Origin of the sequence: Duganella fentianensis (assembly GCF_964031615.1) — a bacterium.
Classification (GTDB): domain Bacteria; phylum Pseudomonadota; class Gammaproteobacteria; order Burkholderiales; family Burkholderiaceae_D; genus Rugamonas; species Rugamonas fentianensis_A.
Window position 1 is genome coordinate 230,283 of record NZ_CAXIQN010000022.1, and the last position, 230,686, is coordinate 460,968.

Sequence of the window (230,686 nt, forward strand, 5' to 3'; positions counted from 1 at the left end):
GTTCGAATACTCGGCGCTGGCATGGGGCGTGGCGATCGACTGGCTGCTGTGGCAGGTGCTGCCGGACGGCTATACGCTATTGGGTGCGGCCATCATCATCGCCAGCGGCATTTATCTGGTACGGCGCGAGAGCGTGCACGCGGAAGCCGAACATCCCTGAGCGCATGGCGGGTGCACTCGCGCCTGTGCCGCGCGGTGGGTGCGGCAGTGCAGCCGTTAGCTCAGGTGGTGATCTGCAGCCGCATGAACTGGCAGCCGGCGGCACCCTCGCGTGGCTCGGCTACGAAGCCGAGTGCGCGGTAGAGCTGGATGGCGGCTGGGTTGTCCAGATAGACCCATAAAGTCATTGCACGGAAGCCGTGCCGCGCCACGCCTGCCCTGATCAATTCGTTGCAGAGTATCTGTCCGATGCCCTGCTTGCGGCGCTGCGGATCGATGATGATGCGGCCTAGATGTCCCGTATCGGGCTCGCGGCGAAAAATCTGTCCGAACCCTGCCAGATTACCGTGCAGGTCAAGCAGGGCATAGCTATCCATCGGCTCGGTTTCGAGCAAACTCTGCAGCGCAGCGCCATCGAAGGGAAACGCCAGCTTCGGTCCGGCCCAGCGCTGGCACTGTTCGGCATCGCTGATCCAGTTGCCCAGCGTGGCGAAATGGCGCGGTGCGGGCGGCTGCAGGCTATAGGTCATCGGGCAAGTTCCAGAGAAAAAGGTCGCTGGCGTATTCTGCCATTTCTGCGCATGGGACGTGGGGCGGCATGGCTTTACCATTGGAAACACCGTTGACAGCGGGAATCAGCTAACTTCGCTATAATCGGCAGATGCTCAAACAACGTACCATCAAAGAAATGGTCCGCACCACCGGTGTGGGACTGCACTCCGGCACCAAGGTCGAACTGACCCTGCGTCCGGCCGCGCCGGATACCGGCATCGTGTTCCGCCGCGTCGATCTGACGCCGGTGGTGGAATTCCCTGCCAGTGCCATGGCAGTGGGCGATACCCGCATGGCTTCCGTGCTGATCAAGGATGGTGCGCGCGTCTCGACCGTGGAACACCTGATGTCGGCCTGCGCCGGCATGGGCCTCGATAACCTGTATATCGACGTGAGCGCGGAAGAAATTCCCATCATGGATGGTTCGGCGTCGTCCTTCGTGTATTTATTGCAACAAGCGGGCGTGCAGGAGCAGGAAGCCGCCAAGAAGTTCATCCGTGTGCTGAAGCCCGTGGAAATCCGCGAAGGTACGGGCGACAAGGAAAAATGGGCGCGTTTGACGCCCTACAACGGTTTCAAGCTGGACTTCTTTATCGAATTCAACCATCCGGCCGTGGATGGTACCCAGCAGCGCGCCGAAGTGGATTTCGGCGATGTCTCCTATGTGCATGATGTGGCGCGCGCGCGTACTTTCGGCTTCATGCAGGACGTGGAAATGCTGCGCGGCATAGGTCTGGCGCGTGGCGGTTCGCTGGAAAACGCCATCGTGATGGATGAATACCGCATCCTGAATGCCGATGGCTTGCGCTACGACGATGAATTTGTGCGCCACAAAATTCTCGATGCCATCGGCGACCTGTATCTGGTGGGCCACCCCCTGCTGGCCAGCTACGAAGCCCATAAATCAGGCCACGCGCTGAACAACCAGTTGCTGCTGGAACTGCTCAAGCATCCCGATGCGTACGAAATCGTTTCGTTCGGTTCCGAGCAGGCGGCGCCACCATCCTATCTGCGTCAGATGGCGCGCGAGTGGGCACTGAACTGACGTCGGCGTGCCACCACCAGCAAGCCTAGGCCGGCCATCAGCATGGCGTAGCTGGCTGGTTCCGGTACTGGCAGCAGATTAAAGGTAGTCACTAGCCCATAGTTGTCCTGCATGGTGCCCTGCGACATGGTGTAGGCGCGGCTGGTGAGCGGGTCGCGGAAAGTGCCCTCCATGTATGCGGACCTGGGTGCCAGTGCCGTTAGACCGTAAAAGCGTATATCCAGCAAGAGATTGCCTTGCGCTGGATCGTAATTGAATGCCTTACCACTAAAGGTCAGCACAGGCTGGGCATTGCCGCTCAGTGCATAGTTGCCGAAGAATTGATGATTGCTGCCTAGATTGTTATCGAGATTGTTTTCATCGAGATGGTTGACGGTCTTGTTCGTGGTAGACAGGCTGACCGTGTAGCTGGCACTTTCAAATTTGCCCCCGCCGTTGCGATTACTGGTGTACCAACTGATGTTGTTGATGGTGATGGGGCCGGAAAACGCTGCAGCGGAAAAGACTTGTTGATAGCGAGTGCCCTCCGAGTCGCCAAAGCAGCCGAACGGGTAGCAGTTGGGCGTGCTAGCCGTGCCAACGGTGATGGCGTTCTGAGCATGACAGACACTGCTGGCAGCCAGCAGCAGGGCAGTGAGTAATGTTTTCATATCGAGTCTCTCAAGTGAGTGTCGCGCGCGGCGCGACATGTATCTTAAACAACATTACAATTCTTGTTTAAAGATCACTAAATTGTCAATATGATATTTTGACTGGGTGGATGTGTAGCCTAGGTCGCGCCATGACGCCGCCGTTCGACTAGGCGGCGGAGGGCTGCGATCAGATCGCGGTTTTGTTGCGAGTCGGGCAGTTCATGGCTCAGCTGGTCAAACGCTTGCACGGCACTTTCGTTCAGTGACAGGCTGCGCATCGGCTCTTTGATGTCGGCCGGTTTCACCATCTGCACACGCAATTTCACTTGATCGACTTGCCAGCCGCGCCGCGCCAGCGTCTCTTGCAGCTTGGGAATCTGCTGCTTGAGTTTGGCTGCTAGTGCGGCGTTGGGCAGGGCCAGTGTCAGCACATTCTGTTCGTAGGACAGAATCTCACAGTATTTGAACATGGCCGGCAGGGCGGCCGCGCAGTCTTTCTGTAGCGACGCCATGCGCTCGATGGCGGGCAGCAGAGTGGCCATGCGATCGTCGCGGCGCAGGAAATCCGTTGCTTCCACGGCGGTGCGGCGTTTGATGGTCAAGTTGGAAGAGTTGAAGCGCATGGGCCGCAACATATCACAGCGGCAAAAAAACGTCACGGCAAAGGGAAATCGGCCCGAAATCCGCCGGTTTTATGACTTTGTTCATGCTTGAGCTATTGTTAATCCGGCCAATAACCCAATGTAGGCGCGGTCGCATGATAAAATCATGGTCTTTTGCCATAGTCGAATAGCGAGCGCTAGGGCACGCAATCCCTTCCGGGCTTTTTTAACGGCGTTTTTTCAAGAATTCAAGCATGTCATTACTGACCCAGATTTTCGGTAGCCGCAACCAGCGGCTGCTCAAGCAATACCAAAAAACGGTACGCGAGATCAATGCGCTCGAGCCGGCCATGGAAAAACTGTCCGACGCCGAGCTGCAAGCGAAAACCCCGGCTTTCAAGGAACGTATCGCGCAGGGCGCCAGCCTTGACTCGCTGCTGCCTGAAGCTTTTGCCGTCTGCCGCGAAGCCAGCAAGCGCGTCTTCAAGATGCGCCACTTCGATGTGCAGCTGATCGGTGGTATGGTCTTGCATTATGGCAAGATCGCCGAAATGGGCACGGGCGAAGGTAAGACCCTGACGGCAACCCTGCCAGCCTATCTGAATGCGCTGTCCGGCAAGGGCGTGCACATCGTCACCGTCAACGACTATCTGGCCCAGCGTGACGCCGATACCATGGCCAAGCTGTATGGCTGGCTGGGTCTGAGCACCGGTATCAACCTGTCGCAGATGGAGCATAGCGCCAAACAGGCCGCTTACGCTTCCGACATTACCTACGGTACCAATAACGAATTCGGCTTCGATTACCTGCGCGACAACATGGTGTTTGAAGCCCGTGACCGCGTCCAGCGCGCGCTCAACTTCGGCATCGTCGATGAAGTGGACTCGATCCTGATCGATGAAGCCCGAACGCCGTTGATCATTTCCGGTCAGGCCGAGAACCATACCGACCTGTACTACAAGATCAATGAAGTGCCACGCCTGCTGACCCTGCAGATCGGCGAAGAAACGCCGGACGGCAAGGGCAAGGTCGAAGTACCGGGCGATTACACCAAGGATGAAAAAGCTCATCAGGTGCTGCTGACCGAAGCGGGTCACGAAAAAGCCGAAGCCATTCTGACCCGTATGGGCCTGCTGCCGGAAGGCGCGTCGCTGTACGATTCGGCCAATATCTCGCTGGTGCATCACCTGTATGCCGCGCTGCGCGCCCATGCGCTGTACTTCAAGGATCAGCACTATGTGGTGCAGAACAATGAAGTGGTCATCGTCGATGAATTCACGGGACGTCTGATGACGGGCCGCCGCTGGTCCGATGGTCTGCATCAGGCCGTGGAAGCCAAGGAAGGCGTGAAGATCCAGAACGAAAACCAGACGCTGGCCTCGATCACCTTCCAGAACTACTTCCGTATGTACGCCAAACTGGCCGGTATGACCGGTACCGCTGATACCGAAGCCTACGAATTCCAGGAAATCTACGGTCTGGAAACCGTGGTCATTCCGCCTAACCGTCCTTCGCAGCGTAAAGACCGTCACGATCAGGTCTACAAGACCTCGGCCGAGAAGTACAACGCCATGATGCTGGAAATCCGCGAGTGCTACGACCGCGGCCAGCCAGTGCTGGTGGGTACTACCTCGATCGAAAACTCGGAACTGCTGTCCGGCATCCTGACCAAGGGCGGCCTGCCGCACAATGTGCTGAATGCGAAACAGCACGCGCGCGAAGCAGAGATCATCGCTCAGGCCGGTAGCCCGAAAGCCATTACCATCGCCACCAATATGGCCGGCCGTGGTACTGACATCGTGCTGGGCGGTAACGTCGAGAAGCAGATCCAGTTCATCGAAGCCAATCCTGCACTGAGCGATGCGGAAAAAGCTGCCCAGTCGAAAGCCCTGCGCGATGGCTGGCAGGCGCTGCACGAGCAAGTGGTGGCCGCGGGCGGTCTGCACATCGTCGGCACCGAGCGCCATGAATCGCGCCGCGTCGACAACCAGCTGCGTGGCCGAGCTGCCCGTCAGGGTGACCCCGGTATGTCGCGCTTCTTCCTGTCGCTAGATGACCAGTTGCTGCGTATCTTCGCCGGTGACCGCGTGCGCGCCATCATGGACCGTCTGAAGATGCCGGAAGGCGAACCGATCGAAGCAGGCATTGTGTCGCGTTCGATCGAATCGGCCCAGCGCAAAGTGGAAGCACGTAACTTCGATATCCGTAAGCAGCTGCTGGAATACGATGACGTCGCCAATGACCAGCGTAAAGTCATCTATCAGCAGCGTAACGAGCTGCTGGAAGCGACCGATATTTCCGAGCTGATCGATTCGCTGCGCCACGGCGCCTTCACCGATCTGGTACGCGAATACGTGCCGCAAGAATCGGTGGAAGAACAGTGGAATCTGGCCGGTCTGGAAAAAGCGCTGGCAGCCGAATGGCAGATCGAACTGCCGCTGCGCGGCCTGCTGGAGTCGGAAGCCAATCTGAACGACGAAGACATTCTGGAGCGCGTGCTGGCAGCAGCCGATGCGCTGTACCAGTCGAAAGTGGCGATCGTGGGCAAGGAAGCCTTCGCCGGCTTCGAGCGCAATGTCATGCTGCAGAGCGTAGACAGCCACTGGCGCGAACATCTGGCGGCACTCGACCATCTGCGTCAGGGTATCCACCTGCGCGGCTATGCGCAGAAGAATCCTAAGCAGGAATACAAGCGTGAAGCCTTCGAACTGTTCGGCCAGATGCTGGACATGATCAAGCAGGAAGTGGTCAAGCTGATCATGACGGTACGCATCCAGTCGCGTGAAGAAATCGATGCGGCCGAAGCGGCCATGCAGCAGTCGCACGTGGAAAACGTCAGCTACCAGCACGCTGATTTCAACCCGAACGCAGCGCCGGAAGAACTGCTGGCACCTGCACCGGCCATCGCCGGTCTGCCGGCAGAACTGGCTGGCCTGTCGGGCGAACAGCTGATGGAACTGGGCCTGAAAGTAGGCCGTAACGATCCATGCCCTTGCGGCAGCGGCAAGAAATACAAGGCTTGCCACGGCAAGCTGGCCTAAGCGTCCGACGCGCACGGCTGAACCGACCCGGTACTGCGCAGGCAGTACCGGGTTTTTTTTCGTTCTGGGGGCAGCTAGGCGGCGCAGGGCAGTGATTTGCCTGAGAGAATGAATTAAACTGCTTGCACCATTCCTTTGTTCAGTCCTTGTTCAGCCCTTGTTCAACCTATGACCAGCCCGTCATCCCTCGCCCAGCGCGTGAGCACCAATTCCGTCCTGACCATAACCTGTGTGCTGGCGCTGCTGTATTTTGGCCGCGATGTGCTGCAGCCGGTGGCGCTGGCCGTGATTCTCAGCCTGCTGCTGGCGCCCATGCTGCAGGTGCTGGGCCGTTTCGGCCTGCGCCGTCTGCCTGCCATGCTGATCACGCTGGTGCTGGCCGGCGTCTGCGTGGTGGGCACGGCCATGGTGCTGGCCACCCAGTTGCTGCGCGTATCGGAAGATCTGCCCCAGTACCGCGCCGCCATCCAGATCAAGATCGATCAGGTGCGCACGGCAGTGGAACGGCCATTCGCCCACATGCAGGCCAGCTTCGGCCAGATCAGCAGCCCGCTGGCAGCGGAGCCGCAGAACGTGGCGGCACCAGCGGCCCAGCAGCTGGTGACAGCACCGCAGACCGATCTGCTGAGCGATGTGACCAGCAAAGTCTGGGGCCCACTGGGCGAAACTGGGTTGGTGCTGGTGCTGCTGATTTTCGTCGTGCTGGAACATGAATCGCTGCAGGACCGTCTGATCCGGCTGGCTGGCCAGCGTGAAATCGGCCGCACTGCGCGTGCGCTGGCCGATGCCGCCCAAGGGGTGGCGCGCTTCTTCTTTTCCCAGTTCGTGGTGAATGCCGCCTTCGGCATCGCCATTGGTCTGGTGCTGTGGGTAATGGGTCTGCCCCATGCCGTGCTGTGGGGCACGCTGAGTGCCGTGCTGCGTTTCGTGCCATATCTGGGCGCGCTGGTGGCCGGTGCCCTGATCGCGGGGTTTGCCGCAGCCGTTGATCCGGGCTGGCAGCTGGCGCTGTCCTGTCTGGCGGTATTCGGCGTGCTGGAGCTGCTGGTGGCGAATGTGGTGGAGCCGAATGTGTATGGGCACAGCACGGGCCTGTCGCCACTGGCCGTGATGGTGTCGGCACTGTTCTGGGGCACGCTGTGGGGGCCGGTCGGCTTGCTGATGTCGACCCCGCTGACGGTCTGTCTGGTGGTGGCAGGGCGGCATGTGGCGGCGCTGGAATGGCTGGCGATCTTGCTGGGGCAGGCACCCGATGTGACGGGGGCGCAGCGCTTCTACCAGCGCGCCCTGAATGGCGATACGGGGGCGATCCTGCGCGATGCGCGGCCTTTCCTGCGCCGTAACAGTCTGGCGCGCTATTGCGATCAGGTGCTGTTGCCGGGGCTGGCACTGGCCGGCGCCGAGATCCGCGCCGAACTGATAGATGCCAGCCAGCGCGAACATTTACGCCATACTGTGGCCGAAGTGGCGGAAGCACTGGCGCCCAGTGGCGTGACGCGCGCCAAGCGCTGTCAGGTGTCGCTACTCGATGCCAATGTGGGCGCCCATTTGCGCCATTTGCGTGAAGCCCGTCTGGGGCGCTGGCAGGGTTCGCTCGATGTGCCGCAGCGCTCCATCATCCTGTGCGTCAGCCGCGCAGCCGAGCGCGATGAACTGGTCAGCGAATTGCTGGCCCGGGCGCTGCGTGAAGCCAGCCACGATGCCCGCTCGGTGGTGGTGCCGATCGCACCGGAAGAACAGGATCCGGACAAGGCCGATCTGGTGTCGACGCTGTTCATTCCGTATCCGGCGCGCGATACGCTGGAAGCGTGGATAGAGGTCGTGACGCAGTTGCGCAGCAATCTGCCGCAGGCGCTGCTGGCCACTATCCGGCCTGCGCTGGAAGAAGACTTGCCAGCGCTGGGCAGTGTGCAGCCCCATGTGGATATGGTGCTGCGTTCGTTCGAAGAAGCGCTGGCCTTCGTGGCGCCGCGCGCGGCCAGCCGTAACTAGCCGAGCAAGCCTTAGTGGCTGTTGCCGCTGCTGTTGCGCTGGGGGGCGCAGCGCGGCAGGATCAGGCGTACGCTAGTGCCGCTACCGGGCGTGGATTCGACGCTGATGCGGCCACCCAGCACGCCGGTCACCACGTTGTAGACGATGTTCATGCCCAGCCCTGTGCCGCCCTGACCCATCTTGGTGGTGAAGAAGGGATCGAACACGCGGCGCAGAACGTCCTCTGCCATACCGGCGCCGTCATCGGCAAACAGCAGGCCTAGCGTGGCGTTATCGATGACTTCGGCGCGGATGGTAATGTGGCCGCCTTTGCGGTGCTCGAAGGCGTGATTGAGGGCATTGTTGATCAGGTTGTTGAGCACCTGATATAGCGCGCCCGGATAGGAATCCAGTATCAGCCCCTCGTTGATCTGCAGTTTGACTTCGCACTCGGCGCGGCGCAGGCGCGGCATATAGGTGGCCACCGTGTCGTGCACGGCCGAGAGTAGATCGAATTCGCGCCGCTGGTCATTGGTCTGGTCGACGGCGATCTGTTTGAACGAGGAAATCAGTTCGGCTGCCTTGTGCAGCGAGCCGGAAATCAGCTGGCTGGCCATGCGCACTTCTTCCAGATGGGCCACCAGTTCGGAACGGCGCAGGGCACCGGCCGCCACTTTGCCATCGAATTCCACCACGCGGTCGCGCAGCGAAGTGGACGCCAGCAGGCTGTTGCCGATCGGGGTGTTGAGTTCATGGGCAATGCCTGCCACCAGCGATCCGAGCGAGGCCATTTTCTCCGACGACAGCAGTTCGCTCTGGGTCATGCGCAGGGTTTCCAGCGTGGCCTGCAGTTCCGTATTGGCCCGTTCCAGCGCGGCCGAACGTTCCTTGACGCGCATCTCCAGCGTGAAGTTGAGGTCTTTCAGTTCGCGCTTGGCATTGAGTTCTTCTGTCAGGTCGAGCAGGGCCCAGATAATGCTTTCCTGCCCGTCCAGCGTCAGGGAGGAAGACCAGATGGCCACGCTGCCCACGCTGCCATCGGCCAGCATCACGCCCGCTACATCGCCATGCACGGCGCCATCGGTCTGGTACATATTCCAGATGCGCTTGCGCTCCACGGTGCTGGCCCAGAAGCGCACTTCATCCGTACGTTTGCCGATCAGCTCCGTCATGGCATGGCCGAAAGTCTCCGTCACGGCACGGTTGGCCGCCACTATGCGGCCACCCCTATCCGTCACGGTCAGCGGCAGGGGCGCCATATCGAACAGGGTCTTGAAGCGCTCTTCCGATTCCAGCAGGCGCTGCTGCGACTGTTCCAGCTGATCGATGCGTTCACGCAGCGCCGCACTCAGGGTGTTCAGCGTGCGGGTGAATACCGTGATTTCATCATTGCCATGTTCCGGTAGGGTATTGCTGTAATCGCCCAGTACCATGCGGGTAGACTGGCGGCTTAGCACATTCAGACGGCGCGCAATGCCCTGCGTGACAATGTAGAACAGCAGCATGCCCAGCATCAGGCCGGCCATGGAAATCACGCCACCCTGCCACATGACTTCATCGCGCGCCTGTTTCAAGTCGCTGGTGGTAATACCAAAATTGATCGAACCGATGTGATTATTCAGCAGCAGCAGCGGCGCGCGCGCATGCAGCAGGCTGTCGCCCAGTTCGGTGCGCACGCCTTTGAAGGCGGTGCCGCCGCCGTTGCGCAGGGATGCGGGCAGCTGGGCCGGTGGCTGGCCTACGGACAGAATGGGTTGCTGGCGCTCGTCGAGGATGACCAGATAGCGCAGATAGCTGTCGGCCGGATCGGCCAGCATTTCGGCCAGATGGCCGCGCAGTTGCGGCAAACGGCCGCCGGTGGCGTAGGGACTGAGAGTGAGATTGAGGGCTACGGCATATTCCTGCGCCACCCGTTCGGCATTGGCGCTGACGGCGTTGTTCATCAGGCGCAAGCTATTCCAGATCAGCAAGCCGACCACCAGCGCGGGGATCAGGGCACTCAGCAGCAGGAATTTCGCACGTAGTGTGAGGCTCAAAACAGGCACTCCTCGGGCTAGCCGGAAGTGCCGGCCTGCGCAGGCGTGCGACTGCGCAGGCGGTGCTACCGGAGGTTAAGGCAAAGTCAGAATGACTTTCACACTGTCATCTACTGCCGATTTATCAATATAACCGATTGCTTTCGGATCAGCAGCAACTGCTTTCTTCACCTCGGCACTATTGGCATATTCTTTCGGCGGCGTGGCTTTACCCGTAAACACCAGTTTCGACCACAGGGCCTTCACCTGAGCGGGATCCTTGTCGGCGATTTTCTGGTAGAACTCGGCACGAATGTGCGAGCTTTCCGGCTGGTCGACGGGGGTGAACAGATTGGATTTACCGAGGAAGAACTGGGATGCCTGTTCCGAGAACATCCGGGTGGCAGGGTTCTTCTGGCTTACGATCACAACAATTTCTGCCGACGCCGGCAGCGCAGCCATGGCCAGTGCCGACAGCAGCAGGGAGGTCATCAGTTTATGCATGGTGGGCTCCGGATTAGAAGACGAAGTCGAGCGCTGCGCCGACCACGGTAACGGTGTTGGTGTAACCAGCTGCCGGTGCAAAGATCAGGGTGCCGGCTTTGGTCTTAGGCTTGACGCGGTCGATCTGCACTTTCAGTGCCATCGATTTGGCGAAGTCCCAGCGCACGCCGATCAGATCGTTCTTCTGTTCGGCGGCCGCCATCAGACCACCCACGGTGGCAGCCAGCACGCCGGTTTTCGGGAAGGTGGCTGGCGGAGTGACGGAGTGACCGGCATCGCGCACGGCGGCGTGAGCGAAGTAAGGCAGCACTTTCCCGATACGGTAACCGGCCATCAGATACCACGAGGTGGTGTCCGGAATGTAGACCGGTTCTTTGGCCACGCGCATGGCGTATTCGGCCTGAGCTACCACGTTGTTCCAGTCCATGGTGCCGCCCAGCGAAGTGAAGGCGATTTTCTTGCCCTGAATCAGGCTCAGGTCGCTACCGAGCTGGGCGAAGCCGACCTTGGCCAGCGTGCTGGTCAGGGTGTTGACGGGGCCCAGATCGTTACTGGTCATTTTTACGCGGGCATGGGCCAGACGTACGCTGAACGGGCCATATTCGCCGCCCACGCTCAGACCGGCCGACGGGGCACGGTAGGTGGCCACGGTGCCGGCGGCCGGCACGAACAGCTTGCCGCGGCTAACGCCAGCGTAAGCGGAGGTGGTGAAGTTGAAATCACCGAAAGCGTGCTGGTAGGTCACGTCGGCGCCATCGACTGCTTCGATCGGTGCCTGGGCGTACATTTCGACCGGTGGACGCATCATGGTGTTGGCGTAGCCGACGTTCTGGTATTCCGAGATCAGGAAGGCCGGCAGCACGACGCGGCCCACGCGCACATTGGTTTCATCATTGACGCGGGCTTTCAGGAAGGCCCAGGTCAGGTCGGTGGTGAAGGTGGGGCTGGTGTTCTTGCGGGTCAGAATCTGGGCCGTACCGGACAGCCAGTCATTGATCTTGTAGGTGGCTTGCAGGCCCAGATTGGTGTCCAGACCGATTTTGGCCTGATCGGCCACACCTTCGGCCTGATTGTAGCGGGTGAATTGCGCCTGATCGGTATTCGATTTGGCGACGCCCAGCGTACCGAAGCCACTCAGGCTCAGGTTGCCGTCATCGAGAGTGCCCGCCTGGGCTTGCATGGCGGCGAACAGGGCTGCGGCTAACAGAGTTTTGTTCATGAGAAAGGTTCCTTGAGTTGTTGTCGTTTGTGTACTGCTTGGACGATTTTGTCGTCGCAATCGTCTCTTGAGATGCGGGGGTGCGGCATTCCATCCCTCATTTAAGCGCTTTTAAGTGCAATATGGAAATTTCTTTCTGTAAATATGCACGATCGTGCTAAAAATTTGTCGTTTTTATGCGAAAGATGTTTATTTTTCAAATCAATTCAATAACTTGTCTGATGTCTTGGACAGATTTTATGAACTCTCCAGCAAGAATGCCGAGTCTGCGCCAATTACATCATCAGGGATTACAATAGCGGCTTCCTTTTTACTCACACGAGAACACTGAAATGGCCGTTAATTCCCCTCTGCCCGTCGCTGCCGAACTGAAGCCCGTCAACGGTATCGAAATCGGCTATGCCGAAGCCGGGATTAAAAAACCTAACCGCAAAGACGTACTGGTGATGAAGCTGGCACCGACGGCCACGGTGGCCGGTGTGTTCACGCTCAACCGCTTCTGCGCCGCGCCGGTGCAGATTTCCAAGGCCCATCTGGCGGCCGCACAAACCAGCGGCCAGCCTATCGTGGCGCTGCTGGTCAATACGGGCAATGCAAATGCCGGTACGGGCGAACTGGGTCTGTCGCTGGCCAACCAGACTTGCGCCGCGCTGGCGCAGCAACTGGGTTGCGCCCCTGCGCAGATTCTGCCGTTCTCGACCGGCGTGATTCTGGAACCGCTGCCGGCCGATAAAGTGATTGCCGGTCTGCCACAGGCCGTGGCCGGTCTGAAAGCCGACAACTGGTACAACGCGGCCGAAGCCATCATGACCACCGATACCCAGCCCAAGGCCGGTTCGCGCAGCGTCACCATCGGCGGCCACAGCGTCACCCTGAGCGGCATCAGCAAGGGCGCCGGCATGATCAAACCGAATATGGCGACCATGCTCGGCTATCTGGCGTTCGACGCCAAAGTGGCCCAGCCGGTGCTTGATGTGCTGGTAAAACAGGTGGCCGACCAGTCGTTCAACTGCATCACCATCGATGGCGATACGTCGACCAACGATTCCTTCATGCTGATCGCCACCGGTGCCGGTACGCTGGAAGTCAATTCGGTGGACAGCCCAGAATACGCTGAGCTGGCCGCCGCCGTGACGGAGCTGGCCGTGTTCCTCGCGCAAGCCATCGTGCGGGATGGCGAAGGCGCCACCAAGTTCATCACCGTGACGGTGGAAGAGGGCAGCAGCATGGAAGAGTGCCGCAAGATCGCCTACTCGATCGCCCACTCGCCGCTGGTGAAAACCGCTTTCTTCGCCTCCGATCCGAATCTGGGCCGGATTCTGGCCGCTATCGGTTACGCGGGTGTGGACGATCTCGACGTCAGCAAGCTCAACCTCTACCTCGATGATGTGTGGGTGGCCAAGAATGGCGGCCGCAATCCCGACTACAAGGAAGAAGACGGCCAGCGTGTGATGCAGCAGAGCGAGATCACCGTCCGCGTGAAACTGGCGCGCGGTGCGGCGCAGGCCACCGTGTACACCTGCGACCTGTCGCACGACTACGTCAGCATCAACGCTGACTACCGTTCCTGATATGACGACGCCACTTGAGCAGTTCCTGACCCGCGCCGAAGCCTTGCTGGCGCGGGTGGAAGCCGTGCTGCCGGCCGTGCCGCGCGAACCGGACTGGCGCCTGGCCCATGCTTTCCGCTGGCGCAAGCGCAGCGGTGGCGGGGCCGGCTATCTGCAGGCGGTCAGCCATCTGGCGCCGATCGCGCTCGATGATCTGCAGCATATCGGGCCGCAGAAAGAACAGATCGAGCAGAACACCCGCCAGTTCGTGCAGGGCAAACCGGCCAACAATGTGCTGCTGACGGGCGCACGGGGTACTGGCAAATCCTCGCTGATCAAAGCCTGCCTGAACCAGTTCGGCGCGCAGGGCCTGCGCCTGATCGAAGTGGACAAGGCCGATCTGGCCGATCTGCCCGATATCGTCGATCTGGTGGCGGGCCGGCCGGAACGCTTCGTGATCTTCTGTGATGACCTGTCGTTCGAAGAAGGCGAAAGCGGCTACAAGGCGCTGAAAGTGGCGCTCGATGGCAGCATTTCCGCCCAGTCGGACAATGTGCTGATCTATGCCACCTCCAACCGGCGCCACCTGATGCCGGAGCGCATGTCCGATAACAGCAGCTACCGCCATGACGAAGACGGCGATCTGCATCCCGGTGAAACGGTGGAAGAAAAGATTTCCCTGTCCGAACGATTCGGCCTGTGGCTCAGCTTCTACCCGTTCAAGCAGGATGACTATCTGGCCATCGTGGCGCACTGGCTGGCCACGCTGGGCTGCACGCCGCAGCAGATCGAGGCGGCACGGGCCGATGCGTTGCGCTGGGCGCTGCAGCGGGGTTCCCGTTCCGGCCGCGTAGCGTGGCAGTTCGCCAAGGATTACGCAGGGAAGCACGCATGAGCGGTATCGTCGATGTTGCCGTCGGCGTGCTGATCAAGCCGAATGGCGATGTGCTACTGGGCCAGCGTCCCGAGGGCAAGCCCTATGCGGGCTACTGGGAATTCCCCGGTGGCAAGGTTGATGCCGGTGAAACCATCTTCGCTGCCCTGCAGCGCGAATTCATGGAAGAGCTGGGGCTCAGCATCCACAGCGCCGAGGAATGGTGCGGGGTGGAGTATGTGTATCCGCACGCCCATGTGCGGCTGCATTTCTATATCAGCCGTGACTGGTCGGGCGAGCCGCAGAGTCTGGAAGGTCAGGCGTTTGCGTGGCAGGGCGAAGTGGGGGTAGAGCCGCTATTGCCGGCCACCATACCGTTGTTAGGCTGGCTGGACGCATTGCGCTACGCGCCAGCCTGAGCCAGTCCGGCTTATTCCTCGTCCAGCGGGTCTTTGGGCGGGGCAGCCGGAATGGCGTACTTTTCTTCGGCCCAGGCACCCAGATCGATCTGTTTGCAGCGTTCCGAACAGAACGGGCGATAACGGTTGGCAGGCGTCCATTCGACTTTGGCGCCGCAGGTAGGGCAATCAACTACGGTGGTCATGACTTGCTTCAGAAGTTACACAGGGTGAGTTCGAACGGCACATCGTCTTCCAGTGGCTTGGGTTTCAAGTCGCCATCCTGCGAAGTAAAGCGTACCCACAGCATGTATTTATTGGCCGACACTTCGGGGATGGCGCCCATGGCTTCGTCCAGCGTGAGGCGCAGCATCTGGTAGACCTTACCCTGCAGCATTTGCTGGTAGCTGCCCGAGACGGCGATCATTTTTACGGCGCTGCCCGAATCGCGCAGCAGGCGCAGTACCAGTGCCAGTGCGTCGAACAGGGGCGAGAGCGGGGCAAACCAGGTCATGATGTCGTTGTAGCGCTGGTCGGCCGGACGCTTTTGCCACGCATAGTAGGAGGGCAGATCGAATTCGCAGGCGCCGCCCGGGATGATGGTGCGGCCACGTATGCTCATCAGCCATTCATTGTCACGCACGTTCTGGCCCGTCTTGCCTTGGGCATTGACGAGGGCGCTGCTGACGCCATCGAGTTCTTCGAGAATCGCGTCCAGCATGTCGGCCTGCACATTGGGATTCATGCGGTAGCCCAGCAGGGTCTGACGCTGACGTTCAAGTTCCTGCAGCAGATCGGATTTCAGATCGGCGCGGCCAGCCACTTCCAGCATGTCGAAGATCGTCGCCAGCGCCACGTGATGCTGCATGGGATGGTCTTGTTGCACAAAAAATTTAAATTTCTCGTACAGGTCCTCTAATCGCAACAACGTGCGGATGCGCTCGTTGAATGGATATTCGTAGACGATCAAAATAACATCCCTTTAGGTGGACTTGCGTGAATCCTGTGATTTTGAAGCAAGCGAAGCAAAATTACAAACATTGTGCAGGGTTTGTGGCGCTTCTTTTCGAAATTGCCAGATATAAATCGTGCAAGCGGGCAATTTGCGGGGCTAAAGCCGTCACATCGCCACCGTTATCGATGACATCGTCGGCGGCATCCAGCCTCTGCTGGCGGCTGGCCTGATTGGCCATGATGGCGCGAACTTGCTGTTCTGTTAAGCCGTTGCGGGCCATCACGCGGGCGATCTGCACGCTTTCAGGGCAGTCCACCGTAACGATGCGGCTGACCCGCTGGCGCCACGTGCCGGATTCCACCAGCAAAGGCACGGCGAAGATCACATAGTTACCGCTCGCTGTTGCGGCAGCTGCCAGCGCCGCATCGCGGATGCGCGGATGCAGGATGGCTTCCAGCCGCTGCTTGGCGCCGGCATCGCTGAACACCAGCTGGCGCATGCGCGCTCTATCCATGGCGCCGCTGGCATCGGCAAATTCGGCGCCGAATGCGGCAATGATGGCGGGCATGGCGCTACCGCCTGCCGTGGTCAGGCTATGGGCAATCTGGTCGGTATCGACCACGCTGGCGCCCAGTGCGGCGAACTGGTCGGCTACGGTAGTCTTGCCGCTACCGATGCCGCCCGTCAGGCCGATGGCAAAATTCAGTGGTGACATGGGCAAGACCTATTTAACCGAACAGCTGGCGCATCAGGGCCGACAGTTCGTGGCCATGCATCATGGCGAGCAGACCGGCAGCGGCCAGATACGGGCCGAACGGGATGGGCTGGTTGCGGCCATGGCGGCGGAACACGATCAGGCAAATACCCACCACGGCACCTACCAGCGAAGACAGCAGAATAATCACGGGCAGCATGGTCCAGCCCATCCATGCGCCCAGTGCCGCCAGCAGCTTGAAGTCACCATAACCCATGCCTTCCTTGCCTGTCGCTAGCTTGAACAGCCAGTAGATGGACCACAGGGCCAGATAGCCGGCGGCAGCGCCGATCACGGCTTCCTGTAACGGTACAAAGGTCTGGTTCAGATTCAGCAGCAAGCCTAGCCACAGCAGCGGCAGGGTGATGTCGTCCGGCAGCAACTGGGTATCCAGATCGATGAAGGTGAGGGCGATCAGGGCATACAGGAACACCAGACAGGATAAGCCCATCCAGCCGCTGCCGAAGCGCCAGATCACGCCAGCCGAAAGCAGGCCCGTCAGCAATTCGATCAGCGGATAGCGAGCCGAAATGGGGGTCTTGCACTGGCTGCAGCGGCCGCGCAGGAATAAGTAGCTGAGCACGGGAATGTTCTCCAGCGCCGTAATCTGGTGGCCGCATTCGGGGCAGGCCGAACGGGGCAGCATCAGGTTGTAGCGTTCTGTGTGGGGTAGCGGCTGGCCGCTTTCCGCGGCCACATAGTTATCCGACTCGCGCTGCATCATTTTGGGCAGGCGGTGAATCACCACATTCAGGAAGCTGCCAAACAGCAGGCCGAACAGGCCGGCCACCAGGCTGATGGTCAGCATACCGGCAGGAGCAAACAAGAGGGACGTTTCAGTCATGGCAGGGCCGGAAAGGATAGTTTGAGGTTGCGATGGGCTATATTAAATCATCGGAGAAATATTGCTAGGAGGATAGAGTCTGCCCGGGATGAAAAACATCAAATTCGGCGGGAAATTGTGTGCTAACCTCGAAAATCAGGGAGGCGAGTTATGAAAACATCGACCAAACAGCATACGGTGAGTGATCTTCAGATAGACATGCAGACCTTGCTCAGCCAGCTCGAAGCCGTGCAAACGCCGATACAGATCAGTGTTGGAGGCAAAGTGCAGGCTGTGCTGCAGGATGTGGCTAGTTATGAAAAAACACAGGAGCAACTGGCGCTTCTGCGCGTACTAGTTTGCGGACAGCAGCAGGTGTCCGCAGGGCTGGTGATGGATCACGATACTTTCTTCGCCGCGCTGCAGGCACAGGATGGTGGATGAACTGGCAGCGCTGGGGCTGCCGCAATTTCGCCAGATCCTCGCCGGCCAGAATCGCATCATTTACGAACAGCGCGCCCAAGTGCTTTATGTTCATCTGGTATGCCACACCAGCATGGATCTGGCAGCGTTGCTGGCGCGTCGTCCGCCAGGCTGAAGAGGGCTTTACACCACCGAACCCAGTTTGAAGATGGGCAGGTACATGGCGACTACCAGACCGCCGATCAGTACGCCAAGGATCACCATGATGGCTGGCTCCATCAGGCTGGATAAGGCGGCGACGGCTTCATCCACTTCGTCTTCATAGAAGTCGGCCACCTTGCCCAGCATGGCGTCGAGCGAACCGGATTCTTCGCCGATGGCCACCATCTGCGTCACCATATTCGGGAACACTTCGGCATTCTGCATGGCCACGGTGAGGCTGGTGCCGGTGCTGACTTCGCTCTGGATCTTGCGGGTGGCATCGAAATACACGGCATTGCCGGATGCGCCGCCCACCGAATCGAGCGATTCCACCAGCGGCACACCGGCGGCAAACATGGTGGCCAGCGTGCGGGTCCAGCGCGCAATGGTGGCTTTGCGGATCACGGCGCCGAATACGGGCAGGCGCAGCAACAGACGGTCCATGAAGCGCTGCATTTGCAGCGAGCGCTGCCACGCGCGGAAGAAGAAGTAGATGGCGGCAAAGGTGCCGCCGAAAATCACATACCACCATGCCACGACGAATTCCGACATGGCCATCACGAACAGGGTGGGGGCGGGCAGGTTGGCGCCGAAGCTCTTGAAGACTTCCTTGAAAGCCGGTACTACCCAGATCATGATCACGGCGGTGACGACGAAGGCCACGGCCAGAATCGAAATCGGATACATCAGGGCCGATTTGATCTTGGCCTTCATGGCCACGGTCTTTTCCTTGTAGATGGCCAGCCGGGTCAGCAAGTCTTCCAGTATGCCGGCCTGCTCGCCCGCGCCCACCAGATTGCAGAACAGGGGATCGAAGTACAGGGGGAATTTGCGGAAAGCCTGATTCAGGCTGGTGCCGGTTTCGATATCCGCGCGCAGGTCCAGCACCAGTTTCGACACGGACGGATTGGCATGGCCTTTGCCGACGATGTCGAACGATTGCAGCAGCGGCACGCCGGCCTTCATCATGGTGGCCAGCTGGCGCGTGAACAGGGTGATGTCCTTGTCGGTGATCTTGCGGCCGCTGCGGTAGGCCTTTTTCTTGACCTTGGTGACCATGATGCCCTGGCGGCGCAGCGTCACGTTGACCACGGCTTCGCCCCCGGCGCGCATTTCGCCGCGCACCGCCTTGCCGCTCTTGTCGCGGCCTTCCCACGCGAAGATTACTTCCTTGACCTGATGGCCAGTGTTGCTTGATGTCGCCATGAGGGGGATCCTATTCGTTGGTGCAGCCGAGCACTTCTTCAAGACTGGTCAGTCCGCTCTTTACTTTCAGCAGGCCGGACTGGCGCAGCGATTTCACCCCTTCCTTTTCCGACTGGGCGGCGATCTGCATGGCATTGCCATGGGCCAGAATCAGTTCTTCGATGGCGGGGGTGATGGGCATGATCTGATAAATGCCCACCCGTCCTTTGTAGCCACCGCCGTTGCAGCGCTCGCAGCCGACCGGGCCGTAGGGTTTCCAGGTGCCATCCAGATCCTCGTCGCGGAAGCCGGCTTTGCGCAGCAGATCGGGCGATATATCCACCGGCTGCTTGCAGCTGCACAGGCGGCGCGCCAGTCGCTGGGCGGTAATCAGAATTACCGAGGAAGCGATGTTGAACGGCGCCACGCCCATATTCATCAAGCGGGTCAGGGTCGATGGCGCATCGTTGGTATGCAGGGTGGAGAACACCATGTGGCCCGTCTGCGCTGCCTTGACGGCGATATCAGCTGTTTCCAGATCACGAATCTCGCCCACCATGATGATGTCGGGATCTTGCCGCAGGAAAGACTTCAGCGCGACAGGGAAAGTCAGGCCCGCTTTTTCGTTGACGTTGACCTGATTTACGCCGGGCAGATTGATCTCGGCCGGATCTTCCGCCGTCGAGATATTGATGCCCGGCTTGTTGATCACGTTCAGGCAGGTGTACAGCGATACGGTCTTGCCGGAGCCGGTAGGGCCCGTCACCAGCACCATGCCGTAGGGGCGCTGGATGGCGTCCAGCAGCAGCGCTTTCTGGTCCGGATCATAGCCGAGCGCGTCGATGCCCATCTGCGCCTGCGTGGCATCGAGAATACGCATCACAGTCTTTTCGCCAAACAGGGTAGGCAGGGTGGACACCCGCAGATCTATGGTCTTGGTGGGCGAGACGATCAGGCGCATACGGCCATCCTGCGGCACGCGCTTTTCCGAAATATCCAGCTTGGCCAGCACCTTGATGCGCGATACCAGCTTTTCCTTGATGGAGGTGGGCGGCTGGGCATGTTCGATCAGCACGCCGTCGACGCGGAAACGCACGCGGTAGAACTTTTCGAACGGTTCGAAGTGCAAGTCCGAGGCGCCCATGTGCACGGCGTCCATCAGCATCTTGTTGAGGAAGCGCACCACCGGCGCATCTTCCACATCGTTGGCGTTCGGATCGGTGGCGGCATGGGCCGAAATCGCTTCCTCTTCCTCGGCGAACTCGATATCGGCCTCTTCGCCCGCCAGTTCGCTGAGCGCCTGTTCACTATCCTTGTTCAGTCGCGCCAGCAATTGCAGCAGCGCGTCGTGGGCCACAATCACGGGTTCCACCGTGGTTTCGGTCTGGAACTTGATCTGGTCCAGCGCCTGGGTATTGGTGGGGTCGGAAATCGCCACCGACATGCGGTTGCCCCGCTTGGCCAGCGCGATCACGCGCTGCGCCTGCATGAGCCGGCTATCGATGATCTTGGCGGGCAGGGCTTCCACATTCAGCGCCTGCACATCCATCAGGGGATAGGCAAAGGTTTCGGAACAGAACTGGGCCAGACTACTGGCGTCGATGGCATGGCTGTCCAGCAGCACATCGATAAACGCCTGCTTTTCCGTGACCGCCTTCTTTTGCAGCAGTTCGGCCTGCACGGCAGAGAGCCGCCCTGCCTGCATCAGGGCCCGCGCCAGCCCGGGCATGGATGCGCCGGTAGCGGTACTGGGGAGAACTGCTGCCATATCAGATCGATCGGAAAGGTTAGCCCAGAGGGCGGCCACTACAGGGGGCTGGAAGCTAAAATGATGCTCTCAGGAACTATATTTGTAAAGCCGTGGCTAGGCGTTTTTCGCCGTTATGGACTGATTTTACTCCGCAACGTTGCGTTTGGCGCAAGTCTGAGGGCTAGCGTGTGCCGGTTATTGTGGCAGTCGTATCAGCTTGACCACTTTAATGGCCTGATCGTGCGCCTGCACCACTTCGACGATGCAGGGATCGAGTTTCAGACTGATGGGAGCGTCAGGGATTTCCTGTAGCACTTCCAGCAACAGCCCGTTCAGGGTTTTCGGTCCGTCGAGCGGGAAGTTCAGACCAAGGCGCTTATTAATGTCGCGCAGGGCGGTGGCGCCTTCCAGCAGGCATTCGCCCTGTTCCGACCACTCGAAGCTATCGGCACGGGCGGCACCGGGCATGGAGGTGGTGAACTCGCCTATCATTTCTTCGATGATATCGTCTAGCGTCACCAGACCCTGCACTTCGCCATATTCGTCGACGATGATGCCCAGACGCTCGCGGTTTTCCTGGAAATACTGCAACTGGGTGAACACGCCCGTATCTTGCGGAATAAAATAGGGAGCGCTGAGCAGATTGCGGAAATCTTCCACCGTCAGTTCATCGTCCTGATTCAGCAGGGCCACGGCCTTGCGCACATGCAGGATGCCGACGATGCGGTTGATTTCGCCTTCATAGACGGGCAGCTTGTTGTGATAGCAGGTGGTCAGCTCGCGCTTGATTTCTTCCACGCTCAGTTCCAGATTCAGCGCCTCGATCTGGGCGCGTGGCGTCATCACATCCTCGACCGAAATGGTTTCCAGATCGAATAGATTGAGCAAGATGCTCTTGTGCTTCTGCGGCATGAAGTGGCCGCCTTCCAGCACGATGGAACGCAGTTCTTCCGGCGACAAGCGGGCTTCATGGGCGTGCGCTCCAGCCTTGATGCGCAACAACTTGAGCACCAGATTGACGAACAGATTAACGAACCAGATCACCGGCTTGGCCAGGCCCATCAGCGGCTTGAGGGCCATACTGGTAGGCAAGGCAATGCGTTCCGGATAGGTGGCGCCGATGACTTTCGGGCTGATTTCCGCGAACACGATGAGCAGGAAGGCCACCACCCCGGTGGAGATAGTGATGACGTTATCGTCGTGGCCGAAGGTTTCGATGGCGATAGCGGTGACCAGCGCGGTGGCCATGGCATTAATCAGCGTATTAGCGATCAGCACCAGCGACAGCAGCTTATCGGTGCGTTCGAGCAGCCAGAGCGTCGTGATAGCACGGCGGCTGCCCCGTTTGGCCATGTGGCGCAAGCGGTAGCGGTTGGCCGCCATCAGAGCGGTTTCGGCCATGGCAAAGAAGGCCGAACAAAGTATCAGGAGTGCGAGGGCAAGGCATTCTGCCCAAAACGGCACGGTATCCAAGGGTCACCGTCAAGAAAACTGCAAAGGAAACTGGCCAGCCGGAGTAGCGCTGGCACAGGCGGCATGGCCGAGAAACCCCAGCCACAGAACTTTTGATTCTAAGGCAAGCCGCCCATCCACGCAACTTTACCCTTCGGGGTCAGATCTGTCATTCGGACATTGATGGGACACTTTTGATATTTCTCAGCACGGTGTGTGGATAGATGAAGGTATTCCCCGTAGCACTCGCTCAAGGCCTTAGCTTTTCTCGTGGCCCAAATTCTGGGCCAGTTTTGAGAACGGTCAAGTGTGCCCTACGCATGTCCCAATGACAGATCTGACCCCGAAGTTGATTTTTGTAGGAGCAGGGCGAAGGCTTGGATTGGGGCGCCGTTTTCTTCGCGTGCCGTGAGCTGTTCGCTGGCTAGTACTTGCAGGCCGCTGGCGCTGGCTAGCCGTAGCAGGTAGTCGAGGCTGTGGGCGTAGCGGTTCGAGGCTTGAAGGGTGTAGTCGCCACGGTTGGCCGCTTCGACCGAGAAACAGAACTGGCCGCCAGCGCGCAAGGCCCGGGCGATGGCGCGGAATACGGCGCTCAGGTCGCCGAGGTAGACGAATACGTCGGCGGCGATGGCGAGGTCCCATGCTTGGGACTGATCAGCGAGATAGGCTAGCAGATCGGCACAGTGCAGTTCGTCGTATTGCTGGCGCTGGGCGGCCTTTTCCAGCATCTGCGGTGATAGGTCGACGCCGCATAGCTTGCGTGCTAGCGGGCGTAAGGCTGGCCCACACAGGCCTGTGCCGCAGCCCAAGTCGAGGATGTCACGCAGTGTAGCCGATGCGGGCGGGTACTGCATCAGCAGGCGCGTCAGATGGGCCGGGGTCTGGTAGTCAAGTACGTTCAGCAGGTGCTCGTCGAAATGGTTGGCGTACTGGTCGAACAGATTGCGTACGTATTCGGCCGGCAGGCTGGCCGGTGCTTCGCCTGCGCCTACCGATGCCAGCGCAAATGCTACGGTTTCCGCCTGTTCGCCGCAGTCCAGTGCGGTGCGGTAGGCCTGTGCCGCTTCTTCATGGCGCTGCATGGCGCGCAGGGTGTTGCCGCGCGCTGTATGCCATTGCGGCTGGCGCGGGTGCAGCGCCAGGGCGCGTTCGTAGCTGTCCAGTGCTGGTGCGAGTTCACCCAGCCGGTGCAGGGCGGCGCCTTGTGCTGCATAGGCTTGATCCCAGTCAGGGCGCAGGTGCAGGGCGCGGTCAAAGCTCTCTACCGCTTCCGGCAGCCAGCGCAGGCAGTGCAGCGCATGACCCCGTGCCAGCCATGCATCGGCGTGGCGGTCATTCAGATCGAGCGCCGCTTCGGCAGCGCCCAGCGCGTCCAGATAGCGCCCCAGCTGTTGCAGTACCACGGCGCGGTTGCTGTGTGCTTCGACATAGCGCGGCTGGTGCTGCAGGGCTTGCTGATAGCTGTCTAGCGCCGCTTCCAGCTGGCCTAGACGGCGCAGGGCGTTGCCGCGGTTGCTCCAGGCCATGGCGTAGTCGGGCTGCAGGGCTAGCGCACTGTTGTAGCAGGCCAGCGCTTCAGCTGCGCGATCCTGATCCATCAAGGCCACGCCCAGATTGCAGTGGGCTTTGGCCTGCTGGCTGTCTAATTTGAGCGCCGAGGTAATCAGTGCGATGGCTTGCGCTGCATCGCCCTGCTGGCGGGCGATCACGCCCAGCAGGTGCAGGGCGTCGAACTGCTGCGGCTGCAGTTCCAGCACCTGCCGGTAGAAAGCTTGTGCTGCGCCCAGCTGGCCCTGCTGGTGGTGGGCCAGCGCTTGCTGGAGCAAAGAGGCGATCAGCGCCGAGTCGGTAGAGGTCATGGGCGCCTATGTTAGCGCCTGCGCCGCGTTTCAGCTACCGCGATAGGTGGAATAAGCCCATGGCGATACCACCAGCGGCACATGGTAGTTCTGCTCCGGACTGGCGATGCCGAACGCCAGCGTGACTTCGTCGATAAAGCGGGGCTCAGGCAGCTCCACGCCCCGTGCAGCAAAATACGCGCCGGCACCAAATACCAGTTCGTATTTACCGGCCAGCATGTGCTCGCCCTCTAGCAGCGGCGCGTCGCAGCGGCCATCGGCATTGGTCACGGCCTGTACGCGTAGCTCGCGCCCCTGCGGCGTGATGGCGTACAGGCTGACCTGTACGCCGGCAGCCGGCTTGCCGATGCTGATATCGAGAACGTGGGTACTGAGTTTGCCCATGGTGTGTCCTATATTGGTAGGTGATGAGTGTCTATTATGCAAATCATATACTGGACGCCCGCTAGCCATATATGATTGCAGATATATTACTCATAGACTGGCCGCCCCTGCGACATGAATACTTACGACCGCTATCCGCGTGACCTGATCGGCTACGGCCCGAAGCCGCCCCATGCTCAATGGCCCAATGGTGCCCGTGTGGCACTGCAGTTCGTACTCAATTATGAAGAGGGCGGCGAGAACAATGTGCTACACGGCGATGCCGGTTCCGAGACCTTCCTGTCCGAGATTATCGGCGCGGCCTCGTTCAGCAACCGTCACATGAGTATGGAGTCGATCTACGAGTATGGCTCGCGCGCCGGTTTGTGGCGGCTGTTGCGCATGTTCGAGGAGCGCAAGCTGCCGCTCACCATCTTCGGTGTGGCGATGGCACTCAAGCGCCATCCCGAAGCGGTGGCGGCGTTCCGCGAGCTGGGGCACGAGATTGCCTGCCACGGCCTGCGCTGGATCAGCTACCAGAATATGGACGAAGCCACCGAGCGCGCCCATATGAAGGAAGCGGTAGACATCATGCGCGAGCTGACGGGTAGTGCGCCGCTGGGCTGGTACACGGGACGCGATTCGCCGCAGACGCGTAAGCTGGTGGTCGAGCATGGCGGCTTCCGCTACGACGCTGACAACTACGGTGACGATCTGCCGTTCTGGCAGCAGGTGGCCTACACCGACGCTAACGGTCTGGCTGCGCTAGCGCCGCAGCTGATCGTGCCCTACACGCTTGATACCAACGATATGCGCTTCGCCGCTGCGCAAGGCTTCAACTCGGGCACCCAGTTCTTCGATTATCTGAAAGACGCTTTCGATGTGTTGTACAAGGAAGGCGATCCGGCTGGCCTGAACCAGCCCAAGATGCTGTCCATCGGTCTGCACTGCCGGCTGGTGGGGCGGCCAGCCCGTGCCGCAGCGCTGGCGCGCTTCCTCGATTACGTGCAGGGGCATGAGCATGTCTGGATTACGCGCCGCATCGATATTGCCGAACACTGGCATACCACGCATCCTTTTACCGTGTGAGGCCCTGATGTCCGACACTATCCGTTATTTCTACCGCGGCGAAGTCCGCGAAATTTCCGGCCTCAAGCCCACCCGCACGGTGCTGCAGCACCTGCGTGAAGACCTGCACTGCACGGGCACCAAGGAAGGCTGTGCCGAGGGCGATTGCGGCGCGTGCACGGTGGTGCTAGGCAGCCTGAATGCGGCCGGCGAACTGGAAATGAAGGCAGTGAACTCCTGCATACAGTTTGCGCCTACGCTCGATGGCAAGGCTCTGTTCACGGTGGAAGATATGCAGCAGCCCGATGGCGGGCTGCATCCCGTGCAGCAGGCACTGGTGGAATGCCATGGCTCGCAATGCGGCTTCTGTACACCGGGTTTTGTCATGTCTCTGTGGGGCATGTATCTGGACAAAGATGGAAAGCCAGCCCAGCGCCACGAGATCGACGATTGCCTGTCCGGTAATCTGTGCCGTTGCACGGGCTACCGCCCCATCATCGATGCGGCCCAGCGCATGACGGAGCTGCCGAAAGTGGACTTCGACCGTGCCGCCCTGACGGCGCAGCTGCAGGCCTTGCAGCGCGCCGGTGGCACCCATTACAGCGCACAGGGACAGACCTTCCATGCCCCGCGCACACTGGATGAATTAGTGGCGCTGCGTGCGGCCCATCCGGCTGCCACGCTGCTGGCCGGCTGCACCGATATCGGCCTGTGGGTGACCAAGCAGATGCGCGAGCTGGGTGACATCATCTATCTAGGCCACGTCACGGCGCTGCAAAGCGTGCACGAAGCCGACGGCATGCTGCACATCGGCGCCGGTGTAAAACTCAACGATGCTTATGCCGCGCTGTGCCGCCACTATCCGTCCCAGCTGGGCGAACTGTGGCAGCGCTTTGCCTCGCTGCCGATCCGTAATGCCGGTACGCTGGGCGGCAATGTGGCGAATGGTTCGCCCATCGGCGATTCCATGCCATGGATGATAGCGCTCGGTAGCGAGGTGGTGCTGCGCGGGCCGCAAGGCGAACGCGTGCTGGCGCTGGAAGCCTTCTACCTCGACTATCAGAAGAAGGATATGCGCAGCGACGAGTTTGTGGCGGCCGTGCGCGTGCCGCTGCCACGGCCAGATGTGCAGTTCCGTACCTACAAGCTGGCCAAGCGCTTCGATCAGGATATTTCCGCCGTCTGCGCCGCCTTTGCTTTCCGCTTTGATGGCGATGTGATCAAGGACGCGCGTATCGCCTTCGGCGGCATGGCGGCGACGCCGCGCCGCGCTGCGCGTGCCGAAGCAGCGCTGCTGGGCCTGCGCTGGAATGAAGCCAATCTGCAGGTGGCGATGGATATGCTGGCGCAGGACTTCCAGCCACTGTCCGATATGCGCGCTTCGAGCAGCTACCGCATGCAGACGGCGCAGAATCTGCTGCGCCGCTTCTGGTTTGAGACGCGCGCCGAGGCACCGCTGGCTGCGCAGGAGGTTAACCCGTTTGCCTGTGGCGGTTGCAAGGAGAAGCCATGAATCAGAACGTCGCACCCAAGCTGCTGGCGGCGCAGGACTGGAAAGCCGTCGGCATCGGCAGCAAGCATGAATCGGCCGCTTTGCATGTGCTGGGTCAGGCCACCTACACGGACGACATTCCTGAACTGCATGGCACGCTGCATGCGGCGCTGGGCCTGTCGTCCAAGGCACACGCCCGCATCACGGCGATGGATCTGGCCCCCGTGCTGGCGTCGGATGGCGTGGTGGCGGTCTACACGGCCAGCGACATTGCCGGCACCAATGACTGCGGCCCTATCATCCATGACGATCCGATATTGAGCGCAGGCGAAGTGCTGTATGTGGGCCAGCCCATCTTCATTGTGGTGGCAGACAGCCATGACAATGCACGCCGTGCTGCACGCCGCGCCCAGATCAGCTATGAAGAACTGCCTGCCATCTTCACGCCGCAGGAAGCCAAGGCGGCGCAGCAGTACGTGCTACCCCCTATGCAGTTACAGCGCGGCGATTTCAAGGCGGCTTTCGAGCAGGCGCCTCACGTCGTGCGCGGCCAGCTGTTCGTTGGTGGGCAGGAGCAGTTCTATCTGGAAGGCCAGATTGCTTACGCGACGCCGAAAGAAGATCAGGGTATGCTGGTGCAGTGTTCGACCCAGCACCCGAGCGAGATGCAGCATGTGGTAGCGCATGCACTGGGCACCCATGCGCACAAGGTGCAGGTAGAATGCCGCCGCATGGGCGGTGGCTTCGGCGGTAAGGAATCGCAGTCGGCCCTGTGGGCAGCGGCTGCGGCGATTGCGGCTTCCAAGCTGCGCCGGCCCGTCAAGCTGCGTGCTGACCGTGATGACGATATGCTGGTGACGGGTAAGCGTCACTGCTTCTATTACGAGTACGAAGTGGGCTTTGATGCCGAAGGCCGCATACTGGCGGCACGCGTCGATATGACCTTGCGCGCCGGTTTCTCGGCCGACCTGTCCGGCCCTGTCGCTACGCGCGCCGTGTGCCACTTCGATAATGCCTACTATCTGTCGGATGTGGATATCCGCGCTGCCTGCGGCAAGACCAATACCCAGTCGAATACCGCCTTCCGAGGCTTCGGTGGCCCGCAGGGCGCCATCGCGATTGAATACGTGATCGACGAGATCGCCCGCCAGCTGGGACGCGATGCGCTGGATATCCGCCGCCTGAATTTCTACGGTAAGACCGAGCGCAATGTCACGCCTTACGGGCAGGAGATCGTTGACAATGTGATCGATGCGCTAACGGCAGAACTGGAACAGACCAGCGAGTACCGTGCGCGCCGCAGCGCCATCGAGGCATATAACCGTAGCAGCCCTGTGCTGAAAAAAGGGCTGGCGCTGACGCCACTGAAATTCGGTATCGCCTTTAACGTTACCCACCTTAATCAGGCCGGTGCGCTGGTGCATGTGTATGTGGATGGCTCGGTGCTGGTCAATCACGGCGGTACGGAAATGGGGCAGGGCATCAACACCAAGGTGATGCAGGTAGTGGCGCATGAACTGGGGCTGGACCTCGAGCATGTGCGCATTACTGCCACCGATACCAGCAAGGTGGCGAATACCTCGGCCACGGCTGCTTCGACTGGCGCAGACCTGAACGGCAAGGCGGCGCAGGATGCGGCACGCCAGATCCGTGAACGGCTGGCCGCCTTTGCGATCAAGCTGTATGGCGATGAAGATGGTCAGCCCGTGCAGTTCTTCGACAATGCCGTGCATGTGAACGGCCACCGCGTAGTGTTTGCGGAGCTGGTACAGAAAGCCTATCTGGCGCGCGTGCAGCTATGGTCGGACGGCTTCTACGCCACGCCGGGGCTGCACTGGGATGCCAAGACCATGAGCGGCCATCCGTTCTCCTACTATGCCTACGGTGCGGCCGTGTCGGAAGTGGTGGTCGATACTCTGACGGGCGAATGGAAGCTGCTGCGCGCCGATGCGCTGTACGATGCTGGCAATTCGCTCAATCCTGCCATCGATAAGGGGCAGGTCGAGGGGGCGTTCATACAGGGCATGGGCTGGCTGACCACGGAACAGCTGTGGTGGAATGCAGCGGGCAAGCTGATGACCCATGCACCGTCCACTTACAAGATACCGGGCATCTCCGATTGTCCGCAGGATTTTCGCGTGGAGCTGTTCCAGAATCGTAACGTCGAGGACAGTATCCATCGCTCTAAAGCCGTGGGCGAGCCGCCGCTGCTGCTGCCGTTCTCCGTGTTCTTCGCCATCCGCGACGCGATTTCCAGTGTGGGCGGACATCGCGTGCAGCCACCGCTGAACGCGCCCGCCACCAGCGAAGAAATCTTGCGCGCTATCTCTGCGGTGCAGATGGCTGCCTGAGGACTGCAATGAATGCATGGTTGAATGCTGCACTGGCCGGACCGGCAGTACTGGTCACGGTCGCCATCGCCGAGGGCTCCGTCCCGCGCGAGGCCGGTGCACACATGCTGGTGACGGCCGATGCGCAGGCCGACACCATAGGCGGCGGCCATCTGGAACTGTGCGCACTGGAAGTGGCGCGCGCCATGTTGCGCGATGTTGCCACGGGTGCGCCGCAACTGCTGCGCTATGCGCTAGGCCCCACGCTAGGCCAGTGCTGCGGTGGCGTGGTGTATCTGGCATTTGAATTTGTCGATGCCGCGCTGGCCCAGACGCTAACTTTACTGCAGCGCGATCAGCGCGGCGACTACTGGCGCCTGAGCGCACTCGATGGCGCGCCTGCCAGCCTGCTGTTAAATGCGGAAGGCCAGTTGCTGCAGGGTAGCGGCGAGGTAGCCGCGCTGCTACCAAGTTTTGATTACGCGCGCACTACCCAAGTGCTGCGCGACGACGCGGGACGGCGCTGGCTGGCCGATGCCGTGCTGGCGCCGCGCGCCCACCTGTTACTGTTCGGTGCCGGTCATGTCGGTGCCGCCATCGTGCGCCTGCTGGGCGAACTGCCGTGCACCGTCAGCTGGATAGACGAGCGCGAAGACATGTTCCCCGCCGACGTGCCCGCCAATGTGCGCATCGAAGCGACTGATGTGCCGGAAGCGCTGGTTGCCAGCGCGCCCGCTGGCGCCAGCTATCTGGTACTGACCCACAGCCATGCGCTGGACCAGCGTCTGAGCGAAGCCATAGTGGCGCGTGCCGATGTGGGCTGGTTCGGCCTGATCGGCTCGCAGACCAAACGGGTGCAGTTCGAGCGCCGCATGGCGGCGCGCGGCCTGCCTGCCGAGCGCATCGCCGCCATGGTCTGCCCCATCGGCTTGCCCGGCATCCGCAGCAAGCTGCCCGCCGTGATCGCCGCCTCCGTTTGCGCCCAGTTGCTGATGGTATGGGAAGCCCAGCAAACGCCACTGGCCGACTCGCGCTAGAATTCACTACTACTCAGGACTCTGTTATGCCCTCTAACCTGCAAGCCTACCGAGGCAGCTTGCTGCACTTTCTCGCCGATCCGGCCTTTAGCGCGGAGGCGCACGCCTACCATGCCGACGGCCTGCTGATCGTGGCTGACGGCAAAGTGCAGGCAGCCGGTGACTACGCCAGCCTGCATGTCACGCTGCCCGCCGGTACGCCCGTGCACGACTATCGGGGCAAGCTGCTGATGCCCGGTTTTATCGACACCCATGTGCACTATCCGCAGACGGACATGATTGCATCGCCCGCCGATGGCCTGCTGCCATGGCTGGAAACCTATACTTTCCCCACCGAGCGCCAGTTCGAAGATCCGGCCCATGCAGGGCCGGTGGCCGAGTTCTTCCTCGACGAGCTGCTACGCTGCGGCACCACCACCGCCATGGTCTACTGCACCGTGCACCCGCAGTCGGTAGACGCCTTATTCACGGCCAGCGAAAAGCGTGGCTTGCGCATGGTGGCGGGCAAAGTGCTGATGGACCGTAACTGCCCCGAATTCCTGCGCGATACGGCCGAAGGCGGTGCGCGCGATACGGAAGCGCTGGTCCAGCGCTGGCACAAGCGTGGCCGCGCCCTGTATGCGATCACGCCCCGCTTTGCTCCCACTTCGACCGACGCCCAGCTGCATCTGGCGGGCGAACTGGCACGCGCCTATCCGGACACCTTTATCCAGACCCATGTTTCGGAAAATCAGGCCGAATGTGCATGGGTGCAGCAACTGTTCCCGCAGGCGCGCAGCTACATCGATGTGTATGACAGCGTAGGCCTGCTGCGCCCCCGCTCGATGTATGGCCACTGCATCTGGCTGGATGAAACCGACCGCGCCCGCATGGCCGCCAGCGGTGCCGCTGCAGCTATCTGCCCCACCTCCAATCTGTTCTTGGGCAGCGGCCTGTTTGATTTTGCCGCAGCCGACAAGGCCGGCATGGCGCTGTCGCTGGCGAGCGATGTGGGTGGGGGCAGCTCGTTCTCGATGTTGCAAACGATGAATGAAGCCTATAAAGTAGCGCGACTGAAGGGCAGTTATCTGCCAGCCTTGCGCATGTTCTATCTGGCCACGCTGGGCGCTGCGCGCAGTATGCAGCTGGAAGGCGTGATCGGTAATTTTGCCGCCGGTGCCGAAGCCGATTTCATTGTGCTCGATCCGGCCGCCACGCCGTTGCTGGCACGCCGTAACCGCGCATGGCAGGAGGCGGGCGCCAGCCTGGAAGAGTTGCTGTTTGCGCTGGCCCTGCTGGGAGATGATCGTGCCGTCGCGGCCACCTATGCAGCGGGCGCGCCGGTGTATGTGCGGCCAGCTGCCAGCTAATGAGCGTAGCTGGTAGTTTCAGTCAGAATTCGCTAGTGAACCACCAGATACGGGAAAACTCATGCAAAAAAATATCGTCAGCCTGAAGACCGCTGCACTGGCCGTGCAGACGGCTGTTGCTCTGCTGTGTGCTGTGCCGCAGGCGCAGGCAGCAGCCCCCAGCAACGAGGAAGTGACCAAGCGCCACTTCGCCGCGCTGCTGTCCGGCGGCGAGCCGAAACTGGCCGAGCTGACGATGTTCATGACCATGCTGCCCAAGGGCGGCGATCTGCACCACCATTATTCGGGCGCCATCTATGCCGAGCAGTATCTGGAATGGGTGGACAAAGAGGGCTATTGCGTCAATAAGAACAGCTACATGATCAACACCGTGGCAGCAGAAGTAGCGGCCGAACGGGCCAGACCGCTGGCCGAGCGTAACTGCCTGTCCGGTGTCGACGTCATGCAGAACAATACGGTACTGGCGCAGTTGCTGCAGCGCTGGTCCGACAAGGATTTCTACAATCACAGCACGATCCAGTCGCCGCCGGACCGCCAGTTCTTCGACACCTTTGCGTATTTCGGCCCCGTCTCGTCGACCAATACGGCCGATGGCCTGCAGCGCCTGAAGCAGCGCGCCATGCAGGAAAACCTGCGCTACATCGAAACCATCTTCGAGATCGCGCCGATGGCGCAGGATGCTGCGTTCGACCAGCTGGCGCAGAACGGCACTGTGACGGAAGCGGATATGGCGGCACTGGCGGCGCGGCTGGAAGACAACCAGCCGTTCCAGCAGTGGATCAATGGCTATAAGGCGAATCTGGATGCCAGCAGCGCCGGCATCGATGATGCCAACTTCACCATGCGCTACCAGCCATTTGCGCTGCGCTTCCTGTCGCCGTCGCAAGTGTTTTCGCAAATCGTATCCAGCTTCAAGCTAGCCCGCTCGCATCCGAAAATCGTCGGCGCGAACATCGTCGGGCAGGAGAGTACCTATGTCTCCATGCGCGACTACAAACTGCATATGCGCATGTACCAGTTCCTCAAGGCGCGCTATCCGGAAGTGAAGCTGGCCTTGCACGCCGGTGAACTGGCGCTGGGCATGGTGCAGCCGGAAGACCTGAGCTTCCACATCCGCGATGCGCTCGATATCGCCGGTGCCAGCCGTATCGGCCACGGCATGGACATTGCCCACGAAACGGCGGCGCTGGCCCTGATGAAAAAAATGCATGACAAGGACATTCCAGTCGAAGTCAACCTGAGCAGCAACCAGTTCATTCTGGGTGTGCAGGGCGAGGCCCATCCTGTCACGCTGTACCGCAAATACGGCGTGCCGTTTGTGCTGGCGACGGACGATGCCGGGGTGTCGCGCAATAATCTGTCGGGCGAGTATGTGTTATACGCGGCGCGCTACAAGCCGGACTATGCCGAAATCAAGAAGCTCTCGCTGGACAGCATCCGCTACAGCTTCCTGAAAGAGGGCGAGAAACAGCAGTTGCTGAAGGATATGCGCAACCGCTTTAACCAGTTCGAAGCCGCCATCGCGGCTGCAGCGCAGGTCAAATCGCGCTAAGTCAATTGACCGTCGCGGCAGGAAATGTTGCGCTGCCGCGACGCGTACTCTAAAATCGCGCACTTATTTTCCGTTCGACCAGCCTCGGACGGAACCGCAGCTGCTCGGCAATTGCCGTCAGGAATGTGGTGGTGGTGCGACAGAATTCCGCACTTTGCACCAAGTTGGTGCAATTTGTGTGTGAATTCCTTTCAAGGATGGGCTGGTCAACTATAATTTGCCTCTTAATGAGGCTGTGCCGCCCAGCGATCAAATGGCGGAATTTTTTCCGCCTTATTTATATCGCTTTCATATAAATCCCTAAAGTAAATCGTATTTGTCACACATTTTTGGCTCATGCATAGTTGCCAGAGATGCCTCATTCGGGCGCGGTTCTGTCTGGTTCGAGGATGGTAGCAGCAAGCGTAAGGCGTGACAGTTTATCAACGGTAGCACTGTCATGTTGATGAAATATTTACTGGTTACAATTTTGTGATGTCATGGGCACTTTGTGCCATGCGGGAGTCGCGGCCACAAGCTGTAGGACTCGATAGCATCGCAGGACACAATAATTTTTTTCACATAACTGGGAGTTCCCTCAATGCAATCCTCTGTTAAACACAATCCTAAGCTGCGCCTGAGCCTCGTTGCTCTGGCCTGCCAAGTCATGTGCCTGAGCGCCTCGGCTGCCTACGCACAGACCGACGCAGCTCCAGCAAAACCTGCTGAAGTGATCATTACCGGCAAGAAGCTCGGCATGGGCCTGATGGTGACCGAGGATGCACCGAAAGCACGCAGCACGATTACTGCTGAAGAACTGGAAAAACAGCGTCCAACCGGCAATGCGTATGAAGCGCTGGAAATGCTGCCTGCAGTGAACAGCTACAACCAGGATGCAACGGGCCTGTTCGGCGGCGGTCTGACCCTGCGCGGCTTCAACTCCGACCAGATCGGCGCCACCATCAACGGCGTGCCAGTGAATGACTCGGGTAACTTCGCAATCTACCCACAGGAATACGTTGACCAGGAAAACACCTGCTCGCAATTCGTTACCCAGGGTTCGACCGATGCCGACTCGCCACAAGTGGGCGCTACCGGCGGTAACTTCGGTATCAACACCTGCAACCCAGAAGACAAACAGCGCGTACGCCTGATGCAGACCATCGGTCAGCTGAGCATGAAGAAATCCTTCGCTCGCTACGACACCGGCCTGCTGTCGGACAAGCGCACCAAAGCCTTCATCTCGTTCTCGCACGCTGAAGCCGACAAATGGAAAGGCAAAGGCGGCGCCAAGCGCGACCACATCGACGCTGGCCTGAACTACGACTGGGACCGCTTCAACTACGTACACGCAACCGTGCTGTACAACGAAGCGATGAACAACAACATCAACAACTTGACCCTGGCCGAAATCAACAAGAACGGCTACTACTACGACTACGCCGACACCTTCAAAGGTCACCTGACCCCGGTGAAAGGTACGGCCCAGACCGAAACCACCCAGTCGCCGGCTTACTACAAACTGGGCGTGAACCCGTTCAAGAACGCGATCGCTTCGGCTACTGCCAAGTTCCGTCTGACCGACAATCTGGACCTGAAAGTACTGCCATACCTGTGGTACGGCTTCGGTAACGGTGGCGTGCAGCAACGTGCCCAGTCGGAAAAAGCTTTCTACAACACGGCTACCGGCGCACGTGATGGCCTGGTCGATCTGAACGGCGACGGCGATACGCTCGATACCGTACTGGTGGCTAACGCCAGCGTGACCAAAACCTACCGTCCGGGCGTGACCTCGTCGCTGCTGTGGACCGTAGACAACCACGAAATTCTGGGTGGCTTCTGGTACGAGCGTGCCCGTCACGAGCAAACCGGCCCGATGCTGGCTCTGAGCAACGACGGTGAGCGTGCTGACGAATACCTGCAAATCGGCAAGATCCTGCGCCCTGACGGCAAATTCGCCCAGAGCCGCGATCAGCTGACCATTTCGACCGCTTACCAGTTCTTCCTGCAAGACACCGTGAGCTTCATGGAAGACAAGCTGAAGATCAACGTCGGTGTACGTAACCCGCAAGTCAAGCGCGAGTTCACCAACTTCGGCGACGAGAACAACAGCTACAAGCCATACGCTCTGACCAAGAAGTACAACGAGATCCTGCCACAGCTGGGTGCCCGTTACCGTCTGACCAACGACGACCAGTTCTTCGCGTCGATGGCGAAAAACGTCAAAGCACCACCTAACTTTGCTTTCGCTAACAGCGGCAATATCAAAGTGGCTAACGGCGTTGCTACCTTCGTGGGCGATGTGAAGCAGGAATCGTCGTGGAACACCGACATCGGCTACCGTCACCAGGACAGCAAGTTCATCGCGACTGTGACCGCTTTCTGGGTGGACTTCAAAGACCGTCAGGCTACCGCCTTCGATCCAGTGACCCAGGTTAGCAGCTACAACAACGTGGGCCGCGTGAAGAACAGTGGTCTGGAATTCGAACTGGGCAACATGCCGGTGAACGGCTGGGCATTCTACGGTTCGCTGGGCTTCAACAACAGCAAGATCCAGGACAATATGCAGCTGGGCGGTAATGTCTTCCTGCCTACCGCTGGCAAGGAAATGATCAACACCCCACGTCGTAAAGCCGGCCTGTCGGTTGAGTATCAGGATGGCGCCTTCTGGGCCCGTCTGAAAGCTCGCGCAACTGGCAAGCAGCAGACTTCGATGGTGAATGACGAGCAGGCGCCTGGTTACACCACCTTCGGTATCGATGGTGGCTACACCTTCGCCAACTACGGCATCCTGAAGCGTCCTAAGCTGACCTTCAACCTGAGCAACATCACCGACAAGCAGTACCGCAATGCGTCGTCGACCACGGTTAAGAACACCCTGGCCATCCCAGGCGTGACCACCGCAGTAGACACCCAGCGTTACTACCTCGGCGCACCACGCTTCGCATCGGTCACCCTGTCGATCGATCTGTAAGCAACAACTGCTTAAAGCCGTACTACAAAAAAACGGACCTTCGGGTCCGTTTTTTTATTGTGCTGCCGTTAAAGGCTAAGGCCCTGCATGTGCGGGCTGGTTTGTATCACATATGTTTCTCCGTCCCACGTAGTACCTTGCTTACGGTAAGCTAGCAGTCTTATGAAAAAAATGTCTTCTGCCCTGATCGGGTCCGCGCTGATCGCCACGCTGGCAGGTTGTGCCCTGCCTTGGCGCCAGCCCGCCACTGCCGCCAAGGAAGTGGATCTGCAACTGGTCACCATCAACGATTTCCACGGCAATATCGAGGCCAGCAAATACGTCATCGACAGCGCCTACGGGCTAGGCCCGCGTACCGTCACGGCGGGCGGCATCGATACGCTAGGCGCAGCGCTGCAGGCATGGCGCAAGGAAGATCCGGAACTGCTGCTGGTGGGCGCCGGTGATCTGATCGGCGGCAGTCCGGCGATTTCCTCGATGTGGGCTGATGAACCGACCATTGGTGCCATGAATCTGCTGGGCTTGAAAGTGAGCTCGGTGGGCAACCACGAATTCGATGCGGGCCGCATCGAGCTGCTACGCCAGCAGAAGGGCGGCTGTGCTTCACCGCGACCGGAAAAAGCCTGTCAGTTCAGCGCCACTTATGAAGGTGCCAAGTTCCAGTATCTGGCCGCCAATGTGATCGATATGGTGACACGCAAGCCGCTGCTGCCGGCGTATAAAATCGAACAGGCGCGCGGCGTCAAAGTGGCGTTTATTGGCACGGTGCTGCGCGATGCGCCGGAAAAGCTGCTGGCCTCCGGCATCGCCGGACTGGAATTCATCGACGAAGCGGAAGCCATCAACCGCCAGCTGCCGGAACTGCGCAAGCAGGGCGTGGGTGTGTTCGTGGTGCTGATCCATCAGGGTGGCCGCACCACTGATAAATTCGATCAGCAGGATTGCAGCCATCTGACCGGCCCCGTGGTGGATGTGGTGAAGAAGCTCGATCCGGCCATCCGGCTGGTGGTCACGGGCCACTCGCACCGCGGCTATCTGTGCAAGGTGGATAACCGGCTGGTGACCCAGTCGGACATGGGCGGTCATGTGCTGTCGCGCATCACCATGAAGGTCGATGTCGCCAGCCAGACCGTGCGCGAGGTACGCGCCAGTCAGGAAGTGATGACGGCAGGGCGCTGGCCGACCGATCCGAAGGTGGATGCCTATCTGAAGCAGGTGCGCGAACGTAGCGCCAGTGCGTTGGCCCGTCCGGTGGCCAAGCTGGCCGTGCCGAGCGTGCTGCGCGAAAAACATGATGACGGCGAATCGGCGCTCGGTGATCTGGTGGCCGACGCCATACTGGCGGCAGGGCGTCCCTACGGCGGGCAGATCGCCTTCATGAACAATGGCGCCATGCGGCAGGATCTGGAAACCACCAGCGGTAATCGCGTGACGGCAGGGCAGGCGCTGTATGTGCTGCCGTTCGGGAATACGGTGGTGGCGATGAATCTGCGTGGCCTGCAGATCCGCGAACTGTTAGAGCAGCAGTGGCTGGGCGGGCGCGACATCACGCGCGGCCTGATGCAGGTATCGGAAGGATTTAGTTATAGCTGGGACCCGCGTGCCGCCATCGGCAGCAAGGTGGTGCCCGATAGTGTGATGCTGCACGGCGTGCCGATCGAAAACGATACCACTTACCGCGTCATTGTGACGAATTTTCTGGCCGAAGGTGGCGAAGGATTCTCCGTATTCCCGCTGGGGCGCAACCGTGCCGAAACCGGCATCCGTGATATCGATGCGCTGACCGACTATCTGGTCAAGCGCGAACAGGCGGGCAAGCCGGCCGGCCGTAGCGAACCGCAAGGCCGCATCAAGCGCCTGCAATAATTTTTAGGAGTGACCAATGCGTCGTGTTTTACCTGCCGTCGTGCTGCCGGCTTTGCTGGCATTGAGCAGCCCTGCTCATGCCGAATTCACCATCCCCGGTTTTGAACTGGTGCAGACCGCCCCTGTCGAAACCACGCTCGCCAACAGCGATTTGCGCGATCCTGCCACGGTCTGGAGCGAATTGTTCGACAACGCCAAGCAGGAAATCCTGATCGGCCAGTTCTATGCCGTCAACAAGCCGGGTAGCGTATTTAGCAAGGTCGTGGAACGGCTGGCTGCGGCCGGTCAGCGGGGCGTGAAAATCCGCTTCCTGCTGGACCAGAAGGGCATAGGCCTGTCCGAGCAGAGCACCATCGATCAATTGAAAGCCATTCCGAATCTGGAACTGCGCGTGATCGATTTTAACAAGCTGACCGGCAACGGCATCATCCACGCCAAGTATCTGGTGGTCGATGGCGCGGCGGCCTATGTGGGCAGCCAGAACTTTGACTGGCGCTCGTTCGAGCATATTCATGAAACCGGCTTGCGCATCACCGATGCGAAACTGGTAGCGCAGGTACAGGCTATTTTCAATCAGGACTGGCGCGCACAGGCGCTGACGGCGCAAGGCATGGTGGTGCCCGCGCTGAACGTGGCACGCCAGCCGCTCAATCTGCAGCGCGATGCCATGCTGGTGGCGAGCCCGCAAGCCTACAATCCGGCCGGTGTGGACGATAGCGAAGCGGCGCTGCCAGCCTTGTTGGCCGCGGCGAAAACCGAAGTGCGGGTGCAGTTGCTGGACTATGCGCCGCTCAGCTACGGTCCGAAAGGCACGCGGCCTTACTACGCCGTGATCGATAACGCCGTGCGTGCTGCGGCCAACCGTGGCGTGAAGATCAAGCTGCTGGTGTCGAACTGGAATCTGGAAGCACTGCCGCAGGCCTACCTGAAAAGTCTGGCGATCCTGCCCAATGTGGAAATCCGCGTCGCCACGCTGCCGGTGGCCAGCAGCGGCTTCATCCCGTTTGCCCGCGTCATCCACAGCAAAACCATGGTGATCGATAACCAGATCGCCTGGGTAGGTACCAGTAACTGGAGCGGCGGCTACTTCGATCTGTCGCGCAATCTGGAAGTGGTGCTGCGTAACGAGAAAATGGCCCAGCGTGTGGCCGCGCTGCAGGAGCAGATCTGGAGTTCCAGCTACGCCCAGCCACTCGACATCAACCGTAAATATCCGAAACCGGCCAAAGGTAGTCCGAATGAATAAATTAGTTGTCAGCGCTGCCCTGTGCGGCGTGTTTGCCAGTTTTAACGCCCACGCCTGGGGCAATGATGGCCACCGTGCCGTGGGCGCGATTGCCGACCAGCTGCTGCAGGGTAGTAGTGCCGAGCAGCGTTTCAAAGCCCTGCTGCTGCCCGGTGAATCGCTGGAGAAGATCGCCACCTGGGCCGATTGCGTGAAAGGTACGTACTGCGGCCCCCAGACGGAAGAAATGCAGAGCTACGTGGCGGCCCATCCCAAGCATAGCGAATACCACTATACCGATCTGCCGTTCCAGTATGCGCATTATCACGATCACGATGTGGGCAGCGCCGACAACGATATCGTGCAGACGCTCAAGCAGTGCATACAGGTCTTGCAGGGCAAGGCGGATGGGACCAGCAATCCGCAGCGCTTCACGCCCCGTCAGGCCCTGCTGATACTGACCCATCTGGCAGGTGATATCACCCAGCCGCTGCATGTGGGCGCAGCCTATGTCGATCAGCGCGGTGCTTTCGTGGTGCCGCAGACGGCGGCGCAAGTGGATGCCGTCAATCTGTTTGATGCCCGTGGTGGCAACAACCTGCTGCTGGACGATGTGAAACTGAGTACGCTCAGTGCACAGCTGATCGAAGCCGGCCCCGCCGACGACAAGCCGGCCGCCGCCAGCAGCCAGCCAGCGCGTGCGCCACAGACTACGCGGCCGTTCCACTCTTACTGGGATAGCACGGTAGTCAATTATGTATTCCGCCGTGCGGGTGTGCGCACGCCGCAGCAGTTTGCCCAGAAAGTGATCGCGGCCCAGCCGCAGGTGGTCAGCCAGAGCGGCGATCCGGTGCAATGGCCGTATGCCTGGGCCGATCAGGCGCTGGCCGTGTCCAAGCAGGCGCACGAAGGTGTCACGGCAGGTGCGCTGACGCGTCAGACCAGTCGCAGCGGCGAGAGCTATGCCGTGTGGGCGCTGACGGTGCCGGATAACTATCCTGTGCCTAGCTCCACGCTGGCCAAGCAGCAGTTGATACAGGGCGGCTACCAGCTGGCTGCCGTACTCAAAGCCATCTGGCCCTGAACGGGGCGGGCAGTGCTACTGGCCGGTGAGCGGGTTGATCCACCATTCGCTACGGGCCAGCGGCGTCTGCGGCGATAGATCGGGATTGGGCAGTTTGATCAGACGGCGCTTGAATAGCGCCGTTTTCTTTATTAACTTGCCTTTATGCTGCTGGAACAGGGTATTCAAGCTGCCATCTTTCAGCATGATCTCCATGCCGGCGGCAATCCGGCGCGCCAGCTGCTGGCCTTCCGCATCGCGCCGCACAAAGAAGTAGCGTGGCAGCGGGTAGTGCAGCAGCAGCGTTGATTCGATAGCGATCTGCGGATGGCTGCTGTGGCGCTCGTCGAATTCGCGCAGCGCTTCGTCGGCTGAGCGCGAATAGAAATCGAAGCGGCCTACCTCCAGCATGCCGAACAGACCTTCGTAGTAACTACCCTCGACCACGGGGACACCAGCTGCTTTGAAGATGCTGACATCGGCCCAGTCCCGGCCCAGGCCGGCGCGTAGCTGACGCAAATCGTTCAGCGTACGCACACGGGCAAAGCGTGCCTGATCGGCTGAGCGGATCAGCAGCAGGCGGTAGCCTAGCAGACCACGGTCTACCGGCAGGCGGATGGGCAGAAAGCGTTGTTCCAGTTGCGGCGAAGTGGCGCGTACAAATACATTGATGCGGCCCTGCGCTGCATCCATTTCCTGCAGCACCCGCTGTGGCGACATGGCGACTTCAGACTGATGCTGGCGGTAGGGGCCATAGGTAGCGATGGTCTTTTCCATCGCCGTCTGCAGCACGGCCCAGTCATAGTCGTAACGGCTGTCGACGCCGTCGCTACTGAGCGGGTAGGTCAGCCGGGTACTGGCACTGGCCGATACCGCGCCGGCCAGTGTACACAGCAGCAGCGCAATCCAGCCTAGCCGTCGGTAATGCCGCGTGTGTGCCATAGTGCGTATCGCCAGTTCCTATAACTTTAAATTTGCAAGCTTCAAAGTGTAGCCTACTTTAACGCTAGCTCTAGACTTTTTCGGCGCCGTCTATCGGCTGGCCTCCGCAGGCCTCTGGCACAATAGCGCAATTCATCCACTACACGGGAATCTATGCTGAAGCTAAACAATTGGAGGCATGGCTGGCCGCTGCTGCTGGCGTTGTCGCCCTGTGCTGGCGGTGCGGCGCCTCTGGTGGGCAATCCACAGGCCGGACAGGCTGTGTTCAAATTGTGTGCCTCCTGCCATCAGGTAGGGCCGCGTGCGCGCGCGGGATTCGGCCCGCAACTAACGGGCGTGATCGGCCGCAAAGCCGGTAGCACCAGTGATTACCATTACTCGGATGCGATGCAGAAGTCCGGCATCGTCTGGAGCGAAGCCACGCTGGCAGCGTTTATCCGCGCCCCGGATGATGTGGTACCGGGAACGCGGATGCGTTTCTGGGGAATTAGTGATGAGCGGAAGATTGCAGATTTGCTGGCTTACCTGAAAGCGAGCGCGCACTGAGGCAATTTTCATTGATAGCGCCAGGGCTGCGCATCAGTTGCCGTCTCGCGTTCTCATTTAGTGTCGCCATCTGATTGTCTGCGTGTCGTCATCGAATCGCATCGACGACCGTCATGATCGGAGGTCGGCGAAGAAGCCCATCCTGCTTGACCGGCGGTTTCCGCCTCATCTCGGACGTTCGTCTTAAATTGAAAAAGCCGGTATGTTAAACCTGCGCCAAAAGGCATAAAAAACTAGGCTTCCCAAGAATCCGTGAATGCCAAAACCCAGCGCTACCTCAGCATAACTCAGCCAAGCCAACACCATTGGCTGACCGTTCTCATAAAACTTCAGTGCCTGTCCATGCCATTGGCCCATTGCCGTGTAGCCATCTAGATATTGAGGACGGCCAATTACAAGATAAGGGAGCATGGCTAAGAAAATGCCGGACGCACTCAGGCTCAGAAATCCTAATTTCTGCGTCTTGTGAAGGATAGAGAAGCAAGGTATTCCGAGCAAAAAGACTACTAAACCCGATACAGTTATGACAATCAGAGAATAAAAGGCTAAAACGTCAAGCGAAGGGAAACCGTCAATCCATAAAGGAAAAAAGGTCACCAACCCAATCAATGGCTGTAATAGGACAGCAAGAATTGCTGCCAAATATAGATGCCTAGATTTCATAACGGACATTAATGCTGTGTCTGCTAGTGGCCGTTTCGAGCCACCGACTCCATAGCTTTTTACGTGCCTAACAAATCCTTTAGGTAAGCTAAACGTTGACGACCACCGTATCGGCGACCTGGTCGTGCAGACACTGGCGCGAAGAGCGGAAGATGAATACTGCGTCGAGCAGCAACAGCGCTGCGGACACATAAGGCAGCGGTATCGCGGCTATTACAAACAGGGGCATTTCGCGCAGCATGATAATGCGCTGCAAACTCACCTTGCTGAGATCCGTGCGGACTACGCGGATACCGCATACCCACTTGCCTATAGTCTGCCCTCGCTGGGCGAGCAGGTAGCCATGCAATAGCAGGAATAATGCGAAACCGATCAGCGTGTCCACCAGGTTCTGTAGTGGCGAGAAGGTTTTTTGCATGGCGAGCACTGCCGTTAAGCCACCGGCAAAGCAGTAGTAAATAGCGGTGACGATGGCGGCGCTGAGGAAGGAATCAATCAGCGAGGCAAATAGCCGTTTTGCGGGCGAAGATAATCGACCAGATGTCACTGCGTCGATAGTGGCAGGTCGCGCATAGTCGTAATCAATGGTAGTCAAAATGGGCCTTAGGCGTGTTCTACAGTTTGTAGCATCATGCCAGACGCACGCTGTCAAAATTACGCGCTTTGTAACGTTCGCAGTGAAATAAGTTACTTATGAGAGCTAGGGGAGGCAGGACTGCCTCCCCTAGCAGGAGTCTGATGCGGCTTAGCGCGATTTGACGAATGGCGTGCCGAGGGCTTTCGGCGCCACCGATTTGGCCATCAGGCCGGCCAGCACGATCACCGTGACGACGTAAGGAATCATCTGGATCAGCGAGCCGGGTATGCGGCCGATGACGGGCAGCTCCACGCCTTCGATCTGGATCTGCACGGCGCCGAAGAAGCCGAACATCAGGCAGCCGAGGAAGGTGTGCAGCGGACGCCAGTTACCGAACACCATGGCCGTCAGGGCCAGATAGCCGGCACCGGCCGACATATCGCGCAGGAAGAAGCCGCTCTGCACCACCGACAGGTAGGCACCCGAGAACGAGCACAGGATACCGGCGATCAGCATGGCCATGTAGCGCTGGCGCTCGACGTTGATACCGGCCGCATCGGCTGCATGCGGATTCTCGCCGCAGGCGCGCAAACGTAGGCCAAAGCGGCTGTGGTAGACCACCCAGTGCACCAGCGGCACCAGTGCAAACGCCAGATACACCAGCACCGAATGGCCGCCGATCAGGTGGGCGTACAGCCAGCCGATGAAGGGGATATGTTCGACCGCCGCAGTACCGGGCAGTACCACATCGAACAGCCGCGCCTGACCCAGATCGGGGGTGCGGCCGCCTTGCTGGAACAGGTACTGGGCTACTACGAAAGTCAGGCCGCTCATGGCGATGTTGATGGCGATGCCGGCTACCAGCTGGTTGCCTTTCTGGGTAATCGCCACATAGCCTTGCAGGGTGGCCAGCAGCAGCGATACCAGTGTGCCCGCAGCGACACCGTACCAAGGGTTCTGGGTCAGGAAGGCCACTGCCGCGCTAACGAAAGCGCTGGCCAGTATCTTGCCTTCGAGGCCGATGTCGATCACGCCCGAGCGTTCGGCAAACAGGCCGGCCATGCCGGCGAAAATCAGCACGGGCGCATTGCGCACGGTGGAGACGAGGATACTGCCGATATGGAGATCATCAAAAGTCATATCGTTCTCACTTCTTCAGTTTCAGCATTTTGGCGATGGCCGGACCATACAGGTTTTCCATGGCACCGCAGAACAGAATGATCAGGCCCTGCACCAGTATCACCATCTCGGGCGGGATGTTCTGCTTTTCCAGCGACAGGTCGAAGCCGCCCTGCGTGAGCGCGCCGAACAGCACGGCCGAGAGGAAAATGCCGACCGGATGCTGGCGCCCCATCAGCGCAATCGCGATGCCGATAAAGCCGGCGCCGCCAACGAAATTGAGCGACAGGTAGTGGGTAGAACCCATGATGGAGTTGACCGAGCCGAGGCCGGCCAGTGCGCCCGAAATCAGCATGACGACGATGATCATCTTGCTGATGCGGATGCCGGCGTAGTGGGCCGCATGCGGATTGAGGCCGGTGGCGCGCAGCTTGAAGCCCCACGCCGAACGGCTGACCACCACGCCATACACCAGCAACGCCAGAATAGCGAGGAAGAAGCTGATATTCAGCGGGGTTTCGCCCAGCACGGGGAACCACTGGTTCAGACGCGGCATCTCGGCCGCCGCAGCGAAGGCGCGGCTGGCAGGATTCTGTTCGCCGACCGGAATCATGTACTTCACGATCAGGAAGTTCATCAGCTGGGACGCGATGAAGTTGAACATGATGGTGGTCACCACCACGTGGCTGCCCCGTTTGGCCTGCAGATAGCCGGGCAGGAAGGACCACAGGGCGCCGAATACGGCAGCACTGAGTACGCCCAGCGGTATCAGCATCCAGCCCGGCAGCGAGCTGTCGAAGGCGAGCATGGCCCAGGCCAGACCCAGACCGCCGATATACATCTGGCCTTCGGCACCGATGTTGAACAGGCCGGCCTGCATGGCGATCGACACGGCCAGACCGGTGAAGATAAAGGTGGAAGCGTAGAACAGCGTATAGCTCAGGCCTTCCGGATTGATGACGGCGCTATTGATCAGGATCTGCAGCGATTCAGTCGGGCTTTCGCCCAGCATGTGGATCACCAGTGCCGTCACCAGCAGTGCCGACAGCAGATTCAGTAAGGGCATGACGAAGGCAGTGGCCCAGCGTGGCAAGTCTTTATTCATGATTTGTGCTCGCCCCCCATCAGCAGACCGATGCGGGTGGTATCGAATTCTTCAATTTTCAGTTCGCCCGTGATGCGGCCGCCGCACATGACGAGGATGCGGTCCGCCAGTGCACGCACTTCTTCCAGCTCCACCGACACCAGCAGGATGGCCACGCCTTGATCGCGCAGTTTCAGCAGTTGGGTGTGGATGCTTTCGATGGTGCCGATGTCGACCCCGCGGGTAGGCTGGCCGACCAGCATCAGCTTGGGCTGGGCCAGCACTTCGCGCGCAATCACTACCTTCTGCTGGTTACCGCCCGACAGCAGGCCGATACGCAGGTCGTGGTTATTCGGACGCACGTCGAAGTTTTTCATCAGCTCGGCGCAGCGCGCTGCGATGGCTTTGAAGTTGAGCAGGCCCCAGCGGTTCTTCAGCTGGTCCTGATAGCCGAAAATGGTGTTGTGCATGACCGAGAAGGCTTTGATCACGCCATCGCGCAGACGGTCTTCCGGTACGTGGGCAATGCCCAGATCGCGGAAGGTGCGCGGCAGGCCGTCGGCATTGCTGCGGCCTGCAAACGGCAGCGGCTGGCCCAGCAAGTCCAGCTGGCCGGAAGAGGGCAGACGCATGCCGGACAGGATTTCCATCAGTTCGCTCTGGCCATTGCCCGAAACACCGGCGATGGCGACGATTTCGCCGGCACGCAGCGTAAAGCCGATATCGGCCAGCAGCTTCACGCCCTGATCGTCCAGTAGTTGCAGGTTCTGCACCTGCAGCACGGGCGCACCGGGATTGTAGGGCTGGCGCGGCAGATTGTTTTCGATCGGACGGCCCACCATCATGTTGGCCAGATCCTCTTTGGTGGTGCCGGCAGTCGGCACGGCGCCGATTACGCGGCCGCCCCGCATCACTGTCACGGTATCGGTGATGTCGAGAATTTCCTGCAGCTTGTGGGTGATCAGAATGATGGTCTTACCCTGCTCCTTGAACAGGCGCAGAATTTCGAACAGCGAGGCAGTTTCCTGCGCCGTCAGCACGGCCGTCGGCTCATCCAGAATCAGGATGTTGGCGCTGCGGTAGATTTGCTTGAGAATTTCCACGCGCTGCTGCGCACCCACGGACAGATCGTGGATGGTGGCCAGCGGATCGACATCGAGCCGGTAGCGCTGGCAGATCTCGCGCAGTTCCTGCTCCACACGGGCGCGGTGCTTATTCAGCTGGAAGCCGCCTTCTGTACCCAGCATGACGTTGTCGAGCACCGTCATGTTCTCGACCAGCATGAAGTGCTGGTGCACCATGCCGATCCCGAGGCTGATGGCCTCCTGGCTGTTGTGGATGCGGCGCACCTGACCGTCGAGCAGGATGTCGCCACTGTCGGCACGGTAGTAGCCGTACAGGATGCTCATCAGAGTCGATTTGCCGGCGCCGTTCTCGCCTACCAGACCATGGATGGAACCCTTGGCGATGGTGAAGCTAACGTCCGTGTTCGCTTTGACCGCTCCGAAGTGCTTGGAGATGCCGCGAAATTCTACTGCTGGCTGCATAGGATGGTTTTCGGGGGTTATGTAAAAAGCTAAAACGCTAAAAAGCTAAAACGCTAAAAAGCTAAAACGCTAAACGGTAAAACGCGCCGAGCGGAGAACTTCTCCGGCGGCGCGCTTCATGTCAGACGAGGGTTATACCGGGCAGGATGCGCCCGAACGGATATCGATCACTTTGACTTTGCCGTCGATGATGTCCTTGCGTGCACCCAGCACGCGCTTTTCGATTTCCGGCGTAATCAGCTTGCGGTTGTGTTCATCCAGCGCCCAGTCCACGCCGCCTTCTTTCAGGCCCTTGGCGCTGACACCGGCTTTCCACGTACCGTTCTTCATCTGCATGAAAGCGTCATATACGGCGACGTCCACGTGCTTGACCATGGAGGTCAGCATGGTGCCCGGATACAGGCTGTTCTGGTTGGAGTCCACACCGATGGCCAGCTTGCCTTTTTCCTTGGCGGTCTGCAGGGTGCCCAGACCGGAACCGCCGGCTACGGCGAACACCACGTCCACGCCGCGGTCAAACTGCGAGCGTGCCAGTTCGCCGCCTTTGCCCGGATCGTTCCAGGCCTGGGCGCTGGTGCCCACCATATTCGAGGTCACGTCCACTTTGGCGTTGACGGCTTTGGCGCCCTGCGCATAGCCGCAGGCGAAGGTGCGGATCAGCGGAATATCCACGCCGCCGACGAAGCCGATTTTCTTGGATTTGGACGCCATGGCCGCCGCCACGCCTACCAGATACGAGCCTTCTTCTTCCTTGAAGGTGATGGATTCCACGTTGGCGCCTTGCGCCACGCCGTCGATCAGCACGAAGCGGACTTTCGGGAATTCCTTGGCGACCTTCTGCACGGCGGCCTGCTGGGCAAAGCCGATGGAAGCGATCATGTCGAGGTTTTTGCGCGCCAGACCACGCAGCACCTGTTCGGCTTGCGTATCGCTGGAGGCCTGCACCTCGATGAATTTGATATTGGTTTCCTTGGTGAAGCGCGTAGCGCCTTCAAAGGCGGACTGGTTGAACGATTTATCGAACTTGCCGCCGGCGTCATACACGATGCCCAGCTTAGGATCTGCTGCGGACGCGCTGGCAGCAACGAACAGTGTGGCCACGGTCAAACCGAGTTGTGAAAGTTTCATATATGGGCTCCTGGAAGATCGATATTGTATATTTTTATTTGACGAAACATGTGATTTGGTGCCGGTTTATCGCAGCAAATGACCGATTTTTCGCCGTTTGCCCCGCAACAGTGCCCTTCGTGCGCTGATCGTCGATCCGCTTCATTGCATGCTCGACAATTTTTCACCCCACGTTTTCCGTCAATTTCAAATATTTCTTGCTTGCAATTCCCGCTGATCGGTCGCTTTTGTCGCATTGCAGCAACAATCGGCGCCAAATTAAAATTTTTTAAGTTGTTGCTTTTTTGTCCGTGCGGACAAATTTCATGCCATTCGGCTAATTTTGCTGCGCTGTCCATGCTGCTTTTCTTCACTATGGAAACGCTACCCCAGCCCCGCTAACTGCCTGATTTTACGACCATCCGTAACTATGCATGAGGGGCGATATGTACGACAAATTCATTTTTTCTTGCTTATTTATATTTTTTTGATATGAATCTGGGCGGCCGAAAAGTAGATTTATGACATTTTTTTCCGTGCTAGAGTGGCTGGCAACTTGCATATAAATGCCAGTACACACACTTGAAGGAGTCACACCGATGAACAAAAAAAATAGTGTTTTCGCCGCCCGTACGCTGATCGCGCTGGCTGTGGCGAGTGCTTTCCCGCTGCACGGCGCATATGCTGCCGAAGGCACGGAAGCGGCCGATCAGGCTGCGGCCAGTAGCGCAGACTCGGCCACCAAGGGCCAACTGGAAACTGTGATCGTGACGGCTCAGCGCCGCGCTGAAAACATCAAAGACGTACCGATGTCGATCGCTACCCTGAAAGGCGACAAGCTGGACGTGCTGACTTCGGGCGCCGCCGACATCCGCTTCCTGGCCGGCCGTTCGCCATCGGTCAACGTGGAATCGGACTATGGCCGTACCTTCCCGCGTTTCTACATCCGCGGTCTGGGTAATACCGACTTCGACCTGAACGCTTCGCAGCCGGTCGGTCTGGTCATGGACGACATCGTGCAGGAAAACGCCATGTTGAAGGGCTTCCCGGTATTCGACGTCGATCAGGTGGAAGTTCTGCGCGGCCCGCAAGGCACGCTGTTCGGCCGTAACTCGCCAGCCGGTGTGATCAAGTTCGATTCGGCCAAGCCAGTGTTCAAGCAGGAAGGCTATCTGACGCTGGGCATCGGTAACTACTCGTCCAAGACGGGCGAAGGCATGTTCAACATCCCGGTCAGCGATACCGTGGCACTGCGCTTCTCGGGCACCACCCAGCACCGCGACAACCGTGTACACAACACCAACCCGACGCCTAACACCGGCACCAAGGACTTCGAAGGCTATGGCGACAACGCCTTCCGCCTGCAGGCACTGGTACAGCCGAACAAGGACATGAGCGCCCTGTTCAACTACCACGAACGCGCCTACCACGGTAGCGCCACCCTGTTCCGTGCCAATATCATCAAAAAGGGCACCAACGATCTGGTACCGGGCTTTGACTACGCTTCCTACCCGACCGATGGCCAGAACACCCAGCGTCTGAGCACCAAGGGCGGCAGCATCCGTCTGAAGTACAACATGGATGACATCACCCTGCACTCGATCACCGGCTACGAGAAGCTGTACTTCTACAGCCGCGGTGACGTGGACGGCGGCTATGGCTGCACGCTGTTCTGCGGCCCTGCTACCGCTGCCAAGGGCAGTGGCCCGGGCGTGATTCCATTCCCCGTCGAGACGGCCGACCTGCTGCCTAACCACAAGCAGTTCTCGCAGGAGCTGCGTGCCGAGTCCAATTACAAAGGCCCGCTGCAGTGGATCGGTGGTCTGTTCTTCTTCAACGAGAACATCCAGATCGACAGTATCAGCTTTGACTCCTTCACTGCCGGCAATCCGCAAAATGCTGCGTATGCACGCCAGTTCCAGAAGTCCGATTCGTGGGCCGCTTTCGGCTCGCTGAACTACACCGTCAGCGATCAGTTCAAAGTGCGCGGCGGTCTGCGCTACACCAGCGACAAGAAGGATTTCTCGGCGCTGCGCGTGGAACCACCGAAGAGCTCGGGCCCGTTCAATCTGAACAGCACCTCGCACAACGTGAGCTGGGATCTGAGCGGCACCTATGAACTCGACAAGACCACCAATCTGTTTGCTCGCGTCGCGACCGGCTACCGCGCGCCATCGATGCAGGGTCGTCTGAACGGTCTGGGTGACAAGCCTTCGTTCGCCAACGCCGAGAAAGCGCTGTCCTATGAAGCGGGTATCAAGCAGGATCTGTTTGGCAAGCGCGCACGTCTGAGCGCTTCGGTCTTCCAGTACACCGTCAAAGACAAGCAACTGACGGCAGGCAGCGGTGCCATCAACATGAATCAGCTGATCAACGCTGACAAGGTGACTGCACAGGGTCTGGAAGTGGACTTCCAGGCCAATCTGGGCGACGGCTTCAGCGCCACGCTGGGCGGTAGCTACAACGATACCGAGATCAAGGACAAGAACCTGTTCGTGCAGTACTGCGGTAACGTGAACAACAATGCCTCTAGCGGTTGCACCCCGACCAATGCTGCAGGTCCGTTCGCTGGCACCTCCAAGATCGATGGTAACCCGCTGCCACGCGCTCCGAAGACCCAGCTGAACTTCACCCTGAAGTACAGCACCGACGTTGGCAATGGCGAGCTGTATGCCTACACCGACTGGACCTATCGCAGCAGCTACAACTTCTTCCTGTACGAAGCGCCTGAATACAAGGCCAAGTCGCTGGTGGAAGGTGGCGCACGCGTAGGCTACAAGTGGAGCAACTACGAAGTGGCAGCGTTTGCCCGTAACATCACCGACAAACGTGTGCTGATCGGCGCGATCGACTTCGACAACCTGACCGGTATGCTGAACGAACCACGTACTATCGGTGCGAGCTTCAAGGTCAATTTCTAAGCACTGAAGCTATATTGCATTGCGGCTTTAAACCGGCCGCAATCTGGCTTATGCTAGCGATCCCCGCTCACCGCAAGGTGGCGGGGATTTTTTCCATTCAGGGAGCCGCTCGTGCAACAAACTGTCGTCAATCTGTGGCCACTGTTAGGCGTGGCCGTCATCATTCTGGGCTTTGCCTTGCGCGCCCATCCGGTACTGGTGGTGATTGCCGCCTGCGCCGTGACAGGGCTGGCGGCTGCCATGCCGGTACACCAGTTGCTGGAGACCTTAGGCAAAGCTTTCGTCAAGACGCGCAACCTGCCACTGATACTGCTGCTGCCGCTGGCCGCCATCGGCCTGCTCGAGCGCTACGGCCTGAAGGAGCATGCACAGGCTTCCATCGCCCGTATCCGTTCCGCCACCACGGGGCGCTTGCTGATCGTGTATCTGGCCATCCGCGAACTGAGCGCGGCCTTCGGCCTGACCAGCCTCGGTGGTCATCCGAATATGGTGCGCCCGCTGGTCGCGCCGATGGCGCAGGGCGCGGCCGAAGTGCGCTATCCGGCGCTGACGGACGAACTGCGCCACCGCATCCGCGCCATGGCGGCGGCCACCGATAACGTCGGCCTGTTCTTCGGCGAAGACGTGTTCGTCGCGTTCGGTGCCATCGTGCTGATGCAGACCATCCTGCGCGGCGAAGGGCTGGAAGTCGATCCGCTGCATATCGCCATGTGGGGCATCCCGACCGCCATCACCGCCTTCCTGATTCACTCGTGGCGGCTGCACCGGCTCGACGCCGAAATTGCCCGTGCCATGCAGCGCGGGGAGGGCCAGCCATGATCGTCAAACTGGACTGGTTCATCATCATCGTCGGCCTGCTGCTGTTGTCGGCCGCCGTAATGGCGCTGCTTGATCGCGCTAACCCGAAGCGCTATAGCAGCGCGCTGTTTTGGGCGCTGTATGCGGCCATCTATCTGGCCGGCGAGCAGATTCCGCCTGCTGTAACGGGGCTGATGATGGTGCTGATGGCACTGCTGGCCGGCTTCGGCGGCGTGGCGCTGGGTCGTCACACGGAGCGTACGGCCGAGCAGCGCAAGGACAGCGCGCAGCGACTAGGGCACCGCTTGCTGATACCGGCGCTGCTGATTCCCGTCACCACCATGATTGGTTCGACGCTATTGAAGGATGTGCAAATAGGCGACGCGCTGCTGCTCGATCCGAAGAATCTCACACTGGTCAGCCTCGGTTGCGGTTCGCTGCTGGCCGTGGCCACAGCCTGCTGGCTGACCCGCGCTACGCCGCTGCAGGCGCTGCGCGAATCGCGCCGCCTGATGGACCATCTGGGCTGGGCGCTGGTGCTGCCGCACATGCTGGCGGTACTGGGCCTGCTGTTCACGGAAGCGGGCATGGGCAAGGCAGTGGCACATGTGGTGACGTCGTATATCAACCTCGATTTCCGGCTGGTGGCAGTCGCCGTGTACTGTATCGGCATGGCGCTGTTCACCATCATCATGGGCAATGGCTTTGCTGCCTTCCCCGTGATAGCGGGCGGGGTCGGCATCCCTGTGCTGGTGGGCGTGTATCACGCCAATCCGGCCGTGATGGCAGCCATCGGCATGTTCAGTGCCTACTGTGGCACGCTGATGACACCGATGGCGGCCAACTTCAACATCGTGCCGGCGGCGCTGCTGGAACTGCCCGACAAGAATGCCGTCATCCGTGCGCAGATCGGCACGGCATTGCCTCTGCTGCTTGCAAATATTGCACTTCTTTATTTTCTGATGAACCTCTGAACGGCGCCGGATTGGAGTAGAGTAGCGCAGCATCGGGCGAGTGCTGCGCAGGTCAGTGCCGCCCCGCATATCGCGGAGTAGAGCAAGATGGAAAAAATAATATTATTGACGGGCTTCGAACCGTTCAATCAGGAGAAGATCAATCCCTCGTGGGAAGCCGTGCGGGCTTTGCAGGGCTGGCGGGAAGGCGATTTCGTGGTCCATGCGCGCCAGTTGCCGTGCGTGTTCGGCAGTTCGGCACGTATGCTGCACCACGCTATCGAGGAACTGCAGCCGAGTATCGTGATCGGTGTCGGACAGGCGGGTGGTCGGGTCGATATGTCGGTCGAGCGCATCGCCATCAACATCGACGATGCGCCGATTGCCGATAACAAGAAGCGCCAGATCGTCGATCAACCCATCGTCAAGGATGGTCCGGCGGCCTACTTCTCCACGCTGCCCATCAAGGCCATCGTGCATGCGATCCGCGAAGCGGGGCTGCCTTCATCCGTGTCGCATACGGCGGGCACCTATGTATGTAACCACGTGTTCTATAGTCTGATGCATCAGGCCCATGAGTGGGGTACTACCATGCGCGCCGGCTTTATCCACATTCCCTATCTGCCGCAGCAGGCGGCGGCCCATCCGGGCGCGGCCAGCATGAAGCTGGACGACATGATAGAAGGCTTGCGCATCGCCGTGCGCACCACGCTGGCCTACGACGTCGACATGCGCGAGGCCGGCGGCGTGACCCACTAGGCCGGTGGATTGAGGATGTTCAGGAAGGCCCGCACCACGGGGGCGTCGTCTAACGTGGTGTAGGTGATGTACAGATTGGCCGAAGGTGGGTTGCTGCGGATCGGTACGAACACCACGCCCGGCCAGCCTATGCGGCTGGTGGTTTCCGGCATCAGCGCCACGCCCAGTCCTGCCCCCACCATGGCCAGCAGGGTCTGCGGTTCGGTAGCTTCCTGAAAAATCGTCGGCTGGAAGCCCGCCTTGACGCAGCACTGGATCAGATAGCGCGGGAACGATGACTTGTCGAGCGCCAGTGTCAGCATCGGTTCTTCGGCGATGTCGCTGAGTTCGATGGCTTCTTCCTTGGCCAGCGGATGGTGCTCGTTGAGGGCCACGCACACATCTTCGCGGAAGCACAGTTCCTGCCGCAGATTGTCGCGCTTCAGATCTTCTTCATCGAGGCGCGGTTCGCGCCAGAAGCCCACATCCACCTGTTTGGCGCGTAGCGCTTCATACTGCAGGGTAGGCCCCAGTTCGTGGATGGTCCACGTCACACGTGGATACTTGGTCTGGAATTCTTCCAGCAGGCTGGGTATCGGCCCCCACATGGCGGAGCCGACGATGCCCACGCGCAGCCGGCCCACTTCGCCGCGGTCGATCTGGCGGATAGTGTCGACCGTCATGCGCATCTTGGCCAGCAGGTCGGTAGCTTCCTGCATGAGTGCTTTGCCGGCCACCGTCAGCTCGAAGGTACGGGTGGTACGGGCAAACAGTTTTACGCCCAGTTCACTCTCCAGCTTCATGATCTGCTGGCTCAGTGGCGGCTGCGAAATGTGCAGCCGTTCGGCCGCGCGGCTGAAGCTTTTTTCTTCTGCCACGGCGAGGAAGTACTTGAGTTGCTTGAGATCGATCGACATAGAGAGCGAGCCTGCTTCAGTTCTGGTGCGCGTGCATGGCCAGTGCCAGTGCGGCGCCGCAGCGCGCATTGTTCTTGACCAGTGCGATGTTGGTGGCGAGACTGCGGCCATCGGTCAGCTGCTTGATGCGGCTGAGCAGGAACGGCGTCACCTGCTTGCCCGTAATTCCCTGTGCATCGGCTTCCTGCAACGCCTGTTCGGTGATGGCGTCGATCTCCGCTTTCGGCATGGCTTCGGTCGCCGGTACGGGATTGCTGACCACGACGCCGCCCTTCAGACCCAGTTGCCACTTGGTGTGGATGAAGGCAGCCTGCTCGGCCGGCGTATCGAGCTGGAAGTCGGCATTGAAGCCGCTCTCGCGGGTGAAGAAGGCGGGGAAGCCGCGCTGGCCCACGCTCACCACGGGCACACCATAGGTTTCCAGATATTCCAGCGTGAGGCCGATATCGAGGATGGATTTGACGCCCGCGCAGACCACCGCCACGGAGGTATGTGCCAGTTCCTGCAGGTCGGCCGAGATGTCGAAGCTGGTCTCGGCGCCGCGGTGTACGCCGCCTATGCCGCCCGTGACGAACACGCTGATGCCAGCCAGTTCGGCGCAGATCATGGTGGCGGCGACGGTGGTGGCGCCTAGCTTGCGCTGTGCCAGCACGAAGGGCAGGTCGCGCCGGCTGACTTTCATGGCGTCCGGCGAAGTGCCCAGCAGTTCCAGCTGCTGCTCGTTCAGGCCGACGCAGATCTTGCCGTCCATGATGGCGATGGTGGCGGGCACGGCGCCCGCATCGCGGATGATCTGTTCCACTTCGCGTGCCATCTGCACGTTCTGCGGATACGGCATGCCGTGCGAGATGATGGTCGATTCCAGTGCCACGATGGCTTTACCGGCGGCGCGGGCGGCGGCGACTTCTGGCGAATAGAGGAGAAATTGCTGCATGGGGTATTCCTTAGGATTTCGGGCTAGAGGGGAACAGCGGCGGATGGTAATCGGCCGACAGATCGAAGTCGTGAATTTCATCGAGGATGTCGGCCGCCAGCATGGGCGACACGGTATCCTGGGTTTCCAGCGTCATGGCGGCCACTTTCAGGCCACGGCGGCAGGCCAGCGTCAGATCCTGACTGCCCTGATATAGCGACCAGCACACGGCAGCCGAGAACGCATCGCCGGCGCCGGTAACGTCCACCACCTCCACCTGATGGGCCGGCAGCCAGACCAGCTCCGTGCCGCGCGTGTGGTACACGCCATGGCTGCCGCAAGTAACGATCAGGTCTTGCGCGCCTTCGGCCTGCACGGCATGGCAGGCGACGCGTACATCGGCTTCCGTCGGCAGGGTGCGGCCGACGCGGGTCTCCAGTTCGCCGCGATTGAGAATCAGCAGGCGCAGGCCGCGCAGATCGGCCGGCAGGCGCGCCATTTTGGGCTGCGAGACGGCGATGATCACCAGCGGCACATTGTCGGCGCGCGCGCTTTCCAGCAGCAGCGCCACGCTGGCTTGCGGCAGGTTCAGATCGACCACCGTCATGGCGGCCGAGGCGCGCAGCGGCTGTCGGCTGGCGAGAAATTCCGGGGTGAGGCGGTCGTACAGCGCCATATCGGCCAGTGCCAGTACCAGTTCGCCCCGTTCGTCGAGAATCGCCGTGTAGGTGCCGCTGGCGGTGTCTGGCAGCTTCAGGCTGCCGCGGGTATCGATGCCGGCGCGCTCGGCCTGATCCTGCAGCATGCGGCCGGCAGCGTCGTCGCCGAAGGCGGTGAGCAGGGCCGAGGGCAGGTTGAGCCGGGCCAGATTTTCCGCAATATTGCGCGCCACGCCGCCGTGTACTTCTTCTGCTGTGGCGGGATTCGAGGTGCCCTGTTGCAGTTGCGCGATGCTGCGCAACTTGCGATCCAGATTGGCAGCGCCTATACATAGTACAGGGCGCTTGTCGGGCAGCACGTAAGCACGTCCCAGCAGGCGGCGCTCGCGGATCAGGCTGGCGATATGGCCGGCCACAGCGGAACGCGACAGGCGCAGCTCTACTGCCAGGTCCTGCTGCGAAATGAAGGGATTGGCGCGGATCAGCTGGTATAACTGGTCTTTTTTAGAAGCGTCGGACATGGCAGGGCAGAGTGGAGGCGTAGGGAAGGTGGCTGATTAAGTGTGAATGTGACAAACAATTGTTTGTTAGTTTAAACATTTGTCTTTCATGCGTCAATCCCGCTTGCTGGCGTCAATACTGATCCACATAATACCCCTGATTTATACGTAATTCATATAAATGTGCAAGAAAAATGGTATTTGCCATACATATGTTCGATGATGCATAGTGTCAGCTTCAGTCCCATGCTGTGCCCCGCGCGCGGGCTTTCCTAAAACTAGAGGATCTTCATGTCGAACAATTCCCCATTCCAGGCTGCTGACATTATTCGTGCCCGTATTAGTGCCGGTCTCCCTGCCGGTTTCAAACCACGCGTTGCCCTGATTCTGGGCTCCGGTCTGGGTGTCTTGGCCGAACAGATGAGCAATCCTGTCACCATCAGCTACGACGAACTGCCAGGCTTCCCGATCAGCACCGTACACGGCCACGCCGGTGAACTGGTGATCGGTACGCTGGCTGGCGTCGATGTGGTGTGCATGAAAGGCCGCGGCCACGTCTACGAAGGCTACGGTCTGGGCGTGATGACCAGCGCTGTGCGCACCATCAAGCTGCTGGGCTGCGAAATGTTGTTCGTGACCAATGCGGCCGGTTCGCTGCGCACCGAAGTGGACGCCGGTTCGCTGGTAGCGCTGACCGACCATATCAACTTCCTGCCGGGCACCCCGATGATGGGCCCGAACGACGAACGTTTCGGTCCGCGCTTCTTCAGTATGGCCAACGCCTACGATGCCGACCTGCGCGCACTGCTGCACGCTTCGGCCAAAGAGAAGAGCGTGACCCTGCACGATGGCGTGTACATCGCCTACGCTGGTCCTAACTTCGAAACGCCGGCCGAAATTCGTGCCTTCAAGACGCTGGGCGCCGACGTGGTCGGTATGTCGGTGGTGCCGGAAGTGGTGTCGGCCCGTCACTGCGGCCTGAAAGTGGTGGGCGTTTCGGCGATTACCAATCTGGCCGAAGGCCTGTCGCCGTTCCCGCTGTCGCACGAACAGACCCTGAAATATGCTGCCGTGGCAGCGACCTCGCTGATCGACGTGATTCTGGCCTTCCTGGCCAACGTCGCCAAAACGCAGCAGGCGTAACAACCCCGAGGGGCGGCTAGTCCGCCCCTTTGCTTTTGAGGAGCTGGAAAACATGAAACGCGCATTTATTCTGCTGCTGGATTCTTTCGGTCTGGGTGCTACGCCGGACGCAGCGAAATACAACGACGCGGGTGCCAACACCTTCGGCCACATCGCCGAGCGCATCGCCGCTGGTGGTCAGCCACTGGCCCTGCCTACTCTGGAAAAACTGGGTCTGGCTGCGGCCGCGCAACTGGCCAGCGGCCAGTGGGCAGCAGGCTTTGCCCAGCGTGAAGGTTTCACGGCCGCCTATGGCGCGTCGCGCGAACGTTCGACCGGCAAGGATACCCAGTCCGGTCACTGGGAAATCGCCGGTGTGCCGGTGGAATTCGACTGGGGCTACTTCCCGAAAACCGTGCCATCGTTCCCCGCTGAACTGACGGCCAAGCTGCAGGAGCTGGGCAAGGTGCCGGGCTTCCTCGGTGACTGCCACGCTTCGGGTACGGAAATCATCAACAAGCATGGCGATGAACACGTCGCTTCCGGCAAACCGATTATCTACACCTCGGCCGACTCGGTGCTGCAGATCGCGGCGCATGAAGAATCGTTCGGTCTGGAACGTCTGTACGAACTGTGCGAGATCGCTTTCAAACTGGTCGAGCCGTACAACATCGGCCGGGTGATTGCCCGCCCATTCCTGGGCGCCAACGGCAACTACACCCGCACCACCAACCGTCACGACTACGCAGTCGCGCCACCGGCGCCGACGCTGCTCGATCACGTCAAGAACGATGGCGGCGAAGTTATTGCGCTGGGCAAGATCAGCGACATCTTCGCAGCGCAGGGCGTTTCGCGCGTGGTCAAAGGCAAGGACAATATGGCGCTGTTCGACGCGCTGCTGAAAGTGCAGCAGGAAGCCGGTGACAAGTCGCTGACCTTCGTGAATTTCGTCGACTTCGATCAGGCTTACGGTCACCGCCGCGATGTGAAGGGCTATGCGCAGGCGCTGCGCGAAATGGATGCGCGTCTGCCGGAGTTCATGGCCGGTCTGCAAGAGGGCGATCTGGTGGTGCTGACCGCCGACCATGGCTGCGATCCGACCTGGCCCGGTTCCGATCACACGCGTGAACATATTCCGATGATCTTCTTCGGTCCGCAAGTCAAGCCGCAGGCACTGCCGATTTCCGAAACCTTCTCCGACATCGGCCAGACTCTGGCCCACCATCTCGGCGTCAAACCACTTTCCAACGGAAGCAATCTGTTATGACCATCATCTCCGACTTCAAGCGCAACGAAGCGGTCCCCCTCGATCTGGGCTGGATCAATCACATCCACATCAACAAGAGTGCGGCCGACCGTCGCGCGGCCAGTCTGGCCAACCGCCGTACGGTGAAGAAGGAATATCAGGCAGCGTGGCTGATCAAAGCCATCGGCCTGATCGACCTGACCACGCTGTCCGGTGACGATACGCCGGGCCGCGTCGAGCGCCTGTGCATGAAAGCTATGCGTCCGCTGCGCAGCGATCTGGTAGAAGCCATGGGCCTGCAGGATTACCCGCTGGCCACCGGCGCCGTGTGCGTGTACCACGAGATGATCAAACCGGCAGTGCAGGTGCTGCAAGGCCGTCTGCCGATTGCTGCCGTATCGACCGGCTTCCCCGCTGGCCTGACCAGCATGGAAACCAAGGTGCGCGAGATCGAACTGTCGGTGGCCGCTGGCGCGACCGAGATCGATATCGTCATCACCCGCCAGCACGTGCTGACGGGGAACTGGCAGGCGCTGTACGACGAAATGCTGGCCTACCGCAAAGCCTGCGGCGAAGCCCACGTGAAAGCGATTCTGGCGACCGGCGAACTGGTGACGCTGGAAAACGTGGCGAAAGCCTCGTGGGTGTGCATGATGGCCGGTGCCGATTTCATCAAGACTTCGACCGGTAAAGAACCTGTCAACGCCACCATTCCCGTGTCGCTGACCATGGTGCGCGCGATCCGCGAATACTACGAGCAGACCGGCTTCAAGATCGGCTACAAGCCAGCCGGTGGCGTGAGCACGGCCAAGGCTGCGCTGCAGTACCTGACGCTGATGAAAGAGGAACTGGGTAATGAGTGGCTGCAGCCGCACCTGTTCCGCATTGGTGCTTCCAGCCTGCTGACCGACATCGAACGTCAGCTTGAGCACTATGTGACCGGCAACTACTCGGCCGCCCATCGTCACGCGCTGCCTTAACTCAGATTGTTGAGTTAGCGCGCACCTTAGCCTACAGAATATCGGACACGTCATGCCATCAATTAAAGAGATCCTCAACACCATGGAATACGGCCCTGCACCCGAAAGCACGAAAGAAGCGCAAGCATGGCTGGACCAGCATGGCCGACAATTCGGCCTGTTCATCAATAACGAGTGGAGCGCAGCAGGTGAGCTGTTCGCCTCCATTAATCCGGCCGATGCCAGCAAGCTGGCCGATCTGACCCAGGCCACTGCCAGCGACGTTGATCGCGCCGTGGCCGCAGCCCGTGCTGCACAGCCGGGCTGGCAGGCACTGGGCGGCCATGGCCGCGCCAAGATCATGTACGCGCTGGCACGCCTGATGCAGAAGCATGCGCGCCTGTTCGCCGTGCTGGAAACGCTGGACAACGGCAAGACCATCCGCGAAACCCGCGATGTCGATCTGCCGCTGGTCGCGCGTCACTTCTACCACCACGCTGGCTGGGCCCAGCTGCAGGCAGAAGAATTCGCCGACTACCGCGCCGTGGGCGTGGTAGGCCAGATCGTGCCGTGGAACTTCCCGCTGCTGATGCTGGCATGGAAAATCGCGCCTGCCATGGCAGCCGGTAACACCATCGTTTTCAAACCAGCCGAATTTACTTCGCTGACCGCCATGCTGTTCGCCGAGATCTGCGTGCAGGCTGGCGTTCCGGCCGGTGTGGTCAACATCGTTACGGGCGACGGCCGCGTAGGCGAAGCCATCGTTACCCATCCGGGTATCGACAAGCTGGCCTTCACCGGTTCGACCGAAGTCGGTCGTCTGATCCGTCAGGCCAGCGCCGGTAGCGGCAAGAAGCTGTCGCTGGAACTGGGCGGCAAGTCGCCATTCATCGTGTTCGACGATGCCGATCTGGATGCTGCCGTTGAAGGTCTGGTCGATTCGATCTGGTTCAATCAGGGGCAGGTATGCTGCGCTGGTTCGCGCCTGCTGGTGCAGGAATCCGTGCAGGAGAAATTCCTCGCCAAGCTGCGCGCCCGCATGGACAAGCTGACGCTCGGTTCGCCGCTGGACAAGTCGATGGACATCGGCGCACTGGTCGATCCTGTCCAGCAGCAGCGTATCGCCGGTCTGGTCGATTCGGCGCGCGCCGAAGGCTGCACCGTGTATCAGCCAGCGTGCGAAATCCCTGCCAATGGCGCGTGGTATCCACCGACCCTGATTACCGGTGCTTCCACTTCCGCCGCCGTAGCACAGGCAGAAATCTTCGGCCCTGTGCTGGTCGCGATGAGCTTCCGCACGCCGCCGGAAGCCGTGCAACTGGCCAACAACACCGTGTACGGTCTGGCCGCCTGCGTGTGGACCGAGAACATCTCGCTGGCGCTGGACATGGCACCACAGATCAAGGCTGGCGTGGTGTGGATTAACACCGCCAACCAGTTCGACGCCGCTTGCGGTTTCGGTGGCTACCGCGAATCGGGCTATGGCCGCGAAGGTGGCCGCGAAGGCATGTATGAATACATGACGGCACTGGCAGAAGATGCCCGTCCTGCCGCACCGGTTCAGCCGGAACAGGGCAAGGCTAAAGCCAAGGCCACGCTGGCTACCGGCGCTGGTTTCGCTATTGACCGTACGGCCAAGCTGTACATCGGCGGCAAGCAGGCCCGCCCTGACGGCGCCTACAGCCGCGCCATCAATGGTGTGGATGGTAGCTTCATCGCCGAAGTGGGCGAAGGCAACCGCAAGGACATCCGTAACGCGGTCGAAGCTGCGCACAAAGCTGGCGGCTGGAGCAAGGCCACGGCGCACAACCGCGCGCAGGTGCTGTACTACATCGCGGAAAATCTGGCAGCACGTGCCGACGAATTCGCTGCCCGCATCGCCGCCATGACGGGTGACCGCAATGCCGAAAAAGAAGTGCAGGCATCCATCGAGCGTCTGTTCTACTACGCTGCATGGGCCGACAAATATGACGGTCTGGCACACCAGCCGCCTATGCACGGCATCACCGTGGCGCTCAACGAACCGATCGGCGTGATCGGCATCGTCTGCCCGAACGAAGCGCCGCTGCTGGGCTTTATCTCGCTGGTCGCACCAGCCATCGCCGTGGGTAACCGCGTGGTGGTGGTGCCGTCGGAAGCGCATCCGCTGTCGGCCACCGATCTGTATCAGGTGTTCGATACGTCCGATCTGCCGGGTGGTGTGGTCAACATCATCACCGGTAGCGCCGATGAACTGGCCCGTACGCTGGCGACTCATAGCGACATCGACGCCGTATGGCGTCATGATGGTTCCGCTGCCGGTTGCGCCGAAGTGGAACGCCTGTCGGCTGGTTCGCTCAAGCGTACCTGGGTGGGTGGTGCCAAAGGCCGCGACTGGTACAGCACGGCGCAAGCCGGTGGCCGTGCCGTGCTGGCGCACGCCACGCAAGTCAAGAATATCTGGATTCCTTACGGCGTCTAAGCCGCCACGGATACCCAGCGCCGCCTAAAAGCGGCAAAGTAGGGCGGGTCTGCGGACCCGCCTTTGTGCTTTCAATACCTTATTCAAGTGGAGTGTTCCATGTTTTTACCTCAAGAGATCATTCGCAAGAAGCGTGACGGCGGTGTACTGAGCGCCGAAGAGATCCAGTTCTTTGTAGGCGGGATTACCTCCAACCGCGTGACCGAAGGCCAGATCGCCGCACTGGCGATGGCAGTATTCTTTAACGACATGACCATGGACGAACGCGTCGCGTTCACGCTGGCCATGCGCGATTCCGGCGAAGTGCTGGACTGGCGCTCGCTCGATCTGAACGGCCCTGTCGTCGACAAGCACTCGACGGGTGGCGTGGGCGACGTGGTGTCGCTGCTGCTGGGCCCTATGGTGGCGGCTTGCGGCGGCTATGTGCCGATGATTTCCGGCCGTGGTCTGGGCCATACCGGCGGCACGCTGGACAAATTCGATTCCATCCCCGGCTATACCACGGTGCCGGACAATGCCCTGTTCCGCAAAGTAGTGAAAGAAGTGGGCGTGGCCATCATCGGCCAGACCTCGTCGCTGGCCCCGTCGGACAAGATCTTCTACGGCGTGCGCGACGTAACGGCCACGGTGGAATCGGTGGCTATGATTACCGGTTCCATCCTGTCGAAAAAACTCTCGGCCGGTCTGGATGCACTGGCGATGGACGTTAAAGTGGGTAGCGGCGCCTTCATGCCGACCTATGATAAATCGGTGGAACTGGCCGACAGCATCGTTAAAGTGGGCAATGGCGCGGGCATGATGACCTCGGCCATCCTGACCGACATGAACGAATCGCTGGCACCGTATGCCGGTAACGCCATCGAAGTACGTGGCGCGCTCGATTATCTGAGTGGCCGTTCGCGTCCGGCCCGTCTGCACGAAGTGACCATGGCGCTGTGCGCCGAAATGCTGGTGCTGGGTAAGTTGGCCGCCAACGAAACGGAAGCCCGCGCCAAGCTGCAGGCCTGCCTCGACGACGGCAGCGCGGCAGAACGCTTTGCCCGCATGGTGGTGGCACTGGGTGGTCCGGCCGATCTGATGGAAAATCCCGATCGCCATCTGGAACGTGCGCCTATCGTGGTGCCGGTGCCAGCACTGGCAGCCGGCTATGCCGCCAGCACGGATTGCCGCGGTCTGGGTCTGGCCGTGGTCAGCCTCGGTGGTGGCCGTCGCCGTGCCGCCGATGCTATCGACTTCGCGGTAGGTCTGACCGATCTGGTTGGTCTGGGCGACAAGGTGGAACTGGGTCAGCCGCTGGCCATGGTGCATGCGCGCACGCAGGAAGCGGCCGAGCAGGCTGTGCGTGAAGTGCAGGCGGCCTACCAGATCAGCGCCATCGCACCGGCTGCCAATCCGGTGATCTACCGTACCATCCGCCCTTAATCGAAAGCCCGCTGATGAATAAACAGGAACTGATCGCTCAAGCCGCCGCCGCGCGGCTCAAGGCGTACACGCCATACTCGAACTTCAAGGTGGGCGCAGCGCTGCTGACCCGTGACGGCAAGGTGTTCCACGGCTGTAACGTGGAAAATGCTTCCTACGGTCTGTGCAACTGTGCCGAACGTACCGCCTTCTTCAGCGCCATCGCCGATGGTTATCAGCCCGGCGATTTCGCCCAGCTGGTGGTGATCGGTGAGACGGACGGCCCGATTGCACCGTGCGGCGCCTGCCGTCAGGTGACGCTGGAACTCGGCGGGAACGAACTGCCGGTGCTGCTGACCAATCTGAAAGGCGACGTGTTCGAAACCACGGCAGCGGCGCAGTTGCCGAACGCTTTCGGTGGTGCCGATCTGAAGAAGTAAATAGCAGTCACGACGATAGAGTACGTTCAGCATGGCCTACAAGAAAACCATCGATGTGCAGGCTGCCGTAGCAATTGCTGCGGCAGAAGCGATCAGTGCCAAGACGCAGGGTACCTTTGGCGTCGGCGGCCTGATGCTGGATCAGCACGGCAACGTGCTGCAGTCCGTGCACAGCAATGTCATCAAGCAGGGGCTGGTGTACGATCCCACCGCCCATGCCGAGCGCCAGCTGATCGACTGGTATTTCGCCGAGCAGGCCCGTGGTGCGGCGCTGCCTGCGCCGCAGGACGTCACCATCGTTACCTCGCTCGATCCCTGCTGCATGTGTACTGGCGCGATACTGGCGGCCGGCTTCAATGTGCTGGTGGCAGCACCCGACCATAATGCCGGCATCAATTATGATGATACGGCCAGTTTTACTGCGCTGCCTGCTGCACTGCGCACGCAGGCGCGCAGCAGTTTCAGCTATCCCGCCGTGCTAGGCGCCTCGTCTTACCGGCGCGCGGCTTCCGGTGCGGTGCCCAAGTCTTTCTTCATCGGTAAGACTATCGCCGAACCGACGCAGGCACTCTGCTCGCTGGTGTTTGAAGCGACTTCGGAGGCCGTGCTGGCACTCTTCCAGAACGATCTGCCGCGCGAACAGTTGCGCGACCCTGCCACGCTGCCATCCGGTCATGCCATCGTACAGGGGCTGAAGCAGCTGTATCCCGATGCGCTGACACACCGCTGCATGCCGCAGCAGCCGGATGCTGGGCTGGCACCTTTCCTCAAGCAGGCCATGCTGCGCGATCGCGAACATGGCGGCGCTGGCGATGCGGTAGCGCTGCTCGATGGTTTCGGTAATCTGCTGCTATGCATGAGCGGCCGTCTGAGCCAGTCCGGTATCCGCAGCGCATTCATGGAGATCACCCGCGCCTACGCCCAGTTGCGCTACAAGCTGATGGCCGGTGCTACGCCGGAACGCCAGCAGGAAGTGCAGCAGTATCTGGGCCATCCGAAAGAGGGCACCTTCGTGTTTGCGCTGGGGCCGGATGCGAGTGCGCTGAGTTTCATGAATCTGGGCGCCTACGGCTCCACTATGGAAGGCCCGCTGCCCGTCTACAATCCTGCGCAATTCCAGTATGTGCTGCCACGGCAGACGGACGCTGCACTGGAGCAGATGTGCGCAGCGATGCCGCCGCTGTATCGCGACGTGATCCGCATACGTCCGGTCGCAGTGGCCGATCAGTCGCTGGTGGCCGAACTGAGCGAACTGAGCGCCTGCGCCGGATCGTAAGTGCCTATACTCCAGACGTGACCTTCAGGGTCACGGCAGGTAAAGCCGCGGCCACCGTAATCTTCATCCTGAATGTCCAGCACGATTTCTCCGCCCATTTCGCGCACGCGGTCGTACACTTTGTCGGCATCGTTGACCACCAGATATGCGCTCTGGGTGACGAACTGGCCGATGTCCTGCGGCTGCTTAAGCAGGCGGCCGTATTCGCTATCGACCACCGAGGCGAGCATTACCATGCTGCTGCCGAAGCCTAGCTGGGCGTGGGCGATACTGCCATCTTCATTCGGCACTACCAGCGTGGCGGTGAAACCGAAGGTGGTGCACAGCCAGTCGATGGCGGCGGGTGCGTCGCGGTAGCGCATGCAGGGTACGACATTGCATAGCGTCTTCTTGGGTATGCTGTCCATGTGAATCTCCCGTAGGTGTATGGAAGGGCCTAGCCCAAGCAGTATAGCCCCATGCTGCGGGAAGCCTGATTACATTTGCTGGAACAAATGAGTGTTGCCGCGGCTTACTTCCAGCGTTTCATCAGCACCTTTCACTTTCACCATCTGGCGTCCGCGCAGATCGCGTCCGACCGAATCGATGGCGTCCACCCGCACCAGTGTGGAACGGTGGATGCGCCAGAATTCATCGGGATCGAGTTCGTCGGCCAGCTCTTTCAAAGTTTTGCGAATCAGCACTTCGCCCTGTGCCGTGCACACCCGCGTGTATTTTTCATCAGCCTGAAAATACAGGATTTCGCGCGTGCTGATCATGCGCAGGTTCTGTCCCACCTGCGCCTGTATCCAGCGCAGGTATTCGCGTTTTGGTGGCGCTGTATGCTGGGCTAGCAGAGCACCCAGCTGACGCGTGATGTCCTGCGGCTGGGTGCCTCCCCGTGCCTGCAGGCGGCTGCAGGTGGTCTTCAGGCGTTCGCCGCCGACTGGCTTGAGCAGATAGTCGAGCGCGCCCTGTTCGAACGCTTCGATCGCATACTGGTCGTAGGCGGTCACGAAGACCAGATGGCAGCGGTTGAACAGCAGGCGCGCCGCTTCGATGCCGGACATGCCGGGCATGCGGATATCGAGGAAGACGATGTCCGGCTCAAGCTGCGTGGCCAGTTCTACCGCTTGCACACCATTTTCGGCTTCCGCCACGATTTCCAGTGCGGGCCAGCTTTCCTGCAGGCGTGCGCGCAACTGGGCGCGCATGGGCGCTTCGTCGTCGGCGATCAGCGCGGTGACGCGGTCAGGCATCGTGGTGCTCATTTAGCGGCTCCGGCAAAGATGTCGGGTGCATACGGCAGGCGCACGCTGGCGCGGGTACCGCCCGTGAGGGGCGCTTCCAGCACCAGCTGGGCGCGGTTGCCATACAGGATGCGCAGACGTTCGCGCACATTGGCCAGCCCGATGCCATCGGGCGCGTGCAGATTGAAGCCTACGCCGTCATCGAGCACATCGACCTGCAGCACGTCTTGCTCGACACTGGCGCGGATATCGATGCGGCCACCGGCGATCTTCGGTTCCAGGCCATGCTTGATGGCGTTCTCGATCAGGATCTGCAGCGTCATGACAGGGAAGGTAGCACTCAGCATTTCTTGCGGCACGTCGATCGAGACAGCCAGACGGGCGCCCATGCGGGCCTGCATGATGGCCAGATAGGCACGCGACATGTCGATCTGGCGGCCCAGGGTACCAGCCCCGGCGGCGCGCATCTGCGGCAGCGTGGCGCGCAGATAGTCGATCAGATTCTGGTGGATGCGCGCAGCCTGCGGCGGATCGGTTTCGATCAGCTGGCCGATCAGGGCGAGCGTGTTGAACAGGAAGTGCGGCTCCACCTGTGCCTGTAGGGCGGCCATGCGGGCTTCCACTACGCGCCGTTCCATGCTTTCTTCGTCAGCCTGATGGTGGGCATGCAGGGCATCCAGTTCGGCCTTGCGTTTGCCACCTGCCAGCACTTTCAGGCCCAGCGACAGCATGATGAAGGCCACGGCCTGTTTCGACAGGCCAAACGGCGTCAGACCCAGTAGCAGTAACAGTACCCAGACGATGATCAGCTTGCGCCACTCGACCTGAGCCAGCCAGTCGAAGAAGCGCCACCAGATCGTGACGGCGGTGTCGCCGATTTCACGGATCAGGTCGAGCAGACCTTTGGCGTTGGCGTAGCTGCTCTGAGCCAGACGCGACTTAGCCATTAGTTGATGTCCTTGAAGTGCGGATCACGGCGACCCTGGATGAAGCTGGCACCTACCATCACTTTCAGCACCATGAACACCACGAACAGCACCAGTGCCAGCGGTAGGATGGCGACGATGAAGGCCAGCAGCAGGGCAGCTGCCAGCAGCGCCTGTGGCGACATGCGGCGCAGCAGGCGGGCACCGAAGCGGGCCACGCGCAGGAAGGCTTGCAGCACTTCTTCGAGGAAGTTGTAGACGGATTGCGCGGTGATTTTTTTCATGGTGTTGCTCCCTTTCTGGTTGGCGATGTAGGCACTTTAGCAAAGCCCGTGCAGGCAGAGGAGTGCGATCCGATCAACGGTAATTTCTGAGGGATAAGTGCGGTAAAACGGCCGACGAATGGTAAACTGTCAGTGCCTAGTTAGCGCTGCGCCAGTCACGCGCCAGCAGACCGAGGATCAGGCTGTCGGAGATTTCGCCATCGACAAACCAGCGTTCGCGCAAATGGCCTTCGAGCCGGAAGTGCAGCCCTTGCAGCAGCCGTACCGATGCCGCGTTATCGGGATGAATATCGGCTTCGATGCGGTGCAGGCGCAGCGTGCCGAAGCCGTAATCGAGCACTGCCTTCAACGCTTCCTGCATATAGCGCTGACCCCAGTAGGGGCGTGCCAGCATGTAGCCCACATCGCAGCGGGCGTTCTGCCGGTCGAAATGGTACAGCGTGACTACGCCGACCACGGCTTGCTCGCCGTTGACCAGCGCCCAGCGTAGTGCGCTGCCGTCGGCATAGTGCTGTAGCGTCTGGGCGATGTAGTCATGTGCCTGCGCCATTTCCTGCCATGCAGGACAACTCCAGTAGCGCACCGCTGCTGGATCGGAAAATAGAGCGTAGATAGCTGCCGTATCGTTGTCGTCGAGGAAGCGCAAGGTCAGACGAGTGGTGTCGAGCTGGACGGGCAGGAAAGCGGACATGGTGCAGTTGGCGGGGTGAACAGATTGCCAGCTTAGCCCAGATTGCAGCTTGCTGGCTAGTTATTGAAAATTTATAACAAACAGTATGCAAATGCTAATTTTAATTATAAAATTAGCATTTAGGCTGACGCATGGGCGATTGGCCGCTGACGAATGGAGAATTGCATGTTGAAGCCTACCCGACTTGCCTTTGCTGTTGCCGCGCTGATTTCCGGCAGTGCCTATGCAGCCCCGCTGACTGCGCAGCAGATGCTGCAGCAATTTAATGTGGTGGTCACGGGCAACCTGATTTCCACCTCGCACGTTGATGGCCGAACTTATGTTGGCGAAAATGTTAACGGCGGTGATTACGTGCAGCATATCAACGATACGCCCGCTTCGGCCTATGCCGGGCTCACCGTAGGTGGCAATGTGAGCGGCAACGTTCATGTCAATGGTCTGGGCATGGTGACGGGCGGTAGTGTGCATGGCATTACGGTGAATTCGGGCGAAAGCTATATTGGCGGTAGTGCCATTTCGTCTAGCCTCAGCGGTAATGCCTGGGTGGCTGGCGCGGCCATCGGTGTCAACTTCGGTAACCTGATCCATGCGGCCAGCTATACCAATATGAATCTGAACAACAAGGTACTGGCCGCGCCGACTAGCACGATGAACAGTACGCTGGCTGCCTCGACCTCGACTAACTTCGGCAGTGTGATGTCGGGCCTGTCGAACCAGTTGTCGGCACTGCATGGCACTAGTGGCGCGACGGTAGACTTCAGCAACAATGATCACAAGGTGACCTTCAGTGGCACGGCCGTGAATGGCGTGCTGGTGTTCGATCTGACCACGCTCGATAGCCGTATCTTCTCCTCGACGACTTCGGAGTTCGATTTCAATCTGCATGGCGCTGCGACGGTCATTTTCAATACCAATGACAAGAACCTGAGCATATCGGCCAACTTCCTCGGCGGCTCGGCACAGGCACTTGGTAGCAAACTGATCTGGAACTTTGCCGGTGCCAGCAGCGTCACGGTGGGCGCCACGTTTGGCGGTCAAGTGCTGGTGGCGGACGGTAGCTTCAGCAATATCAATGGCGCGAATGTGGAAGGCGGCGTGTTTGCCAAGTCGCTCAACCAGTATGGCGAAATTCACTTGCAGAGCTTCTCCGGCAGTGTGCCGACCGCACCCGTACCGGAACCGGAAACCTATGCCATGCTGCTGGCGGGTCTGGGCCTGATGGGCGCCGTAGCGCGCCGCCGCAAGCAATAAGAGCAAAATAGCAAAAATCTGAAAACAAGCGCATTTTAATTTCCACATGGAAAAATAGTTCCATGTGGAAATTAAATGTGATATCCTCAAAGTAAGTTAAATTTCTTTGAGGGAAATTCAGATGAAAGTAGTGCTCAAATCCGCTATCGCTGCTGCTTGCGTGACTTTTGCCGCAGCTGGTAGCGCCCAGGCCGGCGTGGTTGACCTGAATCTGCATGGCGCCAATGTGTTTGCGCTGACAGATTTCAAGGCACCTAGCGCGGACGTGGAAGGCTCGATACTGGCGGGACGTGATATCCAGCTGAGTAACTACTCGGTCAACGACAAGAATTTCGACGCTTACGGTAGCTATTCGCTGATTGCCGGGCGCAATCTGAGTTTCTCCAGCGGTTCCATCAAGAACGGTTACACCTATGTGGGCGGCGCAGCGAATGTCACCCAGTCGGTCGATGTGTACGGCAAGACGATCAAAACGGGAGCAAGCAATGCACCGGCCAATCTGACGGCACTGGCCAGTCAGCTGAAATCGACTTCGAGTTCCCTGTCCACGTTAGCGACTACGGGCAGCGCAGCAGTGCAGTGGGGCGGTCTGAATATCAAGGGCAGCAAGAGCGCGGTAGAAGTGATCGATATCGATGCGAAAACCCTGTCCAGTGTCACCTACTTCAATTTCAGTAATCTGACCGCGGGTTCCACTCTGATCTTCAACATTAGCGGTACTGCGGGCGCCTTCAATGGTGGCTATCAAGGCTTCGAGAAATACAATGTGCTGTTCAACTTCTATCAGGCCACGGATCTGGGCATCCATACGGGCCTGACGGCGAACATTCTGGCACCACTGGCCACGGTGAATGGCGGTAGCGGTGTGATCAACGGTAATGTGGTGGTGGATAACTGGCTGTCGTCGGTACAGATCAATGCCAACCACTTCTTCAAGCCGACCACCGTGCAGGGCTTCACCACGCCGGTACCGGAGCCGGAAACCTATGCCATGCTGCTGGCCGGTCTGGGCGTCGTCGGCTTTATGGCGCGCCGTCGCCAGCGCACTGCGGCACGCTGATCGCTGCCAGTACCATGTTGACGATGGCCTGTTCGCCATCGTCAAAATCCTTTTTCGTTAGCTGTTTGCGGTTCAGTACCAGCGCCATCTGCGCCGAGAAATCGGCGTAGGACTGGGTCATGGCCCAGATGGCAAACAGCAGATGGGTGGCGTTAATCGGCGCCACCTTGCCTGCCGCGATCCACTTCTCGAACACTTCGATATCCTTGCGCAGCAGCGGTATCACACGGCGCTGAATCTGCGCGCCGTAGAGTTGTGCACCGCTGATCACTTCCATCGCATACACGCGCGAAGCCCACGGCTGTTCGCGCGAGAATTTCAGCTTGGCCTGTATGTAGGTGCGCAGCACTTCGGCCGGTTCCTGATCTTCTGCCGCTAGAACTTCCATCCGTTCCAGCCACTCGTCCAGCACTTCATCCAGCACGCGCTGGTACAGCGCCTGCTTGGTGGGGAAGTAGTACATCAGGTTCTGTTTCGACAGACCGGCTTTTTCCGCCACGGTGGCAATCGAGGTGCCCTCGTAGCCGCACTCGGCAAATACGCGCACGGCCACGGCGGCGATGTCCGCTTCCAGCTTGTCGCGATTGAGTACGCGCCGTTTGATTTTCGGCGTTGCTTCCGTAGTGGTCTTTATGGTCGACATAGTTGTTTCAGGAAGGTCAGCAGTTGAGGGTGGTCGGCATACGCGACGTTGAAGCGGAACCAGATGGTTTCCGGCGCGCGCAGCAGGAAGAAATCGCAGGGGGATAGCAGGATGCCGGATTTGAGCGCCAGATCGGCAATCAGCTTGCCGTTCCATTCCGCTTCCGGCGCAACGGGCCAGCCAGCGCTGACGAACATGCCGCCACGGGGCCGCGCAATGGGCGTCATGCCGACGCCTGCCAGACCGTCGATGGTGCGCTCGCGCCCCGCATCGAGCTGGCCGATCAGTTTGTCCACCATGCGTTTGTAAGGCCGTGCCGTGATGGCGTGGAATACCGCGCGTTCGTTGATTTCCGAGGTAGTCAGGCCGGCCAGCATTTTCACCCGCAGCAGTTCCGGTATCAGCGAAGCGGAAGCACAGATCGAACCGACGCGCAGCACTGGTGAAAGCGTCTTGGAAAAACTGCCGACGCGGATTACCCGGCGCAAACCATCCATCGCTGCTAGCGAGGCTTCACCGCGCGGCGCCAGTTCGCGGTAAATATCGTCTTCCACTAGCCAGAAGTCGAACTGCTCGGCTAGTCCTAGCAGCCGGTGTGCCTGTGCCACGCTGAGCGAAGTGCCGAGCGGATTCTGCAGCACCGTATTCACGAACATCAGTTTGGGCTGGGTCTGCGCTGCCTGTTTCGCCAGCGCTTCCATATCCAGCCCCTGTTCGCCACGGGGGATGCCGACGGCGATGCAGCCATGGTGGCGGATTAGCGACAGCAGATTGCTGTAGCCGGGATCTTCCACCAGCACGGTATCGCCCGGTTTGGTCAGCGTGCGCAGAATCAGATCGAAGGCGTGGGTGGCGCCGTGGGTCAGCAGTATCTGGTCGGCTTCGATGGGGAACAGTTCATCGCCCAGCGTAGTGGCCAGATGCTGGCGCAGCGACGGGAAGCCCAGCGGATGGCCGTAGCCGCGCAGACGGTTGGCGGGGATGCGCATGGCGTGGCGCACCGCGTCGAGGATGGTGTCTTCGCCATACCAGTCCGGCGGTAGCCAGCCCGCACCGACGGGCAGCGCTTCCGACACGCCCGAGTACAGATCGGGCGTGAGTGCATCGATGGCGTTCGGAATGGCGTGGATGGTGGACGGCAGGAGGGTGGCGGGCAGGTCCTGGCGGGCCACGAAATAGCCGGAACCGCGGCGTGATGACAACAGTCCCAGTGTCACGAGGCGGTCATAGGATTCCACAACTGTAAAGGTGCTGATGCCATTACACTTGGCAAATTGCCGGACTGAAGGCATTTTTGTACCCACGCGCAGCTCGCGCGCCGCCACCATCGCGCTGATCGCCGCCACGATCTGATCGACCAGCCCACCTTTGCGCTGGCGCTCTATGGGCACTACGGGCCAGGCGGAAGCACGGGCAGCGCCCGAGGCATTTTCCTGCAGCCCATTCCCAGCTTCCATGCCTGACTCCCTGTGCCGTGCACCCTGATGTAAAACGTAACTGTAATGTTTTTGCTACCTGTACGGTTGGACAGATTTGATATTTGTGTATCTGTGCCATCATTGTCGCGCTGTCTATTATTGCATCATCATTTTGCCAACTGGTAAATTTTTTTACGGTTTGTCAAAAAGCCCCGTTTCGAACGCCAGCCGTACAACAGGAGATGAGCATGAACGAGTCCAGACCAGCATCGATGGCATCCTTCTGGATGCCATTTACCAACAACCGCGACTTCAAGGCCCATCCGCGGCTGCTGGTGTCGGCGCAGGGCATGTACTACAAGGATGTGGATGGCAACAGTATCCTCGATGGTACGGCCGGTCTGTGGTGCGTACCGTGCGGTCACGCCCAGCCGAAGATTGTGGCGGCCGTGCGCGAGATGGTGGGGCAGCTGGACTTTGCCCCCACCTTCCAGATGGGCCATCCGGCTGCCTTCGATCTGGCCGAACAGCTGATGGACTACACCAACCACCGCTTCGGCCATGTGTTCTACACCAACTCCGGTTCCGAGTCGGTTGATACGGCGCTGAAGATTGCGCTGGCCTATCACAAGGCCCGTGGTGAAGCCAGCCGCACACGCTTCATCGGCCGCGAGCGCGGCTACCATGGCGTGGGCTTCGGCGGTATTTCGGTCGGCGGTATCGCCGGTAACCGTAAGCCGTATGGCGTAATGCTGCCCGGTGTCGATCACCTGCCGCATACCCACAACCTTGAAAAGAATGCCTACACCCGTGGCGAACCAGAATACGGCACCGAACTGGCCGATGAACTGGAACGCATCGTCGCGCTGCATGATGCATCCACCATCGCTGCCGTGATTGTGGAGCCGGTCGCCGGTTCCACCGGCGTGCTGATTCCGCCTAAGGGTTATCTGAAACGTCTGCGCGAACTGTGCACCAAGCACGGCATCCTGCTGATCTTCGATGAAGTGATTACCGGCTTCGGCCGCCTCACCACGCCGTTCGCGTCCGACTACTTCGATGTGGAACCGGACATGATGACCACCGCCAAAGGCCTGACCAATGGCGTGATACCGATGGGTGCCGTGTTCACCAAAAAATACATCCACGATGCCTTCATGGATGCGCCGGCCGGCATCGAACTGTTCCACGGCTATACCTATTCCGGCCATCCGGTGGCCTGCGCCGCTTCGCTGGCTACGCTGCAAGTGTTCAAGGAACAGAAGATCCTCGAGAACGCAGCCGGTCTGGCCGACTACTGGGCCGATGCCGTGCACTCGCTCAAAGGCCTGCCGCATGTGATCGACATCCGCACCATCGGTCTGATTGCCGGTATCGAGCTGGCACCGATCCCCGGCAAGCCCGGTGCGCGCGCCTTCGCCGCCTTCAAGCAGGCCTTTGCTGACGGCATCCTGATTCGTACCACCGGCGACATCATCGCTCTGTCGCCACCTCTGATTCTGGAGAAAAAACATATCGATGAACTGTTTGGAAAACTCACGACGGTCCTCAAAAATCTGGCGTAGCAGCACAGCCAGTCACACAAGGAGAACAGCATGCTGGTAGGTGTCCCAAAAGAGATCAAAAACCAGGAGTCCCGTGTTGGCCTTACGCCGGCCAGCGTGAAGGAGCTCGTATTGCGTGGTCATCAGGTTCTGGTACAGAAAAATGCCGGCGCGGCTATCGGTCTGACCGACGCCATGTATGAAGGTGCCGGAGCCAGCATCGTCGAGACGGCGGGCGAAATTTTTGCCCGCGCCGAGATGATCGTCAAAGTGAAGGAGCCGCAGCCGGAAGAATGCGCCATGCTGCGCAAGGGGCAGATTCTGTACACCTATCTGCACCTCGCGCCCGACCCCGAGCAGACCAAGGCGCTGGTGGAGTCCGGTGCCGTCTGCATCGCCTACGAAACCATCACGGGGCCGAACGGCGGCCTGCCGCTGCTGGCGCCGATGAGCGAAGTGGCCGGACGGATGTCGATACAGGCTGGCGCTGCCCATCTGGAAAAATCCAAAGGTGGCATGGGCTTGCTGCTGGGCGGCGTGCCCGGTGTGGCGGCGGGCCATGTGGTGATTATTGGTGCCGGTGTGGTCGGCACCAATGCGCTGCAGATGGCGGTGGGCATAGGCGCCCGCGTGACCATCCTTGATAAGAATGTGGACCGACTGCGCCAGCTCGATCTGGTGTACGGCAACCGTATCAGCACGCTGTACTCGAACGCCCACACCATCGAACAGGCGGTGCTCGATGCGGATCTGGTGATCGGTGGTGTGCTGGTGCCCGGTGCTGCAGCACCCAAGCTGGTGACCAAGGAAATGATCGCCCGCATGAAGTCCGGTGCGGTGGTGGTGGACGTCGCGATCGATCAGGGCGGCTGCTTTGAAACCTCGCATGCCACGACCCACGAGAAGCCGACATTTGTGGTGGATGGCGTGGTGCACTACTGCGTGGCGAATATGCCGGGCGCCGTGGCACGCACCTCTACCTTTGCATTGAATAACGCCACCATTTCGCACGCGGTGGCACTGGCGGATAAGGGCTGGCAGAAAGCACTCAAAGCCAACCCGCATCTGAAAAATGGTTTGAATGTCTGTCTGGGCCATGTCACTTATGAAGCAGTGGCGCATGGTCTGGGCTATCCCTACGTTGACGCGGACAGCCTGCTGGGCTAAACGCATAGAGAGAAATTAGCGAGAGAACCCTATGAGCACTCTGGATACGATTACCCATTACATCAACGGCGTGGCAGTCGATACGCAAAGCGGCCGCTATGCGGACGTGTTCAACCCCGCGCTGGGGCAACCGGTAGCCAGAGTGGCTCTGGGTACGACGGACGAAGTGGATGCTGCCGTGCGTGCAGCGGAAGCGGCCTTCCCGTCATGGTCGTCCACGCCGCCGCTGACGCGTGCGCGCGTGCTGTTCAAATACCTGCAACTGTGCCAGCAGCATACCGACGAATTTGCGACCATGCTGACGCGCGAACATGGCAAGACCTTTGCCGATGCGCAGGGTGAAGTCGCGCGCGGTATCGAGATGGTGGAATTCGCTGTCGGCATACCGCAGATGCTGAAAGGCGAATTCACCGATCAGATTTCGCGCGGCATCGATGCATGGTCGATGCGGCAGGCACTCGGTGTGGTGGCCGGCATCACGCCGTTCAACTTCCCCGTGATGGTGCCGATGTGGATGTTCCCCGTGGCTATCGCTTGTGGTAACACCTTTGTGCTCAAGCCTTCCGAACGTGATCCTTCGCCTTCGCTGCTGCACGCCAAACTGCTCAAGGAAGCTGGCCTGCCAGATGGCGTATTCAATGTGGTGCAGGGCGATAAGGTGACGGTGGATGCGCTGCTCGATCATCCGGTAGTGCAGGCTGTGAGCTTCGTCGGCTCTACGCCGATTGCCGAATACATCTATGCACGCGGTAGTGCTAGCGGCAAGCGTGTGCAGGCACTGGGTGGTGCCAAGAATCACATGGTAGTGATGCCGGATGCGGATATGGAAATGACGGTCGATGCGCTGATGGGCGCGGCCTATGGTTCGGCTGGTGAACGCTGCATGGCCATTTCGGTGGTGGTGGCCGTAGGCGATGCGGGCGACAAGATTGTCGATGCACTGGCTAAGCGCACCGCTGCACTGAAAGTGCGCGATGGTATGGCAGCCGATGCCGAAATGGGGCCGGTAGTATCGAGCGCTGCCAAGCAGCGCATCGAACGCCTGATTAGTGAAGGCGTAGAGCAGGGCGCCAAGCTGGTGGTGGATGGCCGTAATTACGTGGTGCCCGGACGCGAGAACGGCTTCTTTGTGGGCGGCACTTTGTTCGACCATGTCACGCCCGATATGACGATCTACAAGGAAGAAATTTTCGGCCCTGTGCTGTGCATGCTGCGCGCACCGGATGTGGGGACGGCAGTAGAGCTGATCAACCGTAACGAGTACGGCAACGGCGTGGCTATCTACACGCGCGATGGCGGTGTGGCACGCGAGTTCGTGCGCCAGATTCAGGTCGGCATGGTGGGCGTGAATGTGCCGCTGCCAGTACCGATGGCATTCAATAGTTTTGGTGGCTGGAAGCGTAGCCTGTTTGGCGATCACCACGCTTACGGCCCTGAAGGTGTGCGCTTCTACACGCGGCACAAAGCGGTGATGCAGCGCTGGCCCAATACGGCGAGCGCTGGCGCAGAATTTGCATTCCCACAGATGAAATAAATCTCACGGAAACCATGATGATCGAATCTCTCAAATACATACCGCATCCCAAGGAAGCCAATGAATCATTGGCGAAACACTTCACCGATCTGGCGCCTGCACTCAACGAGCGACAGGCGGCAATTGAAAGCGCGCGCTGTCTGTATTGCTACGATGCGCCATGCTCGCGCATCTGTCCTTCGGAGATTGATGTAGCGGCCTTCATCCGCAATATCCATGACGGCAATGTGAATGGTGCAGCGGCAGGCATCCTGCAGCAAAACATACTCGGTGGTAGTTGCGCCCGTGTCTGTCCCACCGAAATTCTCTGTGAAGATAGCTGCGTGCGTAACCATGATGCAGAAGGCCAGCCCGTCAAAATCGGCCTGCTGCAGCGCTATGCCATCGATAACATGTCGTTCGGTGAGCATCCGTTTCAGCGTGCTGCCAGCACGGGCAAGAAGATCGCCGTAGTCGGTGCGGGACCTGCTGGCCTGTCGTGCGCGCACCGTCTGGCAATGCTGGGCAATGATGTGGTGGTGTACGAAGCCAAAGAAAAATCCGGTGGCCTCAACGAGTACGGCATCGCCAAGTACAAGCTGACGGATAACTTCGCGCAGAAGGAAGTGGAGTTCCTGCTGCAGATAGGCGGCATCGAAATCCGTCACGGTCAGACGCTGGGCGGCAATCTGCAACTGAAAGACCTGCATGCCCAGTATGACGCGGTATTCCTTGGCCTCGGTCTGGGCGCCAGCAAACAACTGGGTCTGACGGGCGAAGACGCACCGGGCCTGCTGGCCGCCGTGGAATATATCGCGGCACTGCGTCAGACCGATGATCTGAGCAGCCTGCCCGTGCCTGCGCGCGCCATTGTGATCGGTGCCGGTAACACCGCCATCGATATGGCCGTGCAGATCCAGCGCCTCGGTGCCGAAGAAGTCACGCTGGTGTATCGCCGTGGTTTCGAGGCGATGAGCGCCACCGAACACGAGCAGCACATCGCCAAGGAAAATCAGGTACGCATGCGCACGTGGGCGCAGCCGCAACAGGTGCTGCTCGATGATGCAGGCCGTGTGCGCGGCATGCGCTTTGAAAAAACTGCCATGGTGAATGGCCGTCTGGCGGGTACCGGCGAGACTTTCGAGATTGCGGCAGACGCTATCTTCAAAGCTATCGGTCAGAGCATGGATGAAACGAGCATCAGTGATCCACTGGCGAAAACGCTGAAACGCGACGGTGACAAAATCCATGTCGACGCTCAGTTCCGCACAGTGCTGCCGCGTATCTACGCTGGCGGCGACTGTGTGGCGCCCGGTCAGGATCTGACTGTGCAGGCGGTGCAGCACGGCAAACTGGCGGCCATCGCCATTGATCAAGATATCAACGCACTGAAAGCGGAGGCCCAATAATGGCTGACCTGAGCATAGAATTCTGCGGCATCAAATCGATCAATCCGTTCTGGCTCGCTTCGGCGCCGCCCACGGACAAAGCCTACAACGTGGTACGCGCTTTCGAGGCCGGCTGGGGCGGCGTGGTGTGGAAGACGCTGGGCGAAGATCCTGCTGCCGTCAACGTTTCATCGCGCTATTCTGCGCACTACGGCAAGAACCGCGAGGTGATCGGCTTTAACAATATCGAGCTGATTACCGACCGTCCGCTGGAAGTCAATCTGCAGGAAATCACGCAGGTGAAGAAGGACTGGCCGGATCGCGTGATCATCGTTTCGCTGATGCTGCCATGCGAAGAAAAACTGTGGGCCGAGATACTGCCGAAAGTCGAAGCCACCGGTGCTGATGGCATCGAACTGAATTTTGGCTGCCCGCACGGTATGCCGGAGCGTGGCATGGGCGCCGCAGTAGGGCAGGTGCCTGAATATGTGGAGATGGTAACGCGCTGGTGCAAGACGCACAGCAAGCTGCCGGTGATCGTCAAGCTCACGCCGAACATCACCGACATCCGTGCGCCGGCGCGTGCTGCCAAAGCGGGTGGTGCCGATGCGGTTTCGCTGATCAACACCATCAATTCCATCACCCATCTCGATCTCGATCAGATGGTGGCTTTCCCTATTGTGGGCGGCGCCAGTACGCACGGCGGTTACTGTGGTTCGGCGGTGAAGCCTATCGCGCTGAACATGGTAGCGGAGATTGCGCGCGATCCGGCTACGCGTGGCATTCCTATCTCCGGCATCGGCGGCATCAGCAACTGGCGCGATGCGGCCGAGTTCATGGCGCTTGGTGCCGGCTGCGTGCAGGTCTGCACGGCCGCGATGCTGCATGGCTTCCGCATTGTCGAGCAGATGAAGGATGGCCTGTCACGCTGGATGGATGAAAAAGGCTATACCAGCCTGAATGATTTCGTTGGCAAGGCCGTGCCGAATACCACGGACTGGAAATACCTGAACATGAACTATCAGGTCATCGCCCAGATCAATCAGGATGACTGTATCAAGTGCGGCCGCTGCTACGTGGCCTGCGAAGATACTTCGCACCAGTCGATCAATCAGCTGATTGACGCCGCCGGCGTGCGCACCTATGAGGTCAACAAAGAGGAATGCGTGGGCTGTAATCTGTGCGAGATCACCTGTCCGGTGCAGGGCTGCATCACGATGGTGCCGCAGAACACAGGCAAGCCTTATATGAACTGGACGCAGGACCCGCGCAACCCGCGCGCGGAGGCCGTCAAGGCAACCGAAACAGCATAGCAACGGTGGCGACACAGAGCAGTAAGTTAGGTACGAAACTTGCAACGTTGGCGTATAGTTCAATTTTCTGGAGAGTGCCCCGTGAGCGAAATACAAACTGGTAGTACGCAACTGTGGAATGAAGATCTGGCGCCGACGTCGGCAGCGCAACGTACCTGGCGCTGGTATCACTTCTCCGCCCTGTGGGTAGGGATGGTGATGTGCATACCAGCCTATACGCTGTCGGCCAGTCTGATTGAAGGTGGCATGTCCGGCTATCAGGCCGTGCTCACGGTGTTTCTGGCCAACGCCATTGTGCTGCTGCCCATGCTACTGATCGGTCATGCCGGTACCAAGTATGGTATTCCGTATGCGGTGCTGGCGCGTGCGTCGTTCGGTACAGGCGGCGCTAAACTGCCTGCGCTGATGCGCGCCATTGTGGCTTGCGGCTGGTACGGTATCCAGACGTGGTTCGGTGGCCAGATGATCTACACCCTGCTCGGTGTGATGCTGGGTGGCGAGTTCGGCGGCGCAGCGATTGCGGGGCTCGGCATCAATGGCGGGCAGTTGCTGTGCTTCCTCGTGTTCTGGGCCATCCAGTTCTGGTACATCGTGCACGGCATGGAGTCGATCCGCAAACTGGAGACCTACACGGCGCCGCTGAAGATACTGATCTGCTTCGTGTTGCTGGGCTGGGTGTATAGCAAGGCGGGCGGCTTTGGCGATCTGCTGTCGGCACCTTCGCAATTCGTTGAAGGTGGCAAGAAGGCTGGCCAGTTCTGGGCTGTGTTCTGGCCGTCGCTGACAGCCATGGTGGGCTTCTGGGCCACGCTGGCACTGAACATTCCCGACTTTACCCGCTTCGCCAAATCGCAGCGCGATCAGGTCATCGGTCAGTCGGTGGGCCTGCCGGTGCCTATGGGCCTGCTGGCCATGATGGCCGTGATCGTGACTTCGGCCACCGTGGTCCTGTACGGCAAAGCGATCTGGGATCCGGTTGATCTGTCTAGCCGCATGACGGGTGTGGCCGTACTGGTCGCGCTGCTGATTCTGTTGATCGATACCGTATCAGTGAATCTGGCTGCCAATCTGGTTGGCCCCGCGTATGACTTTTCTTCGCTGGCACCCAAGCAGATCTCGTACAAGATCGGCGGCTACATCACGGCCGGCATCGCCATCCTGATGATGCCGTGGAAGATACTGGAATCGACGCAGGGCTATATCTTCACCTGGTTGATCGGCTATTCGGCTTTGCTGGGGCCTATCGCCGGCATTCTGATTATCGACTACTACATGGTGCGCAAGACGGAACTCGATGTGCCGGAACTGTACCGCGAAGATGGTAAGTATTCGTATGGCAGTGGCTGGAACATGACAGCGCTGGTGGCTTTCGTGATCGGTGTGCTGCCGAATATTCCGGGCTTCATGAATGCAGCATTCCCTGCTGCTTTCCCCGATGTTGCGCCGATTTTTAGAACGCTCTACACCTATGCATGGTTTGTCGGCATCGCCATTTCGGCCGTGGTGTATGGCGTCATGATGAAGGGTAAGGCGCTGCCTGCTGCACAGGTAGCCCGCCCGTAAAATAACGGAGACCTCGATGACTATTCTGATACGCGGTGGTACGGTCGTGAATGCCGACCGGGTGTTCCGCGCCGATGTACTGTGCGATGGCGACAAGATTGTCGCCGTAGCCGAAAATCTGGCGGCGCCTGCCGGTGCCACCATCATCGACGCTGGTGGCCAGTATGTGATGCCGGGCGGGATAGATACCCACACCCACATGAATCTGCCCTTCATGGGCACGGTGACGCAGGACGACTTCTACACGGGTACTGCGGCAGGTCTGGCGGGCGGCACTACCACCATCATGGATTTCGTCATTCCGGCACCGCAGCAGAATCTCATCGAGGCTTATCGCCAGTGGCGCGGCTGGGCGCAGAAGGCAGCCGGCGACTACACCTTCCACGTGGCGATTACGTGGTGGGACGACAGCGTGCACCGTGATATGGGCACGCTGGTGAACCAGCACGGCGTGAACAGCTTCAAGCACTTCATGGCCTACAAAAACGCCATCATGGCCGACGACGAAACGCTGGTGAAGAGTTTCCGCCGTTCGCTGGAACTGGGCGCGATACCAACCGTACACGCGGAGAACGGCGAACTGGTGTACCAGTTGCAGCAGGATCTGCTCAAGCAAGGACTGACGGGGCCGAGCTCGCACCCGCTGTCGCGCCCACCGGCGGTGGAAGCGGAAGCAGCCAATCGCGCTATCGCGATTGCCAATGTGCTCAATACGCCCGTGTACATCGTGCACGTATCGTGCGCCGAATCGCTGGAAGCCATCACCCGTGCGCGCGCCCACGGCCAGCGCGTGTATGGTGAGGCGCTGGCAGGACATCTGGTGATCGACGATAGTGTGTACCAGAGCCCTGATCTGGAATTCGCCGCCGGCCATGTGATGAGCCCACCGTTCCGCAGCAAGCAGCACCAGACGGCGCTGTGGCAGGGGCTGCAGGGTGGTAATCTGCACACCACGGCGACCGATCACTGCACTTTCTGCGCAGCGCAGAAGGCGGCGGGCAAGGATGACTTTACCAAGATACCGAACGGCTGCGGCGGGGTGGAAGACCGCATGTCGGTGGTGTGGGATGCCGGTGTGAATGCCGGTCTGCTGACGCCATCCGAGTTCGTCAAAGTGACCTCGACCAACGCAGCGCAGATTTTCAATATGTATCCGCGCAAGGGCGTGATTGCCGCCGGTGCCGATGCCGACGTAGTGGTGTGGGATCCGGAAGGCACCCGTACCATTTCTGCCAAGACCCAGTACGCCAAGGGTGGCTTCAATGTGTTTGAGGGCCGCACGGTGCGTGGTATTCCCAGCACGACGGTTGCGGCGGGCAAGGTGGTGTTCCAGAACGGCACGCTGATGGCTGTGGAAGGGGCAGGGCGTCATATCGACCGTCCCGCGTTTAAAGCTGCTTCGGCACGCTGATGGTGAAGGAGTAGAACAATGAGTGAAATGCGGATTGATGGTCAGCGCCTGTGGGACTCGCTGATGGAACTGGCGCAGATCGGCGCTACCGCCAAGGGCGGCGTAAAACGTCTGGCGCTGACGGATCTGGACAAGCAGGGGCGCGACCTTGTGGTGCGCTGGGGCCGCGAGGCAGGTATGTCAGTCACGGTAGACCAGATCGGCAATGTGTTCATGCGCCGCGACGGCATGAATAACGCGCTGCCGCCCGTGATGACGGGCAGCCATATCGACACCCAGCCGACCGGCGGTAAATTCGATGGCAACTATGGCGTGCTGGCAGGGCTGGAAGTAGTGCGTACGCTGAATGATCTGAACATCCGCACGGAAGCACCAGTAGAAGTGGCATTCTGGACCAATGAAGAAGGTTCGCGCTTCGTGCCCGTGATGATGGGCTCCGGCGTATTCTGCGGTGCCTTCACGCTGGAGACCGCGTATGCTGCGCGCGATACGGAAGGCAAGAGCGTGGGCGAGGAACTGGCGCGCATCGGCTACAAGGGCGATCAGGTGCCGGGCGACCACCCTATCGGCGCTTACTTCGAAACCCATATCGAACAAGGCCCCGTGCTGGAAGATGCCGATAAGGTGATCGGCGTAGTGCCTGCCGTGATGGGACTGTCGTGGTACGACTGTGTGGTGAAAGGCATGGAAGCGCACGCAGGGCCTACGCCTATGGGCTTGCGCAAGGATGCGTTACAGGTGGCTACGCGCATCATGCAGCAGGTAGTGGCGATCGCCGACCGCTATCCGCCGTATGGTCGTGGCACGGTGGGCATGGTGCAGGTATTCCCCAACAGCCGCAATGTGATACCGGGTGAGGTGAAGTTCAGTATCGATTTGCGGAATGTGAACGATGAACTGCTCAACACCATGCACGAGGAAATGCTGGCGTTTATCGAGCAGACCCGCAAGGAAACGGGATTGGAGATTTCCATCGAACGGGTGTCCTACTATCCGCCTTGCCCGTTCCATCCCGACTGCGTGGATGCCGTGCGCAAGGCCACGGCCAAGCTGGGCTACTCGACGATGGATGTGGTGTCCGGCGCCGGCCATGATGCGATTTATACGGCGCGGCTGGCCCCCTCGGGCATGATCTTCGTGCCGTGCAAGGACGGCATCAGTCATAACGAAATCGAGGATGCCAAAGCCGAGCATCTGGAGGCTGGCTGCAACGTGCTGCTGCACGCCATGCTGGAGCGGGCGGGCGTGGTTTAGCGTGGCCTCAATAGCGCGCCGCTGCCCGCAGTGATGCGGGTCAGCGGCTGGAGGGATTACTGATAATTGCGCAGGAAATCCAGCAGTACCTGCGCTGCCAGTTCGGCATCATCGGCTGTCATGGTTTCCAGCGGATTGTGGCTGATGCCGCCGTTGCCGCAGCGCGTGAACAGCATGGCCACATCGGTAATCGCCGCCATGGCCATGGCGTCATGTCCGGCACCCGATAGCAGATCGAAGCGTGGCAAGCCCGCGCGTTCCACCGCAGCGCCTAGTTGGCGCATCAGGCGCGGTGCACAAGGTACGGCTGCTACATCAACAATAGACTCCAGCGTGAATTCGATCTGGCGCTCGGCACAGATGCGCGCGATGCCCTGCTTGATATCGTTGACAGCGGCCAGCCGCACGGCATCGTCAGCCGCACGGATATCCAGTGACAGACGACAGGTACCGGGGACCACATTGACGGAACCGCCCGGCACCTGCAACTGTCCCACAGTTCCTACCAGTGCCAGCGCCTGCGTGCAGCGCTGCTCCACCAGCAGCACGATTTCAGCGGCTGCAGCGGCTGCGTCCTTGCGCATATTCATAGGCGTGGTGCCGGCATGGCTGGCCAGTCCCGTCAGCTCGACCAGATAGCGCGAGCTACCGGCAATGGCAGTAACGACGCCTAGCGGCAGATCATGTTCCAGCAGCACGGGGCCCTGTTCGATATGCACTTCCACAAACGCCAGCAGCTTGGCCGGATCGCGTGCTATAGCGGCGATAGCATGCACATCGTGGCCAGCGGCAAGGATGGCGTCGCGCATGGTCACGCCATCGGTATCAGTCTGATCCAGCAAGGCCGGATCGAAGCGCCCCGTGATGGCATTACTGCCGAGGAAGGTGCTGCGGAAGCGCACGCCTTCCTCTTCCGCAAAACCCACCACTTCAAGGTGGTAGGGCAGGCGCTCGCCGCGCTGGTGCAGATGCTGTACTACAGCGATGGGCAGCAGGATACCCAGCCGGCCATCGTACTTGCCGCCATTGCGCACCGTGTCGTAGTGCGAGCCCGTCATCAGTGTAGGTGCGCTAGCGTCGGCGGCTCGGTACACACCCACTACATTGCCGACCGCATCGATGTGCGCTTCCATGCCGGCTTGCTGCATCCATGCCAGCAACTGTGCGGCGGTCTGCCGATGCGCTGGCGTCAGGTAGGCGCAGGTGAGGTCGAAGTCCTTGTCGCCGCTGTTGTCGGCGTCGCTGATGGCGCCTATCTGTTCGCTCCACTGCATGATCTGCGGGCCGAAGGCTAGCGAAACACTTAGCAGGTCGTTGATGCGTAATTCGGCGATGCGCTTAATCTGGCGCAGGCACTCGGCGATTTCGTCGGCTCGCTGGTTCTTCAGACGGCGGCTGAAGGTGGCAATAATCGCGCGCCGCGTCAGCCCCTGCCCATCCGGCCCTTTGACGGCGAGGATGAAGGGGAAGCCGAAGCGGGCGTTGTAATCGGCATTGAGCTGATGCAGGGTGGTGAATTCTTCGGCGCTGCACAGGTGCAGGCCAGATTTTGCCTGTTCATGGGTCGATTCGGCTGTCAGCTGGCCGCTGATGGCCGCCTTGCCCGCCAGTTCGGGGTGGGCGCGGATCAGGCCTAGTTGTTCGTCCAGCGTGGCGTTGCTGACGACAGTCTGCAAGGCCTGCTTGAGCGCCGTGATGCTGGCGAACGGGCGCGCAGCAGCGGCCCGTTCCGGTATCCACGGCGAGTGTTCGTAAATGCCGCGCAGGCGCTCGATAAAGCTGGCGGTATCGCAGCTATTCAGTTCGGAGAGTGTGGTCATAGCCTAGTGTAGCCTTTCCTTGCTGCGCCGGTATATGCGTACCTGCCTAGAGTTTATAAGCCTATGCTTACTTCACCAGCGCTTTAGCCGCCGCCGCCACCTGCTCGCGCAGCCACTTATGTTCGGGTGCCTGATGCACGCGCTCGTGCCACAACTGGTAGAAGCGCATGGCGGGGAATTTGACGGGCACCGTAAAGCTTTTCAGCGGCATGCTGCGCTCGTAGAAACGCACGAACTGGCGGCCCGTGGTCAGCACCAGATCGGTCTGGGTCAGCATGTAGGGGATCAGGCCAAAGTAGGCCGACTCCACTGCTACGTTGCGCTGCAGTCCCTGCGTCTCGAGGAAGGTGTCGATTACGCCCTGATAGCCGGGCAGCATCTGGGTGGGCGCCACATGGGGCAGCGCCAGATAATCGTTCAACGTCATGGCGTCGCTGGCCGTGCGCAGCGCATACGGGCAGTCAGCCCGCATCACGCAGATAATAGGGTCCTCGAACAGCTTGGACATGTGCAGGTGAGCCGGCGGTTCGTCCCAGTTGGCGATCACCAGATCCATGTCGCCATCGGACAGCAGGCGTACGTAATCCACGCCCGGCCCCAGACTGTGGATTTTCACGCGGCTATTGGGCGAGCCACGGCGCAGCAAGGCCACCAGATTGGGCAGGAACTGGCTATCCAGATAATCGGGTGCGGCGATGTGGAAGGTGCGCGCTTCGTTTTGCGGCTGGAACGGCTGTTTTTTCAGGAACAGGTTTTCCGTTTCATCGAGGATGCGCTTGGCCGGTGCCAGCAGGCTTTCGCCATGCTGGGTCGGCACCATGCCGCGCGCGCCGCGCACCAGCAAAGGGTCGCCCGTCAGCTCGCGCAATTTGCGCAGCGAAGCCGAGATGGAGGGCTGCGGCTGATTCAGTTTGAGAGCGACGCGTGAAACGTTTTTCTCCACCAGCAGCAGGTAAAGTATGCGGATCAGATGTAGATCCAGATGTTGCGGCAGGGCGGCCATGGGCGTTAAAAATCTGATTGTTATACGAAAATGGATATGTTTAATATACTCTAATGTTCATGTGGTCGTCAGTAAATCCGTTTATCTTCTGTAAATTAGCCACAGTGCCGTTTAAGCAAACCGAAAGCATTCATGGAACTCATCGACTATCTGATCCCGTATGGCCTCGAGTGGCTGAATCTGATCGTGCGCTGGCTGCACGTCATCACCGGCATTGCATGGATCGGTGCATCGTTCTATTTCGTCTGGCTGGATAACTCGATCCGCCCACCGGCACCCGGTTCCGAGTTGGCCAAGAAGGGGGTGTCGGGCGAACTGTGGGCGGTGCATGGCGGTGGTTTCTACAACCCGCAAAAATATCTGGTGGCGCCAGCCGAACTGCCCAAGGAACTGCACTGGTTCAAATGGGAGGCTTACACCACATGGCTGTCCGGCATTGCGCTGCTGACCATTGCCTACTACTTCAATGCGCAGGCCATGCTGGTGGATAAATCCGTGGCAGACCTGAGCAGTTTGCAAGCCATCGGCATAGGCGTGGGTACGCTGGTGCTGGGCTGGACGGTGTATGACCTGCTGTGCCGCTCCCCACTGGGCAAGCATGATCTGTGGTTCGGTATCGTGATCTTCGGGCTGATCGTCGCCGCTGCATATGGCCTGACCCATGTTCTCAGTGGCCGCGCGGCCTATATCCACGTGGGGGCGCTGATCGGCACCATCATGGTGGGCAATGTGCTGATGCTGATTATTCCCGGTCAGCGCAAGATGGTGGAAGCCATGTCGGCTGGCCGTCTGCCTGATCCCGTGCATGGCCAGAAGGCCAAGCAGCGCAGCGTGCACAATAACTACTTCACGCTGCCGGTGCTGTTCATCATGATCAGCAATCACTACGCCATGACCTACCGCCACGAGCAGGCATGGCTGGTGCTGGCCTTTATCATGGCTGCTGGCGTCAGCATCCGTCACTTCTTCAACCTGCGTCACAAGGGGCGGGTGGAATGGCGCTATCCGCTGATCGGCCTCGCGCTGCTGCTGGCCGTGGCAATTGCGATTGCGCCGGCCCGTCCGAAAGCGGTGGCCGTCGCTGATCCGGCGGCGCAGATGAATAAGGTGGCGGCTATTGTGGCGCAGCGCTGCGTGTCCTGCCACTCGGCCCATCCGACCCAGCCCGGCTTTGCTACCGCGCCGGCCGGTGTGGCGCTGGATCAGCCGGAACAGATCCGTCAGAACGCAGAAAAAATCTACAAACAGGCAGTGCAACTCAAAGCCATGCCGTTAGCTAACCTGACCAATATGACCGAGGCCGAGCGGGCGCAGATTGCGCTGTGGTTCGAGTCCGGTGCCAAGTAAGCGCACTAAGAGAGCCCGAAGAGAGTCCGACTATGAGCAACGCAAAACAGCAGCTGGCGCAATGGATCGATGCGCATTTCGATGAAGAAGTGGGCGTGCTGCAGCAACTGCTGCGAGTGCCGACCGATACGCCGCCCGGTAACAATGCGCCGCACGCCGAGATGGTGGCGCAACTGGTCAGTGCGTTTGGCTGGAAAGCCGAGCAGCATGCCGTGCCGGCACAGCAGGTGCACGACTACGGCATGCAGAGCATTACCAATCTGATCGTGCGCCGACCGTATAGCGAAGACGGCCCGACGCTGGCGCTCAACGCGCATGGCGACGTAGTGCCACCCGGTGATAACTGGACCTATCCGCCCTATGGCGGCGTGGTGGAGAATGGCTATATCTATGGCCGCGCCGCTGCCGTGTCCAAGTGCGATTTCGCCACCTATATTTTTGCCACGCGCGCGCTGGAAGCACTGGGCGTGCCACTGAAAGGCAAGCTGGAACTGCACTTCACCTATGACGAAGAATTTGGTGGTTTGCTGGGGCCGGGCTGGCTGCTGGAGCAGAAGCTGACCAAGCCCGATTACGTGATCGCGGCGGGCTTCAGCTACAACATCGTTACCGCGCATAACGCCTGTCTGCAACTGGAGATCACCGTGCACGGCAAGTCCGGCCACGGTGCCATGCCGGAGACGGGACACGATGCGCTGCAGGCGGCTACGCGGATTCTGACTGCGATCTATGATCAGCTGCCGGAACTGAAGAAGATCAAGTCCAAAGTGGCCGGTATCGATAGCCCGACCATGCTGGTGGGCCGCATCGACGGTGGCACCAACACCAATGTGGTGCCCGGCAAAGTGGTGCTGAAGATGGATCGCCGCATGATACCGGAGGAAGATCCGGTGCAGGTGGAGGCTCAGGTGCGCGCGCTGATCGAACAGGCAGTGCAGGGTTTGCCCGGCATCCGTATCGAGATCAAGCGCCTGCTACTGTCGCATGCGCTGCGCGAATTACCCGGTACGGCCACGCTGGTGAACAGCCTGCAGCAGAATGCGCTGGAAGTGCTAGGCGAGAAAATTCCCGCACAGGGTACGCCGCTGTACGCCGATGCGCGCCTGTATGGCGAACACGGTATTCCGGCCGTGCTGTATGGTGCCGGTCCGCGCACGGTGCCGGAATCGAATGCCAAGAAAGCCGATGAAAAGCTGCTGCTGGAAGATCTGCGCAAGGCCACCAAGGTAGTGGCGTTCACGCTGCTCGATCTGCTGACACCTTCACTTTAATTCGTAGTAGCTACGGCGCAGTTGCGCCGGTATGCCGCGCGCCTGCAAGCGTCTGGCCGTTTCAGTCAGCGGCTGGGCCAGATCGTTGTGCTGCTTGTGCAGATAGATATACAGCGGCAGGTCTTCGATCGAGGCGCTGGCATAGCCCTGTTTGAGTAGCGGGTGTGCGGCGCTGGTAAGGCCGCCCACATCGAACACGCAGGCTTCGCTGCGCCGCGCCAGCACCACCTGCAGGCAGGCGTCCTCGCTCTGCACGTCGTGCAGCTGCAGCTTCGGTAGCAGCTGCTCCAGCCGCTGCTGGTAAAGGAAGATGCCCCGTTTGTAGCTGACCGTGCGGGCAAAGCTGGTGAGCGACTGCCAGTTGCTGATACTGACAGGCGTGCGGGTGAAGATGCGAGTCTGCACCACGTTAAACGGTTCCTCCACCCGCGCATAGTCGGGATGTTTGAGGCCATAGCCTTTCACCCGTCCCACTTCGCCATCCAGCTTGCCGATCGCAAGTAAAGCCTCGGAGCGCCGTCCCGGATAGCTGCGCAGCACGCAGCGTAAGCGGCTCTCCGTGCACAGCTGGCGCAGGTAGTCGCGCGCGTAATGGAATGAAGCCGAATTGGCATCGTGGGTGGTGCCGAACACCAGTTCCGTCTGCGCATGGGCCAGCGCCGACGCTCCTAGCAGGAGCGTCGCAAGCGGCATGGCGGGAAAACGCAGCATGGGCACCTCGATGGCAGGAAGGGAAGCGATAGTTTTACCGTAAAAGTAAAACTATTCATTTGATGAATTATAGGCTGGGCGGTAAGCTGATGGCTGTTTAGATCTGAAGCCGGAAGCGAAATGGGACAAATTCATCTGGTGCGCCACGGGCAGGCCTCGTTCGGCAGCGCTAATTACGACCAGTTGTCGACGCTGGGTTACGAACAATCGCGCCTGCTGGGGCAGTGGTATGCCAGCCGCAAACAGACTTTTCAGCGTGTGATTGTGGGCGGCATGGAGCGCCACCAGCAGACTGCCGATGCCTGTCTGGCCGAATTGCCCAAGACCCTGCTACCGGAAGGGGAATGGCAGCACGATGCCGGTTTTGCCGAATTCGACCACCACCAAGTGATGCTGCGTCACTGTCCGGAATTCGGTGATCTGGCCATGTTCAAGCAGATGCTGGCCCGTCACGAGCAACCGCAGCGCGCGCTCGAGCACCTGTTCCGCGCCGCCGTGCAGCGCTGGATGAGCGGCTGGCATGACGATGATTACAGCGAGACCTGGCCCGCCTTCCGCCGCCGCACCATCGCGGCACTGGAACGGCTCGATGGCAACCATAGCAAACAGAGTACCATCGTCTTCACATCTGGCGGGGTAATCGCCACGCTGATGCAGCATCTACTGGGGCTGCAGGATTATCAGGTGATGGAGATGATGTGGACGCTGGTGAACGCTTCCGTGACCAAGCTGCTGCAGCGCCCCGGTGAATTCAGCGTCAGCTACTTGAATAACTATTCCCACCTCGAATGGCTGGGGCCACCGGGCACCGTCACCTACCGTTAAGCCAGAACCTGCGGCCGCCGCCCCGTTAGACTGAGCCGGAGCCTGTTCCGGCTGTATGTGCATACAGTATAATGCCGGCATGACGCAAGCATCTGCACAAGGTTTCATACTGACCCGCCACTGGCGCGATACGGCGCAGGGGACGGAGATCGAGTTCTGGCTGGCCACCGATGCCGGCCCGCAGAAAGTCCGTCTGACGGCGCAGACTTCGGTGGCGTTTGCCGAGGCCGAGCAGCGCGCCGCCATCGAAGCTTTGCTGACCCAGCAGCCGGGTATAGAGCTGCGCGAACTGGCGCTCAAATCCTTCCGCAATCAGCCTGTGATCGGCCTGTACGCCAGTCGCTACAAGCAGCTGACTGCCTTCGAGCGCACGCTGGGCGAACATGGCATTGCCCTGTACGAAGCCGATATCCGTCCGCCTGAACGCTATCTGATGGAGCGCTTTATCACCGCCGGTGTGCAGATCGAAGGCGGCCAGTGGCAGGGCCATGTGGTGCACAACTGCAAACTCAAACCTGCGCCCGATTACCGCCCTGCGCTGAAACTGGTATCGCTGGATATTGAAACCAGTGCGTTCGAGGATCTGTATTCGGTGGCGCTGGAAGGTTGTGGCCAGCGGCAGGTGTATATGCTGGGCGCGGCACCGGCCACGGCCGCTGCTGATTCACCGGTACCGGACTTTGCGCTGGAATACTGCGCCACTCCGCGCCAGCTCCTGGAAAAGCTCAACGCCTGGTTTGCCCTGCACGATCCCGATGTGCTGATAGGCTGGAATGTGGTGCAGTTCGATCTGCGCGTGCTGCAGAAGAACGCTGACAAGTACAAGGTGCCGCTGACGCTGGGACGCGAACGCAAGACCATCGAGTGGCGCGAGCATCCGGCCAAGCCCGGCTATATGTTTGCGCCCGTGGCAGGGCGCGTAGTGCTGGACGGGATCGATGCGCTGAAAGCAGCGTCGTGGAGCTTCCCGTCGTTCAGCCTCGAACATGTGTCGCAGGCTTTGCTAGGGGAAGGTAAGGACATCGGCGACGTGTATGACAAGATGGCCGAAATCGAGCGCCGCTTCCAGCACGATAAACCGGCACTGGCGTACTACAACCTGAAGGATTGCGAACTGGTCACGCGGATTTTCGCCAAAGCCAATCTGCTGGCCTTCATGATAGAACGCGCTACTGTCACAGGTCTGCAGGCCGATCATCTGGGCGGTTCGATCGCCGCGTTCTCGCACCACTATTTGCCGCGCATGCACCGCGAAGGCTATGTGGCGCCGAATGTGGGCGATGTGGCGGGCGGTGCTTCGCCGGGCGGCTTCGTGATGGATTCCAAACCGGGCCTGTACGATTCGGTGGTAGTGCTTGATTATAAAAGCCTGTACCCGTCGATTATCCGCACTTTTCTGGTCGACCCCGTCGGCCTGATCGAAGGCGAACATGCGAGCGATCCGGCCAGCGTGGTGGCCGGTGTCAACGGCACAGTGTTCTCGCGCCAGCGCCACTGCCTGCCCGAGATTACCACCCAGATCTGGAAGCAGCGCGATGCCGCCAAGCGCGCCAGGAACGAGCCGCTATCGCAGGCGCTCAAGCTGCTGATGAATTCCTTCTGTGGTGTGCTGGGAGCTACCGAGTGCCGCTTCTTCAATCCGCGCCTGATTTCTTCGGTCACGCTGCGTGGCCATCAGATGATGAAGCAGACGCGCGAACTGGTGGAAGCGCAGGGTTATGAAGTGATCTATGGCGATACGGATTCGATTTTCATCTGGCTGAAAAAGGAGTACGCCAATGATGAGGCGCTGGCGATAGGCGAAGCGCTGGTCAGCCAGATTAACGCTTGGTGGCGCGATATGCTGCAGCGTGAACTGGGGCTGGAGAGCCACCTCGAAATCGAGTTCGATACGCACTACCGCAAATTCTTCATGCCTACCATCCGTGGTACCGACATGGGCAGTAAGAAGCGCTATGCAGGGCTGACGCTGAACAGCCGCGGTGAAGATGAAGTGATCTACCGCGGGCTGGAAGTCGCACGCAGCGACTGGACGCGGCTGGCACAGCAGTTCCAGCAGGGGCTGTTCCTGCGCATCTTCAAAGGCCAGCCTTACGAGCAGTACATCCGCGATTATGTGCGCAGCACGCTGGCGGGCGAATATGACGAGTTACTGGTGTATCGCAAGCGCTTGCGGCACCGGCTCGACGAATACAAGGTGAATGTGCCGCCGCAGGTGCGGGCGGCGCGGTTGGCCGACCAGTACAACCAGAGTCTGAAGCGGCCCTTGCGTTATCAGCATGGCGGCTGGATCAGCTATGTGATGACGACGGGCGGGCCGGAGCCGCTGGAAGTGCTGCGTAGCCGGATCGACTACGAGCACTATCTGAGCAAGCAGCTACAGCCGATTGCCGACTCTATCCTGCTGCCGCTGCATGATAACTTTGCCCGTCTGACGACGGCGCAGGCCAGCCTGTTCTGAGCCGTGCGCGCATGCTGGCTAGCACCCGCGGCACGGCTCCGGCCCGATACATCAGGCCTGAGACATCATGCCTGACGTAGACGCGGACGGTCGTTGGCGGCCACCTGATCGAGTTTGAAAACGGCCATGGCCTGCGCCACGCTGCGGCTCTGTTCCGCCAGCGTGCCGGTCGCGGCAGCGGCTTCTTCCACCAGTGCTGCATTGCGCTGGGTGATGTCGTCGATGTTCACGACGGCCTGATTGACTTCGTAGATGCCCTGCACCTGTTCGCGCGTGGACGTGGTAATTTCATCCATCACCTGCGTGACTTTCTGCACCGAATAGATCACATCGCTCATGGTGGAACCGGCCGAATTGGTCAGCTGGGTACCGGCGCTGACTTTTTCGATCGACTGATCGATCAGCGTCTTGATTTCCTTGGCAGCGGTGGCGGAACGCTGGGCCAGTGCCCGCACTTCGCTGGCGACGACGGCAAAGCCCCGACCCTGCTCGCCGGCGCGGGCTGCTTCCACTGCAGCGTTGAGTGCCAGAATATTGGTCTGGAAGGCGATGCTGTCGATGATGCCGATAATGTCCAGTACCTTGTTGGACGAAGTGCTGATTTCATTCATGGTGGAGACCACCTGAGCAACGATGTTGCCGCCTTTTTCCGCCACCGCCGAAGCGCGCGCCGCCAGTTCATTGGCGCTGCTGATGCTGCCCGCGCTTTGCTGCAGGGTGGAATTGAGCTGCTCCATGCTGGCAGCGGTCTGCTGCAGGCTGGAAGCCTGCGATTCGGTGCGGTCGGAGAGATCGAGATTGCCACTGGCGATCTCGCTGGTCGACGCCGAAATTTTCTCGAAGCTCAGACGTACGTCGCCGATGATGCTGTGCAGGTTGACATTGGTCTGGCGGATGGCCGCCATCAGCTGGCCCATCTCATCGTTGCGGCGGATTTCGATTTTGCTGGCCAGATCGCCACCGGCCATTTTGCGCGCCGAAACGGTGGCAAACTGCAGCGGCCGCACGATACTGACATATAGCGTGCGCCAGAAGTTCAGCGCGACGGCGGCGCCGAACAGAGCGGCCCCCGTCATCCACGGGCTGGCGTTATTGGCGTAAAACACGGCTGCGAACAGCAGCATCAGCACCGTCAGGACCAGCGAATTCAGACGGGTAGCGCTGTGGATGCCCAGCCGGCAGGCTTCCTTGCAGCGTGCACGCAGATGGGTTTCGACGGCACGACCGTTGACGATGGCCATACGGCGCGGATTGCCCGCCTTGAATTCCTGATACAGCTGATCGGCCGCACGCACCTGTTCGCGGCTGGGTTTGGTACGCACCGACATATAGCCGGTGGGCTGGCCACGTTCGATCACTGGCGTGACGTTGGCCAGCACCCAGTAGTAATCGCCGTTCTTGCAGCGGTTCTTGACCATGCCGGTCCACGGCATGCCGGACTGGATGCAGCGCCACATATCGGCGAATGCTTCGGCCGGCATGTCCGGGTGGCGCAGGATGTTCTGCGGTGCGCCCAGTAGTTCGCTTTCCGTGTAGCCGCTGACTTCAACGAAGTAGGGGTTGGCAAACGTGATGTTTCCACGTAGATCGGTGGTCGAGACGATGGTGCGGCCATCCTCGATCAGGTGTTCATTCTGGGTGACGGGTAGATTGGTGCGCATGGCCTGCTCCCTGTAGCTGGATGGTCGAAACGGGCAGCTCGGCAGTAGTCGGAAACGCTAGCGGGCTGCAGATGGGAGCAATAATACACCCAAATCACCAAATTCGGTATTTGATTATGTCAAAAATCGATTGTAATGGTTTATTTGGTGAATTTGATGTTTAATTGTTTATGACAAATTAGTATTCAGCTATCTTTAAATTCGATCTGTATGGCTTGAACCTGGTCGGCCAGTGCATCGAGTGCCTGCACGCAGCGCAAGTCCAGTTTGCCGAGTTCGGCCATGTGATACAGCTCCTGCATGGCCTGCGCATGGCTCCATGGCTGCTTGTAGGGGCGCACGGTGGTGAGCGCATCGTAGATGTCGGCCACGCTGACGATGCGGGCAGAGACGGGGATGGCGTCGCCCCTGAGCCCGCACGGATAGCCGGAGCCATCGAGCAGTTCGTGGTGGCAGCCGACGATGTTGCGCAGTTCCACCGTATCGGGGAAGTCGCCCAGACCGAAATCCTCGATCAGCTTACCGATGATTTCCAGCCCCTTGTCCACATGGCTTTCCATGATCTGGCGTTCGGCAGCATCAAGGCTGCCCTGCTTGAGCAGGATGCTGTCCGGTATGCCGATCTTGCCGATGTCGTGCAGGGGCGCAAACCAGAACACGTGTTCGATGAACTCGTCGCTAAGCTGGTAGTGCGGGGCCACGGCGCTGGCGATCAGTTTGGCGTAGTGCGACATGCGCTGCAGGTGAGCACCCGTTTCGAAATCGCGCAGGTGGGCGAATTCGCAAGCCAGATGGGTGGAAGCGCGCAGCGAACGGATGGTTTCCACTTCGTTGGAAATGGTCATGGAAATCAGGTTGCTGTACAACAGCAAGTCGCGCTGGGTCTTTTCCGGAAACGCGTGCAACTGCAGCGAGTCGAAGAAAATAAACCCCAGCAGTCCGCGCTGGTCGTACATGGGCACTGTGAACGACGATTGGTAACCTTGATCTAGCAACCAGCGGGTATGCATGGTTTTCGGCTGCAGCGTATGCGACAGATCATCCAGCATGCGTACGCTGGCATCGCGCGCGAGCGCGCTCAGCGAGGGACTGTCCGCCAGCAGAAAGTGATAGGCGGGCAGGGCCTGACCACTGCGGGTGCTGTTGATGAAAGTGGTTAAAGTATCGTCGCTGCTGTCGTACAGCGCGCAGGCTATGCGTTCGATATGGGGCAGCGCCTGTAGCAGGCGGTCATGCAGCGCCTGCAGGCGGCCGCTGGCAGAAATATGCCCCGAGAGGAAGTGCTGCTGCAAGGAGTCTGCAGCAAGCGGCTTGGTCTGTGTGGACATGATAGAACTTTCCTTGCCAGAACGGGAGATTGATAGGTCTATGGTTAAATAGCTTTATGGCAATGTCAAGCTAAATCAGCAGCGCCAAAATGTTTCCTGCGCAGGGGACTGGCGTCACGCACCGCGCAGGCTGTCAGATGCTGGGTAGTTGAACTGTTTAGGTAGGTCATGTTACTGTGGTGCAATCTTGATCATCAGCCAAAGATGCTTACTGCGCCTTTACTTCGGATATGAATCAGCCTGTTTCGCCTTTCCGCATGAATCTGTACATGGTGCTGGGCACGATCTGCCTGCATGGTCTGGTGATGGTCGCCAACGAGTTATTTTTCCGCCGCGCCGAATTCCTGCAGGGGATAGGCTGGATTTATATTCCGGCCGGAACCCGGTTGCTGTGCACGCTACTGTTCGGCCGGGCCGGCGCGGTTGGCCTGCTGATTGCGGGCTGGTTTGCCTGCTACTGGTACTACTTCCCCGGCGATGCGATTCGGGCGACTTCGGGCACGCTGGCCGGTGCTATCGGGCCGTATCTGGTGTATGTGATCGCCCAGCGGCGCTATGGCCTGCAAGCCTCGCTGACGAATCTGACGGCGCGCCGTCTGCTGCTGTGCGCGCTTGGCTGTGCGCTGGCCAGTCCGCTGCTGCACCATATCTGGTTTGCCCTGCACGGTGACGATAATCTGCTGCCGGGCTTTATGGTCATGTTCATCGGCGATCTGGCCGGCGCGCTGATCGTGCTGTACACGGCGAAAGGGGTGCTGGCTTTGCTGCCGCGCCCGCAACGTTTGTCGTAAAGCCTGAACTGGTGCGCCAAAAACCGGTGTGCTAAAATTTATAACAATTATAACGGTCGCTGGCCTAGCGCCGCCTGAAAGTGAGCCATGACCATGCCTAAACGACCTGCCGATATCTATTTGCGCTTTCTGCAACTGGCGGATGCCCTGCGCGGCTTGCCGTCGTTGCCGCCGCTCGATCCGCTCGAGGAGCGCATACTGGCCATCGTGGCCAAGGCTAGTCAGGACGAGCAGCGCCTGTCCGTGCGCGACATGATGGCCAAGAAGGAACTAGGCGCGCCGGCAACGGTGCATAGCCGGCTGACTTCGATGCGGGAGAAAGGCTGGCTGATCCTGACGGACACCGAGGATGCGCGGCGCAAGCAGGTCGAACTGACACAAGCTGCCTTGCTGTATTTCGACAAACTGTCGAAGTGCATGCTGCAGGCGGCAAAGCAGGGTTAATCCGTTCTCAAATCGTTCATCTTGCTTTTTATTTAAATTGCTCTAAAATATAGAGCAATAATCCTGATCAGGAGGATAGACGTGGATACTGATGTGCAGGAGGGTCCGCCAACGCAGGATGCGGCTATCGAGCGGGCCTATGCCAAGTACATGGCGGCACTGGCGACGCATACGCAGCGACCGGCCGCGCCATTTTCCGGCGATAGCCGCGATTACCTGCTGGTGCCGACGGCGCCACCTGTGCCGGCTACGGGGACGCCAGTCAAATAAGCTGCGCCAAATCAGCGATAATGCGGCCTTCGCAAACCATATCAGGGCGCATTCATGAGCATCACCATCTATCACAATACTGCCTGCGGCACCTCGCGCAAGACGCTGGAAGCGATCCGCGCCAGCGGCGTAGAGCCGCAAATTATCGACTATGTAAAACAGCCGCCCACGCGCGCCGAACTGGAGCAGATGATTGCGCAAGCCGGCATCACGGTGCGTCAGGCTATGCGCAACAAGGGCGAACTGTACGAACAACTGGGGCTGGCCGATACCAGTCTGCCCGATGCCGCGCTGCTGGATGCCATGATGGCGCATCCGATCCTGATCGAGCGGCCGTTTGTGGTCAGCGACAAAGGTGTGCGGCTGTGCCGCCCCAGCGAACTGGTGCAGGAAATCCTGTAAAACACTTCGGGGTCAGGTCGGGCATTGGCGCAGAGCTCGCTATTAAACAAGCGAACTCTGCACCAATGCCCGACCTGACCCCGGGTAGGAATTAGTGGTTGCGGTGTACCGAGAAGTGCGCCAGCTGCTGCAGCGATGCTTTGTAGATGCTGTCCGGCAGGTCGGCAATGGCGGCGGCAGCGCGTTCGGCTGCTTCCACGGCCTGCTGGCGCGTGTAGTCCAGTGCGCCGCTGCTGGTGATGGCGGCCAGAATCGTGTCGAAGTGCTGCTCGTCGCCCTGTTCGATGCAGCTACGTACCAGCTCGCGCTGTTCCGGTGTGCCGTTTTCCATCAGGTAGATCAGCGGCAGGGTAGGTTTGCCTTCACGCAGGTCGTCGCCCACGTTCTTGCCGATTTCAGCAGCATCGCCGGCGTAGTCGAGCACGTCGTCGATCAGCTGGAAAGCCGTGCCCAGCGAACGGCCGTATTCGCCTGCCGCAGCGATCTGGGCATCGTTGCAGCCGGAGATCAGGGCACCCAGCTCGGCCGCCGCTTCGAACAGCTTGGCCGTTTTCGAGCGGATCACCTGCAGATAACGTTCCTGATTGACGTCCGGATCGTGCATGTTCAGCAGTTGCAGCACTTCGCCTTCGGCAATCACGTTGGTGGCGTCGGACAGGATCTGCATCACGCGCATATTGTTCAGGCTGACCATCATCTGGAACGAACGCGAATACAGGAAGTCGCCCACCAGCACGGAAGCGGCATTGCCGAACAGCGCGTTGGCAGTGGCGCGGCCACGGCGCAGCGAGGATTCGTCGACCACATCGTCATGCAGCAGGGTGGCGGTGTGGATGAATTCGACCACGGCGGCCAGTTCGTGATGGGCCGTACCCTTGTAGCCGTATGCATTGGCCACCAGCAGTACCAGCACAGGACGGATACGCTTGCCCCCGGCGCTGATGATGTATTCTGCAATCTGGTTGACGAGGCTGACCTCGGAATGCAGTTTCTGGCGGATCACCGTGTTGACTGCATCCATATCGGCTGCAATCGTTTGGGCGATGGTATTTTGTGGGGCGGTTTGGGTAGCGGCAGACAAGACGAACCTGTGCGGTGGACTATTAGTGGTCGTGATTATACGACATGCCCCTGCGCACAGGGGTATAGCCCGGCATGACAGTCAGGATAGTTTGCTAAAAAAACAGCATAATCAGGCCAGAATTTGACCTTGCAGGCCAACAAGCATGTCAGACATACCACGCCCCGGAAGATTTGTGAATAGTTTTTGACGCGAAAACCCATCCCATGTATAATCAGCGGTTCCCCGGTTTCCATGCTGTTGTTTTTGCGGGTGCCGGACGGAATTTTCTTAACATTTGATGAGGTTTCAAATCATGTACGCGGTCATAAAAACCGGTGGCAAACAGTATAAAGTTGTCGCTGGCGAAAAACTCAAAGTAGAACAGATACCTGCAGACATTGGTTCCGAACTCACTATCGACCAAGTCCTCGCCGTTGGCGAAGGCGAGAGCATCAAGTTCGGTGCTCCTCTGGTTGAAGGTGCGAAGGTACTGGTTACTGTTGTGGCACACGGTCGTCACGATAAAGTGAAGATTTTCAAGATGCGTCGTCGTAAGCACTACCAGAAGCATCAAGGCCATCGCCAAAATTACACCGAAATCCAAATCGTATCGATCAACGGCTAATCGCCGCTTGCCCGAGAATTAGTATCCAAGGAGTCTTAAATGGCACACAAAAAAGGCGGCGGCACTACGCGAAATGGTCGTGACTCAGAATCAAAACGTCTGGGCGTTAAAGTGTACGGCGGTCAATCGATCAACGCCGGCGGCATCATCATTCGTCAACGTGGCACCCCAGTGCGCGCTGGCGAAGGCGTAGGTACCGGCAAAGACCACACCCTGTTCGCTCTGGTGGACGGCAAGGTCAAGTTCGTGACCAAGGGCGTAGGCTCGAAGCAGTACGTTACCGTAGTAGCAGCGTAATCACGCTAGCGGCCCGCTGCGATGACGCGCGGGCTGATTTGTAAGGCGCAAGCCTTCAATCGAAAGGCTCTGCCCCAGGTAGAGCCTTTTTAGTTTTATGGCGGCACATTATGAAGTTTATCGACGAAGCAAAAATTGAAGTGATCGGTGGTGACGGCGGCAATGGTTGCGCCTCGTTTTGCCGTGAGAAATTCCGCCCGTTCGGCGGTCCTGACGGCGGCGATGGCGGCAAAGGCGGCTCGATCTGGGCAGTAGCAGACCGTAACATCAATACGCTGGTCGATTTCCGCTTCTCCAAAGTGCACCGCGCCAAAGATGGCGAATCGGGCCGTGGTGCCGACTGCTACGGCAAAGGCGCGGACGACGTGTTCCTGCGTATGCCGGTAGGCACCCTGATCATCGACGAAGCCAGTGGCGAAATCATGGCCGACCTGACCACGCACGGACAGCAGGAACTGCTGGCCAAAGGCGGCGAGGGCGGCTGGGGCAATATCCACTTCAAGACCTCGACCAACCGCGCCCCGCGTCAGAAGACCGAAGGCAAGGAAGGCGAGCGCCGCGAACTGCGCCTCGAACTGAAAATTCTGGCGGACGTGGGTCTGCTGGGGATGCCGAACGCCGGTAAATCGACCTTTATCACGGCCGTGTCGAACGCCCGTCCGAAGATCGCTGATTACCCGTTCACCACGCTGCACCCTAACCTCGGCGTAGTACGCGTGTCGCACGAAAAGAGCTTCGTGATCGCCGACATTCCGGGTCTGATCGAAGGCGCGGCCGAAGGTGCCGGTCTGGGTCACCAGTTCCTGCGTCACCTGCAGCGTACCGGCCTGCTGCTGCACATCGTCGATCTGGCACCGTTCGAAGCCAACGTCGATCCGGTCAAGGAAGCCAAGGCGCTGGTCAACGAACTGAAAAAATACGATGCCTCGCTGGTGGATAAACCACGCTGGCTGGTACTGAACAAACTGGACATGGTGCCGGAAGATGAGCGCGCCAAGAAGGTTAAGGACTTCATCAAGAAGTTCGGCTGGAAAGGGCCTGTGTTCGAGATCTCCGCACTGGGCCACGAAGGCACGCAGGAGCTGGTCAACGCCATCTATCTGCATCTGGAAGAGAAGAAGCATGGCGAGCAGCGTGCCGAAGAAGTGCACATGACGGAAGAGGCACGGGGCATCTCGTCGATCGATCCGGATGATCCGCGCTTCAAAATTATCGACTAAGTTTCGCACTAAGTCTCGACGTACCCTCTGCATCACCGGCATAATCAGTTATCCGCTGATTATGCCTTTCCACTCTGCGCCCGCGCTGCCATCGCAGCACGGGTGACTGCTAGCGGCAAAGCCGGGCGATCCGCCCCACACCATCACAGCGCTGTATGTTTTTGGTCTCGTGCCTTTCTGGCTCCGTGGCTGTCAAGCCCCGTGCCGAAGTTTTTCGTTCGCTTGTTTTGAGAGTTGCCGCATCATGAAATCCGTCATACAAAACGCCCAACGCATCATCATCAAAGTCGGTTCTTCGCTGGTCACCAACGATGGCCGTGGCCTCGACCATGAAGCCATTGCCCGCTGGGCTGCCCAGATTGCCGGCCTGCGCGCACTGGGCAAGCAGGTGGTGCTGGTCAGTTCCGGCGCGATTGCAGAAGGTATGCTGCGGCTCGGTTTCGAGCAGCGCCCGACGGATATCCATGAACTGCAGGCCTGCGCCGCGGTTGGTCAGATGGGACTGGCGCAGATTTACGAAACCAGTTTCCGCGCGCACCAGCTAGGCACGGCGCAAGTGCTGCTGACCCACGCCGATCTGGCGGATCGCGAACGCTATCTGAATGCCCGCTCCACCCTGACCACCTTGCTGCGGCTGGGCGTGGTCCCCATCATCAACGAGAACGATACGGTGGTGACGGACGAGATCAAGTTCGGTGATAACGATACGCTGGGCGCACTGGTGGCCAATCTGATCGAAGCCGATGCGCTGATTATCCTGACCGACCAGCATGGCCTGTACAGCGCCGATCCGCGCAAAGACCCTAACGCTGTGCTGATCCAGCAGGGCGCGGCCGGCGATCCGGCGCTGGAAGCCATGGCGGGCGGGGCTGGCAGCAGCATCGGCCGCGGCGGTATGCTGACCAAGATACTGGCCGCCAAGCGCGCCGCCAAATCCGGTGCCCACACCATTATTGCGTGGGGCCGTGACAGCGATGTGCTGGCGCGACTGGCGCAGGGCGAAGCGATCGGCACGCAGCTGGTGGCGCAGACGGGCCACCTGACGGCGCGTAAGCAGTGGATGGCCGACCATCTGCATACGGCAGGGCAGGTGGTGCTCGATGCGGGCGCCGTGCAGAAGCTGAGCAAGGAAGGCAAGTCGCTGCTGCCGATCGGTGTGATCGAAGTGAAGGGTGAATTCGGCCGCGGCGCCGTGATCACCTGCGTCAGCGAGCAGGGCGAAGCACTGGCGCGCGGCATCTCCAACTACAGCAGCACCGAAACGCGCCGCATCATGCGCAAGCCTTCCAGCGAAATCGAAGCATTGCTCGGTTACGTGGAAGGGCAGGAGCTGATCCACCGCGATAATCTGGTGCTGATCTAGAACGCCAGCATGCGCGGGCCGCGCAGCTGGATGCCGCGATAGCGGCGGTGGTAGATCATCAGGCCGGTAGCGGCAAGCAGCACGATAACGATCAGCGTCATGAACTCCTGTGGCGAGCGCACTACCGTGGCGACTGCATTCGAGCGCATGGTCGATGCTTCGAACTTCTTGCCCTGATACTGGGCGCCGATCACCAGTTCCTGATTGTTGATGGCATTGACCAGATACAGCCCGTGGCCACCGGGATGGACCGTCATCTTGCCGTCGCGGTAGACAAATGAACGGCGCTCGTCGCCGATCAGAATAGTGCCCACCACATGGCCCGCCGCGTTGATGGCGGTGGCGAAGCTGTCGCCGTAGCCTATCATGTCCCCCAGGTCGATCATGCTGCTACCGTCGTGCATAAAGGCATGCCAGCGCCCGCTGGCGGTGCTGGCGGCGCCCACTACGATGCCTTCGTCGTTGATGGCACTGGCCGAACTGGCGCGCCCACCCGGCAGGATGCCCAGATTGATCATGCCGCTGCCGGGGCGGTATAGGAAGGCGCGGCGGTTGCCGTCGCTGAGGGCCGCCGTGCCGACGATCTCGCCGTGGTTGTTGATGCTGCTGGCATAGCTGATATTGCCGCCCAGCGTGCCCAGATCGGTCAGCGTACCATCGGTGCTGGCCACGAAAGCATGGAAGTAGTTGTCGCTGGTGTCGGCAAAGCCGACCACCTGACCGGCCGTGTTGATGGCGGCCCCGTAACTGCTATTGCCGCCCAGCGTACCGAGGTCGCGCATGCCGCGCTCTTTGCTGTAGAGGAAGGCGCGCCACTGGCGGCGGCTGTTCTGCGCAGTACCGACCACGAGGCCGTCGGCATTGATACCTTTGGTGTAGCTCTCGGCACCACCGAGCGTGCCCAGTTCGATCACACGGCGGTCATACAGGATGGCGCGCTGGGTGCCTTCTTCGACGTTCTGGATGATGCCGGCCACTTGCCCGCGGGCGTTGATGTCGACCGCGATGCTGGCTTCGTCTTTGTTCACCGCGATGCCGAGCGGATGGATCTTCTCTGCCGCACAGATGCCGCTAGTACCAAACAGGAATACTGCCAAGACTATAGAACTGGTGGTTCGCAACATCGCGCATCTCCTTTTAAGTATTAGATATTCAACAAAGGGTAGTTGAATATATAACATCTAATTCGGAAACACAGCGAATTTTTAGCTACTTGATCTGGCTATTCAAATAGCCGGAATCTATTGCTGCAGCTGGCCTAATCGCGCCGCTTGCTACGCTTCAGGCGTCGGCAGGCGCAGGAGTTTTGCTGCGGTAGTCGCACAGATCGAGCTGCATGCAGTTCCAGCATTCCGGCTTACGCGCCTTGCAGGTGTATCGGCCATGCAGGATCAGCCAGTGGTGCGCATCGAGCAGGAATTCGCGCGGGACGAATTTGAGCAGCTTTTGTTCGACGATATCGACATTCTTGCCCGGCGCCAGACCCGTGCGGTTAGCTACGCGGAAGATGTGGGTATCCACTGCCATAGTGGGCTCGCCAAAGGCGGTGTTCAGCACCACGTTGGCCGTCTTGCGGCCTACGCCGGGCAGGGCCTCCAGCGCTTCGCGCTCGCGCGGCACTTCACCGCCATGCAGTTCCAGCAGCATGCGGCAGGTGGCGATCACGTTCTTGGCCTTGGTCTTGTACAGGCCTATGGTCTGGATGTAGCTCTTGAGTTCTTCTTCGCCCAGCGCGAGGATGGCGGCCGGGGTGTTCGCCACCGGATACAGCTTGCGCGTGGCCTTGTTGACGCCCACGTCGGTGGCCTGGGCCGACAGCAGCACGGCAATCAGCAGTTCGAACGGGGTGGTGTATTCCAGTTCCGTGACGGGTTTCGGGTTGGCGGCGCGGAAGCGCTCGAACATGGTCTGGCGGGTCTGCTTGTTCATGCGGTTTGGTGGTGTGGTCGGTGGTAAGGGAGAGCACGATAGCACTAGGTGGCTAGGCTTTGCCTTCGGCTTCCTTGCGCAGGCGCGCCCTTTCCATGGCGGCAGCGATGATGGCGCGCTTGCGTTCCTTTTCGGCGGCGTCGGCATCGGTGGCCGGATCGAGCGCTTCCACTGCCTTCATTTTGGCCACGGCTTTGGCAGCCAGGCGCGCATCGTTTTCATCCTTGTCGCGTTGCAGGCGCAGGGTGCGGAAATCGTGGCGTGCCCTTGCTGCTGCGGCCTGTTCTGCGTTCCAAGCCTGCCATCCGGTCTGCTCGGTGACGGGGGACATGACGATGCAGTCGACCGGACACGGGTTCACGCATAGATCGCAGCCGGTGCACAGATCGGGCACCACGGTGTGCATCAGTTTGGCCGCGCCGACGATGGCATCGACCGGGCAAGCCTGTATGCATAGCGTGCAGCCTATGCACAGGGCGGGATCGATGTAGGCCACGGCGCGCGGGCGCTCCAGACCGTTGACGGGATTCAGCGGTATGACGGGATAGCCGGTCAGGGCCGACAGGCGCTGTATGCCTTCTGCACCACCGGGCGGGCACTGGTTGATGCCGGCGCTACCTTTAGCGATCGCTTCTGCATACGGACGGCAACCGTCGTAGCCGCATTTGGTGCACTGGGTTTGCGGCAGCAGGTCTTCGATACGGTCAGCGAGAGTAGGAGTGGTAGACACAGTGGTGGGCACGTCAGCGTGACGGCTTAAAACGGGAAAGCGTCATTATCCAACAAATCGGCGGCCGATAGAAAAACGGGGCCGGATACGCTGCTGTATCAGCGTGATCCGGCCCCGTGCGGGCGCATGCAGTGCGGCGAGGCCGCCTGTGTTTAACCGTGCTTCTTGATGAACTCGGTGATTTTCGGGCACACCTGTTCGCGCCAGCGACGGCCCGAGAAGATGCCGTAGTGGCCGGCTTGCGGCGCCACGAAGTCCTGCTGCATATCGGCAGGGATATTGCAGCACAGGTCGTGCGCAGCCTGGGTCTGGCCAGCGCCGGAAATGTCGTCCAGTTCGCCTTCTACGGTGAACAGGGCCACCGTGGTGATGTCCTGTGGACGCACCAGTTTGCCGCCCACTTTCCACGTACCCTTAGGCAGTGCGTGTTCCTGGAACACGGTGCGGATGGTATCGAGGTAGTACTCGGCCGGCATGTCCAGCACGGCGTTGTATTCGTCGTAGAACTTGCGGTGGCTTTCTGCCGTTTCCTGATCGCCTTCCACCAGATGCATGTAGAACTCGCGGTGGCTCTGGGCATGGCGGCCCGGATTCATGGCGATGAAGCCGGCATGCTGCAGGAAGCCCGGATAGACCTTGCGGCCAAAGCCCGGATAGTTAGGCGGCACCGAATAGATCACGGTGTTTTCAAACCACGAGAATTTCTTCTCGACGGCCAGATTGTTCACCGCCGTCGGCGAGCGGCGCGGATCGATAGGGCCGCCCATCATGGTCATGGTCTTCGGCAGTTTCGGATCCTTGTCGCTGGCCATCAGCGAGATCGCCGCCAGCACGGGGACGGTAGGCTGGCAGACCGAGATCACGTGCAGGTCAGGGCCCAGCAGGCGGATGAAGTCCTGCACATAGTAGATGTAGTCGTCCAGATGGAAGGCGCCAGCCGACATCGGCACCATGCGCGCATCGGTCCAGTCGGTGATGTAGACGTCGTGATCGACCAGCAGGCCGCGCACGGTGTCGCGCAGCAGGGTGGAGTGGTGTCCCGACAACGGTGCCACCAGCAGCACGGTGGGCTGCTTGAGCGCCTTGATCTGCTTGTCACTGAGCGCCTTCTTGAAATGCAGCAGGCGGCAGAACGGTTTGTTAACGGTAACTTCTTCGACGATGCCTACCGTGCCATCCTGCAGATCGACGTAGTTAATGTCAAAAGCTGGTTTTTCGTAGTCTTTGCCGAGCCGGTACATCAGTTCGTAACCGGCAGCAATGCGCTGCGAGAAAGGCGTGTGTGCCAGTGGCGACACAGGGTTGGTGAACATTTTGGACGACGCGTCGGCCCACTGCATCAGCGGCGTGAGGAACGAGCGTTGCATTTCGTGAAGATGGTAGAGCATAGGATATCCCTAGAGCGAGCGTTTGATGCGGTGCACCAATTCCGTACATCATAAACCAATTATAGGACAGTTTGCCGTAATCGATTGCATTCCCAGATGCTGTCGAGCAAGTCTACGTGTTTTCCACAATGTTTTTGTGGCTCCAGTATGGCTTTGCTAAGGATGAAAAAAAAGCAGCGTTACCGCTGCTTTTCTGTAGGACGGGCGCTAGCCTTAGTCGAATACCGGGGTTTCCACGCCCAGCACTTTGTGCAGTTTCGGCGAGGTGGTGGTGTACTGCATGTGGATCTTCTTGTCCGGGAAGATGTATGGTGCAGCGCCGAAGGCCGCCAGAGCTGCTTCGTGGAAGCCCGACAGAATCAGCTTCTTCTTGCCCGGATAGGTGTTGATGTCGCCCACGGCGAAGATGCCCGGTACATTGGTTTCGAACTTCTCGGTGTTCATCACTTTGAGCTGGCGACGCTCGATGTCCAGACCCCATTCGGCGATCGGGCCCAGTTTCGGCGACAGACCGAAGAATACCAGCAGCATGTCCAGCGGTACGCGGCGGGTCACGCCGTCAGCGCCCGTGACTTTCAGTTCGCTCAGTTTGCCGTCTTTGGCTTCGAAGCCGGTGGCCTGACCGATGATCAGCTGCATTTCGTATTCGTCGCACAGAGCTTTCATCTTGGCGACCGAAGCTGGCGCAGCGCGGAATTCTTCGCGACGGTGCAGCAGCACCACGGATTCGGCCTTGCCGACGAAGTTCAGGGCCCAGTCCAGCGCCGAGTCGCCACCGCCGCAGATCACCAGATTCTTGCCTTCGAAGATGGCAGGATCTTTGACCTTGTAGTGCAGCTGGCTGCCTTCGAAGGCTTCGATGCCATCGACCTTGATGGTACGGGCCTGGAACGAACCCACGCCAGCGGCGATGAAGATGGTTTTGGTGATGAAACGGGTGCCGATGCTGGTTTCCACATCGAAGCGGCCATCGGCACGACGTTCGACCTTGGTCACTTCCTGACCCAGGTGGAAGGTTGGATCGAATGGTTCGATCTGTTTCAGCAGGTTGTCGGTCAGTTCCTGGCCGGTGCACGATGGCACGGCAGGGATGTCGTAGATCGGCTTGTCCGGATACAGTTCCACGCACTGTCCGCCCACTGCGCCCAGCGAATCGATCACGTGGGCTTTGATTTCCAGCAGGCCCAGTTCGAAGACCTGGAACAGGCCGACGGGGCCGGCGCCGATGATGACGGCATCGGCTTCGATGACGTCAGGGGTAGTGACAGTGCTATTCATACGTGGTTTCCTGTTATTTCAATAATGGTTGGGCAACACCGAGCTGCGCGGCGGCTGGTTACAGCTGTCGCGTGGGGCGCTGCCTGGTGCTACCTGTCCAGACGAAAGTCTTAGCGGACCAGCAGTTGCAGTTTTTCTTTAACGTCTTTGAACTGTTCTGCGTCGTCCAGTGCCGGAATGGTTTTGGTGATCGACGGCCAGCCGCGTGCCAGTTCGACGTTCAGCTTGATGAATTTCTGCTGATCGGCCGGCACATCTTCTTCTGCGAAGATCGCATTGACCGGGCATTCGGCCACGCAGACGGCGCAATCGATGCACTCATCCGGATCGATGGCGAGGAAATTCGGGCCCTGGCGGAAGCAATCTACCGGGCAAACATCGACGCAATCCGTGTAGCGGCAAGCGATGCAAGATTCGGTAACAACGTGAGTCATAACAGTCCTATCAATGTAGTGGTGCAGCGGCGTCGGCGGCGTGGCATAGCCCGGCTAACCTCGGCAAAGCACTGTATTTTAAGGTAATTCGCTATTTCTCACAAATTGCGCTTATATACAATACAAATAAGCAAATTCGTTTCCGGGGCGCGACAGGGGGCTGATCTGGCCGCAAATCGGGGTGTTGCAGCACGCTGCGCGGTACTGGCGGCATGTCAGTGCAACTGGCATGATGTCGGCTTTTTCAAGCAGAAGGAGTGGGCGATGGCCGACATTAACATCGTGCAGGCGCATCAGCTGGCGCCAGAGCAGGCGCGTGCAGCAGCACAGCAGGTAGTCGATAAACTGGCCGAACAGTTCGAACTGAGCTGCCGCTGGGAAGGGGATGAACTGCATTTCGACCGCACGGGCGTGAACGGTAAACTGACACTGGCACCGAACGAAGCGCGGGTACAGATCACGCTGGGCTTGTTCTATGGCGCTTTCGCCGGCGTGGTGGAAAGCAAGCTGAAAGACAAAATGGCGCGTGTATTTGCCGCCTAAAAAACGGGGTCAGGTCGGGCAAAGTGACAGACTCGACCATTTTCATGGATGAGATTGTCGCTTTGCCCGACCTGACCCCCGGTCGTTTTTGATTTACTTCAGATCTTCGATCAGGTCGATGTACTGCTGCTTGGCGTCGTCCTGCGAGGTGCCGGTCAGGGCAGCCCAGGCGTCGAATTTGGCGCGGCCTACCATGTCGGTAAAGCCGGGGCGGTCGCCCGTGGCGTCGCCGCTCGAAGCCTGTTTGAACAGGGCATAGATTTTCAGCAGCGTCATATTGTCCGGACGCTCAGGCAGGTTTTTCGAATCCAGCTGGGCTTGGGCAAATTGTGCATCTAAACTCATGGTGTCTCCTCAAGGGGCTTAATGGTGGCGCCATCATAACCCTAGCCGCGTGATTTGCTGCTAGAGGGACTCCTCAAAAACAGAGCGGCGGCCGCTGTCTGTAACAGGGGCCGCCGCTGCCGGTGCCCTGGCGGGCACTATGTTACGGACTACTTATTTTTTCTTGGTCGGGTTAACCGCCGATTTCAGGGTCGCGCCAGCCGAGAACTTAGGCGTTTTCGACGCTGCGATCTTGATCGCTTCGCCGGTAGCTGGGTTGCGGCCTTTACGGGCAGCGCGTTTAGCGACGGAGAAGGTGCCGAAGCCGGTGATGCCTACCGTGTCGCCTTTTTTCAGACGCTCGGTGATGATGGCGATCAGGGTGTTGACCGCGTTGTTGGCGGCAGCAGCGGACACGTCAGTGCGTTTCGCAAATTCTGCAATCAATTCGCCTTTTTTCATTACTACCTCCTTGGTTATTGGAGCGCGCAGATTAGCATAAATATTGTCAAATGTAATGGTTTCTCTTCGAAGTAAGCCATACAGTAGCTAGCGCGCCACGCTGCGACGCAAAAAAACGCCCGCCGTTACAGGCCGCAGCGTGTGCAGAAAAAGGTTTATGATGGCTGCATCATGGACCGAACCCCGCGTTTTTCCGATCAGACTATACAAGCCTACGCCGCCGGCGTACTTGATGCAGCCACTGTGCGTGCGCTGGAAGCGGCCATGCAGCACGATAGTGCGCTGGCGCTGCGGGTGGCGCAGTTACGGCGCAAGGCGATCGGTGCGGACAGCGCCAAGGCGGATGCCAAGGCAGGTGCCAAGGCGGGAGCCCAGGTGGTGCAACTGGCCGGCGTGCGGGCAGAACGGGCTGCTGCAGCGCGCAAGGCCGGCCAGCGTCGCTGGGGTGTGCTGGAATGGAGTGCGCTGGCCTTGGTGCTGGCGCTGGTAGGGGGCTTGATCCTGCTGGGTTACTACGGCAGTCGCGCGGGCTGGTGGCAGCAGACGGCGGCGCCTGCACCGAACGCTGCCAGTTCCGCCATCGCGCCGCTGGCCAGCCATGATGGCAGCCTGCTGGCACAGGGTAGCCTGTTGCTGGCGCTGAACCAGCAGCCGGGCGGCCGCATGACGCCGGACGGCGAAATCCGCATGGGACAGAGTTTTATGACAGGAGAAGGTAATTACTGTCGTAGTTTCAGCCTGCTGGGCATGCAGCAGGATCTGGCGGGACTGGCCTGCCGCGAAGAGGGCGCGTGGCAGATAGTGCTGCTGCAGCAGCACCGGCGCACGCAGCCGGCGCTGGGCGGCCATCGCAATGTGACGGGCGAGATGCCGGCGCTGCTGCAGGAGGCAATACGCCAGCGCAAGGCTGGCGCAGCGCTCGATGCGCAGGCCGAGGCGCTAGCGCTGCAGCGACGCTGGCAGCACTAACAGGTAGCACCAGCAGGTAGCACCAGCAGGTAGCACCAGCGCGCGTTAGCGCGGCACGGATCAGCGCAGCAGGCATTAGCGCCGCAGACGCTGGTCGGGACGGTAGCTAAGCGGCTGAGGCTGCACCGATGCCCGACCTGACCCCTCGGTATTTAGACGGCCAGCAGTTCGACGTCGAAGATCAGGGTGGCGTTCGGTGGAATTACGCCGCCAGCGCCGCGCGAGCCGTAGCCCAGATCGGAAGGGATGATCAGCTGGCGGCTGCCGCCCACTTTCATGCCTTGTACGCCTTCGTCCCAGCCACGGATCACCATGCCGGCGCCCAGGGCGAATTCGAACGGATCATTGCGGTCTTTGCTGGAATCGAATTTCGGGCCTTTGCTGCCGTCGTCGTTCTGCAGCCAGCCGGTGTAGTGCACGGTGACGTTCTGGCCAGCTTTGGCTTCGGCGCCTTCGCCCACGCTCAGTTCGATGTATTGCAGGCCGGAGCCGGTGGTAATGGTGCTCATATTATTCCTTCAGGAGTACGTTAAAGACAGGGCCGCATTGTAGCAGGGCGTGCGCCGGGCGGATTAATTGCGACAGCTTCCTTGCTGCCTGCCCGTTTGCACGTAAAATAAGCGTTTTGCCCCTACAAGCGATTTTTCCATGCTCCGCAGTTTACGCCGTATCGCCCTTTCCTGTGTCTGCGCCCTGACTGCCGTCAGCAGTGTGCAGGCCAATGTCGTTGTTGTGCTCAATTCGCGCGATGCGACTGTGCAGTTGCTCGATCAGGACACGTATAAAGATCTGTCGACTTTCCCGGTGGGCAAAGAGCCGCACCACCTGATGTCTACGCCCGATAACAAATCGCTGATCGTGGCTAGCTCGGTCGGTAACGAACTGATATTCCTCGATCCGAAAACCGGCCAGATCCAGCGCACCATCAAGGATATTCTCGATCCTTACCAGATCGGTTTTTCGCCCGACCAGAAGTGGCTGGTATCGAATTCGCTGCGGCTGGACCGGGTCGATCTGTACCGCTACGACGGCACCAACCTGACGCTGAGCAAGCGTCTGCCGCTGCCTAAGCTGCCTAGCCACATGGCGTTCAATGCGGCCAGCGATATGGTGTTCATTACCCAGCAGGGCAGCGACGAAGTCAGTGCCATCGACCTGAAAACCCAGGCCATCAAATGGACTATGCCAGTCGGCAAACTGCCGGCGGGGATCTCCATGACACCAGACGATAAGTATCTGCTGGTCGGCATCATGAGTAGCGATTATGTGGAAGTGATCGACTGGCGTACCCAGAAAATCGTGAAACGGATCAAAACGGGGCAGGGCACCCACAATTTCCGCGCTGCCGGCGATGGCCGTCACATTTTCGTTTCCAATCGGGTGTCGAATTCGATTAATATCATTGACCAGAAGACGCTGGAAAATGTGGGCCAGATTAATGTGCCCGGTGGTCCGGACTGTATGGAGGTGACGGCAGATGGTAAAACCATGTGGGCAACGCTGCGCTGGATTAAAAAAGTGGCCGTGATCGATATCCCTAGCCGCAAAGTCATCAAAATGATCCCTGTGGGGCGCTCGCCGCACGGGGTATTCTTCTTTAATTCCGCCCCCCGCATCTGATGCCGCGCGCTGCCACCCTGACCCTCTGCTTGCTGGCGCTGGCGCCGGCACTGTCGCAGGCTGAATCAGGCGTGGCACAGCGCGCTGCGGCCGCGCGTGCGGCTGGCATCGCTGCCGCCTATGGCTACCGGCCTGCTGCCGCGAGCGTCGCACCCGCTGCAGCGGCCGTTTCCGCTAAACCGGCCGCTCCACCGGCCGCTGCTGCCGGACCGACGCCCGCTGCATCCGGCGTGGCCACTGTCTCGAACCGCCCGGCTGCACCGGCGGCGGCCGCTGCCATGCTGGCCGTGATGCCCGCCGCCGTGGCCGCCTCGGTGCCGGCCGCCAGCGCCGCCAGAGCGGCCCAGTCTGCGCCCCAGTGCAAAGGCAATATCTACCTGACCTTCGATACGGGTAGTCAGGCACAGGCAGCGCTGATCGCCGAAACGCTGCAGAAGCACCATATCAAGGCCAGCTTCTTCCTCGCCAACGAAAAGACGGTGAACGGCGACTATTCGCTCGATCCGGCCTGGGGGCCGTACTGGAAGGCACGGCTGGCCGAAGGCCATGTGATCGGCTCGCACACGTTTGACCACGATGTGCTGGTGCGCGATGGTGCCGGCGGCAAGCTGGAAACCAAACCCGGTTTCGGCAGCAGTGCCGGTAAAGTCCGAGCACTGAGTCCCGAACAGTACTGCGAACAGATACGCCGGGTCGATCAGCGCTTCGTCGAACTGACCGGCAGCCACCTCGATCCGGTCTGGCGCGCCCCTGCGGGACGCACCTCGCCCCGTGCACTGGCCGCTGCACGCAGCTGCGGCTATACCCATGTGGGCTGGTCGCCGGCCGGTTTCTCTGGCGACGAGCTGTCCAGCGAAAAATACTCCAACGCCAGTCTGCTGGCCAAGTCGCTGCGCGAACTGCGCGCCGGCGATATCGTGCTGATTCACATGGGCATCTGGTCGCGCAAGGATGCCTGGGCGCCGGCCAATCTCGAACCACTGATCAAGGGACTGACGCAGAAGGGCTACTGCTTTGCCACCCTGCGCGATCATCCGGACTACTCTTCTTCTTTTAAACATCCATGATGCAGTTATTTTCCGACTGGCTGGGCATGGCCCAAGGCTGGCTGTTTGAATCCGTCGTACAACCGCTGGTATTCCAGCTGGGCTTAGGTGAATTTGTCGAAGAATCGTTCGAAGGCACGGAATGGCTGCTGATCGGCGCGCTCGAACTGCTGCTGCTGTTTCTGGTTCTGCGTCCGCTCGAAGCCCTGCTGCCGGTACACCGCATCAGTGACCCGCGCGCACGCTGGAACGATTTCCTCTATACGCTGCTGCACCGCATCGGCCTGTTCTCGCTACTGGTCTTCTTTACCCTTGATCCCCTGATGGATGCGCTGGCAGCGCAGTTGCGCTTCGAGAGTCTGCACCCGCTGAATCTGGAAAGCCTGCTGCCCGGTATCAGCCCGCTGGCCAGCTTCCTCGTGTATCTGGTGGTGCTGGACTTCTTCGATTACTGGTACCACCGCGCCGAGCACCATTTCAACTGGTGGTGGGGCCTGCACGGTCTGCACCACAGCCAGCAGAACATGAACCTGTGGAGTGATAACCGCAACCACCTGCTGGACGATCTGCTGCGCGATATCTATATGGCGCTGATCGCTCTGTTCATCGGGGTGGAACCGGCCCAGTACGTGGTGCTGGTCTCCGTCTCGCGCATTCTGCAAAGCCTGCAGCATGCCAATGTGCGCATCCATTTTGGCTGGCTGGGCGAGCGCCTGCTGGTATCGCCGCGCTATCACCGTCACCACCATGCCATCGGCCATGGCCACGAAAGCCATGGCGCCGGTACGCTGGGCGGCTGCAATTTTGCCGTGCTGCTGCCCATATGGGACATCCTGTTCGGTACCGCCCGTTTCACCAGCGAGTTTGCGGCCACCGGCATCCGTGACCAGTTGCCGCACACCGATGCGCAGGGGCGCCAGATCGCCGGGCGCGATTACGGTAGCGGCTTCTGGGCGCAGCAGTGGCTGGGCCTGAAGCGCATGGTGGAGTATGCCGGCAAGGATGTGGTCTGATGGGCGCCGTGCTGCGTAGCTGGGGGCTGGCCTTTGGTGCGCAGTGGCATCCGCGTCTGCTGGCCATGAGCGTGCTGCCCTTCCTGCTGGCGCTGGCCGTGTGGGCGGTGCTGCTGTATCTGGGCCTGCAGCCGCTGATCGATTATCTGCATGCGCTGTTCACTGAATACGACGGCTTTGCCCGTAGTGGCAGCATTCTCACGACACTGGGACTGGCCACGCTGAAAACCGTGGTGGTGCCGCTGATCGCCATGCTGGCGCTGCTGCCCCTGATGATACTGACGGCGCTGGTGTTTATCGGCGTGGTGGCGATGCCGCTGATTGGCCGTCATGTGGGCCGGCGCCGCTATCCGGCGCTGGCGCAGCGCAAGGGCGGCAGTCTGCTGGGCAGCCTAGGCACGACGCTGGGCGGCATGCTGATCTTTATCGGCCTGTGGCTGCTGACGCTGCCCCTGTATGCCTTCCCGCCGCTGGCCGTGCTGACGCAGGCGCTGCTGTGGGGCTGGCTGACCATGCGGGTGATGGTGTACGACGCGCTGGCCGACTACGCCACCGCTGAGGAACGCCGCCAGATTCTGCGACAGCACCGTGGCCGGCTGCTGCTGATCGGGGTGATCTCCGGCGCGGCCGGTGCTTTGCCCGGCGCCCTGTGGCTGGGCGGAGTGATGGCAGTGGTGCTGTTCCCGTTTCTAGCGGCCGCCTCGATCTGGCTGTATGTACTGATTTTTATCTTCACCGGCCTGTGGTTTGCATATTATTGTCTGGAAGCGCTGGCGCAACTGCGTGCCGGCGCAGCGCTGCAGGGCGCAGAATTGATCGACGCTTGAAGGGAGTAGGACGGTTATGGCGATAGGCTTGATTATCATCGGCGACGAAATTCTGTCGGGGCGGCGGCACGACCAGCACTTCCCTAAAGTGCTGCAGATACTGGCTGCGCGCGGTCTGCAGCTAGGCTGGGCGGAAATTCTGCCGGACGATCCGCAGCGCATCACGGCCACGCTCAAGCGCACTTTCGCCAGCCACGATATCGTGTTCTGCTGCGGCGGCATCGGTGCCACACCGGATGATCACACGCGTCAGGCCGCGGCCGATGCGCTGGGGCTACCGCTGGTGCTGCATGAAGAAGGCAAGCGCAACATCCAGCAGCGTATCCTGCAGATGGGTTACGAGTCGGGGCAGGCGGCCGATCTGGACTCGGCGGAAAATCTGCACCGCCTGAAGATGGCGGAGTTTGCCGAAGGGGCGCAACTGATTCCCAATCCGTACAACAATATCGCCGGATTCTCGCTGCGCCAGCACTATTTCGTGCCGGGCTTCCCCGTCATGGCATGGCCTATGATCGAGTGGGTACTGGACCAGCATTATTCCCATCTGTACAACCGCGCGCCCCGGATCGAGCAGTCGGTGCTGGTGTATGGTACGGCCGAATCGGCACTGACGCCGCTGATGCAGATGCTGGAAGCCGATTATCCGGGCGTGAAAATTTTCAGCCTGCCCAGCGTGGGCGATGAGCAGACCCGGCGCCATATTGAACTGGGCGTCAAAGGTGAACCGGTGCAGACGGCCGCAGCGTTCCGTCAACTGTGCGCGGAACTGACGAAACTCCATGTAGAGTTCAGCAACATCTAGTGTTGCGGTGATAAGAAAGCGTGAGAAACGGCGTTCTTTCGGCAGAAAGAGCGCCGTTGTTTTTTTGCGAAAAAATCGTGCTTATATCAAAATATTGCCAAGTAGCGCCGGTGTGCATCGCCCCGATGTGGTGCAATGGAAGTGCGCGCTGGCGTAGTAGCGCTACGCGTACCAACATGTTTTACTGAGTTAGCTGACCGGTCTGAATCATATGTTAAGCAATCGTCGTATCCGCCGGCCTCGCCTTGTTGTCCGGGCAGCGCGCAAAACCCGCGCCAGCGCTGCTGTTATCGCCAAGCGGCGCGCACGCTATCTGAAGGTGGTGCCTGCGCTACCTGCTGCTGCAGTGGACGCCGCTGATGCTGATGCTGGCGCAGCAGTGCAAGCGGTGCCGGCCGAGTCGGCCGGGGCAGTCGATCTGACAATCCAGAGCGAAGCTGTGCAGCAAGCCGCACCAGACTATCCAGCCGAGGCGGCGCTAGCTGAAGTCGCGCCACCGCCGCGCAGCGCGCGCCGCAAATGGCTGCTGGCGCTGGGGGCTGCCGTAACGGCCGTGTGCGCACTGGGCGTCTACGAAGCGCGCAGCTCGATGCTGCAATCCCACCTGTTCGGCGATATGGCCGGCAAACTGCAATACAAGGTGGAGGCCGGGGCTAGCCAGTCTATCCGCTTCCCGCACGATAGCCCTTACGACGAGCGGCTAGGCTATGCCGGCCTGCCGGACTATCTGGGCAAGCTGAGTACGCGCGACTATCACGTCAGCGCGCAGGCTCGCATCTCGCCCAAGATGGCGCAACTGGCCGATCTGGGCGTGTTCGCCACCTATCATGAAAAGACCCGCACGGGCCTGAGCATTGCCGATTGCCGCGAGCAGACACTGTTCTCCGCCAGCTATCCGGAGCGGGTGTACGGCAAATTCGAGCAGGCACCGGCTGCGCTGGTGAGCAGCCTGCTATTTATCGAAAATCGCGAGCTGCTCGATACGCGCTACCCGACCCGCAATCCTGCCGTGGAGTGGGACCGGCTGGGTAAGGCAGTGATCGAAAAAGGTGTCAGCAGCGTCGCGGGCGGTCATCGTGCGGCCGGCGGCAGTACGCTGGCCACGCAGATCGAAAAATACCGCCACTCGCCGGAAGGCCGCACCAGTTCGATGAAAGACAAGCTGCAGCAGATGGTCTCGGCCAGTCTGCGCGCCTATCAGGACGGACGTGATACGACGCAGGCGCGGCGCAACATCGTGACGGAATATCTGAACACAGTGCCACTGTCGGCCAAGCCCGGCTACGGTGAAGTGAACGGCATAGGCGATGGCATGTGGGTCTGGTATGGGCGCGATTTCGCCGAACTGAATCGTCGCCTGAGCGGCAATCTGGCCCAGCCTGATGATGCGACGGCGCTGGTGTACAAGGAAGCCCTGAGTTTGATGATCGCCCAGCGCCGCCCCAGCTACTATCTGGTGGATGGTGCACAGGATCTGGAGATCCTGACCAATTCCCACTTGCGCCTGCTGGCGCAGGAAGGGGCAATTACGCCGGCGCTGCGTGACCGCGCACTGGCGCAGCAGCTGCATCCGGCGACCGGCAATGGTCTGCAGTCGGCACCGGCCATGACCTTTGTTTCGCGCAAGGCCTCGAATGCGATCCGCAACCATCTGGCTAATCTGCTCGGCGATAACCGCATGTACAACCTCGACCGCCTCGATCTGAGCGTGGTCAGCACGCTCGATGCGCAGGCGCAGACGGCGGTGACGCAGGTGCTGCGCGATCTGCGCGATCCGGAAAAAGCCAGGGCGGCAGGGCTGACAGGCAAGGGCATGCTGGGTAATGGCGATCCGGCCAATGTGGTGTACAGCTTCACGCTGCTGGAGAAGGGCCCGCAATACAATCTGTTGCGCCTGCAGACGGATAATTACGACCAGCCGCTGGATATCAACGAAGGCGCCAAGCTGGATCTGGGCTCCACTGCCAAGCTGCGCACGCTGGTGACCTATCTGGATATTGTCGATCAGCTGCATCGTAAATACGCGGGCATGGATAACGCAGCGCTGGCCAGGGTGAATATCGATCCGCAGGACCGGCTGTCGCTGTGGGCGCTCGAGTATTTCAAGGCGCTGCCGCAAGACCCTGCTGCGCGCGCTCTGCCGGCCATGCTGAATGCGGCCATGGAACGGCAGTATTCGGGCAATCCGGGCGAGGGCTTCTTTACCGGCGGCGGCGTGCACCACTTCGGTAACTTCTCCAAGGAAGATAACAGCAAGATCATGACGGTGACGGAAGCGCTGCGCCGTTCCACCAATCTGGTGTTCGTGCGGCTGATGCGCGATGTGGCCAAGTACTATATGTTCCAGACGCCGGGCTCGTCGGCGGCGCTGCTGTCGAATGCAGAAGATCCGCGCCGTGCCGGCTATCTGGCCCGCTTCGCTGATAAGGAGGGCAAGGAATTCCTCGCCCGCTTCTACCTGAAGTACAAGGGCAAGCCGGCGCAGGAACTGGACAAGATTTTGCTGGCGAATATACGCAGCACGCCGGTGCGGCTGGCGGTGATCTTCCGTACCGTGTATCCGCAAGCGACGCTGGAGCAGTTTAGTGCCTTCCTGCGGGCTAACCTGCCATCGCAGAACGAGGTGCCGGATGAGCGCGTGGAGAAGCTATACGAGCAGTACGCGATGGATAAATGGTCGCTGGCCGACCGCGGTTATCTGGCCAGTGTGCACCCGCTGGAACTGTGGATGGCCGCCTACATGCACGAGCATTCGGGCGCCACGCTGGCGCAGATGACGGCAGCGAGCGAGCAGCAGCGGCAGGAAGTCTACCAGTGGCTGTTCAAGACGCACCACAAGCACGCGCAGGATAAGCGCATCGCCGGTCTGATCGAAATGGAAGGCTTCATGGAGATCCACAAGCAGTGGAAGAAAATGGGCTATCCGTTCGAATCGCTAGTGCCGTCCTATGCCACCACGCTGGGCGCTTCGGCCGACCGTCCTGCATCGCTGGCCGAGATGATGGGGATTATCGTCAACGGTGGCGTGCGCAAGGCCACCCAGCGTATCAGTTCGCTGCATTTCGCCAAAGGTACGCCTTACGAAACTGTGGTCACCAAAGGCAAACCGACCGAAGATGAGCGGGTGCTGTCGCCGGAAGTGGCAGCCGCCGTGGCGCAGGCCATACGCGGCGTGGTATCCGACGGTACGGCCAAACGGGCGCGCAAGGCCTTTGTGCTGGCCGATGGCACCGACCTGCCGGTGGGTGGCAAGACCGGTACGGGCGACCAGCGCTTCGATGTATATGGCGCCGGCGGGCGGCTGCTCGAATCGCGCTATGTGAACCGCTCGGCGACCTTTGTATTCAACATCGGCGAGCGTTTCTTCGGTAGTATGACGGCCTACGTGCACGGGCCGGAATCGAAGAACTATGATTTCACCAGCGCGCTGCCGGTACAGTTGCTGGTGGTGCTGGCGCCGACCCTGATGCCGCTGATCGATCCTGCTGCTGCCGGCAAGGCGCCGCCTGCTGTGCCAGCCGCTGGCGTGCTGCCGGTTGCTGCAACCACTGGCGGCGCAGCACAGGCTTCCGCGCTGCGTGCCTGCGGTGGCTAGGCTGGCCGTATTAACTGTGTAATCACTGATGAAAAAAATCCTGCGTTTTTCCCGTTTCTCTTTGCGTGACCTGCTGGTAGCAGCGGCGCCCACCATCGCTCTGATCGTGGGCGTGTGCCTGCTGGCTTACTGGCTGGTGGATCCGGCGCCACCGCGCACGGTGCGGCTGGCGACGGGACAGGACAACAGCGCCTACGCGGAGTTCGGCAAGAAGTATGCGGCGGCACTGGCGGCGCACGGAGTCAAGGTCACATTAGTGCCGTCGGCCGGTTCGGGCGAGAATCTGCGCCTGCTGAAGGAAGGGCAGGCCGATATCGCTTTCATGCAGAGCGGTACCACCAACGAAGAACTGGCTGAGCAGGAAGGTCTGAGTTCGCTGGGCAGTCTGTTCGTCGAGCCGCTGTGGCTGTTCCTGCGCGAGCGCAAGGACCAGCCGCCCGTGACCCGTCTGAGCCAGCTGAAAGGCATGCGGATTAATTTCGGGCCGGAAGGGGCAGGGGCGCCGCGCCTGTTCCGTCAGGTGCTGGAGCTGAACGGCATCGAGAAGCATCAGGTGCGACGCTATTCGCTGGCCAATACGCCCGCTACGGTGGAGCTGCTGGCCGGCCGCATCGACGGGCTGGTGTTTACGTCGGCGCCGGAAGCGCCGCTGATCCAGATGCTGCTGCAGACGCCCGGCATCAGGCTGTTCAACTTCCATCAGGCCGAAGCCTATGGCCGCAAGCTGCCCTTCCTGACCCATGTGATGCTGCCACGGGGGATCGTCGATCTGGGGCGCGATCTGCCGGCCAGTAATTACGATCTGATCGCGCCTACCGCCACGCTGGTGGCGCGCGAGAATCTGCATCCGGCCTTGGTCGATCTGTTCGTGCAGGCCGCTGCCGGCATCCATGGCGGCTCCGGCTGGTTTGCCCAGCAGGGCCAGTTCCCATCGGCGAAGTATTCGGAAATCCCCGTGCATGCGGAGGCGGCCAAGTTCTACAAGAGCGGCCCGCCGCTGCTGCAGCGCTATATGACCTTCTGGCTGGCGAATTTCTTTGACCGCATGTGGGTGGTCGTCGTGGCGCTCGGTGCATTGATACTGCCGCTGTCGAAAGTGGTGCCACCGCTGTATGTGTGGCGCATCCGTTCGCGCGTGTATCGCTGGTACGGCCAGTTACGGGCCGTGGAGCAGGCGGTGGAAGCGGCCACGCCGGCAGACCGGCTGCAAGTGTATGGGGCGCAGTTGCAGCGCCTGAACGAGATCGAGGAACTGGTGAATCAGGTGTCGATACCGCTGTCGTTTGCCGACGGCCTGTACGGCTTGCGCAGCCACATACAGTTCGTGCGCAAGCGTATCGAATTTCTACAGAGCGAGGCGGGCGAGCAGGTCGTCGCGCAGGAAGTAGCAGTGGCTGCAGCCAGCGCCAGTGCCCCTTAGGCGCCTATCCACGGCAGGCCATCTTTGCACCAGCCGTTGATGTTGCGGCGGTGGCCTACTTCATCCTTGTCGCCTTCGAAGCCTTCCAGAATATCGTAGCAGTGCTGGTAGCCATGCTCGGTGGCCGATTTGGCGGCAGCGCGCGAGCGCACGCCGGAGCGGCACAGAAATAGCAGCACCTGATCCTTGCGTGCCACCGTGTTGAGCTGCTCGATGAAATCCGGATTGGCCAGACCGCCCGGATACAGCATCCACTGCACATTGCTGTACTGCGCGTCGGGGATGGCTACTTTGCCCACCCAGTCACGCTCGGCGTGGGTGCGTACATCGACCAGCTTGATGGCGGGTTCGGCACTGACTAGATCAAATGCTTCCTGCGGCGTGACCGCGCCCGCATACGGCCAGTCCTTGCTACGGCTACGGGCCAGGGCGAGGATCTCTTCAATTTTGCTCATGACGTGTTCCAGTAGTGGGTTTGCGTTTATTATAGGCTGCCTGCACCCGCTGCACGCAACGCTGCACCAAGGTTGTGCATTTTTGGTGGTTTTTCTGAAAATGCACGATTTCGGTGCGGAAAATCGGATTTGCACTAATTTAGTGCGGTGTTAAGCTGCCTCAAATCAGGGCGTGGTTCCGAACTGGTGAATTTTTAAGAGAATTTACCGGCACGATGCCTGCGACTTGATTCATGCACCAACATTGTTTGGGGCTGGCACGAATACTGCTTACTAATGACGCACGAGCCCCACATTCCTTTAGGAGATACGCATGGCAATGACAGCCGCAGAAGTACTGAAAATGGTCCAGGAAAACGAAGTCAAATTCGTTGATTTCCGTTTCGCTGATACCCGTGGTAAAGAACAGCACGTGACCGTGCCAGTGTCGCACTTCGATATCGACAAATTCGAATCGGGCCACGCTTTTGACGGCTCCTCGATCGCCGGCTGGAAAGGTATTGAAGCATCGGACATGATCCTGATGCCAGACCCAGCAACCGCCCGCATCGACCCGTTCATGGAAGAAACCACCCTGTTCATGCAGTGCGACGTGATCGAACCTGCTGATGGCAAAGGCTACGACCGTGACCCACGTTCCATCGCCAAGCGCGCTGAAGCCTATCTGAAATCGTCGGGCATGGGCGACACCGCCTACTTCGGCCCAGAGCCAGAATTCTTCATCTTCGACAGCGTACGCTGGAAGATCGACATGTCCGGCTGCTTCGTTAAAGTGGATTCCGACGAAGCTTCGTGGAGCACCGACAAAGAAATCGAAGGCGGCAACAGCGGCCACCGTCCTACCGTTAAAGGCGGCTACTTCCCAGTGCCACCAGTCGACAGCTTCCAGGACATGCGTTCGGAAATGTGCCTGATCCTCGAATCGCTGGGCATCCCGGTCGAAGTACACCACCACGAAGTGGCTGGCGCTGGCCAGAACGAAATCGGCACCAAGTTCTCGACCCTGGTCGAGCGTGCGGACTGGACCCAGAACTTGAAATACGTGGTCTGGAACGTGGCGCACAGCTACGGCAAAACCGCTACCTTCATGCCTAAGCCTATCGTTGGCGACAACGGTTCGGGCATGCACGTGCACCAGTCGATCTGGAAAGACGGCGTCAACCTGTTCGCTGGCGACGGCTATGCCGGTCTGTCGGACACCGCGCTGTACTACATCGGCGGTATCATCAAGCACGCTAAAGCACTGAACGCGATCACCAACCCAGGTACCAACTCGTACAAGCGTCTGGTGCCAGGCTTCGAAGCACCAGTGAAACTGGCTTACTCGGCGAAAAACCGTTCGGCTTCGATCCGTATTCCACACGTGGCCAATCCTAAAGGCCGCCGTATCGAAACCCGCTTCCCAGATCCACTGGCCAACGTCTACCTGTGCTTCGCAGCACTGCTGATGGCTGGTCTGGACGGTATCGCCAACAAGATCCATCCGGGCGAAGCCGCATCGAAAGATCTGTACCACCTGCCACCAGAAGAAGACGCACTGATCCCAACCGTGTGCTCGTCGCTGGAAGAAGCATTGGACAACCTGAACAAAGACCGCGAGTTCCTGACCCGTGGTGGCGTGTTCAGCGATTCCATGATCGATGCCTACATCGAACTGAAGATGCAGGACGTTCAGCGTATGCGTATGACCACGCACCCAGCTGAATTCGATATGTACTACTCGCTGTAATGGTAGCGCACCGGTTTCCGGTGCCTGTCTGGTAGCACAGAACGCGGGGCGAGCAGCGCTTTCCCCGCGTTTTTATTTGGATGTTGTATAGTCGGGCTCCATGTCGAGACTCGGAAAACTGATGATGAAACACGCGTTCTGTCGCCCGCTGGCCGGACTGCTGATAGTGGCTGCAAGCGGTGCTGTGCACGGGCAGATTTACAAGTGCACGACGCCTGCGGGCAGTGTGGAATACACCGACGTCAACCGGGGCAAGCATTGCAAGGCAATGGAGCTGCCCGGCGTGGTGGTGGCCGCGCCGCCCAAGCATGTGGCACCGGCTGCGCCAGCATCGGGCAACCGGCTGGGCACCGCGCCAGCACTGGTGCCGGGCGAATTCCCCCGCGTCGATGCGGCCCAGCAGCGTGCCCGCGATGCCGACCGGCGCGGCATACTGGAAGAGGAATTGCGTGCCGAGCAGCAGAAGCTGGCCGAGCAGCGCAAGGCCTACAACAACGGCGAGCCGGAACGCCAGGGCGATGAACGCAATTACGCCAAGTATCTGGAACGGGTGGCGGGCATGCGTGACAGCATCAGCCGCACGGAAAAAAATATCGACGCTTTAAAACGTGAGATCGCGAATATCCGATGAGCAGTTTAGCGACTAGTCTGACTTCTTTCATGGGCGCCGGCGGTCAGCGGCCGGCGGCACTGGCCGGGCTGGAGCTGCTGGCTTCGGCCGTGCTGCTGCTCGATGGCGACGGCCGTATCGCCTATGCCAATGCAGCGGCGGAGAACCTGCTGGAAAGCTCGCTCAAGGCGCTGTCGCGCCAGACGCTGAGCGCGCAGTTCCTCAATCCGGCCGAACTCGATAACATCTGCGCGCAGGCGCGCGAGCACCGCTATGCCGACATGCGGCAGGATCTGATGCTGGAACGGGTGGGGCGCGAAGCGCTGCATGTGCACAGCATCGTCACGGCGCTGGATGAACCGGCTGGCCATCTGCTGATCGAACTGCGCGAGCATTTGCAGCACCTGAAGCTGGACCGCGAGGAACGCATCCTCGACCAGAGTCAGGTCAACAAGGAACTGATCCGCAATCTGGCGCACGAAATCAAGAATCCCCTCGGCGGCATCCGCGGCGCGGCGCAGTTGCTGGAGATGGAGCTGCCGGCACTGAATGCGGGCGAGCTGCGCGAATACACCCAGGTGATCATCAAGGAAGCTGACCGGCTGCAGACGCTGGTCGATCGCCTGCTGGCGCCGCACCGCCGGCCCCACATCGTCGGTGATGTGAATATCCACGAAGTGCTGGAGCGGGTGCGCAGCCTGATGCTGGCCGAGTTCCCTAGCGGCCTGACCATACGGCGCGATTACGATGCCTCGATACCGGAATTCCGCGGCGATAAGGAGCAGCTGATCCAGACCGTGCTGAACATCGCCCACAACGCGGCGCAGGCACTGGCGGCACGCATCGAAGCGGGCGACGCGGAGATCATTTTCAAGACGCGGGTAGCGCGTCAGGTGACGCTGGCCAAAGTACGCTACGGGCTGGCATTAGACTTGCATATCATCGATAACGGACCGGGCATCGCGCCGCAGATCCGCGACCGGATTTTCTACCCGCTGGTATCGGGCAGGGAAGGCGGTAGCGGTCTGGGGCTGACTCTGGCACAGACCTTTGTGCAGCAGCACATGGGCGTGATCGAGTGCGATAGCCGGCCTGGATGTACGGACTTCCGTATTCTGCTGCCATTGCCATAAGCTAGGGCGGGCACTAACGGAGTCTGCGTCCTTGATAGAAGATCCAATGCGGGAACACACAACACACATGAAGCCAATCTGGATAGTAGACGACGACGAATCGATCCGCTGGGTACTGGAAAAAGCACTCGCACGGGAAAATCTGGCGACCAAGAGTTTTGCCAATGCCCGCGATGCGATCGCCGCGCTGGAATTTGAAACACCGCAAGTGCTGGTGTCCGACATCCGCATGCCGGGCGACTCCGGTCTGGATCTGCTGCAGCGGGTCAAAGCCCGCTATCCCGGCCTGCCGGTGATTATCATTACGGCCTTCTCCGATCTGGATTCTGCGGTAGCGGCGTTCCAGGGTGGGGCCTTCGAATATCTGGCCAAACCGTTCGATATCGACAAGGCGGTAGAGCTGATCCGGCGTGCGCTGGAAGAGAGCCTGCGCGAGACCAGTGTCGAATCGGGACCGGCCGAAACCCCGGAAATACTGGGGCAGGCGCCGGCCATGCAGGAAGTCTTCCGTGCTATCGGCCGGCTGTCGCAATCGAATGTGACGGTGCTGATCACGGGCGAATCGGGCTCCGGCAAGGAGCTGGTGGCGCGCGCGCTGCACAAGCACAGCCCCCGTGCCAGCCAGCCTTTCATTGCCTTGAACACGGCGGCGATTCCGAAAGATTTACTGGAGTCGGAACTGTTCGGCCACGAGCGCGGCGCGTTTACGGGCGCGCAGACGTCGCGTCGCGGCCGTTTCGAGCAGGCCGAAGGCGGCACCCTGTTCCTCGACGAGATCGGCGATATGCCGTTCGATCTGCAGACCCGTTTGCTGCGGGTACTGTCGGATGGGCACTTCTACCGCGTGGGTGGCCACCAGCCGCTGAAAGCCAATGTACGGGTAATCACGGCGACGCACCAGAATCTGGAGCAGCGCGTGCGCGAAGGTCTGTTCCGTGAGGATTTGTATCACCGCCTGAATGTGATCCGTCTGCGTCTGCCCAGTTTGAGGGAGCGGCGTGAGGATATCCCTATTTTGGTGCGCCACTTCCTGGTGCAGAGCGCCAAACAACTGGGCGTAGAAGCCAAGCGTATGAGCGACGCCACGCTGCAGTTCCTGTGCGGGCTGGATTTGCCGGGTAATGTGCGCCAGCTGGAAAACCTGTGCAACTGGATTACCGTGATGGCGCCCGGACAGACGGTGGAGATCAAGGATCTGCCGCTGGAACTGACCCAGGAGCAGCAGGGCGCTGGTGGTGCGGCAGGCGTGGCCAATGCGCCAGCCAGCGAGCCTTACAGCATGCCCGCGTCGCATGGCACGGTGCATGTGCTGGCAGGGGCGGCGGCAACGGCAGCGGGTGATGCCGTGCAGGCCAGTGGTCCGGATGCGTGGCTGGCGCTGCTCGAAGCGCAGGCCGCCAGCATGCTCAGCGCCGGACAGCAGGAAGTGATGGCGGTGCTGGGGCGCCAGTTCGAATCTTCGCTGATCCGCACGGCGCTCAAGCATACCCACGGACGCAAGAACGATGCGGCGGTACGGCTGGGCATAGGCCGCAATACCATCACCCGCAAGATCGCGGAACTGGGCATAGACGGCGCCAAGGACGACTAGGCGTTAGGCGCAGCGACGCACCTGCGGGCCGCTTTCAGGTAAGCTCTTGACTGCAAAGTCAGGAGCTTCTTTTTTTTGGATACCGTATGTTGATCAATTGTGTGGCCTATCAGGATGGCCAGAAGCTGGCCGATATTCCCGTCGAGGATATTAGCGAATACGTACTCCAGCCCGATACCTTTGTCTGGGTAGCGCTGCGCGACGCCCAGCCGCAGGAGCTGGAGGTGATGCAGGAAGAATTCGGCCTGCACGAGCTGGCGGTGGAAGATGCGCGGCGCGGCCACCAGCGTCCCAAGATCGAGGAGTATGGCGATTCGCTGTTCGTGGTGGTGAAGACCGTCGATTGCCGCGATGGCGAGGTGGTGGTGGGTGAAGTCGATATTTTCGTCGGCGATAACTACGTGCTGTCTTCGCGTGACAGCCACAGTCTGCAGAATTTCCTCGGCGTGCGGGCGCGCGCCGAACGCGAGCCGCACATGCTGCGCCAAGGCCCCGCTTTCGTGCTGTATGCGCTGATGGATGCGGTCGTGGACCGTTATTTCCCTGTACTCGATATGCTGGAATCGGAGCTGGAGCAAGTCGAGGAACGGATCTTCTCCAAGGGCCGTCAGCGCGACAACATCCAGCATCTGTATGCGCTCAAGCGCAAGGTGACGGAAGTGCGCCATGTGGTGGCGCCACTGATGGAAGCGGTGGGGCGATTACATGGCGGGCGCGTGCCGGCCATCTGCCGCGATACGGGCGAGTACTTCCGCGATGTGCACGACCATCTGCACCGCATCAGCGCAACGCTGGATAATATCCGCGATACCATCGCCACGGCGATACAGGTCAATCTGTCGATGGTGGCGATCGAAGAAAACGAAGTGAATAAGCGGCTGGCCGCCTGGGCCGCCATCTTCGCTATCTGCACCGCGTTTGCCGGGGTATGGGGCATGAACTTCAAGTTCATGCCGGAACTGGAATGGCAATACGGCTACCCCATGGCGCTCAGCGTGATGGTGGGCGTGTGCCTGTATCTGTACCGGCGCTTCAAGCGCGCCGGCTGGTTATAGCGCTGCAGGGCCGCAGCGCCTGCAGCGCTAGGCTTATTTTGCCGCGCCAGCCAGTATCGACTGCGCCACCGCTTCCGCGACCTTGATGCCGTCCACGCCGGCCGACAGTATCCCGCCCGCATAGCCGGCGCCTTCACCGGCCGGGAACAGGCCGCGCGTGTTCAGGCTTTGCAGGGTGTCGTCGCGGCGCTTGATGCGTACCGGCGAAGAGGTACGGGTTTCCAGCCCCGTCAGCACCGCATCATGCTTGAAGTAGCCCTTGATCTGCTTGTCAAACGCAGGGAAGGCTTCGCGCAGGGCGGTGACGGCGAACTCCGGCAGGATCTCGGCCAGATCGGTCAGGTGCACGCCCGGTTTGAACGACGGGATCACGGCGCCGAAGGCGGTGGAAGGGCGGCCGGCGACGAAATCGCCCATCAGCTGGCCCGGGGCGTTGTAGTTGGCACCACCCAGCTGGAAAGCCTTGGCTTCCAGTTCGCGCTGGAAGGCGATGCCGGCTAGCGGGTGGCCCGGATAATCGACTTCCGGTGAAATGCTGACCACGATGGCGCTATTGGCATTGCGCTCGTTACGCGAGTACTGGCTCATGCCGTTGGTGACCACGCGACCTTCTTCCGACGATGCTGCCACCACCGTGCCGCCCGGGCACATGCAGAAGCTGTACACGGCACGGCCGTTGCTGGCATGGTGTACCAGCTTGTAGTCGGCGGCGCCGAGAATAGGGTTGCCGGCGTTGGGGCCAAAGCGGCACTGGTCGATCAGCGATTGCGGGTGTTCGACGCGGAAGCCGATCGAGAATGGTTTGGCTTCGATGTAGACGCCACGGTTGTACAGCATTTCGAAGGTATCGCGCGCGCTGTGGCCCACGGCCAGCACCAGATGGTTGGTGGCGATGCGCTCGCCGTTCTCCAGCACCACGCCGCGGATCTGGCCGCCATCGGCCTGCTGTTCGATGTCGAGGTCGACGACTTTGCGCTCAAAGTGGTATTCGCCGCCCATGGCTTCGATATTGGCGCGCATCTGCTCCACCATCTTGACCAGACGGAAGGTGCCGATGTGGGGCTTGCTCACGTAGATGATCTCTTCCGGCGCGCCGGCCTGCACGAACTCGGTCAGCACTTTACGGCCGTAGTGTTTCGGGTCTTTGATCTGGCTGTACAGTTTGCCGTCCGAGAAAGTGCCGGCGCCGCCTTCGCCGAACTGCACGTTCGATTCCGGATTCAGTTTGCGCTTGCGCCAGAAGCCGAAGGTATCGACCGTGCGGTCGCGTACCTGCTTGCCCCGTTCCAGAATGATGGGACGCAGACCCATCTGCGCCAGCAGCAGCGCGGCGAACAGGCCGCAAGGGCCGGTGCCGATTACCACCGGACGGGGCTGGCCGGCATGGGCGGCGGCCAGCTGCTCGGGCGTGGCAACGAATTTATAGCTGGTATCCGGTGCTGGCATAACGTGCTGGTCGTGGTGCAGGCGTTGCAGTACCTCAGCTTCGTCGCGCACTTCCACGTTGATCGCATAGATCAGCACAATCGCGGATTTCTTACGTGCATCGTAGCTGCGTTTGAAGACGGTAAAACCGAGCAGGTCATCGGCAGTGATGGCGAGGCGTTTGAGTATGGCCGCAGGCAGATCGGCTTCGGCGTGATTCAGGGGCAGTTTGAGTTCGTTTATGCGCAGCATGGCGGGTTCCTGTGAGGGCGCTGTTTAGGCGCCATGGTCGGCGGGGTTAACCTCGCTGAAGGGGTTAGATCCCGTAAAAGGCGGTATTTTACCTCGATAAGCCTGCTAACGGCACAGCTAGCATGGCAGGTGGCGGCTGGGGCGGGGGCGGGGACACGTGCCTGCGCTGCCGCCCGCGTGATCTATATATCTGCCTTGCTGCGGTTATTAGGTACAGAAAATAATCGCGGGATTAATGCGTTGCGCTCGGGTGGATATAAATAGATCAGCCAGCTAGTTAATTCTTTATTTAACTGGAATATTAAAAATAATAGCGACCAATTTAATCGCCGGGAGTTTAAAACACGCTGGCGGGTCAGACTGGCAGGAGGGGCGGGGCTAAACCCCATGCAGGCTGTCGGCACGGTGCATTGCGGGGCATCGGCGCGGCCTGCAAGCTGCCTGACAGGCAGGAAATTTTGTTGCCAATAATACACTTTTCTGCATTCGGCAAGTTCAGACTATGTTGTTAAAAGGCGACTTTGCGCAAATTCCTTAGAGCACTATCTGTTAGTCAAAAAATGCCGGGTTTTGTTTCTGTGTGGAATTTTCCAGGCCTGAAGTGCTTGTTCGTTTAGCAATCAAAACTCGCACTTTGTGTCATCTTTGTTTTGAGGTTAGCGGGTTTTTCCTTGATTTTCGCTGGTTTCTCCTTGACGTACGAATATTTCACTGTCCTTCCTGCTGCCACTCTGCTTGGCTGCAGGAGAGGGCAAGAAGGGCGAATTTGTTGCGTTTTGGCAGCGAATAATTGCTAAAACAACTATTTGAATTAGGTAAAAAGAAATATTACGCAAGCGGGTGGCAGGAGGTCGGCGCTATATGTTGTGAGGAGGAGACAGTGCGCAGCACATTTTGCCGCGTTTTTTTGCCATGTGTTCAAACTTCCTACGCACTTATGTTGCATTGCAATACATATTGCATTGCCCGTCGCGCAGCTCGCCAGACTGGCCGGTTCGCGCTGCTGCTGTGCATTGACAATGTTTGAGTTGCTATGTTTTTATGAATAGCGGAAAAATTCGACTAGGTTTCATGAACTGAGAAGTAGCCCGGATTTTTACCTGTGAAAGAGCAAATGTAGTAAGTCGGATTTTGAATGGTTTTATCCAGGTTGTTCAGAAACGGCGGAGTTTAAATCAAGAAATGGGTCGTTTTAGCTGCTATCCAAAAGATGCATTAAAACGTCTACTAAACACACCAAGGGAATTGAATAATATGATCAAGGAAACAGTATTGTCTCGCTCGATCCGCGTGATGTTCATCGGCGGTATGGCGCTGGGTATGCAAGTTGCCACCGCGCAGCAAGCTGACGCGCCACTGCAAAAGGTGGAAGTGACCGGTTCGCGCATCCCGACCCTGAACACCGACGGCACCAGCCCGATCGTTGTACTGGGCTCGAAAGACATCAAAACCGACGGCGTGCGTAACGTCGAAAGCCTGCTGAACAACCTGCCACAGGCCTTCGCAGCGCAAACCGGTAACGTGGTTAACGGCTCGACCGGTACCGCGACTGTCGACCTGCGTGGTCTGGGCGCTAACCGTACTCTGGTACTGGTTAACGGTCACCGTCTGCCAGCAGGCTCGCCGAACTCGTCGGCTGCCGACTTGAACCAAATCCCAGCTCCGCTGATCAAGCGTATCGAAGTACTGACCGGTGGCGCAGGCGCCGTGTACGGTGCTGACGCTGTGGCCGGTGTGGTCAACTTCATCATGAACGACCGCTTCGAAGGCGTTCAGATCGAACTGAACGGTTCGGGCTACAACCACAAACAACAGAACACTGCTGGCGTTGGTACGCTGGTTGCTGGCCGCGCTGCCACTAACCCATCGCAGTTCGCTGTACCAGGCAACAAAGGTCTGGATGGCCGTTCGAAAGACGCTTCCCTGCTGATCGGTGGTAACTTCGGCGACGGCAAAGGTAACGCCACCCTGTTCTTCAGCTACAAACAGGACGACGCACTGCTGCAATCCGAGCGTGACTTCACCGCTTGCTCGCTGTCGGCTTCGGCTGCTGGCTTCGCTTGCGGCGGTTCGGGCACCAATGCTACCGGCCGTTTCACCAACACCAAGACCGGCAAGGTCTACACCACCGATGCTAGCGGTAACCCACGCCTGTTCAACAACGCGCTGGACCAGTACAACTTCGGCCCGATCAACCACCTGCAGCGTCCTGACGAACGTTATGGCGTAGCTGCTTCGGCCCGCTACGACGTCAACGAGAAGATGAAAGTCTACGCAGACTTCGCCTTCCACGATGACCGCACCGATGCACAGATCGCTCCAGGCGGTATTTTCGGTAACGTTTACACCATCAAAGGCGACAACCCACTGCTGACCCCAGCAATGAAGGCCGCCATGAGCCTGAACTCGCCAACCGACACCACCGACGTAGTTATCCAGCGTCGTAACGTCGAAGGCGGTGGCCGTGATGCACTGTTCACCAACACCTCGTACCGTATGCTGATGGGCGTAAAAGGCGAGATCGGTAACTGGAACTACGACCTGTTCGCACAAACCTCGAAAGTACGTTACTCGGGTAGCTCGAATAACTACTTCTCGAAAGAGCGTGGCGCCAAAGCACTGGACGTGGTCAATGTTAACGGCGTAGCGCAGTGCGCATCGTTCGTGAACGGCACCGACACCGCTTGCGTACCTTACAACCCATGGCAGCTGGGTAAGATCACCCCAGAACAGCTGGCTTACATCCAGATTCCTGGCCAATCGTTCGGTCAGACCGAGCAGCAGATCCAGGGCGCCAACATCGCTGCTGATCTGGGCGAATACGGCATCAAGATTCCAGGCAACAGCAACGGCGTGGGCGTGTCCTTCGGCCTGGAGCGTCGCGTAGAAGCGCTGACCCTGAATCCTGACGGTCCTTCGCAGAACTTCGACCTGGACGGTTCCGGTGGTCCTGTGAGCCCAGTGTCGGGTCGCTATGTGGTGAAAGACATCTTCGGTGAAGTTCGTCTGCCACTGCTGGAAAACAAACCGTTCGCTGAATCGCTGGGCGCCAACCTGTCGTATCGTCATTCCGACATCGACACCGGCGTGAAAGCTAACACCTACGGTCTGGGTATGGACTGGCAGCCAGTGTCGATGCTGAAAGTACGTGCATCGCACCAGAAAGCTGTGCGCGCTCCTAACATCAACGAACTGTTCTCGCCAGCAGGTAACAACCTGTACGACAACGACGCTGATCCATGTGCAGGCGCCAAGCCTACCGCCACCCTGGCACAGTGCGCCTTCACCGGCGTAACCGCTGCTCAGTACGGCAACATTCAGGATTCGCCAGCAGGTCAGTACAACTACCTGGCCGGTGGTAACACCAAGCTGAATCCAGAGACCTCGAAGTCGAACACCATTGGTCTGGTGCTGACCCCGATCCGTAATCTGACCGTGACCGTTGACTACTTCAACATCAAGGTTGCTGACACGATTTCGAACGTAAGCCCAACCACCACGCTGGAAAAATGCCTGGCCACCGGTGACGCGACCTACTGCTCGAAGATCACCCGTGACCGTCTGGGCACCCTGTGGCTGCTGCCACAAGCTTCGATCGTTGGCACCAACACCAACATCGGCTCGCTCAAGACCTCGGGTCTGGATCTGGCAGCTAGCTATGGCCAGAAGATCGGCGCATACGGTAGCATCGGCTTCTCGCTGAACGGCACCCTGCTGAAAACCTTCGAAGTGGAAGAACTGCCAGGTGACGGTTCCTACGACTGCGTAGGCCTGTACAACGGCGCCGGCAAGTGCGGCCAGCCACGTCCGAAATGGCGTCATAAAGCCCGTGTGAACTGGAATACTCCATGGGCAACCGACCTGGCTCTGACCTGGCGTTACTTCCAGGGCGTGGACATCGAAACCACCAGCTCGAATCCTAAGCTGACTGGCACCGCGCTGGATGTAGAGAAGCACTTCGCTTCGGCTAACTACATCGACCTGGCTGCTTCGTACAACGTGACCAAGAAGATCACCCTGTCGGGCGGTATCAACAACCTGTTCGACCGCGATCCTCCAATCACCTCGAAGTACGGTACCGGCTCGGGTAACGGCAATACCTTCCCATCGATGTATGACTCGATGGGCCGTAAGCTGTTCCTGAACATGACTGCCAAGTTCTAATTGCTTGAGTAGTTGCTAAAACGGCGGGTCGCAAGACCCGCCGTTTTTTTTCGTCGCTAGCAAATTAGCTGGCAAATAAAAACGCCCGCTGGCGTCGGCCAGCGGGCGTTTGCGTTAAGCGGCAAGCTCGCAGCGGCCTAGGTTTCCCAGTCGTTGCCGTCTTCGATACTGCCCAGCATGGTGCTGACCAGCGTGCGTTCGCTCTCGCTCAGTTCGGGGCGCCAGGTTTCGAACAGCAGGATTACGCGGGTTTCATTGCTGCGATTCCATGCTTCATGTTCGATGCTGTCGTCGAATACCCAGGCCTTGCCTTCTTCCCAGTGACGGGTTTCATTGCCCACCCGCAGGCTGCAACCTTGCGGCACGATCAGCGGCAGGTGGCAGATCAGGCGGGTATTCAGGATGCCCGTGTGCGGCGTGATATGGGCACCCGGACGCATCAGCGAGAACAGTACGGTGGGCGCGCGGCCAGCGATCTGCGGCATCGGCACGTTGGCCATGGCAGCCATGGTGGCCGGACAGCGGGCCGCATTCTCGGCCACGATTTCGCCGTTGCGGTACAGGTAGAAGGCGCTCCAGTCGCGGTTGTTATGCAGGCCGCCCCGTTCGCGCGCAGGCAGGGTAGGGTCCGGCTTCAGATATGGTTCGAATGCGTCTTCATCCTTGAGGATTTGTTCGAGTTCGGCGCGGATGGCGGGCGTGGCCGCTTCGACCTGCGCCAGCCAAGGGAAGGCCTCGCGCTCGAAGTATTGAATTTGCGGCAGGCCGGGGAAGTAGTACAGGCGCGGCTGCTGCAGATACAGTTGCTTGCGGCCCAGCAGCAGATCGAGCGACTGGCGGAAGCGTGCGTGTTCGGGCCCGTTGGTATAACCAGCCTCGGCCAGATTGTTCTGCAGTTTCTGCTCGAACTTCTGCATGTAGTCGGCGCAGGCATGGCGGGCTTTCTGTACGTGGGCGCGCAACTGGGCTGGTAGTTCGTGGTCGGGCGGCGCGGCGTCGAGCGCCGTGCGGTAGAACGCGGCCGCAGCCGGTGCATTGCCGTCGGCGGCCAGCAGGTCGCCTTTGTACAGCAGCAGTTGCAGATTGTCGGGCGCGGCGCTGACGGCCTGTTCCAGTGCGGCCAGTGCCGCCTTGATTTCGCCCAGCGCGTGCTGGGCCTGCGCCAGGCCGAACCACGCTTGCGGGCCGCCCTGACCGTTGCGGGTCAGTTGCAGATAATGGTCGCGCGCGGCGCTGGCGTCTTGATGCGATGCAGTCATAGTGTCAGGTTTCGTAGCTGGCGGAATCGCTATTGAAAGCGTAGATCGCGTGGGTGAGTTCGGTGATCAGGCTGCGCTCGGCCAGCGACAACTGGGGATGCCAGATGTCGAAGATCATGATGACGCGCAGCTTGTCGCTATTGTTCCATGCTTCATGTTCGATGGTGTCGTCGAATACCCAGGCTTTGCCGGGTACCCATTCGCGCGTGGTATTGCCGACGCGGAAGCCGCAGTCAGGCGGAATGATCAGCGGCACGTGGGTCAGCAAACGGGCATTCGAGACGCCTACGTGGGCCGGAATGCGGGTGCGTGGCTTGAGCAGCGAGAACATGGCAGTGGGCGTGCGGCCCGGCTGGTCGGGCTGGGGTGCGCCGCGCAGCAGTTCCATGGTCTTGGGACATTTTTCCACATTGCCGGCGATCTGGCGGCCATCCTTGATCAGGTGGAAGGCGCTCCAGCGCGGCGAATTATTCAGCTCGGCAAACTGGTTGTGCGGCACATCGTCCGGATAGGTGAGGTAGGGCTGGAAGCCCTGTTCAGCCTGCAGTACGGCGAGGAATTCATCGCGGATGGTGTCGGTGCCCGCTTCGATGGCGTCCAGCCACGGGAACTGTTCGCGCGGGAAGAATTCCACCGGCACCAGCCCCGGATAGTGGTACATCATCGACTGCGAATCGTAGCGCCGCTTGCGCCCCACCATCAGGTCGATCGAGTCGCGGAAGCGCTGGATATCTTCACCGGCAAATTCACGGTATTTGGCATCCATGAATTCATCGAGGAAGTTGCCGTAGTCGGTCTGGTAGCGCTCGATGTAGCGGTGCGCGTGTTCGACTGCGCCGCGCATATTCGGATCGAGCCGTTCCAGCGGTGGCGCTACCTGTGCCACGGCGCCATAGGCCGAGGCCGATTTGTGCGTCTTGCCCTGGCGTTCCAGCAGGTTGGCGCGCAGCAGCAGCGCCACCATATCGTGCGGATCGGCCACCAGTGCATTGTGGATCGCCAGTTCTTCCGCCTTTTCGTCGCGCTGGCCCTGACAGGCCATGGCCAGATTGACCCAGTGCTGGGGATTATCCTGTTCGCTGCGCACCAGCCGCTCGAACGCGCGCCGTGCGCCAGCGTGGTCGCCCAGCCGGAAGGCGCGTTTGCCTAGCGTGGTCAGCGCGAGTGTGTGCTGGGGTTGGAGTTCCAGTAGCAGATTCCAGAGCCGGACGGCTTCGTCGTCTTTCCCTGCTTTGCTGGCCTGAATCGCGGCCGCTTCGAGAACGGCGGCATCGCTGGGCGCGTGGGCGCCGGAGGAGGAGGTGATCATGATCAAGTGAGCCAGTGATTCGGCGGCCTAGGGCCGGACGAAAAATTATAGCTGCTGGACTTGCATTCAAGGCAAGGATCACGCCGTATCGCCCGCGAGTGTTGGGGCGATACGTCACTTTGCTGTGTGGACGCTTACATTCCACCCCACGCGGCGCTCAGCACAGAAACGGCGGCCAGCCCTGCGGTTTCCGTGCGCAGGATGCGCGGGCCCATGGCCAGCGGCAAGGCGCCGTGGCGGATTGCCTGATCTTCTTCCGCTTCGCTCAGGCCCCCTTCCGGGCCGATCACCAGCGTCACGGCCTGCGGGCTCTGGTGGCGCGCCCAGTCGGCCAGCGACTGCTCGGCGCGCGGGGTCAGGATGATGCGGCGGTGCATGTCCTGCTGGGTGATCCACTGTTTATAGTCCTGCAGCTCGCCCAGCCGGGCCAGATGGTTGCGCCCGCACTGTTCCGAGGCGGACGCAATGATGGCCTGCCAGTGCGCCAGCTTCTTTTCCGCCCGCTCGGCCGACAGGCGCACCACGCAGCGCTGGGCCGCCAGCGGCTGGATGGCGCTAACCCCCAGTTCGATGGCTTTCTCGATGATCCAGTCCATCTTGCTGGCTTCCGGCAGTGCCTGCGCCAGCGTGATGCCGAACGGCAGTTCCGCTTCGCGCGCCGTATGGGTCTTGATCTCCACGCTGACGCGGCGCTTTTCCACTTGATCTAGGACAGCGCTGTATTCGCCGCCTTCGCCGTTGAATAGCGTAATCAGCGTACCCGGTGCCAGCCGCAGTACGCTGATATGGTGGGCAACCGCGTCGGGCAGCTGGATGAGCTGGCCGATGGCCAGTGGCTGGGGCAGGTAAAAGCGCGGCATGCAGGGTTCCGTTAGTACGTGGTGGGGGATAGGGTTAGTATGTGTCGATATGCAATTTTAAATCGTGGCCGCCTCGGTCTGGTAAAATAATGGGTTCAGCAAGTAGGTAGTACCGTAGCCGTATTCCTTGCCCCCAGTTTCCATACTTTCGTGATAGATCGACGATGACTTCTACGCTCCCAACCACTCAAATGGCTAACGCGATTCGCGCGCTGGCAATGGACGCCGTCCAGAAGGCCAATTCCGGCCACCCAGGTATGCCTATGGGCATGGCCGAAATCGCGGTAGCGCTGTGGAGTGGCCATTACAGCCACAACCCGGCCAACCCGAAATGGGTCAACCGCGACCGTTTCCTGCTGTCCAATGGCCACGGCTCCATGCTGCACTACGCGCTGCTGCACCTGAGCGGCTATGCCGTGAGCATGGATGACATCAAGGCCTTCCGCCAGATGCATTCGAAAACTCCGGGTCACCCGGAAGTGGATATCACCCCGGGCGTGGAAACCACCACCGGCCCGCTGGGTCAGGGTATTGCTAACGCGGTCGGTATGGCGCTGGCCGAGTACCTGCTGGCGAGCGAATTCAACAAGCCCGGTTTCGACGTGGTCGACCACTACACTTACGCTTTCCTCGGCGATGGCTGCCTGATGGAAGGTATTTCGCACGAAGTGTGCGCACTGGCCGGCACGCTGGGCCTGAAAAAACTGATCGCTCTGTACGACGACAACGGCATTTCCATCGATGGTAAAGTGGAAGGCTGGTTCACCGACGATACCCCGGCCCGTTTCGAAGCCTATGGCTGGAACGTGATCCGTGCCGTCGACGGCCACGATGTAGCAGCCGTATCGGCCGCCATCGCAGCCGCCAAGACGGCCGACAAGCCGACCCTGATCTGCTGCAAGACTGTGATCGGCAAAGGTTCGCCGAATCTGCAAGGCGGCGACAAAGTGCACGGCGCGGCACTGGGCGACAAAGAAGTGGCTGCCGTACGTGAATACATCGGCTGGAGCGCTGCTCCGTTTGAAATCCCTGCCGACGTGTACGGCGCATGGGATGCCAAAGCAGCCGGCGCTGCGCGCGAAGCGGCATGGACCGAACTGTTCAACAAGTACGCTGCCCAGTTCCCTGCTGAAGCTGCTGAACTGAGCCGCCGTATGGCCGGCGACCTGCCAGCCGCCTTCGACGGCGCACTGGCAGCCGGTATCGCCAGCTGCATCGAGAAAAAAGAAAACATCGCTACCCGTAAAGCCAGCCAGAACGCGATTCAGGCACTGGCCCCTGTGCTGCCTGAGTTCCTCGGCGGTTCGGCCGACCTGACGGGTTCCAACCTGACCAACTGGAAAGAGTGCGTCGCTGTGCGTTCCGGCAAGCCAGGCAACCACATCAACTACGGTGTGCGCGAATTCGGTATGGCTGCCATCATGAATGGCGTGGCCCTGCATGGCGGTTACATCCCGTTCGGCGCCACCTTCCTCACCTTCTCCGACTACAGCCGCAACGCCCTGCGTATGGCTGCGCTGATGAAACAGCGTTCGCTGTTCGTGTTCACCCACGACTCCATCGGTCTGGGCGAAGACGGCCCGACCCACCAGTCGGTCGAGCACATTTCCTCGATGCGTCTGATCCCGAATCTGGACAACTGGCGTCCATGCGACACCGTCGAATCGATGGTGGCATGGGGCGAAGCGGTCAAGCGCAAGCATGGCCCATCGACCCTGATCTTCTCGCGTCAGAACCTGCCATATCAAGAGCGCAGCAGCCAGCAAGTGGCTGACATCGCCCGTGGTGGTTATGTGCTGAGCGACGCGGCCGATGCCAAAGTGGTGCTGATCGCCACCGGCTCGGAAGTGGAACTGGCTGTTGCTGCCGCCGCAGCACTGGCCGCTGAAGGCATCGCTACCCGCGTAGTGTCCATGCCTTCGACCGATGTATTTGACCGTCAGGATGCCGCTTACAAGGCTGGCGTACTGGGTAAAGGCCTGCCACGCGTGGCGATCGAAGCCGGCGTGACCGATTTCTGGTACAAGTACGTCGGTCTGGAAGGCGCTGTAGTCGGCATCGATACCTTCGGTGAATCGGCTCCGGCAGGCGTGCTGTTCAAGCACTTCGGCTTCACGGTGGAAAACGTCGTGGCCAAAGCCAAATCTGTCATTGCATAAGTATTGCGTTAAGGTTCAACCTCTAGCAGTTGCATCACCTATTTTTCTACTCAGGAGCATAGTATGACGATTAAAGTTGCAATTAACGGCTACGGCCGCATCGGCCGCAATGTGCTGCGCGCTTTCTACGAAGGCGGCAAAAAACAGGACATCCAGATCGTGGCAATTAACGATCTGGGCGACGCCAAGTCGAATGCCCACCTGACCCGCTACGACACCGCCCACGGCAAGTTCCCAGGCACCGTGACCGTTGACGGCGACAACATGATTGTGAACGGCGACGTGATCCGCGTCTTCGCACAGCGTAACCCTGCTGAAATTCCATGGGGCGATCTGGGCGTGGACGTCGTGCTGGAATGCACCGGCTTCTTCACCACCAAGGAAAAAGCTTCGGCTCACCTGAAAGGCGGCGCCAAGAAAGTCATCATCTCGGCACCTGGCGGTAAAGATGTCGACGCGACCATCGTGTACGGCGTGAACCAGCACGTGCTGAAAGCCACCGACACCGTGATCTCGAATGCTTCGTGCACCACCAACTGCCTGGCACCGCTGGTCAAGCCACTGAACGACGCAATCGGCGTGGAAACCGGTCTGATGACCACCGTGCACGCTTACACCAACGATCAGGTGCTGTCCGACGTGATGCACGAAGACCTGCGTCGCGCCCGTTCCGCTACCCAGAGCATGATCCCGACCAAAACCGGCGCTGCTGCTGCCGTAGGTCTGGTACTGCCTGAACTGAACGGCAAGCTGGACGGCTTCGCGATCCGCGTTCCGACCATCAACGTATCGCTGGTCGACCTGTCGTTCATCGCCAAGCGCGACACCACCGTGGAAGAAGTTAACGCACTGATGAAGGCTGCTGCTGAAGGCGACCTGAAAGAAGTGCTGACCTACCAGACTGAACCACTGGTTTCGGTGGACTTCAACCACAACCCGGCATCGTCGAACTTCGACGCCACCCTGACCAAAGTGTCGGGCCGTCTGGTCAAAGTATCGTCGTGGTACGACAACGAGTGGGGCTTCTCCAACCGTATGCTGGACACCACCGTGGCACTGATGAACGCCAAGTAATCGGCGCACGCTGCGCCCCGCGCGCAGCCCGGCTAGCAGAAGGGCAGACCGCAAGGTCTGCCTTTTTTTCGTCTGTCAGTCTATATCGTCAGCGTTGTACCTGTGCTGCTGAGAAATTGCCGTAGCTCGCTCAGGGCATGTGGGGGTATCAAAGTGATTGAGGCATCGTGTCTCGTTTCCATGTCTCTTCCTGTCTCGTTTTGTCTCTTTCTGTCTCTATTAGACACTCGCGCCTCCGACGAGTTCAAACGAGACAAAACGAGACAAAACGAGACATATAAAAGAGACAGGATGCCTCAATCAGTTTTGGCGCCCACAGGGATATGTGGGCGCCAGCGGACTAGAGCGTAACGCGCAGGCCCAGATAGTAGCGTCGGCCGATGGCGTCGTAAGTCGAGCTATCTGTTTCCGTGCCAGTCTGGTTGCCGGGCAGGCCGGTGATGATGGGCGGCGCTTTGGTGTTGAAGATGTTGTCCATGCCCAGATACAGCTGCACGGCTTTGCGCAGGTCGTAGGTCAGCTGCACGTCGTGGTAGGTGCGCGAGCCGACGCCCACGCTGCCCGGCGCGATGTTCAAGCTTTTCAGGAACTGGTCGTCGAGCGATACGGGGCCGTTGTAGGTGCTGACCCAGTTAATGCCGAGCTGCTTCCACTTGTAGGCCAGATTCAGGCCGGCGCGGTTGCGTGGTGCATTGGTATTGCCTGCCGTGACTTCGCCCACATCGGAATTCTCCGGTGCTTCCGGCGTGGCTTTTTGCCACAGCTGGCGCAACCACGTCCAGCTCAGGCGGGCGCTCAGATCACCCATGGCCACTTTGTCGGCCCACGAGGCGCTGACATCCACACCTTCCGTGCCCAGCCCGCCGCTATTGGTCACGCTCAGATTGCTGTACTGGATGGAGCCGGCACTGAGGTTGCCCACGGGGGCAGGGCGGCGCACGATAAAGCTGCAGAACAGGGGATTGTTCTGGTTGTAGCACTGGTCGAGCGCGTACTGGCGGTCGGTGGAGACGATGGCATCGGCGATCTTGATGCGGAAGTAGTCGGCCGTGAAGGTGAACTTGCGCAGCATGGGGATGCCGCGCGGCGTGACCACTAGCCCGATGGTGGTGGAGCGGCCTTTTTCTGCTTGCAGATGGGGGTTGCCGCTGTTGTAGCCGCTAATGCCTTGCTGGTCGGCCTGATTCAGTGTGAACACGCCACCGTGCGCCGCCATATTCGCCGCCACGCCCGGCGCGTTGCGGCAGTTCACGCCCAGTGCGCTGGCGTCGTTGATGCTTATGCCTTCGCAGGGATCGACCAGTCCGTTAGGAAAGTCCTGACTGGGCGCTGTGTACAGTTCGTTGATATTCGGTGCGCGAGTGGACTGGGCGCGTGTGCCGCGCAGTTTGAGGTCGGGCGTGATCTGCCATTCCAGACCGGCGTTCCAGCTATTGGTGCTGCCCACGGTGGAATAGTCGCCATGGCGAAAGGTGCCCAGAAAGCTCAGATCACGTGCCCATGGCTTATCCTTGAGCAGTGGCACACGCGCTTCGACAAAAGCTTCGCGCACGGTGAAGTTGCCGTAGGTGGGCGGCAGTGCATTGCCGGCATTCTGTCCCGTCTGGGTGAGAGGATCGGGCACGGCGCTGGAATCTTCATCGCGCCATTCCAGCCCCGCCGCAATGCCGATCGCGCCAGCGGGCAGGCCGCGCACTTCGCCGATCACGCTGGCCCCCGCCAGCTTCTGCGTGATGGCCGTTTGCAGCGAACCGGGTGCCGTCACGTATTTGAGCGCGGCCGGTGTGATGCTGTTGTAGCCGAACAGGCTGATGGGAACGCAGCCTTCTGCCACGGCCGAACTGTTGGCGCACACGGGTGTGCCATCGGGGCCGGGGATGGCTTCCAGTGCATTGCGCAGGCTGGCCACATTTACCTGTCCCGTCGAGTTCTGGCCTTCCTTGGTTTTGCCGTAGGCGACAAAGGCTTCGTAGTTCCACTGGCCGAAGCTGCCCTTCATGCCGGTGGCAAGGCGGAAGGTATCGCGCTCGACGACGGAATGACGTGGGCCGAATTCGCTCAGGCGGCGGGTGAAGAAGTAATCGGGCACGCCATCGCCATCGGTATCGCTGATGCGCTCATGCAGATACTGGGGCACCAGCGGATTGCGCACCAGCACTCCGTTGACCATGGAGCCGGCCGGCACCTGTCCGTACGGCTTGTAGACTTGATCCGAGCCGAGCGGGAAGGGTTCGATATTGGTGGCTACTTTCGATGAGGCATACGTGCCTTCGAAGAAGGCGCTGTGCTGATCGTTGAAGGCCCAGTTGCCATTGGTGGCGAACAGATAGCGCTCGACCGGCACGGCGATCAGGCGGAAAGCCGAGCGGTTATAGCCGGTGGCGCCGGTGCCGGCAGCATCGCTGCCGTTCTGGTTCCACGGGATGATCTGGTTGTTGGCGTCAAAGGTAAAGTCCTCTGTATCGCCGAAGAAATGGCCCTGCGGGGCATAGCCCGAATAGTTGGGGCGGCGCGCCACGAAAGCCAGTTCCGGATGGCCCTGCGTGATGGCAGAAGTCTGGTCGATGGCCGAGGCGGCGCGGTCGCGGCTATACACGGCGCCCTGTTTGGAATAACCGAAGTGGCCCATCAGATTGCTGGCGCCGTCGCTGCTGGTAATGCCGAAAGTGAGCGCCAGCTTTTTCTTGAAGTCGTCGTGCTGGTCACTGCGCCCTGTCTGCGCATCGAGCAGCACGCCGTTGAAGTTTTTCTTGAGGATGATGTTGATCACGCCGGCCACGGCATCCGAACCGTAGGTGGCAGAAGCGCCACCCGTCAGCAGTTCCACCCGTTCGATGAAGTCGGTGGGGATGGTGTTGAGGTCGACCGCGCTATCGCCCGGTACGCCGGAGACGAAACGGCGTCCGTTCACCAGCACCAGCGTGCGGCTGTCGCCCATATTGCGCAGATTGACCGTGGTCACGCCGCCGCCCGAGGTGAGGAAGTTGGAATTGCCACGGCTCAGCGTGGGCGTACCCAGAGTGGGATTCTTTTGCAGCAAATCCTGCAAGTTGGTCGCGCCGGAGGCGGCAATATCGGCCGAACTGAGGATTTGCAGCGGCGACGGCGAAGCGGCCGCCGGGGAAGCGATGCGCGAACCCGTGATGATGACTTTCTGCAGGTTCTCGCTAGTCGCGGGGGCGGGGCTATCCGGGGTCTGGCCCCACGCGGCACTGGCCGCGCTCAGGCTGCCTAGGCAGAGCAGGTACAAGGGATGCTGGCGTTGGGAAAGCTGGTTCATGCGCTGACTCCTGTGATACATACGGGTTGGCAGGGTGAGGTCTGCGATAGTTGATCGCTGATAGACCGGACCGCCAGTGCAGGAGTTCCGTCAGAACTTGAATTTTTTACAGCAGTTTGTGTTGGGGCTAACGGACGAAAAAAAACCGGGAACATCTCCCGGTTTTTTGCACAGCAGGCTGGGCTTATTTGTAGATGCCCGAACCGACCAGCACATCATCGACTTTCTCGATGTAGCCGGACTTGCTTTCGACCGATTTGGTCACCGGATTAGGCCATTTGAAATCGACCCAGCCCTTGCCTTTGGATTTGGCCAGATCGACCATTTCCTTGATCATCAGCTTACCTTCGTTATCTTTCATGCCGATCAGCGGCTTGCCGACCATCTTAGGATTGTTGCCGTGCGCCACAGCCACGCCGTTCATGTCGTACACATAGATGTACAGATCGCGGTCATGGAAAGTGGTGTTGGCGGGATCGGAGATGGCGGCAAAGGCTTTTTCCTTGCCTTCGGACTTGATCAAGGACACAGCTTTTTTCACCATCGCCATGGCTTCATCCGGCGAACCCTTCTCGGCGGCGTAGCTGAAAGTGGACGTGGCTAACAGGCTGATGCCCAGCGCAGTAGCGCGCAGTAATGCTTTCATGTAGTTTCTCCTCGCTTTATGGTTATGCAGAGGCGAGCGGCAGCGCTGCTGTCTCACGCCTGCAGTGCGAATGAGTGTAGACCAACTCTCGACTTTGTGCGAATTAAAAGTTGGGTGACGGCAACACTTCTACATAAATATTTCCTTCCACAGAGCGCTGACCTGTGCGGCGTGATGCGCCACCAGCGCCGGTTCTACCCGTGCCAGATCCTGTCCCTGCAAGCGCAACTGGTGTTGCAGTTTGCGTAACTGGCGGTAAGCATCGCCCACGGCGCTGGCGTGCTCGACGGAGATCAGACCCAGTTCGCCGCACATGCGCAGCAGGGCGATATTGCCGCTATTGGCGGTCAGCTGCGGGTAGCGCGCCGCATGCTGCAGGACCAGATACTGGACGATGAACTCGATGTCTATCATGCCGCCCGGATCCTGCTTCAGATCGAACAGGGCGCTGTGGTTGGGTTTGGCATCCATCATGCGCTTGCGCATGGCGATGACTTCCTGTTTGAGTGGCCCATCGGCCGGCCTTTCCTTGCGCAGCACGGCATCGCGGATGGCATCGAAGCGCTGGCCTATGCTGGTATCGCCAGCGCAGAAGCGTGCGCGCGTGAGCGCCTGATGCTCCCAGGCCCAGGCCGAACTGCTCTGGTACTTCTCGAAGGCGGACAGGCTAGAGACCAGCATGCCGCTGGCGCCGTCGGGGCGCAGCGCGGTATCGATATCGAACAGAATGCCGGCCGAAGTATGGGTGGTCATCCACGTAATGAAGCGCTGGGCCAGCTTGGCATACTGGGCCGGGGCTTCCTGATCGCTATCGTCGTACAGGAAGATCACATCGAGGTCGGACACATAGCCGAGTTCCTTGCCGCCCAGTTTGCCGTAGGCGATCACGGCAAACTGCGGCACTGCGCGGTGGCGGGTGGCGATGGTCTGCCAGATCGCATTGATGGCTGCCGCCACAATGGTGTCGGCCAGCGCCGACAGGTGGTCGGCCAGTTTTTCCACCGTCAGGTCGCCTGCCAGATCCTGCGCCAGCAAGTGGAATAACTGGGCGTGATGGGTCTCGCGCAGAATATCCATCTGGCGCTCGGTATCGCTAGGGTCGGCCGCCAGCTGGCGCTGCAGGTCGGCCGCCACGGCGGCCGCATCAAACTCCGTGGTGCGCAAACGGCCATCGAGCAGCTCGTCCAGCAGGATGGGGTGCTGGCTGAGGAATTTGGCGGCCCAGCCACTCGCATGCATCATGCCGATCACGCGCGCCAGCGCATGGGGGTATTCCGTCAGCAGCGACAGATAGGCGGAACGCCGGGCAATGGTTTCGAGGAAGTCCAGCAGCCGCCCCAGCGTAGCCTGCTGGCTGCCGCCACTGGTCTCGCACGAGCACTGGATGATCAGGGGCAGGGCCAGATTGACCAGCCCCAGCAAGCGCTCGCGGCTGGCTTCCGGCAGCGATTGCAGGCGCGGCGCCTGCCACGTGCCGATCAGGCGCTGGGCCGCGCCGGCCGCATCGTCGAAGCCCAGCGCGGCAAAGCGCGCCACCATGGCCTCGCGGTTATCAGGATCGGCGCAGGCATCGGATACTTGCGGGTTGATGGCTTCACCCGCCGCGCCCCCACTGGCGCTACTGGGGCTGTTGCTCTTATCGGAGAACATTTCGTCGAACTGGCCAGCGACGAACTGGCGGTGCGCTTCCAGCTGGGCCAGCAGGGTCGCCGTATCGTCCAGCCCCATCATTTGCGCTACTAGCAGCCGGTCCGCTTCATTGGCGGGCAGGGTGTGGGTCTGGGCATCGTCCAGATATTGCAGGCGGTGTTCCAGATTGCGCAGGAAGGTGTAGGAGGCCAGCAGTTGGTAGACGATGGCGTGGCTCAGCAGCCCCTTTTCCGCAATGATGCGTAGCGTGGTGCGGGTGGAGCGGTCGCGCAGGGCGGCATCGCGGCCGCCGCGGATCAGCTGGAATACCTGCGCCAGAAACTCGATTTCACGGATGCCGCCGCGCCCCAGTTTGACGTTGTTGCTGCGGTCCGGATGCAGCCGCTCCTGCCGGTTCACTTCGGCGCGGATCTGGGCGTGCATATTGCGGATCGCATCGATCACGCCGAAGTCCAGATAGCGGCGGAACACGAAGGGCCGCACGATGGCCTCCAGTGCAGCGATATCTTCCGGTGTGCCCGTCACGGCGCGCGCCTTGACCCAGGCATAGCGCTCCCACTCGCGCCCCTGCACGATCAGATATTGCTCCACCATATTCAGGCTGCAGGCCAGCGGGCCGGAATTGCCGTTGGGGCGCAGCGCCATGTCGACCCGGAAGGTAAAACCGTCTTCCGTGATCTCGGCCAGCGCCGCAATCAGGCGCTTGCCCAGCCGGATAAAGAATTCATGGTTGGACAGGCTGCGCTGGCCGGGCGCACTGGTGACGGTGTCGCCATCTTCGGGATAGACGAAAATCAGGTCGATATCGGACGAGACATTGAGTTCGCCGCCGCCCTGTTTGCCCATGCTCAGCACCATTAGCTGCTGCGGCCGGCCGGAATCGCGCCCCATCGGCATGCCGTGCGCCGCCACCAGTTCGGCCATCAGTTCTTCCACGTGGCGGGCGATGGCAAAATCGGCAAAGCGCGTCATCGCCGTGACCACTTCGTTCAGATTGGCCAGACCGGCCAGATCGCGCCGGATCAGGCCATTCACCAGCAGATTGCGCAGGCGGCGCATGGCGCGTCCCAGCGGCAGCGGCGCGGCGGCCGCACCCGGGCCGGCGGCGGCGCCAGCAGCGGCTGCGGGGTTGGCCTCGCGCTGCAGATAGTCGGCCAGATCGATCTGGTCCAGTGCGACGGTGGCGACAGCATCGGACTGGGCGGCCCGCTCGGGGGCGGCGGCCAGCCAGCGCTGGTAGAAACGGGAGACGGCGGGTTCGATCTTGCTTGCACTCATGTGGGCTCTATCCGGTGAACTGACTGCGGCTTAGCAGTGGTAACGACATGTAAAACTGCCCCGCGCTGCGCTAGACGAACACTGCGCCGGGCCGGGCATAGGGTAGAATGGCCGCGCTGGCGCGACCGTCCGCCTTCGAGTGTAGCGATTTATTTGATGCATGGCCTGAATTATTAGCTGAATTTTTAGCGGATTGATGCAAAAACAAGATGACCAGAAGGTGAGCGCGACCCCGCCCGGCCAGCCGGATGGCGAGGGCTATATCGCTACGCGCTGGCATCGGCTGACGGCGTTTTACCGCTTCTGCAATCAGGCTAGCCATCATGTGCTGGGGTTTGCCGTCAAGCTGGGGCTGCTGCTGTATTTCGCCTTTGCCATCCTGTTCCTGACCTTGCGCTATGCGGTGCTGCCGAATATCGACCATTACAAGGGCGATATCGAGCGACTGGCCAGCCGCGCGGTGGGCAATGCCGTCAGCATAGACCGCGTGTACGCTTCGTGGCATGGCTTGCGCCCCAATCTATTCCTCGGCGACGTGGTGCTGCACGACGCCAGCGGCCGCGCCGCCCTCAGCCTGCCCAGCGTCTCGGCCACGCTGTCGTGGTGGAGCGTGGTATCGGCCACGGTGCGTTTCGAATCGCTGGAGCTGGTGCGGCCCGACCTGAGCGTGTTGCGCGATGCGCAGGGCCGGCTGTACGTTGCCGGCATGCTGCTTGATCTGGCTAAGCCCAGCGACGGCAAAGGCGCGGACTGGCTGCTGGCGCAGCGTGAAATCGTGATCCGCGAAGGCCGCGTGCAATGGCTGGACCAGCAGCGTCAGGCGCCCTTGCTGGCGCTGGACAGCGTCAGCGTCGTACTGCGCAACCAGTGGCTGCGCCACCAGCTGGCCGTGCGCGCCACCCCGCCCGCCGCGCTGGCCGCGCCGCTCGATGTGCGCGCCGATTTCAGCCATCCGGCCTTTGGCGCGCGGGTCTCGAACCTGTCCATGTGGAAGGGCGAGCTGTATGCCGATATCCGCAATACCGATCTGCTGACGTGGCAGCCGTGGCTGGACTTCCCGTTCGCGCTGCATAGCGGCGGCGGCTCGCTGCGCGCATGGCTGGGCATAGACCAGTCACGCCTGACGGGCTTCACGGCCGATCTGGCACTGCAAAACGTGTCGGCTGTGCTGGGCAAGGAATTGCCGGTGCTGGATCTGCGCCAGCTCAGTGGCCGCATCGCCGCTAAAGAAGAACTGCCGAATGTGTTGCCGCTGGTGGTGAAAGGCGGCAAGAACGCGGGCAGCCTGCCGTTCGGGGCACTCGGACACTCGGTGGAACTGAGCCAGCTGACCCTGACCACCAGCGACGGCTTCGTGATGGCGCCCACTTCGCTGTCGGAGCGCTTTGTGGCGGCCAGCGGGCCCAAACCGGAACAGACCATTATCAGTGCCGCCCAGCTGGATCTGCAGACCATGGCCGGACTGGCCGAGCGCCTGCCGCTGAGCGAGCATCAGCGCCAGTTGCTGGCCGATTTTGCACCGCGTGGCCGGCTACAGAATTTTTCCGCCGAATGGCGTGGCGCCTATCCTGCCCTGCAATCCTACCGCATCAAGGGCGATCTGGTGGGCTTGGGTCTGAAACCCCAGCCACACCGGCCCGGTCAGGCCAAGACGGCCCGCTCGCCCGCCATTGCGGCTGTGCCGGCCATACCCGGCTTCGAGAATCTGAGCGGAGCGATCGACGCTACTGAACAGGGGGGCAGCTTCCGTCTGAACTCGGAACAGCTGGTGCTGCACATGCCGGATTATTTCAGCACCCCGTCCATGCCATTCGAGCATCTGAACCTGAAAGCGCGCTGGAGCTTCGAGCCCGACAACATGCTGCTGTTCCAGATCGACAGCATGGACTTCCTGCAGCAGGGCATGAGCGGCACGCTGCAGGGCAGCCACCGCATGCCGCTGGCTGGTAAAGGCATGGGCACGGTGGACTTCACCGGCACGCTGAATAATTTCCAGATCAACCGCATCGATCACTACCTGCCGATCCAGACTCCGCATGATCTGCGCGCCTGGCTGACGGGTGCGCTGGAAGGCGGCGTGGCCAGCGATGTAAACCTGCGCCTGCGCGGCGACCTCGCGCATTTCCCTTTCCATGGCGAGAATGGCGCCGAGCGTAACCGCGGTGAATTCCGCGTGGCCGGCAAGCTCACCGAAGGCAAACTGAATTACGCGCCGGGCGAATATCTGCATGAAGGCAAGGCGCTAGGCAAGGACGGCAAGCCGCTGCCGCTGTGGCCGCAGGCCGAACATATCAAAGGCAGCTTTGTCTTTGACCGCGCCCGCATGGAAATCCGCGGCGATACGGCGACCACGGGCGGCGTGGCGCTGAGCGGCGTGAAAGCCGTGGTGGCGAATCTGGATGCGCATAACGCACTGCTGGAAATCGACGGCAATGCGGCCGGCCCCATGCAGGAATTCCTCAAGTACGTGGCCAGCAGCCCCGTGCTGGAATGGATCTCCAACTTTACCGACGAGACGCAGGCTAGCGGCAATGCCAGGCTGGCGCTCAAGCTGCAACTGCCGCTGGCGCACATCATCGATGCCAAGGTGCAGGGTACGCTGCAATTGCAGAACAATGAAATCAGCCTGATGAACGACCTGCCACCCGTGCAGGCCGCGCAGGGCAAAATCGAATTCAATGAACATGGCGTCAACCTGAACCAGCTATCCGGTAACTTCCTCGGCGGTCCTGTCAGCATCACGGGTGGCAGCCAGCGCGACAACGCCATCGTCGTCAAACTGGGCGGCATGCTGACGGCCGACGGTTTCCGCAAACAATATGGCTCGCCAGCCATGCAGCGGCTGGCCAGCCATTTTGCCGGTAATGCCCGCTACACGGGCACCGTGACGGCGCGTGACCATCAGGTGACAGTGGCGGTGGACTCCACGCTGAACGGGCTGACGGTGGATCTGCCGGTGCCGCTGCGCAAAACGGCCAGCGAAGCGCTGCCGCTGCGCTTTGTGCTGAATAGCGCGCTGACGCCCGATAGTGGCGGCGCGCTGCATGACGATATCCGCATCAGTCTGGGCGGGAATATGGCAGCGCGCTACCAGCGTGCCAAGAGCGCCAAACAGCCATGGAAACTGGTGCGCGGCGGCATAGGCATCGCCACGCCGGCGCCGGAGCCGGACAGCGGGCTGGCCTACAACATCAACCTGCGCGCGCTGAATGTGGATGCGTGGCTGGACTTTGCCTATGCCATCGGCGCGGCCGGCAGCACCGCGGCGGCGGGCGGCACCAGCACCAGCATTAGCGCCAGCACCAGCATTAGCGCCAGCACTGCCGATAGTGCTGATTTACTGCAGTACGTGATGCCCGATACCATCGCCGCGCGCAGCAGCGAACTGATTATCGGTGACCGCAAGCTGGAAAACGTGGTGCTAGGGGTGGGACGGCAGAAAACCATCTGGCAGGCGAATATCGACTCGACTCAGGCCAACGGGCACCTGAGCTGGAGCGAGCCGTCCACGGGGCATGGGCTGGGCAAGGTAACGGCGCGGCTGTCGTCGCTGGTGATCCCCGAATCGGCTTCCAAGGATGTGCAGGAACTGCTCGACAGTCAGGTTGCCAATACCACCATACCGGCGCTGGACATCGTGGTAGAGCGTTTCGAACTGTTCAACAAGGCACTGGGCCGGCTGGAACTGCAGGCCAATAATGCCCAGCTGGCGGCGCAGCGCGAATGGCGCGTCAGCAAGCTGCTGCTGTCCAATCCCGATGGCGAATTCAAAGGCAGCGGCAAGTGGGTCAGCAAGGATGGCGTGCATGACTCCAGCCTGAACTTCGATCTGGCCATCAGCAATGCGGGCAAGCTACTGGACCGCTTCGGCTTTGCCGGCACGCTCAAGGGCGGCAAGGGCAATCTGTCCGGTGACATCGCGTGGAAAGGCTTGCCGTACTCGCTAGACTGGCCCACGCTGGCGGGGCAGATCAAGCTGAATGTGGAAAAAGGCCAGTTCCTCAAGCAGGATCCCGGTGCCGCCAAGCTACTGGGCGTACTCAGTCTGCAGGCCTTGCCCCGTCTGCTCAAGCTGGATTTCCACGACGTGTTCTCGGAAGGGCTGGCGTTCGACGGCATCACCGCCAGCGCCGGCATCAACCACGGCATCGTGCGCACCGATAACCTGAAAATGCATGGCGTGGCGGCCACCGTGCTGATGGATGGCAGCGCCGACCTGGCCAATGAAACCACCAATCTGCACGTGGTGGTGATTCCCGAAGTGAATCTGGGCACGGCGCCGCTCGTGTATGCGCTGGCGGTCAATCCCGTGATCGGGCTGGGCAGCTTCCTGGCCCAGCTATTCCTTAGTGCGCCCGTGATGAAGGCGCTGACTTATCATATGCAGGTGACGGGGCCGTGGAAAGCGCCCGTAGTCACCAAGATCGAAACGGCCAAGACGGAAGTGCCCGCGCCGCCCAAAGGCGCACCGTGAAACGGCCGGCCGTACAACTAGCGAGAGTGTAGACATGAGCCATACCGTAGCTGCCATCCAGATGATTTCCTCGCCCAACGTGGCGGACAATATCGCCAGCGCGCGCCGCCTCGTCACGCAAGCGGCAGCGGGCGGTGCACAGTTGGTGCTACTGCCTGAATACTGGGCCATCATGGGCCATAGCGATAGCGACAAGGTGGCCGTGGCCGAACCGCTGGGACAGGGACCGATCCAGGACTTCATGTCCAGCCTCGCGCGCGAACTGGGCATCTGGCTGATCGGCGGCACGCTGCCGCTGGCCTCGCACGACGCCGCCAAAGTCATCAACACTACGCTGGTGTACAACCCGCAGGGCGAGCAGGTCAGCCGCTACGACAAGATCCACCTGTTCGGCTTCAGCAAGGGCGGCGAAAGCTATGACGAATCGCGCACCATCGTGCCCGGCACGGCACCCGGCGTGTTCGAGGCGCCGTTCGGAAAAGTCGGCATGTCGGTCTGCTACGACCTGCGCTTCCCCGAACTGTACCGCGCCATGGGCCCGCTGGCCTTGATCGTAGTGCCCGCGGCGTTCACCTACACGACGGGGCAGGCGCACTGGGAAATTCTGCTGCGTGCGCGCGCCATAGAGAACCAGTGCTATGTGCTGGCGGCAGCGCAGGGCGGCCAGCATCCGAACGGGCGCCGCACCTGGGGCCACAGCATGCTGATCGACCCGTGGGGCGCGGTCAAAGCCGTGCAGGCCGAAGGCGAGGGCGTGGTGCAGGGCCAGATCGATACCGGCTATATGGACGGCGTGCGCGCCAGCCTGCCGGCGCTGAAGCACCGCACCATGTGAAACCGGCTACACTGGGCTACAATCGCAGCACATTTTTGATAGAACCTACCATGAAGCCATTTGAACCGAATCTGTCCACCCTTGCCGTTGCGCGCGATATCCTGCTGACGCCGTTCGGGCTGGACGAAGCCAAGCTGCTCAAGACGCTGGGCTCGATGTTTACCCACAAGGTCGATTACGCCGACCTGTACTTCCAGTTCACCAAGAACGAAGGCTGGAGTCTGGAAGAGGGCATCGTCAAGACGGGCAGCTTCTCGATCGATCAGGGCGTGGGTGTGCGTGCCGTGTCGGGCGACCGCACCGCGTTTGCCTATTCCGACGATATTTCCGAAGCGGCCCTGCTGTCCGCTGCCAGTGCCACCCGCACCATTGCGCGTGCCGGTGCCGGCAAAGTCAAAGTCGCCAGCGCCATGACGCCGACCGGCGGCCGTTCGCTGTATCTGCCCAACGATCCGCTGGCGTCGCTCGATGCCACCGCCAAGGTCAAACTGCTGGAGCGGCTGGAACAGATGGCGCGCGGCAAAGACCCGCGCATCGTGCAGGTCATGGCCAGTCTGGCCGCCGAATACGATGTGGTGCTGGTGGTGCGCAGCGATGGTGTGCTGGCAGCCGATATCCGCCCGCTGGTACGGGTTTCGCTGACCGTCATCGCCGAGCAGAATGGCCGGCGTGAAGTGGGTTCTTCCGGTGGCGGCGGACGTTACGATTACGGCTATTTCACCGACGCGCTGCTGGAGCAGTACGCACAGGACGCCGTCAGTTCGGCGCTGGTCAATCTCGATGCACGTCCCGCGCCGGCCGGCCCGATGACGGTGGTACTGGGACCGGGCTGGCCCGGCATCCTGCTGCACGAAGCCATCGGCCACGGTCTCGAAGGCGATTTCAACCGCAAAGGTTCGTCCACCTTCTCCGGCCGTATCGGCGAACGCGTGGCGGCTAAGGGCGTCACCGTGGTAGATGACGGCACGCTGCCGGACCGCCGCGGTTCACTCAACATCGACGACGAAGGCAATCCGACCCAGTGCACCACGCTGATCGAAGACGGTATCCTGAAAGGCTATATTCAGGACACCATGAATGCGCGTCTGATGAAGATGCCGGTAACGGGCAATGCGCGACGCGAATCGTTCGCCCACCTGCCGATGCCGCGTATGACCAACACCTATATGCTGGGTGGTGACAAAGACCCCGGCGAAATTCTGGCCTCGGTCAAGAACGGCCTGTACGCGGTCAATTTCGGCGGCGGTCAGGTGGATATCACCAACGGCAAATTCGTGTTTTCGGCCAGCGAAGCCTATATGATCGAAAACGGCAAGATCACCTATCCCGTGAAGGGCGCTACCCTGATCGGCAACGGGCCGGAAGTGCTGAACCGCGTGTCCATGATAGGCAACGATATGCGCCTCGATCCGGGCGTGGGCGTGTGCGGCAAGGAAGGCCAGAGCGTACCCGTGGGCGTGGGCCAGCCGACGCTGCGGCTGGATGGCGTGACGGTGGGTGGCACCGTGTAAAAGTTGCTTTGCGGCAGTGGAACCGATGAAAATTCTGTCGAAGGCCCCTGCCGTGTAGAAAAAAAGCGCTTGCCAAGTGTCGCGCTATGGGTTTATAGTCGTTGCACCTGATGTCGCGCAAGGCATCGAACTTGAAACGGAAGCTTGTACATGACCCGCTTTTTCTTTACCGGCTATTTTTACTTTAGCAATTCCAACCCAGAGGCGGTGGAGTAGCGGCCGGTGCACGTAGAAGCAAAAACGAGTTCCAGCAAATTCCGAAAAAACCGCCTCCGAGGCGGTTTTTTTTTACCCTGACATTTTGTAACCGGCTTTGAAATTACCTTTTAAATCTTTTTGAATATTTTGGAGAACAGCATGCCACGTACCGATGATTTACGAATCCGCGAAATGAAGGAACTGACGCCACCGTCCCACCTGATTCGCGAGTTTGCGTGCTCGGAAGCGGCGGAACACACGGCGGCCAGCGCCCGCGTTGCGCTGCACCGCATCCTGCACGGTCAGGATGACCGTCTGATGGTGGTGATCGGCCCATGCTCTATCCATGACCCGAAAGCTGCGATGGAATATGCGCGCCGGCTGGCGCCGCTGCGTCAGGAACTGGGCGCCGATCTGGAAATCGTCATGCGCGTGTACTTCGAAAAACCCCGTACCACGGTGGGCTGGAAGGGCATGATCAACGACCCGTACATGGACAGCAGCTTCCGCATCAACGACGGTCTGCGCATGGCGCGCGAACTGCTGCGCGACATCAACGAACTGGGTCTGCCGGCCGGTACCGAATATCTGGACGTGATCAGCCCGCAGTACATCGCTGACCTGATCAGCTGGGGCGCGATCGGCGCCCGTACCACGGAATCGCAGGTGCACCGCGAACTGGCGTCCGGCCTGTCGTGCCCGGTGGGCTTCAAGAACGGCACCGACGGCAACGTCAAGATCGCCGTGGAAGCCATCAAGGCAGCGTCGCAGCCGCACCACTTCCTGTCCGTGACCAAGGGCGGCCACTCGGCCATCGTATCGACCAACGGCAATGAAGACTGCCACATCATTCTGCGCGGCGGCAAAACCCCGAACTACGATGCGGCCAGTGTGGACGAAGCCTGCAAGGCCATCGCCGCGCAAGGTCTGGCGGCGCGTCTGATGATCGATGCATCGCACGCCAATAGCTCGAAGAAGCCGGAAAATCAGGTGCCCGTGTGTGCCGACATCGCCCGTCAGGTGGCCGGTGGCGATCAGCGCATCATCGGCGTGATGGTGGAATCGCATCTGGTGGCGGGCCGTCAGGATCTGGTGCCGGGCAAGGAACTGGTGTACGGCCAGTCCGTCACCGACGGTTGCATCGACTGGGATAGCAGCGTGCAGGTGCTGCAGGATCTGGCCGCCGCTGTGCGTGCGCGCCGTCTGGCTACCATGGCTGCCGAAGCTGCCGCTAAATAAGCTAACTAATCCGTCGCTAGCGTCAAAAAAAAGGCCGCCACGCAGCTGACTGCGTGGCGGCCTTTTAATTTACTGCGCTTAGAACTTGTAGTTAGCGGTCAGATAGAAGCTACGGCCCAGCGGGTCGGAGTAGCGGCCATCGTAGCCCACCTGATTACCACCACCCGAATTGCGGATCGAGAACGATGGATCCTGATTCAGCAGGTTCTTGATACCTGCCGTCAGGGTCAGGTTCTTCACGTAGTTGGCTTTCAGCTGGTAGTCCAGCGTGGTGTAGGATTTCACGTCGCGTTCCATCGCCACCACACCGCCAATGCTGCCATCGGCATTCACAACGCGCACGGCAGCATCATCTTCCGTCAGCGGCTTGTCGTGGTAGCCGCTGCGGTAGTTGACGGTCAGCGAGTTGCTCAGCTTGTCCGACGATTTGAGTGTGAACACCACTTTGGAAATCACCCGGAACACCACATCGTCATACGAGTTGAAGCGGCCGATGCTCTTCTCCACCCCCACGCCCGGAGTTTCCTGTTCGGCTTTCAGCATATAGGTACCGGTCCAGTTGACGCTGGCGCGACCGATAGGCGTATTGCCGCGCAGGGTGGTATCCCAGTCCAGACCCTGGAAGTGCGAGGAGGCCAGATTCAGCGGTTTGCGGATGGCCACCAGCACATTGCTCTTCTGGATAGGGTCGGCGTACACGGCGATGTACTGGTTGGCCAGTACCGGATTGGTGTACAACTGATCCTGCGAGAAGGTGCGGATCTGGTTTTTCAGTTTCACATCCCACAGGTCCAGACCGAACGACAGCATGCTGCTCGGCTCCAGACGGAAGCCCAGCGTGGCCTGTTTGGATTCTTCCGCTTTCAGAGCACCCGCGCCGGTGGCCGGATTACCCACATCGAGCAGGCCGTATTCGGACGAGCCGGGACGGCAGTAGACGGCACGCGGATCAGGCGATTTGACGGGGCAGGGGAAGGCATTCGACGAACCAGCGTTTTTCAGCGGATCGGCGATGTTGTTCATGGTCGGTGCCTTGAAGCCGGTACCGTAAGAACCGCGCAGCAGCAGTTGCTGGCTAGGCGTATAGCGGGCCGACAGCTTGTAGGTGGCTTTGGCCACGTCTTCGCCCACTTTGCCGGACGGTGCCAGCTTGCCGTTGGAATCGTAGCTGTTGTTGTGCTTGTTGACGGCGTCGTAGCTGTCATAGCGCACCGCCGTGGTGGCTTCGAAGTTGCTGGCGATCGGCATCAGCAGTTCGGCGAACGCACCCCAGTTGTTACGGGTGGCGTCGAGCGCCTGCGCCCCCGTGCCACCGCCGATTTCCACATCGGTCCAGCCGGGATTGCCGGGGCCGGGGCCCTGCGCAATGCGCGACGGGCTATCCGTGTAGGACTGCTTGGTGAAGTCGGCACCCATCCCCAGCGAAGCCGGACCGCCCGGCAGCGCAAACACTTCGCGCGAGGCGTGCGCGCTGGCTACGTCGATCTTGGATTTGGTGGCGCCCAGCTGCTGGTGCAGCACGGCCGGTGCCAGAATCGCCGCCGCACCTTCGCTCGAAACGAAAGGATTGTAGGCGCCGCTGCGTACCAGTTCTTCAAACTTGTCGCCGCTCATATAGCCGGCCAGCGCTTCGTCGGTCTGCTTGTTCTGCGAGTGGGTGTAGGCCACGCCCACATCCCAGCCCGCATACGAGGTATCGGCGCCCAGCACGAAGTGGGCGGCATCGGTACGGTATTCGTCGGTACGGCCGCCCGCATCGGCACCGCGGTAGTACAGCAGCGCATCGGTGACGTCGGCCGGATTGACCTTCTGGCCGGCCAGCAGCGGCACGATGGATTTGTTATAGGCGCCAATGTAGTTCTGGTTGATGGTCTTCACGCCCGTCACCGGATCGGTGCTGAACACCGTCAGCGGCTGGGCGGCCGGGGCATAGCGCGCAGTGTTGGTGAACTTGGACAGTACCAGTTCGCTGAACAGGGTGGTGTCGCTGCCCAGCTTCATTTTGCCGGAGGCGAAAATGCTGTCACGCTTGAGTTCCGGCAGCAACTGCACGGTGCTGGCGTAGTCGAAGCGGCAGGCGCCGCTGCGCGCAAAGGTGTTGGGCTGGGTGCAGGAACCTTTGTTGAGCAGGTCGGTATTCAGTACCACGTCGTCGTTGGCTGTCACCACTTCCACGTTGGCGGGGGTGGAGTTGATACTGGTCTGCCAGGTGGCGTACTGCTTGCCATTGTGCTCGAACTTGTGCACGCCCGACTTGGCGAAGTCGCGCTGCTTGGCGTTGAGTTCTTTCTGCTGGTCGTGGCTGTAGGCCAGCAGCAGGTTGTAGCCGTCGTTTTCCAGATCGCCCCAGCCCTTGGTGATGGAGACGTTGCTGCTGCGGCCACCGGATTTTTGCGGCGCGTCGAAGGTGCCTTCGATGGCCAGATCCTGATTGTTCTTCTTCAGGATGAAGTTGACCACGCCGGCAATCGCGTCCGAGCCGTACAGGGTAGAGGCGCCGTCCGTCAGAATTTCCACGCGGTCCACTGCCGACAGGGGAATGCTGGCCAGATTGACGGCGCTGCCCGTGCCATACGGCGCCATGCGGCGACCGTTCAGCAGCACCAGCGTGTACTGGGTGCCGATGGCGTGGATGGAGGCGGTCTGCACCCCGGCGCCGCCGCCGTTGACGGAGGTCGAGGCAGTGATAAAGCCCTGCATGGACGGCAGTTGTGCTACCAGATCGGCCACGTTGTTGGCGCCGCTCTGTTCGATGTCGGCGCGGGTCAGCGTCTGCACGGGCAGCGAGCCTTCTTTGGCAATCCGCTTAATCGAGGAACCGGTAATTTCTACGCGGGTAATGTTTTCCGGCTCGGCGCTGGTTTGCGCCCACGCGGCCTGCATGCCCAGCACCAGACCACCGGCGCAGATCAGGCGCACGGAACGTGCCATTACAGTCTCTACCATCATTATGTGTCTCCCAGTTAAATGTCTCAAAGTCATGCAAGATGAAAAAAATGCGAGGAAAAGAAATGCGAGTTCTTCTCTTTTTCATCAGAGCACTGGCGGCAGATTGCTGTCAATATGAAAACATTTCTGAAATAAATTGATGGGCGCGTGCTGAGATTAGACAAGCAGGGTGACTTTACAGGCCAGAAAACGCACTAATTTGGCGCAGACCGAAATCGCCTTTTTATAACATTGTTTTTTTAGTAAAAAGAAGCCAATCTTTGGTGTGGCTGTTGCTTTTTGAGCGGCGGGGTGGGGGCCGCACGGCGAAAGCGGCACAGCGCGGCGTCAGTTCTACGCCACATCTAGCGTGGCCGGGCGTGGCGGCATGGATAAAAAAAAAAAAAGCCCGCCGGCTTGCGCGGGCGGGCGAGGCAGGCTCCCGGACGTCGCCGGGAGCAAGCAGGCATTAGAACTTGTAGTTACCAACCAGATAGATCTGACGACCCAGCGGATCAGCGTAACGACCGTCGTAACCGGACTGGTTACCACCACCGGCGTTGCGGATGGTGAATGGCGGATCGATGTCGAACAGGTTCTTGACACCGGCAGTCAGCGTGAACTTCTTGCTGAAGGCCATTTTGGTCTGCCAGTCGATGGTGGTGTAGGAGGAAACCTGGCGTTTGAAGGCCACGGTGTCACCCTGGGTACCATCCACGTTGAGCACGTTCACAACGCTGTCATCTTCGGTGTACACCTGATCGGTGTAGCCGGAGTGGTAGTTAGCCGTGATAGCGTGGGTGAACTTGTCGCTGGTTTTCAGCGATGCGGTCAGCTTGGAAACCCAGCGGAAGGTGACTTCGGCGTAGGAGTTGAAGCGACCGATGTTTTTCTCCAGACCCGTGCCCGGGGTATCCTGCTCGGCTTTGGACATGAAGGTACCGGTCCATTGCACGTTCAGCTTACCGAAAGCGGTCGAAGTCTTGTAGGTGTGATCCCAGTCGATACCTTGATAGTGCGAGCTGGCCAGATTGAACGGGGTCAGCGCAGCGGCCAGCACGTTCTGTTTCTGGATCGGGTCGTAGTAGCTGCGCAGCAGGCTATCGTAGACCTTAGGATTGTTGAACACCACGTCTTCCGACAGGGTCTGGATCTGGTTGGTCAGTTTCACGTCCCACAGATCGAAGCCGATCGACAGGGCAGGGATAGGCTCCAGACGGAAGCCCAGCGTGAACTGTTTCGACTCTTCCGGTTTCAGTGCGCCCGCGCCGGTGGCAGCATTACCGCCCGTCAGCAGGTTGTATTCCGACGAACCCGGGTTGCACAGTGGGTAGCGCGGATCGCTGGTCGACGTAATCGGGCAGGCGTGGAACTGCGACGAACCGCCGTTCACCAGCGGCTTGACGATGTTGGTCAGCGTCGGCGCTTTGAAGCCGGTGCCGTAGGAGCCGCGTACCAGCAGCGAGTCCACCGGATTCCAGCGCAGCGCCAGTTTGTAGGTGGCTTTGCTGGCCGATTCACCCTGTTTGCCCGCAGCAATCAGATTGCCGGCGGTGTCGAAGTTCTTGTCGTTGGTCACGGCGCTGAAATCGTCGTAACGGGTCGACATGGTCAGGTCCATGCGCTTGGCCAGTGGCAGCAGCAACTCGGCATAGGTACCCCAGTTGGTGCGGTGGGCGTCGATCGGCAGCGCACCGGCACCACCACCAACGATGGCGTCGGTGAAGTCAGGCTGCTGCACGTTCTGGCCTTGCGAGTAGGCGTCCGGTGCTTCCGAGTATTTCTGCTTGGTGTAGTCGGCGCCTACTGCCAGCTGGGCGACGCCGGCCGGCATGTTGAACAGTTCGGTCGAACCGCTGACCTGGAACACGTCGATCTTCGACTTGGTTTCGCTGAACTGGTTGTGCAGCACGGCAGGTGCCAGCACATCTTTCGAGTTGCCCGGTGCCGCGAACGGATCGAACTTGCCGGAAGCGACCAGCGCGTCGAAGGCGTTCAGGCTCATGTAGCCGCCTGCTGCCGTATCGGTCTGGGTGTTTTCCGAGTGGGTGTAGGCTGCGCGGTAGTCGATGCCTTTGAACGAACCATCGACGCCGAAGGCCAGATGGCGTGCTTCGGTTTTGTATTCGTCGGCACGGCCACCCGCATCGGCCAGACGCAGGTTCATGGTCACGCTGGTGACCGAGTTAGGATCGATGCCCAGACGCGACAGGTAAGGCAGGATGGATTTCTTGTACAGCGCGCTGCCGACCGGAATACCCAGTGGCTGGGCCGGTGGTGCGTACTGGGCGGTGTTGCTGAACGACGAGGCCAGCGCTTCGGCGAAGAAGTTGGTGTCCTTGTTGATCTTCAGGTTCAGCGAGGCGAAGCCGGAATTACGTTTCAGGCCGGGTACGTTTTCCACCGTAGCGGCGTAGTCGTACAGGCAGCGGTTGCCGACGTTGAACAGGTTAGGGCCGTTGCACTTGCCGCTGGCGAGGAAATCCGGGCCGAACGATTTGCTGGTGGCAACGCCATCCGCATTCTTGTACTTGACCGTGGCATTGCCCGGAATCGAGTTCGAGCTCAGCTGGTACAGATTGTACTGTTTGCCATTGTCCCAGAACGGGATCACGCCGCTCTTGGAGAAGTCGCGCTCGCTGGCGTACATGGCCTTGCTTTCGTCGTGCGAGCCGGAGATCAGAATATTGTAGCCGTCGGTTTCCAGATCGCCCCAGCCTTTGGAGATGGCGATGTTGCTGCTCGAACCCGAGCTGCTCTTCTGTGGCGTGTTGTAAGTACCTTCGATGATGGTATCGGTCTGGTTTTTCTTCAGAATGAAGTTGACCACGCCGGCAATCGCGTCCGAACCGTACAGGGTGTTGGCGCCGTCGGTCAGAATCTCGACGCGCTCCACAGCGGCCAGCGGAATGCTGGCCAGATTGACGGTGGAGCCGGACGTGGCTGGCGCCAGACGGCGGCCGTTCAGCAGTACCAGGGTGTAGCCTTCGCCGATAGCGTGGATGGAAGCCGTCTGCAGACCGCCGCCGCCGCCGTTGACCGACATCGACGAGGTGGTGAAGCCCTGCATCGATGGCAGCGAAGCGACCAGGTCGGCCACGGTGGTGGCGCCGCTCTGTTCGATCTGCAGTTTCGACAGGGTCTGCACTGGCAGTGCACCTTCAGCGCTGATGCGCTTGATGCTCGAACCGGTGATTTCGACGCGTTGCACAGGTGCGTCGGCGCTGGTCTGTGCGACCGCTGCGTGCATGCCGAAGGCCAGACCACTGGCGCAAATCAGGCGTACTGAGCGGGACAATACAGTTTCAACCATCATATTTTTTGCTCCCAATTTAAAACGGGTGTGAATGTGTTTTTTTATGTCGGTGGCTAGGCACCGGGCGGCGAAAGACAGCCTGCTGCTTTCGACCATGACCCATCTGAACAGCCGCCTCTAGTGCTGTCAATGCAACTACTTGCATAGAAGTATCAAGAAAACATCATTGAGCATACGGCAAGAATGTGCACAAAAATGGTGAAAAATCGCTCTAATTTGGTGCGTGACCACTAGTTGCCTCGTGAAAGATTGAGCAAAAGTCAAATCGGCAGGGAAAATATGGTGGCTGGCGCAAAAGCTGCGCCACTTTGGTGCGCTGCAAAATTTATGATACAAATGTAAAGTTAATGTATATGTGACTTTTACGCGACAGTTAAAATTCCCGTAAGAAATAGCCGTGTCGTCCATTTGATGCGCTGTCTGGAGGGTGCTGAGACGCACGCTACAAACAGATGATGTCTGGCAGCCGCAATCTAAGGTATCGTTCCAGCAACTATTGATTGCGTCCGAGGAGAGCTATGCTGGGTGCCCGTATGCTGGCGGGGTTTGCTGTGCTGTGGCTGGCCTGCTGCCGGTCTGGCGCTGCTGCGCCGGCCGCGCCGGTGAAAACCCTGCGCTATATTCTGCCGGCGGCCGAAGCCAGTCTGGATCCGGCGCAGGGACGTGACCTGTACACGGGCCATATCACCGAAGCCATTTTCGAAACCCTCTACACCTACGACTATCTGGCTCGGCCCGTGCGGCTGGTGGCGCAGACGGCAGCCGCCCTGCCGGAAGTGGCGGCGGATGGCATGAGCGTGCTGATCCGGCTTAAGCCGGGCATCTATTTCACGCCCGATCCAGCGTTTGGGGGCCAGCGGCGCGAACTCGGCGTGGCCGACTATATCTATTCGTGGAAGCGGCTGTTCGATCCGCAACTGGCTTCGCCCAATAGCTGGCTGCTGGAAGGGCGGATCGCCGGTCTCGATGCGCTGGCCGCAGCAGCGAAGCAGCGCGGCCGCATGGACTACGATGCCCCCGTGGCGGGCTTCGAGCAGCTGGACCGCTACACCCTGCGCTTGCACCTGACCCGTCCCGATCCCAGTCTGGGCATGATCCTCGCCTATGAACCGCTGGCCGCCGTGGCGCGCGAAGTGGTGCAGCGCTATGGCGATGCCAAGGGCGAAGTGGCCAGCCATCCGGTGGGTACGGGCGCCTATCAGCTGGGCAAGTGGGTGCGCGGCAGCCGCATCGTGCTCGATGCCAACCCCGGCTTCCGTGCCGAACGGTGGGATTTTGCCGCCAGCGCCGATGGCAGCGCGGCCGATGCCCGCATCGTAGGCCAGATGCAGGGCAAGCAGATACCCCAGATCCGGCGCATCGAGATCAGCGTGCAACTGGAAGACCAGTCGCGCTGGCTATCCTTCACTAGCGGGGCGGCCGATCTGTTCTGGCTGGACGGGCCGCTGGCGCCCCGTGCTATCCGCGACGGCAAGCTGCGCCCCGAGCTAGCCGCGCAGGGCATACAGTTGCAGCGCATCGTCGATCCTGTGCTGACCTATTACTACTGGAATATGCAGGACCCCGTGCTGGGCGGGCTGAGCAAGGAAAAGATCGCCCTGCGCCGCGCCATCGCCATGGCGCATGATGTGGACGAAGAAATCCGATTGCTGCTGAATGGCGAAGCGGAGCGGCTGGCGATGCCGGTGCCGCCCGGCGTGGCGGGGCATGATCCGGCCTACCGTAGCCTGCTGCAGTACGATCCCGTGCTGGCCAACCGCCTGCTGGATCGCTATGGCTACCGCAAGGGCGCCGATGGCTGGCGCACGCTGCCCGATGGCAAGCCACTGGTGATCCGCTATACCTCGCGCAGCGAAGCGGCTGGCCTGCAGATGGCCGAGCTGTGGCGCAAGACCTATACGCGGCTAGGCATACGGATGGAGAGCCAGCGCATGATCTTCAGCGATATCCAGCAAGCCGAACAGCTATGTCAGTTGCAGACCCGCACCTACCAGTGGATGGCCGATTATCCGGACGGCGACAATTTCATGCAGCTGTTCTATGGCAAGAATATTCATCAGAATAATAGTGGCTGTTATCAGGATGCGCAGTACGACCGCTGGTTCGAGGCCAGCCGCGCGCTGCCGCCGGGGCCCCAGCGCGATGCCCTGTACCGCCAGATGGCGCGCCAGATGGCGCGCCAGCTGGAAGTGCAGGCCGCCGCCATGCCGGCCTACACGCGCTACCGCAGCATGCTGGCGCAACCGGCCGTGCTGGGGTATAAACGGCATCCCATCCTGCATCAGGAATGGAAGTATCTGGATATCGAACGCAAGGATGGTGCAATGAAAGTGGCGAAATAATGGTGGCACGATGCTGGCCTATATAGTCAGGCGTCTGGCGCAGATGCTGCCGACCATGCTGGGCGTGGTGGTGCTGCTATTCATCCTGTTTAACTGGGTGGGCGGCGATCCCGCCTATCTGCTGGCTGGCAAGATGGCGAATGCCGAGAGCATCGCCAACATCCGTCGCCAGCTGGGGGTGGACCAGCCTTACTGGGTGCAGCTGGGGATCTTCCTGCGCCAGATTGCCACGCTGGACTTCGGCCTGAGCTGGGCCACGGGCGAGCCGGTAGGGCAGATCATCGGCACGCGGCTGGGGCCTTCGCTGACGGTGCTGGTGCCGCTGACGCTGCTGGAAACGGCGCTCGGCATTGCGCTGGCGCTGGCCATCGCCTTCGTGCGCGGCTCGCTGACGGACCGGCTGGTGATGGTGGCCTGCACGGTCGGCATGTCGGTCAGCATACTGGTCTACATCATCGTGTTCCAGTACCAGCTGGCCTATAAACTGGGGCTGTTCCCCGTGCAGGGCTGGGGCGAGCACATGGGCGAGAATCTGCTGCGCTATGCCAGCCTGCCGATTCTGATCGGGCTGGCCGTTTCGATCGCGCCCACCTTGCGGCTGTACCGCAGCTTCGTGCTGGACGAAGTGGGGCAGGACTATGTGCGTACCGCCCGTGCCAAGGGGCTGGGCGAAGGCCGCGTGATGTGGCTGCATGTGCTGCGCAATGCCGCCATCCCCATCCTCACCCATGTGATGGCCAGCCTGCCAGCGCTGCTGATCGGTGCCTTCCTGCTCGAGCGTTTCTTCGGCATCCCCGGCATCGGGCGCGAAGTGATACTGGCTGTGGAGCGCAGTGATTTTCCCGTCATCAAAGCCATTACCGTGTATGTGGCGCTGGCCACCATGCTGGTGAATCTGCTGACGGATCTGCTGTATCAGGCGCTCGACCCACGGGTGCGGCTGTCATGATGACGACCCACGCGCATGCTGCCGGCCTGTGGCAGCTGGCATGGCGCCGCTTGCGGGCCGACCGCTGGGCCATGGGCGCGCTGGCCGTGGTGCTGGCGTTTCTACTGACCCTGCTGCTGTCGGCCTGCGGCCTGATTGTGGCGGACTGGGAGCAGGAAGTGGCGGTCAGCTATGCGCCGCCCGTCTGGGCCAGCGGTGCCGCGACATCTGCTTCGGCTTCCGCTTCCGCTTCGGTCTCGACCTCGGTTCCGGCCTCTGTTAATGCGGGTGCTGCAGCGGTGGCGGCTGGCGCTGCGCCCCGTGATAACCCGTTCGATCCGCTGGCGGAAGATCTGCGTGCGTTGCGGGCTGCGCGCGGTGGCCAGCACGGCGGCGCAGAGCTGCCCATGTATGGCGTGGACGATCCGCTGGCGGACGACCTAGCCCGCTTGCGCGCTGCCGCCGGCGCTGGCGCTGGCGCTGGCGGCGAGGCAGGTGCGACAGGTGCGGCACGCTTGGCCACGTTGCCATTTGGCGCCGACAAATGGGGGCACGACGTGCTGAAGAAGACCATCAAGGGCGGCGAAACTTCGGTGGTGGTAGGGCTGGTGGCGGCCTTGCTGGCGGTGGCGCTGGGCACTCTGCTGGGCGCGCTGGCCGGCTACTGGGGCGGCGTGGTGGACGCGCTGCTGAATGGCCTGTACAACATCTTCACTGCCATCCCTTCCGTGCTGATGATACTGGCCGTGGCCGCCGTGCTGCAGCAGAAGGGCGTGCTGACCATCGTGCTGATACTGGGGCTGACCGGCTGGACCGGCCCGTATCGCCTGATCCGTGCCGAATACCTCAAGCACAAGAGCCGCGAATATGTGCTGGCGGCCGACGCCATCGGTGCCAGTCACTGGCGCCGCATATTTGTGCACATCTTCCCGAATGTCAGCCACGTGGCGCTGGTGCAGCTTTCGATACTGGTGGTGGGCTTCATCAAGGCGGAAGTGGTGCTGAGCTTCCTCGGCTTCGGCGTGCCGGTCGGCGTGGTGTCGTGGGGCAGCATGCTGAATGAAGCACAGAATGAACTCATACTTGGCCGCTGGTGGCAGCTGACGGCGGCCGCGCTGGCCATGGCGGTGCTGGTGACAGCGTTCTCGCTGCTGACCGACGCGCTGCGCGATGCACTCGACCCCAAGGTGAAATTTTGAGCGCGCCCACTGTAGCGCCGTTACTGGCGATCCGCGATCTGCGCGTGAGCTTCCGCACGGATGGCCAGCGCATGACTGAAGTGCTGCACGGTGTGTCGTTCAGCGTGCCCGCGCGCAGCACGGTGGCGCTGGTAGGGGAATCGGGTAGCGGCAAATCTGTCAGTGCGCTCGCGGTGATGGGGCTGCTGGCGCCGGATAGCAGCGCAGTCGATGCCGCCAGCAGCATACGCTACGACGGCCGCGAATTGCTGGCGCTGGATCGCAGTGCGCGCCGCGCGCTATGCGGGCGCGAGATCGCAATGATTTTTCAGGACCCCATGTCCTCGCTCAATCCCGTACTCACGGTCGGCACCCAGATTGGTGAAGTGCTGCGCCTGCATCTGGGCATGAGTCGTGCACAGGCGCGTCAGCGCACGCTGGAACTGCTGGAAGAAGTGGGCATAGCCGATGCCGCGCACAAGATCGATAGCTATCCGGGCCAGATGTCGGGCGGCCAGCAACAGCGCGTGATGATCGCCATGGCCATCGCTTGCGAGCCGCGCCTGCTGATTGCTGACGAGCCGACCACCGCGCTGGATGTGACGATACAGCAGCAGATCATCGAATTGCTGGCGCGTCTGCAGCAACGGCGCGAAATGGCGGTGCTGTTCATCACCCACGATCTGGGGCTGGTGGGGCAGATTGCCGATACCGTGGTGGTGATGCGTCACGGCCATGTGCGCGAGACGGGGGCGGCATTGGCAGTGCTGCAGCAACCGCAAGATGAATACACTCGCGCTCTGCTGCGCTGCCGCCCCGTGCTGGGCCAGCGCCCGGCGCGCCTGCCGGTGATCGGTGATCAGCCGGTACAGGCGCAAACGCAGGTGCCGGTACTGGCACAGGTCGCCGTCGCGCCGCCAATCTTCGCCGCGCCGGATACCGTGCCGGAAACCGCACCGGAAGCCGTGCCGCTGCTGGTGGTGAATAATCTAAGTAAGCACTACCAGTTGCGTGAAGGCTGGTGGCGCCGGCGCGAGTTCCGCGCCGTCGATGGTGTTTCGTTCACGCTGGCACGCGGCCAGACGCTGGGCGTGGTGGGCGAATCCGGTAGCGGCAAGACCACAGTAGGGCTGATGCTGCTGCGCTTGCTGCAAGCCAGTAGCGGCAGCGTACAGTTTGATGGACGCGACCTGCTGGCGCTCTCGGCGCAGGAATTTCAGCAGTATAAGCGGCGCATCCAGATCGTGTTCCAGAATCCGTATGCCTCGCTCAATCCCCGTTTCACGGTCGCCCAGATCCTGCTGGAACCACTGCGCATTCACCGCATCGGCCACAGCGACGCCGAACGGCTAGCCATGGCCGCCAGTCTGCTGGATAAAGTAGGCTTGCCGCACAGCGCCCTGCAGCGCTATCCGCACGAGTTCTCCGGCGGCCAGCGGCAGCGCATTGCGATTGCGCGCTGCCTGACCTTGAAGCCGGAAATTCTGGTCTGTGATGAATCTGTGTCAGCACTCGACGTGTCGGTGCAGGCGCAGGTGCTGAATCTGCTGAAGGATCTGCAGCAGGAACTGGGGCTGTCCTATCTGTTCATTTCGCATGATCTGGCGGTGGTGCAGTATATGTCCGATCAGGTGATGGTGATGCAGCAGGGCAGGGTGGTGGAGCTAGCGCCCGCGCAGCAGCTTTACCAGCAGCCGCAGCACCCCTACACGCGTGCGCTGCTGGCCGCCATTCCCGGCCACGGCGGCGCGCAACGGCGCGGGGAAAATTGAGATAAGATAGCCGCATGGCCAATCTCATACTTCTATTGCAGGAATACGGCGTGCTGATAGTGTTCGGCGTGGTACTCGTCGAGCAGATCGGCCTGCCCATCCCCGCTTTTCCCATCCTGATCGTTGCCGGTGCTTTTGCCGTGGACGGTGGTATCAGCTGGCCGGCTGCGCTGGCCGTCAGTCTGCTGGCCTGTCTGATCAGCGATTATTTCTGGTTCCGCGCGGGGCGCTATTTCGGCAAGCGCATTCTGCGCCTGCTGTGCCAGATTTCCCTCTCGCCAGATTACTGCGTGAGCCAGACGGAAGATAATTTCAACCGCTGGGGCCCGAAAGCACTGGTGGTGGCCAAGTTCATCCCCGGTTTCAACACGATTGCGCCGCCGCTGGCAGGCGCACTGGGCACCTCCAACGCCACTTTCCTTGGCTTTAGCGTGGCCGGTGCCCTGCTGTGGAGTGGTAGCGGGATAGCGCTGGGCGCCGTCTTCCACACCCAGATCGATCAGGTGCTGGATATCCTTAACACCATGGGTTCGACCGCACTGATGGTGCTGGGCGGCCTGCTGGTGCTGTTCATCATCTACAAATACATCGAGCGGCGCCGCTTCCGTCAGGCCGTCGACATCGAACGACTGACCGTGTCCGAACTCAAGCGCCTGCTGGCGCAAGGCCATCAGCCCGTGCTGGTAGATGCGCGCAGCGTGACGGCGCAACTGCTGGAACCTGCCGTACCCGGCGCCGTGGCGTATAGCGGCGGTGACCCTATCCCCGAACTGGCCGCACTGGATAAGAGCCACCCTATCATCGTGTACTGCAGTTGCCCAAACGATGTGACGGCTGCGCAGGTGGCCAAACATCTGGTCAGCCACGGCTTCCATCGTGCCCGTCCCTTGCAAGGTGGGCTGGATGCATGGAAAGCCGAATTCGGCAGCAACGCCTCACAGGCCGAAGCCGCCGCGCATTAAGCCCGGTCTTACCGTTTGCCCTTGAATACCCGCGCTTCTGGCGCGGGTATTTTTTTGTCCCTCGCCAGCGCTTGCCCGAATTTTTGGCTCGCGCAAAAGTAGTAGTCATACTACGTAAAAAATATCCCAGATCGTGGTTTTATGTGGCGCGATGTAGTTATGTGTACTAAAACTACAAAGAATTCTTGCGTGTTACTAGCAAAATACCTTAAGCTTAGGGATCAACTCATTTCGATCTATCATGACAGCTCAGTCCCTACAAACGCCTCCCATCCAGACCACTGCGACTGCCAGTGGCCCGCGTCTGCTGGCGGACATCGGTGGTACCAATGCACGCTTTGCGCTGGAAACTGCTGCGGGCAAGATAGAAGCGATCGAAGTGCTGGCGTGTGCCGCCTACCCGACCCTGGCCGCCGCCCTGGTCGCGTATCTGGCCATGCCTGCCGTGGCGGCAACCGGTGTGGCCGGTATCCGTCACGGCGCCATCGCCATTGCCAATCCGGTCACGGGGGATATGGTGCGGATGACCAACCACCACTGGGAATTCTCCATCGAGGCGCTGCGCCGCGAAGTGAATTTCGAGACGCTGGTGGTGGTCAACGATTTCACGGCACTGGCTCGTTCGCTGCCGCAACTGTCGTCCGAGCAGAAGCATCAGGTCGGTGGCGGTGTGGCCATCGACGGTGCGCCGCTGGGTCTGGTGGGGGCCGGTACGGGGCTCGGTGTGTCCGGCCTGATTCCTGGCAAGGATGGCTGGACCGCGCTGCTGAGCGAAGGCGGTCATGTGACTTTCGCCCCGGCCAATGCGCTGGAAGTGTCCATCCTGCAATACGCATGGAAGGAATTCGAGCACGTTTCCGCCGAGCGTCTGATTTCCGGCGTGGGCATCGAACTGATTTACCGCGCACTGGCGCACCATACGGATATGCCGGCCGAGCCGCTGGCGGCAGCGGAAATTTCGCGCCGCGCACTGGCCGGTGAATGCACGCTGTGCGATGAAACCATCGAAGCGTTCTGCTGCATGCTGGGGACCATCGCCGGCAATCTGGCCATTACGCTGGGTGCGCAGGGCGGTATCTATATCGGTGGCGGCATTGTGCCTAAGCTGGGTGCGCGTTTCGACCGCTCCGGTTTCCGTGCCCGCTTCGAAGCCAAAGGCCGTTTCAGCAATTATCTGGCGCAGGTGCCGACCTGGGTGATTACGGCCGAATATCCGGCATTTGTTGGTGTTTCGGCAATTCTGGCGGAAAAACTGGCTGCTGCCTGACGCGCGAGCAACGCCCCTAGACCGATATTTCGCTGGCGCGACATGCGCGTAGTGGCGTTTTATCAGGTACAATTCAAGAATCTGTCAGAAATACTGCAGTTGGTATTCCCTGGCATGTCCCTCTGTCCCACCCGGCGCTAGACGCGGGTGTCGGAAAAAACAGCTTCAGCGAGTATTCCAGCCGGCAGCGTTGCGCTGCCCCGCCTCACTGAATGTGATTGATTTCTTTCTTGCATGAAAATGCAACCACAAGATAGCTATGGATACAGCTGAGGCTAAACGAGTCCTCGAAACAGCTTTGCTATGCGCCCAGGAGCCCTTGTCGATCCACAGTTTGAAAAAACTGTATGTCGAACTCGATGATCAGGGGCGGCCACGTGGTCCCGGTATCGGGGCAGATACCATCAAGGACATGCTGGAAGAATTAAGGCAGGACTGGAACGGCCGTGGTATCGAGGTCGTCAGTCTGGCTACGGGATGGCGCTTCCAGAGCCGTCCGGAAATGCGTTTGTATCTGGATCGTTTGAATCCGGAAAAACCGCCTAAATACACGCGGGCAACGCTGGAAACGCTGGCAATTATTGCTTACCGCCAGCCGGTAACGCGCGGCGACATCGAGGAAATTCGCGGTGTGGCCGTCAATTCGCAGACCATCAAGATGCTGGAAGATCGTGGCTGGGTGGATGTAGTGGGTTACCGTGACGTGGTGGGGCGGCCAGCTTTGCTAGGCACTACCAAGCAGTTTCTTGATGATCTGGGGCTTAATTCGCTGTCCCAGCTGCCACCTTTGCAGCAAATTAGCGAACAGCAGGGTAATGGTCCGGATCTGGAAGCGCTGGAAGCGGCCCTGCAGGATAACTTTGATAAAGCGGCGCAGAGCGCCGTCGCTGCCGATGTAACGGTTGACGCTGAGCACAACCCAGAAACGAACAATGAACAAACCTAATTCCCCAGAGACAGTCCAAGACGTCGCGCCGGCAGCCGCCGCCGCCAAGCCTAAGCGCCGCACCAAGGCGCAGATCGAAGCCGATGCTGCAGCCGCTGCAGCGGATGGTGCAGCGCCTGCTGCCAAGCCGCGCCGCACTGCCAAGGCCAAGGCCGAGGCTGCAGCCGATGGTGCAGTAGTAGCCAGTGCTGGTGCCGCAGTGGCGTCCGAAGCGGCTGCTCCGGTGAAGAAAACCCGCGCCAAAGCTGCGCCAGCCGCCGTCGAGGGTGGTGAAGTTGCACCGGCCAAGGCGCCGCGCGCACGCAAACCAGCTGCCAAAGCTGCGGCGCCAGTCGCTGCTGCCGCTGCTACTGCTGCTGGCGACGCGCCGGCCAGTGCCGCTGGCGCCCCGGCCGATGCGGCACCGGCAGGCCGTGGCCCGCGCGCACCGCGCGGCCCGCGCCAGATGCGCGAGCAGCGCGCTGTGCGTCAGGCACAGCAGGCACAGGCGCAGGCAGAAAAAGTACAGGCCGCCGGTGGCGAAGCTGTCGCGGAAGTAGCTGCCGTGGCTGTGGAAGCGCCGGCTGCTACGCCAGCCAAGGAAGGCGGCAAGCCACGCCATGAACGTGGTGAGCGCGGTGAACGCAATGAGCGCAATAACAATCGTAACGGCCGCAAAGGCAAGCACGGCAAGCAGCGTGGTCAGCAAGGCGGCCAGCAGGGTGGTGCCAAGGCGAATGACGCCGACGCAGCCTTCTCCTACGTAACGTCGGATGCCTTCGATAGCGATGAGCCGGTCAAGGGCCGTCAGCAGCAGAAAACCGTGCGTCGCGATCTGACGGCGGACGATGATGCGCCCAAGCTGCACAAAGTGCTGGCCGAAGCGGGTCTGGGTTCGCGCCGCGACATGGAAGAACTGATCGTAGCGGGCCGCGTGTCCGTGAATGGCGAGCCGGCCCACATTGGCCAGCGCATCCTGCCGACCGACGCGGTGCGTCTGAACGGCAAGCTGATCCAGCGCCGCGTCAGCAAGAAGCCGCCACGTGTGCTGATCTATCATAAGCCAGCCGGTGAAATCGTCTCGATGGACGATCCGGAAGGCCGTCCATCCGTGTTCGACCGCCTGCCGAGCATGAAGGCGGGTAAATGGCTGGCCGTAGGCCGTCTGGACTTTAATACCGAAGGTCTGCTGCTGTTTACGACTTCCGGTGATCTGGCTAACCGCCTGATGCACCCGCGCTATTCGATCGACCGTGAATACGCCGTGCGTACGCTGGGCGTGCTGGAAGAAGGTATGCGCCAGAAACTGCTGGCCGGCGTGGAACTGGAAGACGGTCTGGCGCAGTTCTCCAAGATCGCTGACGGTGGCGGTGAAGGCATCAACAAATGGTACCGCGTGATCATCGGCGAAGGCCGTAACCGCGAAGTGCGCCGTATGTTCGAGGCCATCGGCCTGACCGTGTCGCGCCTGATCCGTACCCGCTACGGCGCCATGACCCTGCCGAGCAGCCTGAAACGTGGCCGCTGGGAAGAGCTGGAAGAAAATGCCGTGCGCGCCATGATGTCGGCCTACGGTGTCGAGAAAAAAGCAGAGGACGGTGCGGCTGCGCCGGCCGGCCAGCGCGGCGGCAAAGGCCCGCAACAGGCCAAGCCAGCCCAGAACAAAGGGCCGGAAAAACGTCCGCAGCGCGGCCGTGGTGCCGAGCGCGACGATCTGGACGATGATTACGACGACGAAGACGAGCCTAATTTCAACCGCGCCGATCTGAGCAACGCCAATGCGCTGCCATTTGCCAAGCCAGCCCGCTCCGGCGGTCGTGGCGGCAATGGTAACGGTGGTGGTCGTGGCGGTAACGGCAATGGCCGTGGTGGCCAGAGTTCGGGCCGTCCCGGTGGCCGTCCGCAAGGTATCGGCGCCTACGCCGGTGGCCGTCCGCTGGGCGAAGCACCGGGTCCGCGTGCGCAAGGTCAAGGCCGTGGTCAGGGTCAGGGTGGTGGTAATGGCGGCAAAGGCGGTAAAGGCGGTAATAAAGGCCCGCGTCAGCCCGATCCGCTGCAAACCACCTTCGGTTTTGCCAGTGCCGGTGCACCGCGTCGTGGTCAGGAGTCGCGTGGCGGCGCCAGCGGCCATGGCATGCCGCGTCGTCGCAAAGGCTGATCCCGAGCTGGCCGGAAAGGGTGAAAAACCCGCTCCGGCACGGCTAGATGTCGCTTGTAACGCTCATTTAGCCTGATTTTGCACGGACACCGTTATTGCGGTGCAGTGCGGATCAGGTTATAATAAGCAGCCTAATAAAAGTTCGTTGCAGTGCATCCTGTAACAGCGCTTTCATCTGGCTAAGTAGTACAAGAAGATGGGCAGATGCCCATTTTTTTTTTGGTGAACCGTTTTGAATGGTCTATTTTTAGTAAGTTGGAAATAGACTTTAATCTGGAGAATTTCTTGCAGCTGCCGGAATTAATTGAAAAGACCGTTGCTGGTCTGGGCTATGAGCTGGTTGATGTCGAGCGAGGCGAGCGCGGGATTTTGCGCGTCTTTATCGATTTCAGCGCTGCCGACGCTGAAGAAAAAGGTCCGATTACCGTCGAGGATTGCGCGACGGTGAGTCACCAGTTGTCGCACGTGCTGACGGTCGAGAACGTGAATTACGAGCGTCTCGAAATTTCGTCGCCGGGGCTCGATCGCCCGCTGCGCAAGCTGGCTGATTTTACGCGTTTTGCCGGTAGCGAAGCTATCATCAAACTGCGTGTAGCCATGCCGGGTACGAACAACCGGAAATCGTTCCAGGGGATCCTGCAGGAACCTCAGGGCGAGAATTTGTCGTTGGAATTTGAGAGTAATGAAGGTCCGGCGCTGTTGGAGTTTACGCTCGCCGATATGGATAAGGCACGCCTGGTGCCGCAGGTGGTTTTTAAGGGACGCAAAGCATGAGTCGCGAAGTTTTGTTATTGGTAGACGCGCTGGCGCGTGAGAAGAACGTCGATAAAGATGTGGTTTTCGGCGCGCTGGAATTCGCGTTGGCGCAAGCCACGAAGAAACGCTATGAGGGTGAAGTGGACATCCGCGTTTCGATCGACCGCGAGTCGGGTGAGTTCGAATCCTTCCGCCGCTGGCACGTCGTGCCTGACGAGGCAGGTCTGCAACTGCCGGATCAGGAAATTCTGCACTTCGAAGCCAAGGAACAGATTCCTGATATCGAAGTGGACGACCACATCGAAGAGCCGATCGAATCGGTGGAATTCGGCCGCCGCTTCGCACAGGACACCAAACAGGTAGTTCTGCAGCGCGTGCGTGACGCCGAGCGCGAACAGATTCTGGTCGACTTCCTCGAGCGCGGTGATTCGCTGGTTACCGGCACCATCAAGCGTATGGAACGCGGCGATGCGATCGTCGAGTCGGGCAAAATCGAAGCCCGTCTGCCACGCGATCAGATGATCCCGAAAGAAAACCTGCGTATCGGCGACCGCGTCCGTGCTTACATCCTGCGTATCGACCGCAATATGCGTGGCCCGCAAGTGATCCTGTCGCGTACCGCGCCGGAATTCATTTCCAAGCTGTTCGAGCTGGAAGTGCCGGAAATCGAACAAGGCATGCTGGAAATTAAATCGGCTGCACGCGACGCTGGCGTACGTGCCAAGATCGCCGTCTACACGGCTGACAAACGCATCGATCCTATCGGTACCTGCGTCGGTATGCGCGGTTCGCGCGTACAGGCTGTGACCGGTGAACTCGGTGGCGAGCGCGTCGACATCGTACTGTGGTCGGAAGATCCGGCCCAGTTCGTGATCGGTGCACTGGCTCCGGCCAATGTCTCGTCGATCATGGTCGATGAAGAGAAGCACGCCATGGACGTGGTGGTGGACGAAGAAAATCTGGCCATCGCCATCGGCCGTTCGGGTCAGAACGTGCGTCTGGCTTCCGATCTGACGGGCTGGAAGATCAACATCATGACGGCCGAAGAATCGGCCGACAAGGCAGCCCAGGAAACCGCCGCGATTCGCGCGCTGTTCATGGAAAAACTCGATGTTGACCAGGAAGTGGCCGACATTCTGGTAGAAGAAGGCTTTGCTAGCCTGGAAGAAATCGCTTACGTGCCGATCTCCGAAATGCTGGAAATCGAATCGTTTGACGAAGAAACCGTCAACGAACTGCGTACCCGCGCCCGTGACGCTCTGGTCACCGAAGCGATTGCTTCGGAAGAAGGTCTGGAAGGCATGGACGAAGCGCTGGTCGGTCTGGAAGGTATGGACCGCATCACCGCCGGCAAGCTGGGTCTGGCCGGTATCAAGACGGTGGCAGCATTCGCGGCACTGGCCTACGACGAATTCGGTGCCATTCTGGCCCTGTCGTCCGACCGCGCACGCGCATTGATTACGAATGAATTTGAAGATGTGACCGACGATGAGATGAAGTTGGTTGACTCGAAGTACGACGATCGTGCCAAAGGCCTGCAAGCCAAGGCATGGAGTCTAGTCGAATCTGCAAAGGCTTAATTTGAGTATCTTTATCATCTCCGCGACACATAGAAAAGAGGACTGAATGGCGAGTAACAACGTAGCCCAATTTGCCACCGAACTGAAGATGCCTGCAGATTTGCTGCTGACGCAGCTGCGTTCTGCCGGCGTCGAAAAAAGTTCGACGTCAGATCCATTGTCGAAAGATGATAAGGATAAGCTGCTGGAACACCTGCGCCGTACCCACGGCGCCTCCGGTGAAACGGAGAAGAAGAAAATCACGCTGACGCGCAAAGAGACCACCGAAATCAAGCAGGCCGATGCCAATGGCAAGGCCCGCACGATTCAGGTCGCCGTCAAGAAAGTGCGTACCTTCGTGCAGCGCGACGAACCTGCAACCACCGCGCCGGCAGCGCCTGCCGCACCGGTGATCGACGCCGCCGAAGTGGCCCGTCGCGAAGAAGAAGCACGCAAACAGGCGGAACTGATCGCCCGTCAGGAAGCGGAACTGCGCGAGAAGCAGGAGCGTCTGGCCAAGCTGGAATCGGAAAAAGCAGCGCAGGCGAAAGCCACTGCCGAAGCTGAAGCCAAGGCCAAGAAAGACGCTGAAGCGGAAGCCAAGAAAGCGGCTGCGCAAGCTGCTGCTGCCCCGGTCGTAAACGATGCGGCCGAGCAGGAGAAGAAAAAAGCGGCTGCTGAAGAAGCCCGCAAGAAAGCCGAACAGGCTGCCAAGGAAGCCGCTGAAAAAGCCGATGCGACCGAACGCGCCCGTAAAGCTGTGGCTGATGAAGTGGCCCAGATCAAAGCCATGATGAACGCGCCACGTCGCGCCATCAAAGCGCCTGAGCCTGCACCTGCCCCAGTCAAGCCGAAAGCACCGGAAGGTACGTTGCACAAGCCGGCGACCACGCCAGCCGCTGCGGCCAAGCCGGGTGACAAGCCAGCTGATAAGAAAGCTGGCGGCAACGACAAGAAATCCATCAAGTCGGCCAATGTGGCTTCGACCTGGAACGACGACGCGCGCAAGCGTGGCGCGCCAGGTGGCGGCAAAGGCCGTGGTGCCGGTGCCGGCGCTGCCAGCACGGGCCGTGATGGCTGGCGTGGTGGCAAAGGCGGTGGCCGTCGCAACGCTCATGCGGAAGAACGCGAAAGCAACTTCCAGGCACCGACCGAAGCCGTCGTCAAAGACGTGTACGTTCCGGAAACCATCACCGTGGCCGAACTGGCGCACAAGATGTCCGTAAAAGCCTCGGAAGTGATCAAGCAGCTCATGAAGCTGGGTCAGATGTGCACCATTAACCAGGTGCTGGACCAGGAAACCGCCATGATTCTGGTGGAAGATATGGGCCACAAAGCCTTTGCTGCCGAGATCGACGATCCGGAAGCACTGCTGGCGGATCAAGGCGAGCACGCCCACTTCGAGGCCGTGCCACGTGCACCAGTCGTCACCGTGATGGGTCACGTTGACCACGGTAAGACCTCGCTGCTGGACTACATCCGTCGCGCCAAAGTGGCCTCGGGTGAAGCTGGTGGTATTACCCAGCACATCGGCGCATACCACGTGGAAACCCCGCGCGGCATCATCACCTTCCTCGATACCCCGGGTCACGAAGCGTTTACCGCGATGCGTGCCCGTGGTGCCAAGGCCACCGACATCGTGATTCTGGTGGTCGCAGCCGACGACGGCGTGATGCCACAGACCAAGGAAGCGATTTCGCACGCCAAGGCTGCCGGTGTACCGCTGGTGGTAGCGATCAATAAGATCGATAAACCGGGTGGCAACGTGGATCGCGTGACGCAGGAACTGGTGGCCGAACAGGTGGTGCCGGAAGAATACGGTGGTGATTCGCCATTCGTGCCAGTCTCCGCAAAAACCGGCGCTGGTATCGACGCACTGCTGGAACAGGTACTGCTGCAGGCCGAAGTGCTGGAACTGAAAGCACCGGTCGAAGCGCCAGCCCGTGGTCTGGTGGTCGAAGGTCGTCTGGATAAAGGTAAGGGTCCGGTTGCCACCATACTGGTGCAGTCGGGTACGCTGAAACGCGGCGACGTGATTCTGGCTGGCTCCTCGTATGGCCGTGTGCGCGCCATGCTGGATGAAAACGGCAAGCCGATCACCGAAGCCGGTCCTTCGATCCCGGTCGAGATTCAAGGTCTGACGGAAGTGCCGCAAGCCGGTGAAGAAGTCATGGTCATGGCGGACGAGCGTAAAGCCCGTGAGATCGGTCTGTTCCGTCAAGGTAAGTTCCGCGACGTGAAACTGGCCAAGCAGCAAGCTGCGAAACTGGAAAACATGTTCGACCAGATGGCCGAAGGCGAAGTGAAGAACCTGCCGATGATCATCAAGACCGACGTGCAGGGTTCGCAGGAAGCGCTGGTTGGCTCGCTGCAGAAACTGTCGACCTCGGAAGTGCGCGTTCAAGTGGTGCACGCTGCAGTCGGCGGCATTACCGAATCGGACGTCAATCTGGCCGTGGCATCGAAAGCCATCATCATCGGCTTCAATGCCCGTGCCGATGCACAGGCACGCAAGCTGGCCGAATCGAACGGCGTGGATATTCGCTACTACAACATCATCTACGATGCGATTGAAGAAGTGAAAGCCGCTATGTCGGGCATGCTGGCTCCGGAAAAACGCGAAACCGTTACCGGTCAGGTGGAAGTACGTCAGGTCATCATGGTGTCCAAAGTGGGCGCGATTGCCGGCTGTCTGGTTACCGACGGTGTCGTCAAGCGTACTTCGTCGGTCCGTCTGCTGCGCAACAACATCGTGGTGTGGAGCGGCGAGATCGACTCGCTCAAACGCTTCAAGGACGATGCCAAAGAAGTTCGCGCCGGTCTGGAGTGCGGCCTGTCGCTGAAGAACTACAACGACATTCAAGTGGGTGACTCGCTGGAAGTGTTCGAAGTTCAGGAAATCGCTCGTACGCTGTAATCCGCGCACTGGGCAGTACTGGTAAAGTGGACGGGGGCAAACGCTCCCGTCCACTTGCCGTTTATGGAATCATCATGGCAAAACATAGCAAAACCATCCCACAGCGCGGTCAGCGCGTGGCCGACCAGATCCAGCGCGATCTGTCGGAAATCATCGCTTTCGAACTGAAAGATCCCCGCATCGGCATGGTCACGCTGACCGAAGTGCAGCTGACGCCTGATTACGCGCACGCCAAAATTTTCTTCACCCTGCTCAAAGACAGCAAAGAACAGGTGAAACAGACGCTGGACGGTCTGACCGCTGCGGCCGGTTTCATGCGCAATCAGCTGGGCAAGCGTCTGCACATCCACACGCTGCCAGCGCTGCACTTTGTGCACGATATGTCCACCTCGCGCGGCATGGAACTGTCGGCCCTGATCGATCAGGCCAACAGCACCCGTTCGCTCGATGATGAAGGCGATGGCGCCGATAAAGCTGCTAGCGAGTAAGCCGCGCCGCAATGAAACCTATGTCTCCCAAGAAGGTCCGCGATCTGGTGGACGGCGTGCTGCTGCTCGATAAACCGGTAGGTTTTTCCAGTAACGACGCGCTGATCAAAGCCAAACGCATCCTGAATGCCAAGAAGGCCGGCCACACCGGCACGCTCGATCCGTTTGCGACGGGCCTGCTGCCGCTGTGCTTTGGCGAAGCCACCAAGTTCTCGCAAGACTTGCTGGAAGCCGACAAGACTTATGAAACCACCGTCCATCTGGGCGTGACTACCGATACGGGTGATACCGAAGGTGCGGTGATCGATACCCGTCCCGTCGCGGTGACGCTGGAGCAGATCGAAGCCGTGCTGGCACAGTTCCGCGGCCCTATCGCTCAGGTGCCGCCCATGCATTCGGCGCTCAAGCGCGACGGCAAGCCGCTGTACGAATACGCGCGTGCCGGTATTACGCTGGAACGCGAAGCGCGCCATGTGGTGATTCACGAACTCAAGCTGGTATCGTATGAAGCGCCGTTCCTGAAGCTGGTAGTCACTTGCAGCAAGGGCACGTATATCCGCGTGCTGGGGCAGGACATCGGTGCTGCACTGGGCACGGGCGCGCACTTGCAGGCCTTGCGCCGTACGCAGGTGGGTGCACTGACTACGGCCGGCATGCTGACGCTGGAAACGCTGGGCGCGCACGCCGCGCCGCTGTCACTACTGGCGCCCGTCGATGCGCTGCTATCGAGCTTCCCTGCCGTACAGCTGACGCCGGAGCTGGCCAAGCGCTTCCTCAACGGCCAGCGTCTGGCACTGGGCAAAGAGCAGATTGCTTTACCGGCCGAGCAGGGCAGGGTGCGTGTGTATCTCGATGCCAAGCTGCTGGGCACTGCCCAGCTCGGTGAATACCAGATTCTTGCACCGGAGCGCCTGATCGCTTTTACCCAATAAACCCGGGGCTCGCCCCGTGTAATACAGCCAATTCGGCAACTCTTTGAAAATATTCAGGATTCTGCAAAGAGTTGCACCGCACCATGCTATACTACGCGGTTCCAGAAATTGGCACCTCCCGTACATCCTGTACGAACTCGCAGTTTTTCAGCAAATATAAACGACTATGTCCAATACTAAACGCGCAATTCGCAATATCGCCATCATCGCTCACGTTGACCACGGCAAGACTACTCTTGTTGACCAACTGCTGCGTCAGTCTGGCACCTTCCGTGAAAACCAGGCAGTTGATACCCGAGTCATGGACTCGAACGACCTCGAAAAAGAGCGTGGCATTACGATTCTGTCGAAGAACTGCGCGGTCGAGTACGAAGGCACCCACATTAACATCGTTGACACCCCAGGCCACGCCGACTTCGGCGGCGAAGTAGAGCGCGTACTGTCGATGGTGGACTCCGTGCTGCTGCTGGTGGACGCACAGGAAGGCCCGATGCCACAGACCCGTTTCGTGACCCGCAAAGCGCTGGCACTGGGCCTGAAACCTATCGTGGTCGTGAACAAGATCGACCGTCCGGGCGCACGCGCTGACTGGGCGATCAACCAGACTTTCGAACTGTTCGACAAGCTGGGCGCGACCGACGAGCAACTGGACTTCCCTATCGTCTACGCATCGGGTCTGAACGGCTACGCCGGTCTGGACGAATCGGTACGCGGCGGCGACATGAAGCCACTGTTCGAAGCCATCCTGAAATATGTACCAGTACGTGACGACAATCCAGACGGCCCGCTGCAGATGCAGATCACCTCGCTGGACTACTCGTCCTACGTGGGTAAAATCGGTATCGGCCGTATCAACCGTGGTCGCGTCAAGCCAGGTATGGACGTGGTATTCCTGAACGGCCCTGACGACACCCCGACCAAAGGCCGTATCAATCAGGTACTGAACTTCAAAGGTCTGGAGCGCGTGCTGGTTGACGAAGCTATGGCTGGCGACATCGTGCTGATCAACGGTATCGAAGAAATCGGCATCGGTTCGACCGTGTGCGCGGTCGACACCCCAGAAGCGCTGCCTATGCTGACCGTGGACGAGCCTACCCTGACCATGAACTTCATGGTTAACACCTCGCCGCTGGCTGGCCGCGAAGGTAAATTCGTCACCTCGCGTCAACTGCGTGACCGTCTGGACAAAGAACTGAAATCCAACGTGGCACTGCGCGTGCTGCCAACCGACGACGACACCGTGTTCGAAGTCTCGGGTCGCGGCGAGCTGCACCTGACCATTCTGCTGGAAAACATGCGTCGTGAAGGCTTCGAGCTGGCCGTTTCGCGTCCACGCGTGGTGTTCAAGATGGTTGATGGCGTCCGTGAAGAACCGTACGAAATGCTGTCGGTCGACGTAGAAGAAGCCAACCAGGGCGGCGTGATGGAAGAACTGGGCCGTCGTCGTGGCGACCTGCAGAACATGGAATCGGATGGCAAAGGCCGTGTACGTCTGGAATACCGTATTCCAGCCCGTGGTCTGATCGGCTTCCAGGGCGAATTCATGACCCTGACCCGCGGTACCGGTCTGATGTCGCACGTGTTCGATGCCTACGCTCCAGTCGACACCAGCAAAGGTGAACTGGCTGGCCGTCGCAATGGCGTGCTGATCTCGCAAGACGATGGCACCGCTGTGGCCTACGCTCTGTGGAAACTGCAGGATCGCGGCCGTATGTTCGTCGAGCACAACACCCCTGTGTACGAAGGCATGATCATCGGTATCCACTCGCGTGATAACGATCTGGTGGTGAACCCGATCAAAGGCAAACAGCTGACCAACGTGCGCGCTTCCGGCACCGACGAAGCTGTGCGTCTGGTTCCACCGATCCAGATGTCGCTGGAATACGCTGTTGAATTCATCGAAGACGACGAACTGGTAGAAATCACGCCGAAATCGATCCGTCTGCGTAAGCGTTACCTGAAAGAGCACGAGCGTAAAAAAGCGTCGCGCGAAGGCCAGTAATCGCAACAGTAAGATGCAGCAAAGCCGCCTACGGGCGGCTTTTTTCATGGTGCGAAAGTGCTTGACCATGAACAGTACTTCAAGGTTTAGCATAGGCGCACTATCTGAAAGGAGACTGTATGCTGAACCTTGCCCAATACCGCGCCATCGTGCGTGCCAGCGCTTATTACGATCTGATCGTGACGGCGGCCTTTGCCACACCCTGGAGTTTTGCACTGGCCCACACCCAGCTTAGCCGCCTCAATCAGTGGCTGGGCGGTACGGCCTTGCCTGAATTCACGCCGTTCCACTTACTGTTTGCCTGCCTGATGGGCAGCGTGGTGCTGGTGTGGTCGCTATTGCGTCTGCTGCATCCGCAGTCCCACCATGGCCGCTACGATGGTAGCGCACGTCTGCTGTTCAGCACGTGGATGCTGTGGACGCTGCAGGCCACGGGCGCGCCGCTGCTGTGGCTGTTTATTGTGCCGGAACTGGCATGGGGCGTGGCGCAGTGGCTGCCGTACCAGCGTGATACGCAGCAGACGGGTGCGGTGCTTATGCCGCTGGCGCCGGCAGGGCGCGGTACCTGAAGTCGCTGAGCCGCACGCTGCCCGCACCGGCGCAGTAAATGCCCAGCTTGAGGCTGATGAAACCGCCGAATACATTGTGGTGCAGGCCGGAGACTTCCATGCGCAGGCCGTGTAGCTGCCAGCTCTGGCCATCATCGTAGGAATAGTGGAAGGTCACCACGTGTTCGAGATTGCTGACACGGATGCGCACTTTGCGCGCGCTAGCGGGCTGGCGCATCCAGCCCTGTTCTTCGGCATATTCGTAAGTTTTGATCAGTTCGGGTGTGAAGCCGACGCCGACGAAAGCTTTGTGGTTGTAGAACAGCAGCAGCCCAGCCTCCGCCGCGCCTTCCAGTTCGAGACTGATTTCCGCCTCGTAGGACCGGTCGCCGACACCGCAGGTGAGCGGGGTGCTATCGGCCGGCGTCTGGCCGCGTGCGCGCAGACGCAATGCCTGTGGCAGATACTGTACGCGCTGCATCTCGTCCGGCGCCGGATCGTGGAAGCTCCATTGCACGCCGAAGCGGTTACGCGAGAAGTCGTCCGAGAGGGCAAAGCCGGCCATGCCTGCAGCGGCCATCGCCTTGCTGGCGGCGCGCGGCTTGGGCAGCGGGCGCGACAAGTCGCCACCGAGGGCGCGGAACCAGCCATCTGCGGTCCACTCTATCGGCTCCAGCAAGGTCTGGCGGCCCAGCGTGCGGTAGCCGTTTTCGTAGCCGTGGTACACCATCCACCAGTCGCCGGCCGGGCCTTCCACCAGCGTGGCATGTCCGCGCGACCACCACGGTTCGGCGGCGCTGCTGCTGCGTACTAGCGGATTATGCGGGCAGTGCTGCCACGGGCCGTGGATGGAACGGGCGCGCGCCGCTATCACCATGTGGCCCGTGGCCGGACCGGCCGTACCGCCCACTGCCGTAATCAGATAGAACCAGTCGCCACGGCGCAGCAGTTTCGGCCCTTCCGGGGCAAAGTTCTCCACCACCCAGTCAGCCGGATAGCGCCATGGCTGATAGGCTGCTTCCAGTGCACCCTCGGCACGCAGGCCGTCATCGCTCAGGCGGATTTTGCGGATGCCATTCACGAACAGATAGCGTTTGCCATCTTCGCCGACGATGTGACCGGGGTCGATGCAATCGCGGATGCCTGTGTCGATCGGCGCGCTCCACGGCCCGGCGATATGTTCGGCATGGATCACATAGATGCGCCAGCCCTGATTGTCGGGATTCGCGGGAATGTAGATAAAGTAGCGGCCCTGATGCTTGCACAGATCGAGCGCCCAGATGGTGCCCAGCGGCTGATGCAGCGCCGGACCCACCGGCACCCAGTTCACCAGATCGGTGGAATGCCAGAGGATGATGCCCGGGTAGGAGAAGAACGACGAGAACGTCATGTAGTAGTCGTTGCCATCCTTGAGGATGGTGGGATCGGGATGGTCGCCCGCGAGAATGGGGTTGCGATAGGTGCCATCGCCCAGATCGGCCTTGCGCTGACCTTCGTGGCTGGTGCCCCAGCGCATAGGCTGGCCGGAGGCTAGCGCTGGCACAGTGGCGCCGAGCGCGGCGGCGCCCGTCATCAGGGTTTTCAGGGCATGGCGGCGCGGGTTGGGGTTCATGGCGGAAGCACGATAGATGGGATGCAGCGATACTGCTCCGTCCCGTCGCCGCCGGCAATTCCGAAATCCGCCAAACCGGCCAGCTTTTTTGCGCAAGCGGGCGCGGGCGGTATTCCCACTGTATTCGGGCTATAATGTCGACCCCCTAGCATATTTGCCTTCCATGTCATGAGCACTACCACTCCACCGACCTCCGCTTCCGCCCCTGTGCAGGCTAGCCGCCGTCTGTCGGTGGCGCCCATGATGGACTGGACCGACCGCCATTGCCGCGTGTTCCACCGCGAGATCAGCCAGCACACCTGGCTGTACACGGAAATGGTGACCACGGGTGCGCTGGTGTATGGCGATGTAGAACGCCACCTGCGCTTCAACGAAGCCGAGCATCCCGTGGCGCTGCAACTGGGTGGTAGCGATCCGGCCGATCTGGCCACCAGTGCCAAGCTGGGCCAGCAGTGGGGCTACGATGAAATCAACCTCAATTGCGGTTGCCCGTCCGAGCGCGTTCAGAAGGGCGCTTTCGGCGCCTGCCTGATGCTGGAGCCGCAACTGGTGGCCGATTGCGTGAAAGCCATGCGCGATGCTGTCACTATCGATGTGACAGTCAAGCACCGTATCGGCATCGACAAGGAAGAAAGCTACGACTTCGTGCGCGATTTCGTTGGCACGATTGCCGAAGCAGGCTGCAATACTTTCATCGTACACGCCCGTAACGCGGTGCTGAAAGGCTTGTCGCCGAAAGAGAATCGCGAGATTCCGCCGCTGCGCTACGAGGTGGCCTATCAGCTCAAGCGCGACTTCCCGCAACTGGAAATCCTGATTAACGGCGGCATTAAGACGGAAGCGGAAATCGACCTGCATCTGCAGCATGTGGACGGCGTGATGCTGGGCCGCGAGGCGTATCACAACCCGTTTGTGATGGCCAATTTCGATCAGCGTTATTACGGTGACACACGGGCGCCGAAAACCCGCGAGCAGGTGATCGAAGCGATGATCCCGTATATCCAGTCGCAACTGGATCTGTACGGCCAGTATGGCCTGAAACTCAATTCCCTGACGCGTCATATGCTGGGCCTGATGCAAGGTCTGCCCGGTGCCCGGGGCTTCCGCCAGACCCTGTCGGATGCCAAAAAACTGGCGCTGGGCGACCCTGCGCTGCTGCGTGAAGCAGCGGCCTGCCTGCGTCAGCCGGCCTGATTTTCCCTCAAAACAGCAAACAATCCACGGGACTGTTGGTATTTCCGCGCAGAAAGTTCGTTTGAGCATTTCTGCGGCAGGTTTTGCTTGCTTTGAGGAAAAATTTGCATCTATAATTCCCAAATATTCACACATATCCACGCTGCGCGATTGTGTGGGATGCGGTTCAAAAGCGACAAGCCAGACCAGTTCGGATCGCATTTTTTGCATTCGCAGTCATTGTTTGCTACTGTCATAGATATTACTTAGCAGCAAGGGCCAGCGAGAAAGTGTCGTGTACAAAACGGGACGATCTCCGGCACTCATATCAACTTTGTCACTTACGAAGAAGACGAAATGAATTTAGCAAAAATGAAAGTCGGAACGCGCCTGGGTCTTGGTTTTGCGCTGGTCCTATTATTCCTCGTGGCAGTGACTGCCGTCGGTATTCTGCGTATGAGCCAGATCCAGCAACGTCTGGATCACGTCATTTCGGTGAACAACGTGGTGTCGCGTCTGGTGGTTGATATGCGTAACAACGTGGGCGACCGTATCACTTCGCTGCGTATCCTGACCCTGATGACCGATGCTGGCGATATGGAGCCGGAAATGAATCGCATCAAGGAACTGGCTTCCAAGTACGCCGATGCCCAGACCAAGCTGAGCTCGCAATTCGCGCTGGAAGCAACGGCCGAAGAGAAAGCCCTGCTGGCCACGGTGAAAGAGCAGGAAGCTATCGCCATGCCAGCCATCGCCAAAGCGTCCGAATTGTGGCTGGCTAACAAAGCCGAAGAAGCTACCAAAGTGCTGATCAAGGAAATCCGTCCGGCCCAGAAAAAATGGATGTCCGCGCTGGAGCAACTGGCTGCGCTGGAAGACAAGATGAACGAGCAGGTGAAGGATGATGCCGCAGCCGGCTTCTCCAGCGCCCGTAACTTCATGATCATTATGGGTCTGCTGGCTGTTGCTATCTCGATGGTGGCTGCTTATGTCATCACCCGCGGCCTGCTGAAACAGCTGGGCGGCGAACCGGATTACACCGCCTCGATCGCCGGCGCTATCGCCAACGGCGACCTGTCGATCAGCATCAACACCGAAGGTCAGGATCAGGACAGCCTGCTGGCCGAAATGAAAGAAATGCGCAACAGCCTGGTAGACATTGTTGGTCAGGTGCGTTCGGGTACGGAAACTATTGGCACCGCTTCGCGTGAAATTGCTGCCGGTAACATCGACCTGTCGTCGCGTACTGAAATGCAGGCTAGCTCGCTGGAGAAAACCGCTTCGGCCATGGAAGAACTGACTTCGACCGTGAAACAGAATGCCGACAACGCCCGTGAAGCTAACCAGCTGGCATCGGCTGCTTCGGATGTGGCACTGCGCGGCGGTAAAGTGGTGTCGGAAGTGGTAGATACCATGAGCTCGATCGACGCTTCGGCCAAGAAGATTGTGGACATCATCGGTGTGATCGATGGCATCGCCTTCCAGACCAACATTCTGGCGCTGAACGCTGCAGTGGAAGCTGCCCGTGCCGGAGAACAGGGTCGCGGCTTCGCCGTGGTGGCATCGGAAGTACGTAATCTGGCCCAGCGTTCCGCTGGCGCTGCCAAAGAAATCAAGATGCTGATCGACGACTCGGTAGAAAAAGTCGGCGCAGGTACCAAGCTGGTAGGTCAGGCTGGTGTGACGATGGATGAAGTGGTGTCCTCGGTACGTCGCGTGACCGACATCATGAGCGAAATCGCCAACGCCAGCCAGGAACAGAGCGCAGGTATCGAACAGGTTAACCACTCGATCATCGAGATGGATGCCATGACCCAGCAGAATGCTGCACTGGTAGAAGAAGCTGCCGCTGCCGCCCAGAGTCTGCAGGATCAGGCTAACGAACTGGCCCGCGTTGTCAGCATCTTCAAGCTGACCGAAAACGACGAGCGCAGCGTAGCAGCTTACCAGCCAGCGGCTGCGGCCAAGCCGGTTGCCAAACCCGTTGCTGCGCCGCGCGCTCCAGTGAAGAAACTGGCTGCTGCACCGGCCGCTGCACCAGCTGCCAAAGCCAAGAAAGCTGCACCGGCACCGAGCGCTGCTGGTAACGATGAGTGGGAAGAGTTTTAATTTGCAGTAAAACTTTGCCGCAGTCTGCCGCCACGCTCTTGTGTGGCACGTAGGTCCGCTGTGGGATTCGATAAATCAGTTGTTAATAATAATTAGCTTGGAACGCATGATGAATAAGTTTTCGACCAGTGTTTTTGCCGCCTTCATTCTGTCGGCTGCTACCACCGCTTTTGCTGCTGAAGTTCCTGCATCGCTCGATGCAAAAAACTGCAAAGCTGAATACCCAAAAGCTTCGCTGCTGAACGAAGAGCAAGGCGATGTAACGATGTCTTTCCTGGTGGCTGCTGACGGCACTGTGGTGGAATCGAAAGTAGAAAAATCGAGCGGTTTTAAAAACCTGGACAAGGCTGCAGTCAAAGCCTTGAGCGCATGCAAGTTCAAGCCTGGCACCAAGGATGGCGCAGTCGCCCAAACCTGGACCAAGGTTGACTATAGCTGGAAGCTGTAAGACTACCTCGCCGGCCATGACGCCATGGCCGGTGTGCCGGATACTAAATACTGGGGGGAAATCAGATGTTGACGAAGAAGCGTTGGTTGAGTGTGGTTGCAGCAGTGCTCGTTTCGAGCGCACCAGCAGTTTTTGCTGCCGAAGTTCCCGCATCGTTCGATGCCAAGAACTGCAAAGCGGAATACCCGAAAGCGTCGCTGATGAACGAGGAACAGGGCACGGTATCGATGTCCTTCCTGGTCAAGGCCGACGGCACGGTTGCCGACTCTAAAGTCGACAAGAGCAGCGGTTTCAAGAATCTGGACAAGGCCGCTATCAAAGCCCTGAGCGCCTGCAAGTTCAAGCCGGGTACCAAGGACGGCGCACCGGCCGAAACCTGGACCAAGGTGGACTACGCCTGGAAGCTGGACTGATTTTCCCGTCCCGATAGAAAGAGGAACCGCTAGCGGTTCCTTTTTTTTCATCTGTAACAGCGGGTGTAACAAGCTGTAATGCCTGTGCCGGCAAGGGCTGGTTCGTTTTATAGTTGCTCCATTAGAGGAGAAGCGCCATGAACAAAAACCTGATCGTCGCCGTGCTGGCAGTGGCCACCCTGAGTGGTTGCGCCACCCATCAGCCTAACTATTATTCGACCACCACGCGTGTGCAAGACCCTTACCAGTGGCACACGGTGTCGGTAATGCCATCCGACCGTGCTGTCGCTAGCGGCCCGAACACCGTCTATACGACGGAAGATCTGCCGGCTACCAGCAGCCGTGTCAGCTATACCAGCGAACCTGCCTACACCACCTACACCACCACTTATGTGACGCCAGCGCCCGTATATTATGCGCCTGCACCGGTGTATTACGCGCCGGCACCAGCGTACTACTACCCGCCTGTCAGTATCGGACTGGACTTTTCGTTCGGCCGCTGGTGCTGTGGTGGCCATTATCACGGCCGTGGCTGGGGTGGTCGCCGTCGCTGATAGCAGCGTCGCCGCAGGCTAGCGTAGCTGATAGAGGGCAGTGTTCTGCTGATTCAGCATGCTGCCGGAGCAGAGTTCATAGGTGGCAGCGCAAGCCAGACCCAGCAACAGCGCGCCCGTAGCGATATGTAAGGTGCGTACCATAGCAAACTCCCGCGTATGTTTGAACTTGTTATAAGTTCAGCATAACGCGGGAGTTGTCATTTGGGTGTCGGACAATGGCCCGACAAAATGTAGGACTATGCCTCGTGGCCTAGAAGCGACTCTTCGATTTAGGCCAGACCACGATAGGGCCGGCTGGGGCCGTATCGAGCGCGCCCGACAGTTCCAGCCACTGCTGCAACAGTTCCGGATGTTTGAGCTGTATGCCCTGACCGTCGATGAAGCCGACGTATTCGAGCATTTTCGGATCGAGCTTGGCTTTGTTGACGGTCGGTGCATTGGCCACCATCCGGTCGTAGGCTTTGCGCACCTTGTTTTCCCATTTATGCAGGCTGCTGTCATCGAAGCGGTTGTTTTCAAAATACACCGTCAGCGAGCCGTCGGGATTGCCGAAGCCGGCAATGCCCGAACCTTTGCGGATAGTCATCGAGCCAGCTACATCGAACAGTTCGGTTGGAACAAACACACCGGCGCGGCCGTCCAGATCGGGGCGGCTGGTAGGGGTGTCCTTGCTGTAGGTGGCGACTTCGTGCAGAGTTTTTTCTTCAGACATGGCGGAGCTGTAATTCAGAAAGTGACATACGCTGCGCGAACGCGCAGCAGATCTTATTGTAGCTTGATCTAGTGCTTTTCGGAAACAGGCGAGAAGAAATTTTTGTGACGGGAAGTCGTGTTCCGTGCCCGCTGCCGTATTGCGCGGCTAGACGGGCTTGCTGCTGAGTGAGGAGGCCGCCGCAGGTTGAGGGAGCAATAGCGCGGGTTCGATGTGGAGGAAATGCCATGTTCCGCCTGCGTAGTCGGACCGGGACTGCAAATCGCGCAGTGGACTGGGGTGTACCTCTACTTCTTCGCCCATCTCAAGCAACAGTTCAATATGGTTGCGCAGCGCCTCGCAGGTATTTTGTAGTGCTTCGTCGAGTGTTCTGCCGCACGAATGCAGGCCACGGATGTCCGGAACACAGGTACCGAATACGCTGCCTTCGTCTTTGAATACCACGACCGGAATTTTCATTTCTAATTCCTTACCTTAGACCAGCACTCTTCAAAATGCTGTGCCATGTGCCCCTTGGCAGTGTGCATTTGGGATGAGGTACTGTAATCAATCCAGCTTTGCTCGGGTGTCTGAAATGGTGGTGGCTGCCTTTGATTCTTACGAGTTGCCAGCCATCATGCTTGAGCATACGGATGAGCAGCGTGGAGTCCATAACGTTCACCCATTCATTGCATTCTACTCGGATAGTGAATGGAATGAAGTGTGCGCGGCTAATGCGTGCGCTGTTTGAGCACGCGCATCCTGAAGATAGGGAGGGGGGCTGAAAAGCAAAAAGGCCACAAGTCAGAAACTTGTAGCCTAATCATTTTGCTGCGAATTCGGTGGGGTTGCTGATGGGGCTCGAACCCACGACAACAGGAATCACAATCCACCACCAATATTTATAAAAATCAATGCCTTGCGTGTTCTTTTTGGAATTTGTGCTCCGCTGAAAGCAGCATGTTTTGGTGCCAGTTTACGCTATCTTCCAAAGAAATTTGCATGATTTCCGCCCTAGTTATTTAATCAGGGGCTTGTTCGCAGCTGCGAGTTTTTGATTCAGTGCGGCCTTTTTAGCAGCTAGCAGTGCAGGCGCAACATAGTAGAAGTCAAAGAGGGACTCCAGCACTTCCAGATTCCACTCGGCCTCGTGCAGCTCGACAGGAAGAACAGCGCCTGAGGATGTGTCTTTCATTGGATGTGCTGCAAAGTTTCCGATATTGCGAACAGCATCTAGACTTTCAGCTAGTTCTGATGGCAAAGTATTAGACGCGATAGCTGCCGCTATGGCTGGAGCTAGATCCTTCTGCGTATAGCCCTTATCCCGAAGAATCGCCTGCAAACAGCGCCGACTTAATGCAGCCGATGCTTTTGGACTATCGTCAAGCACTAGGCATGCTTCGTTAAAGTCTTCCGCGATACTTGATGGGACTTCAACGGGCGCTAGTGGTCTAGATGAAGTTCTAGGGTAAATCATTCTCTTCTCACGCAGATCCCAATTTTCAGAGCGTTCAGAAAGGATCAGAATTCCCTTGTTACAAGCAGGGCATACCATGGCCTCAATCTCCCACCGAGAATCCGCGCCTTGATGATTTAGAGCCTCAAATGGATGCGACCCGTAATCATAAATCGTTTGCTTTGAAAATGACGTGTGAATCTCAAGAGTGCAGTGGGGGCATTTCATTTTATGGTAGGCCTTAAAATAGTTTCAAAAATGCTATTCTAAGCATGATATTTGTATTCTTGCAAAATATAGCAAAATTATTCGCAATTTCAGTATGATTATTTTGTTGCCTTAGCGACCTTTGTCTTCCTTCGGTCATAGACCTTTTTCACCATGCGATCATCAGCGTGGCCAGTAGCATCGGTCACGCGCTGATCGCCATCCTCCAGTCGATCCATGACCGCGCTCGGACGCATGTCTTTCAGCGTGAAGCGGTTAAACGTTGCCCCGGACTCGGCCGCCTTGGTCGCGCTGTACTTCATCAGGCGACGAAGGATCGTGTTGAACCCACTGGTGGTATACACCTGTCCTGTGGTGTTGCCGAACACGTACATGCTCGGCGTGCGCTGGAGCGCTAGCGCCTCGTCCATCACAGACTTGAGCGCAGGTGACCACTCGATGAGTTTCATGCGCTGCATCTGGCCAGCACGCCGTTTGCCGATCGGCATCTGCACGCCGCTGGCCGAGATGTTCTGGCGCGCGACGGCGCGCATCTCGTCCGGGCGGCTGACGGTGAGATAGGCTGCACGTAGGCAAAGGGCGACGACCAAATAGCTGTCGCCGCGCTCCCTAGCGGTTTTCATGATCAGATTGAGCTCCGCCTCTTCCACATACTTCTGGTTCGGCTTGCTCTTGTTGTACTTGATGCCCCCGCACGGGTTTGTCTCCAGCCAGCCGAGTCGCCGCCCGTACTCCAGCACCGCAGAGAGAAGCGCCACCTCTTTATTTGCCTTGATGGGCGCACCGGCCAGCTCACGCTCGCTGAGATATCCATAGATGTCCACCGGATGGATATCGGACGGCTGCATTTCTCCGAACACGCCGATGACGTTCTTGGATTCGCGCTTGTTCTCCTTCAGTGTCCCATCTGTCTTCCGGCTTTCGCTGCTGCGGGGCAGCTTTCCTGCCACTCAAAATATTTTTTGAAGAGCGCGGCGACGGTGCCGGGGCCGACTACTTTTCCATTCAGCACCTCGGCACGTTCGATGGCATCTTTGCGGATCTTGGCCACGGCCTCCGGATTGTTTGTCGGAGCACTGAGCCGGAACTCCCACTTTCCGTCCGGCTGCTTATAGCCAGTACTGGTCTTAAATTTGCCCTTGCGAATGTAGAGACGGAAGGGGAGGCCGTCCGGAGAATTGCGACGGCCGATCATGCTGCACGCAACGCGCTAAAGTTTGGCTTGACGCGCTTCTTCGCCGCAGCTGCGGCAGGCGCTGCACCAGCCATCACCACCCACGATCTGCGTGCCTACTACGTAACGGAGAAAGGGGAGAAGGGCGAGAACCCGGAAACCCACAAGAATCCGGCCACCACCAAGCGGGTGTACGACCGGACGCGGGTGGTGAAAGTTAAACCTTTGTAGCGCAAAAAATCCGCTCTTTGGTATTTCTCGTGGTAACTTACAGGTATTGTTTTATTTAAAACAATGCAATCTATCACTATAAAGGCCACATCGATGAAAGTTCATTCGCCGTATCAACTAACACCAAGTAAAGACCTTAGCCCAGGGAATTTGATCCTAAATCCGGAAGGCGGCGAGTTGTCGCCGGCTCTGGTTTTTGGGCAGGATAACGGAGACTTGGGCGTACTAAATCTAGCTGGGGTACATCGTGGAAAGTGTGGCGCTGTCGGCTTTTCCCGTTGCTTAGTTTTGTCCGCTCATGCCGAACTTGTGCTGCCGGTTCAAAGCGCAGGTTATTCGCCCGGTTCAGGCCACGGACAAGACCTCCAGCTCGTTATTGTCAACGGGCAGTATTTCTTTACATCGCCAAACGTGCACAAGAGCCTTTTGTTCGATGTCAACGACGGGGGCCTCAAGAACATTCCGTCATATACTAGCGTGATAGCAGTGAGCGGCTGGAAAATAATAGCGGAAGGGCACGACGGAGTGTTTGCCCAAGGGTGAAACCGCTAGGATAGTTTTACACAATTTCCTAGAGTTTTACACAAACCCAAAACAAAAAGGCCACATAAGCGGCCTAAGTGTTTGATTCCAAAGTAATCTAGTGGGGTGGCTGATGGGGCTCGAACCCACGACAACAGGAATCACAATCCTGGACTCTACCAACTGAGCTACAGCCACCACTGATTTACTTCTAACTACACACTGTTTCGTGTGCAGGTGCCGCATTATACAGGCCGATTCCCAAACGTGCAAATGTAAATGCAAGTTTTCCGGAAAGAAGCTCCGGATGCCTGTCAGAACCGCCTAAACGGTTACTTGCTCTACCTGCGGATGCAGTCCCAGCAGGTGTTCGAAGGCGGCTGCCAGCGCTGCTACAGGGGCGGTGGTGTAGGCGCGCAGGCTAGCAGGCGCTGCTGCCGCTCCGGCATCGGCACCATCGGCCACTTGGGCGGGGCGCAGCAGACTGGCCGCCGTCAGCAACCGCACTAGCTGGCGTGCTACGGCATCACCCGTATCGACCAGCTGCACGTCACTGCGGCCATGCCCGTCCAGCACGCGTTGTATGCCATCGCGCACGAAAGGGTAGTGGGTACAGCCTAGCACCAGCGTATCGGCGCCCTGATCCAGCAGAGGGCTGATGTAGCGCTCCAGCATGGCGGCGATGGGCGCACTGTGCAGATCGCCGAGTTCGATCTGATCCACCAGCCCCACGGCTGGCTGTAACAGGAACTCGGCACCGGTAGCGCTGCTGATCTGCTCGCGCAATTGCAGGAATTTCTCGCCTTGCAGCGTGCGCGCCGTGGCCAGTACGCCTACCTTGCCGCTACGGCTGGTTGCCGCGGCCGGTTTCAGCCCCGGTTCCACGCCCACCACCGGCAGTTCCGGATAGCGCGCCCGCACCGCCTTGATGGCAGCCACCGTGGCCGTATTGCAGGCCACCACCAGCGCCTTGGCACCCAGCGACAGCAGAAATTCTGCGATCGCCAGCGAGCGCCCCACCACATAGGCTTCGCTCTTTTCGCCGTATGGCGCATGGGCGGAATCGGCAAAGTACAGCAGATCTTCCTGCGGGCACTGGGCACGGATGTGCCGCAGTACCGACAGGCCGCCCACACCGGAATCAAACACGCCGATGGGAGCGTGCGCGCTACGGCTTAAGGACATTAGGCTTTGACGATAGGTACGTTGAGCTGTTCGATCTTGGCGGCCCATTCTTTCGGGCCGGTGTTGTGCACCGACGTACCAGCGGCATCCACCGCTACCGTGACTGGCATATCGACCACGTCGAACTCGTAGATAGCTTCCATGCCCATGTCTTCGAAGCCCAGCACCTTGGCGCTCTTGATGGCTTTCGACACCAGATACGCAGCGCCGCCAACGGCCATCAGATAAGCCGATTTGTGCTTCTGGATCGACTCGATGGCAGCAGGGCCGCGCTCGGCTTTACCGATCATGGCGATCAGGCCGGTTTTCTCCAGCATCATGTCGGTGAACTTGTCCATGCGGGTAGCGGTCGTCGGGCCGGCTGGGCCTACGGCTTCGTCGCGTACTGGATCGACTGGACCGACGTAGTAGATCACGCGGTTCTTGAAGTCCACTGGCAGCGGTTCGCCTTTGGCCAGCATGTCCTGAATACGCTTGTGCGCAGCATCGCGGCCCGTCAGCATTTTGCCGTTCAGCAGCAGGGTCTGGCCCGGTTTCCACGAAGCGACTTCTTCTTTGGTCAGGGTATTCAGATCGACGCGCTTGGACAGTTCCGTGTCCGGTGCCCAGCTTACGTTAGGCCAGGTCGACAGCGGTGGCGGCGTCATGTACGACGGGCCGGAACCATCGAGCACAAAGTGGCCGTGACGGGTCGCTGCACAGTTAGGAATCATCGCCACTGGTTTCGACGCAGCGTGGGTCGGGTGCATCATGATCTTCACGTCCAGCACAGTGGTCAGGCCGCCCAGACCTTGTGCACCGATGCCCAGCGCATTGATCTTGTCGCACAGTTCTATACGCAGTTCTTCCAGCTTGTTCTGCGGGCCGCGCTGTTTGAGTTCGTACATATCGATGTCTTCCATCAGCACTTCCTTCGCCATCAGCATGGCTTTCTCGGCAGTGCCGCCGATACCGATACCCAGCATGCCCGGTGGGCACCAGCCAGCGCCCATGGTCGGCACGGTTTTCAGTACCCAGTCGATCAGCGAATCGGATGGATTCATCATGATCATCTTCGATTTGTTTTCCGAGCCGCCACCTTTGGCTGCCAGTTTCACGTCGACCGTGTTGCCTTCGACCAGTTCCATGTGCACCACGGCTGGCGTGTTGTCCTTGGTGTTCTTGCGCTCGAACTGCGGGTCGGCCACGATGGAAGCGCGCAGCTTGTTGTCATCGTAGTTGTAAGCGCGGCGTACACCTTCGTTCACTGCATCGGTGACGGTGCCGGTGAAGCCTTCGAAGCGCACGCCCATACCGATTTTCAGGAACACGTTGACGATGCCGGTGTCCTGGCAGATCGGGCGCTTGCCTTCCGCGCACATGCGCGAGTTGGTCAGAATCTGGGCAATCGCGTCTTTGGCAGCAGGGCTTTGCTCGGATTCGTAAGCGCGCGCCAGATGCTCGATGTAGTCAGCCGGATGGTAGTAGCTGATGTACTGCAGGGCAGCGGCAACGGATTCGATCAGGTCTTCTTGCTTTATGATGGTCATGATGTTCTCGCGAAGTTAATGTGATTTGGATTCTTGATGCGTGATGCTGGTAATGCGGTCGGTGTAGGCGATCGCCATGGCCGAGAGCAGGAACGCAATGTGAATAACGGTTTGCGCAATCAGCACCTTGTCCTCGTAGGCATTGGCGTTAATGAAGGTTTTGAGCAGGTGGATCGACGAAATGCCGATGATGGCCATGGCCAGCTTGGTCTTGAGCACGGAAGCATTCACGTGCGACAGCCACTCGGGCTGGTCCGGATGGCCGTCCAGATCAAGTCGCGACACAAAGGTTTCGTAGCCGCCGATGATGACCATGATCAGCAGATTCGAAATCATCACTACATCGATCAGGCCCAGCACCACCAGCATGATGGTGGTCTCGTTGAGTTTGTTGGGTACGGGTGCACCGGGCACCGCCACAGCGGCAAAGATGTGCTGCAGCGCCGCTTCATTGCCCAGTGCGGCGCCGATCAGGTCTTTCAGTTCGATCCAGAAATGGAACACATAGACGCACTGTGCCAGTATCAGGCCCAGATACAGCGGCAGTTGCAGCCAGCGTGACATGAAAATAAAAGCGGGCAGGGGACGCAGCGGGCGCGGATTCGGGCTGGGTTGGGTCATGCAGGGGAACTCCGGAAATAGCGCCGTAGCGCGGGTTGGCGGTATTTTACACGCGCAAACGCTGAATCGCAGTGCAATGTAGTGTCTGCTGTGGCGTGTGCTACAGCGCGTGGAAATCTTGATAAAATAGCATAATGCTAATATAGTCTGTTCGCCACCACAGCCTGTAAGGGCTCAGTAAGCGACGACGATTATGGTTATCTCAAAGATTACAAACTCAGGAGACGAGCATGACCAGCACTACGACTCAACAAGGTCCACAAGAATCCCGCATCTTCCCATCGCCAGCAGCGTTCGCCGCGCAGGCCACCGTGTCGGGCATGGATGCTTACAACGCCCTGTGCGCTGAAGCAGCTGCTGACTACGAAGGCTTCTGGGGCCGTCTGGCCAAGGAAAATCTGGTGTGGCAGAAACCGTTCAGCAAAGTGCTGAACGAAGACAATGCCCCGTTCTACAAATGGTTCGAAGACGGCCACCTGAACGTATCCTACAACTGCCTCGACCGCAATCTGCAGAACGGCAATGCCGACAAGACTGCCATCATCTTCGAAGCGGACGACGGCAAATCGGTGCACGTGAGCTACAAGGAACTGCACGAAAAAGTCTGCAAATTCGCCAACGGTCTGAAATCGCGCGGCATCAAAAAAGGTGATCGCGTCATCATCTACATGTCGATGTCGGTAGAAGGCGTGGCCGCCATGCAGGCTTGTGCCCGTATCGGCGCGACCCACTCGGTCGTATTCGGCGGCTTCTCCGCCAAATCGCTGCAAGAACGTATCATCGACGCGGGCGCCGTGGCTGTGATCACCGCCGACGAACAGATGCGCGGCGGCAAACAACTGCCACTCAAAGCCATCGTCGACGAAGCGCTGGCACTGGGCGGCTGCGAATGTGTCAAAGACGTGATCGTCTACAAACGCACGGGTGGCAACATCAACTTCGTGGCAGGCCGCGACCTGTGGCTGCACGATCTGGTGGATCACCAGTCGGCCGAATGCGAGCCAGAATGGGTGGATGCCGAGCACCCGCTGTTCATTCTCTACACCTCCGGTTCGACCGGCACTCCGAAAGGCGTGCAGCACTCGAGCGGCGGTTATCTGCTGTGGGCCGCGCTGACGATGAAATGGTCGTTCGACATCAAGCCGACCGACGTGTACTGGTGTACCGCCGACATCGGCTGGGTAACTGGTCACAGCTACATCGCCTACGGCCCGACCGCAGTGGGCGCCACGCAGGTGGTGTTTGAAGGTATTCCGACCTTCCCGAATGCCGGCCGCTTCTGGGACACCATCGCCAAGCACAAAGTCAGCATCTTCTACACGGCGCCGACCGCGATCCGTTCGCTGATCAAAGCTTCCGATCTGGACGCCAGCGTGCATCCGAAAAACTACGACCTGTCCAGCGTACGTCTGCTGGGCACCGTGGGTGAGCCGATCAATCCGGAAGCCTGGATGTGGTACTACACCCAGGTTGGCCGCGAAGTGTGCCCGATTGTAGACACCTTCTGGCAGACTGAAACGGGCGGTCACATGATCACCCCGCTGCCGGGCGCCACCCCGATGGTACCGGGTTCGTGCACGCTGCCACTGCCGGGCATCATGGCCGCCATCGTGGACGAATCGGGCGCCGATGTGCCGAATGGTCAGGGCGGTATTCTGGTCGTCAAACGTCCATGGCCATCGATGATCCGCACCATCTGGAACAACCCGGACCGCTTCAAATCGAGCTACTTCCCGGAAGAACTGGGCGGCAAGATGTATCTGGCAGGTGACGGCGCGATCCGTAACAAGGACACCGGCTACTTCACCATCACCGGTCGTATCGACGATGTGCTGAACGTTTCCGGTCACCGTATGGGCACGATGGAAATCGAGTCGGCGCTGGTGGCTAATCCGCTGGTAGCAGAAGCTGCGGTGGTAGGCAAGCCGGACGAGACCACGGGCGAATCGATCTGTGCCTTCGTCGTGCTGAAGCAGGCACGTCCGACTGGCGAAGATGCTAAGAAACTGGCACTGGAACTGCGCAACTGGGTGGCGAAAGAGATTGGTCCGATTGCCAAGCCAAAAGAAATCCGCTTTGGTGACAATCTGCCGAAGACTCGTTCGGGCAAGATCATGCGTCGTTTGCTGCGCGTGCTGGCCAAGGGCGAGACGATTACGCAGGACGTCTCCACGCTGGAAAATCCAGCGATTCTGGAGCAGCTGAAAGAAGCGTCCTAAGGGCGAAGTTAGGCGCGGCAAATAAACTTTGTAGTCTTGGGAATATTTGCTATAATTTGCGGCTTCTCCGGAAGGGGAAGCAAGCAGGAGAGGTGGATGAGTGGTTGAAGTCGCACGCCTGGAAAGCGTGTATAGGTTTATAGCCTATCGGGGGTTCGAATCCCCCTCTCTCCGCCAGGAATACAAATGTTAAAAAGGCCACCCTCGGGTGGCCTTTTTGCATTTGTTTCATGGCGGAGAGAAGCAGAGCGCCTTCGCGCTCTGCGAGGGGGATTCGAAGGTCTCGCCCCTGCAGGGGCGAACCGCTCCGAATCGCCCAACTGCTGCCCGCTCTGCGGGCAGCCTCGCGCGCCGAGGGCGCGCGGTATGCATTAAGTCGTGCCTTTCTTTTTGGTCAGTTTGCTCAGAAATATTTCGTACCAATAACTGTAACCATGTCCAATTTTTTGAAGAGAACGGAAATTTTCGGCTTTAGCATTTGAACAGCAGGCCTTACCGTAAATTGAATGAGTGTTCATAAATAAGCGTTATTGAGTACCCAAGTACCATCATCAAGTATTTTGAAAAGATAGTTGATATTCACCGTTTCATCGCTTCCAGTTGAAACGAACTGTGCTCGAAATGAAAGTGTGTTCTTAGACGGTTTGGTCCATCGGTCTGTGCGAAGGATACTCATGCATGAAGATTTCGAGTGATATTGTGTATGCCAAACTGCTAATGGAAAAGTGCCATAGTACATAGGGTTTTTAACATCGGGATCTATCCATCTACCAAGTGATTTCCAAGCCTCAATTTCATTTTGCGAGCCATTTTGGGGGTATGGTCCAACGCCGCATGCGGAAAGCCCCACTATTCGTGCCGCGAGTGGAATAATTGCTTCCCATTCGGTATAGATACGTTGATCATCCGTTGTTGGTTGCAACTTTGTAGAAAAAGATACTCGTACCTCGTTCGACATCACATTTTGTGAGAATGCAGGCCCCGCTTGAGGTTTGCCTAAATTAGCTATCGTATTTAGCGTTTTGCTCAAGTCGTCAAGAATTTTTGAGTCTGCAGCGGTCGCAGTTGCTTGGATCGCGATGTTTAGTGCCAAAAGAAGTGCTAACTTTTTCATTGCGCTTAGTCCTGAAAAATGTATCTCGATCTCTGTAAGTTGCCTGTGAATGTGGCAATAAATACAAAAAGTTCCCGGTGGAATTATTTATACTAACACATTCACATATGAAATTTTTGATTCCTTGTGGAATTTAAATTCTTGTCGCGATGTATAATTTTCTGTAATGACACTGCAAAATCTGTTCATCCTACGTTGCGACTGCAGACGTTGCCGTTGGGGGAGGCTATGCCCATCGTCAAGCAGCTTTGATCGGTGCGGGGTAATAAGATGTCCCATCTCGCATCATGGCGTAATGCAAGTTGAAGGGGGGGGGCTAGCGAGAGCGATCAATGCTTGGTTGTGTCGCTCACCTTGGATAATCGTTCGCGCATAGTAAGCCCGCGAAATTGGGTTCCGTAGTGCCGGAAAGGCCGCACGAGCAAGGATTCGTTTCCCCGTTGTGATGGATGCTTACCTCGAATCGAGGAGCATGATCGACAGGTAACGCGTGTCAGCCATGCATAGGCTGCGAGATGAGCAGCCGAGGCGAATACTTTCGCTGCGATTATGTAATGAGTCGGGCAGTAGTCCTTATGCCGATGCCTGGCTTGCTGGTCAGGATTGAATAAAGAAGGTGCGCTTGCACCAGTTGTTCAACCTCATGGGCGACCTCAACGCGTTGCTTGCGTAGTGCAGAGTGTCGATGTGTTACGCGTGGTAGCACAATCGTGGCGGCGTTCATTCCCGAAACCGATCACCGTCTTTTCGGAAAGCGCCTGCCAAGCTTCATGTGCCAAGCCTTTCTCCATTCTAGGCGCTAGCCTGCAAAGTCTGTTCGCCACGCTTTTTTTCTGCCGGCAAGATCGGGAAGATACGCCACCAGAATGCTTTCCGCTCTGTCTACGATCATTGGCAATGTGTCGATGGTTGTGGGCTGATCAACGATCAACAACAGCTGACCGTGTTGCTTGAGACTGGAAATCAAAGCTCTCAGTCTAGTTTTATCATTTCGCAAAGCTTTATCGAACAAGCGTTTAACAGCCCTGCTAAGTGTAAGGGCGTGGTGTTCGCCCTTACCAATTTCAATCTTAATTCGGATGTCGAAAGCAGTGTAATGTTCAATCGCGTCGATACGACCTCCCGATACAAGAAGTTCCAATGGCCAAAGAGTTACCGCAGCGGGTCTCGGCATCCAAGTTACGGATGGCCTCAGAATTTTTACCTGAGCAAAGTCTTTATCATCGACCATCCGCCACCCACCAAGTTCGGTGCCCCCCGGCTCATGGTCGACTGTAGACAACAATCATGCCGAACTTGGCTGACCCAAAACCTTGAAGATCAAGGTCTGAATATAGTAACGGGGCGATGGACAACTGTCGCCTGACAGCTGCATAAAATTGCCAAATTGCTGGAAGAGCGTAAGGCATTACAGGCCGAAGTAGTCGAGCTGCGTAAAGGCGCAGAGGTATGGGAAAAAGGCTGGCAGTGCGAAGATAGCTAATTGTGGAGAATACCTCCGACCATGCACTCAAGTGAACACCAGTGTAGCTTTTGGCGAGGGCCGGGAATATTTTGTTTTGCGAGGATATCAAAAGTTATTGTTGGAATTGATTAGCTACTAATGACTTTTGGGACGGCCGGCGGCAAGAGCCCTGAAGTGTACGTGTAGCAACATCGGGCAACGATGCTAATATGCAATAGTTTAATTCCCATAGCGATAATTTATCAAATTGATAGAATTTGAGAGTTTCTCTTATTGTCTGGCGTGCTAATCTTGAAACATTTTCATAAAAAAATGCGAGAGCGAGATGAAGAGTACAGATTTCGATCAAAAGAACTTCTTCCGAAGTGAGGTTCAAGAATCAAGGAATGAGAAACTGAATCGAATGCCTTTCGAAGAGTGCGATTATGCAGCGAATATGAAACGGCGAGAAGAATTGAAGGAGCAATGGAAAAATTTGTCGTCGGAAGAACGAAGAATTTTTAAGGACTTAAGGAATTTTTACACTGAGCATGAATACAGTGACTTGCCTCCGCCGCAAAGAAATTTCCAAATGTTTTCAGAGGAAATATTAAAGAGAATAAATTTTGATCGAGATAAAAAAGTACTGTCACTGGAGTCTTTGACAAATGAAACCGATATCTTTGAATTGCTTCATTCTCTAGAAGATGTCGACAAAATAAAAAGAATATATCGATATCAAAAGAAAACAAGTACTGACGGAATAAATAATGATGTTGCGGAGCAGGTTAGAAATTGTTTCACGCAAGGAAGAGAGCTTTTTGAGTCTGGGAAAAAGAGCTCTACCAGTGTCAAGCCACTTCTCTATTTTTACTCCCTTACAGCTTACGCTTATGGCTTGATCGTGCTCTCTAACCCCATAAGGTACAGTCTTGATACGTTAACGGGACACCATGGATTGGATTATGTTCATGACGAATATTCAATTAAGCTTGGGGGGGACGTTCCTTTTGGAACATTTACAGATTTACTTTTGTCTTTTCCTACCGGGTATTTTTTAGATTCAAATAATACGCATATCATAAAAAACAATTTTGAATCAATAAAGAAATTTTTTGAGGTTGGTCAAAAGATAACTCTTGGCTCATTATTTGGATACATGCCTGAGCTTTCCAGTTACTTAAATGATTTTTTGGGAATGGAGAAAATGATATTCCCTGTAAAAATCAAGAATGTCTCTCTCGGAACATCCGTTGGGTATGAAATGGTGATCGGTGATGGGAAAATATACTTAGATGAAGAGAAATTTGACAGGTTGTTGCACGGAAAGAATGAAAAAATAGATGGGCGTCTTCGGTATCTCATTCCTCAAGAGGTGTTTTTGAGTTTGAATTTAAGTATTATGCAAGATTTATACGGGGAGTTTTATCTTCTCGATAGCCCACTTCAATTCAGTTTGCCAGAGATAGCGATTCACTTTTTGACGATGTTTGCTTTTTCCAACATTCAAAGGTATGACCCTCCATTTTGGAATAAGGTGCTGAGCAATAAAATTAATTCTGATGTTTCTTATCTTATATACAAGTACATTGCGGTTTATGAGAAGAAGCTTCCTTATCTGATTCTACGATTGGTAAATAATGTCTATCCAATATTGAAACGGTAGTGCTTACATACTTCAAGGATGCAAAAGCTAGAAAGTGGACGGTTTGTTGTCAATTTGTCTATGCTGCTAAGTTCAGAGTTTTATGATGTATTTAACAATTATTCTTGGTGGATTGTCCCGAACTCGGACCTGTTAACATTATCGGCTGCTCTCCTTGCTAGCGGTTCGGGGGATGTTTTGGGGGAGAGGGCGCTAACCAGTTAAGGATATCGTCCAAGTGAAATAAGGTTTCCTTTCAATTAGAGCAATTTCCCACCTGCTGCTCTTAGTGGGGGTAGTTTCGCGCGCCGAGGGCGCGCGTACGGCCTCATATCACTCGCCATATGGCAGTTTGCGACGGCATGCCGTATTCGATACTGAGAATACCTAGGCAAAGTTTAGTATTGCCCGCAGCATAAATCCCAACTATGTGCGCTCAGATGAGCGCACATGCATGGTTGTCCTAGCTGCCTATCTATGTTGTGCGGAAGGAGCCTAAAAGCATCAACGCTATTCATGAAAGTGAGTAGTCAAGGGATTTTTTGGGATTTTGGTTGGGAAGCGAAAGTCCTTCGTACGACATTGCTGCCTAACCTCTCTGCTTTGTTTGCCCTAGACAACGACAATATTTGAAAAATATTGCGCAACAATCGGTAAACGTGCATTCTTGATAAATGTCTAAATGAAAAATTTATCAATAATGCCATTATTCTCGACGAAAAAAATACGTGACCTTCCCACTGCTCATCGGGAGGCTCTTCAATGGTTCCATGAAAAGCAAGGGCAAGAAGTGCCTTGGCCTGCACCGATGGCGAGCGGAATGTTTCTAGTCAATAAGGCTAAAGGAATTCACAAACCTGCTGGTTCTGCTTATGCACTTAGTATCCGTGAATCATTGGGCGGTCCGTATCCAGATCGTGAGCCCCAATTTATGTCTGACGGGTCCTGGACATACGACTATTTTCAAGAGCGACTCGATACATCAGAGGGGCGCAGCGAGTACACAAACGTAGCGCTAGAAGCTTGTCAACTTGACGAGATTCCTGTTGGGGTAATCCGGCAGGTCAAAGCTAAACCAAATCCTCGATACAAGGTATTAGGCCTGGCATTTGTACGTAGGTGGGAAAATGGCTTTTTCAAACTTGAAGGCATCGGTAATGCTAGGCCGAGTTCGTTCCTGGGGAACGGCGCTACAAACCATAACAGCGATACCTTTGATCCTAAGAATATCGAGGATGCGCGTAAAAAGGTACTAGCGGAAATCGTTTGTCGCCAGGGGCAGGGAAAGTTTCGAAGCTCAGTGTTAGAAGCATACGGCGGGCGTTGTGCGATATCTAATTGCGACGTTCATGCTGCTCTTGAAGCTGCGCACATTTTTGGCTATATGGGAAAAGAAACTAATGTGGTGAATAATGGACTTCTTCTGCGAGCCGATCTCCATATACTCTTTGATTTGGGTAAGATCACGATTAATCCAGCCTTGATGTCAGTGAGCATATCACCGACCTTGTATGGTACGGCTTATGAGTATCTTGCTGGCTTGAATGTTCGTATGCCTGTGGGCCTGCAAGATCGCCCGAGCCATGTCGCATTGGAAAAGCATTGGACTTGGGCCAAGGCTCGGTGGGTGGAAGATGATGAGTGTTCAACCAGTTTGCTATCGAGTGTCTAGAAAATTCGTGGTGATTCAGCTAGCGCTCAAGGAAATATCATTGGGCATTGGACGCCGCGAGCCTGCGAAATTCCGGAACGAATTCGCAGGCTTAATTCAGTGGATCAGGCAGGAGTAGTCGATTCAGTGGTGGCACGTGTACGCGGCGAGCGTGGCGGCGGTGCGTTATCCAGATACGGGCTGTAACCGGGGAAGCTCATACGCAAGATGCGCAGTACCGTGGTGCCGAACTGGCGCGTCAGCGAACCCGTATGGTACGGCAGACGATACTGCTCGCACAGTGCGCGCACCCGCGGCGCTACTTCGCCATAGCGATTGCTCGGCATATCAGGGAACAGATGATGCTCGATCTGGTGGCTCAGATTGCCGCTCATGATGTGGAACAGTTTGCCGCCGCTGATATTGCAGGAGCCTAGCAACTGCCGCACATACCAGTGCGCCCGCGTTTCATTCTCCACCTCGGCCTTGGTGAACACATGCACGTCCATCGGGAAGTGGCCGCAGAAGATAATCAGATAGGTCCACAGATTGCGCACGATGTTGGCCATCGCATTCGCACCCGCCACATAAAAGAAGAACGGGCCAGCCAGCAGCGGGAACAGCAGATAATCCTTACGCATCTGACGCCAGATCTTGGCACGTGTACGCAGCACCATCGGGCGCAGCACCGACCACTTCATGCGGCCCTTGATGACGCGGCCTAGCTCCAGTTCCTGAATTGCGATGCCCCACTCGAAGAAGATCGCCAGCAGCAGTGCCCACAGTGGGTTACCCAGATTGAACGGCTTCCAGCGCTGACCGGAGAACATGCGCAGCAGACCGTAGCCTGCCACATCGGCATCCTTGCCCAGCACATTGGTCCACGTATGGTGCTTGACGTTGTGCGCGTGCTTCCACTGGTCGGACGGGCAGACGTGATCCCATTCCCAGCGGCCCGACTGGATTTCCGGATCGCGCAGCCAGTCCCATTGTGCGTGCAGCACGTTGTGGCCGATCTCCATATTTTCCAGAATCTTGGCAGCGCCCAGCGTCAGCACGCCCAGCACCATCACGGGCCAGAACAGCGCCCAGCTAGCCAGCGCGTGGCCCCATTGCGGCAGCAGTGCCAGACTGGCGTAGATGCCGAGGCGGCCGCCGATTTCGAGGCAGCGGTGGATGGTCAGCAGGCGACGGATATAGCGCGCATCGCGTTCGCCGCGGTCGGCCATGACTTCATTGCGGATCGCTTCGATCTGCGCCCCAAAGGCGTCGATGTCGGCGGGAGTAAGGTGAGATGGAATAGGCATGAAATTCTCGATGATTAGTTACAGCGCCAGTTCGACGTCGCCCACGGCGGCGCAGACGCACACTTGCACGGTGTCGCCCGGTTCGGCGATGACGGTGCCGTTGCGCAGGTCGCGCACGGAGCCGCTCACTAGTTTGGTGTCGCAGCCGTGGCAGATGCCCATGCGGCAGCCGTGCTTGGGATTGAGGCCGGCATCTTCGGCGATGCGCAGCAGATTGCTGATGCCATCCGACGCCGCTTCAGTCGCGCTGGCGGCAAAACGCACGCGGCCCGCCGTAGCAGTCTCCGTGCTGATGGCGATGGGCGCATGGAAGCGCTCCACATGCAGCAGATGTTCGAGCCCTGCAGCGCGCCAGTGCGCTTCAACGGCTTCCAGCAAGCTGGCCGGACCGCAGGCCCAGACTTCGCGCTCGCGCCAGTCGGGGCAGACGGCTTCCAGTTGCGCCGCATTGAAGTGAGCGCCACCTTCGCGCGTGTAGAAGTGCTGCAGCTTGTAGTGCGGCTGGCTGCCGGTCAGTGCGGCCAGTTCGCTGCCGAAGATCACTTCGTTCTGGCGCGGTGCGTAGTGCAGGTGCACGCTGTCCGGAATGACTTCAAATTCCTGCACGTAGTTGCGCAGCATGCTCATGATGGGTGTGATGCCGCTACCGCCCGTGATGAACAGGGGGCGCACCGGCATGGATTCCGGCAGCACGAATTCGCCTTGCGGTTCGCCCAGCGGCAGGTATTCGCCCACTTGCACTTGATGTACCAGATGCTGCGACACGCGGCCGCCGGCGATAGCTTTGATGGTGACGGTGATACAGCCATCGTCGCGGTTAGGCGCGGACGAGATCGAGTAGGTACGGGTATGGCGCTGGCCGTCGATCGGTACGCCGAGGCGCACGAACTGGCCCGGACGGTGGCTGCGCCAGCCAGTGCCCGGACGCAGGGTCAGGGTGCGGCTATCGCTGGTTTCCTGCTGCACGGCGATAACCCGTGCCATCAGTTTGTGGGTGGTCCAGAGCGGGTTGACCAGCTCTACGTAGTGGGAATGGCGCAGCGGGTAGGCAAACATGTCCGCCAGACGCGCCATTGATGCTTGGATCGTCATGATGTGGCAAATAAATAGAATCAGCGTAATTGTGGACACTTGTACACATCAAGTCAAGCGCAATGTGCTTATTAATTAGGCAATTGTGCCGTTCGGCTCTCGCATCTCCCCGCATTGAGCAGGTAAAATAGTGGTACATCTGTACACACGACGACCATGAGCGAACACGATACTGAGGAAAGTACGGCACGCCCCGAGCGCAAGACGGGCACCCGCAGAGCCTTGCTGCAGGCGGCGCTGACGCTGGTAGGGGAGGGGCGCAGCTTTACCAGTCTGGGGCTGCGCGAGATTGCGCGGCAGGCCGGCGTGGTGCCGAATGCGTTCTACCGCCACTTCCGCAATACCGACGAACTGGGGCTGGAACTGGTGGACGAGATGGGCATTACGCTGCGCCGTCTGCTGCGCGAGGCGCGCCAGATTGATGTATCGCGCGGTTCCATCCTGCGCCGCTCGGTGCGGGTGTACCTCGACTATGTCAAGGCCAACCGGCTGCAGTTCCAGTTTATTGCCACCGAGCGTTCCGGTGGTAGCCGCATTTTGCGGCTGGCGATCCGTACCGATGTGACCCACTTCACCAACGAAATGGCGCAGGACTTGCGGGCGCTGGGCCGCTATCGTGAATTATCCACGCCGCGTTTGCAGATGGTCTGCGGGCTAGTGGTGATGACGATGCTGGCGGCAGCGACCGATATTCTGGATCTGCCGCCCGGTCAGCCATTGCTGGAAGGCGAAATGGAAGAGAACTTCGTGCAGCAACTGCACGTGATCCTGCTAGGGGCTTCCAAGTGGCAGGAAAAAGATCCCCATCAGGGCGCGACGCCAACGTAAGGACTTATTGTTCTAGTCAAGATTTCTAGCAGCACCGCGGAACTCAAGGCAAATATGTCGGTCAGAACCGTTAGCAGCCATTCGAGAGAGTGGCCCATTGCTCGCTAACACCTAACCGCCGGAGATGTCATGAAGCTTTCCGTAATCGTTGATGATCAGTTGTGGAATACGGCGTTGTCTCTGGTCGATGCTGCGACGGATGCCGATGAACTGGTAGTTCAGGCTCTCAGGATGCTGGTACGCATACGTGCTGGCATGGAATTGGCCAAGCTTGGGGGCACCATGCCTGACATGGTTGAGATTCCCCGCTTTCGAGATTCGATAGCACAATGAACGTTCTCGTCGATACCTCTGTCTGGATCGATCACTTTCGGCATAAGAATACTGCGCTCATAGATTTGCTGACGCGGGGCCTTGTGTTGATACATCCTTTTATTATTGGAGAGATTGCTTCGGGAACGCCGCCATCACCGCGTGCGCAGACGATGCGGGCACTCGATCTGTTGCCTTTGAGTCGATGGATAGAAGTGAGAGCAAGTATCGCCTTTATCGAAAGGGAAGCGCTGTTTGGCTTGGGGTGTGGTCTGATTGATTTGATGCTCTTGCTATCGACACTGACGACGCCTACGGCGCAATTATGGACACTGGACAGGAATCTGGCCTTACTTGCCAGCCGTTATATGGTCGCTTACTAAAGCGTTCGGATCGGCGTTTCATGCTAAGGTAAAACCGTACTTTGCAACAAGATGGCAGGTGCGCCGCAGTTTTTAATAGCACTGCAGCGCACCGGTCTAATCTAAGTTACCACATGATGACGCGCTGCTCGGGTGGCAGATACATCGGGTCGCCCGGCTTGATGCCGAAGGCTTCGTAGAAGCCCGGCTGGTTCATCACCGTACCTTTGGCGCGGAACTCGCCCGGCGAGTGCGGGTCGCTCTTGATCTGGGCGATGGCCGCTTCCGGACGCAGCTTGGCGCGCCATTTGGTGGCGAAGCCGATGTACAGGCGCTGCTCGCCCGTCAGGCCGTCCAGCACCGGCGATGGCTTGCCGCCCAGCGAGCGCTGGTAGGCTTTGTAGGTAATCGACAGGCCGGAGTTGTCGCCGATGTTTTCACCCAGCGTCAGTTCGCCGTTGATGTAGTAGCCGGGCACCGGGCTATACGCGCTGTACTGTTTGACCAGACCCGCTGCGCGCTCCTTGAAGGCGCGGCGGTCTTCCGGCGTCCACCAGTTGCGCAGTCGGCCTTTGGCATCGTACTGGCTGCCCGAATCGTCGAAGGCGTGGCTGATCTCGTGGCCGAAGGTGATGCCCAGCAGGCCGTAGTTGACCGCATCTTCCGCTTTCACGTTGAAGAATGGCGGCTGCAGAATCGCAGCTGGGATGGTGATCGAGTTCAGCGCTGGGCTGTAGCTGGCGTTGACGGTCTGCGGTGTCATCGACCATTCGTCACGATCGACTTCTTTGCCCAGCTTGTCGAAGTTCTGCTGACGCGACCAGCTACGCACGGCGCGCACGTTGGCGATCAGGTCGTGCGACTGGGTTTTCAGGGCGCTGTAGTCGCGCCATTTTTCCGGATAGGCGATCTTCGGCTTCAGCGCGGCCAGCTTGGCCTGTGCTTCTTTCTTGGTCTCGGGGCCCATCCAGTCCAGCTGCTCGATGCCGTCGCGGAACGAGGCGACGAAGTTGTCGAACATGGCCATCACGCGTGGCTTGGTTTCCGGCGGCAGGAACATCTTCACATACAGCTTGCCTACGGCATCACCCATGGCGCCATCGGTGTAGCGCAGCGCCAGTTGCCACAGTGGTTCGCTTTGCGGCACGCCACGCAGCACCGTGCCTTCGAAAGCGAAGCGCTCCTTGACGGTGTCGGTGTTCAGGTAGGACGCATAGCTCTCGACGATGCGCCAGCTAAAGTAGCTTTTCCATGCGTCCAGCGGTACTGCGTTGATCGTGTCGGACAGACCCGTCAGGTAGCTAGGCTGGCGCACCACGGCAGAACTGGCTTTGCTGGCCAGACCCATGGCGCTGAAGTAGGCCTGCCAGTCGAATGCCGGTGCCAGTGCGCCGAACTGGTCGAACTGCACGCGGTTGTAGGATTTGACGGGATCGCGCATCTGCACGCGGGTCCACTGTGCGCCAGCCAGACGGGTTTCGATATCGAGCACTTGGGCCGCGTGTTCGGCGGCGGCCTTGTCGCCACTCATGGCCAGCAGGGTCTCCACGTGCTTCAGATATTTTTCGCGCACGCTGCTCAGTTTGGCGTCGTCGGCTTTCAGGTAGTAGTCGCGGTCCGGCAGGCCCAGACCGGACTGGCTGACGTTGATGGTGTAGTGCTCCGGATCCTGCGCATCTGGCGCTACGCCGGTACCGATCGGCGTCTGGATGCCCTGACGCTGCAGGTAGGCGAACAGCGCTGGCAGTTCCTTTTTGTCCTTCAGGCTGGCCACGCGCGCCAGATCGGCCTGCAGCGGTTTGAAGCCAGCCGCATCGCGCGCCTTGGTGTTCATATAGCTGCTGTACAGGTCAGCGATCTTGTGGGTTTCGCTGCCCGCTTTGCCGGGGTTCTTCAGCGTCGCTTCCATCATGGTGCGCAGCTGGCCCTGGGCGATCTCGCGCAGTTCGATATAGGTGCCCCAGGTCGATTTGTCGGCCGGGATCTCGGTGTTGCGGGTCCACACGCCGTTGACGTAGCCGTAGAAGTCATCCTGCGGACGGATGTTCTGGTCCAGCGATTTCGGGTCGATGCCGGAGACGAGGGCGGTGCTGCCGTTGGTTTGCTGGGCATGCAGCACGGGAGCGGAGAAGGCGAGTAGGGCGCAGCAGGCGGCGCTGATAAGCGTGCGTTTCACAGGGTTCCTTTATGTAGACACTGGGACCGGCGCTGGGTAATGCTGGTCCGCGTGGGCGGATTATACCGAGGGAAACGGCGGAATTCTGGCTGGGTTTGTATCGCAATATTGCGGTACATCTACTGTTTCTCGTCGCCTGAGCGAACTAGGTGTCCTTTTACATCTGACTGAGGACGGGAGATTTTTCGTATATCGCCCTCGATATAGTACAGGTCGGCCCTTTTTGAGCCCAGATGGAGCAAAAATCCGCCACGAAGATTCTGCATGGAACCACTATGACCAAGCCCATCAAAATTGAATCCCACGCATAGATAATTGGTATTACCTTCTCTGATCCGGTCCCACGTCGCGCGTGCTGGACTGAACTGACGGGGAATTTCTAATGATGATGGGATGGCGCTAGCCTCTGCGAAGCGGTAAATTTTTTGGGAATACAGTAGTGCTGCCTCATGAGCATTTTCGGCGTAGCCGATTTCCGTTGTATCTTCCAAAAAATAATATGGAGAATCGTAATCGTCAATATAGGCGCTTTGTTCAAAGATATTATTGGTCGAGAGATGGGTCAGATAGATCTTTGAGGTGGTCGTCTGACTCAGTAAGCAACTTTCGCGAACGGACTTTGATGGGCCGCGTGCATACGCAATTGCGTGAGTGCACAAAAGAGCAAAGGCGAGTAAATAGCTAACGTGGGCTAGTCTCAACGGTATTCCTTTGCTTTCATTACCTCCAGATATTGAGGCGAGAGTTTCCAGAATATTGTTCCACCCCAAGCGGCTGTGGATTCGTAGACATGATCAAAGCGGCCAATTTCTTCATGGTTTAGGACGCGCTGGCCCGTAGTATGGTCTACTCGCACGATGTTTTTATGCTTGATAACCAGCAGAGTCGACTCGGCGATTTTATAGATATTGTGCTCAGGCTTGGAAAATCTAATGCCAACGCGTACTTTTGCATGAGTCCTATATTTTTCTTTGATGTCAGCGCCGTCTCAGAAAAATGCCTGATTTGAGAAGTCAGAACCACCGTTCATTGCGTTCAGCGCAGCTTCGATCGCGAATTGCATGCCTGTGTTGTGCGCAATTTCAAAATCATTGGCGCACATAAATTTTCGGTAGCGGGGATTGCCATCGCTAGCAACGAACGAGAAGCTCTTGTCTTTGGACGAAAAAGTACTTATATCGGGAAAACCTCGCGCTATTCGTTGCCTCTCCAGCACGCTCGCTAAGGCGTACATTTCATCCAGATTATTCTTCGCAGAAGATTCGCCATAAGTCATCGCTGCGAGTTTCCGCACCTGAAGATCAAGCTTTGATTGAGCCTTCGTATCCGGAGTAGCCATGCTAATTTTCTTCATACGGGGAATGCCAGGCAATCATTTCGAGTTCTCTGTTTCCCTCGATTTTCGCGGTGTCGCCATTGGTGAATGGATGCGCTTTAGTGTGAAGCACGCCGTCTGCGAGCAAGTCATAACGGAAATTATTTACGATATCGCCATTTGCACTGACCAATGAGAAGTATTGCTCAACAATACTTTCATTTCTAGATGGCTCATTGGATCTGTTTTCGTGAGAAGCAAGTGAGGGTGATTCGCTTGCCTCTGAAAGTTGCTGGTATCGGATGTTTTGAACCGGAATGAGTTTTGGTAGTACGGGACATTGGCATAAACAAAAGTCGTTTTCTAACGCTACTTGTTTGCCATTCCAGTGTTCCTGATTACGGGGAGCTACGCAGAATATCTTTCCTTCCGTTTTACATGCAGGGCAAAAGACACGGTCCCCCTCAAGTGCAATTTTTTTGCCAGCGATATTGCCGCTTGCACTAGCAGTGATGACCATTCCGCCAGCGCTGGTTGATGCAAGTAAGGTTATTGTGTATCGCCGCACAGTGGATTTCCGCCAAAGCAGTGAACTTCAAAAAAGTTTAGCGGTGGATCCACAAGCGACATTGAGTTATCTCAATGAGAATGATCTATAGGTAGCTGATCGATCTGGCGCTGCAGGCGGCTGGCTGTGTATAGATTGATCAACACCACGATCAGCAGCACGGCCGCTATCGCCAGATTCGCGCCCAGCCCCCGTGCAAACGGTGCGCTGGCATCAAGCTGAGTTTCCACGCCCCAGCGGAACACCACCATGCCGGGCACCAGCGGGCCGACATACCATGCCCAGACGGAGCGCAAGGCGTCGCGCTGGCGTTCCAGTTGCTGACGGTGGTAGAGCAGCCCGGGCAGTGCTGGCGAGGCCGGTGCGTCCGATGCGCGGCGGTGGATCTGCCATGCCACGTACAGGGTGCCGAGGATGACCAGGGCGCTTCCGAGGCGCAGCAGCGGTTGCGGGAACTCGTACAGATAGCTGCCGAATCCGGCGATGACTAGCACGCAAGCCAGATATTCGAATGTATTGCGTACACTCACGCGCCAGTGCAGCGAGCGCGACTTCTTCTGCAGTTCCTGCTGGCTGAAGTGGGCGGGGGCGACTTGCTGCGTCTGCCATAGCGATTTCACAGGATCGTTGCTCATGCTGATTTCCTTTCCATGCCCAGTTGCTGAGCCAGTACGTTTTTGAGACGGTGCACTTTGGTGGCGACATTGCGTGCCGATAGGCCGGTAATTTCGGCGATGCCGGCGGCGTCCATGTCTTCCAGGTACAGCAGCATTACCTGCCGGTCCAGTGCGGCCAGGCGATGGATGAGTGCCATGACTTTCTGCAAGTCGAGGCGGCGTTCCGTCAGGCTGATTTCAGCGCTTTCGCTGGGCAGGCTGTCGATCTCCTCCAGCGTCATGCTGTGGCGTTCGGCGTGGCGCAGGCTGCGCTGGACGTGGCTGACGCCCACGTTGTGCGCCACGCGGTACACCCACGTGCGCAGCGAACAATCGGCCTTGTACTGGGCCAGGCTTTGCCATAGCGCCAAATGGACTTCCTGCAGCAGTTCGCGCCGTCGCGCCGGATCGCGCTCGTAGCCAGCCGTGAAGCGGGCTATGTCTGGGCCGTAGTCCTGTACGGTCTGCTGGTAGAGAGGGTAGTGATTTGTGCTGTTCATAACTAGGTAGTCACGCAGCAGCAAACTTTCTTACACGGGAGTGGGAGAAATTGTTTTACGCATGAAAACGCTGTTCGGATCTTCGAGGTAGGCGCCGAACGGACCGCACAGCGCATAGCCGCAGCGCTGGTAGAGATTGATGGCATCGGTCTGCAGATAGCCCGTCTCCAGTGCAAAGGCTTGGCAGCCACGCTGCTGCGCCTGCGTTTCGAGGAAGGCCAGCAGGCGGCGCGCCAGGCCCTGACCGCGCTGCTCGGGGCGGGTGTACATGCGTTTCAATTCGCCATACTCGGCTTCCAGTACGATGGCACCGCAGGCCACGGCCACACCGTCGGCGCTACGCACCACGGCGAACAGCACATTGGGCTGCTCCAGCACGGAGATGTCCACGCCATGGTGGCTTTCGACCGGATATAGCGGGACCTGGTAGGCGTCGAGGTCTTCGATCAGCTGGCGTACGTCGGGCTGGTTGGGCGATTCGAGGGCAATATTCATGACGGAGAGTAGCAAATGCGTAAGAATTGGTGAGCGGACTAATTTGCCACTTTAGCATGAAGCGCAGAGTGGGTTATGCTGTGGGTTGTGCACGATGCCACTGATTCTGGAGAAAATTTTGCTGAAGATGAAAGCCCTGTTTCTGAGCCTGTTTCTGAGCCAGTTTCTGGCGGGTTGCGCAACGCAGGTGCCGCTGCAGAAGGATGCGTTGTCGCCCCAGCAGGCCATTATGATGGCTGCCGATGTGGCGCCCCAGCCGGTGTATGTGACGGTGGATCTGCAGGTGCGCGGCATCGGCATGCAGAACGGCTTCACTTACCTGAATTCGGAAAAGGACTATCGTGACCAGCGCAATGTCTCGCTGGAGATCCCGCCGGAAGTGCTGGCGCAGGTGGAAGCCAAATTCGGCGGCCAGCTGGCAGCTTTTGCGCGTGGCAAGCACATACTGGTGAAAGGACCGGCGCGCCGTGTCACCATCTGGTTCTTCGACGACGAGGGCCGGCGTAGCGACAAGTTCTATTATCAGACCCACGTGCGGGTGTCCGATCCCGCTCAGATCCAGCTGCTGTAATGTAGTTGCCTGCATCGATGCAGGAAGATGAAGTTAAAGAATTCCATCCATTTACCGGACAGCCGATGCTGAAGATACTGGGCAAGACTAGTTCGATCAACGTGCGCAAGGTGCTGTGGACTTGCGCAGAACTGGGGCTGGCGTATGAGCAGGAAGACTGGGGGGCGGGCTTTCGCGCTACCGATACGCCCGAGTTTCTGGCGCTGAATCCGAATGCCATGGTGCCGGTGATAATCGATGGTCCGACCACGCTGTGGGAGTCGAATACCATTTGCCGCTATCTGGCCAGCAAACATAACCGCAGCGATCTGCTGCCGCAGGAGCCGGCCGCGCACGCGCTGGTGGAGCAGTGGATGGACTGGCAGGCGGGCGAACTGAATAACTCGTGGCGCTATGCCTTCATGGCGCTGGTACGCCAGAGCGCCCAGCATACGGATGCGGCGGCAATTGCGGCTAGCATCGCCAGCTGGAATCGCCACATGGGGATACTGGAGCGGCAGCTGCAGCGTACCGGTAAGTATGTGACGGGCGCGCAGTTCACGCTGGCCGATGTGGTGCTAGGTCTGTCGGCCAATCGCTGGAACAGCACGCCGATGGAGCGACCAGATTATCCTGCCGTTGCGGCCTATCTGGATCGTCTGGCCGGGCGCTCCTGCCAAGGCTATGCACGCTATTGCGCCAACGGAATCGCCTGACGCCATCCCAGCCAACTTCGCTGCTTGCGGAAAAAATTTTCAGAAAGTCGTTGACAGTGCTGTTTTTAAAGCCTACTATCTCTACCAATTAGTCGGTAGATGAAAAGAGCGAGATACCCAGGACTTTCTGCAATAGCAGTTTGCGGTTTTGGTGTAACTTGGACTCAGGTTTTTTTATCCAATTTACCTACCAACTAGTTGGTAAATAAACTGAAAAAGCAATTCAACTCACTTAAAGGAAAACATCATGAAAGCAACTGGCAATCAACAAAAACGCGTTCTTCTGGTTATGAGCTCGGTCGACGAGATGGGCATCAGCGGCAAGCACACGGGTACCTGGTTCACCGAGCTGGCGGCACCTTACTACATCCTCACGGAAGCGGGTTACGAAGTGGTGCTGGCATCGCCGGACGGCGGCAATGCTCCGATCGATCTGCTGAGCCACAAAGCGCCATTCACGACTGAATACACCGAGCGTTTCCTGCGTGATCCGGTGGCACTGTATGCCGCACAGAACACTCGCAAGTTGCGCAATATCGATTACACCGGTTTCGACGCGCTGTTCGTGCCGGGCGGTTACGGCCTGCTGTGGGATCTGGCCTCCGATTCGCATCTGCTGAAGATCATCAAGGATCTGCATGCTGCCAACCGTCCGATCGCCATGGTCTGCCATGCACCAGCCATCCTGCGCGACATTAAGAACGACGCTGGTGAATATCTGGTGAAGGGGGTGCGCCTGACCGGCTTCAAGAACGCCGAAGATGCCGAGATCGAACTCGACAAGCACCTGCTGTTCTCGCTGGAAGACGAGCTGAAAGGCCGCGGTGCGGACTACCAGAGCAAAGCGAACTGGGAACCTAACGTGGTGATCGATGGCCCGCTGATGACTGGTCAGAGCCCGGCATCGGCCGCGCCACTGGCGCAGGCGCTGGCTGATCGTCTGCGCGGCTGATATGGCCACGCCGAAGGTGGTGTTGCCAGTCTTGCCGGTCGGCTATTTCGGCATGGCAGTGGGAACACTGGCTTTGGGGCAGACCTGGCGGGTAGCGGAGCGGCTGTGGCAAGTGCCTGTACAGGTAGCGCTGCTGTTCTCGCTGTCCGGTCTGCTGCTGTGGGGCGCACTGCTACTGGCCTATGGCCATAAGTGGTGGCGCCACGCGGCGCGCGCGCGGCAGGAACTGAGCCATCCATTGCATTCCGGTCTGGCAGCGCTGGGGGCGATAGCCACCATGCTGGCGGCGCTGACTTTGCCAACTAGGGAACTTGTATGAGACATCCTATCGTGATCGTGGGGGCCGGATTGAGCGGCCTGTATGCAGCGCAACGTCTGCGCACAGCCGGACGGCAGGTGGTGCTGATCGAGGCGCGCCAGCGCGTGGGCGGGCGCATCCTGACCGGACAGCAGGACCAGCATGGGTTTGATCTGGGGCCGACCTGGTACTGGCCGATGTGGAATCCACGCATGACAGCGCTGCTGCACCTGCTCGGGATTGCCAGCTTTCCCCAGTACCAGCAGGGGCAGCATGTGCTCGAACTGCGCAACCGCCAGCTTAGCCAGCCAGCCCATGGCGCCGACGAAGAGGGCATGTCGCGGCGCGTGCAAGGCGGCATGGGAGCGATAGTGCGGGCTTTGATCGAGCGTATGCCGGAGCTGGATCTGCGGCTGGGCACACGGCTGATCCAGCTGCAGCGCGACAGCCAGACTGGTTTGCTACTGACCCTGCAGGATGGCAGTGGCCAGAGCCAGCTGCGGGCGGCGCAGGTGGTGAATACCATACCGCCACGCTTGCTGGCGCAAAGTGTGAGCGCCGATCCAGCGTGGCCGCAGGAGACGCTGCAGGCATGGCAGCGCGTTCCGACGTGGATGGCGCCGCACGCCAAATTCGTGGCCTGCTACGAGCAGCCGTTCTGGCGCGAGGCCGGTTTTGCTGGCGCGGCGATGAGCGAAATCGGTCCGCTGGGGGAAATCCATGATGCTTCGGACAGCGCTTATGCTTTGTTCGGGTTTGTCGGCATGCAGGTAGCCCAGCGCGCAAAAATCGGTCAGGTGCAGATCACTGATCTGGCGCTGCAACAGCTGGCGCGCCTGTTCGGTAAGTCGGCGCTGACGCCCAGGGCGACGTTCTATCAGGACTGGGCGGCCGACAGCCTGACAGCTACAGCCGCCGATGCCGCGCCGCTGCGCGGGCATCCGCTGTATCGGCCAGCGGTCGTGCCAGCCGATTGGCAGGGGCATTTCTGGATGGCTGGTTCGGAATCGGCACGTGAGCATGGCGGCTTTCTGGAAGGCGCGCTGGAGGCTGCCGAAGCCGTGGTGGCGCAGATACTGGAGCGGCCCTGACATGGACCCCGCGCTGAGCAAGCGGGGGAAATTGAACTACCGATTAATTGGTACAATGAGGAAATTATGAAACTGAACGCAGATTATGCCCAGCGCGTCGTTGTTGCGACGGCCGAGCTGCCATGGGTGGCATCGCCCATGGCCGGCGTCGAGCGCAAACTGATAGAACGCGATGGCGGCGAAGTGGCGCGCGCCACCAGTATCGTGCGCTATGCGCCCGGCAGCAGCTTTTTCAGCCACACGCACGAACTGGGTGAGGAGTTTCTCGTTCTGGAAGGGGACTTCAACGATGAACATGGCAGCTATGGCGCTGGCACCTATGTGAAGAATCCCCCGCAGTCGCAGCATGCGCCCTACACCGTGAACGGCTGCACCATACTGGTCAAACTACGGTATATGCATCCGCAGGATAGCCAGCGCGTGGTGGTCGATACCCACAGCGCAGCATGGCAACCCGGCACGGCACAAGGCCTGAGTGTGCTGCCCCTGTCGGATTTCGAAGGCAGCCATACGGCGCTGGTGCGCTGGGCGCCCGGTACCCAATTCAAGCAGCATCGCCATTTCGGCGGTGAAGAAATCTTTGTGCTGGAAGGCGTGTTTCAGGACGAGTCGGGCGATTATCCGGCCGGCACCTGGATCCGCAATCCCCACCTGAGCGTCCACCATCCATTTAGCATGCAGGGTTGTCTGATACTGGTTAAAATCGGCCACCTGCTGCAATTTGCCACCACTTGAGTCTAACAACATGAAACACTTCTCTGAAATATCTGCGACGGCCGAACGGGTAGTGGATGCAGCGGAAACGCTGATCCAGGAGCGTGGCTATAACGGATTTTCATACGATGACGTGGCACGTATCGTCGGCATCAAGAAGCCCAGTATCCATCATCACTTCGCCACCAAAGGCGAACTGGCGGTGGTGGTGGTGCAGCGTTACGTGCACCGTTTCAAAGAGAAGCTGCTGCAGATCGAAGGTAGTCAGGCTGGTGCCAGCGAGCGCCTGCTGGCCTATGCCACCCTGTTCGAGCAGACTTTCAGTGTGGATCAGCATCTGTGTGTGTGCGGCATGCTGGGCGCGGAAGCAGGCGCGCTGCCGGAACTGGTCAATCACGAAGTGCAAGTATTCTTTGACGTGAATATGAACTGGCTGCGTCAGGTGGTGTCCGAAGGTCAGCGTGCCGGCCAGCTGGCAAAGACGGTGGAGCCGCAGAATGTGGCCGCCATCTATCTGTCGCTGCTGGAAGGCGCTATGGTGGTCGGGCGCGGCACCCGCCAGGGTGTGGGGCCGGCCAGTGTGGCCAGCCAGTTCCTCAAGACGCTGAAGCCGGCCTGAATCTCACCCAGACCGGAGCGCGCTGCCTAGCTGGCCTGTGGCGGTGCCAGTACGGTAATTTCTGCGAAGCCCAGATGGTGCATGAATTCGCGCAGTATCACTAGCCGGATAGCGAAGGCATTATCTTCCGGAATACCCTCCGAGCTGGCCGGTTTGCCATTGATGACGGCGGCCAGCCGGCTGAATACCCGTTCCATGGCATCGAGCGAGAGCCGCATTTTTCCGGACGGCGCTACGCCGGCCAGCTCGGCGATCTCGCGCAGTGCCGCGCTATCGCCGACCAACTGGGAGTCCGGCTGCATGGCGCGGTGGATGCGGATAATTTTATCTTCCAGCGGTTCGATCGCCATTTCGAATTCGGCCCGCTGCGGCGGCGTATGGCGCAGCAGTTCGCGCGCAGAGCGCTGGTCGCCGATGTGCATTTCCAGTACGGCCGCTGGCTCAGTGGCGCCGCCACTGACAACGGCGCTGCGTTCGGCATCGATGATCAACAGGGAAATGGCGCCGGCGTCCGGCAGTTGCTGGCGTGCGGTAGCATAGCGCTCAAGGTCGTTACGGGTGGTCTGTAGCATGATGTTGCTCCGGTGAGTGAAGTCGGATCATGAAATTAAATCTACCGACTAATTGGTAGGTATGATGGGCCCAAGCGGTGCGGCTGTCAATCTTTTTCCGCCTGACGGGCAGGCGGATGCTTAGCCGGTGGTGATTTCGGCGTCGCTGAGGAAGCTGATAATGGCGGGGTTGACCACGGCGCCGTGCGTGATCGGGCCCATGTGGCCGCCGCGCGTCTGTAGCGCGGTGGCATTCGGCAGCGCCTGCGCCAGCTGTTCGGCCAGCAGGCGGGTAGAGGCCGGGCTGCTAAGACCCGACATTACCAGCGCCGGCATGGTCAGCGCGGCCAGATCTGCCAGCGTGGCGGGCTCGCCCAGCAGGGCTTCGAAGTCGCGCTTCACTTTGGCGATCATGCCCGTCATTTTTTCCTGTGCGGCGGCCGGTGCGGCATCGAAGGAGCCGGCACGGTTCCAGTAATCGATGAAGATGCGGGTGGCATCCTGTGCTTGGGCGCAGGCGTTGATGCGTTCCACCACAGCAACGATCTCGGCACGGGCCGGATGCTGCGCTGGCAGCAGGTGGAAGGCCACTGGCTCGAACACGGTCAGCGACAGCACCCGCTCCGGCATGCGGCGCGCCATGTGCAGGGCCGAAGCGCCGCCATACGAATGGCCTATCAGGTGGAAGGCTTCGCCCGGCTCCAGATGGGCGGCTATCGCTGCATTGACGGCATCGATCTCGTGCGCCAGCGTATGGCGGTATTCTGGCCCTACGTCGGCGGGGAAGGGCGCGCTGCCATAGCCGAGCAGATCGACTGCGATGCAGCGGTAGCCGTCGCTTAATTGCGACACCAGATCGCCCCACTGGGCTTTGGAACTCATGGAACTATGCAGCAGAACGACAGCAGGTTTCATACTCGGAGCAGGGCGGAAAAAAAGACCGCATATTATACCGGCAGAAGGTGGCGAGCAGACGCCAGCTCTTGTGAAAACGGCCACATGCCTCATCTGTAGCAACAGTCTTCGCAGGAATTGAACTGTTATATGAAACATACGAAAAAAGTGGCCGGTCTGGCCGGTATTGCCAGCGTGCTGTGGGTGGGCCTGACGGCAGCCGTGGCCGCCAGCCAGAAACGCCTGCTGTTTAATCCTCTGGGCAGCAAGCGCGAAGTGCTAAGGCCCTACAGCAGCGGGCACCGCACCCGTCCCGTGGTGATCCGCGCCAAGGATGGCACGCGTCTGTCCGGCTGGCTGATGACGCCACCCATACACGGCCCCCATCCGGCCGTGATCTATTTCGGCGGCCGCTCGGAAGAAGTGTCGTGGGTGGCGCGCGACGCGGGCAAGCTATTCCCCGGCATGGCGGTGCTGGCCATGAACTACCGCGGCTATGGCGATTCACATGGCGATCCGGCCGAAACCCATTTCGTCGATGATGGCCGCATGCTGTATGACTGGCTGGCCGAGCGCCATCATGTTGACCCCAAACGCATCGCCGTAGTGGGGCGCAGCCTCGGCTCCGGCGTGGCGGTGCAGGTGGCGATGGAGCGCGACGCCCATGCCATCGTGCTAATTACGCCCTACGATTCCATCCTCGCGATCGCCAAGCGTAAGTTCAAGGCGATACCGGTGGAGTATGTGCTGCGCCACCGCTTCGAGTCGGTCAAGTATGCCCACCACCTGAAGGCGCCCACCTATGTGTTGCGCGCCGAGCAGGATGATGTAGTGCCGCACAGTCACACCGATCTGCTGGTGGAAAAACTGGGGCAGTTGCATGCGGACGAAATCGTGCCCGATTCCGACCACCTGAATATTCCGTATCTGGAAAGCACCCAGCAGCGCATTGCCGGTTTTCTGGCGCAGCGCTTTGATCTGCCGCTGGCAAATGCCGCTGCCAGTGCCGCGGCTAGTGTCCCTGTGGTGCCGCTGCAGCCGGAGGCTTAGGACCGTGCCCCGTCAGGCGGTTGTGCAGGCGGCGCAAGCCTAGCCACACGCCCGTGATCACCAGCGGCACGGCGATGCCCGTCAATACATCGGGATTGATGGGCAGGTTGGCCGCCTTCATGGCTTTGCCTGCATAGCCTATCAGTCCCAGCGTGTAGTAGGAGATGGCCACGGCCGACAGGCCTTCCACTGCCTGCTGCAAGCGCAGTTGCTGGGCCGCGCGGGTATCGAGCGATTGCAGGATTTTGCGGTTCTGGCGTTCCTGTTCGATGCCGACACGGGTGCGCAGCAGGTCGTTGCTGCGGGCGATACGCTGGGCCAGGGTTTCCTGCCGCCGCGCCACCGAGGTGCAGGTGTGCATGGCCGGTGCCAGCCGTCGTCCCATGAATTCGGCCAGCGTGGGCATGCCTTCGATACGTACTTCGCGCAACTCCTGTATGCGGGCCTGCACCAGACTGAAATACGCCTGCGATGCGGCGAAGCGGTAGCTGTTATTCACCGAGATTTTTTCCAGCCGCGCGGCCAGACTGGTGATGCGGTGGAGCAGACCCTGATCTTCCGGCGTGGCCTGCAGGCCCGCATCGGGCTGATCGCTCTGCACCAGCCGCGCCGTCAGTTCGGCCAGTTCGTTTTCGATGCCGTTCAGTTCCGGCTGGGTCGCTTCGGCCTGCGGCAGACCCAGTAGCGCCATCATGCGGTAGGTTTCGATTTCCAGCAGACGGCCCACCAGACGGCCAGCCTGATATTCGCGCAACTGCAGATCGCGCACCACGAAGCGGCTGAAGCCATCGGGCTGGATCAGGAAGTCGGTCCAGACTTCGGCACCGCTGCCTACATTGCTGCACACCAGCGATTTACCCTGAAATAGCGAGCGGATGGCGCTTGTGCTGGCAGTGTCATCGGCGCGGCCTTTGCACAGCAGCACATGCGCCGCCACGATGATTTTGCCGTGCAGGCTGGCCAGCCATTCCTGCGGCACCTGTTGCAGCGGCGTGTGCTGCACGGCCAGATCGCACGGCGTATCGGGCTGGCCCTGCTCGACGAAGGTGTAGGTGGCGAACTCGGTGTGGCATTCCCACTTCAGGCGGAACTGGCCGAAGTCGTGGAAGAAGTAGCGCGCCTGCGCGTGCGGAACAGCTACGCCGTAGTGCATGCACAACTGCTGCAGAATGGCGTGCTGGCTGCTGCGGTGCTGCTTTTGCGAAGGCTGTTCCTGTTTTACATACAGGGCGAAGTGGGTCAGGCTTTCCGGTGCCTGCAACTGCAGGAACGGGCGTGAATGGATTTCCGCCGATAGCGGTACCCGCATGGCGTGATTCAGACTGGCGAAATCGGCGTTACTACGGTAAGCGAGAGACATGGCCTTCCCCGGCAAAAACAGATGCTGTTAAAACGCGGATTGCTGCAGTGCAGTATAACGCACTGGCGGCAATCGCGCGACGGTCGATGTTAGCGGCATTGCCGCTGGCTTGCGATTACTTTTTCGGCGTGATCGATGCCGCTTCGGTAGTCGCTGGTGCTGCGTTAAGGCTGGCCGTAGGGGTAGGGGCTGGGGAGGTGGCCGCGATACCTGCGGGTAGCAGGTTAGGGCAGGGCCGGTGCTGGATGTAGCAGGCCAGATTGTCGAAAGTGACGCTGGCGATTTCGCGCATGGCTTCAATGGTGAAGAAGCCCTGATGACCGGTAACGAGTACGTTAGGGAAGGTCAGCAGGCGCTGGAATACGTCGTCGGCGATGATGTCGCTCGAATGATCGTGGAAGAACAGGCTGGCCTCCTGTTCGTAGACATCGATGGCCAGCGCGCCGAGCTGGCGCGATTTGAGGGCTTCGATCACGGCAGCCGTATCGATCAGGCCACCGCGTGAAGTGTTGACCAGCATGGCGCCCGGTTTCATGCGGGCCAGACTGGCGGCGTTAATCATGTGGCGCGTGCTGTCCATCAGCGGGCAGTGTAGCGATACCACGTCGGCGCTGGCTAGCAGCTCGTCCAGTGCGACGTGGCGTGCCACGGCTGCCAGCTGGGGCAGCGGCATGGGATCGCTGATCAGCACCTGACAGCCAAGGCCATGGAAGATGCGGGCGGCGGCCGCGCCGATCTGGCCGGCGCCGACGATGCCTACGGTTTTGCCGTTGAGCGTCATGCCGAGCAGGCCGTCGAGCGCGAAATTACCTTCGCGTACGCGGGCATAGGCGCGGTGGGTATGGCGGTTCAGCGTCATCACCATGGCCAGCGCATGTTCGGCCACGGCTTCCGGCGCATAGGCCGGCACGCGCGCCATGAACAGGCCCAGTGCATGGCCGGTCTGCAGATCGACATTGTTGAAGCCCGCGCAGCGCAGCAGCACGGCGCGCACGCCGCTGGCGTGCAATGCCGCCAGTACGGCTGCATCGAGCTGGTCGTTGACGAACACGCAGACAGCCTCGCAACCTTGTGCCAGCGGGATGGTGTCCAGCGTCAGAGCGTCGGAAAAGAATACGGTATCGACGCTGCCGCCGGCGAAATTCTGCCGCGCTTCGTCGAGGAAGCGGCGGTCGTAGGGCTGGGCGCTGTAGACGGCGAGCTTCATGCCTGCGTACTGCCTTCTGCCAGCATAGGGATCCATGCCGGCAGGTCGGTCACACCCACATCCACGCCCGCCTGATACAGCAGGGTGCTGATCTGGCCGCGGTGGTGCGTCTGGTGATTGAAGAAGTGCAGTACCAGACTGCCGAAATGCTTGCAATAGGCTTCACCCTTGATGTTCTTGTAGGGGAAGGCCAGTGCCAGATGCTCGGCCGTGACCTGCTGCGACCAGTCGAGAATGATGGCGTCGAGACGGCTGCGGTGGGCCTGCAGGGCGGCCAGATCGTCGCCGAAGCTTTGCGTCAGGCCGCTCACGGGCGGCTGCTCCAGCAGGTGCGCCAGCGTGCTATAGGCGGCCGGATGGCCGGCGAAGCGGCGCAGCCAGATGGTGTCGCCCACCAGCAGGTGGTTCATGGTGCCGAGGATGGAGTCGAAGAAGGCTTTGCGGTCGGCCGCCAGTTCGGCATGCGGCAATTGCGCCGCCGCTGCATACATCTGCTGGTTCATGCCGGCGTTGTATTGCGCCAGTAGCTGGATCGAGGCTGGTGTCATGTCAGGGCTCGCACGGTAATAGTGGCTTTGCATTATACGGTGTTGCTGCCTTGCTGGCGCAGCGTCGGGGCGAGCGCACCCGCGCGTCGCCAGAGCGGCGACGCCGGTGAGCGGAGCAGAGCGCTCCGCTTGAAGCTTATGCTGCCAGTTCCTGCAGCGTCTGCTGGTCTGGCGTGTAAGGGCTGGCCTGCAGTTCGTTCAGCGCGTCGAAGGTGATGAACTGCGGTGGACGTACTACGTCGTTGCCATACGGTGCCACGCTGACGGTCCACAGACCCAGTTCCTTGGCAGCTTGCAGGGCAGGTACGGCGGTATCAATGGCGATGGCATCCTGCGGCGCAATGCCGATGGCGGCCAGGGCGTGGGCATACGGACCCGTGCCGGCAGGGCCTTCGAACGAGGCGCCGCCGGAGACTACGGTGAACAGGCTGTTGACGTCGGCACCGAAGCAGCCACTGAGCAGCGCCGAAGTGGAGTGTGCTGGCAGGTCGGTGACGATGCAGATCTTGCCGCCTGCGCTGATGGCGTCGTCGATCAGCACCATGGCGGCTTGCAGAGCTTTCTGCGGCTGGGCCGTGATGGCGTGGTGGAAGTGACGGTGCTTGTCGGCGTACAGGGCGGCGACTTTGTCCTTGTCGCGGGCGAACACCTCGCCACTGATGGCGGCGCCGATGGCGCGAGCATAGCCGTGCGTGGCAGCGGCGGCGCGCAGGGCTGGCAGCGACCAGCGTACCGACAGGCCGGCGTTTTCGAAGGCCGCGTTGCAGGCGGCGAGGTGCAGCGCTTCGGTGTCGAACAGTACGCCGTCCAGACCGAGGAAGATCACATCTATGCTCATGGTGGGCTCGCAGGTAAGGTTGATATGGGTGAGTAGGCAGTGGATGGTTCGAATATAGAGGTAGAATGAAGCAAAGAAAAATTAGAGTTTTTCTATAATCAATAAGGAATAGCTTATGTATCCCGCGAGTTTTCGCCAGTTACAGGCGCTGGTACTAGTAGCGCGGCATGAAAGTGTGGCGCGCGCGGCGGACGCATTACACGTTACGCAGCCGGCGATTTCGTTGCAAATCCGCACACTGGAAGAGAATGCGGGCATGGCGCTGACGCGCAAGGTGGGGCGCAATATCCAGCTGACGGCAGCCGGCGAGGTGATGGTGGCGTTCTCGGAACGCATATTGCGGCTGTGGGAACAGGCGGGTGACGAACTGGCCGCACTGCAGGGCGTTACCAGTGGTACTTTGCGCATCGGCGCCGTGACCACGGCAGAACACCTGCTGCCGTCGATGCTGGTGCCGTTCACGCTGGAGCGTCCCGATGTGCGCTTGAAGTTGCAGGTGGGAAATCGTGCCGAAATCGTACAGATGCTGGCGCGCCACGAAATCGAACTGGCCATCATGGGTACGCCGCCGCGCGAGCTGCGCACCAACGCCGCCAAGTTCGCGCGTCACCCGATGGCTTTCGTGGCCAGCCCCGCGCACCCGCTAATGAAGAAGAAAAAGCTCACCCTGAACGATGTGCTGGGCGCTAACTTGCTGGTGCGCGAACGGGGTTCGGGTACCCGCACGGCGGTAGAGCGGCTGCTGCGCGAAGCGGGGCACCCGCTGGAATTCGGTTCGGAAGTATCGAGTAACGAAGCAATCAAACGCATGGTAGCGGCGGGGCTGGGCGTGGGTTTTCTATCGGTGCACGCTTGTGGGCTGGAGTTCGAGGCGGGCTTGCTGGCAGTGCTGCCTACGCCGGCCCAGCCGGTGGAGGCTGACTGGCACATCATGCACCTGACCGATCAGCCTATCCCCAAGGTAGCGGCGGCATTTCAGGACTTTGTGATCGAGCACGGGCAGGAGCTGGTACGGCGCGAACTGGAGAGTTTTTACAAGCTGCTGGGACGCCAGCGCAAGCGTGCCGCCGTATCGGGCTGATCTGCACGGGAGACGGAAGCGGTATTGTGTCGGCCAAACGGCCAGTACACATCTGCTAAGTGTTTGAGCAAGTGTACTGGTACAGATTCGCTAATCCTCCCTACAATAAAAGCTCCCAGTCACTACCGGATCACGCCATGTCCCTCGAATTATTCCTGCCTCTGTGCACGTTTGCTGCCATCAGTTCCATCACACCCGGCCCGAATAACACCATGATTCTGGCTTCGGGGTTGAACTACGGTTTCCGCCGTTCGCTGCCGCATCTGTTCGGCATTTGCAGTGGCTTCACCTTCATGATTTTTGCGACCGGCGTGGGCTTGCACACGGTGTTCCAGCAAGTGCCGCTGCTGCAGGTGCTGCTCAAGTATGCGGGCGCGGCCTATCTGCTCTGGCTGGCGTGGAAGCTGGCACACGCCGCGCCCATGAGCGCGAGCGAGGCTAGCACCAGCAAGCCGATGACTTTCTTTGCTGCGGCGGCCTTCCAGTGGGTCAATCCGAAAGCATGGGTGATGGCCATCGGTGCGCTCACCACTTATCTGCCGGCTGGTTTCAAGGTGCTTGATGTCGCCATGCTAGCAGGTGTGTTCGGCCTGATCGGGATTTTCTGCGTAGGCGCGTGGGCTTCGTTCGGCGTGGCTATGCGGCAGGTACTGCAGGATGCCCGTTCGGTGCGTATCTTCAACGTGGTGATGGCGCTGGCGCTGGTAGCCTCGCTGTACCCGATACTGCAGGGCGCCAGCTAAAAGCGCGGCAGTTCGCTCAGATCGGCCAGTACGGCCTGCAAGTCGGCGGGCTGCTGCGCCTGCAGTGCGCGCAGGTAGCCGCGCGCGAAAGCGATATGCGGCGCGCTTGCTTGCGCCTCGCCACCCAGTTGCTGCAGCAGGCGGTCCGCCACCACCAGATCGTTATGCTGGCCCAGCGCTTCCTGCGTAGCTTCCAGCGTCGCCAGATACTGGCGCAGGGCTTTGCCGCGATATAGCGTGCGGAAGAATTCCAGTGCGTAGCGCGCTTGCTTGGCCGCGATGCGAGTGCGGTGCATGCTTTCCGCGTCGGCATCGCTGTCTGCCATGTGGCTGGCACGCTTGAGCAAGGTCTTGCGCAGGCGCTGCATGGTGTGGCGGGAAAAATCCGCCGCACGGCTGTCCTGACTGGCAGTGCCGCCAGCAATCAGCCACTGTCCCATCTGCAGAAGCAAGCGCGTGTAGCGCGGCGATAGCAAAGCCTGCGCAGCCTGCTGGCGCTGCGCGAGAACTTGCTGCTGTACTAGCGCGGGCAGCTCATGCAGGCCGCCGGGGCCGCCCGGACTGGCCTGTATGCGCGCCAGTGTGGCGCTACCCAGCACTTCCCAGTCGCGTGCTGTGCCTAGTACCTGCGCCAGCCAGCGCCAGTCGTCCTTGATCTGGCGTGGGCAGGGCGCTACTTTGCCGAATAGTTTGAGCGCGCAGCGCAGGCGTCGCACCCCGACGCGCATCTGGTGCAGCGCTTCGGCATGATCGGTGTGGATCACGGCCTGCTCGTTGTCCTGTATCTGTTGCAGGCAGTTGAACAGAATGGCGTGACGTGCTTGGTCCAGCGTGGCATCGGCTGCGAGCGCCAAGGCACGTGCATGGTGAGCCTGCGTGCCGCTCTGGCGGCACAGGGCGTAGCCGCGCTGGGCTTTGTTGACATTACTGAGTTGTAGCGGCAGGCGTTCCAGCAACTGCAGCGCGAGTGCGAACAGATGTTCGGGCTTGCCTTGCTTAAGTTCCAGTTCGATTTCGTTGAGCGGCAATTGCTGGCCGTGGCGTTCGATGTGGCCGTTGTCGAGCACCAGTTCGATCTGGCTACCGGCATAGTCAAGCAGCCAGATTTCCCGCTCTACGATGACCGCGAACAGGGCTTCCAGCCTCTGTTTGAACTGCGCTGCCGCCAGCACGTCCAGCCAGTGTGCATCGGCGCCTATCAGTTTGCGCAGCTTGCCCAGTTGTGGCCATGGCCGGCTGACAGGGCCTTCCCATTCATTGCGCTGATGTAGGCCGCTTTGCACGCTGCCACCGGCCTTCATGGTCTGCACCCACACGCCATCCTCCTGACGCACGCGCAGACCGGCACCATGGCGCAGCAGATGCAGGTCGGGCGTATCGAAGTAGTGGGCGATCAATGGCTGGCTGCGCGAGGCCAACCCCGCCAGCAAGGGATGCTGGCGTAGCTGCTGGTTGTGTTCCGGCGCAAGCAGGAGTTTGAGTTCGACTTCCATGCAGTCAGTGTAGCCCAGCTTACAGTTGGATGAGCGCCGCCCACGCGGGCACGGCCAGCTGCCAGAATTCCTCGATGCTGGCGGCACGCAGATCGAGGCCTAGGAAGCGGGCTGCCGGTATCAGCGCATGCTGCAGCAACTGTTCGGCCGGTACGCCCTGATCGAAAGCGGTGGCGCCGGTCTGTTTGGATAGCTTGTCGCCTTGGGCATTGCAGACGACCGGGACATGCAGGTAGCGTGGTTGCGGCAGGCCCAGTACCTGCTGCAGATATAGCTGGCGCGGGGTGGAATCGAGCAGGTCGGCACCGCGCACGATGTCGGTAATGCCCTGTGCGCCATCATCCACCACCACGGCGAGCTGGTAGGCCCAGTAGCCGTCGGCACGACGGATGATGAAGTCACCCACCTCGTCGGTCAGATCCTGACTCAGATGGCCGGCCCAGCGGTCGTCGAAGGCGACGATGCAGTGTGGCTCGGTCGGCACTTTGAGGCGCAAGGCACGGGCGCTCTTGCCGGCTGCGAGGCCGTGGCGGCAGGTGCCCGGATAGATCAGATTCTGCGCCTGCTTGCCGCGCAGGCTAGTCTGCGAATCGGCGATCTCCCTGCGCGAGCAGCCGCAGGGATAGACCAGATCACCGAGCCGGCGCAAGGCGGCTTCATACAGCGCCGTGCGTTCGGTCTGGCGGGTGATCTCACCATCCCACTGCATGCCGCAGCGCTGCAGCGAAGCGATGATGTGCTGCTCGGCGCCCGCCACATTGCGGTCGCCGTCCACATCTTCGATGCGCAGCAGCCATTGGCCGTGGTGGGCGCGGGCGTCCAGATAGCTGGCCATGGCGGCCACAAGCGAGCCCAGATGCAGGGGGCCGGTGGGCGAGGGCGCGAAGCGGCCGATATAAGGGGAACAAGAGGAGCGGACTGTCATGCCGCCATTTTAGCGCGGCGATGGTCTACAATGTACGCGCGGGAAAATTCACAGTCCGCCCACTACACTTAAGAACTCAGGAAATCATGCAAAAAATGACCCCCTCCTATCTTGCTTCCGCCGTGGCTATGAGCCTGGCGCTGGCATTCCCTGTTCATGCTGGCAGCACCGACCATGGCGCCGTCGTCAAGGAAGCGCCATTGCGCGCCCATCTGGCATTTCTGGCCAGCGACGTGCTGGAAGGCCGCGGTACGGGCCAGCGCGGTGCGGATCTGACGGTTGCCTACCTCGAAGCGCAGTCGCAGGCATTGGGCCTGAAGCCGGGTAATGGCAACAGCTTCCGCCAGTCGGTGATGATCGCCGGCGTCAAGACTGACGCAGCGGCCAGCACGCTGGCACTGCAGGCCGGTGGTCAGGCGCTGCCGATCCGCTTCGGTGATGACTGGGTGTTTGCGCCGGGTGATGCCACCGCTAGCCATACCTTCGATAGTGAACTGGTATTCGCCGGTTACGGCATTACCGCACCGGACGAGCAGTGGAACGATTTCAAGGGCATGGACCTGAAGGGCAAAACGCTGGTTGTGATGGTCAATGACCCGCAGCCGACGGCCGAACAGCCTAACCGCTTCAACGGCAAAGGCCTGACCTACTATGGCCGCTGGACCTACAAATTCGAAGAAGCCCGTCGTCAGGGGGCAGCGGGTGTGCTGCTGATCCACACTACGCCGACCGCATCGTATGGCTGGAGCGTGATCCAGAACAGCTGGTCCGGCGTAGAACGCTTCCAGCTGGCCGCTGGCACGCTGGGCACCCAGCTGCAAGGCTGGATGACGGAAGCGACCGCCAAGGCGCTGTTCGCCGCTGCCGGTCAGGATCTGGATGCACTGCGTGCTGCGGCCGAACGCAAGGACTTCAAGCCTGTGCCGCTGGCCGCCAAGCTGACCGGCACCATGCAGGCTGCCGTGCGCAAGGTCGAACAGTTCAACGTTGCAGCGGTAGTACCGGGCACCGATCCGAAACTGAAAGACGAAGTGGTGATCTACAGCGCTCACTGGGACCATCTGGGCAAGCAGGGCGATGCCACCGGCGGCAAGGATGTGATCTTCAACGGCGCCGTGGATAACGCTTCCGGTTCGGCTGCACTGCTGGCGATGGCACAGGAAGCCATCCG

The 230,686-nt window shown here is 59.6% G+C and carries 200 protein-coding genes, 2 tRNA genes and 1 pseudogene (2 of these 203 only partly in view); 114 read left to right on the forward strand and 89 right to left on the reverse strand.

Annotated elements, in window-relative coordinates:
- Positions 1-160, forward strand: the end of a protein-coding gene (locus tag ABNT42_RS18155) for a DMT family transporter (protein WP_348700122.1). Its footprint begins 683 nt before the window's first position; the window shows 160 of its 843 coding nt (coding positions 684-843); its start codon lies beyond the left edge, outside the window; it ends in the stop codon at positions 158-160.
- A 61-nt stretch (positions 161-221) separates the two neighbouring features.
- Here the strand turns inward: ABNT42_RS18155 and ABNT42_RS18160 are convergent, their stop codons facing one another.
- A complete protein-coding gene (locus ABNT42_RS18160; RefSeq protein WP_348699306.1) occupies positions 222-689 on the reverse strand; it encodes a GNAT family N-acetyltransferase in 468 nt (155 codons plus the stop codon).
- Between the two features lie 131 nt (positions 690-820).
- On the opposite strand from ABNT42_RS18160, the gene lpxC reads away from it, so the two are divergent.
- The gene (gene lpxC, locus ABNT42_RS18165) at positions 821-1,756 is read left to right on the forward strand and encodes a UDP-3-O-acyl-N-acetylglucosamine deacetylase (protein WP_348699308.1); all 936 of its coding nucleotides are present in this window, start codon (positions 821-823) and stop codon (positions 1,754-1,756) included.
- Here the strand turns inward: lpxC and ABNT42_RS18170 are convergent.
- Both ABNT42_RS18170 and ABNT42_RS18175 read right to left on the reverse strand, forming a co-directional pair.
- On the reverse strand, positions 1,726-2,406 hold the full coding sequence (locus tag ABNT42_RS18170) for a PEP-CTERM sorting domain-containing protein (RefSeq protein WP_348699310.1): 681 nt from the start codon (positions 2,404-2,406) through the stop codon (positions 1,726-1,728). The two genes, lpxC and ABNT42_RS18170, sit on opposite strands and share 31 nt — an antisense overlap.
- 119 nt (positions 2,407-2,525) lie before the next feature.
- Positions 2,526-3,011 carry a DciA family protein gene (locus ABNT42_RS18175; protein WP_348699312.1) on the reverse strand — a complete coding sequence of 162 codons (486 nt, stop codon included), beginning with the start codon at positions 3,009-3,011 and terminating at the stop codon, positions 2,526-2,528.
- 233 nt (positions 3,012-3,244) lie between these two features.
- Between ABNT42_RS18175 and secA the strand changes: the two genes are divergently transcribed.
- The gene (secA, locus tag ABNT42_RS18180) at positions 3,245-6,031 is read left to right on the forward strand and encodes a preprotein translocase subunit SecA (protein WP_348699313.1); all 2,787 of its coding nucleotides are present in this window, start codon (positions 3,245-3,247) and stop codon (positions 6,029-6,031) included.
- Positions 6,032-6,199: 168 nt separating this feature from the next.
- Positions 6,200-8,023, forward strand: a complete 1,824-nt coding sequence (locus ABNT42_RS18185) for an AI-2E family transporter (RefSeq protein ID WP_348699315.1) — start codon at positions 6,200-6,202, stop codon at positions 8,021-8,023.
- 11 nt (positions 8,024-8,034) lie between these two features.
- Here ABNT42_RS18185 and ABNT42_RS18190 read toward each other — a convergent pair whose 3' ends face one another.
- From ABNT42_RS18190 to ABNT42_RS18200, 3 genes are all read right to left on the reverse strand, one after another.
- On the reverse strand, positions 8,035-10,038 hold the full coding sequence (locus tag ABNT42_RS18190; RefSeq protein WP_348699317.1) for an ATP-binding protein: 2,004 nt from the start codon (positions 10,036-10,038) through the stop codon (positions 8,035-8,037).
- 75 nt (positions 10,039-10,113) lie between these two features.
- Complete coding sequence (locus tag ABNT42_RS18195; RefSeq protein ID WP_348699320.1) at positions 10,114-10,521, reverse strand: hypothetical protein; 408 nt, start codon at positions 10,519-10,521, stop codon at positions 10,114-10,116.
- A gap of 13 nt (positions 10,522-10,534) precedes the next feature.
- The gene (locus ABNT42_RS18200; RefSeq protein WP_348699322.1) at positions 10,535-11,740 is read right to left on the reverse strand and encodes a hypothetical protein; all 1,206 of its coding nucleotides are present in this window, start codon (positions 11,738-11,740) and stop codon (positions 10,535-10,537) included.
- Positions 11,741-12,072: 332 nt separating this feature from the next.
- Here ABNT42_RS18200 and argJ point away from each other — a divergent pair, with 332 nt between their 5' ends.
- The 3 genes from argJ to ABNT42_RS18215 are packed head-to-tail and all read left to right on the forward strand — an operon-like array spanning position 12,073 to position 14,583.
- Positions 12,073-13,311, forward strand: coding sequence for a bifunctional glutamate N-acetyltransferase/amino-acid acetyltransferase ArgJ (gene argJ, locus ABNT42_RS18205; RefSeq protein WP_348699323.1), 1,239 nt, complete (start codon positions 12,073-12,075; stop codon positions 13,309-13,311).
- Between the two features lies 1 nt (position 13,312).
- On the forward strand, positions 13,313-14,185 hold the full coding sequence (locus tag ABNT42_RS18210; protein ID WP_348699325.1) for an ATP-binding protein: 873 nt from the start codon (positions 13,313-13,315) through the stop codon (positions 14,183-14,185).
- Positions 14,182-14,583, forward strand: a complete 402-nt coding sequence (locus tag ABNT42_RS18215; RefSeq protein WP_348699327.1) for an NUDIX domain-containing protein — start codon at positions 14,182-14,184, stop codon at positions 14,581-14,583. Before ABNT42_RS18210 ends, ABNT42_RS18215 begins: the two co-directional genes overlap by 4 nt.
- Positions 14,584-14,594: 11 nt before the next feature.
- Here ABNT42_RS18215 and yacG read toward each other — a convergent pair whose 3' ends face one another.
- The 4 genes from yacG to ABNT42_RS18235 all read right to left on the reverse strand — a co-directional run bounded on the left by yacG (position 14,595) and on the right by ABNT42_RS18235 (position 17,115).
- Positions 14,595-14,768, reverse strand: a complete 174-nt coding sequence (yacG, locus tag ABNT42_RS18220; protein ID WP_348699329.1) for a DNA gyrase inhibitor YacG — start codon at positions 14,766-14,768, stop codon at positions 14,595-14,597.
- A gap of 8 nt (positions 14,769-14,776) precedes the next feature.
- Positions 14,777-15,532 (reverse strand): cell division protein ZapD, encoded by a 756-nt coding sequence (gene zapD, locus ABNT42_RS18225; RefSeq protein WP_348699331.1) that lies wholly within the window; start codon positions 15,530-15,532, stop codon positions 14,777-14,779.
- Positions 15,533-15,593: 61 nt separating this feature from the next.
- Entirely contained in the window at positions 15,594-16,232 is a 639-nt protein-coding gene (gene coaE / locus ABNT42_RS18230; protein WP_348699333.1) for a dephospho-CoA kinase, read from the reverse strand.
- Positions 16,233-16,245: 13 nt separating this feature from the next.
- Positions 16,246-17,115 carry an A24 family peptidase gene (locus ABNT42_RS18235; RefSeq protein ID WP_348699335.1) on the reverse strand — a complete coding sequence of 290 codons (870 nt, stop codon included), beginning with the start codon at positions 17,113-17,115 and terminating at the stop codon, positions 16,246-16,248.
- 150 nt (positions 17,116-17,265) lie between these two features.
- Here ABNT42_RS18235 and ABNT42_RS18240 point away from each other — a divergent pair, with 150 nt between their 5' ends.
- Positions 17,266-17,538 (forward strand): antitoxin, Phd family protein, encoded by a 273-nt coding sequence (locus ABNT42_RS18240; RefSeq protein WP_348699337.1) that lies wholly within the window; start codon positions 17,266-17,268, stop codon positions 17,536-17,538.
- Positions 17,528-17,692 (forward strand): hypothetical protein, encoded by a 165-nt coding sequence (locus ABNT42_RS18245; RefSeq protein WP_348699338.1) that lies wholly within the window; start codon positions 17,528-17,530, stop codon positions 17,690-17,692. Before ABNT42_RS18240 ends, ABNT42_RS18245 begins: the two co-directional genes overlap by 11 nt.
- An 8-nt stretch (positions 17,693-17,700) precedes the next feature.
- On the opposite strand, the gene ABNT42_RS18250 is transcribed toward ABNT42_RS18245, so the two are convergent.
- The 5 genes from ABNT42_RS18250 to uraH form a co-directional block, all read right to left on the reverse strand.
- Positions 17,701-18,924 (reverse strand): type II secretion system F family protein, encoded by a 1,224-nt coding sequence (locus ABNT42_RS18250; RefSeq protein ID WP_348699340.1) that lies wholly within the window; start codon positions 18,922-18,924, stop codon positions 17,701-17,703.
- A 10-nt stretch (positions 18,925-18,934) separates the two neighbouring features.
- Positions 18,935-20,671, reverse strand: coding sequence for a type IV-A pilus assembly ATPase PilB (gene pilB, locus ABNT42_RS18255; protein WP_348699342.1), 1,737 nt, complete (start codon positions 20,669-20,671; stop codon positions 18,935-18,937).
- Positions 20,672-20,848: 177 nt separating this feature from the next.
- The gene (locus tag ABNT42_RS18260) at positions 20,849-22,126 is read right to left on the reverse strand and encodes an HlyC/CorC family transporter (protein WP_348699345.1); all 1,278 of its coding nucleotides are present in this window, start codon (positions 22,124-22,126) and stop codon (positions 20,849-20,851) included.
- A gap of 293 nt (positions 22,127-22,419) precedes the next feature.
- On the reverse strand, positions 22,420-23,964 hold the full coding sequence (locus tag ABNT42_RS18265; protein ID WP_348699347.1) for a tetratricopeptide repeat protein: 1,545 nt from the start codon (positions 23,962-23,964) through the stop codon (positions 22,420-22,422).
- Between the two features lie 30 nt (positions 23,965-23,994).
- Positions 23,995-24,348 (reverse strand): hydroxyisourate hydrolase, encoded by a 354-nt coding sequence (gene uraH, locus ABNT42_RS18270; RefSeq protein ID WP_348699349.1) that lies wholly within the window; start codon positions 24,346-24,348, stop codon positions 23,995-23,997.
- 114 nt (positions 24,349-24,462) lie between these two features.
- Here uraH and puuE point away from each other — a divergent pair, with 114 nt between their 5' ends.
- The 10 genes from puuE (at position 24,463) to ABNT42_RS18320 (ending at position 40,283) form a co-directional block, all read left to right on the forward strand.
- A complete protein-coding gene (gene puuE, locus ABNT42_RS18275) occupies positions 24,463-25,416 on the forward strand; it encodes an allantoinase PuuE (protein WP_348699351.1) in 954 nt (317 codons plus the stop codon).
- A gap of 7 nt (positions 25,417-25,423) precedes the next feature.
- Positions 25,424-26,908, forward strand: a complete 1,485-nt coding sequence (xdhA, locus tag ABNT42_RS18280) for a xanthine dehydrogenase small subunit (RefSeq protein ID WP_348699353.1) — start codon at positions 25,424-25,426, stop codon at positions 26,906-26,908.
- Entirely contained in the window at positions 26,905-29,238 is a 2,334-nt protein-coding gene (gene xdhB, locus ABNT42_RS18285; protein ID WP_348699355.1) for a xanthine dehydrogenase molybdopterin binding subunit, read from the forward strand. The genes xdhA and xdhB overlap by 4 nt, the downstream gene beginning before the upstream one ends.
- Positions 29,239-29,246: 8 nt before the next feature.
- Positions 29,247-30,254 (forward strand): xanthine dehydrogenase accessory protein XdhC, encoded by a 1,008-nt coding sequence (xdhC, locus tag ABNT42_RS18290; protein WP_348699358.1) that lies wholly within the window; start codon positions 29,247-29,249, stop codon positions 30,252-30,254.
- 26 nt (positions 30,255-30,280) lie between these two features.
- A complete protein-coding gene (gene guaD / locus ABNT42_RS18295) occupies positions 30,281-31,603 on the forward strand; it encodes a guanine deaminase (protein WP_348699360.1) in 1,323 nt (440 codons plus the stop codon).
- 61 nt (positions 31,604-31,664) lie between these two features.
- Complete coding sequence (locus tag ABNT42_RS18300) at positions 31,665-33,155, forward strand: adenosine deaminase (protein WP_348699362.1); 1,491 nt, start codon at positions 31,665-31,667, stop codon at positions 33,153-33,155.
- Between the two features lie 580 nt (positions 33,156-33,735).
- A complete protein-coding gene (locus tag ABNT42_RS18305; RefSeq protein ID WP_348699364.1) occupies positions 33,736-36,108 on the forward strand; it encodes a TonB-dependent receptor in 2,373 nt (790 codons plus the stop codon).
- Between the two features lie 162 nt (positions 36,109-36,270).
- A complete protein-coding gene (locus ABNT42_RS18310) occupies positions 36,271-37,974 on the forward strand; it encodes a bifunctional metallophosphatase/5'-nucleotidase (RefSeq protein WP_348699367.1) in 1,704 nt (567 codons plus the stop codon).
- Between the two features lie 16 nt (positions 37,975-37,990).
- Positions 37,991-39,220 carry a phospholipase D-like domain-containing protein gene (locus tag ABNT42_RS18315; RefSeq protein ID WP_348699369.1) on the forward strand — a complete coding sequence of 410 codons (1,230 nt, stop codon included), beginning with the start codon at positions 37,991-37,993 and terminating at the stop codon, positions 39,218-39,220.
- Positions 39,213-40,283: a S1/P1 nuclease gene (locus ABNT42_RS18320; protein WP_348699371.1), complete on the forward strand. Its 1,071-nt coding sequence runs from the start codon at positions 39,213-39,215 to the stop codon at positions 40,281-40,283. The genes ABNT42_RS18315 and ABNT42_RS18320 overlap by 8 nt, the downstream gene beginning before the upstream one ends.
- Positions 40,284-40,298: 15 nt before the next feature.
- Here the strand turns inward: ABNT42_RS18320 and ABNT42_RS18325 are convergent, their stop codons facing one another.
- Positions 40,299-41,204, reverse strand: coding sequence for a hypothetical protein (locus ABNT42_RS18325; RefSeq protein WP_348699373.1), 906 nt, complete (start codon positions 41,202-41,204; stop codon positions 40,299-40,301).
- Positions 41,205-41,357: 153 nt separating this feature from the next.
- Here ABNT42_RS18325 and ABNT42_RS18330 point away from each other — a divergent pair, with 153 nt between their 5' ends.
- Positions 41,358-41,750, forward strand: coding sequence for a cytochrome c family protein (locus ABNT42_RS18330; protein WP_348699375.1), 393 nt, complete (start codon positions 41,358-41,360; stop codon positions 41,748-41,750).
- 183 nt (positions 41,751-41,933) lie between these two features.
- Here the strand turns inward: ABNT42_RS18330 and ABNT42_RS18335 are convergent, their stop codons facing one another.
- From ABNT42_RS18335 to ABNT42_RS18365, 7 genes are all read right to left on the reverse strand, one after another.
- Entirely contained in the window at positions 41,934-42,392 is a 459-nt protein-coding gene (locus tag ABNT42_RS18335) for a hypothetical protein (protein ID WP_348699377.1), read from the reverse strand.
- Positions 42,393-42,501: 109 nt separating this feature from the next.
- Positions 42,502-43,008 carry an RDD family protein gene (locus ABNT42_RS18340; RefSeq protein WP_348699378.1) on the reverse strand — a complete coding sequence of 169 codons (507 nt, stop codon included), beginning with the start codon at positions 43,006-43,008 and terminating at the stop codon, positions 42,502-42,504.
- A gap of 150 nt (positions 43,009-43,158) precedes the next feature.
- Positions 43,159-44,130 carry an ABC transporter permease gene (locus ABNT42_RS18345; protein ID WP_348699380.1) on the reverse strand — a complete coding sequence of 324 codons (972 nt, stop codon included), beginning with the start codon at positions 44,128-44,130 and terminating at the stop codon, positions 43,159-43,161.
- Between the two features lie 7 nt (positions 44,131-44,137).
- A complete protein-coding gene (locus tag ABNT42_RS18350; RefSeq protein WP_348700124.1) occupies positions 44,138-45,217 on the reverse strand; it encodes an ABC transporter permease in 1,080 nt (359 codons plus the stop codon).
- Complete coding sequence (locus ABNT42_RS18355; RefSeq protein ID WP_348699382.1) at positions 45,211-46,740, reverse strand: ABC transporter ATP-binding protein; 1,530 nt, start codon at positions 46,738-46,740, stop codon at positions 45,211-45,213. The genes ABNT42_RS18350 and ABNT42_RS18355 overlap by 7 nt, the downstream gene beginning before the upstream one ends.
- A gap of 132 nt (positions 46,741-46,872) precedes the next feature.
- Complete coding sequence (locus ABNT42_RS18360) at positions 46,873-47,868, reverse strand: BMP family ABC transporter substrate-binding protein (protein WP_348699384.1); 996 nt, start codon at positions 47,866-47,868, stop codon at positions 46,873-46,875.
- A complete protein-coding gene (locus ABNT42_RS18365; protein ID WP_348699386.1) occupies positions 47,865-48,206 on the reverse strand; it encodes a hypothetical protein in 342 nt (113 codons plus the stop codon). The genes ABNT42_RS18360 and ABNT42_RS18365 overlap by 4 nt, the downstream gene beginning before the upstream one ends.
- Before the next feature lie 240 nt (positions 48,207-48,446).
- On the opposite strand from ABNT42_RS18365, the gene ABNT42_RS18370 reads away from it, so the two are divergent.
- From ABNT42_RS18370 to pcp, 4 genes are all read left to right on the forward strand, one after another.
- Positions 48,447-50,768 carry a TonB-dependent receptor gene (locus ABNT42_RS18370; protein ID WP_348699388.1) on the forward strand — a complete coding sequence of 774 codons (2,322 nt, stop codon included), beginning with the start codon at positions 48,447-48,449 and terminating at the stop codon, positions 50,766-50,768.
- Positions 50,769-50,879: 111 nt separating this feature from the next.
- Positions 50,880-51,587: a DUF969 domain-containing protein gene (locus ABNT42_RS18375; protein ID WP_348699390.1), complete on the forward strand. Its 708-nt coding sequence runs from the start codon at positions 50,880-50,882 to the stop codon at positions 51,585-51,587.
- The gene (locus ABNT42_RS18380) at positions 51,584-52,540 is read left to right on the forward strand and encodes a DUF979 domain-containing protein (protein WP_348699392.1); all 957 of its coding nucleotides are present in this window, start codon (positions 51,584-51,586) and stop codon (positions 52,538-52,540) included. Before ABNT42_RS18375 ends, ABNT42_RS18380 begins: the two co-directional genes overlap by 4 nt.
- An 87-nt stretch (positions 52,541-52,627) precedes the next feature.
- Complete coding sequence (pcp, locus tag ABNT42_RS18385; RefSeq protein ID WP_348699394.1) at positions 52,628-53,278, forward strand: pyroglutamyl-peptidase I; 651 nt, start codon at positions 52,628-52,630, stop codon at positions 53,276-53,278.
- On the opposite strand, the gene ABNT42_RS18390 is transcribed toward pcp, so the two are convergent.
- From ABNT42_RS18390 to ABNT42_RS18400, 3 genes are read right to left on the reverse strand one after another with little or no spacing between them, the layout of a single operon-like run.
- Entirely contained in the window at positions 53,275-54,174 is a 900-nt protein-coding gene (locus ABNT42_RS18390) for a LysR family transcriptional regulator (protein ID WP_348699396.1), read from the reverse strand. The two genes, pcp and ABNT42_RS18390, sit on opposite strands and share 4 nt — an antisense overlap.
- A 16-nt stretch (positions 54,175-54,190) precedes the next feature.
- Entirely contained in the window at positions 54,191-55,108 is a 918-nt protein-coding gene (locus ABNT42_RS18395; protein ID WP_348699398.1) for a pseudouridine-5'-phosphate glycosidase, read from the reverse strand.
- Positions 55,109-55,118: 10 nt separating this feature from the next.
- On the reverse strand, positions 55,119-56,267 hold the full coding sequence (locus ABNT42_RS18400) for a carbohydrate kinase (protein ID WP_348699400.1): 1,149 nt from the start codon (positions 56,265-56,267) through the stop codon (positions 55,119-55,121).
- Positions 56,268-56,537: 270 nt separating this feature from the next.
- On the opposite strand from ABNT42_RS18400, the gene xapA reads away from it, so the two are divergent.
- From xapA to ABNT42_RS18435, 7 genes are all read left to right on the forward strand, one after another.
- Positions 56,538-57,389 carry a xanthosine phosphorylase gene (xapA, locus tag ABNT42_RS18405; protein ID WP_348699402.1) on the forward strand — a complete coding sequence of 284 codons (852 nt, stop codon included), beginning with the start codon at positions 56,538-56,540 and terminating at the stop codon, positions 57,387-57,389.
- 52 nt (positions 57,390-57,441) lie between these two features.
- A complete protein-coding gene (locus ABNT42_RS18410) occupies positions 57,442-58,635 on the forward strand; it encodes a phosphopentomutase (protein ID WP_348699406.1) in 1,194 nt (397 codons plus the stop codon).
- The gene (gene deoC / locus ABNT42_RS18415; RefSeq protein ID WP_348699408.1) at positions 58,632-59,594 is read left to right on the forward strand and encodes a deoxyribose-phosphate aldolase; all 963 of its coding nucleotides are present in this window, start codon (positions 58,632-58,634) and stop codon (positions 59,592-59,594) included. Before ABNT42_RS18410 ends, deoC begins: the two co-directional genes overlap by 4 nt.
- A gap of 82 nt (positions 59,595-59,676) precedes the next feature.
- Positions 59,677-62,034, forward strand: a complete 2,358-nt coding sequence (locus ABNT42_RS18420) for an aldehyde dehydrogenase family protein (RefSeq protein WP_348700126.1) — start codon at positions 59,677-59,679, stop codon at positions 62,032-62,034.
- 99 nt (positions 62,035-62,133) lie between these two features.
- On the forward strand, positions 62,134-63,456 hold the full coding sequence (gene deoA / locus ABNT42_RS18425; protein ID WP_348699410.1) for a thymidine phosphorylase: 1,323 nt from the start codon (positions 62,134-62,136) through the stop codon (positions 63,454-63,456).
- 14 nt (positions 63,457-63,470) lie between these two features.
- The gene (locus ABNT42_RS18430) at positions 63,471-63,875 is read left to right on the forward strand and encodes a cytidine deaminase (RefSeq protein ID WP_155434420.1); all 405 of its coding nucleotides are present in this window, start codon (positions 63,471-63,473) and stop codon (positions 63,873-63,875) included.
- A gap of 31 nt (positions 63,876-63,906) precedes the next feature.
- A complete protein-coding gene (locus tag ABNT42_RS18435) occupies positions 63,907-65,151 on the forward strand; it encodes a nucleoside deaminase (protein ID WP_348699412.1) in 1,245 nt (414 codons plus the stop codon).
- Here ABNT42_RS18435 and ABNT42_RS18440 read toward each other — a convergent pair.
- The 5 genes from ABNT42_RS18440 to ABNT42_RS18460 all read right to left on the reverse strand — a co-directional run bounded on the left by ABNT42_RS18440 (position 65,100) and on the right by ABNT42_RS18460 (position 68,281).
- Positions 65,100-65,558: a VOC family protein gene (locus ABNT42_RS18440; protein ID WP_348699414.1), complete on the reverse strand. Its 459-nt coding sequence runs from the start codon at positions 65,556-65,558 to the stop codon at positions 65,100-65,102. The genes ABNT42_RS18435 and ABNT42_RS18440 overlap by 52 nt on opposite strands.
- A 69-nt stretch (positions 65,559-65,627) precedes the next feature.
- The gene (locus tag ABNT42_RS18445) at positions 65,628-66,401 is read right to left on the reverse strand and encodes a LytTR family DNA-binding domain-containing protein (protein ID WP_348699416.1); all 774 of its coding nucleotides are present in this window, start codon (positions 66,399-66,401) and stop codon (positions 65,628-65,630) included.
- Positions 66,398-67,327: a histidine kinase gene (locus ABNT42_RS18450; RefSeq protein WP_348699418.1), complete on the reverse strand. Its 930-nt coding sequence runs from the start codon at positions 67,325-67,327 to the stop codon at positions 66,398-66,400. Before ABNT42_RS18450 ends, ABNT42_RS18445 begins: the two co-directional genes overlap by 4 nt.
- A complete protein-coding gene (locus tag ABNT42_RS18455) occupies positions 67,327-67,590 on the reverse strand; it encodes a hypothetical protein (protein ID WP_348699419.1) in 264 nt (87 codons plus the stop codon). The genes ABNT42_RS18450 and ABNT42_RS18455 overlap by 1 nt, the downstream gene beginning before the upstream one ends.
- Before the next feature lie 136 nt (positions 67,591-67,726).
- Positions 67,727-68,281 (reverse strand): GNAT family N-acetyltransferase, encoded by a 555-nt coding sequence (locus ABNT42_RS18460; protein ID WP_348699420.1) that lies wholly within the window; start codon positions 68,279-68,281, stop codon positions 67,727-67,729.
- 165 nt (positions 68,282-68,446) lie between these two features.
- Here ABNT42_RS18460 and ABNT42_RS18465 point away from each other — a divergent pair, with 165 nt between their 5' ends.
- Complete coding sequence (locus tag ABNT42_RS18465; protein WP_348699422.1) at positions 68,447-69,532, forward strand: FxDxF family PEP-CTERM protein; 1,086 nt, start codon at positions 68,447-68,449, stop codon at positions 69,530-69,532.
- A 121-nt stretch (positions 69,533-69,653) separates the two neighbouring features.
- A complete protein-coding gene (locus ABNT42_RS18470) occupies positions 69,654-70,592 on the forward strand; it encodes an FxDxF family PEP-CTERM protein (RefSeq protein ID WP_348699424.1) in 939 nt (312 codons plus the stop codon).
- On the opposite strand, the gene ABNT42_RS18475 is transcribed toward ABNT42_RS18470, so the two are convergent.
- Complete coding sequence (locus tag ABNT42_RS18475) at positions 70,555-71,235, reverse strand: TetR/AcrR family transcriptional regulator (protein WP_348699426.1); 681 nt, start codon at positions 71,233-71,235, stop codon at positions 70,555-70,557. The genes ABNT42_RS18470 and ABNT42_RS18475 overlap by 38 nt on opposite strands.
- Positions 71,223-72,692, reverse strand: a complete 1,470-nt coding sequence (locus ABNT42_RS18480; protein ID WP_348699428.1) for a PLP-dependent aminotransferase family protein — start codon at positions 72,690-72,692, stop codon at positions 71,223-71,225. Before ABNT42_RS18480 ends, ABNT42_RS18475 begins: the two co-directional genes overlap by 13 nt.
- A gap of 209 nt (positions 72,693-72,901) precedes the next feature.
- Between ABNT42_RS18480 and ABNT42_RS18485 the strand changes: the two genes are divergently transcribed.
- From ABNT42_RS18485 to ABNT42_RS18520, 8 genes are all read left to right on the forward strand, one after another.
- A complete protein-coding gene (locus ABNT42_RS18485; RefSeq protein ID WP_348699429.1) occupies positions 72,902-74,218 on the forward strand; it encodes an aspartate aminotransferase family protein in 1,317 nt (438 codons plus the stop codon).
- A 30-nt stretch (positions 74,219-74,248) separates the two neighbouring features.
- Positions 74,249-75,364 carry an alanine dehydrogenase gene (ald, locus tag ABNT42_RS18490; protein ID WP_348699431.1) on the forward strand — a complete coding sequence of 372 codons (1,116 nt, stop codon included), beginning with the start codon at positions 74,249-74,251 and terminating at the stop codon, positions 75,362-75,364.
- 31 nt (positions 75,365-75,395) lie between these two features.
- On the forward strand, positions 75,396-76,898 hold the full coding sequence (locus ABNT42_RS18495) for a CoA-acylating methylmalonate-semialdehyde dehydrogenase (protein ID WP_348699434.1): 1,503 nt from the start codon (positions 75,396-75,398) through the stop codon (positions 76,896-76,898).
- 14 nt (positions 76,899-76,912) lie between these two features.
- Positions 76,913-78,286: an NAD(P)-dependent oxidoreductase gene (locus ABNT42_RS18500; RefSeq protein WP_348699435.1), complete on the forward strand. Its 1,374-nt coding sequence runs from the start codon at positions 76,913-76,915 to the stop codon at positions 78,284-78,286.
- Positions 78,286-79,578: an NAD-dependent dihydropyrimidine dehydrogenase subunit PreA gene (gene preA, locus ABNT42_RS18505; RefSeq protein WP_348699437.1), complete on the forward strand. Its 1,293-nt coding sequence runs from the start codon at positions 78,286-78,288 to the stop codon at positions 79,576-79,578. Before ABNT42_RS18500 ends, preA begins: the two co-directional genes overlap by 1 nt.
- Before the next feature lie 81 nt (positions 79,579-79,659).
- Complete coding sequence (locus ABNT42_RS18510) at positions 79,660-81,141, forward strand: NCS1 family nucleobase:cation symporter-1 (RefSeq protein WP_348699439.1); 1,482 nt, start codon at positions 79,660-79,662, stop codon at positions 81,139-81,141.
- Positions 81,142-81,157: 16 nt separating this feature from the next.
- Complete coding sequence (gene hydA / locus ABNT42_RS18515) at positions 81,158-82,552, forward strand: dihydropyrimidinase (protein ID WP_348699441.1); 1,395 nt, start codon at positions 81,158-81,160, stop codon at positions 82,550-82,552.
- 18 nt (positions 82,553-82,570) lie between these two features.
- Positions 82,571-83,806: a Zn-dependent hydrolase gene (locus ABNT42_RS18520; RefSeq protein WP_348699443.1), complete on the forward strand. Its 1,236-nt coding sequence runs from the start codon at positions 82,571-82,573 to the stop codon at positions 83,804-83,806.
- A 56-nt stretch (positions 83,807-83,862) separates the two neighbouring features.
- Here the strand turns inward: ABNT42_RS18520 and ABNT42_RS18525 are convergent, their stop codons facing one another.
- The gene (locus ABNT42_RS18525) at positions 83,863-85,626 is read right to left on the reverse strand and encodes an allantoate amidohydrolase (protein WP_348699445.1); all 1,764 of its coding nucleotides are present in this window, start codon (positions 85,624-85,626) and stop codon (positions 83,863-83,865) included.
- 67 nt (positions 85,627-85,693) lie between these two features.
- A complete protein-coding gene (locus ABNT42_RS18530; RefSeq protein WP_348699447.1) occupies positions 85,694-86,629 on the reverse strand; it encodes a LysR substrate-binding domain-containing protein in 936 nt (311 codons plus the stop codon).
- A 132-nt stretch (positions 86,630-86,761) separates the two neighbouring features.
- On the opposite strand from ABNT42_RS18530, the gene ABNT42_RS18535 reads away from it, so the two are divergent.
- Both ABNT42_RS18535 and ABNT42_RS18540 read left to right on the forward strand, forming a co-directional pair.
- The gene (locus ABNT42_RS18535; RefSeq protein WP_348699449.1) at positions 86,762-87,976 is read left to right on the forward strand and encodes a urate hydroxylase PuuD; all 1,215 of its coding nucleotides are present in this window, start codon (positions 86,762-86,764) and stop codon (positions 87,974-87,976) included.
- A 32-nt stretch (positions 87,977-88,008) separates the two neighbouring features.
- On the forward strand, positions 88,009-89,247 hold the full coding sequence (locus ABNT42_RS18540) for an ArgE/DapE family deacylase (RefSeq protein WP_348699451.1): 1,239 nt from the start codon (positions 88,009-88,011) through the stop codon (positions 89,245-89,247).
- Here ABNT42_RS18540 and ABNT42_RS18545 read toward each other — a convergent pair.
- Positions 89,239-89,958, reverse strand: a complete 720-nt coding sequence (locus tag ABNT42_RS18545; protein WP_348699452.1) for a hypothetical protein — start codon at positions 89,956-89,958, stop codon at positions 89,239-89,241. The two genes, ABNT42_RS18540 and ABNT42_RS18545, sit on opposite strands and share 9 nt — an antisense overlap.
- Before the next feature lie 120 nt (positions 89,959-90,078).
- Between ABNT42_RS18545 and ABNT42_RS18550 the strand changes: the two genes are divergently transcribed.
- Both ABNT42_RS18550 and ABNT42_RS18555 read left to right on the forward strand, forming a co-directional pair.
- The gene (locus ABNT42_RS18550) at positions 90,079-90,783 is read left to right on the forward strand and encodes a histidine phosphatase family protein (protein ID WP_348699454.1); all 705 of its coding nucleotides are present in this window, start codon (positions 90,079-90,081) and stop codon (positions 90,781-90,783) included.
- A 79-nt stretch (positions 90,784-90,862) separates the two neighbouring features.
- On the forward strand, positions 90,863-93,244 hold the full coding sequence (locus tag ABNT42_RS18555) for a DNA polymerase II (RefSeq protein WP_348699456.1): 2,382 nt from the start codon (positions 90,863-90,865) through the stop codon (positions 93,242-93,244).
- A gap of 65 nt (positions 93,245-93,309) precedes the next feature.
- Here the strand turns inward: ABNT42_RS18555 and ABNT42_RS18560 are convergent, their stop codons facing one another.
- Entirely contained in the window at positions 93,310-94,905 is a 1,596-nt protein-coding gene (locus ABNT42_RS18560; protein WP_348699458.1) for a methyl-accepting chemotaxis protein, read from the reverse strand.
- Positions 94,906-95,090: 185 nt separating this feature from the next.
- Complete coding sequence (locus tag ABNT42_RS18565) at positions 95,091-96,233, reverse strand: HD domain-containing phosphohydrolase (RefSeq protein WP_348699460.1); 1,143 nt, start codon at positions 96,231-96,233, stop codon at positions 95,091-95,093.
- A 230-nt stretch (positions 96,234-96,463) separates the two neighbouring features.
- Between ABNT42_RS18565 and ABNT42_RS18570 the strand changes: the two genes are divergently transcribed.
- From ABNT42_RS18570 to arsC, 4 genes are all read left to right on the forward strand, one after another.
- The gene (locus ABNT42_RS18570) at positions 96,464-97,024 is read left to right on the forward strand and encodes a hypothetical protein (RefSeq protein WP_348699462.1); all 561 of its coding nucleotides are present in this window, start codon (positions 96,464-96,466) and stop codon (positions 97,022-97,024) included.
- Between the two features lie 87 nt (positions 97,025-97,111).
- Entirely contained in the window at positions 97,112-97,468 is a 357-nt protein-coding gene (locus tag ABNT42_RS18575) for a winged helix-turn-helix domain-containing protein (protein ID WP_348699464.1), read from the forward strand.
- Positions 97,469-97,549: 81 nt separating this feature from the next.
- Positions 97,550-97,738, forward strand: a complete 189-nt coding sequence (locus ABNT42_RS18580) for a hypothetical protein (RefSeq protein ID WP_348699466.1) — start codon at positions 97,550-97,552, stop codon at positions 97,736-97,738.
- A 54-nt stretch (positions 97,739-97,792) separates the two neighbouring features.
- Positions 97,793-98,140 (forward strand): arsenate reductase (glutaredoxin), encoded by a 348-nt coding sequence (gene arsC / locus ABNT42_RS18585; RefSeq protein WP_348699468.1) that lies wholly within the window; start codon positions 97,793-97,795, stop codon positions 98,138-98,140.
- 91 nt (positions 98,141-98,231) lie between these two features.
- Here the strand turns inward: arsC and ispB are convergent, their stop codons facing one another.
- Positions 98,232-99,221, reverse strand: a complete 990-nt coding sequence (ispB, locus tag ABNT42_RS18590; protein WP_348699470.1) for an octaprenyl diphosphate synthase — start codon at positions 99,219-99,221, stop codon at positions 98,232-98,234.
- Positions 99,222-99,516: 295 nt separating this feature from the next.
- Between ispB and rplU the strand changes: the two genes are divergently transcribed.
- The 4 genes from rplU to proB all read left to right on the forward strand — a co-directional run bounded on the left by rplU (position 99,517) and on the right by proB (position 102,708).
- Positions 99,517-99,828, forward strand: coding sequence for a 50S ribosomal protein L21 (gene rplU / locus ABNT42_RS18595; protein ID WP_008445658.1), 312 nt, complete (start codon positions 99,517-99,519; stop codon positions 99,826-99,828).
- Positions 99,829-99,867: 39 nt separating this feature from the next.
- On the forward strand, positions 99,868-100,125 hold the full coding sequence (gene rpmA, locus ABNT42_RS18600) for a 50S ribosomal protein L27 (RefSeq protein WP_155434452.1): 258 nt from the start codon (positions 99,868-99,870) through the stop codon (positions 100,123-100,125).
- A 110-nt stretch (positions 100,126-100,235) separates the two neighbouring features.
- Complete coding sequence (gene obgE, locus ABNT42_RS18605; protein ID WP_348699473.1) at positions 100,236-101,345, forward strand: GTPase ObgE; 1,110 nt, start codon at positions 100,236-100,238, stop codon at positions 101,343-101,345.
- Between the two features lie 244 nt (positions 101,346-101,589).
- On the forward strand, positions 101,590-102,708 hold the full coding sequence (gene proB, locus ABNT42_RS18610) for a glutamate 5-kinase (protein WP_348699474.1): 1,119 nt from the start codon (positions 101,590-101,592) through the stop codon (positions 102,706-102,708).
- On the opposite strand, the gene ABNT42_RS18615 is transcribed toward proB, so the two are convergent.
- From ABNT42_RS18615 to fdxA, 6 genes are all read right to left on the reverse strand, one after another.
- Positions 102,705-103,832 (reverse strand): DUF3466 family protein, encoded by a 1,128-nt coding sequence (locus ABNT42_RS18615; protein ID WP_348699475.1) that lies wholly within the window; start codon positions 103,830-103,832, stop codon positions 102,705-102,707. The genes proB and ABNT42_RS18615 overlap by 4 nt on opposite strands.
- A gap of 157 nt (positions 103,833-103,989) precedes the next feature.
- Positions 103,990-104,637, reverse strand: coding sequence for an endonuclease III (nth, locus tag ABNT42_RS18620; protein ID WP_348699476.1), 648 nt, complete (start codon positions 104,635-104,637; stop codon positions 103,990-103,992).
- A 52-nt stretch (positions 104,638-104,689) separates the two neighbouring features.
- Positions 104,690-105,367: an electron transport complex subunit RsxB gene (gene rsxB, locus ABNT42_RS18625; protein ID WP_348699478.1), complete on the reverse strand. Its 678-nt coding sequence runs from the start codon at positions 105,365-105,367 to the stop codon at positions 104,690-104,692.
- A 152-nt stretch (positions 105,368-105,519) separates the two neighbouring features.
- The gene (gene phaZ, locus ABNT42_RS18630) at positions 105,520-106,755 is read right to left on the reverse strand and encodes a polyhydroxyalkanoate depolymerase (RefSeq protein ID WP_348699480.1); all 1,236 of its coding nucleotides are present in this window, start codon (positions 106,753-106,755) and stop codon (positions 105,520-105,522) included.
- A gap of 213 nt (positions 106,756-106,968) precedes the next feature.
- A complete protein-coding gene (locus tag ABNT42_RS18635; protein WP_348699482.1) occupies positions 106,969-108,033 on the reverse strand; it encodes an NAD(P)/FAD-dependent oxidoreductase in 1,065 nt (354 codons plus the stop codon).
- A 110-nt stretch (positions 108,034-108,143) separates the two neighbouring features.
- Positions 108,144-108,467 (reverse strand): ferredoxin FdxA, encoded by a 324-nt coding sequence (gene fdxA, locus ABNT42_RS18640; RefSeq protein WP_348699484.1) that lies wholly within the window; start codon positions 108,465-108,467, stop codon positions 108,144-108,146.
- A gap of 264 nt (positions 108,468-108,731) precedes the next feature.
- On the opposite strand from fdxA, the gene ABNT42_RS18645 reads away from it, so the two are divergent.
- A complete protein-coding gene (locus tag ABNT42_RS18645; protein WP_348699486.1) occupies positions 108,732-109,010 on the forward strand; it encodes a polyhydroxyalkanoic acid system family protein in 279 nt (92 codons plus the stop codon).
- A gap of 93 nt (positions 109,011-109,103) precedes the next feature.
- Here the strand turns inward: ABNT42_RS18645 and ABNT42_RS18650 are convergent, their stop codons facing one another.
- Together ABNT42_RS18650 and ABNT42_RS18655 are read right to left on the reverse strand one after the other, a co-directional pair.
- Positions 109,104-109,355 carry an acyl-CoA-binding protein gene (locus ABNT42_RS18650; RefSeq protein ID WP_348699488.1) on the reverse strand — a complete coding sequence of 84 codons (252 nt, stop codon included), beginning with the start codon at positions 109,353-109,355 and terminating at the stop codon, positions 109,104-109,106.
- 153 nt (positions 109,356-109,508) lie between these two features.
- Positions 109,509-109,796, reverse strand: a complete 288-nt coding sequence (locus ABNT42_RS18655; RefSeq protein WP_155434464.1) for an HU family DNA-binding protein — start codon at positions 109,794-109,796, stop codon at positions 109,509-109,511.
- 171 nt (positions 109,797-109,967) lie between these two features.
- On the opposite strand from ABNT42_RS18655, the gene ABNT42_RS18660 reads away from it, so the two are divergent.
- Positions 109,968-110,765 carry a hypothetical protein gene (locus tag ABNT42_RS18660; protein ID WP_348699491.1) on the forward strand — a complete coding sequence of 266 codons (798 nt, stop codon included), beginning with the start codon at positions 109,968-109,970 and terminating at the stop codon, positions 110,763-110,765.
- Positions 110,766-110,917: 152 nt separating this feature from the next.
- Here ABNT42_RS18660 and ABNT42_RS18665 read toward each other — a convergent pair whose 3' ends face one another.
- Positions 110,918-111,274, reverse strand: a complete 357-nt coding sequence (locus ABNT42_RS18665) for an FKBP-type peptidyl-prolyl cis-trans isomerase (RefSeq protein WP_348699493.1) — start codon at positions 111,272-111,274, stop codon at positions 110,918-110,920.
- 139 nt (positions 111,275-111,413) lie between these two features.
- On the opposite strand from ABNT42_RS18665, the gene ABNT42_RS18670 reads away from it, so the two are divergent.
- The 7 genes from ABNT42_RS18670 to ABNT42_RS18700 all read left to right on the forward strand — a co-directional run bounded on the left by ABNT42_RS18670 (position 111,414) and on the right by ABNT42_RS18700 (position 121,088).
- Entirely contained in the window at positions 111,414-112,385 is a 972-nt protein-coding gene (locus ABNT42_RS18670; RefSeq protein WP_348699495.1) for a cytochrome D1 domain-containing protein, read from the forward strand.
- A gap of 278 nt (positions 112,386-112,663) precedes the next feature.
- Positions 112,664-113,452: a polysaccharide deacetylase family protein gene (locus ABNT42_RS18675; protein WP_348700128.1), complete on the forward strand. Its 789-nt coding sequence runs from the start codon at positions 112,664-112,666 to the stop codon at positions 113,450-113,452.
- On the forward strand, positions 113,449-114,444 hold the full coding sequence (locus tag ABNT42_RS18680) for a sterol desaturase family protein (RefSeq protein ID WP_348699496.1): 996 nt from the start codon (positions 113,449-113,451) through the stop codon (positions 114,442-114,444). The genes ABNT42_RS18675 and ABNT42_RS18680 overlap by 4 nt, the downstream gene beginning before the upstream one ends.
- Positions 114,444-115,271, forward strand: coding sequence for an EI24 domain-containing protein (locus tag ABNT42_RS18685; RefSeq protein ID WP_348699498.1), 828 nt, complete (start codon positions 114,444-114,446; stop codon positions 115,269-115,271). The genes ABNT42_RS18680 and ABNT42_RS18685 overlap by 1 nt, the downstream gene beginning before the upstream one ends.
- A gap of 16 nt (positions 115,272-115,287) precedes the next feature.
- Positions 115,288-116,073: a molybdopterin-binding protein gene (locus ABNT42_RS18690; protein ID WP_348699500.1), complete on the forward strand. Its 786-nt coding sequence runs from the start codon at positions 115,288-115,290 to the stop codon at positions 116,071-116,073.
- Between the two features lie 211 nt (positions 116,074-116,284).
- Positions 116,285-119,668, forward strand: a complete 3,384-nt coding sequence (locus ABNT42_RS18695; RefSeq protein WP_348699502.1) for a transglycosylase domain-containing protein — start codon at positions 116,285-116,287, stop codon at positions 119,666-119,668.
- Positions 119,669-119,696: 28 nt separating this feature from the next.
- Complete coding sequence (locus ABNT42_RS18700; protein ID WP_348699503.1) at positions 119,697-121,088, forward strand: TAXI family TRAP transporter solute-binding subunit; 1,392 nt, start codon at positions 119,697-119,699, stop codon at positions 121,086-121,088.
- On the opposite strand, the gene ABNT42_RS18705 is transcribed toward ABNT42_RS18700, so the two are convergent.
- On the reverse strand, positions 121,085-121,543 hold the full coding sequence (locus tag ABNT42_RS18705; RefSeq protein WP_348699505.1) for a rhodanese-like domain-containing protein: 459 nt from the start codon (positions 121,541-121,543) through the stop codon (positions 121,085-121,087). The two genes, ABNT42_RS18700 and ABNT42_RS18705, sit on opposite strands and share 4 nt — an antisense overlap.
- Before the next feature lie 313 nt (positions 121,544-121,856).
- Between ABNT42_RS18705 and glnA the strand changes: the two genes are divergently transcribed.
- The 5 genes from glnA (at position 121,857) to corA (ending at position 127,661) form a co-directional block, all read left to right on the forward strand.
- Complete coding sequence (glnA, locus tag ABNT42_RS18710; RefSeq protein ID WP_155434474.1) at positions 121,857-123,272, forward strand: type I glutamate--ammonia ligase; 1,416 nt, start codon at positions 121,857-121,859, stop codon at positions 123,270-123,272.
- 121 nt (positions 123,273-123,393) lie between these two features.
- The gene (locus ABNT42_RS18715; RefSeq protein WP_348699507.1) at positions 123,394-123,903 is read left to right on the forward strand and encodes a DUF4124 domain-containing protein; all 510 of its coding nucleotides are present in this window, start codon (positions 123,394-123,396) and stop codon (positions 123,901-123,903) included.
- A gap of 29 nt (positions 123,904-123,932) precedes the next feature.
- Positions 123,933-125,015 carry a nitrogen regulation protein NR(II) gene (glnL, locus tag ABNT42_RS18720; RefSeq protein ID WP_348700130.1) on the forward strand — a complete coding sequence of 361 codons (1,083 nt, stop codon included), beginning with the start codon at positions 123,933-123,935 and terminating at the stop codon, positions 125,013-125,015.
- A gap of 67 nt (positions 125,016-125,082) precedes the next feature.
- The gene (gene ntrC / locus ABNT42_RS18725) at positions 125,083-126,606 is read left to right on the forward strand and encodes a nitrogen regulation protein NR(I) (protein ID WP_348699508.1); all 1,524 of its coding nucleotides are present in this window, start codon (positions 125,083-125,085) and stop codon (positions 126,604-126,606) included.
- 86 nt (positions 126,607-126,692) lie between these two features.
- Positions 126,693-127,661, forward strand: a complete 969-nt coding sequence (corA, locus tag ABNT42_RS18730; protein ID WP_348699510.1) for a magnesium/cobalt transporter CorA — start codon at positions 126,693-126,695, stop codon at positions 127,659-127,661.
- A 33-nt stretch (positions 127,662-127,694) separates the two neighbouring features.
- Here the strand turns inward: corA and ABNT42_RS18735 are convergent, their stop codons facing one another.
- Positions 127,695-129,338: an NAD(P)/FAD-dependent oxidoreductase gene (locus tag ABNT42_RS18735; RefSeq protein ID WP_348699512.1), complete on the reverse strand. Its 1,644-nt coding sequence runs from the start codon at positions 129,336-129,338 to the stop codon at positions 127,695-127,697.
- 1,272 nt (positions 129,339-130,610) lie between these two features.
- Between ABNT42_RS18735 and ABNT42_RS18740 the strand changes: the two genes are divergently transcribed.
- Positions 130,611-133,502 (forward strand): TonB-dependent receptor, encoded by a 2,892-nt coding sequence (locus ABNT42_RS18740; protein WP_348699515.1) that lies wholly within the window; start codon positions 130,611-130,613, stop codon positions 133,500-133,502.
- Positions 133,503-133,639: 137 nt separating this feature from the next.
- On the opposite strand, the gene ABNT42_RS18745 is transcribed toward ABNT42_RS18740, so the two are convergent.
- The 3 genes from ABNT42_RS18745 to ABNT42_RS18755 form a co-directional block, all read right to left on the reverse strand.
- On the reverse strand, positions 133,640-134,761 hold the full coding sequence (locus tag ABNT42_RS18745; protein WP_348699516.1) for an aspartyl/asparaginyl beta-hydroxylase domain-containing protein: 1,122 nt from the start codon (positions 134,759-134,761) through the stop codon (positions 133,640-133,642).
- Between the two features lie 4 nt (positions 134,762-134,765).
- Positions 134,766-136,070, reverse strand: a complete 1,305-nt coding sequence (locus tag ABNT42_RS18750; protein ID WP_348699518.1) for an aspartyl/asparaginyl beta-hydroxylase domain-containing protein — start codon at positions 136,068-136,070, stop codon at positions 134,766-134,768.
- 134 nt (positions 136,071-136,204) lie between these two features.
- Entirely contained in the window at positions 136,205-136,930 is a 726-nt protein-coding gene (locus ABNT42_RS18755) for a 16S rRNA (uracil(1498)-N(3))-methyltransferase (protein WP_348699520.1), read from the reverse strand.
- Positions 136,931-137,094: 164 nt separating this feature from the next.
- On the opposite strand from ABNT42_RS18755, the gene tkt reads away from it, so the two are divergent.
- Together tkt and gap are read left to right on the forward strand one after the other, a co-directional pair.
- Positions 137,095-139,089 (forward strand): transketolase, encoded by a 1,995-nt coding sequence (gene tkt, locus ABNT42_RS18760; protein ID WP_348699522.1) that lies wholly within the window; start codon positions 137,095-137,097, stop codon positions 139,087-139,089.
- 63 nt (positions 139,090-139,152) lie between these two features.
- Entirely contained in the window at positions 139,153-140,163 is a 1,011-nt protein-coding gene (gene gap, locus ABNT42_RS18765) for a type I glyceraldehyde-3-phosphate dehydrogenase (protein ID WP_348699524.1), read from the forward strand.
- 340 nt (positions 140,164-140,503) lie between these two features.
- Here gap and ABNT42_RS18770 read toward each other — a convergent pair whose 3' ends face one another.
- From ABNT42_RS18770 to glnE, 3 genes are all read right to left on the reverse strand, one after another.
- Positions 140,504-143,443 carry a TonB-dependent receptor gene (locus ABNT42_RS18770; RefSeq protein ID WP_348699525.1) on the reverse strand — a complete coding sequence of 980 codons (2,940 nt, stop codon included), beginning with the start codon at positions 143,441-143,443 and terminating at the stop codon, positions 140,504-140,506.
- A gap of 184 nt (positions 143,444-143,627) precedes the next feature.
- Positions 143,628-144,089 (reverse strand): cache domain-containing protein, encoded by a 462-nt coding sequence (locus ABNT42_RS18775; RefSeq protein ID WP_348699527.1) that lies wholly within the window; start codon positions 144,087-144,089, stop codon positions 143,628-143,630.
- A gap of 129 nt (positions 144,090-144,218) precedes the next feature.
- Positions 144,219-147,017 carry a bifunctional [glutamate--ammonia ligase]-adenylyl-L-tyrosine phosphorylase/[glutamate--ammonia-ligase] adenylyltransferase gene (gene glnE, locus ABNT42_RS18780; RefSeq protein WP_348699529.1) on the reverse strand — a complete coding sequence of 933 codons (2,799 nt, stop codon included), beginning with the start codon at positions 147,015-147,017 and terminating at the stop codon, positions 144,219-144,221.
- A gap of 196 nt (positions 147,018-147,213) precedes the next feature.
- Here glnE and ABNT42_RS18785 point away from each other — a divergent pair, with 196 nt between their 5' ends.
- The 4 genes from ABNT42_RS18785 (at position 147,214) to aroG (ending at position 155,274) form a co-directional block, all read left to right on the forward strand.
- Positions 147,214-151,491 carry a YhdP family protein gene (locus ABNT42_RS18785; RefSeq protein ID WP_348699531.1) on the forward strand — a complete coding sequence of 1,426 codons (4,278 nt, stop codon included), beginning with the start codon at positions 147,214-147,216 and terminating at the stop codon, positions 151,489-151,491.
- A gap of 34 nt (positions 151,492-151,525) precedes the next feature.
- Entirely contained in the window at positions 151,526-152,326 is an 801-nt protein-coding gene (locus ABNT42_RS18790; protein WP_348699534.1) for a carbon-nitrogen hydrolase family protein, read from the forward strand.
- A 50-nt stretch (positions 152,327-152,376) separates the two neighbouring features.
- Positions 152,377-153,837 (forward strand): metalloprotease TldD, encoded by a 1,461-nt coding sequence (tldD, locus tag ABNT42_RS18795; protein WP_348699536.1) that lies wholly within the window; start codon positions 152,377-152,379, stop codon positions 153,835-153,837.
- A gap of 357 nt (positions 153,838-154,194) precedes the next feature.
- Positions 154,195-155,274 carry a 3-deoxy-7-phosphoheptulonate synthase AroG gene (gene aroG, locus ABNT42_RS18800; RefSeq protein WP_348699539.1) on the forward strand — a complete coding sequence of 360 codons (1,080 nt, stop codon included), beginning with the start codon at positions 154,195-154,197 and terminating at the stop codon, positions 155,272-155,274.
- A 78-nt stretch (positions 155,275-155,352) separates the two neighbouring features.
- On the opposite strand, the gene ABNT42_RS18805 is transcribed toward aroG, so the two are convergent.
- Both ABNT42_RS18805 and ABNT42_RS18810 read right to left on the reverse strand, forming a co-directional pair.
- On the reverse strand, positions 155,353-158,205 hold the full coding sequence (locus ABNT42_RS18805) for a TonB-dependent receptor (protein ID WP_348699541.1): 2,853 nt from the start codon (positions 158,203-158,205) through the stop codon (positions 155,353-155,355).
- A 466-nt stretch (positions 158,206-158,671) separates the two neighbouring features.
- Positions 158,672-161,518, reverse strand: coding sequence for a TonB-dependent receptor (locus ABNT42_RS18810; RefSeq protein ID WP_348699543.1), 2,847 nt, complete (start codon positions 161,516-161,518; stop codon positions 158,672-158,674).
- 518 nt (positions 161,519-162,036) lie between these two features.
- On the opposite strand from ABNT42_RS18810, the gene ABNT42_RS18815 reads away from it, so the two are divergent.
- The 15 genes from ABNT42_RS18815 to ABNT42_RS18885 all read left to right on the forward strand — a co-directional run bounded on the left by ABNT42_RS18815 (position 162,037) and on the right by ABNT42_RS18885 (position 182,273).
- Positions 162,037-163,860 (forward strand): ABC transporter substrate-binding protein, encoded by a 1,824-nt coding sequence (locus ABNT42_RS18815; protein ID WP_348699544.1) that lies wholly within the window; start codon positions 162,037-162,039, stop codon positions 163,858-163,860.
- A 10-nt stretch (positions 163,861-163,870) separates the two neighbouring features.
- Complete coding sequence (locus tag ABNT42_RS18820) at positions 163,871-164,809, forward strand: ABC transporter permease (protein ID WP_348699546.1); 939 nt, start codon at positions 163,871-163,873, stop codon at positions 164,807-164,809.
- Positions 164,806-165,987, forward strand: coding sequence for an ABC transporter permease (locus tag ABNT42_RS18825; RefSeq protein WP_348699548.1), 1,182 nt, complete (start codon positions 164,806-164,808; stop codon positions 165,985-165,987). The genes ABNT42_RS18820 and ABNT42_RS18825 overlap by 4 nt, the downstream gene beginning before the upstream one ends.
- Positions 165,984-167,738: an ABC transporter ATP-binding protein gene (locus ABNT42_RS18830; protein ID WP_348699550.1), complete on the forward strand. Its 1,755-nt coding sequence runs from the start codon at positions 165,984-165,986 to the stop codon at positions 167,736-167,738. The genes ABNT42_RS18825 and ABNT42_RS18830 overlap by 4 nt, the downstream gene beginning before the upstream one ends.
- 14 nt (positions 167,739-167,752) lie before the next feature.
- Positions 167,753-168,700 carry a VTT domain-containing protein gene (locus ABNT42_RS18835; RefSeq protein ID WP_348699552.1) on the forward strand — a complete coding sequence of 316 codons (948 nt, stop codon included), beginning with the start codon at positions 167,753-167,755 and terminating at the stop codon, positions 168,698-168,700.
- 241 nt (positions 168,701-168,941) lie between these two features.
- A complete protein-coding gene (locus tag ABNT42_RS18840) occupies positions 168,942-169,967 on the forward strand; it encodes a glucokinase (RefSeq protein WP_348699554.1) in 1,026 nt (341 codons plus the stop codon).
- A gap of 259 nt (positions 169,968-170,226) precedes the next feature.
- The gene (scpB, locus tag ABNT42_RS18845; protein WP_348699556.1) at positions 170,227-170,913 is read left to right on the forward strand and encodes an SMC-Scp complex subunit ScpB; all 687 of its coding nucleotides are present in this window, start codon (positions 170,227-170,229) and stop codon (positions 170,911-170,913) included.
- Positions 170,900-173,050: a pseudouridine synthase gene (locus ABNT42_RS18850; RefSeq protein ID WP_348699558.1), complete on the forward strand. Its 2,151-nt coding sequence runs from the start codon at positions 170,900-170,902 to the stop codon at positions 173,048-173,050. Before scpB ends, ABNT42_RS18850 begins: the two co-directional genes overlap by 14 nt.
- Before the next feature lie 285 nt (positions 173,051-173,335).
- Positions 173,336-173,824: a ribosome maturation factor RimP gene (gene rimP, locus ABNT42_RS18855; protein ID WP_155434816.1), complete on the forward strand. Its 489-nt coding sequence runs from the start codon at positions 173,336-173,338 to the stop codon at positions 173,822-173,824.
- The gene (gene nusA / locus ABNT42_RS18860; protein ID WP_348699560.1) at positions 173,821-175,386 is read left to right on the forward strand and encodes a transcription termination factor NusA; all 1,566 of its coding nucleotides are present in this window, start codon (positions 173,821-173,823) and stop codon (positions 175,384-175,386) included. Before rimP ends, nusA begins: the two co-directional genes overlap by 4 nt.
- A 46-nt stretch (positions 175,387-175,432) precedes the next feature.
- Complete coding sequence (gene infB, locus ABNT42_RS18865; RefSeq protein ID WP_348699562.1) at positions 175,433-178,282, forward strand: translation initiation factor IF-2; 2,850 nt, start codon at positions 175,433-175,435, stop codon at positions 178,280-178,282.
- 74 nt (positions 178,283-178,356) lie between these two features.
- A complete protein-coding gene (gene rbfA / locus ABNT42_RS18870; RefSeq protein WP_155434505.1) occupies positions 178,357-178,770 on the forward strand; it encodes a 30S ribosome-binding factor RbfA in 414 nt (137 codons plus the stop codon).
- An 11-nt stretch (positions 178,771-178,781) separates the two neighbouring features.
- Positions 178,782-179,702: a tRNA pseudouridine(55) synthase TruB gene (gene truB, locus ABNT42_RS18875; RefSeq protein WP_348699564.1), complete on the forward strand. Its 921-nt coding sequence runs from the start codon at positions 178,782-178,784 to the stop codon at positions 179,700-179,702.
- Positions 179,703-179,868: 166 nt separating this feature from the next.
- Positions 179,869-181,704: a translational GTPase TypA gene (typA, locus tag ABNT42_RS18880; RefSeq protein WP_155434507.1), complete on the forward strand. Its 1,836-nt coding sequence runs from the start codon at positions 179,869-179,871 to the stop codon at positions 181,702-181,704.
- 119 nt (positions 181,705-181,823) lie between these two features.
- On the forward strand, positions 181,824-182,273 hold the full coding sequence (locus tag ABNT42_RS18885) for a hypothetical protein (RefSeq protein ID WP_348699567.1): 450 nt from the start codon (positions 181,824-181,826) through the stop codon (positions 182,271-182,273).
- Here the strand turns inward: ABNT42_RS18885 and ABNT42_RS18890 are convergent.
- Entirely contained in the window at positions 182,239-183,864 is a 1,626-nt protein-coding gene (locus ABNT42_RS18890) for a family 43 glycosylhydrolase (protein WP_348699569.1), read from the reverse strand. The genes ABNT42_RS18885 and ABNT42_RS18890 overlap by 35 nt on opposite strands.
- A gap of 168 nt (positions 183,865-184,032) precedes the next feature.
- Between ABNT42_RS18890 and dusA the strand changes: the two genes are divergently transcribed.
- The 5 genes from dusA to ABNT42_RS18915 all read left to right on the forward strand — a co-directional run bounded on the left by dusA (position 184,033) and on the right by ABNT42_RS18915 (position 188,561).
- Complete coding sequence (gene dusA / locus ABNT42_RS18895) at positions 184,033-185,058, forward strand: tRNA dihydrouridine(20/20a) synthase DusA (RefSeq protein WP_348699571.1); 1,026 nt, start codon at positions 184,033-184,035, stop codon at positions 185,056-185,058.
- Positions 185,059-185,394: 336 nt separating this feature from the next.
- On the forward strand, positions 185,395-187,146 hold the full coding sequence (locus ABNT42_RS18900; RefSeq protein WP_348699572.1) for a methyl-accepting chemotaxis protein: 1,752 nt from the start codon (positions 185,395-185,397) through the stop codon (positions 187,144-187,146).
- A 109-nt stretch (positions 187,147-187,255) separates the two neighbouring features.
- A complete protein-coding gene (locus tag ABNT42_RS18905; protein ID WP_348699574.1) occupies positions 187,256-187,594 on the forward strand; it encodes an energy transducer TonB in 339 nt (112 codons plus the stop codon).
- A 65-nt stretch (positions 187,595-187,659) separates the two neighbouring features.
- Complete coding sequence (locus ABNT42_RS18910; protein ID WP_348699575.1) at positions 187,660-188,007, forward strand: energy transducer TonB; 348 nt, start codon at positions 187,660-187,662, stop codon at positions 188,005-188,007.
- A 137-nt stretch (positions 188,008-188,144) separates the two neighbouring features.
- The gene (locus tag ABNT42_RS18915; RefSeq protein ID WP_348699576.1) at positions 188,145-188,561 is read left to right on the forward strand and encodes a hypothetical protein; all 417 of its coding nucleotides are present in this window, start codon (positions 188,145-188,147) and stop codon (positions 188,559-188,561) included.
- A gap of 18 nt (positions 188,562-188,579) precedes the next feature.
- Here the strand turns inward: ABNT42_RS18915 and ABNT42_RS18920 are convergent, their stop codons facing one another.
- From ABNT42_RS18920 to ABNT42_RS18950, 7 genes are all read right to left on the reverse strand, one after another.
- On the reverse strand, positions 188,580-188,705 hold the full coding sequence (locus ABNT42_RS18920; RefSeq protein ID WP_348699578.1) for a hypothetical protein: 126 nt from the start codon (positions 188,703-188,705) through the stop codon (positions 188,580-188,582).
- A gap of 109 nt (positions 188,706-188,814) precedes the next feature.
- Complete coding sequence (locus ABNT42_RS18925; protein WP_348699579.1) at positions 188,815-189,276, reverse strand: hypothetical protein; 462 nt, start codon at positions 189,274-189,276, stop codon at positions 188,815-188,817.
- A 147-nt stretch (positions 189,277-189,423) separates the two neighbouring features.
- Positions 189,424-189,735, reverse strand: coding sequence for a type II toxin-antitoxin system HicB family antitoxin (locus ABNT42_RS18930; RefSeq protein WP_348699581.1), 312 nt, complete (start codon positions 189,733-189,735; stop codon positions 189,424-189,426).
- 10 nt (positions 189,736-189,745) lie between these two features.
- Positions 189,746-189,928, reverse strand: a complete 183-nt coding sequence (locus ABNT42_RS18935) for a type II toxin-antitoxin system HicA family toxin (RefSeq protein WP_348699583.1) — start codon at positions 189,926-189,928, stop codon at positions 189,746-189,748.
- A gap of 345 nt (positions 189,929-190,273) precedes the next feature.
- Positions 190,274-190,810 (reverse strand): DUF4145 domain-containing protein, encoded by a 537-nt coding sequence (locus ABNT42_RS18940; RefSeq protein ID WP_348699585.1) that lies wholly within the window; start codon positions 190,808-190,810, stop codon positions 190,274-190,276.
- 227 nt (positions 190,811-191,037) lie between these two features.
- Positions 191,038-191,889 carry a tyrosine-type recombinase/integrase gene (locus ABNT42_RS18945; protein ID WP_348699587.1) on the reverse strand — a complete coding sequence of 284 codons (852 nt, stop codon included), beginning with the start codon at positions 191,887-191,889 and terminating at the stop codon, positions 191,038-191,040.
- Positions 191,835-192,134: a hypothetical protein gene (locus tag ABNT42_RS18950; RefSeq protein ID WP_348699589.1), complete on the reverse strand. Its 300-nt coding sequence runs from the start codon at positions 192,132-192,134 to the stop codon at positions 191,835-191,837. Before ABNT42_RS18950 ends, ABNT42_RS18945 begins: the two co-directional genes overlap by 55 nt.
- Positions 192,135-192,161: 27 nt before the next feature.
- Between ABNT42_RS18950 and ABNT42_RS18955 the strand changes: the two genes are divergently transcribed.
- Positions 192,162-192,344 carry a hypothetical protein gene (locus tag ABNT42_RS18955; RefSeq protein ID WP_348699590.1) on the forward strand — a complete coding sequence of 61 codons (183 nt, stop codon included), beginning with the start codon at positions 192,162-192,164 and terminating at the stop codon, positions 192,342-192,344.
- Between the two features lie 93 nt (positions 192,345-192,437).
- On the forward strand, positions 192,438-192,887 hold the full coding sequence (locus ABNT42_RS18960) for a hypothetical protein (RefSeq protein WP_348699592.1): 450 nt from the start codon (positions 192,438-192,440) through the stop codon (positions 192,885-192,887).
- Positions 192,888-192,988: 101 nt separating this feature from the next.
- Here the strand turns inward: ABNT42_RS18960 and ABNT42_RS18965 are convergent.
- From ABNT42_RS18965 to ABNT42_RS18980, 4 genes are all read right to left on the reverse strand, one after another.
- Positions 192,989-193,064 (reverse strand) — tRNA-His (locus tag ABNT42_RS18965).
- 126 nt (positions 193,065-193,190) lie between these two features.
- A complete protein-coding gene (gene murI, locus ABNT42_RS18970) occupies positions 193,191-194,051 on the reverse strand; it encodes a glutamate racemase (protein ID WP_348699594.1) in 861 nt (286 codons plus the stop codon).
- Positions 194,051-195,580, reverse strand: coding sequence for a fumarate hydratase (locus ABNT42_RS18975; RefSeq protein WP_348699596.1), 1,530 nt, complete (start codon positions 195,578-195,580; stop codon positions 194,051-194,053). The genes murI and ABNT42_RS18975 overlap by 1 nt, the downstream gene beginning before the upstream one ends.
- 15 nt (positions 195,581-195,595) lie before the next feature.
- Positions 195,596-196,201, reverse strand: coding sequence for a TIGR00645 family protein (locus ABNT42_RS18980; RefSeq protein ID WP_348699598.1), 606 nt, complete (start codon positions 196,199-196,201; stop codon positions 195,596-195,598).
- 230 nt (positions 196,202-196,431) lie between these two features.
- Here ABNT42_RS18980 and acs point away from each other — a divergent pair, with 230 nt between their 5' ends.
- Together acs and ABNT42_RS18990 are read left to right on the forward strand one after the other, a co-directional pair.
- Complete coding sequence (acs, locus tag ABNT42_RS18985) at positions 196,432-198,420, forward strand: acetate--CoA ligase (RefSeq protein WP_348699600.1); 1,989 nt, start codon at positions 196,432-196,434, stop codon at positions 198,418-198,420.
- Between the two features lie 86 nt (positions 198,421-198,506).
- Positions 198,507-198,597: transfer RNA gene (locus tag ABNT42_RS18990), tRNA-Ser, on the forward strand.
- A gap of 337 nt (positions 198,598-198,934) precedes the next feature.
- On the opposite strand, the gene ABNT42_RS18995 is transcribed toward ABNT42_RS18990, so the two are convergent.
- Both ABNT42_RS18995 and ABNT42_RS19000 read right to left on the reverse strand, forming a co-directional pair.
- Complete coding sequence (locus ABNT42_RS18995) at positions 198,935-199,534, reverse strand: hypothetical protein (protein WP_348699602.1); 600 nt, start codon at positions 199,532-199,534, stop codon at positions 198,935-198,937.
- 238 nt (positions 199,535-199,772) lie between these two features.
- Positions 199,773-200,648 (reverse strand): annotated as a pseudogene (locus ABNT42_RS19000) (transposase).
- Between the two features lie 676 nt (positions 200,649-201,324).
- On the opposite strand from ABNT42_RS19000, the gene ABNT42_RS19005 reads away from it, so the two are divergent.
- Positions 201,325-202,644 (forward strand): YaaC family protein, encoded by a 1,320-nt coding sequence (locus tag ABNT42_RS19005; protein ID WP_348699604.1) that lies wholly within the window; start codon positions 201,325-201,327, stop codon positions 202,642-202,644.
- Positions 202,645-203,305: 661 nt separating this feature from the next.
- Positions 203,306-204,295, forward strand: a complete 990-nt coding sequence (locus ABNT42_RS19010) for an HNH endonuclease signature motif containing protein (RefSeq protein ID WP_348699606.1) — start codon at positions 203,306-203,308, stop codon at positions 204,293-204,295.
- A 104-nt stretch (positions 204,296-204,399) separates the two neighbouring features.
- Here ABNT42_RS19010 and ABNT42_RS19015 read toward each other — a convergent pair whose 3' ends face one another.
- Both ABNT42_RS19015 and ABNT42_RS19020 read right to left on the reverse strand, forming a co-directional pair.
- Positions 204,400-205,581 carry an acyl-CoA desaturase gene (locus tag ABNT42_RS19015; protein WP_348699608.1) on the reverse strand — a complete coding sequence of 394 codons (1,182 nt, stop codon included), beginning with the start codon at positions 205,579-205,581 and terminating at the stop codon, positions 204,400-204,402.
- Between the two features lie 18 nt (positions 205,582-205,599).
- Positions 205,600-206,673, reverse strand: coding sequence for a ferredoxin reductase (locus tag ABNT42_RS19020; RefSeq protein WP_348699610.1), 1,074 nt, complete (start codon positions 206,671-206,673; stop codon positions 205,600-205,602).
- A gap of 156 nt (positions 206,674-206,829) precedes the next feature.
- Here ABNT42_RS19020 and fabR point away from each other — a divergent pair, with 156 nt between their 5' ends.
- From fabR to ABNT42_RS19035, 3 genes are all read left to right on the forward strand, one after another.
- Complete coding sequence (gene fabR, locus ABNT42_RS19025) at positions 206,830-207,501, forward strand: HTH-type transcriptional repressor FabR (RefSeq protein WP_348699611.1); 672 nt, start codon at positions 206,830-206,832, stop codon at positions 207,499-207,501.
- Positions 207,502-207,630: 129 nt separating this feature from the next.
- The gene (locus tag ABNT42_RS19030) at positions 207,631-207,834 is read left to right on the forward strand and encodes a type II toxin-antitoxin system VapB family antitoxin (protein WP_348699612.1); all 204 of its coding nucleotides are present in this window, start codon (positions 207,631-207,633) and stop codon (positions 207,832-207,834) included.
- Positions 207,831-208,196: a VapC toxin family PIN domain ribonuclease gene (locus ABNT42_RS19035; RefSeq protein ID WP_348699614.1), complete on the forward strand. Its 366-nt coding sequence runs from the start codon at positions 207,831-207,833 to the stop codon at positions 208,194-208,196. Before ABNT42_RS19030 ends, ABNT42_RS19035 begins: the two co-directional genes overlap by 4 nt.
- A 106-nt stretch (positions 208,197-208,302) precedes the next feature.
- Here the strand turns inward: ABNT42_RS19035 and ABNT42_RS19040 are convergent, their stop codons facing one another.
- From ABNT42_RS19040 to ABNT42_RS19070, 7 genes are all read right to left on the reverse strand, one after another.
- Positions 208,303-210,351, reverse strand: a complete 2,049-nt coding sequence (locus ABNT42_RS19040) for a M13 family metallopeptidase (RefSeq protein WP_348699616.1) — start codon at positions 210,349-210,351, stop codon at positions 208,303-208,305.
- A gap of 119 nt (positions 210,352-210,470) precedes the next feature.
- Complete coding sequence (locus ABNT42_RS19045; RefSeq protein ID WP_348699618.1) at positions 210,471-211,052, reverse strand: hypothetical protein; 582 nt, start codon at positions 211,050-211,052, stop codon at positions 210,471-210,473.
- A gap of 287 nt (positions 211,053-211,339) precedes the next feature.
- Positions 211,340-211,690, reverse strand: a complete 351-nt coding sequence (locus tag ABNT42_RS19050) for a hypothetical protein (RefSeq protein ID WP_348699620.1) — start codon at positions 211,688-211,690, stop codon at positions 211,340-211,342.
- 1 nt (position 211,691) lies between these two features.
- A complete protein-coding gene (locus tag ABNT42_RS19055) occupies positions 211,692-212,234 on the reverse strand; it encodes a PAAR domain-containing protein (RefSeq protein WP_348699622.1) in 543 nt (180 codons plus the stop codon).
- Between the two features lie 71 nt (positions 212,235-212,305).
- Positions 212,306-212,869 carry a hypothetical protein gene (locus ABNT42_RS19060; protein ID WP_348699624.1) on the reverse strand — a complete coding sequence of 188 codons (564 nt, stop codon included), beginning with the start codon at positions 212,867-212,869 and terminating at the stop codon, positions 212,306-212,308.
- Positions 212,866-213,390 carry a sigma-70 family RNA polymerase sigma factor gene (locus ABNT42_RS19065; RefSeq protein WP_348699625.1) on the reverse strand — a complete coding sequence of 175 codons (525 nt, stop codon included), beginning with the start codon at positions 213,388-213,390 and terminating at the stop codon, positions 212,866-212,868. Before ABNT42_RS19065 ends, ABNT42_RS19060 begins: the two co-directional genes overlap by 4 nt.
- A gap of 30 nt (positions 213,391-213,420) precedes the next feature.
- Entirely contained in the window at positions 213,421-213,885 is a 465-nt protein-coding gene (locus ABNT42_RS19070; protein WP_348699627.1) for a GNAT family N-acetyltransferase, read from the reverse strand.
- A 118-nt stretch (positions 213,886-214,003) separates the two neighbouring features.
- On the opposite strand from ABNT42_RS19070, the gene ABNT42_RS19075 reads away from it, so the two are divergent.
- The 7 genes from ABNT42_RS19075 (at position 214,004) to ABNT42_RS19105 (ending at position 218,825) form a co-directional block, all read left to right on the forward strand.
- Complete coding sequence (locus ABNT42_RS19075; protein WP_348699629.1) at positions 214,004-214,456, forward strand: hypothetical protein; 453 nt, start codon at positions 214,004-214,006, stop codon at positions 214,454-214,456.
- Between the two features lie 65 nt (positions 214,457-214,521).
- Complete coding sequence (locus ABNT42_RS19080) at positions 214,522-215,151, forward strand: glutathione S-transferase (RefSeq protein WP_348699631.1); 630 nt, start codon at positions 214,522-214,524, stop codon at positions 215,149-215,151.
- 247 nt (positions 215,152-215,398) lie between these two features.
- The gene (locus ABNT42_RS19085; protein WP_348699633.1) at positions 215,399-216,103 is read left to right on the forward strand and encodes a type 1 glutamine amidotransferase domain-containing protein; all 705 of its coding nucleotides are present in this window, start codon (positions 215,399-215,401) and stop codon (positions 216,101-216,103) included.
- A gap of 1 nt (position 216,104) precedes the next feature.
- Positions 216,105-216,422 (forward strand): hypothetical protein, encoded by a 318-nt coding sequence (locus ABNT42_RS19090; protein ID WP_348699634.1) that lies wholly within the window; start codon positions 216,105-216,107, stop codon positions 216,420-216,422.
- A complete protein-coding gene (locus tag ABNT42_RS19095) occupies positions 216,419-217,492 on the forward strand; it encodes an FAD-dependent oxidoreductase (protein ID WP_348699636.1) in 1,074 nt (357 codons plus the stop codon). The genes ABNT42_RS19090 and ABNT42_RS19095 overlap by 4 nt, the downstream gene beginning before the upstream one ends.
- A gap of 66 nt (positions 217,493-217,558) precedes the next feature.
- A complete protein-coding gene (locus ABNT42_RS19100) occupies positions 217,559-218,227 on the forward strand; it encodes a cupin domain-containing protein (protein ID WP_348699638.1) in 669 nt (222 codons plus the stop codon).
- A gap of 10 nt (positions 218,228-218,237) precedes the next feature.
- Positions 218,238-218,825: a TetR/AcrR family transcriptional regulator gene (locus ABNT42_RS19105; protein ID WP_348699639.1), complete on the forward strand. Its 588-nt coding sequence runs from the start codon at positions 218,238-218,240 to the stop codon at positions 218,823-218,825.
- Positions 218,826-218,851: 26 nt separating this feature from the next.
- Here ABNT42_RS19105 and ABNT42_RS19110 read toward each other — a convergent pair whose 3' ends face one another.
- Both ABNT42_RS19110 and ABNT42_RS19115 read right to left on the reverse strand, forming a co-directional pair.
- Positions 218,852-219,397 (reverse strand): hypothetical protein, encoded by a 546-nt coding sequence (locus ABNT42_RS19110; protein ID WP_348699641.1) that lies wholly within the window; start codon positions 219,395-219,397, stop codon positions 218,852-218,854.
- Between the two features lie 120 nt (positions 219,398-219,517).
- On the reverse strand, positions 219,518-220,291 hold the full coding sequence (locus ABNT42_RS19115) for an alpha/beta hydrolase (RefSeq protein ID WP_348699642.1): 774 nt from the start codon (positions 220,289-220,291) through the stop codon (positions 219,518-219,520).
- 129 nt (positions 220,292-220,420) lie between these two features.
- Between ABNT42_RS19115 and ABNT42_RS19120 the strand changes: the two genes are divergently transcribed.
- A complete protein-coding gene (locus ABNT42_RS19120) occupies positions 220,421-221,320 on the forward strand; it encodes an alpha/beta fold hydrolase (protein WP_348699643.1) in 900 nt (299 codons plus the stop codon).
- Here the strand turns inward: ABNT42_RS19120 and ABNT42_RS19125 are convergent.
- The 4 genes from ABNT42_RS19125 to ABNT42_RS19140 all read right to left on the reverse strand — a co-directional run bounded on the left by ABNT42_RS19125 (position 221,283) and on the right by ABNT42_RS19140 (position 225,273).
- Positions 221,283-222,680, reverse strand: a complete 1,398-nt coding sequence (locus ABNT42_RS19125; protein ID WP_348699644.1) for a DUF3422 domain-containing protein — start codon at positions 222,678-222,680, stop codon at positions 221,283-221,285. The genes ABNT42_RS19120 and ABNT42_RS19125 overlap by 38 nt on opposite strands.
- 115 nt (positions 222,681-222,795) lie before the next feature.
- Positions 222,796-223,887, reverse strand: a complete 1,092-nt coding sequence (locus tag ABNT42_RS19130) for a 2-hydroxyacid dehydrogenase (protein WP_348699645.1) — start codon at positions 223,885-223,887, stop codon at positions 222,796-222,798.
- Positions 223,884-224,435, reverse strand: a complete 552-nt coding sequence (locus tag ABNT42_RS19135) for a DinB family protein (RefSeq protein ID WP_348699647.1) — start codon at positions 224,433-224,435, stop codon at positions 223,884-223,886. Before ABNT42_RS19135 ends, ABNT42_RS19130 begins: the two co-directional genes overlap by 4 nt.
- Before the next feature lie 136 nt (positions 224,436-224,571).
- Positions 224,572-225,273, reverse strand: a complete 702-nt coding sequence (locus ABNT42_RS19140) for an HAD family hydrolase (protein ID WP_348699648.1) — start codon at positions 225,271-225,273, stop codon at positions 224,572-224,574.
- Positions 225,274-225,388: 115 nt separating this feature from the next.
- Here ABNT42_RS19140 and ABNT42_RS19145 point away from each other — a divergent pair, with 115 nt between their 5' ends.
- Together ABNT42_RS19145 and ABNT42_RS19150 are read left to right on the forward strand one after the other, a co-directional pair.
- Complete coding sequence (locus tag ABNT42_RS19145; protein WP_348699650.1) at positions 225,389-226,354, forward strand: LysR family transcriptional regulator; 966 nt, start codon at positions 225,389-225,391, stop codon at positions 226,352-226,354.
- 137 nt (positions 226,355-226,491) lie between these two features.
- The gene (locus ABNT42_RS19150; RefSeq protein WP_348699652.1) at positions 226,492-227,097 is read left to right on the forward strand and encodes a LysE family translocator; all 606 of its coding nucleotides are present in this window, start codon (positions 226,492-226,494) and stop codon (positions 227,095-227,097) included.
- Here ABNT42_RS19150 and ABNT42_RS19155 read toward each other — a convergent pair.
- Positions 227,094-228,590, reverse strand: coding sequence for a CHAD domain-containing protein (locus ABNT42_RS19155; RefSeq protein ID WP_348699654.1), 1,497 nt, complete (start codon positions 228,588-228,590; stop codon positions 227,094-227,096). The genes ABNT42_RS19150 and ABNT42_RS19155 overlap by 4 nt on opposite strands.
- A 19-nt stretch (positions 228,591-228,609) precedes the next feature.
- Positions 228,610-229,515 carry a tRNA glutamyl-Q(34) synthetase GluQRS gene (gene gluQRS / locus ABNT42_RS19160; protein ID WP_348699656.1) on the reverse strand — a complete coding sequence of 302 codons (906 nt, stop codon included), beginning with the start codon at positions 229,513-229,515 and terminating at the stop codon, positions 228,610-228,612.
- Positions 229,516-229,601: 86 nt separating this feature from the next.
- Here gluQRS and ABNT42_RS19165 point away from each other — a divergent pair, with 86 nt between their 5' ends.
- Positions 229,602-230,686, forward strand: the 5' portion of a protein-coding gene (locus tag ABNT42_RS19165) for a M28 family peptidase (RefSeq protein ID WP_348699657.1). Its footprint extends 556 nt past the window's final position; only the first 1,085 of its 1,641 coding nucleotides appear in the window; the start codon lies at positions 229,602-229,604; the stop codon falls past the right edge of the window.

What these genes read in the sequence shown, in the direction of transcription:
- ABNT42_RS18160 (WP_348699306.1), bottom strand. Translation starts at nt 689, where the DNA reads ATGACCTATAGCCTGCAGCCGCCCGCACCGCGCCATTTCGCCACGCTG.
- lpxC (WP_348699308.1), top strand. Translation starts at nt 821, where the DNA reads ATGCTCAAACAACGTACCATCAAAGAAATGGTCCGCACCACCGGTGTG.
- ABNT42_RS18170 (WP_348699310.1), bottom strand. Translation starts at nt 2,406, where the DNA reads ATGAAAACATTACTCACTGCCCTGCTGCTGGCTGCCAGCAGTGTCTGT.
- ABNT42_RS18175 (WP_348699312.1), bottom strand. Translation starts at nt 3,011, where the DNA reads ATGCGCTTCAACTCTTCCAACTTGACCATCAAACGCCGCACCGCCGTG.
- secA (WP_348699313.1), top strand. Translation starts at nt 3,245, where the DNA reads ATGTCATTACTGACCCAGATTTTCGGTAGCCGCAACCAGCGGCTGCTC.
- ABNT42_RS18185 (WP_348699315.1), top strand. Translation starts at nt 6,200, where the DNA reads ATGACCAGCCCGTCATCCCTCGCCCAGCGCGTGAGCACCAATTCCGTC.
- ABNT42_RS18195 (WP_348699320.1), bottom strand. Translation starts at nt 10,521, where the DNA reads ATGCATAAACTGATGACCTCCCTGCTGCTGTCGGCACTGGCCATGGCT.
- ABNT42_RS18200 (WP_348699322.1), bottom strand. Translation starts at nt 11,740, where the DNA reads ATGAACAAAACTCTGTTAGCCGCAGCCCTGTTCGCCGCCATGCAAGCC.
- argJ (WP_348699323.1), top strand. Translation starts at nt 12,073, where the DNA reads ATGGCCGTTAATTCCCCTCTGCCCGTCGCTGCCGAACTGAAGCCCGTC.
- ABNT42_RS18210 (WP_348699325.1), top strand. Translation starts at nt 13,313, where the DNA reads ATGACGACGCCACTTGAGCAGTTCCTGACCCGCGCCGAAGCCTTGCTG.
- ABNT42_RS18215 (WP_348699327.1), top strand. Translation starts at nt 14,182, where the DNA reads ATGAGCGGTATCGTCGATGTTGCCGTCGGCGTGCTGATCAAGCCGAAT.
- yacG (WP_348699329.1), bottom strand. Translation starts at nt 14,768, where the DNA reads ATGACCACCGTAGTTGATTGCCCTACCTGCGGCGCCAAAGTCGAATGG.
- coaE (WP_348699333.1), bottom strand. Translation starts at nt 16,232, where the DNA reads ATGTCACCACTGAATTTTGCCATCGGCCTGACGGGCGGCATCGGTAGC.
- ABNT42_RS18235 (WP_348699335.1), bottom strand. Translation starts at nt 17,115, where the DNA reads ATGACTGAAACGTCCCTCTTGTTTGCTCCTGCCGGTATGCTGACCATC.
- ABNT42_RS18240 (WP_348699337.1), top strand. Translation starts at nt 17,266, where the DNA reads ATGAAAACATCGACCAAACAGCATACGGTGAGTGATCTTCAGATAGAC.
- ABNT42_RS18245 (WP_348699338.1), top strand. Translation starts at nt 17,528, where the DNA reads ATGGTGGATGAACTGGCAGCGCTGGGGCTGCCGCAATTTCGCCAGATC.
- ABNT42_RS18250 (WP_348699340.1), bottom strand. Translation starts at nt 18,924, where the DNA reads ATGGCGACATCAAGCAACACTGGCCATCAGGTCAAGGAAGTAATCTTC.
- pilB (WP_348699342.1), bottom strand. Translation starts at nt 20,671, where the DNA reads ATGGCAGCAGTTCTCCCCAGTACCGCTACCGGCGCATCCATGCCCGGG.
- ABNT42_RS18265 (WP_348699347.1), bottom strand. Translation starts at nt 23,964, where the DNA reads ATGACCTCTACCGACTCGGCGCTGATCGCCTCTTTGCTCCAGCAAGCG.
- uraH (WP_348699349.1), bottom strand. Translation starts at nt 24,348, where the DNA reads ATGGGCAAACTCAGTACCCACGTTCTCGATATCAGCATCGGCAAGCCG.
- puuE (WP_348699351.1), top strand. Translation starts at nt 24,463, where the DNA reads ATGAATACTTACGACCGCTATCCGCGTGACCTGATCGGCTACGGCCCG.
- xdhA (WP_348699353.1), top strand. Translation starts at nt 25,424, where the DNA reads ATGTCCGACACTATCCGTTATTTCTACCGCGGCGAAGTCCGCGAAATT.
- xdhB (WP_348699355.1), top strand. Translation starts at nt 26,905, where the DNA reads ATGAATCAGAACGTCGCACCCAAGCTGCTGGCGGCGCAGGACTGGAAA.
- xdhC (WP_348699358.1), top strand. Translation starts at nt 29,247, where the DNA reads ATGAATGCATGGTTGAATGCTGCACTGGCCGGACCGGCAGTACTGGTC.
- guaD (WP_348699360.1), top strand. Translation starts at nt 30,281, where the DNA reads ATGCCCTCTAACCTGCAAGCCTACCGAGGCAGCTTGCTGCACTTTCTC.
- ABNT42_RS18300 (WP_348699362.1), top strand. Translation starts at nt 31,665, where the DNA reads ATGCAAAAAAATATCGTCAGCCTGAAGACCGCTGCACTGGCCGTGCAG.
- ABNT42_RS18305 (WP_348699364.1), top strand. Translation starts at nt 33,736, where the DNA reads ATGCAATCCTCTGTTAAACACAATCCTAAGCTGCGCCTGAGCCTCGTT.
- ABNT42_RS18310 (WP_348699367.1), top strand. Translation starts at nt 36,271, where the DNA reads ATGAAAAAAATGTCTTCTGCCCTGATCGGGTCCGCGCTGATCGCCACG.
- ABNT42_RS18315 (WP_348699369.1), top strand. Translation starts at nt 37,991, where the DNA reads ATGCGTCGTGTTTTACCTGCCGTCGTGCTGCCGGCTTTGCTGGCATTG.
- ABNT42_RS18320 (WP_348699371.1), top strand. Translation starts at nt 39,213, where the DNA reads ATGAATAAATTAGTTGTCAGCGCTGCCCTGTGCGGCGTGTTTGCCAGT.
- ABNT42_RS18325 (WP_348699373.1), bottom strand. Translation starts at nt 41,204, where the DNA reads ATGGCACACACGCGGCATTACCGACGGCTAGGCTGGATTGCGCTGCTG.
- ABNT42_RS18330 (WP_348699375.1), top strand. Translation starts at nt 41,358, where the DNA reads ATGCTGAAGCTAAACAATTGGAGGCATGGCTGGCCGCTGCTGCTGGCG.
- ABNT42_RS18345 (WP_348699380.1), bottom strand. Translation starts at nt 44,130, where the DNA reads ATGACTTTTGATGATCTCCATATCGGCAGTATCCTCGTCTCCACCGTG.
- ABNT42_RS18355 (WP_348699382.1), bottom strand. Translation starts at nt 46,740, where the DNA reads ATGCAGCCAGCAGTAGAATTTCGCGGCATCTCCAAGCACTTCGGAGCG.
- ABNT42_RS18360 (WP_348699384.1), bottom strand. Translation starts at nt 47,868, where the DNA reads ATGAAACTTTCACAACTCGGTTTGACCGTGGCCACACTGTTCGTTGCT.
- ABNT42_RS18365 (WP_348699386.1), bottom strand. Translation starts at nt 48,206, where the DNA reads ATGGACAGCGCAGCAAAATTAGCCGAATGGCATGAAATTTGTCCGCAC.
- ABNT42_RS18370 (WP_348699388.1), top strand. Translation starts at nt 48,447, where the DNA reads ATGAACAAAAAAAATAGTGTTTTCGCCGCCCGTACGCTGATCGCGCTG.
- ABNT42_RS18380 (WP_348699392.1), top strand. Translation starts at nt 51,584, where the DNA reads ATGATCGTCAAACTGGACTGGTTCATCATCATCGTCGGCCTGCTGCTG.
- pcp (WP_348699394.1), top strand. Translation starts at nt 52,628, where the DNA reads ATGGAAAAAATAATATTATTGACGGGCTTCGAACCGTTCAATCAGGAG.
- ABNT42_RS18390 (WP_348699396.1), bottom strand. Translation starts at nt 54,174, where the DNA reads ATGTCGATCGATCTCAAGCAACTCAAGTACTTCCTCGCCGTGGCAGAA.
- ABNT42_RS18395 (WP_348699398.1), bottom strand. Translation starts at nt 55,108, where the DNA reads ATGCAGCAATTTCTCCTCTATTCGCCAGAAGTCGCCGCCGCCCGCGCC.
- ABNT42_RS18400 (WP_348699400.1), bottom strand. Translation starts at nt 56,267, where the DNA reads ATGTCCGACGCTTCTAAAAAAGACCAGTTATACCAGCTGATCCGCGCC.
- xapA (WP_348699402.1), top strand. Translation starts at nt 56,538, where the DNA reads ATGTCGAACAATTCCCCATTCCAGGCTGCTGACATTATTCGTGCCCGT.
- ABNT42_RS18410 (WP_348699406.1), top strand. Translation starts at nt 57,442, where the DNA reads ATGAAACGCGCATTTATTCTGCTGCTGGATTCTTTCGGTCTGGGTGCT.
- deoC (WP_348699408.1), top strand. Translation starts at nt 58,632, where the DNA reads ATGACCATCATCTCCGACTTCAAGCGCAACGAAGCGGTCCCCCTCGAT.
- ABNT42_RS18420 (WP_348700126.1), top strand. Translation starts at nt 59,677, where the DNA reads ATGGAATACGGCCCTGCACCCGAAAGCACGAAAGAAGCGCAAGCATGG.
- deoA (WP_348699410.1), top strand. Translation starts at nt 62,134, where the DNA reads ATGTTTTTACCTCAAGAGATCATTCGCAAGAAGCGTGACGGCGGTGTA.
- ABNT42_RS18430 (WP_155434420.1), top strand. Translation starts at nt 63,471, where the DNA reads ATGAATAAACAGGAACTGATCGCTCAAGCCGCCGCCGCGCGGCTCAAG.
- ABNT42_RS18435 (WP_348699412.1), top strand. Translation starts at nt 63,907, where the DNA reads ATGGCCTACAAGAAAACCATCGATGTGCAGGCTGCCGTAGCAATTGCT.
- ABNT42_RS18440 (WP_348699414.1), bottom strand. Translation starts at nt 65,558, where the DNA reads ATGGACAGCATACCCAAGAAGACGCTATGCAATGTCGTACCCTGCATG.
- ABNT42_RS18445 (WP_348699416.1), bottom strand. Translation starts at nt 66,401, where the DNA reads ATGAGCACCACGATGCCTGACCGCGTCACCGCGCTGATCGCCGACGAC.
- ABNT42_RS18450 (WP_348699418.1), bottom strand. Translation starts at nt 67,327, where the DNA reads ATGGCTAAGTCGCGTCTGGCTCAGAGCAGCTACGCCAACGCCAAAGGT.
- ABNT42_RS18455 (WP_348699419.1), bottom strand. Translation starts at nt 67,590, where the DNA reads ATGAAAAAAATCACCGCGCAATCCGTCTACAACTTCCTCGAAGAAGTG.
- ABNT42_RS18460 (WP_348699420.1), bottom strand. Translation starts at nt 68,281, where the DNA reads ATGTCCGCTTTCCTGCCCGTCCAGCTCGACACCACTCGTCTGACCTTG.
- ABNT42_RS18465 (WP_348699422.1), top strand. Translation starts at nt 68,447, where the DNA reads ATGTTGAAGCCTACCCGACTTGCCTTTGCTGTTGCCGCGCTGATTTCC.
- ABNT42_RS18470 (WP_348699424.1), top strand. Translation starts at nt 69,654, where the DNA reads ATGAAAGTAGTGCTCAAATCCGCTATCGCTGCTGCTTGCGTGACTTTT.
- ABNT42_RS18475 (WP_348699426.1), bottom strand. Translation starts at nt 71,235, where the DNA reads ATGTCGACCATAAAGACCACTACGGAAGCAACGCCGAAAATCAAACGG.
- ABNT42_RS18480 (WP_348699428.1), bottom strand. Translation starts at nt 72,692, where the DNA reads ATGGAAGCTGGGAATGGGCTGCAGGAAAATGCCTCGGGCGCTGCCCGT.
- ABNT42_RS18485 (WP_348699429.1), top strand. Translation starts at nt 72,902, where the DNA reads ATGAACGAGTCCAGACCAGCATCGATGGCATCCTTCTGGATGCCATTT.
- ald (WP_348699431.1), top strand. Translation starts at nt 74,249, where the DNA reads ATGCTGGTAGGTGTCCCAAAAGAGATCAAAAACCAGGAGTCCCGTGTT.
- ABNT42_RS18495 (WP_348699434.1), top strand. Translation starts at nt 75,396, where the DNA reads ATGAGCACTCTGGATACGATTACCCATTACATCAACGGCGTGGCAGTC.
- ABNT42_RS18500 (WP_348699435.1), top strand. Translation starts at nt 76,913, where the DNA reads ATGATGATCGAATCTCTCAAATACATACCGCATCCCAAGGAAGCCAAT.
- preA (WP_348699437.1), top strand. Translation starts at nt 78,286, where the DNA reads ATGGCTGACCTGAGCATAGAATTCTGCGGCATCAAATCGATCAATCCG.
- hydA (WP_348699441.1), top strand. Translation starts at nt 81,158, where the DNA reads ATGACTATTCTGATACGCGGTGGTACGGTCGTGAATGCCGACCGGGTG.
- ABNT42_RS18520 (WP_348699443.1), top strand. Translation starts at nt 82,571, where the DNA reads ATGAGTGAAATGCGGATTGATGGTCAGCGCCTGTGGGACTCGCTGATG.
- ABNT42_RS18525 (WP_348699445.1), bottom strand. Translation starts at nt 85,626, where the DNA reads ATGACCACACTCTCCGAACTGAATAGCTGCGATACCGCCAGCTTTATC.
- ABNT42_RS18530 (WP_348699447.1), bottom strand. Translation starts at nt 86,629, where the DNA reads ATGGCCGCCCTGCCGCAACATCTGGATCTACATCTGATCCGCATACTT.
- ABNT42_RS18535 (WP_348699449.1), top strand. Translation starts at nt 86,762, where the DNA reads ATGGAACTCATCGACTATCTGATCCCGTATGGCCTCGAGTGGCTGAAT.
- ABNT42_RS18540 (WP_348699451.1), top strand. Translation starts at nt 88,009, where the DNA reads ATGAGCAACGCAAAACAGCAGCTGGCGCAATGGATCGATGCGCATTTC.
- ABNT42_RS18545 (WP_348699452.1), bottom strand. Translation starts at nt 89,958, where the DNA reads ATGCTGCGTTTTCCCGCCATGCCGCTTGCGACGCTCCTGCTAGGAGCG.
- ABNT42_RS18550 (WP_348699454.1), top strand. Translation starts at nt 90,079, where the DNA reads ATGGGACAAATTCATCTGGTGCGCCACGGGCAGGCCTCGTTCGGCAGC.
- ABNT42_RS18555 (WP_348699456.1), top strand. Translation starts at nt 90,863, where the DNA reads ATGACGCAAGCATCTGCACAAGGTTTCATACTGACCCGCCACTGGCGC.
- ABNT42_RS18560 (WP_348699458.1), bottom strand. Translation starts at nt 94,905, where the DNA reads ATGCGCACCAATCTACCCGTCACCCAGAATGAACACCTGATCGAGGAT.
- ABNT42_RS18565 (WP_348699460.1), bottom strand. Translation starts at nt 96,233, where the DNA reads ATGTCCACACAGACCAAGCCGCTTGCTGCAGACTCCTTGCAGCAGCAC.
- ABNT42_RS18570 (WP_348699462.1), top strand. Translation starts at nt 96,464, where the DNA reads ATGAATCAGCCTGTTTCGCCTTTCCGCATGAATCTGTACATGGTGCTG.
- ABNT42_RS18575 (WP_348699464.1), top strand. Translation starts at nt 97,112, where the DNA reads ATGACCATGCCTAAACGACCTGCCGATATCTATTTGCGCTTTCTGCAA.
- arsC (WP_348699468.1), top strand. Translation starts at nt 97,793, where the DNA reads ATGAGCATCACCATCTATCACAATACTGCCTGCGGCACCTCGCGCAAG.
- rplU (WP_008445658.1), top strand. Translation starts at nt 99,517, where the DNA reads ATGTACGCGGTCATAAAAACCGGTGGCAAACAGTATAAAGTTGTCGCT.
- rpmA (WP_155434452.1), top strand. Translation starts at nt 99,868, where the DNA reads ATGGCACACAAAAAAGGCGGCGGCACTACGCGAAATGGTCGTGACTCA.
- obgE (WP_348699473.1), top strand. Translation starts at nt 100,236, where the DNA reads ATGAAGTTTATCGACGAAGCAAAAATTGAAGTGATCGGTGGTGACGGC.
- proB (WP_348699474.1), top strand. Translation starts at nt 101,590, where the DNA reads ATGAAATCCGTCATACAAAACGCCCAACGCATCATCATCAAAGTCGGT.
- ABNT42_RS18615 (WP_348699475.1), bottom strand. Translation starts at nt 103,832, where the DNA reads ATGTTGCGAACCACCAGTTCTATAGTCTTGGCAGTATTCCTGTTTGGT.
- nth (WP_348699476.1), bottom strand. Translation starts at nt 104,637, where the DNA reads ATGAACAAGCAGACCCGCCAGACCATGTTCGAGCGCTTCCGCGCCGCC.
- phaZ (WP_348699480.1), bottom strand. Translation starts at nt 106,755, where the DNA reads ATGCTCTACCATCTTCACGAAATGCAACGCTCGTTCCTCACGCCGCTG.
- ABNT42_RS18635 (WP_348699482.1), bottom strand. Translation starts at nt 108,033, where the DNA reads ATGAATAGCACTGTCACTACCCCTGACGTCATCGAAGCCGATGCCGTC.
- fdxA (WP_348699484.1), bottom strand. Translation starts at nt 108,467, where the DNA reads ATGACTCACGTTGTTACCGAATCTTGCATCGCTTGCCGCTACACGGAT.
- ABNT42_RS18645 (WP_348699486.1), top strand. Translation starts at nt 108,732, where the DNA reads ATGGCCGACATTAACATCGTGCAGGCGCATCAGCTGGCGCCAGAGCAG.
- ABNT42_RS18650 (WP_348699488.1), bottom strand. Translation starts at nt 109,355, where the DNA reads ATGAGTTTAGATGCACAATTTGCCCAAGCCCAGCTGGATTCGAAAAAC.
- ABNT42_RS18655 (WP_155434464.1), bottom strand. Translation starts at nt 109,796, where the DNA reads ATGAAAAAAGGCGAATTGATTGCAGAATTTGCGAAACGCACTGACGTG.
- ABNT42_RS18660 (WP_348699491.1), top strand. Translation starts at nt 109,968, where the DNA reads ATGGACCGAACCCCGCGTTTTTCCGATCAGACTATACAAGCCTACGCC.
- ABNT42_RS18665 (WP_348699493.1), bottom strand. Translation starts at nt 111,274, where the DNA reads ATGAGCACCATTACCACCGGCTCCGGCCTGCAATACATCGAACTGAGC.
- ABNT42_RS18670 (WP_348699495.1), top strand. Translation starts at nt 111,414, where the DNA reads ATGCTCCGCAGTTTACGCCGTATCGCCCTTTCCTGTGTCTGCGCCCTG.
- ABNT42_RS18675 (WP_348700128.1), top strand. Translation starts at nt 112,664, where the DNA reads ATGCTGGCCGTGATGCCCGCCGCCGTGGCCGCCTCGGTGCCGGCCGCC.
- ABNT42_RS18680 (WP_348699496.1), top strand. Translation starts at nt 113,449, where the DNA reads ATGATGCAGTTATTTTCCGACTGGCTGGGCATGGCCCAAGGCTGGCTG.
- ABNT42_RS18685 (WP_348699498.1), top strand. Translation starts at nt 114,444, where the DNA reads ATGGGCGCCGTGCTGCGTAGCTGGGGGCTGGCCTTTGGTGCGCAGTGG.
- ABNT42_RS18690 (WP_348699500.1), top strand. Translation starts at nt 115,288, where the DNA reads ATGGCGATAGGCTTGATTATCATCGGCGACGAAATTCTGTCGGGGCGG.
- ABNT42_RS18695 (WP_348699502.1), top strand. Translation starts at nt 116,285, where the DNA reads ATGTTAAGCAATCGTCGTATCCGCCGGCCTCGCCTTGTTGTCCGGGCA.
- ABNT42_RS18700 (WP_348699503.1), top strand. Translation starts at nt 119,697, where the DNA reads ATGAAAAAAATCCTGCGTTTTTCCCGTTTCTCTTTGCGTGACCTGCTG.
- ABNT42_RS18705 (WP_348699505.1), bottom strand. Translation starts at nt 121,543, where the DNA reads ATGAGCAAAATTGAAGAGATCCTCGCCCTGGCCCGTAGCCGTAGCAAG.
- glnA (WP_155434474.1), top strand. Translation starts at nt 121,857, where the DNA reads ATGGCAATGACAGCCGCAGAAGTACTGAAAATGGTCCAGGAAAACGAA.
- ABNT42_RS18715 (WP_348699507.1), top strand. Translation starts at nt 123,394, where the DNA reads ATGATGAAACACGCGTTCTGTCGCCCGCTGGCCGGACTGCTGATAGTG.
- glnL (WP_348700130.1), top strand. Translation starts at nt 123,933, where the DNA reads ATGGGCGCCGGCGGTCAGCGGCCGGCGGCACTGGCCGGGCTGGAGCTG.
- ntrC (WP_348699508.1), top strand. Translation starts at nt 125,083, where the DNA reads ATGAAGCCAATCTGGATAGTAGACGACGACGAATCGATCCGCTGGGTA.
- corA (WP_348699510.1), top strand. Translation starts at nt 126,693, where the DNA reads ATGTTGATCAATTGTGTGGCCTATCAGGATGGCCAGAAGCTGGCCGAT.
- ABNT42_RS18735 (WP_348699512.1), bottom strand. Translation starts at nt 129,338, where the DNA reads ATGCTGCGCATAAACGAACTCAAACTGCCCCTGAATCACGCCGAAGCC.
- ABNT42_RS18745 (WP_348699516.1), bottom strand. Translation starts at nt 134,761, where the DNA reads ATGACTGCATCGCATCAAGACGCCAGCGCCGCGCGCGACCATTATCTG.
- ABNT42_RS18750 (WP_348699518.1), bottom strand. Translation starts at nt 136,070, where the DNA reads ATGATCACCTCCTCCTCCGGCGCCCACGCGCCCAGCGATGCCGCCGTT.
- ABNT42_RS18755 (WP_348699520.1), bottom strand. Translation starts at nt 136,930, where the DNA reads ATGCCGCGCTTTTACCTGCCCCAGCCACTGGCCATCGGCCAGCTCATC.
- tkt (WP_348699522.1), top strand. Translation starts at nt 137,095, where the DNA reads ATGACTTCTACGCTCCCAACCACTCAAATGGCTAACGCGATTCGCGCG.
- gap (WP_348699524.1), top strand. Translation starts at nt 139,153, where the DNA reads ATGACGATTAAAGTTGCAATTAACGGCTACGGCCGCATCGGCCGCAAT.
- ABNT42_RS18770 (WP_348699525.1), bottom strand. Translation starts at nt 143,443, where the DNA reads ATGAACCAGCTTTCCCAACGCCAGCATCCCTTGTACCTGCTCTGCCTA.
- ABNT42_RS18775 (WP_348699527.1), bottom strand. Translation starts at nt 144,089, where the DNA reads ATGAAAGCATTACTGCGCGCTACTGCGCTGGGCATCAGCCTGTTAGCC.
- glnE (WP_348699529.1), bottom strand. Translation starts at nt 147,017, where the DNA reads ATGAGTGCAAGCAAGATCGAACCCGCCGTCTCCCGTTTCTACCAGCGC.
- ABNT42_RS18785 (WP_348699531.1), top strand. Translation starts at nt 147,214, where the DNA reads ATGCAAAAACAAGATGACCAGAAGGTGAGCGCGACCCCGCCCGGCCAG.
- ABNT42_RS18790 (WP_348699534.1), top strand. Translation starts at nt 151,526, where the DNA reads ATGAGCCATACCGTAGCTGCCATCCAGATGATTTCCTCGCCCAACGTG.
- tldD (WP_348699536.1), top strand. Translation starts at nt 152,377, where the DNA reads ATGAAGCCATTTGAACCGAATCTGTCCACCCTTGCCGTTGCGCGCGAT.
- aroG (WP_348699539.1), top strand. Translation starts at nt 154,195, where the DNA reads ATGCCACGTACCGATGATTTACGAATCCGCGAAATGAAGGAACTGACG.
- ABNT42_RS18805 (WP_348699541.1), bottom strand. Translation starts at nt 158,205, where the DNA reads ATGGCACGTTCCGTGCGCCTGATCTGCGCCGGTGGTCTGGTGCTGGGC.
- ABNT42_RS18810 (WP_348699543.1), bottom strand. Translation starts at nt 161,518, where the DNA reads ATGATGGTTGAAACTGTATTGTCCCGCTCAGTACGCCTGATTTGCGCC.
- ABNT42_RS18815 (WP_348699544.1), top strand. Translation starts at nt 162,037, where the DNA reads ATGCTGGGTGCCCGTATGCTGGCGGGGTTTGCTGTGCTGTGGCTGGCC.
- ABNT42_RS18820 (WP_348699546.1), top strand. Translation starts at nt 163,871, where the DNA reads ATGCTGGCCTATATAGTCAGGCGTCTGGCGCAGATGCTGCCGACCATG.
- ABNT42_RS18825 (WP_348699548.1), top strand. Translation starts at nt 164,806, where the DNA reads ATGATGACGACCCACGCGCATGCTGCCGGCCTGTGGCAGCTGGCATGG.
- ABNT42_RS18835 (WP_348699552.1), top strand. Translation starts at nt 167,753, where the DNA reads ATGGCCAATCTCATACTTCTATTGCAGGAATACGGCGTGCTGATAGTG.
- ABNT42_RS18840 (WP_348699554.1), top strand. Translation starts at nt 168,942, where the DNA reads ATGACAGCTCAGTCCCTACAAACGCCTCCCATCCAGACCACTGCGACT.
- scpB (WP_348699556.1), top strand. Translation starts at nt 170,227, where the DNA reads ATGGATACAGCTGAGGCTAAACGAGTCCTCGAAACAGCTTTGCTATGC.
- ABNT42_RS18850 (WP_348699558.1), top strand. Translation starts at nt 170,900, where the DNA reads ATGAACAAACCTAATTCCCCAGAGACAGTCCAAGACGTCGCGCCGGCA.
- nusA (WP_348699560.1), top strand. Translation starts at nt 173,821, where the DNA reads ATGAGTCGCGAAGTTTTGTTATTGGTAGACGCGCTGGCGCGTGAGAAG.
- infB (WP_348699562.1), top strand. Translation starts at nt 175,433, where the DNA reads ATGGCGAGTAACAACGTAGCCCAATTTGCCACCGAACTGAAGATGCCT.
- rbfA (WP_155434505.1), top strand. Translation starts at nt 178,357, where the DNA reads ATGGCAAAACATAGCAAAACCATCCCACAGCGCGGTCAGCGCGTGGCC.
- truB (WP_348699564.1), top strand. Translation starts at nt 178,782, where the DNA reads ATGAAACCTATGTCTCCCAAGAAGGTCCGCGATCTGGTGGACGGCGTG.
- typA (WP_155434507.1), top strand. Translation starts at nt 179,869, where the DNA reads ATGTCCAATACTAAACGCGCAATTCGCAATATCGCCATCATCGCTCAC.
- ABNT42_RS18885 (WP_348699567.1), top strand. Translation starts at nt 181,824, where the DNA reads ATGCTGAACCTTGCCCAATACCGCGCCATCGTGCGTGCCAGCGCTTAT.
- ABNT42_RS18890 (WP_348699569.1), bottom strand. Translation starts at nt 183,864, where the DNA reads ATGAACCCCAACCCGCGCCGCCATGCCCTGAAAACCCTGATGACGGGC.
- dusA (WP_348699571.1), top strand. Translation starts at nt 184,033, where the DNA reads ATGAGCACTACCACTCCACCGACCTCCGCTTCCGCCCCTGTGCAGGCT.
- ABNT42_RS18900 (WP_348699572.1), top strand. Translation starts at nt 185,395, where the DNA reads ATGAATTTAGCAAAAATGAAAGTCGGAACGCGCCTGGGTCTTGGTTTT.
- ABNT42_RS18905 (WP_348699574.1), top strand. Translation starts at nt 187,256, where the DNA reads ATGAATAAGTTTTCGACCAGTGTTTTTGCCGCCTTCATTCTGTCGGCT.
- ABNT42_RS18910 (WP_348699575.1), top strand. Translation starts at nt 187,660, where the DNA reads ATGTTGACGAAGAAGCGTTGGTTGAGTGTGGTTGCAGCAGTGCTCGTT.
- ABNT42_RS18915 (WP_348699576.1), top strand. Translation starts at nt 188,145, where the DNA reads ATGAACAAAAACCTGATCGTCGCCGTGCTGGCAGTGGCCACCCTGAGT.
- ABNT42_RS18920 (WP_348699578.1), bottom strand. Translation starts at nt 188,705, where the DNA reads ATGGTACGCACCTTACATATCGCTACGGGCGCGCTGTTGCTGGGTCTG.
- ABNT42_RS18925 (WP_348699579.1), bottom strand. Translation starts at nt 189,276, where the DNA reads ATGTCTGAAGAAAAAACTCTGCACGAAGTCGCCACCTACAGCAAGGAC.
- ABNT42_RS18930 (WP_348699581.1), bottom strand. Translation starts at nt 189,735, where the DNA reads ATGAAAATTCCGGTCGTGGTATTCAAAGACGAAGGCAGCGTATTCGGT.
- ABNT42_RS18935 (WP_348699583.1), bottom strand. Translation starts at nt 189,928, where the DNA reads ATGGACTCCACGCTGCTCATCCGTATGCTCAAGCATGATGGCTGGCAA.
- ABNT42_RS18940 (WP_348699585.1), bottom strand. Translation starts at nt 190,810, where the DNA reads ATGGTATGCCCTGCTTGTAACAAGGGAATTCTGATCCTTTCTGAACGC.
- ABNT42_RS18950 (WP_348699589.1), bottom strand. Translation starts at nt 192,134, where the DNA reads ATGATCGGCCGTCGCAATTCTCCGGACGGCCTCCCCTTCCGTCTCTAC.
- ABNT42_RS18960 (WP_348699592.1), top strand. Translation starts at nt 192,438, where the DNA reads ATGAAAGTTCATTCGCCGTATCAACTAACACCAAGTAAAGACCTTAGC.
- murI (WP_348699594.1), bottom strand. Translation starts at nt 194,051, where the DNA reads ATGTCCTTAAGCCGTAGCGCGCACGCTCCCATCGGCGTGTTTGATTCC.
- ABNT42_RS18975 (WP_348699596.1), bottom strand. Translation starts at nt 195,580, where the DNA reads ATGACCATCATAAAGCAAGAAGACCTGATCGAATCCGTTGCCGCTGCC.
- ABNT42_RS18980 (WP_348699598.1), bottom strand. Translation starts at nt 196,201, where the DNA reads ATGACCCAACCCAGCCCGAATCCGCGCCCGCTGCGTCCCCTGCCCGCT.
- acs (WP_348699600.1), top strand. Translation starts at nt 196,432, where the DNA reads ATGACCAGCACTACGACTCAACAAGGTCCACAAGAATCCCGCATCTTC.
- ABNT42_RS18995 (WP_348699602.1), bottom strand. Translation starts at nt 199,534, where the DNA reads ATGAAAAAGTTAGCACTTCTTTTGGCACTAAACATCGCGATCCAAGCA.
- ABNT42_RS19005 (WP_348699604.1), top strand. Translation starts at nt 201,325, where the DNA reads ATGAAGAGTACAGATTTCGATCAAAAGAACTTCTTCCGAAGTGAGGTT.
- ABNT42_RS19010 (WP_348699606.1), top strand. Translation starts at nt 203,306, where the DNA reads ATGAAAAATTTATCAATAATGCCATTATTCTCGACGAAAAAAATACGT.
- ABNT42_RS19015 (WP_348699608.1), bottom strand. Translation starts at nt 205,581, where the DNA reads ATGCCTATTCCATCTCACCTTACTCCCGCCGACATCGACGCCTTTGGG.
- ABNT42_RS19020 (WP_348699610.1), bottom strand. Translation starts at nt 206,673, where the DNA reads ATGACGATCCAAGCATCAATGGCGCGTCTGGCGGACATGTTTGCCTAC.
- fabR (WP_348699611.1), top strand. Translation starts at nt 206,830, where the DNA reads ATGAGCGAACACGATACTGAGGAAAGTACGGCACGCCCCGAGCGCAAG.
- ABNT42_RS19030 (WP_348699612.1), top strand. Translation starts at nt 207,631, where the DNA reads ATGAAGCTTTCCGTAATCGTTGATGATCAGTTGTGGAATACGGCGTTG.
- ABNT42_RS19035 (WP_348699614.1), top strand. Translation starts at nt 207,831, where the DNA reads ATGAACGTTCTCGTCGATACCTCTGTCTGGATCGATCACTTTCGGCAT.
- ABNT42_RS19050 (WP_348699620.1), bottom strand. Translation starts at nt 211,690, where the DNA reads ATGGCTACTCCGGATACGAAGGCTCAATCAAAGCTTGATCTTCAGGTG.
- ABNT42_RS19060 (WP_348699624.1), bottom strand. Translation starts at nt 212,869, where the DNA reads ATGAGCAACGATCCTGTGAAATCGCTATGGCAGACGCAGCAAGTCGCC.
- ABNT42_RS19065 (WP_348699625.1), bottom strand. Translation starts at nt 213,390, where the DNA reads ATGAACAGCACAAATCACTACCCTCTCTACCAGCAGACCGTACAGGAC.
- ABNT42_RS19070 (WP_348699627.1), bottom strand. Translation starts at nt 213,885, where the DNA reads ATGAATATTGCCCTCGAATCGCCCAACCAGCCCGACGTACGCCAGCTG.
- ABNT42_RS19080 (WP_348699631.1), top strand. Translation starts at nt 214,522, where the DNA reads ATGCTGAAGATACTGGGCAAGACTAGTTCGATCAACGTGCGCAAGGTG.
- ABNT42_RS19085 (WP_348699633.1), top strand. Translation starts at nt 215,399, where the DNA reads ATGAAAGCAACTGGCAATCAACAAAAACGCGTTCTTCTGGTTATGAGC.
- ABNT42_RS19090 (WP_348699634.1), top strand. Translation starts at nt 216,105, where the DNA reads ATGGCCACGCCGAAGGTGGTGTTGCCAGTCTTGCCGGTCGGCTATTTC.
- ABNT42_RS19095 (WP_348699636.1), top strand. Translation starts at nt 216,419, where the DNA reads ATGAGACATCCTATCGTGATCGTGGGGGCCGGATTGAGCGGCCTGTAT.
- ABNT42_RS19100 (WP_348699638.1), top strand. Translation starts at nt 217,559, where the DNA reads ATGAAACTGAACGCAGATTATGCCCAGCGCGTCGTTGTTGCGACGGCC.
- ABNT42_RS19105 (WP_348699639.1), top strand. Translation starts at nt 218,238, where the DNA reads ATGAAACACTTCTCTGAAATATCTGCGACGGCCGAACGGGTAGTGGAT.
- ABNT42_RS19110 (WP_348699641.1), bottom strand. Translation starts at nt 219,397, where the DNA reads ATGCTACAGACCACCCGTAACGACCTTGAGCGCTATGCTACCGCACGC.
- ABNT42_RS19115 (WP_348699642.1), bottom strand. Translation starts at nt 220,291, where the DNA reads ATGAAACCTGCTGTCGTTCTGCTGCATAGTTCCATGAGTTCCAAAGCC.
- ABNT42_RS19120 (WP_348699643.1), top strand. Translation starts at nt 220,421, where the DNA reads ATGAAACATACGAAAAAAGTGGCCGGTCTGGCCGGTATTGCCAGCGTG.
- ABNT42_RS19125 (WP_348699644.1), bottom strand. Translation starts at nt 222,680, where the DNA reads ATGTCTCTCGCTTACCGTAGTAACGCCGATTTCGCCAGTCTGAATCAC.
- ABNT42_RS19130 (WP_348699645.1), bottom strand. Translation starts at nt 223,887, where the DNA reads ATGAAGCTCGCCGTCTACAGCGCCCAGCCCTACGACCGCCGCTTCCTC.
- ABNT42_RS19135 (WP_348699647.1), bottom strand. Translation starts at nt 224,435, where the DNA reads ATGACACCAGCCTCGATCCAGCTACTGGCGCAATACAACGCCGGCATG.
- ABNT42_RS19140 (WP_348699648.1), bottom strand. Translation starts at nt 225,273, where the DNA reads ATGAGCATAGATGTGATCTTCCTCGGTCTGGACGGCGTACTGTTCGAC.
- ABNT42_RS19145 (WP_348699650.1), top strand. Translation starts at nt 225,389, where the DNA reads ATGTATCCCGCGAGTTTTCGCCAGTTACAGGCGCTGGTACTAGTAGCG.
- ABNT42_RS19150 (WP_348699652.1), top strand. Translation starts at nt 226,492, where the DNA reads ATGTCCCTCGAATTATTCCTGCCTCTGTGCACGTTTGCTGCCATCAGT.
- ABNT42_RS19155 (WP_348699654.1), bottom strand. Translation starts at nt 228,590, where the DNA reads ATGGAAGTCGAACTCAAACTCCTGCTTGCGCCGGAACACAACCAGCAG.
- gluQRS (WP_348699656.1), bottom strand. Translation starts at nt 229,515, where the DNA reads ATGACAGTCCGCTCCTCTTGTTCCCCTTATATCGGCCGCTTCGCGCCC.